Here is a 230,686-nt window from a genome sequence, read left to right on the forward strand (position 1 = left end):
GAGAAAGCTTCTCCGACACGTGGTTTCGGAAATGTTCTGGAACGCCACCCTCGCCGAGGGTTCGTCCCTTGACCACGATTTCCGCCGCCTGGCCGAGCACGGTGGATTGATCGTCGGGGATGAATTCATCATCCAGCAGCACCGAGGTGTCTGCAGACTTCGCTGAAGGTCGTGAAGAAGTCGTCACGCGTACCTCCCGGATCTGGCCGCACAAACCGCTCGTGCGGCGGGATTGAAACGTGTGCCGATCGAAGAGATCGCTCGGCACTGATGTCCGAGGCGCCACCTCCAAACTCTTAGTCCGGGTGTCTGGAAACCGACGCTAATACGCCAGCGACCTGTCCGCCAGTGTTCACGCAAATTTCGAAGAATCAAGCGTGGCACGTAACCAGCGCGGCACGAACCGTCACTCGGGCACCGCGTAGCGCACGCACCGATTCGCACACCGTGGCGCCCGTGGTCAACACGTCGTCGATAAGGACTACCTCGGCATTTGCCGGAAACAGGACGGGTCGGGAGCAGCCCGGACCCACGATGATCCGCCCGCGCAGATTGTGCTGGCGGTCGCTCCTGCCGAGGCCGACCGAATCGCGCACACCAGGGCGCATGGCCAGTAATCGCATCACTCGGCAATCGGGCAGCCAACTCGCCGCGACGTGCGCGGCACGCACCACCGGATCACCGCCGCGACGCCGCGCCGCCACTCTACGGCTGGGTGCGGGAACCAGAATCAGCGGCCGTGTGCCGTCCCGCAAATGATCCAGCCCCCTGGCCAGGGCCACCCCTATCGAGGGCGCCAGGTCGGCGCGTCGCTGTTCCTTGGCGGCCAGCACCGCGCGGCGCGGCGCGCCCCGGTAGGGCGCGAGCGCCCAGCACGGCACCCCGGGATCGGCGCGCGGGCGCAGCCGGATCGGCGGACCGGACAGCGCATCGGCGCAGTCGGCACACCAGCTGGTTCCGCCCACTCCGCACCCGCCGCAGCTGCGCGGCAGGATCAGATCCAGCAGCTCCCCCATCGATCCAGTGTGCGCCTAGCCCGGCAGCACCGGCACCGCATTGCTCCCGAGACCGGGAACTTCGCGCCAGTAGTATTCGCCGCCTTCGGGATTGCGGGTCAGCTCGAGGACCGCGCGGGAGTCGGCGATGTACTCGTGGTCCGGCGAAACGCTGACGACCCGCACCGGCGGAGTGAGGTTCTGCGTGCTCTGCGGCTGGAAGCCGGAGCCGTCCACCAGGACGCCCGCTACGGGGTCCACATTGCCCTCTCGCGTGACGATGACACGCTCATCGCTCTGCCAGTCCACCGACACCGCGGCGGTGCTCAGACCGACAGCCAGGGGCAGTGGCGAGCTCAGCGAGAACTTGCCGCCGCCACCGGCTTGCGGGGCCACGACCACCACGTACACCTTGCCGTTGGCGATCAGCGCCGCCCGCGCACCGGACGGTGAGATACGCAGTTCGGTGATCGGCCCGCGCGGCGGCTGAGCGGAGTTCGAACTCGAATTGGCCGCCGCCGCCTGCAATTCGGAGATGTCCACATCCTGCACCGACACATTGCCGGTGCTGCGGTCGTGCACCGCCCGGATCACCCGGTCCCCGTCGACCACCGCCCAGGCGGAGGTGCCGTCGGCGGGCCAGGACGGGCGGGTGAAGGTGCCGCCGGTGGCGACCGGGAAGCCCTGGCCGTCATAGGTGCCGATGATGAGGGTGCGTTCCGGTTCCGGTGCGGGGCGGCCGGAGTTGGCGACCGCGGCGACCAGTTGCCCGTCCGGCGACAGCGCCACCGATTGCAGGGTGTGGGTGCTGCCGAAGAAGCCGGGGGCCGCGGTGATCCCGCTGTCGGTGACGGCCACCAGTGAGCCGTCGCGCACCGCGTGCAGTCCGGTCCTGTTCTGCGCGATGGCATCCGGGCTCATGGCTTCCACGTCGGACCGGTTCCAGCCGGTGGCGGCGTAGCGGTCGTCGAGCGGTTTGCCGTCGGCCAGCAGCATGTACGGTCCGAGGATCTCAGCGCCGGCGAGGGTCAGCACCACCTGGGTTGCCAAGAGCTCCTTGGCCTTCGGATCCAGTGCGGACGCCCCCGCGAAGTCGATCTGGACGCCGCCCGCGCCGACGCCGACATTGTCGGTCTCGCCATTGGCCTTGGTGATGGGCCCGCGCAGGGTCACCCCGCCGGAGAGCGGATTGCGCACGGCGGAGGCCAGCGCCTGCTGGGTGCCCTCGCCGAGCATGCCCAGTAGTCGTTGCGGCAGTTGGTCCTTGCGCGCGGAGACCCAGCGCAGATCGGGGACCATGGCCATACCCGCCAGATTGGGGAAGAACAGCGAGTACCGCTTGTAGGACTTGGCGAACGCGGTTTGTTCGATGAGGACGCCGGGCGGCAGATCGTCGACGCGCCATTCACCGTCGACCTTCACCATTTCGACCTTGTTCTCCAGGGTGCCGTCGCTGGCGCGGTAGGCGCCGTCGGCGGCGAGCTCGCCGATCTTGCGGGCCCGGATCACATAGGTGGCGGTATCGGGGGTGCGCGATTCCCGCAGCGTGTCCGGGCGGTCGACGATGGTGGTGCCGGCCGCATCGTCCCAGCGCACATTGGCGGCGGGCGACAGGTACTGCCGTGCGGTCTGATGCCGATTGGTCGGATCGGAGGTCGCCTGCAGGAAATCGCGCAGCAGCTGATCCGGCTCACGACCCGAAATGGGCGGTGTAGGACCGGAACTGCTCGGCTGGTGATCCAGGGTGCCCAGTGCCTGCGGCGCTGATGAATCCGGGAGATTCGCACACGCGGTGAGACCCACCAGACAGCCGAGAACCACGATCGCCCGGGCCAGGCGATTTCTGCCCATCCTCATGGCTTTCCGTCCCCGGAGTCGGTACGCGCGGGTTCCTCAGGAGTGTCGTTATCCGGTGAACCGTCACCGTTCGCTGCGGAATCCTTTGCGCCGGGGCCGGGTTCGGCGGACTCCGGCTCGGTGGCCGGGGTATCCACGGCCGCCCGCTTGGATCGGCCGGTGGGGGGATCCGCGACCGCGAGCTCGTACTCCGGCACACCAGCGGGCGGATCCGCCACGGCGAGTTCGTACTCCGTGACTCCGGCGGGCGGGTCCGCGACCGCGAGTTCGTACTCCGTGATGCCCGCGGGCGGGTCCGCGACGGCGAGTTCGTAGTCCGTCACCGCGGCAGGGGGTTCCGCGACGGCGAGTTCGTATTCGGCGGGGAGGGGATCGATTTCGGCCGCGGCGGATTCGACGGTGCCGATATCGAGGGCGAGCTGTTCGGCGGTGACGCCGCCGCGGGTCTTGGGCGGTTCCAGGGGCAGTGGGCTCTGGCCCAGTTTCCGGGTGCGCACCAGCGGAAGGGTCAGCCGGAAGCTGGCGCCGACGCCGATCTCGCCCCAGGCCTCGAGTTTGCCCTCGTGCAGGTTCGCGTCCTCGACGCTGATGGACAGGCCCAAACCCGTTCCGCCGCTGCGCCGCATGCGCGAGGGGTCCGAACGCCAGAACCGGTTGAAGACCAGTTTCTCTTCCCCGGGCCGCAGGCCTACACCCTGATCGCGCACGATGATGGCGACGGCATTGGCGTCGGTGTCCCCGCGCATGCGCATGAGGACCGGTTTGCCCTCGCTGTGGTCGATGGCATTGGCGAGCAGATTGCGCAGCACCCGCTCGACCCGGCGCGGATCCACCTCGGCGACAAGGGGTTCCTCGGGCATATCGACGACGAGTTCGACGCCGGACTCCTTGGCCAGGTGCCGCACGGTGGACACGGCCGCCCGCGCGCACATGCGCACATCGAGCGATTCCACCTGCAGCTCGGCCACACCCGCGTCGTGCCGGCTGATCTCGAGCAGATCGTTGAGCAGTCCCTCGAAGCGGTCGAGTTCGTTCACCAGCAGTTCGGCCGAGCGCGCCAGCGCCGGATCCAGGTCGTCGCTGGAGCCGTGGATGAGATCGGCGGCCATGCGGACCGTGGTCAAGGGCGTGCGCAGCTCATGGCTGACGTCGGAGGTGAAGCGGCGCTGCAGATTTCCGAACTCTTCGAGCTGGGTGATCTGGTTGGACAGACTTTCGGCCATCTCATTGAACGACATGGCCAGCCTGGCCATGTCGTCCTCACCGCGCACGAGCATGCGCTCTTTGAGTCGTCCGTCTGCGAAGCGCGAGGCGATGCGCGCCGCGGATCGAATGGGCAGCACCACCTGGCGCGTCACCAGGGCGGTGATGGCGGCGAGCAGCACCAGCAGCACGATGCCGCCGATGAGCATGGTGCCGCGCATAAGACCCAGGGAGCGTTGCTCATTGGTGAGCGGGAAGATCAGATAGATCTCCAGCGTGGGTATGTCGGCGGCGGGGCTGCCGATGATCAGCGCCGAGCCGCGATAGCCGTCCGGATCGGACACCGTCGCGAACTGATAGCTGACCTGGCGCTCCTGCACGAAATGCCGCAGCTCCGGCGGGATTTCCTGGATCGGCCCGGCATTGAGCTCGGATTGACTGTCGCCGACCATGGCCAGCGCGGAGTCGTAACTGCCCGCGGCGCCGCCGGATTGGGAGCCGCCGCCCCCGGCCAGGGCGCGGCGGGCATCCTCCAGTCGAGCCAGCTGGGTGCTGGAATCGTGCACGCCCGTCAAGGTGGCCTGCACCGTATTACGGGCACGGCCCATCTCCTCGACGGCCGCATTGATCTTCGCGTCCAGGAGCCTGTCGGTGATCTGCGATGTGAGCACGACTCCGAGAATCGTGATCACGATCAACGACAGGGTCAGGGTGGACACGACAACGCGCAGTTGCAGAGAACCACGCCAGACGTGGCCCAGTCGCTCACCTACGGAGCGAAACCAGGCCACCATCACTGCCAGCGACCGCTGAAGGCGGTTTCTGGAGCCAGCGATCACGGCGGTCCGGCCTTGTAACCCACCCCGCGCACGGTGAGCACGATCTCCGGGTTCTCGGGATCCTTCTCCACCTTGGCGCGCAACCGCTGTACGTGCACATTGACCAGGCGGGTATCGGCGGCATGCCGGTAGCCCCAGACCTGTTCGAGGAGCACCTCACGGGTGAACACCTGGCGCGGCTTGCGAGCAAGTGCGACCAGCAGATCGAATTCCAAGGGAGTCAGCGAGATCTGCTGACCGCCGCGGGTCACCTTGTGCGCCGGCACGTCGATGACGATGTCCGCGATGGACAGCAATTCCTGTGGCTCTTCCTCGGTGCGGCGCAGGCGGGCCCGCACACGAGCAACGAGTTCTTTCGGCTTGAACGGCTTGACGATGTAATCGTCGGCGCCAGACTCCAACCCCAGGACGACGTCGACCGTATCGGTCTTCGCCGTCAGCATTACGATGGGCACTCCCGAATCGGCTCGCAGCACCCGGCACACGTCGATACCGTTCATGCCGGGCAGCATGAGATCCAGCAACACGAGATCCGGGCGCAGCTCCCGGACCGCGGTCAGCGCCTGCGTGCCGTCACCGACGACGTGAGGGTCGAATCCCTCACCCCGCAAGACGATCGTGAGCATCTCAGCGAGAGCCATATCGTCGTCGACGACCAGAATCTTGGGCTTCATAAGACTATGTTGTCACCTCTCCGGCTCCAATCAGGCCGCCACGCCAACACTCGTGACCTGTCGGCGCACATCCAACCCTATCCAGCAACGAATTCCGCGAGCCGCGCGGCAAGTGTTGCCGGATCGTCATCGCTCCGATGTACCCACCACGGTCCGTGCCAGTTGATTTCGGCAAGCTCACGGTAGACGGTTCCGGTGCGCCGTTGCAGACCGCCGTCTTTTTCGTACGCATCGAGTGCGCGGGACGAATCGGATTCGCCGCGCAGCCGGGCGCGTTCCTCTGCCACAGCAACGGGAACATCCAAGAGAATCTGCACATTTGGGACAGGGAGTTCGAAGCGGGCGAACTCCAATTCGGCTATCCAGGCCACGATTTCGCCGTGCGCATCCTGATGCACCCGGGCCGCGGAGTAGGCGGCATTGGAGGCGACGTAGCGGTCCAATAGCACGATGTCGTTGTCCGCCAGCAATTTCGAGAGTTCATCCCGGGCATCGGCGCGATCGAGCGCGAACAGCAGCGCCATGGCATTCACCGAGGCGGCCACATCGCCGTGCCCGCCGCGCAGCGCCTCGGCGGCCAGATCCGCGTGCACGGAAACGCCGTAGCGCGGGAAGGCCAGGGTGGCGATGCGCAGGCCGCGGGCGCGCAGATCGGCGACGACGGCATCGGTCAGCGTGCGTTTGCCCGCACCGTCGAGCCCTTCCACCGGAATCAGCGCACCCATGATCGCGAGAGTACCGAATGCCCCGGGGTGCGGGCTCGGCCGGTGAGTGCAGCGCCACGCAATTCGCCCAATTCTCATTAACCGAATGATTGCTATGCTCCGCGACATGACCTTCTTCGCATCGAGTTCGAAGCACGTCAGAAGGACTATCGCGGTCGCGGGAGTAGCGATTGCCGCACTCGGAGTGACCGCCTGCGGCAGTAATTCCGACAGCGACAACTCCACCTCGTCCAGTGCCGGTCCGCATGCCGACGCGAAGCGCGCCTTCGATCTGCAGGCGCATCGCGGCGGTCGCGGACTGACCGCCGAGGAATCGCTGCCGGGGTTCGCCAAGTCCATCGAACTGGGCGTTTCGACCCTCGAACTCGATATCGTGCTGACGAAGGATTCGGTGCCGCTCGTCTGGCACGATCCGAAGATCCTGCCGGAGAAGTGCGCCGACACCGCGCCCGCGTTCGCGGACGATCCGCAGTACCCGTATGTCGGCAAGGTGGTGCACGATCTGACCTTCGCGCAGCTGCACACTCTCGACTGCGGTAAGAAGCTGGCGGATTTCCCGGAGGCGCAGGAACTTCCGGGCAACAGGATCGCCGAGCTGCCGGAGGTCTTCGATCTGGTGAAGAGCTATCCCGGCACCTTCGACAAGCTGCGCTACAACATCGAGACCAAGATCGAGGCCGAGCACCCCGAACAGTCCGCCACGCCAGACGAATTCGTCGATGTCATCCTCGGCGCGATCCAGACCGCCGGAGCCACCGGCAAGGTCGAGATCCAGAGCTTCGACTGGCGCAGCCTCCCCCTCGTGAAGGCGAAGAATCCCACCATCCCGACCGTCGCCCTCTACGACGATTCCACCTTCAAGCCGGAGAGCATGTGGCTCAGCCCGATTCGCTATCAGGATCACGCCGACGACCCGCTGTCCGCGATCAAGGCCCTCGGCGCGGACATCTCCTCCCCCAGCTACATCAGCCCGTGGAACAGCGGGGCCAAGGCCGGTGACGCCGGCTTCACCCTGACGAGCACCGAGGCCTACGTGGCCCGCGCGCATGCCCTCGGCATCAAGGTGATCCCGTGGACGGTCAATGACAAGCAGACGATCGCCCTGGTGCTCGATCAGGGCGTGGACGGCATCATCACCGACTATCCGGACCGAGCGCGCGAGGTCATGACGGAGAAGGGCTATCCCCTGCCCGTTTCGTTCCATAAGTGACGAAAACTGAAACGGACATGATTCATCTCTTGTAGGGTCCGACGCACTGTCACCTGCAAGGAGCACACCTGATGAATAACCCCCTCGCCCACGCCATCCCGCGCGCAGCCGTCGGCGCCTTCGCCATCGCCGCCGCGATCGCCGCGGCCGGCACCGCCACTGCCGCCCCCGTCACCGTGGACCCCGCCGCCCCCGTGGCCTCACCCGCCGACTCCGGCTCCGGCGGCTCGGGTTCCAGCAATGTCGGCGGCACCGGATCGAGCGCGAGCGAGCTGATCAACGCCGGCCTGTGCACCCTGCAGGGCGGCAAGTGGATCCCCCTGATCGACATCTGCCTCAAGTAACCCCCTAGCGGTACGCCCCACCGCCGCCCCGGCCGCCGATCGCCCACCGCGCTCGGCGGCCTTTGCGCAATTTGAACAACCGATGCTTCACAAAACTGTACAGTGCGACGCACCACTCCCCCTGCAAGGAGAGCACATGTCGAAAACCACTGTCACACAGTATTTCTCCCGAATAGCCATCGCGGGATTCGCGCTGGCCGCACTGTCCGCCGGAACCGCGCAGGCCGCGCCGATCGCCCTCCAGCCGGCCGAGCCCGCAGCCCCCATCGCGACCACCACCGATCCCGGCACCGGGTCTTCCTCCGGATCGCTCAGCCTCGGCCCGGCCGTACCCGCCCAGGTCGCCGGGCAACTCAGGATGATCACCGTCTGCCCGGGTGTGGCCTTGCCCGCCACGGGCTCCCTCGGTGCGATACCGGGCAGCGCCGGGACCAATCCCTGTCCCGGACTCCCCCGCCCGTAACAGCCGAGCGGGCACGCAGCGGCTCCAGTCGGGAACTGCGGCAAAAGGATCGGCCGGTCACCCAGTGGGTGACCGGCCGATCTTTATGTCCTACAGGCGGATCCGCTCAGTAGCGGTAGTGCTCGGGCTTGTACGGGCCCTCGACATCCACGCCGAGGTACTCGGCCTGGTCCTTGGTGAGCTTGGTGAGGGTGCCGCCCAGGGCCTCGACGTGGATCTTGGCGACCTTCTCGTCCAGGTGCTTGGGGAGGCGGTAGACCTCGTTGTCGTACTCCTGCGGCTTGGTCCACAGCTCGAGCTGCGCGATGACCTGGTTGGAGAAGGAGTTGGACATGACGAACGAGGGGTGGCCGGTGGCATTGCCCAGGTTCAGCAGGCGGCCCTCGGACAGCACGATGATGCTGCGACCGGAGTCCGGGAACGTCCACAGATCGACCTGCGGCTTGATGTTCAGGCGGTGCGCGCCCGAACGCTCCAGCGCGGCCATATCGATCTCATTGTCGAAGTGGCCGATATTGCCGAGGATGGCCTGACCCTTCATCGCCTTCATATGCTCGAGGGTGATGATGTCCTTGTTGCCCGTGGAGGTGACCACGATGTCGGCATCGCCGATCGCCTGCTCGACAGTCACCACGTCGAAGCCGTCCATGAGCGCCTGCAGCGCGTTGATCGGGTCGATCTCGGTGACCTGCACGCGCGCGCCCTGGCCCTTGAGCGATTCGGCGCAGCCCTTGCCGACGTCGCCGTAGCCGCAGATCAGCACCTTCTTACCGCCGATGAGCACATCGGTGCCACGGTTGATGCCGTCGACGAGGGAGTGCCGGGTGCCGTACTTGTTGTCGAACTTGCTCTTGGTGACCGAGTCGTTGACATTGATGGCCGGGAAGGGCAGCTCACCCGCGGCGGCGAACTGGTACAGCCGCAGCACACCGGTGGTGGTCTCCTCGGTGACGCCCTTGATGCTGTCGGCGACGACGCTCCACTTGGCCTTGTCGGCTTCGAGGCTGGCGCGCAACAGGTTCAGGAACACCTTGTACTCGGCCGAGTGGGTCTCGTCCTCGGGCGGCACGACGCCGGCCTTCTCGAACTGGGCGCCGCGCAGCACCAGCATGGTGGCGTCACCGCCGTCGTCGAGAATCATGTTCGCGGGCTCGCCGGGCCAGGTGAGCATCTGCTCGGCGGCCCACCAGTACTCCTCGAGGGTCTCGCCCTTCCACGCGAACACCGGGATGCCCTTGGGCTCGTCCTCGGTGCCGTTCGGGCCCACGACGATGGCCGCGGCGGCGTGATCCTGGGTGGAGAAGATATTGCAGGAGGCCCAGCGGACCTCCGCGCCGAGAGACACGAGGGTCTCGATCAGCACGGCGGTCTGCACGGTCATGTGCAGCGAGCCGGAGATGCGCGCACCGCGCAGCGGCTGCACATCGTCGTACTCGCGACGCAGTGCCATCAGGCCCGGCATCTCGTGCTCGGCGAGCCGAATCTCCTTGCGGCCGAACTCGGCCAGCGAGAGGTCCGCCACCTTGTAATCGATCCCGTTGCGGACGTCGGGGGTCATCATGCTGGTCACTGCGGTCGTCATCTGCCTCTCGTGCCTCTCCTGGTCGGCCTGTCTTCCGCAAGCAAGGCTAGTCGGTGCCGCGCGACGGCGACACCGCGACGGCAGCCTCGCACCCCCTCGACGCGAGAACCGGGCGGTTGCCACTCAGGCGGCGGCCGCCATCCCGTCGCCGTGCTGGGCCAGGATCCGGTCGCGTTTGCGCGGCTGGATATTGGCGCGGCTGATATCGCCGCTGTAGTGCGCCAGCAGCCGCTGATCCATGACGTAGCGCCAGAGCGGCGGGAACAACGCCAGCAGAATCATGGTGGCGTAACCGGCTGGGAGCTGCGGTGATTCCTGGGTGGAGCGGAGAGTCTGGTACCGGCGTCCAGGATTTGCGTGGTGGTCGCTGTGCCGCTGCAGATGGAACAGGAAAATATTGGTGACCAGGCGGTCGCTGTTCCAGCTGTCACTCGGCGAGCATCGCGCCCATTTGCCGTTGGGCCGGCGGCGCCGCAGCAATCCGTAGTGCTCCACATAGTTGACCGTCTCGAGCAGCGCGGCGCCGATCACGGCCTGCAGCAGCAGATACGGCAGAATGCGCCAGCCGAACCCGCCGACCAGCGCGCCGAAGAGCACCACCGTCATGACCCAGGCCTGCAGCACATGATTGTGGATACTCCACCAGCCCTGCCCTTTCCGGCCCAGCCGGTCGCGCTCGAGCCCGATAGCCGAACGGAAGCCACCGATCACACTGCGCGGCAGGAATTCCCACAGTGTTTCGCCCATCCGGGCACTGGCGGGATCCTCCGGGGTGGCGACACGGACGTGATGGCCGCGATTGTGCTCCACGAAGAAATGGCCGTACGCCGACTGCGCGAGAGCCACTTTCGACAGCCACCGCTCCATATGTTCCACCCGGTGCCCGAGTTCGTGCGCGGCATTGATACCGATTCCGCTGACAAACCCGAGAGTTGCCGCGAGCCCCAGCTTGTCGATGACCGACAGGTCGGTACCGGCCCACATGACAGCCGCGATGTACAGGCCGATCAGCTGAACCGGAAGGAACAGATAGGTGCACCACCGGTAGTACCGGTCGTTGGAGAGTAGTTCGTAATCCTCATCCTTCGGATTGGTGCCGTCTTCCCCGACGACCCAGTCCAGGACGGGTATGACAATGAGAACAATGATCGGTCCGATCCACCAGAACACCTCGAAGCGGGTCCAGTAGACCAGCTGCGACGGCAACAATGCACTCATCGGGGCGATGAGCCCCAACACCCACAGGTGACGTTTGGGATCCGGCGAACCCGACCGTTTGCCGACCAATTGCAAGTTTGCCCCGCTAATTAGATACCTCAGAACTTCGCAGGTAGATATGTACAGACTCTATCCCCGTTACAACAGCGGTTCGTCACCAAAGGTGGCAACTGTTACACCATGGGCGGGTGCCGATCAGGCATCCTGCCCTGTGATGACGGTCACCGCACATCTCGGGCAAACCGGTGGTGAATCGGAACTCAGTGCAACCACAGATAACGCACCTGCGGTCGTCCGGTGCGACCGTAGTCCGTTCGCCGCTGCACCACGCCGTCTTCGGCGAGACGCTCCAGGTATCGCCACGCGGTAACCCGCGAAACGCCGACGACGCGCCCAGCCTCCCCCGCGGATACCCCCTCCGGCGCCGCGCGCACCGCGCGCGACACCTCCTCCATCGTCTGTGGCGCAATACCTTTCGGCGAGGTCGCCCGTTGATCCGGGGTGCGGAGCATGCCGAAGGCGCGGTCGATCTCCTGCTGCGAGATCGCCGCCTCACCCGCCGGCAGCGCCGCCCGATATTCGAGATAGCGCTCGAGCTTCTCGCGGAATGCCGAGAAGGTGAACGGCTTCAGCAGATACAGCACCACGCCGTGCGCGACGGCCGCGCGCACCATGGCGAGATCGCGCGCGGAGGTGACGGCAATGACATCGGGGCGCGGGCGCAGTCCCGCTAAAGCGGCTGCGACCGCAAGACCGCTCATATCCGGTAAACCGATATCCATCAGAACCAGATCGATGGACTCGTTATCACGCTGTGACGTTCCGGCGGCGGCGAGCGCGTCCCGCCCGGTGTGCGCGACGCCCGCCACCTCGAAACCGGGCAGTCGGTCCACGTAGGAGCGGTGCGCCTCGGCGATTGCCGGATCATCCTCCACGATCAGGACTCTGATCACCGGTGCCTACCCATCGCCCGAACCCGCATCCGCTCTCTCGTCCGGCCGCGCCGAGACCGGACACGGAAAGCGCACGATAACAGCCGCTTCGGGCTCCCGGCTCGCCCGCAGCTCCCCGCCGTACCGGGCCACCAGCCGCCGCACCAGCGCCAAACCCAGACCGTGATGGTCGGTCTTGGTGGAATAGCCACGCTCGGTCGCCCGGCTGAACAGCTCCTCGGACATGCCCGGACCACTGTCGGCCACCCGGACATACAGCTCGGCATCGTCGCGGCGGACGGTGACCTCCACCCACGCGTCCTCGTCCCGGCCGACCGCATCGAGCGCATTGTCGACGAGATTGCCGAGCAGGGTGACCATTTCGTGCGCGGTGAGCGGATCGGTGGAGTCGAGCAGGGTGTCACCGGTGACCGTGAGCTCCACGCCGTATTCGGCCGCATGCTCCACCTTGCCCAGCAGCAGCGCGACCACGGCCGGTTCGGCGACCGCACCGGTCAGCCGGTCGATGAGCGCCTGCGACAGTTCCAGCTCCGCGGTGGCGAAGGCGACCGCCTCCCGGGACCGGCCCAGCTCCACCATGGTGATCACGGCGTGCAGGCGATTGGCGGCCTCGTGCGCCTGAGCGCGCAGTGCGTCGGCGAAACCGCGCACCGAGTTCAATTCGCCCAGTACATCCCGTAATTCGGTGTGGTCGCGGAGAGTGAGCACGGTGCCCATCCGGCGACCGCCGTGTTCGACCAGATCCTGATTGACCACCAGCACCCGCTCCGGCGTCACATGCATCTCATCGCGCACCACCTCCGGCCCGAGCCGTTGCAATGAGATGGGCAGATCGGCCCGCAGCACCGGGCCGTCCGGCAGCCGCAGCAGCCGCCGCGCCTCGTCATTGACCACGTCGGCGCGCTCGCCCGATTTATCGAAGACCAGCAGGCCCTCGTGCACGGAGTGCAGCACGGCATCGTGATGCTCGTACAGCGTGCGCATTTCGGCGGGAGCCAGACCGAGGGTCTGCCGCAACAGCCTGCGGCGCAACAGCAGTGCGCCCAGCAGCGCCAGCACCAGTCCGGCGGCGGCCACCATCAGGATGGCCGGTAGCTGCGCGCGCACCTGAGCGCCGATGTGCACGCGGGTGATGCCCGCCGAGACCAGCGCGACAATGCGGCCGTCGCCGTCCCGGACCGGGGTCACCGAGCGAATGGACGGACCCAGTGTTCCGGCGAAGGTCTCGGTGAAGGTCTCCCCCGCCAGCGCGCGATCGATGGTGCCGCTGAACGGTTTTCCGATGCGGTCCGGATCGGTATGCGTATAGCGGGTGCGGTCGGGAGCCATGACGACGATGAAATCGACGCCGGTGCTCTGCCGAATGCTCTCGGTCACCGGTTGCAGCAGCGCCGTCGGATCGGGACTGCGCACCGCGGTCAAGGTCGCGGGCGACCGGGCGACCGCCACCGCGATATCGATGACCTGCGCCCGGGTGGCGTCGTCCTGGGCATGCCGGGTCTGCAGCACCACCAGCGCGGTGCCGACCCCGATGACCACCGCCAGCACCGCCAATTGCACGGCGAACACCTGCCCGGCGACCGAGCGCCCGCGCCGGATCCGCGCCCCGCGCTCCGTTCTCCGACCGATCACTGCGCCTCCGTGCCGTGAACAAAACTTACGCAACAGTGACCGGCGTCACTGCCTCGGTCAATCATTCTTCACACACCGGTGTGAGGGGGCGCACACCAGCCGACCGTCATTCAGCGGAGATGCGGCGGCAGCGAAGACGAGGGACACGACAGCCATGAGCACTGCACTATCACCGGGCCATCCGGCCCCACCGAGCGATACACCGGCGGCCTCCCGCCGCGACCGCACCCACTGGTTGTATCTGGCCGTCATCCTGGCGGTGCTGGCCGGCATTCTGGTCGGCTGGCTCGCACCGGGTTTCGGCAAATCGGTGGGCGAGCTCGGCACCCTGTTCGTGAATCTGATCAAGATGATGATCTCGCCGGTCATCTTCTGCACCATCGTGCTCGGCATCGGATCGGTGCGGGCGGCGGCGCGGGTCGGCAAGATCGGCGGCATGGCCATCGGGTACTTCCTGATCATGTCGACGGTGGCCCTGGCCATCGGCCTGGTGGTCGGCAATCTGCTGCATCCGGGCAGCGGGCTCGATATCGCCGCGCACGCCAAGGAGTCCGTCCAGTACGCGAAGGATGCGCAAAGTGCCGGTGGCACCTGGACTTTCGTCAAGGACATCGTCCCGACCACGCTGGTCTCCTCGCTCACGGGCGGCAAGGTGCTGCAGACGCTGTTCGTGGCACTGCTGGTCGGCTTCGGCATCCAGGCCATGGGCAGCACCGGTGAACCCCTGCTGCGCGGTGTGGCACTGCTGCAGAAGCTGGTGTTCCGCATCCTGACCATGATCCTGTGGCTGGCGCCGGTCGGCGCGTTCGGCGCCATCGCGAATGTGGTGGCGCGCACCGGACTCGACGCGGTGAAGCAGCTGGCACTGCTCATGGTGGCGTTCTATCTCACCTGCGCGGTCTTCGTCTTCGGCATCCTCGGCGTGCTGCTGCGCACGGTCGCCGGAGTGTCCATCTTCAAGCTGGTGCGCTATCTGGCCCGCGAATACCTGTTGATCGTGGCCACCTCGTCGTCGGAATCCGCACTGCCGCGGCTCATCGCCAAGATGGAGCATCTGGGCGTGGAGCGCACCACGGTGGGAGTTGTTGTGCCGACCGGATATTCGTTCAATCTGGACGGCACCGCCATCTACCTGACCATGGCCACCCTGTTCGTCGCGGACGCCATGCACAAACCGCTGTCCTGGACCGAACAGCTGGGTCTGCTGGTCTTCATGATCGTGGCGTCCAAGGGTGCGGCCGGTGTCACCGGTGCGGGCCTGGCCACGCTCGCCGGCGGGCTGCAGAGCCATCGCCCCGAACTGCTCGACGGCGTCGGCCTGATCGTCGGCATCGACCGCTTCATGTCGGAAGCCCGTGCGGTGACCAACTTCTCGGGCAATGCGGTGGCCACGGTGCTCATCGGGACGTGGACGAAAACCATCGAACCGGACCGGATGCGCGCCGTGCTGGACCGGCAGCTGCCGTTCGACGAAACCGCCATGGTGGAGGACCATCCGGCGGGAACCGAAGACGCCGCACCCGCCGCGAACCCGGCCGCCACACCGGCCGAGAACCCCGCCGTACCGGTCGAGAAAACCCCTATTCCGGTCTGAGCCAACCGAATCCGGACCCGCTGCCGCGTAATGCCCTTGCGCCGCAGCGGGTCCGCTGCTGTCGGCGCGGTACCGCGCCGATGCCGGTCAGCGCAGTACCGCGCCGATGCTCAGCGTGGCGGCAATGGCATTGGCCAGCTCCGCGCCCTTCACCTCGAAGTGACGGGAGTAGTAGGTCAGATGCTCGGCGTGCTCGTGGAAGTGGTGCGGGGTGAGCACCGCGGAGAACACCGGCACATCGGTGTCGAGCTGCACCCGCATGAGCGCGTCCACCACCGTCGAGGCCACGAAGTCGTGGCGGTAGATGCCGCCGTCGACCACCAGCGCGCAGGCGGCGATCGCGGCGTACTCGCCGCCGGCCGCCAAACGCTTGGCCTGCAAGGGGATTTCGAAGGCGCCGGGCACTTCGATCACATCGACATCCGGGTAGCCGTGCTCGGCGAGACCGGCGCGGCAGGCCTGCACCGACTTGTTCACGATCTCCGCGTGCCAGCGCGCGGCGACCACGGCGATCCGGCCCGCCGCCGAATTCTGAATGGGTGACATGACTATCTCCTGTTCGCGTTGTCACCCAGGGCATGACGACGCGAACGCGCCGACCCGCGAGAGCGGAGCGGCGGAACCGTCGCGTTCTCTTTCATCCGGACTGTGACCGTCGGCTCCGGATTCACACCGGATCTGCTGACCCGAGCGGTTGTGAACCGCTCGGCGCTCGCGGGCTCGTGCGTACCGGATAGGCCGGACGCCATGACCGCCGGTGGGGATTTCCACCCCGCCCTGAGAACGTCTTACGAATCGGACTCTAGGCGCTCGGCGGGGTGGAAATCAATGTGAGCCTGCCCCGATATCCGGTGACCGGTCACCGCCGTCAGCGCAGCAGGACGTCCGCGTCGGCGGGCAATCCGTCCACCGGCCACCAGCGCAGATCGGTGGATTCCGAACTACGCACGGGCACCGCGTCTTTCGGCGCAGTGATCTTGAACAGCAGATCCAGGTGCCGGGTCGGGACGCCGAGCGAACAGGTGATCGGATGCGCCTGCGCGCCGTACAGCCCGGGCTCGAGGGTCAGGTCCGCGATCCCGGATTCCTCGGTGGCCTCCCGGAATGCCGCCGCCGCCACCGACTCGTCGGACTCCTCGCAGTGCCCGCCCAGCTGAATCCAGCGCCCCACCCGCGGATGCAGCGTCAGCAGCACCTCGGACCCGTCGTGTGAGAGCACCACGGCCGAGGCGGTGATATGCCCCGGCGCGTGCTCACGCAGGCACCCGCGCGGCGCGGACCCCAGGAACGCGAGCATGGCCTCCCGCAGCGACTGATCCGGACCCGCTGCCGGAGACCAGGTTTCGAGCAACTCGAGTGCCGACGCGTGCAATGACTCCGCGCTCACCAGCACCCTCCCGCTGCCGTACACCCGGCCACCGCACCCCGCGCAGCGGTTGTTCTGTGTGCAGCCGTGGCATTTCGGCCTGCCGCGGTGCCGCAAGCGGGCCGGCCGACGAGGCCGCGGGACATCACAGGGTTCACAGCTCCACCAGCCCGACTCCCGGCTCGCGGGGTTCGCGGGGCGCGAGCGGCTCCAGCGGGTGGCCGATCGCTATGGCTCCCAAGGGATTCCAGTCCTGCGGCAGGCCGAGCACCTCGCGGGTGATCTCGGGGGCGAAGATGGTGGAGCCGATCCAGCAGCTGCCCACGCCCTTGGTGGCGAGCGAGACCAGCAGGCCCTGCACGGCCGCACCCACCGCGACATTGAACATGGTGGATTCATTGGCGCGGCGGCGCGCGTCCGGATAGTCGTGTGCGCCGTCGGGCACGCAGAACGGGATGATCACCTCGGGTGCGTCGAACAGGATGCGGCCGCGGCCGACCCGCTTGTCCGCACGCTCCTGCGACAGACCGTCGGCGGACAGATCCGCATGCCACTTCTCGGCCATGGCCTCGAGCAGCTGATCCCGCAGGCCGCGCTTGCGCAACCAGACGAACCGGACCGGACGGGTGTGATGCGGGGCCGGCGCGGTCAGCGCCTCGCCCACGGCGGCCCGGATGAGGTCGGGATCGACCGGGGTTTCCGCGAATTGGCGCACCGAGCGGCGCATCAGCAGCGCCTGACCGCGGCCGAGTTCGATGGCCTCCTCGGTGCCCAGCCAGAACAGATCGTCGACCCCGCGGCGCGGCAGATCCGCCGCGGAGGACCCGTCGTCGGCGTAGTCGAGCCCGCGCACCACCGCGACCGGCACCGCACCGAGCTTGCCCTTCACCAGATCCGCGGCGGCCGCCAGTTCATCGGCGATCGCCACGAGGGTGACGTGCAGTTCATTGCCCTGCCGGTCGATCGCGCCGTCGTAATCGTGCAGCACCCGCAGCCCGGAAGCGCCGATGGCCGCATCGATCTGGCCATTGCGCCAGGCGCGCCCCATGGTGTCGGTGATGACCACGGCCACCCGCACGCCCAGGCGTTCGGCCAGGGCGGCGCGCAGGGCCTTCGCACTGGCATCGGGATCGACCGGCAGCAGCACCAATTCGCCCTGCTCGACATTCGACCCGTCCACCCCGGAGGCGGCCTGCACGATGCCCAGCCGGCTCTCGGTGATGAGGGTGCGGTTCTTGCGCGCCAGCACCCGCACGGCCTCCTGCAGCACCAGCTCGCGCCGGGCCGCGTCCCGCGCGTCGGGATCGGCCGGGGCCGCGACGATGCGCCCCTCCACCTTGGACACGATCTTGCTGGTCACCACCAGCACATCACCGTCCTGCAGCCAGGGGGCCTGTGCCGCAATATGTTCGGCGATATCGTCGCCGGGCCGGAATTCCGGCAGACCGAGGATCGGCCGAATGCTCAGCTCGCCGCCCGAGGCGTGATCGGGCCGCACTACCTGATCAGGCAGCGCTACCTCAGGCCGCGCTACCTCGGGCAGTGCTACCTCGGGCAGCGAGGCGTTCGGTTCGGTACTCACGAATTCACTCCCAGCACTCAAGGTTTCACGCCGGCGATGTCCAGGGCCTCCCGCACCATTTCGGCGGTGGCGGCGGGATCGGACATGAGCAGCGGCACACTGCGGACCTCGACGCCGGGGACGTCGGCGGTATCGGTGCTGTGCACCAGCCACCCGTCCAGAATGCCGGTGGCACTGCGCGCGCCGTAGTAGTTGCCGACCGCTTCGGCGGTGGTCTCCACGCCGATGACGGAGAGGCATTCATCGGCCATGCCGCGCAACGGCTTTCCACCGACCACCGGGGACAGGCCGATCACCCTGGCATCGGTGGTGCGCAGCGCACTGCGAATTCCGGGCACCGCGAGGATGGAACCGACGCTCACAACGGGGTTCGAAGGAGCCAGCAGAACGGCGTCCGCGGCCGCTATGATTTCGGTCACACCGGGGGCGGGTTTTGCTTGGTCTGCCCCAATAGTCACGAATCCATGGGTCTCAACGTTCGCCCGGTAGCGCACCCACCACTCTTGGAAATGGATCGCGCGACGTTCGCCAGGGTTCTCCGGGTCCGCGATAACGACGTGTGTTTCAGACCTGTCGTCGGTGGCGGGCAGCAGCTTCACACCCGGCTGCCACCGGTTGCAGAGGGCCTCGGTCACCGCCGAAAGGGGGTAACCCTGACGCAACATTTCGGTGCGAATGAGGTGGGTGGCGATATCGCGATCACCCAGGCCGAACCAATCGGGCTGAGCGTTGTATTTCGCCAGCTCCTCCTTGGCGTTCCAGGTCTCGTTCGCATGGCCCCAGCCGCGTTCAGTATCGATGCCGCCACCCAGCGTGTACATGCAGGTGTCCAAATCCGGGCAGATCCGTAGGCCGTGCATCCAGACGTCGTCGCCGACGTTCACAATCGCCGTTACTTCGGCGCCGGGGACCAGTTCTCGCACGCCCTGCAGGAACCGCGCGCCGCCCACTCCGCCGACCAATACCGCGATCCGCAGACCGGTGCCGGGGGCGGTGTCCGCTTGTTCTCGAGTCACATCCGCACAGCCTATGCGTTTCGGGTGCGAATTTGCCTCACTAGATATTTGCTGTGAATTTGCTGTTTGATCTGCGGATACCTTGCCGAAGCGGGTCGCAGATGGTAACGGAATAGCTTCGGCAGCTTGACCACCACCGCGCCCGGCGTGTCTAATCACAGGCATGTCATTCCGGGTCCGCGCGAGAGCTCAAGGCGCGGACGGCTTTTCGAACATGCGTTCGTATCATCGGAGTGGCGAACAGCTCGGGGATGGCCGCGGGACTACGTCGCGGTGTTGGGCCGTCGGTGGGATCGGTTCCGACGGATTAATCATTCTGCGCTAACACACAGTGAGGAGGCGGAGCGATGGCCGATGAGCTGGCCCCGTCGAATTTTCCAGGCGGTGTATCGCAAACCGATTCCACAGCTGGCGCAGCTCCTGATTTCTGCGCCGACACATGGAACGGACTCGAGGGGGGTGAACCGATGACGATACGGCCGGGGGGCGGTCAGTGGGCGCGGGCGCAATATCAGCCCGAACCACCACGCCTGAGCCTGATCGTCACGGGCACTGATGAAGCGTTCGACAGTTTTTCACGCGGCGGTCGCGCGATGACCGAAGCCGAGCAGTGGCAAGAACGGGCGCTCTGCGCTCAGACCGATCCGGAGGCGTTCTTCCCCGAGAAGGGCGGCTCCACCCGTGAGGCCAAGCGCATCTGCATGGGCTGTGAAGTCCGCGACGAATGCCTCGACTACGCCCTCGCCAACGATGAGCGCTTCGGCATCTGGGGCGGCCTCAGCGAACGTGAGCGCCGTCGCCTGAAGCGCGGCATAATTTAATGCTTCTCCGCGACAACTGATTTCGCGAGGTCCGGGTAACTCATCGGGGACGTCCAGAACCGAGGGGGCTCCGAACCGGCGGCACGCGAATGGGACTGTCGTAGCTCCTCAGCCCGGCGCTGGAGTCGCGGAGAGGCGGGGGAGCTTCACTCCTCGGGCTCGGGGTCGATCACATCCGGGTCGACTCCGAGGTAGGTGGCGATCTGCTGAACGAGAACTTCGCGCAGCAGGTCCACCAAATCATCCGGATCACCCGCGCGCAGTTCCAGCGGTTTGCGGAACAGCACCACGCGGGCCCGGGTCGCCTGGCCGTAACGGTCCACCCCTGCCGGGATGAGGCGGGACAGGGGCACCGGGCCGTCGGCGACGACCTCGTCCGGCCAGGTCACCGAATCCGGGTGCAGCGGACGAATTTTCGGCACATCATCCACCGCGATATCCAGCTTGGTGAGCTGATCGTGCCAGCGACTCTCCAGGGGCGCGAAGGCCTCCAGCACCAACCGGTCGAACTGCTGGCCGCGGGTGCGGCGGGCAGGCACCGTCGGCGGCAGCATCGGCCCGCGCACACCCCGCCCGCGACGGATGACCGACCGCGCGGTGGGCGGTCGCCTCTTACGTGAACGGGTCATGACACGAATCTAGCTCCAATCGATCGCCCGGCCTGCGTCGGCGCGTGTCGTGCGGGGAGCGTGGCCCGGTCGCAAGTGGATGGTTACCGATTCAGATCCGGGTGAGGACCGCCACGTTGAGCGTGTCTATCCCCGTCGGAGCCCCCGGAGGGTTACCCTGCATGGCGTGATTCCCATGCGTCGTTGCTGCCGTCCAGGTTGCAAGAATCCGGCTGTTGCGACGCTCACCTATGTGTACTCGGACTCGATGGCGGTGGTCGGTCCGCTCGTCACGGTCGCCGAACCGCACTCCTGGGATCTGTGCGAAACGCACGCCTCCCGGATCACCGCGCCGAAGGGGTGGGAACTCGTCAAGCACGAGGGCGGGTTTTCCAGCAGCACCCCCGACGACGACGATCTGACCGCACTGGCCGAGGCCGTCCGCGAAGCCGGATTACGCCGCCGCACACCGGAACCCGATCCGCGCAGCTACTCCGACTACCCGCCCTCCCAGCAGCGCCCCAATCGCACCGGCAGACGCGGTCACCTACGTGTCCTACCCGATCCGCCCAACTAGAGCGCAAAGCTCCGGACATGCGCGGCAACACCGAATTCACCTTGCAGGACACAGCTACTAGTGTGTTCGGCATGACAGAGCCACGCTCCGCCGAGTCCGTAAATGCAGTCATCAAGGCATATGACGTCCGCGGGGTGGTCGGCGAACAAATCGACGCGGCATTCGTCGCGGATGTGGCCTCCGCCTTCGCCCGGCTGATGCGCGCCGAGGGTGCGAAGCAGGTCGTGATCGGCCACGATATGCGCGACTCCTCCCCCGAACTGGCCGCCGCCTTCGCCGAGGGCGTGCTCGCACAGGGCCTGGATGTGGTCCAGATCGGCCTCGCGTCCACCGACGGGCTGTACTTCGCCTCCGGCCATCTCGAATGCCCCGGCGCCATGTTCACCGCCTCGCACAATCCCGCGAAGTACAACGGCATCAAGATGTGCCGGGCCAAGGCGCTGCCGGTCGGCCAGGACACCGGGCTGCGCACCATCGCCGACGAGGTCATCGCCGGCGTCCCGGCCTACGACGGCCCGCGCGGCACCGCCACCGAACAGGATCTGCTCGCCGCCTACGCGGCCTATCTGCACAAGCTCGTCGATCTGAGCGACTCGCGCCCGCTGCGCATCGCCGTGGACGCCGGCAACGGCATGGGCGGCTTCACGGTGCCCGCCGTGCTGGGCACGCTGCCGCAGTACATCATCGAGCCGCTCTACTTCGAGCTCGACGGCAATTTCCCCAATCACGAAGCCAATCCCCTGGATCCGAAGAATCTGGTGGATCTGCAGGACTACGTCCGCAAGACCGGCGCCGATATCGGCCTGGCCTTCGACGGCGATGCCGACCGCTGCTTCGTGGTGGACGAGAAGGGCGACCCGGTATCGCCGTCGGCCATCACCGGCCTGGTGGCCGAGCGCGAACTGGCCAAGGAGCCGGGCGCGACCATCATCCACAATCTGATCACCTCGCACGCCGTGCCGGAGCTGGTCGCCGAACTCGGCGGCAATGCGGTGCGCACCCGGGTGGGCCACTCGTTCATCAAGCAGCAGATGGCCTCCACCGGTGCGATCTTCGGCGGCGAGCATTCCGCGCACTACTACTTCCGGGACTTCTGGGGCGCCGATTCCGGCATGCTGGCCGCCCTGCACGTGCTGGCCGTCCTCGGTGCGAAGGACCGGCCGATGTCCGAACTCGCGTCCGCGTATGCAACGTATGCGGCCTCCGGAGAGATCAACTCCACAGTGGCTGATGCGAAGGAGCGGACCATGGCGGTTCTCGAAGCGTTCGGCACGCGGGCCCAGTCGGTGGACCGGCTGGACGGCGTGACCGTGCAACTGCCCGACGGTGCCTGGTTCAATCTGCGTGCCTCGAATACCGAACCGCTGCTGCGGCTCAACGTCGAAGCACGATCGCAGGACGAAGTAGACCAACTCGTCACCGAGATCCTGAGCATCGTCCGCGCCTGACTGGAATAGTGGAATCACAGAGCTTGGATTCACCAGCGTCTGGTGACCCGATGAGGGGAGGTGGCAACGCCCGATGATCGCTGGGACACCTGTACTCGACCTCGATGACGTCGCCTCGCTGGAAGCGGCCGACGCCGGAGGGACCTTGCGCAGCGCCGCATCCGGCGGCGCGCTGGTACGCGCGACCGCCGCGGCCTTGGCCGAAAACGCGCTGACCCGGCTGACGGATCTAAGACCGCGCAGCCTGGTCATGCTCTCCGGCAGCGGGCGCGCCGCCCGTGCCGCCGCACTGCTGGTGGCCGCCCTCGGGGACCGGACGAGTATGCCGCTGGTGGCGGTCACCTCGATTCCGCCGTGGGTCGGGCCCCTGGATGTGGTGCTGGTGGCGGGCGATGACGCCGGCGATCCGCGCCTGGCCGAGGCCATCGATTTCGCGGTGCGCCGCGGTGCGGAGGTCGTGGTCGCCGCACCCGACGAGGGACCGCTGCGCGCCGCCGCCGCCGGCCGCGCGACCATGCTGCCGCCGCGGGTCCGGGTCCTCGATCACAATCGGCTGCTGCGCTATCTGGCCGTCGGCATCGCGGTGGTGGCCGCGATCGACCCCAATCGCACCGGGCCGCTGCTACCGGAATTGGACGCGCTCGCCGATCTGCTCGATGCCGAGGCACTGCGGGACGGTCCGCAGCACGAGGCGTTCCACAATCCGGCCAAGACCCTCGCCACCCGTATGCAGCAGCGCAAGCGCATGGTGCTGTCGGGCGATTCGCCCGCCGCCGCGATTCTCGCCGAACACGGCTCCGAAGTGCTGCTGGCCGCCGCCGGGCAGATCACCGCCGCTGCCAACCTTGCGGAAACCGTTGCGGCGCATGGTCGACTGGTGGAAGCTGCAGGCGTGTCCGTACCCGGTTTCGATCCGCTCTTCCATGACGAGCAATTGGACGGCCCGGCCCCGGTGGAGCAGGTGCGGATCTTCGTACTGAGCGCCGACCAGGACCAGGTGGCCGCGCGGCGACGCCTCGCGGTCTTCGGTTCCGACGCCGGTCTGGTCGATGTCGACCTGGTGAACGTCGATGCGGAAGCCGCCGCCGTGCATGCGCTCGAAGCCGGTCAGCCGGTGCCGCCCGCGCGCGGCGGTGAGCTGGAACAGCTTGCGGTGCTGTCGCTTCGGCTGGAGATGTCGGCCGCGTATCTGCGACTACTCTCGCGTCCGGCCTCCGCCCAGGGACGCTATGACGGGGGACGTTACTAGTGCACGAACTCGTTGGTGCGCTGCGTTCCTACGCCTGGGGCTCGCGCACCGCGCTAGCTCAGCTGTGCGGACGACCGGTTCCTTCCGCGCATCCGGAGGCCGAACTCTGGTTCGGCGCGCACCCCGCCGATCCCGCACAGGTGCGGATCAACGGGCACAGCCAATCGCTGCTGGAGGTGGTCAGCGCCGACCCGCAGCGCGAACTCGGTTCGGTCGCGGGCGAATTCGACGGCCGGCTGCCGTTCCTGCTGAAGATCCTCGCCGCCGAGGAACCGCTGTCGCTACAGGCGCATCCCAGTCTCGAACAGGCGCGCAACGGTTTTCAGCGGGAGAACCACGCCGGCATCTCCCTCGACTCCCCCATGCGCAATTACCGCGACGAGAACCACAAACCGGAACTCGTGGTGGCACTGGACCGGTTCGAGGCGCTCGCGGGCTTCCGCGATCCGATGCGCACCGTGCGACTGCTGCGGGCGCTCGAGGTGCCGGAGCTGGAGCCGTATGCGGGACTGCTGGCCGCACAACCGGATTCGGCCGGGCTGCGCACCCTGTTCACCACCTGGATCGCACTGCCGCAGGCGAGCCTGAGCATGCTGCTGCCCAAGGTGCTGGACGGCTGCGTGCACTATCTGTCCGAACGCGATGCCGGAGCCAATGGTTCGCGCCGGGAATTCACCGCCGAGGTGCGGACCCTGCTGGAACTGGCGGAGGCCTATCCCGGTGATGCCGGGACGCTCGCCGCGCTGCTGCTGAACCGGATCACCCTCGAACCCGGTGAGGGCCTGTTCCTGGCCGCCGGGAATCTGCACGCGTACCTGCGCGGCGTCGGCGTGGAGATCATGGCCAATTCCGACAATGTGCTGCGCGGCGGGCTCACGCCCAAGCACGTGGATGTGCCGGAACTGCTGCGGGTGCTGGATTTCGAACCCCTGGATCTGCCGATCATCGAGCCGGAGGTGCTGGGTGCGGGCGTGTTCCAGTACCACACGCCCGCACCCGAATTCGCGCTCAGCCGCTATGAGCTGACCCCCGGATCGGAGCCGATTGCGGTGCCGCGCTCCGGGCCCGGCATCGTGCTGTGCACCCACGGCACGGTCCGGCTGTTCCTCGGCGGGCAGGTGCTGCGGGTCGAATGCGGCCATGCCGCCTGGATCTCCGCGGCCGACGGCGATATTCGCGCGCAGGCCATCGGGGATGCGGCGCAACTGTTCTGCGCGACGGTCGACGAGGACTGAGCCCGGCCTGGGTAGGCTGTCTCCCCAAGCACGTTTTACGACAAAACGGACAACGGTTCGGAGGGACGGCACATTGTCAGCGGGTGGCGGTAAGAAGGCGATCCTGGCGGCGCTCAGCGCCAATGCCGGTATCGCGGTGGCGAAGTTCATCGGCGCGGCCATTACCGGATCGGCGTCCATGCTGGCCGAGGCCGTGCACTCGGTGGCGGACACCTCCAATCAGGGTCTGCTTCTCCTGGGTCAGCGCCGCGCCGCACAGCAGGCCGACCAATTGCACCCGTTCGGCTACGGCCGCAATCGCTACTTCTACTCGTTCGTGGTCGCGCTGGTGATCTTCGCGCTCGGCTCGGTGTACGCGATCTACGAGGGCATCCACAAGATCGAGCATCCGGAGAAGCTGACCAACCCGTGGGTGGCGGTCGGCATTCTCGGTGTCGCCATCCTTCTGGAGGGCTACAGCTTCACCACCGCCATGCGAGAGTCCAAGCCGCTCAAGGGCGATGCGAGCTGGTGGCGGTTCATCCGCAACTCCCGCAATCCGGAGCTGCCGGTGGTGCTGCTGGAGGACTCCGGCGCACTCATCGGCCTGATCTTCGCCTTCGTGGCCATCAGCCTGACCGAGCTCACCGGCGAACCGGTGTGGGACGGCATCGGCACCCTGGCCATCGGCATCCTGCTCGGCGTCATCGCCGTCATCCTGATCATCGAAATGCAGAGCCTGCTCATCGGTGAGGGCGCCACCCCGGAAGAGGATCGCGCCATTCGCGCGCAGCTCGTCGACGATGAGCGCATCGACAGTCTCATCCATCTGCGCACCCAGTACCTCGGCCCCGAGGAGATGCTGGTGGCCGCCAAGATCGCCATCGTCCCCGGGCTCGAGATCGCCGATATCGCGGCCGCCATCGACGATGCGGAAGCCCGTGTCCGCGCGGCGGTTCCGGCCGCCCGCGTCATCTACCTGGAGCCGGACCTCTACCGCACCCAGCCCGCACAGACCTAGCGGTCGGCCAGCCGCACCACGAACCGCAGTCCGGACCAGGTGGCATCGATCGCCGCCACCTTGTTGTCGACCAGACCCTGCGCGAGCCCGTACTCCCGCACCACAGTGTCATCGAGGTCGGTGCTCATCCCACCGGACTTCTTCGGCCACGCGATCCACAACCCGCCATCGATCGCGAGCCGCGCCCGCCACCCCGCGAACTTGCCGATCAGCGTGGCCTGATCGGGGCAGAACCCGAGGATCACGTCATACGGCCCGGCCCCCGCGCGCCGGGTTTGTGTGGCGCCTCCAGGCAGTTCGTCGAGCTCGAATCCCGCAGGCGCACCGGACAACAGCACCCGGCTCCCCTCCTTGATCCCGAGCTTGCGAGCCAGCGGCGTACCCGAATATCCGGCCATTTCCGCAGCGTAACGGTTTCAGGGCGTCGTGGCGGCGAGCAATTCCAGCGGGTCGGTGTGGACGCCGAATTCGCGGCGCAGGGCGTGGCGGGCGGCGTAGTAGCCGTTCATGCCATGCACGCCGGGGCCGGGCGGGGTGGCGGAGGAGCAGAGGTAGACGCCGGGGAGCGGGGTGCGGTACGGGTTCCAGCGCGGGGCGGGGCGGAAGACGGTCTGGCGCAGGGTCATTGCGCCGGCGGAGATATCGCCGCCGATGTAGTTGGCATTGTGCGCGGGCATCCTGGCGGCGGTCTGCACGCGGGTGGCGAGGACAAGATCGCGGAAGCCGGGGGCGAAACGCTCCACCTGCGCGGTGATCGCCTCGGTCATATCCCGGGTGGAACCGTTCGGCACATGGGCATAGGTGTAGAAGGTGTGCTGCCCGGCGGGCGCCCGGGTGGGGTCGACCACGCCGGGTTGAATGGCGAGCACGTACGGACGGTCCGCGTGTTGTCCTGCGGCCACGGCCTTTTCGGCGGCGACCGCCTCGGCGCGGGCGCCGACCAGATGCAGGGTCCCCGCCCGCTCACAACCACGCGCCTGCCACGGCACCGGCCCGGAGAGCGCGAAATCGACCTTGCAGGCCGCACCGCCGTAGCGGAAGTTCCCCAGCGCCCGGGAGTACCGGCCCGGCAGGCGGTCGGCGGCGATGCGCTGCAGTTCGGCGGGGGCGAGATCGAGCAGAACGGCTCGCACATCACCGAATTCGTCGATCGAGTCGATCCGATGCCCGGTGCTGATGCGTCCGCCGTGCCTGCGCAGATCGGCGGCGAGCGCATCGCTGATGGCCTGACTGCCGCCCTTCGGAACGGGCCAGCCGCGCACATGCGCGAGCGTGCCGAGCAGCAGGGCGACCCCGGCGCCCGGAATGCCCTGCGGCGGCCGAATGGCATGTGCGGCAATGCCGGTCAGCAGCGCCGGTGCGAGCTCCTCGCGAAAACGCAGATTCCACAGGGGCGTCGACTGTTCGATGAGGCGGCGGGCGAAGCGCACACCCACCACCGGATCCAGCGGCGGATGCCGCAGATCCGACATCCCCAGCGCGACCAGACCCTCCCAGTCCCGCACCAGCGGCCCGAAGAGCCGCCGCCAGGAACCGCCGTCGCGGCCCAGCCCGTCCACGGTCTGTTCGAGATCACGCCATGCCAGCCCGGCATGCCCGCCGTCGAGCGGATGCGCGTAGGAGACCTGCGGAGCAAGCAGTTCCACCCCGTGCGCGGCCAGATCGAAGGCGCGGAAGAACGGTGACGCCACCGCCATGGGATGCGCGCCCGCGCACAGATCGTGCCGGAACCCCGGCAGCGTGACCTCCCCGGTCCGGCAGCCGCCGCCGATCGCGTCCGAGGCCTCGTAGACCTGCACCTCGAGCCCCGCCCGGGCCAGAATCACCGCCGCCGCAAGCCCATTGGGCCCCGATCCGACCACCACCGCGTCAGCCATGATCACAGCCTAGGCGCGGCCGCCGGGCGACGGCCCGATCGTGACGAAGCCCGCGGCCCGCTCAGTCGGCCAGGCGCTCAGTGCGCCCACTGGTCGATGAGAATGTCCAGTCGCTGACTACGAAAGTCGGGCCGCAGGCGGCCGCCTCGATCCAGGGTGGCCAGACCGTGCAGGGCACTCCAGGCGACCTCGGTGAAGGTCTCGACATCGTGCGGCGGGGCGAAGGGGGCGAAGGTGAGGGCCAGTTCCTTGAAGGCGTCCTTGAGCGGCTGCCCGGCCTCGTCACCGAATTTCAGATTGGTGCGCAGCAGGAACATGGCGTCGTAGAGCGCGGCATTGTCGCGGGCGAAGGCGAGATAGCCCTCCGCGACCGCGGTGAGGGCGGCCAGCGGGGTGTCGGCGGCCTCCCGGACCGCCCTGGTGATCACGGCGAATTCACCGATGCCCTGTTCGGCGACCGCGGTCACGATGGCGTCCCGGCCGGAGAAGTGGCCGTAGAGCACGGGCTGGCTGTATTCGATGGCATCGGCCAGGCGGCGAATGGTCACCGCCTCCCAGCCCTCGGTTTCGGCCAGTTCGCGGGCGGCATCGATGATGCGCTGATGGCGGTCGGCGCGTTCGCGTTCCTTACGGGTCTGTATGGCGCTCATGAACAAATACTAGCATCGCTAGACAAACTACCCATGCATGTTCTAGCGTTGTCCACATCAGTTAGCAGCGCTAGATTATGGAGCACAGATCATGACTCGGAACCGCATCGCCACCGCCCTGTCCCTCATCGGCGCGGCCTTCATCCTCTACATCGGCATCAGCTACCTCCTCACGCCGCAGACCATCGCCACCGGCTTCGGCCTCCCGGAATGGCCGCACGGCGATGCCGCGGCGTTCATGAATCTCAAGGGCATTCGCGATACCGTCTCCGGCATTCTCATCCTCGCCCTGCTGGCCGCCCGCCAGCGCTTCGCCCTGGGCATCACCATGCTGGTCGTCGCCCTCACCCCGATCGGCGACATGATCACCGTGCTGAGCTACCACGGTTCCACCGCAACCGCTTTCGGCGTGCACGGCCTCACCGCCGCGCTGGTACTGCTCACCGGAGTCCTGCTGCTCCGCGAGCGTCGCACCGCTCCCCTCACGGCGGCGAGTGTGAGCCCCGTCACGGTGGGATGAATTCGGCGAACCGCGATCGTCTACTTCGATAACACCGCACACGAAGGAGCGACACCATGGCGACCACGCCCCACGGCCCGGCCTCGTACTTCCCCTCCATCGAAGCGAAGTACGGCCGCCCCGTCGAAGAATGGTTCGCCCTGCTCCGCGCGACCGGAAGCGCCTCCAACAAAGACCTGGTGAATCTGCTGAAGACCGAGCACAACATGGGTCACGGCCACGCCAACGCCCTGGTTCAGTACCACCTGAACCCGGAGAAGTGGGCCGTCTGAACGATCAGTCCAGCAGGGTCGCGAGGAACCCGATCCGAACCGCCAGCGCCCGCCGGGCCGCTGGCGTTTTCGCGCCCACCGCGTCGTAGTTGTGCGGCAGCCCCGGCCAAAGATGCGCTTCCACATGGGTTCCCGCCGTCACCAACCGCCGCGCATAGTCGAGGGCTTCGTCGCGGAAGATATCGAGGTCCCCGACCTCGATGAAAGCTCTTGGTAACTCGGCCAATTCGGCCGCGCGCGCCGGAGCCGCGTAGGCGGGCACCGCATCGGTGCCCGCCAGATCACCGAGCCGGGCGCGCCACGCGGTGCGATTGAATTCGTAGGTCCAGGTGCTGAAGGGCGCAATCGCCGGATCGGACACGGTATTCCGATCGTCCAGCATCGGGCAGACCAGCATTTGCAGGGCCAGCGCCGGCCCGCTCCGATCCCGCGCCAGCAGCGCGACACCCGCGGCGATACCGCCACCGGCACAGTCGCCCCCGATCCCGATCTGCTCGGGATCGATCCCCCATTCGCCCGCGTGCTCGGCCAGCCAGCCCAGCACGGCGTAGGTGTCCGACACCCCGGCCGGATGCGGATGCTCGGGCGCGAGCCGATAGTCCACGGCCACGATCTGAATCCCCGCCTCGGCCGCGTAGTACCGGCACAGCCGGTCGTACCCGTCGAGCGTCCCGGAAATCCCGCCGCCCCCATGCACATACAGCAGCGCCCCGGTGGACACCTCGCCCATACCGCGGTACAGCCGCACCGCAATCTCGTAGCCATCCTCGGCCGCCACCGTGCGCTCCAGCACGGTGACCTCCGCCCCGGCCGGGGTCACCACCCCGTGCGTCAACCCGTTGATCATGGCCCGTATCTGCAGATATTCCCCCGCATCCACGGCCGGCGACCTGGTCGCCCATCCCTTGACCGCCGCTGCGACTTCCGGATCAGGCCACAATGTCATGACCCCAGTGTTATCACCGCAACACTCCAGACAACATCTGCCCCACCCTTTACGGCGCGCCGCCCTCCGGACGGAGGTGGCTCGCCATACGTGAATCGGCCGCCCTCTGTTGAGAGCGGCCGATTCACGGTGTGCTGCTTTATACGTCGGTGGAGAAGCGGATGCCGCCGTCGGGGATGTCCACGCCGGGCCAGACCCGGGCCCCGCGCAGCAGCTCGCAGCGCGCGCCGATGCTGGCGCCGTCGCCGATCACGCCGTCACGCACGAGGGCGCGCGGACCGATGCGGGCGCCGAAGCCGACGATCGAACGTTCCACGGTGGCACCGGCTTCCACGCGGGCGCCGTCGAAAAGGATGGCGCCGTCGAGGCGTGCGCCCGCCCCGACCTCGGCGCCCCGGCCGACGACCGTGCCGCCGATGAGCAGGGCGCCGGGAGCCACACCCGCGCTGGGGTGCACGAGGGATTCGCCGCGCTGACCGGACAGTGCGGGCGAGGGGGCGATGCCGCGCACGAGATCGGCGGAGCCGCGGACGAAGTCCTCGGGGGTGCCCATATCGCGCCAGTACGCGGTATCCACATGACCCTGGATGTGCGCGCCCTCGGTGAGCAGCGCCGGGAAGACCTCGCGTTCCACCGAGACCGGGCGGCCCGCGGGGATCTTCTCGATGTATTCGCGGCGGAAGACGTAGCACCCGGCATTGATCTGATCGGTCGGCGGATCCTGGGTCTTCTCCAGGAATGCGGTCACCCGCCCGGTCTCGTCGGTGGGCACGCAGCCGAAGGCCCGCGGATCGCCGACCCGCACCAGGTGCAGGGTGACATCGGCATTGCTGGCGTGATGGGTTTCCAGCACGCCGTTGAGATCGGTGCCGCCGAGCACATCGCCGTTGAACACCATGACGGTGTCGGCCCGCAGTTTCGGCAGCACATTGCGAATACCGCCGCCGGTGCCCAGCGCCTCGGTCTCGGTCACGTACTCGAGTTCCAGCCCGAGCTCGGAACCGTCGCCGAAGTGATCCTCGAACACCTCCGCCTTGTAGGAGGTGCCGAGGACGACGTGCGTGATGCCGGCCGCGGCGATGCGGGCCAGCAGATGCTGCAGGAACGGCAGACCGGCCGTCGGCAACATCGGTTTGGGAGCGGACAGGGTCAGTGGCCGCAGGCGGGTGCCCTGGCCTCCGACCAGGATTACCGCATCCGTCGACCCGGCAGTACTGCCGCTGTTCGCCATTCTCTCCCCTGTTGTCGGGTGGTCAGTTGGTCGCGCCCTCGGCGTGCAGAGCATCGCGTTCGCGCAGTGCGGATCGAACCGCAAGCCTGCAGCGGATCGCAAGTCCGGCCTTCAGTGCGACGCGCAGCGGAGCCTGCCACCAGTGTGGATGCCGATCTGCCTGGAAACGGTAAGCGCTGGCGTGGTGGGCCGGCAGCATGGTCTCCGGATGGCGTCCGGCGGCATGTCCCTTGGCGTGCGTGACCTCCGCGGACGGCACGAAAACATTGTGCCAGCCCGCCTTGCCCATGCGATCACCGAAGTCCACATCCTCCATGTACATGAAGTACCGGGAGTCGAATCCGTCGATGGCGTCGAAGGCGGCGCGGCGCACCAGCAGGCAGGAACCCGAGAGCCAGCCGACGGTGCGCTCGGAGATCTGCTCGTTCTCCTGCCGGTATCGCCGGGTCCAGGGGTTGCCGGGCCACACCGTGCCGAGGATGGCGTGCCCGGCGCCGTCGGCCAGGCCGGGCACCGAACGCGCGGACGGGTAGAGGCTGCCGTCCGGTTCCAGCACCTTGGGGCCCAGGGCGCCGGCGCGGGGCCAGCGGCGGGCGGCGGCCAGGAGTTCATCGATCGAATCGGTACCCCAGCGGATATCGGGATTGACGATGATGATGAATTCGATGTCCGGGTCGATTTCGGTGACAGCGCGATTGATGGCGCCGCCGTACCCGATATTGCCGCCGGTGCGCAGCAGCCGGACATGGGCATTGGCTTCGGCGACCAACTCCGGCACGCCGTCCACCGAGCCGTTGTCGGCGAGGATGACCTGCGGCTTCTCGCCGGTCGCGGTGGCTAGCGTGCTGATGAAGTGTTCGAGGTGCTCACCGGGCGAGTAGGTCACCGTGACGACGGCCAGTGACGGTCGTCCGACAGAATCCGAGGGGCTCACGGGCGCTCAGCCTAGTCGGAGATGGAAGTGAGTGCGTCGTCCAGCGCCCGCTCCCATTCCCGCAGGGGGCTGAGCCCGGCCGATACCCACGTTTTGCCCGAAAGGACCGAATATGCCGGGCGCGGAGCGGGTCTCGGGAAATCCGCGGTGCTACAGGGCAGTACACGCTCCGGATCGGCGCCGATTCCGGCGAATACGGCACGCGCCAGTTCGAACCAACTGGCTTGTCCGGCATTGGTGGCGTGCAGAATTCGCGGAATCGGGCGTCGCCCTGGCGCCTCCGAGGAGTCGAATCGCGTCGAATCCGGCAGCCGCCCAGCCAGCTCCACGAGCCCCGCGGCCAGATCCGGTGCGTACGTGGGCGATCCGATCTGGTCCGCGACAACGGTGACGGTGTCCCGTTCGCGCTCGAGCCTGCGCATGGTCGCGACGAAGTCGGAGCCCGCGCCGGTATAGACCCAGGCGGTGCGGACGATCCGGGAATCCGGGGCGAGATCGAGGACGGCCTGCTCACCAGCTAATTTGGAGCGACCGTAAACGGTGGTGGGACCGGCGAGATCGTTCGGCTCGTACGGACGGTCCGCACTACCGGGAAAAATGTAATCGGTGGAGACGTGCACGAGGTCGGCGCCGATCGCGGCGCAGACCGCGGCGAGCACGGCCGGACCGCTCGCATTCACCGCGAATGCCGCGTCGACGTCGGTCTCGGCCTGATCCACCGCGGTGTAGGCCGCGCAGTTGAGCACCACATCACCCGGATTCAGCACGGCGCGAACCGCTTCCAGATCGGTGATGTCGAGTTCATCGCGGCCGTAACCACGGGCATCGGGCGCCAGGCGCAGCAGCGCCCGGCCCAACTGTCCCCGCGCACCCGTCACCACGAGCCGTTCGGAGCCGGGATCCAGGGAGGCAGAAGTCACGGCGGTCAGTGTGGCATGCCGGACACCGCTCCCGCACCTTCGCCTCCACCTGCGGTAATGCCCTGCGCACCGGCAATGCGGCACGACTCACTGAGCGTCGGCTACACGGACATGTCCGGCCGCGCGTCTAGCCTGCCTATGGGGGTATTCCAACGACGCCGCCCCGATTGCGGGGTGTGGTCGGCCGAACACTGGAGAGGAAGCAGGGGTTGCCGGACACCACGAGAGCATCCGCACCGCTACCTTCGCGTCGCCCGGCGCGGGGGTCGTGGGCGGCGCGGCATCGCGCGAATCCGCTGCGCGCGTTCGCGGTCGCGGCGGCGGCGCTGGTGCTGGTGGTGACCGGAATGGGCTGGCACAGCGTGGATCAGCTGGTGTCGAGCATCGAGCGGATCAGCGATCTGGGCCTGGGTGGGGGCTCGGACGGCGCGGTGGACATTCTCATGGTCGGCATCGACGCCCGCACCGACGCACACGGCAATCCGCTCTCCGAGGATGAGCGAGCCATGCTGCACGCCGGTGATGAGGTGGGCCTCAATACCGACACCATCGTTTTGATTCGGGTGCCCAATAACGGTCAATCGGCAACGGCCATCTCGATTCCCCGCGATTCCTATGTGGACATTCCCGGCCTGGGCATGGGCAAGATCAATTCCGCCTTCGGCGTCACGAAATTCACCGAGCAGCAGAAGCTCGTCGACAAGGGCGTCGATCCGGCCGAGGCGGAGACCCGCTCGACCCTCGCCGGGCGGCAGGCGCTGATCAAGGCGGTCGCCAATCTGACCGGTATCACCGTCGACCATTACGCCGAGGTCGGCCTGCTCGGTTTCGTCCTGCTCACCGATGCCGTCGGCGGAGTCGATGTCTGCCTGAACAATCCGGTGTACGAGCCGATGTCCGGTGCGGACTTCCCGGCCGGACCGCAGAAACTCAATGGCCCGGAGGCCCTGAGCTTCGTGCGCCAGCGGCACGAACTGCCGCGCGGCGATCTCGACCGCATCGTGCGCCAGCAGGTGTACATGGCGCAGCTGGTGCATCAGGTGCTCAGCGCCAAGGTGCTCACCAATCCCGGCCGGCTGAAGGATCTCAGTGATGCGGTGGGCCGCACCATCGTGCTCGACGACGGCTGGGATGTGCTGTCGTTCATGCACGAGCTGCAGGACCTGTCCGCGGGGCAGGTGAAGTTCGAGACCATTCCGGTCAAGGATCTGAACGGCTGGACCGAGAACGGTGAATCGGTGGTGCGCGTCGATCCGGTCGCGGTGCAGAAGTACGTCGCCAAGACCATCGACGGCAGTCCGCCGGAGACGACGGGCGGTGTCGATCCGTCGACCGTCACCGTGGATCTCTACAACGCCAGCGGTACCGGCGGCCTGGCCGGACAGGTGGGGCAGGCGCTGGCGGGCAAGGGTTTCCGCACCGGCACGGTGGACAATTGGATCGGCGGGCCGATTCAGAGCAGCCGGGTGCTGGCGGGCAGCAGCAGTGATGCGAACGCGCGCGCGGTGGCCGGGGTGCTGGGCGGACTGCCGGTCATCAAACAGGACGGCATGGCGGAGGGGGCGGTCCGCGTGGTGCTGGCCGGTGACTACGCTGGTCCCGGTTCGGCGACCGGTAACCAGCTGGATTTCACGAGCTCCTCGACCACCATGACGCCGGTCCCGCCAGCTCCACCCATCGATGCCGGTAAGAACGGACCGAAATGCGTGAACTGACCGAGACCCTCACCGAAGCGGTACTCGACCCCATCCTCGCCCGCGATCCCGCGGGCCCGCGCATCACCTATTACGACGACGCCACCGGCGCCCGGATCGAACTCTCGGCGCTGACGCTGGCCAATTGGGCGGCCAAGACCGCCAATATGATTCGCGACGAATTCGGCCTCTCCCGCGGTTCGCGGGTGGCGGTGCTGCTACCCGCGCACTGGCAGACCGCGGCGGTCCTGCTCGGCTGCTGGTGGGCCGGTGTCGAGGTGGTGCTGCACGCGGACCCGGATGCCGAGCTGGCGCTGGTGACCGCCGATCGCATCGACGAGGCGGGCGATATTCCGGAGGTGGCCGCGCTGTCCCTGGATCCGATGGGCCTGCCGGTGCGCGAGTTGCCGATCGGCGTCACCGACTACGCGACCGCGGTGCGGGTGCACGGCGACCAGTTCCGCCCGAGCGGCATCGGCTGCGCACTGGACGGAATGTCGGTGTCGGAGGTGTTCGAACAGGCGCGGAAGTCGGCCTCCCGCCAGGGTTTCACCGCCGAGGACCGGGTGCTGTCGAGCACGTCGTGGGAAACCCCGGCCGAATTGATCGACGGCCTCGTGGCCGTATTGGCCTCGGGCGCTTCCCTGGTGCAGGTAGCCCACCCCGATCCGGCCACCCGCGAGCGCCGCATCGCCTCGGAAAAGGTGACCGCCCAGCGTTCCTGACTCCTGCCACGGTAGGAGTCCCGGCTCCCCCTTCGGGACCTTTTTCACCCCAGCGGATTTCCGTACGGTGGAGCTACCCGACAACAAGGGAGTCAGCGATGATGAGCCCGCGGTACTGGTTTCGATGGATTGTGGAGCAGGGCACGCCGCGGTACGTGATACGCGTGCAGGCCCGGCGCGGTGATCCGTTCGCGCGACTGGTCGGCAGCGCCGACGGACTACGCGATCCGTACCCGTACCTCGAGGAGCTGCGCGGGCGCGGGCGACTGGTGCGCAGTCCGATCGCCTGGGCGACCGCGGACTACGAGCTGAGCCGGGCCATTCTGCGCGACAACCGTTTCGGCATCTTCGGCGCGCAGGGCTTCGAGATGCCGTCGGCGGCGCGGCGGCGAATCGACGCGGCGCCGCTGCCGGCGAATCCGGTGCAGCCGCCGTCCATGCTGGTGCTCGATCCGCCGGAGCACACCCGCATGCGCAAATCGGTCTCCGCCGCGTTCACCCCGCGGGCGATCGGCCGGTTGCGCGATCGGGTGGAATCGGTGACCGCCGAACTGCTCGAGGCGCTGCCCGCCGACGGTTCCGCCGATCTGATCGAGAATTACGCCGCGCAGGTGCCGATCGCCATCATCGCCGAAATGCTGGGCTTCCCACGCGAATCCAGCGCGCAGTTCCTGAGCTGGGGTGATGCGGCGAGCCCGCTGCTGGACTTCGGCATCTCCTGGCGCACCTGGCGGCACGCGGCGACGGCCATGTTCGATATGGACGACTATCTGGATCGGCACCTCGCCCAGCTGCGCCGGGAGCCCGGCGACGACATCCTGAGCAGTCTGGTCACCGCGGGCGATCTCGACGACGAGGAGCTCAAGGCCACCGCGAGCCTGCTCATGGGCGCGGGCTTCGAGACCACCGTCAACCTCATCGGCAATGGCGTGGTGCAGCTGCTGGCGCATCCGGAACAACTGGCGCGGCTGCGCGCGGAACCGGAGCTGTGGCCGCAGGCGGTGGAGGAGGTGCTGCGGTTCGACGCACCGGTGCAGATCACCGCGCGCACCGCGCTGTGCGATATCGAGATCGCCGGTGTCACGCTGCGCAAGGGCAGCGTGATCGTCACCTCGCTGGCCGGCGCCAATCGTGATCCCCAGGTGTTCGAGGAGCCCGATCGCTTCGATATCACGCGCCCGAATGCCAAGGACCACTTGAGTTTCTCCAGCGGCATCCACACCTGCCTGGGCGCGAGCCTGGCCCGCATGGAAGCCACCTACGCGCTGCGCGCCCTCTTCGACCGCTTCCCGGAGATGTCCCTGGCGGGCGCGCCGGAGCGGCGGCCGCTGTTCACGTTGCACGGATACTCGCGCATGCCCGCGAATCTCGGGAAGCGGGCGACCGCAGCGGTCTGAGCCGCAGTGCTGTTCACCCGAATCCACTGCACTGCAGCGGGATTCACGCCCGTAGGTGGGATCCACTGCGGCGGTGCGGGATCCACCGCGTCAGTGGATCCCGTACCGCTCTCAGTAGAAGCCGACGACCTGGTCGCCCCAGACCGAATTGCGGTCACGGTCCGGATCGTCGACGATGCGGTCGGCATTGTCGATGACCAGCGTGTTGCGCGCGGCCGCCGTATAGGGCGGCCAGTGCTTGGACCCGTCCAGCGCCGCGGGCACCCCGTGCGCGCCGAATGCCGTCCAGCGCCGGATCATTCGGCCCGACACCTCCTGGGCGACCTTGCGCCCGCCGAGCCAGAAGGTCGGATCGTGTTCGAAGGAACCGAAATTGCCGAAGACATAGGGCAGTTCGGTGGCGTGACCGGCGCCCACCCGCGCCGCCTTCAACATCGGGGTGGCGTGGTCGAAGCGGTACACCCAGGTCGGCGAATGCGCGGAGTGCGCCTCGGCCACCCAGCGCGCGGGCATGCGGAAGGCGGCATCGGTCGACATGGTCAGCGCGCCGCGCGGGGTGCTGACGGTATAGGCGGAGGCGATCTCGGCGATCCGCTCCGGCGACAGTCCGGGATGCTCGGCGGCCACCCCGAACAGCATCGCGTTCACCGCCTCGGGCGTGACCGGCATGATCGGCGAGCGGAACAGCCGGAACATGGACGCCTCGTCCTTATTGGTACCGATGATCAACGGCACCCGGTGTGAGCGGCCCTGCTGGAAACGTTCGGACGGATAGCCGGGCAGCACATCGCCGTCCACCACCGGCACCGCGGCCAGGCGGCCCGGTTCCCTGGAGGGCACCTCGTCGAAGAGAATGCCCGCCGCGGTGACGATCTGCTCGACGGGCAGGTGCAGCAGTTCGGCCGCCCGCTCCGGCGGCAGTTCCAGCAGTTCGAGGTAGCGCCGGGCCACACCCGCCGCCCGTTCCGGACCGAAAACCGTAGTGGCGGGCGGTGATTGGGCAATGGCCCGATGGAACAGCCCGGCCGAGAGCGGTGAGGTGAGCAGCGCGGTCACGCAGCCCGCACCGGAGGATTCGCCGAAGAGGGTCACACTGCCCGGATCGCCGCCGAAGGCCGCGATATTGTCGCGCACCCACTCCAGGGCGAGGATCTGATCGCGCAGGCCCAGATTGGTGGTGAACTCCGAGCCCAGCGCGGACAGATCCAGGAAGCCGAGCGCGCCCAGCCGGTAGTTCACGCTGACCACGATCAGATCGCCGACCTCGGCCAGCCGCCGCCCGTCGTAGATGGCCTGCGCCGCGGTGCCCAGGCAGAACGCGCCGCCGTGCAGCCACACCATGACCGGGCGGGGTTCCTCGCTGGGGGTGGCCGGCGCCCACACATTGAGCCAGAGACAGTCCTCGCCCATATGCAGTCCGGAATCCACCGGTACGAAGCCCGCGCTCTGCGGCGCGATATCGCCGAATTCGAGGCAATCGCGCACCCCGTCCCAGCGTTCCGCGGGCTGCGGGGGCCGGAACCGGTTCGGACCGGCCGTGCTCGCGGCGTACGGAACACCGCGCCAGACGTCGATCGAGCCCTGCCGGCGACCACGAACGTCGCCGTATTCGGTGCGTGCGATCGGTTGGGTGCCCTCGTCCGGCAATGTGTCGAATACCTGAGTGCTCACAGGCCCACCTCCTCGTACTCCGTAAATCGAGGGTACTGGGTGCGGCGATACAGGCGGCGGTACCCGTGATCGTGCGCGGCGTCGCAGGGCCGCGCGCGACGTCGCAGGTCCGGGCCGGGTGGTCTACCCTGGGCCGGTGCCGAGCTATGCGTACCGTTGCCGCAGTTGCGGCGATACCTTCGAGATGTCGCGCCCGATGGCGCAGGCGTCGGATCCGGCCGACTGCCCGCAGGGGCATGCGGACACCGTCAAATTGCTGACCACGTTCGGAACGGTGGGCCGCGGCGGGAGTGCGCCGAGCGCGCCGGTCATGCCGTCGGGTGGCGGCGGCTGCTGTGGCGGCGGGGGCTGCTGCTGATTCGCGCCGACTCCGGCCGACTGGACTAGTCGGTCGATTCGGGCTGCGGCTTCGCCTGCTCCGCATTCTTGTCCGAGTGACCGAGCGAGCGGTCGGGGGCGACCCGGTCCCGCACGCGCTGCTTGAGCACGGGGATTTCGGGAAAACCGCCGTCCGCCTTACGATCCCAGATCTGTTCGCCGTCCACGGTGATGCGGAAGACGCCGCCCTCGCCGGGGATGAGCGCCACCTCGGAGAGGTCGGTCGCGAAGGTGGTCAGCAACTCCTGAGCCATCCAGCTCGCGCGCAGCAGCCAGCGACACTGGGTGCAGTATTCGATCGCCACACGGGACATACCCGGCACCCTACCGTGGGTCGTGCGCAGGCATCGGCGGGCGGCCATTCACCCGGGCCGAATGCAGTTTCCACACAGCGAATTCCACAGTGCTGCCGGGTTTTTCGCATTTCGCAACAGTCACGTCCCGGCAAATCACTTCCTCTCGTACTTGTCGGTGCCCTGCGATAGAAATAGGGGGAACGAACGAAGGGGGCATTGATGACCACCGCCTGGACCGCCGAGCAGATCGCGGCGCTGGCTCCGGATGCCGCATCGCTGACCGCCGCGCGCAAGCTGCGCGGCAAGTGGAGCGGTGGCGGGCAGCACGACACCGCACTGTGGGGACTGTGTCAGGGCAGCGGCAGCCGCCCGTATCAAACCGTCATCGACACCTCGGGTCCCGCATACAAATGCTCGTGCCCGAGTCGCAAATTTCCGTGCAAACACGCATTGTCGCTATTGCTTTCCTGGTCTGCTGGCGAAATCGCCGCTACCGACACCATTGCCGATTTCGCGGGCGAATGGCTGGCGGGGCGTGCCGCGCGCGAAGCGAAAAAGTCCGTACCCGAATCGAATACGCCGCGCTCCGGTACATCCGCCACGGCCGATCAGCGCCGGGCCCGCGTCACCGCCGGCCTCGCCGATCTCGATATCTGGCTGACCGATCAGGTCCGCACCGGCCTGGCCCAGGCCGATCGCTCGCTGACCGCCTTCGAAACCGTGGCGGCCCGCATGGTCGACGCCCAGGCGCCCGGCGTGGCCGCCACACTGCGCCGACTGCCCCGCGCGGCGGCCCGCTCCGAATGGCCCCAGCTGCTGCTGCGGGAATACGCCCGCCTGCACCTGCTCGCCACCGCGCACCGCCGCCTCGAAACCCTCTCCCCCGCACTGCAGGCCAGCGTCCGCACCCACATCGGCTACCCCACCCCGGTGGACGCGGTGCGCGCCGAACCGCCCGTGCGCGACCACTGGATGGTCGTAGGCCACCGCACCACCACCGAGGACGGCCTCTACACCCGCCGAGTCTGGTTGCGCGGCCGCACCTCCGCCCGCTGGGCCGTGCTCGTAGACCACCACTACGGCAGCCCCAGCTTCCCCCAGGACACTCCGCTCCCCGGCTACCAAGTCGACGCCGACCTGCACTACTACCCCGCCTCCACCCCCCTCCGCGCCCTCTGGGGCGCCCGCCACACCCACCCCGAACCCTTCACCACCATCCCGCAATCGTGCGATATCGCGGGAGCGCTGGAGGAGCAGGCGCGGGCGGTGGGGGCGGATCCGTTTGCGCGGGCGTGGCCGGTGGTGTTGGCGGAGGTGGTGCCGGTGCGGGACGAAAGTGGGTGGTATCTGGCGGAATCGGATTCGACGGCGGTGCCGATCGCAGTTGCGGACGGGGAGCCGTGGCGGCTGCTGGGATTGTCGGGTGGGCATGCGCTGACCGTGGTCGGGGAGTGGACGGCGGACGGGCTGGTGCCGGTTGCGGCGCTGCAGGACGGGGATGTGGTGGACATCGGTGTGGCGGAGGGGACCACATACGGTGTGCCGGGCGGGTCGGCGCGGTCCGATGCGGGGAGTACGGGACTGGTATCGGCCGCGCTGGTCGGGACGGCGCGGCGGGGGGTGGACCGGGCCGGGCTGGCCGGACCGGTGGCAGCGGCGGCCGCGCGGCTGACGGGTGATCCGGCGGCCGATCTACTCGAAACCGTTGCGCTGCACGACTGTTTCGCACGGGGCGGGATCAGCACCGGCTCGGTGGAATTGCCCACGGTCGCGGAGGACGATGAGCGCGCTCGATTGCCGGTGGCGGCCGGGGCGCGGCTGGCGGAACTGCTCGCCGATAATTCGCCGTTCCTGGACGAGTGGCTCGCGGTGGCCGGGGAACGGGACCTCCGGGCTCCGGACGCGCTGGCCGGCGTACTGCTCGAGCGCGCGAAAGCGCTTGCGGCCCATCGAGAACCGCTGCTGCAGCTGGCCGGTGCGCGGGGGCGCTGGCTCGCCGCGCAGCATCCGGGCTGGCGCACGCTGGTGCGCGCCGCGGTGGAGGACGAGTCGGTGTGGTCGCACGGCCGCGCCGCCGAACGGCGAATGTGGCTGGTGCAGTTGCGCCGTCGTGATCCGGCGGCCGCGCTGGCGGCGCTCACCGGTTCGTGGGGCACCGAATCCGGGCCCGGCAAATCGGAGCTGCTGGCGGTGCTCGCCGACGGACTCTCGCTCGCGGATGAGGCATTGCTCGAATCCGCGCTGGACGATCGCCGGGCCGAGGTGCGCCGCACGGCGGCGGATCTGCTGGGCCGCCTGCCCGATTCGGCCTTCGCGCAGCGCATGACCGAGCGCGCCGGCGCCTGGCTGACCTTCGGACGGCGGCTGCGGCGGCCGGAGCTCACCACTACCGGTCCGGGTGTGCTCGACGATGCCGCCCGCCGCGACGGCATCGGAGATTCCTTCGGCTACACCGCCTATTCGGCCACCGCCTATCGCGCCGACGGCGCACCCGATCTGGCCGCCGAATGGCTGCACCGGGTGGTGGCCGCCACCCCGCTGCGGCACTGGGAGCGGGTTCTCGGCCCGCCCGAACAGGCGGTGCGCACGGCCATGACCGAAACCATGCGCGGCGCCATGTTCGCGGGATGGTCCGATGCCGCACTGGCACAGCGGGATTCGTCCTGGGCGCAGGCGCTGTTCGCGGCCTTCGCCGCCCAGGAGGCGGGCGAGTCCGACAGTGAGAAACTGCGCGAACTCTTCGCCCTGCAACCGCTCGATGATCAGATCCGGCATCTGCGCCGGCTGGACAGCAGCTGGCTCGCCGAAATCGAATCCCTGCTGCGCGCCATGCCGGCGCCCTGGCCCGGCCCGCTGGCCGAACACGTGCTGCGCCTGCTGCTGGACCGCGCGCAGCTCTGCGCCGACCGCCCGGGCGCGCCCAGTCTGGTCCCGGGTTCCTATCGCACCCTGTTCCGCGCCGCCTCCTCCCACTTCCCGGTGACCGCCGCCGACATGGTGACCGGTATCGCCCGCAAATGCGGAGATCCCTACTGGGAGCAGGCCTTCGACCAACTCGCCCACGACCTCATTCACCGTAAGACAATGCTCGAGGAGCTGATGTGAGCACCATTCAGGAGCAGGACGCCCTGCTGCGCCCGCACGCCGAACAGGCCTTCGCCGACGAACTGGCCGCACTGGCCAAAACCGATGATCGCCCGCGCCCGCCCTCCTGGCAGCTCTCCCCCTGGGCCGTGGTCACCTATCTGCTGGGCGGAACCCTGTCCGACGGCACCGTGATCAGCCCCAAATACGTGGGCTCGCGCCGCCTCATGGAGGTCGCGGTCGCCACCCTCGCCACCGATCGGGCGCTGCTGCTGCTCGGGGTGCCCGGCACCGCGAAAACCTGGGTGTCCGAACACCTTGCGGCCGCCGTCTCCGGAAGGTCCACACTGCTGGTGCAGGGCACCTCCGGCACCGCGGAGGAGGCCATTCGCTACGGCTGGAACTACGCGCGCCTGCTGGCGGAGGGTCCGAGCGAGGCCGCCCTGGTGCCCTCGCCGATCATGACCGCCATGCGCGCCGGTTCCATCGCCCGGCTGGAGGAGCTCACCCGCATTCCCTCGGATGTGCAGGACGCGCTCATCACCGTGCTCTCGGAGAAGACGCTGCCGGTGCCGGAGCTGGGCACGGAAGTGCAGGCGGCCAAGGGTTTCAATGTCATCGCCACCGCCAATGACCGCGATCGCGGCGTCAACGAGCTGTCCTCCGCGCTGCGGCGGCGCTTCAATACCGTGATCCTGCCACTGCCGGCCGGGGAGGACGAGGAGGTCTCCATCGTCACCCGCCGGGTCGAACAGCTCGGTGTCGCACTGGAATTGCCCGCCGTGCCCGCCGCCGCCGAAGAGGTGCGACGCGTGGTCCGGGTCTTCCGCGAGCTGCGCTCGGGGATGACCGCCGACGGCCGCACCAAACTGAAGTCGCCGTCCGGCACGCTCTCCACGGCCGAGGCGATCTCGGTGATCACCAATGGTCTGGCCCTGGCCGCGCACTTCGGTGACGGTGTGCTGCGGCCCTCGGATATCGCGGGTGCGGTGCTGGGCGCGATCATCAAGGATCCGGTCGCCGATGCCGTGGTGTGGACCGAATACCTGGAAGCCGTGGTGCGCCAGCGTCCCGACTGGGCCGACTTCTACCGGGCCTGCCGCGAGGTGAGCTGATGACCACCGTGTCCACCACCGTGACGGCGGAGACCCGGATCTTCGGTATTCGCCACCACGGCCCCGGTTCGGCGCGCTCTCTGCGCCTGGCCCTCGAAAAGTTCTCTCCCGACGCCATTCTCATCGAAGGACCGGCGGATGCCGATCCGCTGCTCGGCTATATCGCCGCCGAGGGCATGGAACCGCCGGTGGCCCTGCTGGGCTACCAGCCGGATCAACCCGCCAAGGCCGCGCTGTGGCCCTTCGCGGTGTTCTCCCCGGAGTGGCAGGCCATGCGGTACGGCGCCGAAAACGACGTGTCCGTAGGCTTTTTCGATCTGCCCGCCGCGATGACGCTGGCCCTCGACGACGAGCCCGGTGATCGCAGCGATCCCCTGGCGGAACTCGCCGAGGCGGGCGGCTACGACGATGCCGAGCGCTGGTGGGACGCGATTGTCGAATCCTCCTCGGACGCCGATATTTTCGATGCGGTGAACGAGGGCATGACGGCCCTGCGCGAAACCGCCGCGATCGACGAGCACACGCTGCGCCGGGAGGCGCATATGCGGCAGGTCATGCGAAAGGTGCTGAAGGACGGCGCGCAGCGACTCGCCATCGTCTGCGGCGCGTGGCACGGCCCGGCCCTGTCCGGCAAGCTCGGCCCGGCCGTCGCGGATGCGCGGATCCTGAAGGGTCTGCCCAAGGGCAAGGCGACGCTGACCTGGGTGCCGTGGACGCATTCGCGCCTGTCGACGGCCTCCGGATACGGCGCGGGCATTACCTCGCCCGGCTGGTACCACCACCTGTTCACCCAGACCGAGCAGCCGATCGCGCGCTGGCTCACCAAGGTGGCGGGCATGCTGCGCCGGCACGATCTGCCGGTGTCGAGTGCGCACATCATCGAATCCGTCCGGCTGGCAGAGGCTCTCGCGACCCTGCGCGGGCGGCCCCTCGCGGGCCTGTCCGAGGTGACCGAGGCGACGCGGGCGGTGCTGTGCGATGGTGACGAGACCCTGCTGCGGCTGGTCAGCACCGAAATGGTGGTCGGCGAGGCGTTGGGCGCGGTGCCGGACGGTACGCCGACGGTACCGCTGGAGGCCGATCTGCGCGCCCAGGCGAAGACCCTGCGCCTGAAGCAGCAGGCCCTGGAGCGCACGGTGGACCTGGACCTGCGCACCGAGAACGGGATGGCGAAATCCCGGCTGCTGCACCGGCTCCGGCTGCTCGGCATCGATTGGGGCCGGCTCACCGACAGCGAGGTGCGCAATACCGGCACCTTCCGCGAGACCTGGACCCTGCGATGGCGGCCGGAGCTGGCCATCGCGGTGGTGGAGGCGGCGCGCTGGGGCACCACCCTGCGCATTGCCGCCGAGGCCAAGATCCTCGATGCGGTCGCCGCACCGGATGCCACCGTGGGCACGGTCTCAGCGGCGCTGGAATCGGCGCTGCTGGCCGACCTCGGCGGGGCCACCGAGGGCCTGATCACCCGCCTGGAATCGGTTGCGGCACTGGACCACGACGCCACCCATCTGCTGGCCGCGCTACCGGGCCTGCTGCGCACCCTGCGCTACGGCGATGTGCGCGGCACCGATACCGACGCCCTCACCCGGGTGGCCGACGGCCTGCTGGTGCGCGTCTGCGCCGGTCTGCCCGGCGCCGTCACCGGGCTGGACGGTGATGCCGCCGCCGAACTGCGCGCCCTCATCGATGCGGTGCACCTGGCGCTCTCCGCGCGGGAGAGCGAATGGGCCACCAGCACGTGGCTTTCCGCCCTGCGCGCCCTCGCCGATCGCGACGATGTCAACGGCGCCCTGGTGGGCCGCGCGGTCCGGCTGCTCTGCGACGCCGAACTCATCGACGCCGACGAATCGGCCCGCCGACTCTCGGCCGCACTCTCGGTGGGCCACAGCGCAATCGACAAGGCGTCCTGGATCGACGGCTTCCTGGGCGGCCGCGGCCTCCTGCTCGTCCACGACCGAAATATGCTGAGCCTCATCGACACCTGGCTCTGCGAACTCGACGAAGACCAGTTCGTCGCCACCCTCCCCCTCCTCCGCCGCACCTTCGGCGCCTTCGACACCGGCGAACGCCAAGCCATCGGCCAGGCCGTCCGCCACGGCGCCCCCACCACCTCGAGCACCACCAGCACCGAATACAACACCGCCCGCGGCGAACTTGCACTTCGCGCCGCCGCCGAAATCCTCGGAGTAGCAGGATGACCGAACCCGTGCGACTCGACACCGAACCGATGACCGATGAAATGCAGTCGCGGCGTTGGCGATTGGTGCTGGGCGGTGCTGCCGAGGCCGGGTTGGGCGGGCTCGGGGGCGCCGAGGATGTGGCCATGGATCGGGCGCTGGGGGCGCTCTATGACGCTGATGCCCGGGGTGGGGCGAGCGGGCGGCGCAGTGGCGGGCTCGGCGGGTCCGCGCCGCAGGTGGCGCGGTGGCTGGGTGATATTCGGCGGTATTTCCCCTCGACCGTGGTGGAGGTGATGCAGCGGGATGCGGTGGATCGGCTGAATCTGACCGAATTGCTGTTGGAGCCCGAGCTTTTGGAGGCGGTGGAGCCGGATGTGCATCTGGTGGGCACGCTGCTGAGCCTGAATCGGGTGATGCCCGAGACCACCAAGGCCACCGCGCGCATGGTGGTGGGGAAGGTGGTGCGCGAGATCGAGCGGCGGCTGGCGGCACAGACCATCGCGGCGGTCGGCGGCGCGCTGAATCGGGCGGCCCGGGTATCGCGGCCCAAACTGCGGGATATCGACTGGGACCGCACCATTCGCAAGAATCTGGCCAACTATCTGCCCGAACACCGCACGGTGGTCCCGGAACGCCTGGTCGGCTACGGCCGCAAGGCGCAGGCGGTGCGCCGCGATGTGGTGCTGGCCATCGACCAATCCGGATCCATGGCCTCGAGCGTGGTGTACGCCTCGGTCTTCGGCGCGGTGCTGGCCTCCATGCGCTCGCTGAAGACCTCGCTGGTGGTGTTCGACACCGCTGTCGTGGATCTCACCGACAAGCTGGCCGATCCGGTGGACGTCCTGTTCGGCACCCAGCTCGGCGGCGGCACCGATATCAATCGCGCCATCGCCTACTCGCAATCGCTCATCACCCGCCCCGAGGCCAGCCTCTTCGTCCTGATCTCCGACCTCTACGAGGGCGGCGTCCGCGCCGAAATGCTCCGCCGCATCCGCAGCATGAAGGAGTCCGGCGTCCAGGTCGTAGTCCTACTGGCCCTCTCCGACGAGGGCGCCCCCGCCTACGACCACGACAACGCCGCCGCCCTCACCGCCCTCGGCGTCCCCGCCTTCGCCTGCACCCCCGACCGCTTCCCCGACCTACTGGCCGTAGCCCTCGACCGCGGCGACGTCCAAGCCTGGGCCAACCTCAATGCGGGCAAGCCATAGACCCGAAGACCGAAATCCCCAAAGTTCGCGACCTGCCAGTTCTGGACTGCGGCTCACCAGCCGCACAAACCGGTTGGCGGCTCCCGAGGCGTGAATCGAAATGGCTAGCGCGACAACTGTTTCCCACGAAACTACCGGTCACTCCTTGGCGAGACGTTCGACCAGCTTGTCCAAGGAGGTTATATAAGTCCAGTTGTCGTCTGTACGTTCGTCGGAACCAAGTTCTACGACGACATCAGTGGAACGGAATTCGATTCACTCCGATTCAGCTGAAGGGTCTGGCTGTCTAAACCCGGACACCCACCCGTTGGCTCAGTTCACGTACGCCGGTGCGCATGCCGGTCGGTTGCTTTTTCAACAAGCCCCGGAGCATGTCGCGGGCGAATCCGTTGTATCGGATCGTCTCGGGCGCAGTCTGTTCGGACTTCACGAGCATGGTGCGTGCGGCGGTGTTTTCGTCGCGCTGGGTGTGGGCGCGGGCAACTTCGATGAGGTGACGGCTGCGGCGTGGCACGGACACGATGTGGTCGGCGTCGATGGAGCGGACCGCGCGCAACGCCTCACCGGGCTGGCGCAGTTCCACTCCGAGAGTCGTTGCGTGTGCGGCCATTACCGGTTGAGAGAAGCTGGTGTGCACGTGCCGATACGTCGGGCCGGCGAGGGTACGGCGCGCGGAGCGGCGGTCTTCGGCAATGCGGGCCGCGATCTGAGCGTCGCGGATCAGGCCGGGCAGCAACGCGCCCAGTTGCGATCGATGGTCGGGGCTGGAGTGGCGGATACGTCCCTGACGGACCAGCATACGAACCGGGCGGACCGGTGGACGAGCAGGATATTACGATCCGCGGTGGGCTGCGGATTGCATTTCGTGTCGACGATGCCAATGCACTTTACAGATTAGGTCCGAAATGGGACATTATCTGTCATGACCGAAAGTGACTTCGTAGGCCTCGAAGTAGCGGCGGCACTGCTAGGTATTTCAATTCGGCATGTCCGTCGCCTCGTGAATTCTGGAAGCCTGACCCAAGTCGCCCGCGGAGTGCTCGAGCGAGACTCGGTGGATCGCTACCTGAGTTCGCAGCGCCAAGGTCGAACTCGCTCGTGGGCGGAGCATACGGCATGGGGGGCGATCGCAGTCCTCTCCGGCGAAGAGGCTGACTGGCTCGGCCCTACCCAGACCTCGCGTATCCGACGTACGCTCCGGGAACTAGCAGACCCGGGTGAGCTGGTTTCGCGGGTCCGCGACCGTGCGCACGTGCAAACATTCGCGGCTCACCGTGCCGCGTTGCCCCGGCTTCGTGCAATCATCCTGCGCCCCAATATGAATGCCCTCGGCGTCGTCGACAGCGCAGAAAACCAAATCGACGGCTACATCGCCGCATCAGATCTCGACAACGCGGTTCGGACTCTCGGTCTCCGCACCACGTCCTCCGGTGACATCACCCTGCGTGTTACCGGCTTCGACTTCGACCAAGTCCGCAAGATCGTTTCCACGAGCGCCGTCGTCGCGGCGCTCGACGCCGCGACCGTAATCGATCCCCGCATTCGGGGGGTTGGACAGCGTGCTCTCGCTGAGATGCTGGCGGCATACCGATGAGCGATCAACCACAGCGACCGACGATCAACATCGTTTCCTTACCCGGCGGCTGGCCAACACCGTGGCCCAATGTTGCTGAACTGGCCACCGCACTACCGCGTGACAACTGGACTCTGGTCGGCGGGCTCATGACCCAGCTGCACACAATCCACTACGGAATCGGCGTCGTTCGCCCGACTAACGACGTGGATATCGTGCTGCACATCGAGATCCAGCGTGGAATTCCAGCCGCCGCGGCGACCGCCCTCGAAAGCCTCGGGTATCGACTACAGCCGTCTATCGACCCACGCAACAACACAGCGCACCGTTTCGTTCGCGGAACGACAAAGGTCGACCTCGTCGCTGGCGTCCCGACCGAGGATCACGTCGATGTCTTGATCTCCGATCATCCGGCACCCAGGGTTGTCGAACGACTCCGCGGCCGCGAAATGGTCCGCATCGAAGGTGGCACCCAAGCGCTACGCCGAACCATCAACGCACGCATCGAGATAGAAGCGGGGGTAGTCGCAGAGATCTCCGTGCCGCGCCCATTCGGTGCCGTGATTCTCAAGACAGCGGCTTACACGACGGATTCCCGAGATCGGGACCGGCACCTTTACGACGCCGCCGCACTGCTGGCGTGCATCGAGGATCCGTTCGCGGAACGCGCAGACTTCACGGGCTCCGACCGGCGTCGAATCTCCATGCTGGCCACCCAACTCGTACCCGAACATTCCGCGTGGCGCGCGCTGTCGCGCCAACACCGGACTCAGGGTGAGACCGCCTTGGAGATCTTGGCCCACGCGGACCAGACACCGGGGCCTTGATCGAATCCGGACACCCACATCGGGCGATCCAGTGGCCCGGCCGAGCACCATGCCATCCGCAGACCGCATCCCGAACGACAAGGGCCTCACCCGTTTGTCTGTGGAGCGGAAGACGGAAGAACCGGGTAACAGGGCCGCGAACCCGCCGGAGCGAAGCGGAGGCCAAATAAACAGAGCTAAGCTACCTGCGGATCTGACTCGTGGAACGGGGGCCGTACTTTGCGCACCGGTGATGTATTCGCGGGGTTCGTCGTCGAACGCGAGCTCGGCCGCGGCGGTATGGGGTCGGTGTATCTGGCCCGGCATCCCCGCCTGCCGCGCAAGACCGCGCTGAAGCTGCTGAATCAGGAGATGTTCAGCGATACCGAGATCCGCGCCCGGTTCATCCGGGAGGCGGATCTGGTGGCGCAGCTCGATCATCCGAATATTGTCACGGTCTACGACCGCGGCACCGAGGACGAGCAGCTGTGGATCTCCATGCAGTACGTGGACGGTGTGAACGCCTCCACCGTCAAGGCGGGCACGCTGCCACCGCTGCGCGCCGCGCAGATCATCTCCGAAACCGCTAAGGCCCTGGACTACGCGCACGGTCGCGGCGTCCTGCACCGGGATGTGAAACCGGCGAATATCCTGCTGGCCCGGTCCTCGAGCAAGGCCGGGGGCGGCGAGCGGGTCTATCTCACCGATTTCGGCATTGCCCGGCTGCGGGACGACACCGGCCATCTGACCCAGACCGGCACGGTGACCGCCACCCTGGCCTACGCCTCCCCCGAGCAGCTGACCGGCTCGGTCATCGACGGCCGCTCCGATCAGTACGCGCTGGCCTGCACGCTGTTCCAATTGCTCACCGGCGTGGTCCCTTTCGAGGGCGCCAGCCCCGCCGCGGTGATTCGCGGCCACCTGCAGCTGCCGCCGCCGCCGGCGACCCCACTGCGCACGGAGCTCCCCCGGACCATCGACCCGGTGCTCGCGCGGGCGCTGGCCAAGCGCCCGCAGGACCGGTACCGCTCCTGCGCCGAATTCGCCGCCGCCGTCGAGCAGGCCCTGCGACCGGCCGTGCCGCCGCGCCCGCCGACCCCGGCGCATCCGCAGCCGATTGTCGTCGCGCCCAGACAGCCCACCCCGGCCCGCCCGCAGCCGGTGATTCCGACTCCGGCCACCCCGCGCCCGCAGGTCGGGCCGGTCTCCGGAGCGGCCTACCAGAACCCGCTCTCGGGTCCTGCGTACCAGAATCCGGTGCAGAACTCCGGACCGGCGTATCAGAATCAGGCGCCCGCCTATCAGAATCCGGCCCCGGTCTACCAGAATCCGTCCAGCGGCCCGGCCTATGCCAATCAGTCGACGGGTTATTCGTCCGGCCCCGCCCAGCAGCCGACATACTCTGCGCCCGAGAGCAGTTCGTTCCCGGTCGGCTGGATGATCGCGGGCGTCACCGCGATTCTGCTCATCGTCATCGTCGTGGTCGTCACGATCCTGTACTACCGCTGACCTTCCCCGACAACAGGATTCGGCCGGTCACCTCGAGGTGACCGGCCGAATCCTGTGCTACCCAGTGGCTTCCGCCTACATATCGGCGATGGCCGCCAGCGGTGGCGTCCGTGCCGCACGAATGGCGGGCCACAGCGCCGCGAGCACGCCGACCACGGCCGAGCTGACCATCATGATCACGATCTGCCCCCACGGCACCGCGATCTGCTGCAGGCCGAGATCCCTTAGCGTGCGCAGGAATCCGGCGCCGAGCCCCAGCCCGAGCACCACGCCGATCACCGCACCGAAGATCGCGATCAGCATCGACTCCAGATAGATGGTGCGCCGCACCTGTGGTCGCTGCATGCCGACGGCACGCAGCATGCCGATCTCCCGGCGGCGTTCCACCACCGACAGCGCCAGCGTATTGACGATGCCGAGAATCGCGATCACCACCGCCAGCGCCAGCAGCCCGTACAGGATGGCCAGCATGGTGTTGATCTGCTTGCCCTGCGCACCCTTGAAATCATTGCGGTCCTGCACCTGAACCACGGCCCACTGATCGACGGCCTTCTCCAGGTTGGTGCGCATGACCGACAGGTCCGCCCCCGGCTGCGCGGTGATCAGCACAATGAAGTTGGTGCGGAAGCTGACCGGCATGACCTGGTCGTACAGCGCCATCGGCGCCACCATCGTGCCGAGCAGCTGGGTGTCCTTGTAGATGCCCTCGACGACAACCTGGTACTTCTTATTGTCGAGACTGGTCACATCGACGGTCTGGCCGGCATGCCAATTATGGTCGCCCGCTTCGGTTTCCGACACCATGATGCCGTTGTCGCCCAGCTGGTCGGTGCCCTGCTTCAGGTCGTAGCCGAGCACCTTGTTCAGGGGCCCCTCGGGCACGGTGCCGAGCAGCTGATCACTGCCGACCTTGAGCGCCACACCGTGGAACTGCACCACATCCTGCACGCCCGGAATGGCTTGCACCGCTGGCCCGGCCGCCAGCGGAACGCCGACCAGACTGTTGGCCGGTCCCTGCAGAATGAAGTCGGCCTTGACGCCCTTGTCCACCAGATCACTGATGCTGGCCTTGGACGAGGAGCCGAGCATGCCGATGGCGGTCACCAGCATGAGCCCCAGGGTGAGCGCGAAGGCGGTGGCCGCGGTGCGGCGCGGATTGCGCAGCGCATTGTTGCGCGCCATCACACCGACCGGACCGAAGGGCCGCACCAGCACCGCGAGCACCCGCACCACCGGCTGCGAGAGCGCCGGGGAGGCCAGCAGCACCGCGAAAATCAGTGCCAGCGCGCCGATTCCGACGGTGAGGGCGGCATTGCCACCGGCATTGCGCGATCCGAGATAGACCAGGATCGCACCGGCCACGCCCAGCACCGCACCGCTGATGGCGCGCACCCGGCTGGACTCGGTTCCCGAACCGAGTTCGGCGCGCATGGCCTCGACCGGCGGAATGGTCGCCGCGCGGCGGGCGGGCGCGTAGGCGCTGAACACGGTCACCAGCGTGCCGACGCCGAGCGCCACCAGGACGGTGCGCGGCTGCAGTGACATCGTTCCGGTCGGCAGGCCCAGGTTGAAGGCATTGAGCAGCGCCGAGAGCCCGAGGGCCAGCCCGACTCCGGCCGCGAGTCCCAGTGCGCTGCCGAGCAATCCGATGATGAGCGCCTCACCGACCACGGAGCGGCCCACCTGCTGCCGGCTCGCACCGATCGCCCGCAGCAGCGCCAGTTCCCGCAGGCGCTGCGCGACGAGCATGGAGAAGGTGTTGTAGATGATGAAGGTGCCGACGATCAGCGCGATGGCGCCGAAGGCGAGCAGGAAGTAATTGATGAACTTGAGCGCATCGCCGATCTGCTTCTTCATATCGGCGCGGACCTGATCGCCGTCCTGCACCTTGTAATCGGGGAAGACCTTGGCGATCTGATCGCGCAGCGCATCCGGCTGCACACCGGGTTTGGCGGCGATATCGACGAAGGCGACATGCTCACCGTCGGTGAACAATTGCTTGGCCTGCGCATCGTCGAAATACAGATTGATGAATCCGCCGGTATTGCCCGGCAGGTCGTAGATGCCCGACACCGTGACGTCGATATTGCCCTTGGACGGGACCAGCACCTTGGTCTGATCACCCACGTGCAGCCCCGCGAGATCGGCGCCGCCCCGGTTGATGGAGATCTCGCCGTCCTTGGTGGGCGGTCCACCGGCGCTGTACTTATCGGGCGCGGCGACGGACTTGTCCGGCGGCAGGTACGAGGTGCCGGAAGTCGGTGCGCCGCCGGTCTGTACGGCCTTACCGTCCTTGAGCAGCACCACCGGCCCGTTCACGCCGGGAGCGACCGCGCGCACATCGTTCATGCCCGCGATCTTGTCGACCGTCTCGTTCGGAATGCCCAGGGACTGCCGCTCTTTCGGGCTTACCCGGACATCGACGCCCTTGGCCTGATTGGCGAAGATATCGTCGAAGGTGTGCTGCAGGCTGTCGGTGAAGACGAAAGACCCTGCGATGAAGGCAGTTCCGAGCACCACCGACAGCAGGGTGAGCATCAGCCGCACCTTGTGCGCGGCGAGGTTGCGCAAGGCAACCTTGCGCATGGGACTTCCGGCCATCAGTTGGTCTCCAGCGACTTCATCTTGTCGAGCACGGAATCGGCGGTGGGCGAACGCAATTCGTCGACCAGGCGACCGTCGGCCAGGAAGACCACGCGATCGGCATAGGACGCGGCGCGCGGATCGTGCGTCACGATCACCACGGTCTGCCCGAATTCGTCGACGGCCGCACGCAGAATCGACAGCACCTCACCGGAAGATCTGGAGTCCAGGTTGCCGGTCGGCTCGTCACCGAAGATGATGTCCGGCTTGCCCGCCAGCGCCCGCGCGCACGCGACGCGCTGCTGCTGGCCGCCGGAGAGCTCACTGGGCCGGTGCGTGAGGCGATCGTTGAGGCCGAGCCGCTTGAGCACGGTCGAGAGCCACTCCTCATCGGCCTTGCGGCCCGCGATATCGAGCGGCAGCGTGATGTTCTCCAGCGCCGTGAGCGTCGGCACGAGATTGAAGGCCTGGAAGACGAATCCGATCCGGTCGCGGCGCAGCTGGGTCATGCCCTTGTCGGACAGCTCGGTGAGATTGGTATCGCCGATGTGCACCGCGCCCGCGGTGGCCTCGTCCAAACCGGCGAGGCAGTGCATGAGGGTGGACTTGCCGGAGCCCGACGGCCCCATGATGGCGGTGAACTCCCCCCGCGCAAACTCGGCCGTCACCCCGTCTAGAGCTCGGACCTGGGTGTCGCCCGAGCCGTAGATCTTCACCAGATCGGTCGCGCGGGCGGCGACCGTGTCAGCGCCCGCGTCGAGGCCGACGGTATCGGAGACATTCGAAGTCATGACGTCCAGTGTGTCGAGGTTCCTCGCCGGACGCCATCCGGGATCGCCCGGAGAGCCGCACCCTCATGGATTCCTTAGATCATCCTGAGGGCTGATGATCACCGCATAGGGGCGACCTCACCGGTGGGCACCGGTGCGGAAGTGGTCGGATCCTCCGTCGGGTCATAGGTCTGCTCATCGGTCACGCCGGGCGAGGGCAGGTGGGTGGTGATCACCGCGGGCGGCGCCGAGGGCATCTGCCGATTGGCGTAGGCGATGCAGCCGGCGACCGCGACCACCGGGACCACCACGAGCAAGACCAGACCCAGCAAGCAGCCGCGAAGCTTCGACCTGCGCTTACGCGGTTTGGCCGGCGGCTTACCGCTGAACACCGTGCGCGCTCCCGGCGGCTTCCCGCCGCGCACCGGCCCACCCGGCGCGGTCAGCCCCCGGGTGGGCGTCACCGACGCACCGCTCGGAAGCTGCCTGGCCGCAGGCTGACCCGTGAACGGCGCGGACATGGCCGCCGTCCGAGGCGGCGTCATCCCTCCGGCGTACGGGATCTGCCCGCCCACCGCCGGACCGTAGTGGAGCGCGGGGTTCACCGTGTGTGAGCCCGATCCGTGCCGAGGCGCGAATTGCCTTGCCGGCGAGCCGGGTACCTCCCCGGCCTGGGGCGCTCCCGACCAGCCCTGACCAGCCGGTGACTGGGTCGCGAATTGGCCGCGGCCCGATCCGTTTCCGGCGGGAGTTGCATTCGGCGGGAGTTGACGGGTCGGCGCGTAACCGGCCGGAGTGGTGAGCGCCTGCTGCGCCGCGACCGCGAAGGCGGTGCACGAAGGGAAGCGATCCGCGGGTTCCTTGGCCATGGCGCGGGCCATGACCGCGTCCAGGGCCTGGGGCAGCCCCGGGCGCAGCACGCTGACCAGGGGCGGCGGCTGGTTGAGGTGACCCTGCATGATCGCGACCGGATGTTCTGCGGCGAACGGAATATCACCCGTGAGCAGGCGAAACAGGGTGCAGGCCAGGGAGTACTGGTCGCAGCGGTGATCGAGCGGTTTGCCGATCAGCTGTTCCGGGGCTGCATAGGCGAGCGTGGCCGTGAAGGAACCGGTCTGGGTGAGCCTGGTGGAATCCTCGCGCAGGCGGGCAATGCCGAAGTCCGCCAGGAAGACCCGCTCCTCGCCCTCATCGCGTTCGAGCAGGATATTGGCGGGCTTCACATCCCGGTGCAGCACACCCTTGCGATGCGCGAAATCCAGCGCCTTGGCGGTATCGGCGATGATCCGGATCGCCTGCCGCGGCGGCAATTCCGCCGAATTCAGGGTGGAGGCGTCCACACCGTCGATATAGCGCATGGAGATCCACAGCCGGTCGCCCTCGACGCCGCGATCGTAGATCGGCACGATGTGCGGATGCTCGAGCCGCGTGATCAGATCGGCCTCCCGCTCGAAGCGGGCCCGAATCTCATTGTCGCCGAACAGTTCCCGATTGAGCAGCTTGAGTGCGGTCCGCCGCGGCAGCCGCGGATGCTGGGCCAGGTACACCGACCCCATCCCGCCACGACCGAGCTCACGTTCGATCAGGTAACCCGCGAACGTCTCTCCGCTGCGCAGCACCGAGTCCCTTTCCGCCGATTACCCGGACCGGACCCTAACGCGCGCGCGGCGGACCCGACAAGCCCGTCAGTTCAAAGGTGCGGAGCGCCACCAGGTCAGTAGGGCGTCCATGCTGCCCGCGACGCCGTCGGTGTACATGAGGTACTGGGTGCGGTTGTTGTCGCCGGTGAAGACGGTGACCATGCGCGGCCGGGAACCGGTGAACTCGTAGTTGGTGTAGGTCTTGCCGCCGCTGGCATCGCTGGACGTCTTGTCCGGCTTCAGGCCGCTGACCACCGATTTCACCTTGTCCGCCGACGAGTAGGCGTAGATCCGATAGAACGGATCGTCATTGTTGCCGCCGCCGAAGCAACGCCACTGCGCCGCCCAATCACCGAAATCGGGTTCGCCGTCGGACTTGTCCGGCGGACTCTTCGGATCGGCCACCCAACAGCTCGCGCCGTTGTAGCCGGTATCACCGGTGGCGGTGGCCGGGACCAGATGCGAGAACTGGGCGCTGATCCCGGCCACATCGGCCGGTGTACCGGACGAGCTCCCGGAGGAGGCGGGGGCGGCGGAGGTGGACGCGTGGGCCGGGGTGGACGCGTACGCGGAAGTTGTCGGCGCCTTCGCGGTGGTGGTCGTGCCACCGGCCTTATTGCTGCCGCCGCTGAGCGCGACCAGCACCACGACGGCCGCGATGGCGAGCACTACAACGCCGATGATCGCGCCGATGATCAGTCCGGTATTGGACTTCTTCGGCGGCTGCGCGTGGGGCGGGCCCATCGGAGGGCGCATATTCGGCGGCGGCCCCGCCGGATTGGCATGGTTGCCGGACTGATTCGCGTAGTTACCGGACTGATTCGCGTAATTGCCCGACTGATTCGTGTAGTTGTACGTCGGCGGGCCGGTGTACTGATTCGTCGGCCGGGCGCCGGAGTTATACAGCTGCTGCGGCGGCGGTGTGGCCGTATTCACCTGTGCCGAATACTGATTCGGCGTCACCGTCGGCGCCGAACCCGAGATGTTCGGCCGCGGCCCGCCCGTCTGCATCGACCCGCCTGCGGGCTGCATATGCCCGCCGGAGGTCTGCGTCGGCGCGCCGTTCATGAACCCACCGGCCGGCTGCGCGATCGTCGGGCTCGCACCCATGACCGGCTGCGGCGGCGCGGTACGCGGATTCACCAGCGGCATGGCCGGAGCGCTGGGCGCGGTCAGCGCGCGCCGGGCGGCGGCGGCGAAATCGGCGCAGCTGGGGAAGCGGTCCTCCGGGCGCTTGGCCATGGCCTTGGCCATCACCAGATCCAGCGAATGCGGCAGACCGGGCCGCAGCCCGCTCAGCGGCGGCGGCGGTTGCTGCAAATGCCCCTGGATGACGGCGGCCGGATTGGTCGCCGAGAACGGACCGGACCCGGTCAGCAGCCAGAACAGGGTGCAGGCTAGCGAATACTGGTCGGAGCTGCCGTCCAGCGGGGAACCGGTGAGCTGTTCCGGGGAGGCGTAGGCCAGGGTCGCGGTGAAGGTGCCGGTCTGGGTGAGGTTCTGGCCGTGGTCGTCGCGCAGGCGCGCGATGCCGAAGTCGGTGAGATAGACCCGCTCGCCCTTGCCGCCGGTGGATCGCGCCAGCAGAATGTTCGCCGGCTTCACATCGCGGTGCAGCACCTCGTTGCGGTGCGCGTAGTCCAGCGCGTCCCCGGTCTCGGCGACGATCTGCACGGCCCGCTCCGGCGGCAGCGTCTGCGGAGTCACCCCGGAGGCGTCCACGCCGTCGACGTACTGCATGGAGATCCACAGCTGACCGTCTTCGAGCCCGCGGTCGTAGACGGTGACGATATTGTGGTGATCGAGCTGGGCGACCAGATCGGCCTCGCGCTCGAAACGCGCGCGAACCTCCTTGTCGAACACCATCTCCCGGTTCAGCAGCTTGAGCGCCGTCAGCCGGGGCAGGCGGGGATGCTTGGCCAGATATACCGAGCCCATTCCCCCGCGGCCCAGTTGCCGCTCGATAATGTAGCCCGCGAAGACATCCCCGTTGGACAGCATGATCCGCTCCCACTTCCTACCTCGCGCGCCGGGACCCACCAGCGCGTGACGTACCGCAATCGATCGGCGTGATCGTGCTCGGGCCGATCCGGAAATCACCGAAACCATAGCGCAATCGAGTTCTACAGAACTATCTCCGCGGCGCGCGGAAGCGCAACAGAGGTGAGCACAATCTCTTGTCGGGGGGCGGCGATACGCTGGCTGCCATGCGCATAGGAGCACACGTCCGGCTCGACAGCGATCCCATCGGTTTCGCGGAGAAGCTGGGCGCCGACGTCATCCAGATGTTCGTGGTCGATCCGCAGAGTTGGGACAAACCCCAGCCGCATCCCCGGGCCGAGGAGATCAAGGCCAGCCCCATCGATCTGGTGGTGCACTCCTCGTACCAGATCAATGTGGCCAGCCTGAACAACCGGCTGCGCATGCCCTCGCGCACTGCGGTGGCACAGCAGGCGAAGGCCGCGGCCGAGCTGGGCGCGTTCGGGCTGGTGGTGCACGGCGGGCATGTCCGCTCCGATGCGGAGACCATCGACGGAATCCTCAACTGGCGCAAGCTCTTCGAGCGCCAGCAGGACAAGGGCGGCTTCGCGGTGCCGATTCTGATCGAGAACACCGCGGGCGGAAACCACGCCATGGCACGGCATTTCGACGATATCGGGCGGCTGTGGGAGGCCGTCGGCGATTTCGGGGCCGGTTTCTGCCTGGACACCTGCCACGCCTGGGCGGGCGGTGAGGAACTGCTCGGCATTGTCGATCGCATCAAGGCCATTACCGGGCGCATCGATCTGGTGCATCTGAACTCCTCCCGCGACACCTTCGATTCGGGCGCGGACCGGCATGCGAATCTGGCCGACGGCACCATCGATCCGCAATTGCTGGTCGAGGTGTGCAAGGCGGTGGATGCGCCGATCATTCTGGAGACCCCCGCCGACGGGGTGGCCGAAGACCTGGCGTACCTGCGCGAGCAGGTCGGTTAGCCGAGCGCGGCGGCCGGATCCGGCATACCGCTGCGGTTAGGCGGGGTAACGGCTTTCGATCCGGCTGCGCGTAAACCTGTTTCGGCGACGGGGCCGGTGGTGTGCTCGAACGAAGCAATCGTTCGAGCGAAAGGCCCAGTATGTCCGTCGATTACGCCACCACCGCCACCGTGGTGAAGCTCGGCAGCAAGATCGGTGCGCGCATCGACGGCGTCCGTCTCGGAGGCGAGCTGGATTCCGAGACCGTGCAGGTCATTCAGAACGCGCTGCACGAGCACAAGGTCATCTTCTTCCGCGGCCAGGAGCATCTGACCGAGGACGGCCAGCACGAGTTCGCGCAGCTGCTGGGCGCGCCCACCACCCCGCACCCGACCGTCACCTCGAAGGGCGTCAAGTCGCTGCCCATCGATTCCGAGTACGGCCGCGCCAATAGCTGGCACACCGACGTCACCTTCGTGGACCGCATTCCGAAGGCGTCCATCCTGCGCGCGGTGCACCTGCCCGCCTACGGCGGCTCCACCACCTGGGCCTCCACCGTCGCCGCCTACGAATCGCTGCCCGCGCCGCTCAAGGCGCTGGTCGAGAACCTGCGCGCCCGGCACACCAATGCCTACGACTACGCCGCCGACCGCAGCGATTCGCACGCACCCAATGATCAGGGCAAGGCCTACCGCGCCGAATTCGAGTCCACCTACTACGAGACCGAACACCCGGTCGTGCGCGTACACCCCGTCACCGGTGAGCGCGCCCTCCTGCTCGGCCACTTCGTCAAGAACTTCGTCGGCCTCACCGCCGCCGAATCCCAGGCCCTCTTCCAGCTCCTGCAGGCCCGAGTGACCAAGCTGGAGAACACCACCCGCTGGAACTGGCAGCTCGGCGACGTAGCCATCTGGGACAACCGCGCCACCCAGCACTACGCCATCGACGACTACGACAGCCAGCCCCGCCGCCTCACCCGCATCACCCTGGCCGGCGATATCCCCGTCGACATCCACGGCAATCCGAGCACCATCATCACCGGCAACGCCGAGCACTACTCCATCGTCGAAAAGGTCGCCCCCCGCGCCGCCTGACAAAACCCCTTTCGGGTGCGGTGCACATGCGCACACCGCACCCGGAAAGCCCGGCCGGTGCGACAGACACCCTCAACATCTCGACTGTCGCACCGGCCTTTTCGTGCAAATCAGACCTCGACCTCCCACCCGCTGCATAGGTAATCCGGCTACAGCTCCCGACGTGCCCGGGGCTGCGCGCTTTCCTTCGGTCACCGCACACCCCTTGTCGCTGCGCCACACCCTCTGTACGGGCTGTGCCGCCTATAAACGGGCTGTGCGATCGATGCGTACAACCGTGTTGGACTACAACACACGGTGAACGAGCGCATCACTGGTCCGCTTTGACCGATTCCGTCAGCGCCCAGTCCGGTCGATAGGCAACGGCGCGCGTGGCTTCACGTGCCGCACACGGAATCTCATGCCGCTTCGTGCGCGCCGGGCCAGTTCGTGCGCGGCGGTGGGGTGCGCGGGCGGGGAGCGGGGTCCGTGGTGGGGCAGAATTGCGGGTATGGAGATTCGGCCGCTCGATGGGGTGCGGGTTCTGGAGTTGGGGAATTATGTTGCCGCGCCTACGGCGGGGCGGATTCTCGGGGACTTCGGGGCGGAGGTTATCAAGGTCGAGCGGCCCAAAACTGGGGATGAGCTGCGGAATTGGCGGCTGTACGGCGGGGATACGTCCATGCTGTATCGGACGGTGAATCGGAACAAGAAGTCGATCGTGCTGGATCTGCGGACCGAGGCGGGGCGCGCGATTGTGCTGGATCTCGTGAAGCAGTGTGATGTGCTGCTGGAGAACTTCCGGCCGGGGATGCTGGAGAAGTGGGGGCTCGGGCCCGAGGCGCTGAACGCGGCCAATCCGGATCTGGTCATCACGCGCATTTCCGCGTACGGGCAGACCGGTCCGCTGTCGCAGCGGCCGGGATTCGCGGCGGTGGCCGAGGCGGTCGGCGGGCTGCGCGAACTCGTGGGTGATCCGGATCGGCCGCCGGTGCGGGTGGGCGTCTCCATCGGGGATTCCATCGCGGGCATCTACGCGGCCTTCGGAACGGTCATGGCGCTGTTCCAGCGCGAGCGCGTCACCGATCGAGTTCCCTTGGACCAGCGCATTATCGATGTGGCGCTGAACGAGTCGATCCTGTCCGTCATGGAATCGCTGGTCCCGGACTATCTCGCCTACGGCATCAATCGCGAGCGGGTCGGCGGGCGCATGGAGGGCATCGCCCCCAGCAACGCGTACCCGTGCGGTGATGGCAACAGCATCATTATCGGCGGCAATGGCGACGCCATCTTCCAGCGCTATATGCAGGTGATCGAACGGCCCGATCTGGCGGCCGACCCCGAGCTGCAGGACAATGCGGGCCGCTGGCGCAATCGCGATCGACTGGACGCCGATATCGCCGACTGGACGCGACTGCGCACCCGGGACGAGGCGCTGCGGCTACTGGAGGCCGCCGCCATCCCGTGCGGGCCCATCTACACCGCCGCCGATATCGTGACCGACGAGCAGTACCTGGCGCGCAATATGATTCAGCACTTCCCGGTCGACGTGGGTGAACCCGAGCCCAAACAGGTCGGCTTCACCGGCATCGTCCCGGTGATCGGCGGCCGGTCGCTCCCCATCCGCAATGTCGGCCCCGACCTGGGCGAGCACACCCACGAGGTGCTCTCCGGCCTACTCGGCATGTCCGGCAGTGACATCGACGCACTGGAGGGCCGGTGACCGCCGCGATCACAACCGAAGCTCGCTCCCGGATCGTCACCGGAACTCACGCTCACGCAGAGACAAGAGCCGGTGGCTGGGCCCGCACCGGAGCGCGCTCCCGGTGTGGCTTCGGAGACGCCTGCACGCTGACTGATCGGAAGGGCCTGTGATGGCGGCGATTCTGCGAGACGTGACCCTGCGCGACGGGTTGCAGCTCACCGGGAAGATGCTGCCGGTCGAGCGCAAGGTCGAGATTGTGCGGGAGCTGCTGGCGCTGGGTGTGCCGGAGCTGGAGATCGGGTCCATGGCGCGGCCGGATCTGGTGCCGCCCATGGCCAATACGCTCGAGCTGGTGGCCGCGCTGACTCCCGAGGAGCTGCGGCGCTGCTGGGTGTGGGTGGCCACCCCGCGTCATGTGGAGAAGGCCGCGGCGGCGGGTGTGCGGAATTTCCAGTACTGCTTCTCGGTGTCGGATGCGCACAACAAGGCCAATATCGGCCGCACCACCGAGGACAGCCTGGCCGCCATGCCCGCGGCCATCGAGTTCGCGCAGGCGGCGGGCGGGCGCATTCAGCTGTGCCTGGCAACAACTTTCACCTGCCCGTTCGAGGGGCCGATCGATCCGCAGCGGGTCCTGGCCATCGCCCGGGATCCGCGCACCGAGGGCGCGGCCGATATCGTGCTGGCCGATACCCTCGGCCAGGCGCATCCGGGCCAGGTATCAGCGCTGGTGACAGCCGTTGTGGCCGAGGGGCGCTGGGGCACCGCGGAGCACCGGATCGTCTTCCACGGTCACGACACCTGGGGCATGGGCGTGGCGAATTCCCTGGCCGCGCTGACCGCCGGCGCGAATGTGGTCGACGGATCGCTCGGCGGACTGGGCGGTTGTCCGTTCGCCCCCGGCGCGTCCGGAAATACCTCCAGTGAGGATCTGCTTTTCGCCACTCGCCCGGAATGGTTCACACCGGATTCACTGGCCGCGCTGGTGCCGATTTCCGAACGCCTGCTTGCCGAACTCGGGGAACCGAATCGGTCGCGCACAATCGAGGGCAGCCGCTCCGAAGCAGCCGCTTTCGAATGGGTTATTCGCCGCCGGCCCTGAGGCTCAGCGATTGTCGCGGGGCCTCAGCGATTGTCGCGGGACATACCGTCCGCGCGCAGCTTGAGCAGAATCAGCCCCGCAGTGCAGGCGAGAATCAAACCGGCGACCGCGATTTCGACACGTAGACCGGCGATCCCGAGGACGGCACCGGTGACTCCGCCCAGGAAGATCAACCAGGCGACAGTGCGGGCCAGAATTGCCGACGATCGCAGCGACTGTGTCGCCGGCTCCCCGGACTGCGCGACGGCGCGCAGTGGGGATGTCGAGAATGCACCCATCATCCACTCCTCGATGACGCCCACCGAGTTCGGCGAACAACAGCGCGTCTCTCGGCAAATTTCGGGCGTCTCACGTGTAACTTTGGACACACATTACGGCTCGGCAACAAAATGTCCACGCGACACGTGCGCGCAACACGCGCACTTTACTGATTCGATATCTGAATTACTGCTGTTTGAGATGTAGTTGTGCCTTGCGGAATCGGCTGTGACGCTCCAGATCCAACCGGCCGCCCGCCTGGCCCCGCGTCCCCTCCTCCGTTAGGGTGAGCCCACTCGAGACGAAACAGGAGTGCCCTTAATGGACGGCAGCAACGCCGGCGCGGATAAGCGCGGCGACACTCCGCGGCGGCGGATACCCGCCCCCGTGGCCGGTGCCGCAGCCGCCGTCGGTGCGGTGTCGCTCGGCCTGGTACTGATCGGCGCGTGCGGCCTGGGCAACCAGGACGTGTACGTCGCGCCCCCCGCGTTGAACGCGGATCTGCAAGCCGCACCGGAGACTTCGCAATCCGGCACCACCACTCCCGTCGTGATCATCCCGCCCTCCCCCACCTGGCGGGTGGCCACCGAACAGTCCCCCCGGCACTCCGCCCCGCCGTCCGTGACCACCGACCCGGACGACCCGGGCGCCGACCCCTCGGCCCCCAGTACCTCGCGCACGACCACCACCCGGTCCACGACCACCACCACGCGCCGGTCCACGACCACCACCGAACCCGCCGCTCCCACAACGGAACCCACGCGAGGCACCACCGAACCCGCCATCGCGGCCGTGCCCACCACCGACCGCCCCGACGACCAGGCCTCCGGCGGCCAGTAGCGGAATCACCCCGTCACCCCGGCGCGGTCACCCCCTCACCCGTCACCCCGGCACGGTCACCCCGTCATCCCGGCGCGCTTCTGACCGGGATCCACCAGACCTGTTGGCACGCTTCCGGTGTGGATCCCGGCCATAAACATGCCGGGATGACGGGGGCCGCCTCACACATACGCTCCGGAAATGGCTCGCGCCCCATCCCAGAGCTGGGACGGGGCGCGAAACTTGTTGGTACGGGTCAGAACTCGACGAGGGTGTAGTCGGCTACGCGGGCGGTGAGCACGCGCAGGTGTTCCAGATCGCCGCCCAGGGTGCGGGCGATGGCGGTGAGGCGGGCCACGTAGTGGCTCACCGGATATTCGGTGGTGATACCGATACCGCCGTGCATCTGGATCGCCTCCTGGCCGATATGGCGGGCCGACCGGCCGACCTGCAGGCGGGCGCGCGCGGCGACCACCGGATCGGTGACATCGTCCACCAGTGCGGCGCTGGCGTACAGGCTCATACTGCGCGCCAGTTCCAGGGAGACATACATATTCGCCGCACGCTGGCTGAGGGTCTGGAACTTCGACAGCGTGACGCCGAACTGCTTGCGGGTCTTGAGATATTCGGTGGTGAGGCGCAGCGCCTCCTCCATCGCGCCGAGTGATTCGGCACAGAGCGCGGCCTGCGCCTGCGCGGTCACCACGGCTACAGCGGCCGCGGCATCGGCATTCTCGCCGAGCAGTTCCGCGGCGGCGGAGGTCAATTCGACCTGCGCGCCGCGACGCCCGTCGAAGGTGCGGAACGGCTTGCGCACCACGCCTTCCGCATCGGCCGCGACCAGGAAGAGCCCGAGTCCGCCGCCGGGCAACTGCGCGCTGACCACGAACTCGTCGGCGCAATCACCGTGCGGGACCGGATTCTTCACGCCGGTGAGCGCGTATCCGCCGCCCTGCGGAACCGCCGTGGTGGCGAGTTCCGCTGCGGGCCAGCGGGTTCCGGGCTCCTCGTTCGCGAAGGCCAGCAGCCTGGTACCGGCCACCAGCTCGGGCAGCACCCGCTGCTTCTGCGCGGCGGTGCCAGCGGCCACGATCAGCCCGCCCGGCACCAGTACGGCATCCAGAATCGGTTCGGGCGCCAGGCGGCGGCCGACCTCCTCCAGCACGACCATGACCTCCACGGGCCCCGCCCCGACGCCGCCGTCCTCCTCGCTGAAGGCCAGTCCCAGCACGCCGAGTTCGGCGAGCTGATTCCAGACATCGCGATTCCAGCCGAGTTCGGTATCGGTGACCTTCAGCCGGGTCTCCGGGTCGTAGGCACGGCCGAGCAGATCGCGGACCGTGTCCCGCAGCATGACCTGTTCATCGGTGAGTTCGAAATCCATGGCGGCAGCTCACAATCCGAGGATGGTGGAGGCGATGATGGTGCGCTGCACCTCGCTCGAGCCTCCGTAAATGGTGGTCTTGCGGTAGTTCAGATAGGCGGGGCCACTGCGCTGCGCCCAATCGGGCGAGGCGATGTCGTCGGCCTGCACCGGCAGTGCGTCCGGACCGGCGATATCCAGCAGCAGTTCGGTGGCGGCCTGCTGCAGTTCCGAACCCTTCAGCTTCAGCACCGAGGAGGCCGGATTCGGCTTACCGTCGCTCGGCTGCGACACCACCCGCGCGAGCGTGAGCTCCAGTGCCAGCAGCTCGTTCTCCAGCTCCGCGATGCGCGCCGCGAACACCGGATCCTCCAGCAGCGTGCCCGCGCCCGACCTGGTCTGCGCCGCATACTCTTTCGCCACACCGAGCTTGACCTTGGTGCGACCGACACCGGTGATCCCGGTGCGCTCGTTGCCGAGCAGGAACTTGGCGTAGGTCCAGCCCATGTTCTCCTCGCCGACCAGCTGATCGGCGGGCACCCGGACATTCTCGAAGAAGACCTCGTTGACCTCGTGATGCCCGTCGATGAGCTTGATCGGGCGCACGGTCACACCGGGCGACTTCACATCGAAGAGCAGCATCGAGATGCCGGCCTGCTTCTTGACGGTCGGATCGGTGCGCACCAGGCAGAAGATCCAGTCGGCGTACTGCGCCAGCGTGGTCCAGATCTTCTGGCCGTTGACGATGTAGGAATCGCCGTCGCGGACCGCGGTGGTGCGCAGCGAGGCCAGGTCCGAGCCCGCGTCCGGCTCGGAAAAGCCCTGGCACCACCAGATGTCGAGATTCGCGGTCGGCGGCAGGAAGCGCGCCTTGAGCTCCTCGGAGCCGAACTGCGCGATCACGGGGCCGATCATCTGGGCATTGAAGGTGAGCGGCTCCACCACGGACGCCAGCTGCATCTCGTCTTCCCAGATGTGCAGCTGCATGGGTGTCCAGTCGCGGCCACCCCACTGGGCCGGCCACTTGGGCGTGGCATAGCCGTGCGCGTTGAGGATCTGGTGCGTGGTGACGATGTCCTCGCGGGAGAGTTCGCGGCCGTACTTCACGCGGTCGCGGATCTCCGCCGGGATCTCGGTCCGGTAGAACTCGCGCAGTTCGTCCCGGAATTTCACCTCGTCAGGTGACAGGGCAAGTTTCATCGCATCTCCCAGCGTCGCTGTCTTATCGACTCCAAACCTACCCCCCGGTAATACGAGACCTGTCGGCTGGATCACAGTGACGCGCCGCCTCGCCCGACGGCTCACAGCGAGAGCTGGTACGTTGCCGAGAAGATCCGGCGTGCTCGTGCCGCATTTCACGGCGAAAGCAGCGGCCGGACATCGATTCCGGTATCCGAGAGAGTTCGCAGGAGCAGCACGAGTGAACGGCAGGACCCTTTCCCGGCGGGCCGCATCGGCCGCGGCCATCGCCGCCACGGCAGTTCTCGGCGCGACCAGCACGGCCGGCGCCGAGCCCGCCGCATCGCCGATCGATACCGCGATCACGCATCTCACCGATGCGGCCGGTCCGGATCAGAGCGCCCTGGCCGCGGTGAACACCACCGCCAAGGCCGCGGAACTGATCTCCGCCGCCAAACTGAGCAATATCGCCTTCGCACCCTTCGGCTATCAGGCGCCCACCCTGGGCTGCGGCTTCAATATGCCCTTCACCATGACGGTCGCCTCGGCCGAATCCGGTGAGTCCGGTCCCGACCGCGGCGTCGCCGGGCCGCCCGGAACACTGCGCTTCCAGGCCACCCCCGGCACCGTCGGCATGCCGCTGGCCTCCGGGCTCAGTGTCGCCTGGCTGAATGTGGCCAATGGCCGCAGCGGCATCAACGCGCTCGACGATCAGACCGATTACAACCTGCCGGCGCTGTCCAAGACCGTCGACTCCGGTCCGGGTACCGTCGTCGCCTCGCTGTGGGGCACCATCGACTACCCGGGCTCGCGCTGCGTGGTGCTGCCCACCGTGGGTCTGTTCACCGTCGCCGACCTGCCCAAGGATCCGCCCGCCGCGAGCGTGCCGACCACGCAGCCGAATGCCGCGCCGCAAACCGATGGGGCAGCTCCCCAGCCCGGGACCGGCCAGCCCGCGACCACCGCGCCGAGCGCTCCGGCCGCCCAGCCGAATGTCACCACCGCGCCCGACGCCCCCGCCGGTGTTCCGGCCACACAGCCGAATCCCCCGGCCACACAACCCAACTCCCCGGCCGTGGTCGGATCCAGCAGCGATACCAACTGATCCGAAAAACAGACTCGCGCCCAGGCTCGGAAGCCTGGGCGCGAGTGTTCAGCCCGGATCACGCGGTGGGCGCGGCCGGAATACGTTCACGCCCTGACCTTCTCGCCCGCACCGGCGCACGAGGAGCGGGTGCGGTGGAAACGGCAGGGCGCGAAGCGATTACGAGCGGGGCTTGCGGCGGGTGGCGTCCGGGCGCTTGAACTCACGGTCCACCGGGCGGCGCGGCGCGCGGCTCATGGCACGCGGTCCGGGCGCACCCGAATCCAGCTGGAGCTGAATGAGCTGGCCGCTGATTCTCGTGCGGCTCAAGGCATTCAGGGTCTCCTGCGAGAGATCGGCAGGCAGCTCGACCAGGCTGTGGTCGGGGCGAATGCTGATATGACCGAAGTCGCTGCGGCGCAGGCCGCCCTCATTGGCGATGGCGCCCACGATCGCGCCGGGAGCCACCTTGTGGCGCTTACCGACCTCGATGCGATAGGTGACCAGCTCCGCGCCGGTATTGCGGTGCAGGCTGGGCCCACCCTCGCGGGGACGGCGCTCACGGGGCTCGCGATCGTTGAACGAACGCTCACCGCGCTCGGCCCGCTCGCGGCGCGGGGCCGGCTCCGGATCGGGCTCCATGAAGAAGTTATTGCCGTCGTACGAGCCGATCGCCAGCGCGGCCGCGATATCCACCAGCGGGATATTGTGCTCGCGCTCGTAATCCTCGATGAGCTTGCGGAACAGCGGCAGGTTCGACGAGGCGAGATTCTCGGTGATGGTGTCACCGAACTTCGCGACACGCTGCGCGTTCACGTCGTCCACACTCGGCAGCTGCATCTCGGTGATGGGCTGGCGGGTGGCGCGCTCGATCGCGTCCAGTAAACGCCGCTCGCGCGGGGCGACGAACAGCAGCGCCTCACCGGAGCGGCCCGCGCGGCCGGTGCGGCCGATGCGGTGCACGTACGACTCGGTGTCGTGCGGAATGTCGTAGTTGACGACATGCGAAATGCGGTCCACGTCCAGGCCGCGCGCGGCGACATCGGTGGCGACCAGGATGTCGATCTGGCCGTTCTTGAGCTGGCCGATAGTGCGCTCACGCTGGGTCTGCGCGATATCGCCATTGATGGCGGCGGCGGAATACCCACGGGCGCGCAGCTTTTCGGCCAATTCCTCGGTCGCCTGCTTGGTGCGCACGAAGATGATGATGGCCTCGAAGGCCTCGACCTCGAGGATGCGGGTCAGCGCGTCCAGCTTGCGCTGGTACGACACCGAGACATACCGCTGACTGATGGTGGGGCTGGTCGAGGTCTTCGTCTTGACCGTGATCTCGACCGGATCGTGCAGGTACTGCTTGGAGATCTTGCGGATCACCGGCGGCATGGTCGCCGAGAACAGCGCGACCTGCTTCGTGTCGGGCGTGTCGCGCAGGATGCGCTCCACGTCCTCCTGGAAGCCCATCTTCAGCATCTCGTCGGCCTCGTCGAGGACCAGGTACTGCAGCTCCGTCAGATCGAGGGTGCCGCGCTCCAGGTGGTCGATGACACGACCCGGCGTGCCGACCACGACGTGCGCGCCCCGGCGCAGTCCGGACAGCTGCACGGCGTAGTTCTGGCCGCCGTAGATGGGCAGCACGTTCAGACCCGGAATGTGGGTGGCGTACCGGCCGAAGGCCTCCGCGACCTGTATGGCCAATTCGCGCGTCGGGGCCAGCACCAGGGCCTTGGGCGCCTTACCGACCATATTCAGACCCATCAGGATCGGGATGGCGAAGGCGGCGGTCTTACCGGTGCCGGTCTGCGCGAGACCCACCACGTCCTTGCCGGCCAGCAGCGGCGGAATCGTCGCAGCCTGAATAGGCGACGGCGATTCGTAGCCGACATCGGCGATGGCCCGCAATACGCGGTCATCGATACCGAGATCAGCGAAGGACGGGCCGTTCGCGTCCCTCTCGTCGTCAGTGGGAACGCTGTCGGCCGGTGAGGTACTCATTGACCAGGAGTTTACTGCCTTGCCCTGGTCGGTCCGACCATCGGGTGAATAGGCTGGAACTCGTGCAACCGGACAACCCGCCCTCGGCCGTCGCCGCGACCCCTGTTCTTCCGGCATCCGGACTCGGCCGGGCCGAACCCGTCCCGGTCCGCAATTACGTAACCGGCACGGCCGCAACGACAGAACCAGGCAGTTCGGGGGCAACGACGATCACCGTTCACGAACCTGCCGCCGAACCGGAACTCGCCGTCGGCGTGGCGGACGGCGGGGTTGTCGACATCGCCGTCGTGCAGTTCGCACCCGGCACGGACACCGTGGCCAATCTCACGACACTGCGCGAAGAAGTACGGGCCGCCGCGGCGCTCGGAGCCCAGGTGGTGATCGCCCCCGAATACTCCATGTTCTCGGTGCTGCACCTGGACGAACGCGCCATCCCCGCCGCCGAACCCCTCACCGGGCCGTTCGTCAGCGGATTGCGCGGAATCGCAGCCGAATTCGGGGTGCACCTGGTGGCCGGGGTCATCGAAACGCCCGGTGGCGACCGGCCCGCCGACCGCGTCTACAACACCCTGGTCGCGGCCTCCCCCGATGCCGAATTCGCGGCGGTCTATCGCAAAGTTCACCTCTACGACGCCTTCGCCTCCCGCGAATCCGATGTGGTGCTGTCCGGACCGCTCGACCAGTCCCCGACCTTCACGGTCAACGGGGTCGTCTTCGGTATGCAGACCTGCTTCGACCTGCGCTTCCCCGAGGGCATTCGGCGCATTGCGGCCGCCGGAGCGCACGTCCTGCTGCTGCCCGCCCAGTGGATTCCGGGCCCCGGCAAGGTCGATCAGTGGACTACCCTGCTGCGCGCCCGCGCCATCGAGAACACCATCTACGTCGCCGCCGCCGACCAGGCCGCGCCGCGCGGCTCCGGCGCCTCCATGGTCATCGCCCCCACCGGCGCCATCCTCGGCGAACTCGGCGACCAGCCCGGCATAGCCACCGCCCGCATCGACCTCGAGCACCTCCACCAGGTTCGCACCACCAACCCCAGCCTCGCCCTGCGCCGCTTCACCATTCGCAGCGAATAGCGCACTCACCCCATCGACCAGGAACTGAGGGCGGCGGCCACTCGCACAATGCCGCCACCATTTCCTGATGATCTCGAACCTCTGGCTCGCGCTCGCGGCACGCGGATCAGGGCCGGCTACGGCGGGCGTTGCCCGGCTCACGATCGCGGGTCACGAACCAGCGCGACCCGCTATTGAGGTGGCATTTGTCCTGTTCGGCGAGGCGGTGCCGGGGCGCGAACTAGACTGGGCAGCAATGATCTATCCCGATCGGGAGGCTGCAGGGCGGGCGCTGGGTGGGGTGCTCGGGTATCTGCGCGGGGCGGATCCGCTGGTATTGGGGTTGCCCCGGGGCGGGGTGCCGGTGGCGGTGGCGATTCGAGAGGTGACCGGCGGGGATCTCGATGTGCTGCTGGTGCGCAAGCTCGGGGTGCCGTGGCAGCCGGAACTGGCCATGGGAGCCATCGGCGAGGACGGGGTGCGGGTGCTCAATGTCGACGTGGTGCAGCACACCGGCGTCACGCCGGAGCAGTTCGCCGATGTCGAAGACCTGGAGCGGATCGAACTCGAGCGGCGGCGCCGAGTGCTGCGCGCCGACCCCCCGATTCCGCTGAAGGACCGCACCGTGGTGATCGCCGATGACGGCATGGCCACCGGCGCGACCGTCGCCGTCGCCTGCGAAGTCGCCCGCATACACGAACCCCGCCGCCTCCTGGTCGCGGTCCCCGTCTCCTCCGCCGAAGCGCTGCACCGCATTCGAGCGCTCGCCGACGACGTCCTCTGTCCCCTCGTCCCCCGCTCCCTCGGCGGCGTAGGCGCCGTCTACCGCGACTTCCACCAACTCACCGACAAAGAAGTAGTCCACCTCCTACACCCCGCCACCCCACACGACTGACCGATCATCGAGAGGGCTCTCACGGTGGCGACACGCCGCGCAATGCCACCGTGAGAGCCCTCTCGGTGAAAAGGCTTGGTGTTACTTGATTTCGGTGATGCCTCGGCGGTGTCGCTGGGCCAGTTCGGCGTAGTACGAGGGGTTGATTTTCACCCACATTTCGGCGGGGGTGCCCTCGATGGGGCGTTTGACCTGGGCGGGGGATCCGGCGGCCAGGACGCCATCGGGGATGTGCGCGCCGGGCGGGACCAGCGAGTGGGCGGCGATCATGGTGCCACTGCCGATCTTCGCCATGTCCAGGACCGTACTGCCGTTGCCCACAATGGATTCCGCGCCGAGCGTCGCGCCGTGGAAGACCACCGCATGCGCGATGGTCGAGCCCGGGCCGATCTCCACCGGAACGTCCTCCGGTACGTGGATCACCGCATTGTCCTGCACATTCGCGCGCTCGCGAATAATGATCGGGGCCAGATCCGCACGCAGCACCGCGCCGTACCAGATCGACGCTCCCGCCTCGACCCGCACATCCCCGATGAGCGTCGCGGTGGGCGCGATGAACGCCGTCGGATCGACCGTGGGCCGCTTGCCTTCGAATTCGTAGAGTGGCACGCCTGACACCGTAAACGCCCCTCGCCCCGGCGGTTCGAGATCACCGGCCAACACCTGACGCTCGCTGTCAGGAACTCCCCGCCACCGAGCCAACCCAGGCGGCGATATCCGCGGTGACCTCCGCGTGCACCGGCTCGTGCAGCAGATCGTGCCCAGCGTCCTCGTACTCCCGGAACTCGGCGGCCACCCGCCCCGCCCACTCCCGCACCGGCCCCACCGGAGTCCGCCGATCATCCACCCCGTGCACACACAACACCGGAATCCCCTCCGGCAGCACCGGTTCGCGCCCACCCTCGATACCGCGGCCCGGCGCAGTCGAAACACTTTTGCCGCGTGCGGGATTCGACGCGTCCCCGAGAGCGGTCGATGGCTGCGGGTGCGTACCTCCCACGCTGCCACCGGATCGCGCGGCGGCACCGACACTGCGGGGCTCGGTGGCGGCGGCGCCGCGCGCCGACTTCGGGGGTTGGCCTGCGAGAACAGCTTTGGGAGTGCCGCAGAGGATCAGGCCCGCGCACGGCGGGGTGGAGTCGGCGGTGATTGCCGCCAAGGCGGTGGCTGCGCCCAGGGAGTGGCCCATGAGGAAGAGCGGGGGCGGAGAGGGGACGAGAGCGAGGAAGGTCAGTGCGTCAGCCGCCAGTTCGGGGAGGCTGCCGGGGCGCTCGGGATCGCCTTCGCTGAGGCCGTGGCCGGACGTGTCGAGGGTCCAAAGTTCGATCCCGGCGGGAGCGAGGGCTCGGGCGAACCGGTGATAGTGGCCGCTGTGCTGGCCGGTCCCGGGCAGCAGCACGAGGGTCGCCGCCGGGCGATCGAGCGACCAGCGGCGGTAGTGCAGCCGCCCGCGGGCGCCCTCGAAATACGGCATCCGGCGATTATCGCAAGCCCTGGAAGACCACGGATCGGCGGAGCGCAACACAGTTCAGCAACACGGCACGAACGCCAGCGGCGGAACGGAGCCAGCTCAGCGCCATCGCACGAGCGGCGGAGCGCAACGCAGTTCAGCAACACGGCACGAACGCCGGCGGCGGACGGAGCCAGTTCAGCGCCATCGCACGAACGGCGGAGCGCAACACAGTTCAGCGACACGGCACGACGCCGGCGGCGGAACGGAGCCGGTTCAGCGCTATCGCACGAACGGCGGAGCGCGACGTAGTTCGGTGGCGTCACACGAACGCCGGGGGTGGTATCTCGAATGTGGTGAATACGCGCACTGCGATCGGGCGAATCGTCGCGGTGTGCGGCGCGGGTCGAGATTCGGCGGGTGTGTCGACACGCCGGTTCGGGGGTAGGGGGGTTCCGGGCTCCGAGCGGGGCGCGCGGGGCCGGGGCGGGCGAGTCGTGTTGTGTCCCAACATCGCCCGCAGAGCTGGGGTGACGTGCGGGTGGGGTGGGATATGCGGGGGCGGCGCGCGGAGGTGACCTGGCAACACACCCGCGTACAGCGAGTCACTACGCTGTTGCGCGACTCGGCACGCAATGGCGCGCGTCCGAGTCGCGGGTGTCGGCGGAGAGACACAGGAGGGCCGCGATTGATTCTGTTCGGTGATCGTGTCGTGTGCAGCACCGGTGACCTGGTGTCGGCGGCGCGTTGTGAGTTCGCGCTACTGCGCGCGCTCGACGCCGAACTGGGGCTGGTGACGTCGATCGAATACCCGGCGCCCGGTGTACTGGCGCATGCCTGTGATCCGGCGGTGGAGTATCGGCTCGCGGACCTGCGCGATCGGTTCGGTACGGGCGTGGTGCGCGTGCGCGTGCGGGACCGGGCCGATCCGGCGGCGACCACCGCGGCGCTGCACGCCGCGCACGAGCAGACCTTCGCCGCCCTGCGCGCGAATGCCGACGCGGTCGCGGGAGCCGTCGCCTTCGACGGCGTCTTCGCCACCCGCTGCGATTTCCTGGTGCGCGACAACGCCCCCGAAACCCACGACTACCTGCCCGCCGCCGTCGCCACCCGGCATACCCGCCTGCCCGCGCTGCTCACCCTGGCCGCCATCGCGGATGCGCTGCGCGACAATGGCTTCCGGCCCGCCACCCACGCCAGGCTATGGCTGGACGGTATCGCGACCACACATTCGCTCGCCGATATCGCCGTCGTGCACCGCGCCCGCCGCGACCGCCTGAACCACATTCTGGAAGCCAAACTCGGTGAGCTGCTGCCCGTGCAGTGGGGTGACCGCCGCTTCCTCGCCTGCGGCCACTGCCGAGCCTGCACCGCCGAACTGGAATCGCGCCGCGATCTGCTGCTGGTCGCCGGTATGCGCGCCACCACCCGGGCCCAGCTCCGGGACGCCGGCATCACCACCGTGGACCGCCTGGCCGCCGCCGACGCCACCGTATCCGGTGTTCCCACACCGGCTTTCACCGCTCTGCGCCGGCAGGCCGAACTCCAGCTGGAGCGCGAGCACACCGGCCATCCCGCGCACACCCTCATCGATGCCGGCGCCCTGGCCGCGCTGCCCCAGCCCAGCCGGGGCGATCTGTTCGTCAGCGTCAGCGCGCCCGATCGGATCGAGGTGTGGTCCAACTGGTCCGCAGATGGCGTGCACGCCTTCACCATTCGCGGTGAGTGTACGAGCGCCGCCGGCGATGCCGCTGCGGCACAGGATGTCCCGGTCTGGGACGACGATGCCGACGCCCTGCTGGACTTCCTCACCGAACGCCAGTGGGAACATCCCGATCTGCGCATCCACCACTATCGCGGCGAACTGCGCCCCCTGCTCAGTGCGCTCGGCGAGCGTTACCCCGACGGCGAAGACGTAGTGGCCGAACTACTTCCGGCCCTCGTCGACCTCTACCCCATCGTGCGCGCCGCCATGATCGTCGGCGAACGCTCCTACGATGTGCGCCAGCTCCCCCCGAACCGCGCCGCGGGTATGGACACCGCCACCACCGGCGATCCGAATACGCCGTACGCGAGCTACCTCGAAGGCCCGGCGCAGACCCCTGCGGACCGCACCTTATCCGGACCGGCCGATGCGGATACCGGTCCGGGAGCTGTTCTGCGACTGCGAAATTGGCTGACGGAATTGGCGCAGGAGCACGGCGTGCAGCCCGCTCGGCGCATGTCGTACGACTACTGGGAGACCGGGCCCGACGAGGTGGAGGCGGCGCTGCGGGAATTCGCCGACACCGGCTATCGCGATGGGCGGGAACGCACTTCGGCGCAGGTGACGGCGGCGTTCACCGCGGCCGCGCTGGGTTATCACCGCAGGGAGCGGCAACCGCTGCGGTGGGCGCACGATGATCGGCTCGATCATCCGGTCGAGGAGTGGGCCGATGCCCCGGGCGTTCTGGTCGCCGACTGGGGCACGGTGGATACCGACTGGCACAGCACCGGTCAGCGCCCCATGCGCCGATACCTCACGCTCACCGGCAGACTCGGCACCGGCAATGCGCCGCCGCCGGGCACCCGGGTGCTCACGCTGTACGACCGTCCCGTCCCCGGTATGACCGCCATGCCGGGTCGTCGCGCCGCCGCGCACGCCACCGTGCTCGGCTGCTCCCTGGACGCCAATTTCGAGGATGTGGTCCGGGTGGTGGAGCTGCTGCCCGAGACCTGTGAACCCTACGACCAGCTGCCCACCGCCATCGTGCCGTGTCCGCCCGGCCGTAACGAGCATCTGGAGGAGAACCTCGAGGACATTGCGCACCAGCTGCTGGTGACGCTGCCCGAGGTGCCCGAGACCGCGGTCTTCGACCTGCTCGGCGGCCGCCCGCCCCGACTGCGCGAGGGCAAGGCGCTGCCGGAGGTGTTCGGCGACCATGCCGCCGCGGTCACGGCCGCCATACTCGAATTGGCGAATTCGTATGTGGCGGTGCAGGGTCCGCCGGGCACCGGCAAGACCGATACCACCGCCCGCGTGGTGGAAAGACTGGTGACGCGGTACCGGTGGCGGGTCGGCGTGGTCGCGCGCTCGCACCGCGCGGTCGAACATGTGCTGGACGCGGTGGTGCAGGTCGGCGTGCTTCCGGAGCTTGTCGCCAAGGCCGATACCCAATCGGTGGCGCCGGAGTGGCTGCCCATCGACGCGTCGAAGTACGGGCGCTTCCTCGACAATGCCGTCAATGGTGGTGTGGTGGGCGGACTTCCGAGCGATTTCGCCGATCCGGAACGGATTTCCCGAGACAGCCTGGACCTGCTGGTGATCGCCGACGCCGGGAAATTCCCGCTGGCCGATGCCGTCGCGGTCGCCGTCTGCGCCCGGAACCTGCTGCTGATAGGCGATCCCGCACCCGGCGCCGGGCAGGGCATGCATCCGGCGCCGGTCGACGATTCGGCGCTGGGCAGGCTGGTCGGCGCGCACCGGACCCTGCCCGCAGTCTTCGGCTACTTCCTGGACCGCACCTGGCGCATGCATCCGCGCATGTGCGGCCCGGTCTCGCGGCTGCGCTACGACAATCGCCTGCGCTCCAATGAAACCGTCACGCTGGCAAGGGATCTCGAAGGCATCGCCCCCGGTGTGCGCACCGTGACCGTCGAACATCACGGCAACAGCACCGAATCCGCCGAAGAGGCCCGCGAAATCGTCCGCCAGGTCCGCAATCTGCTCGGTCTGCCGTGGCAGACCGGCGCGGTCACCCGCCCCCTGCATCCGCACGACATTCTGGTCGTCGCCCCGTATCACGCCCAGGTCGCGCGCATCCGAACGCTGCTGTCCCGCGCCAGGATCGAAGACGTCCTGGTCGGCACCGCCGATCACTTCCAGGGTCGCGAAGCCGCCGTAGTCCTGGTCTCGATGACCACCTCGGCCCCCAAGGACGCCCCGCACGGCATCGGCACGCTGCTCTCGCGGCACTGGCTGACCAGCGCCATCTCCCGCGCCATGTGGTCGGCCGTCATCGTCCGCTCACCGCTGCTCACCGAATACCTGCCGACGACCACAGCAGAACTCTCCGACCTGGCGGCAGTGCTCCAACTCGACCGCGTCTGACCTCGGACACGCGCCCCGTCATCCCGGCATGCTTTTGGCCGGGATCTCCTCCAGCACAGTGGATTCCGGCCAAGAACGCGCCGGAATGACGTGGAGGCTTCGCGCCAGGCGATCAGCCGAAATTCTGGCCTTCGCCGCGGTAGGTCGGCACTTCGATGCGGGTGCCGTCGGCGTCGACCAGGTTCACCTGATTGAACCGCTCGCAGAGCTCCCCCGCCTTGGCGTGCCGGAACCACACGCGGTCGCCGATGGCGAGACCCTCGGCGCCGGTGAGCGGGGTCTGCACCTCCCCCGCACCCTCGGTGCCGATCAGGCTCAATCCCTTGGGCCACACCGGCTTCGGCACCCGGGAGGCGCCGGTGGGACCGGAGGCGATATAGCCGCCGGAGAAGACGGTGGCAATGCCCGGGGCGGGGTGCCGCAGCACCGGCATGGCGAAATACATTGCCGGGCGCGGAGCCAGATTGCGATAACCGTCGAAGAGGGTGGGCAGATAGAGCCCGGACCCGGCGGTCACCTCGGTGACATTCGCATCGGAAATGCTGACCTCGATGGAGCCGGTGCCGCCGCTATTGACGATCTCCAGCTCACCGACCTCGGTGCGCACCGCGTCCAGCACCTGCCGGCGGCGCCGCCCGATCTCGAAGGCGGACGCCTTCTTCACCAGTCGCACAGCGGGATTCGTATCCGGCAGCCCGGCGATCTGCGCCTCGTAGGTCATAACGCCGACCACGCGGAAACCGCGGCGGCGGGCGGTACCGGCCAGTCGCCCGGCCTGTTCGGGCGTGCGAATGGGCGAGCGGCGCACACCCAGGTGCAGCGGCCCGATGCGCAGCGAGGCGTCGACATCGATACACACACGGGAAGAAGCCTTTTCGCCGACGGCGGCGCGAATCAGGTCGAGCTGATCGACATCGTCGATCATGAGGGTGATGGAGTCCAGCAGCACCGGATCGGCGGCCAGCTTGGCCAGCGATCCGCGATCGGTGGTCGGATAACCCAGCAGAATGTCGCGGGCCCCGAGCCCGGCCAGCCAGAGGGCCTCCGCGAGCGAATAGCCCATGATGCCGGCGAAGCCGCCGGACCTGGTCAGGTCGCTGCCGAGCACCTCCTGGAGGACGGCGCGGCAGCGTACGGATTTACTGGCCACCCGCACGGGGACCCCGCGCGCACGGCGAACCAGGTCGACCGCATTGGCGCGCAGTGCGGCCAGGTCGAGGGCAGCCAGCGGCGGATCCAGTTCGGCGGTGGCCGCGTGCAGGCCGGAAATCGGCGACGTTTCGGTCACCAGTTCATTCGATCACGAAACTGGTCATGCGTCCAGCAATTGGGTGAACGCACAGGAACTTCGAATCGGGCCCGTCAGAGGTCGACGGCCTTGGTGGACACGTAGGACACCAGATCATCCAGCACGACCAGCGATATCTCGTCGTCGCAGTCGGCCAGCCAGCGCAACACCATCCCCTGGATGACGGCCACCAGATAGGCGGCAATCGCATCCACCGGCTCCAGCCACTGCGTGCCCGAACGCTTGGAACACATCTCGAGGAACTCGGTGACATCCGCATCGAGCCCGCGGAACATGGCCGAGGCCTGCAGATCGGGCACACAGACGCCCCCGCCGCCTTCCCAGCGGCGGCGCAGAATCACCAGCGTGGACTCGTAGGCACGAATCTGCCGCTCGGGTGAGGATTTCAGCATCGGCCACAGCGCGCTCACGCCCGCATGCAGCAGCACTCGTAACGCGCGACTACCGGTGATATCGAGCGATGCCGCCGCCTTCTCGATGGCCTCTGCCATGGCCGGACGCAATCCGACCTGGACGATTTCTCCACTAGCGCTCAACTACAACTCCCTATAGCGAAAGAACTCACACAACTAGGTTGCGGAGCTCGCTCAACGGGTTTGCAGATCAGCACTGACCCCCGAGCATGACCCGGCGTACCCGTTCAACAGGTATCAACGATACGTCGTTTTCTGGGTGCATGACCAGCTTTGATAGCCGATTTCGTACCGGAAGAATGTTTCGTTACCTAATCGGAACTCGCTCGCGATCGAATAGGAATCGCTGAATTCCCGAATCGCCCGGTGAATCGGACATTAGAACCGATCGGTATTTTACGGACTTCGGTTCGCTCAAAGATACCGACTGTGCCCGAGCCCACAGGGCCGAACCGCACGGCGTATGCGCAACGCGCCGCTCACGACACGGAATTCACGTCCGGTGAGCGGCCAGGACACCTCCCGTTCGGGCGCCCACCGATAGCCTGTCGGGGTGACTTCAGCGCGGCACGATCCGTTCCTGCTCACCGGCACCTTCAACTTCCGCGATGTGGGCGGGGCCCGCACCACGGCCGGCAACCACATCCGCAGTGGAGTACTGCTGCGCTCGGCCCAGCTCAGCAGGCTCGACGCGGAAGGGCATGCCCGCATGCTCGAACTCGGCATCACCGATGTGCACGATCTGCGCGGGCACGCCGAAATCGACTACATCGGCCACGACGTGCTCCCGGAGCAGGTCCGGCTGCATGTGACGCCGTTCGACTCGCACATCGGCGAGACCCCGCCGAACGAAGCCCGCAATCCGGCCACCGCCGGCCTGCACATGGTGGAGGTCTACCGGCTCTTCCCCGCCATGCCCGAGGCGCACACCGCCATCAAGGCCCTGGCCGACTCCGTGCTCACCGGCACCGCGCTCGTGCACTGCGCCGCGGGCAAGGACCGCACCGGCTGGTCCGTCGCCACCCTGCTGCGCGCCGTCGACGTCCTCGAGGAGGACGTTTACGCGGACTACCTGCTCAGCAATGACGCCGTCCCCACCCTGCGCGCCTTCATGGCCATGGAATCGGACGAAGAAATCTCCGACGACCTGCTCGGCGTCCGCGCCGACTACCTCGACACCGCCACCAGCGCCATGAACGACATGTACGGCGACCTGGACGGCTATCTGTCCCGCATCGGCATCACCGCCGATCAGCGCGCGGCCCTCCGCGCCCGCTTCGTCGAATGAGCGCCCGCTTCGTCGAATGAGCGCCCGCTTCGTCGAATGAGCCACTGAACCAAGATATTTCGGCACTATCGCGTCATCCCGGCATGCGTTCGGCCGGATCCACACACACGGTGCATGCACGGCCGGTATGGATCCCGGCCGAAGCGCGCCGGGACGACGAAAGCCTGCCGCTAGTCGGCGGGGGCGCGGCGGACGAGGCCGTCCGGATCGATGCTGACGTGGTTGCCGGTGTGGAACCACGGGCCGGTGAAGCGGGATCGGGTGGTTTGCGGATCGTTCCAGTAGCGGGGCGCGACATTCGGCCCGCGGCAGAGCAATTCGCCGCGGCCGGCGTCGGCGCGAGGGCCCCAGAGGGCGAGTTCGGTTCCGCCGAAGGCGAATCCGAGCACATCGCGGGCGGCGGCGCCGTCATCGCGGGCCAGGCCGATGCCACTGGTCTCGGTGGCGCCCCAGACCGACCACTGGCGGGCCTCGGGGAAGATTTCGCGGAGGGTGGCGGCGACCGAATCCGAGGCGGCGGGATCGGCGGCGGCGAGTTCGGCGCGATGGCCGGCACTGCACACCTGGCGGACGTGATCCAGGCGCAGACCCGCAAGTTCCGGCAGCAGGCCCGCAAAGATTCTGGGGGTGGCAGAAACCATGTCTATTCGTTCCGCGACAAGGGTTTCCGCGACGGCCGCCCGGTCCGGGACCAGGACCACCGTGCCGCCCACCGCGAAGGTCGGCAGCAGCTGGTCCACCACACCGCTGGCATGCGCCAGCGGCAGCAGCACCAGATTGCGCAGGCCCTCGGTCGGCAGGTCCAGCGCGCCGACCACGGATCGGATTGCGGAGAGCAGATTTTCGTTGGTCAGCTCCACCCCGCGCGGGCCGGTCTCGGCGCCCGGACTGGTGTAGCAGAGCAGGGCCAGCTCACCCAGGGACGCACCGTCGTCGATGAACGCGGCGCCATCGGGCAGCGCCTCCAGATAACCGGCCGCGCTACCGCCGCCGTCCAGGATGTAATCGGCGGCGGCATCGCGAATCACACGCTCCGCCACCGCATCCGGAAGTCCGTCGTGCACCAGCACCGGCACCGCGCCGGACAGCAGCGCACCCAGGAAGGCCTGCACCCAGCGCACCCCGACCGGCATTCGCACTGCGACCCGGTCCCCGTAACCGATTCCGTGCTCCTGCAATCCTCCTGCTATCCGGGAGGCGGAGTACCAGAGTTCGCGATAGGTGAGGCGGGGGCCGCCGATCTCGACCACCGCCTCCCGGGCGGCGAAGGTGTGCACCTGGATATCCAGCAGCTCCGTGAGCGCCGGGGTCAGGTTCCCGTACCGCAGCACGCCATCGGCGCCGCGCGCAAGAGGGTTGGCGCACCAGGCATTTCGCGAGTGCGGGTATTCGACCAGTAACTGCGACATCCGTCCCTCCGAGCGCCTCGAGCCTGCAGGCACCAGTGACTATATGATGCACATCACATGTTTGGGCGGATTGTCGGCAAACGTAGTCGAGCCGTCACGGCGCGGAAACGAATCCGGCGCTCTGGAACGCGGTTCAGCGACCGGTGTAGGTGGCCTTTCCCGGGCCGGCCTCGAGGAAGCTCCGCACCGCGTTCTGCAGGTCCTCGGTGGCGAAGAGCTGGCCCGATACCTGCGGCGTCACCGAATCCGCATGCGCCACACCACCGGAACGCCAGGCGCCGATGATCTCCTTGGTCGCGGCGTGCGCCCGGGTCGGTCCCTCGGCGAGTCGCGCCAGCAGTGCGCGCGCGGCCGTGTCGACGTCCTCGTGCACGGCATTGACCACACCCCAGTCGGCCATGGTCGCCGCGTCGTACAGATCACCGGTCATAACGAATTCGCGGGCGCGACCGGATCCGGCGCGCTCGGCCAGCCGCTGCGGGCCGCCCATGGACGGGGTCAGGCCGACCACCGTCTCCACCAGGCCGAACTTCGCGCGAGGCGCGGCCAGGATGATGTCGCACGCCAGCGCGATCTCGAAGGCCGCGGTCAGGGTCAGACCGTGCGCGGCGAACACGACCGGGCAGGGCAGCGACTCCAGCGGATGGATGATGCGCGCGAACAGCGTCTGCCACAGGTGCGCGCCCTCCGCCATCGACAGTCCGTCGAAGACGTGCACATCGACGCCACCGGACACCAGTTTGCCCTCGGCGCGCAGCAGCACCGCGCGCGGCGGCTCGGCGGCCAGCTCCTCGATATCGGCGGCGATCGCCTCGAACAGCGCCTTGTCGAAGAGGTTCAGCGGCGGGTGGGCGATGGTGAGAATCGCGGCCTGCGCGCCCCCCTCGGTGACGATGCGTTCCAGGCGGGTGGGCTTCGTGTCGGTCATCAACTGAATGTATGCGCAGTCACTTCCCTGGAACAGAGCGGGCTCGCCGCCGACGCGCACCGCCGGCCACCGTCGCGACGGCATCCGATCTGCGAGACTGGGCGGGTGACCACGTCGAAATCGGAGCCAGGCAGCTACGTCGAACCCGGCGAGTTCAAGCGCGATACGAACTACATCACCACGCGCATCACCGCCGACGGGCGTGACGGATATCCGGTCGAATCCGGCCGCTATCGGCTGATCGCGGCGCGCGCGTGCCCCTGGGCCAATCGCACCATCATCGTGCGCCGGCTACTGGGCCTGGAATCGGCGCTGTCCCTGGGGCTGTGCGGGCCCACGCACGATAAGCGCAGCTGGACCTTCGATCTGGATCCCGGCGAGGTGGATCCGGTGCTAGGCATCCATTTCCTGCGTGATGCCTACCTGGCGCGGTATCCCGACTATCCGCGCGGCATCACGGTGCCCGCCGTCGTGGATGTGTCGACCGGGCAGGTCGCCACCAACGACTACGCGCAGATGACCCTCGACTTCTCCACCGAGTGGACCGAATACCACCGGCCCGGCGCACCCCGGCTGTATCCCGAGGATCTGCGCGAAGAGATCGACGTGGTCAACAAGCGCGTCTACACCGAGGTCAACAATGGCGTCTACCGCTGCGGATTCGCCGGTGACCAGGCCGCCTACGACGCCGCCTACGACCGGCTCTTCACCGCGCTGGACTGGCTCACCGAACGACTCTCGACACAGCGATACCTGGTGGGCGACACCATTACCGAGGCGGATGTGCGGCTGTTCACCACGCTGGTCCGCTTCGATCCGGTCTACCACGGCCATTTCAAATGCAATCGGGACAAGCTCACCGAGCTCCCGGTGCTGTGGTCCTACGCCCGCGACCTCTACCAGACACCGGGCTTCGGCGACACGGTCGACTTCACGCAGATCAAGCAGCACTACTACATCGTCCACACGGACATAAACCCCACGCAGATCGTCCCCAAGGGGCCCGATCTGGCCAACTGGCTGACCCCGCACGGCCGGGAAGCCCTGGGCGGCAAGCCCTTCGGTGACGGCACCCCGCCCCCGCCGCCGCTTCTGACCGAACGAGTCCCCTCCGCGCACACCCCGGGCTGACCCGGGCGCAGCACACCCCTCGTCCCGACACGCTTTCGGCCGGGATCCATATCCGCTGCGCCCCAACAGCTTCCGGTGCGAGAGGGTTCAGTGCGACTGTGCGCCCCGGTAGGTGCCGAAGCTCCAGTAGACGCCCTCGGGGTCGCGGCAGGTGAAACCACGGGATTCGTAATCGGTTTCGTCGGTGAGTTCCTTGGTGATCTCGGCGCCTGCCGCCTTGGCGCGGGCGTAGACCGTGTCCGGATCATCGAGGGCGATGTAGACCGAGCCCGCGCCCGGAGGCTGGCAGGCCAGCGCCATGTTCTCGCGGACGGAGCCGAGCATGACGGCGCCGCCGCCGGGCCAGGCCAGCTCGGCGTGATCGACGACGTCGCCCTCGCCGTAGCTGGCGGTGGTCTCGAAGCCGAAAGCCTGCTCCAGGAAGGTGATCGCGGCGCGGGCGTCGCGGTAGACCAGGGTGGGCCACACGACGGTCGCGGTCTTTACTGAGGATGTCGTATCTGTCATGGGATCAGCCTCCTACCTGGGAGGGCAGTTGGTCTTGGACGAATGGGAACTCCTCCCGCTCCCGCCACACCGACGGCGGGAGACCGGCCAGTTCCCGCCATTCGCGGGCCATATGCGCCTGGTCGTAGTAGCCGCAGAGCGCCGCGGTCTCGGCCAGCGACGGGGGTTCGGGGCGGCGCAGCATGGCATGGGAACGTTCGAAACGGGCGATGCGCGCGACATCCTTCGGGCTCACCCCCAGTTCGGCGGTGAAACGATTGACGAGATGCCTTCGACTCCAGCCGATTTCGTCGGCGACCGCGGCTACCCGGACCGCGGTTTCGGGACCGGAGAGCAGATCCCAGGCGTGTGTGAGCTCCGGATCCCACGCCACCGGCAGCAACTGCCGCAGCAGAATTTCATCCAGCACGGTGAAACGCTCAGGCCAGCTAGGAGCCGATCCGAGCCGCTCGCGCAACTCCCCGGCCCGCGGACCCAGTACATCCGCCAGATCGACGATCCAGGAACCCAGCGCCGCCGCCGGAGCCCCGAACAACGCCCGACAACCCTGCGGCGTCAAGGCCAGCTGCACGCCGTACTGATAACCGTTGTGCGCGATCACGCACGGGCGAGTCGTCAGCCCGCTCGCCAACATCTCCCATGCCCCACCCGCCTGCTCCGGATGACAGGACACCTCCACCTCGATCGGCTCATCGATGGTGATGATCACCGTCAGCACCGAACCAGGCATACCCACATGCGTTCCCGGCGCAAAGCCGCGCAGCAAATAGCCCTCGTAACCGAGGACATACGGGCGCAACCGCGGATCGGGCATCCCGCTCGCGCCTTCCGACACACCGACCACACCTCCACCGTAAGCTCCCCCGCCTCTCCGCGCCTTTTGCCGGCCGTTGGGAGCCCAGCAGTCTCGCACCGGACCGGCGGCGGGGTGCCGAGCAGTTCTGGGCGTTCCCCAGGAGTTACCCCGACACTCACCACATCAGTTGTCACGCTGGGAGCTCACACCGCACGCGGGCCGGGTGCGATGTGGAACCGGCATGTCTCGCGGATCGTTGAAGCGGTGCAATAGAGTTTGCAGCGGAGGACCGCGAAGTAAGGGGTGTGTCGATGTTCAAGGCCGGGTTCGAGAAGGCGGTCGTCTCGCTCCTCGACAATGGGGCGCAGGTGCAGGGGCCCGCTGTCACGAAGTATGTGCAGCGGCTGCGGGACACCCATCCCGGTGAATCCCCCGCCCAGATCGTGACGCGCATCGAGAAGCTCTATCTGAACACCGTGACCAGCAGCGGTACCGCGGTCGGCGCGACCGCCGCGATTCCGGGGGTCGGCACCGCCGCCTCGCTCGCTGCCATGAGCGCCGAGACCGCGTTCTTCCTGGAGGCGTCGGCGGTGTACACGCTCGCCGTCGCGGCCGTGCACGGCGTCGCCCCCGAGGATCGGGAACGCCGCCGCGCCCTGGTGCTGGCGGTGGTACTGGGCGAGACCGGTATGGAGATCGTGCAGAAGAGTGTCGCCGGCTCCGCCAAGAACTGGGGCGGACTGCTGGCCACCGGCAAGATCCCCGGCATCGGCGCACTGAACGACACGCTGCTCAAGCGATTCCTGACCCGCTTCCTGGCCAAGCGCAGCGCGCTCATGGTCGGCAAGATCATTCCGGCCGGTATCGGCGCGGCCATCGGCGGATTCGGCAATCGGGCGCTGGGCCACCGCCTGGTCGACAACGCCCGCAAGGCATTCGGCGCACCGCCGGCGACCTGGCCGCAGCCGCTGGTGATCGATGCCGACCCGCTGCCCGCCGTGGAAGCCGCACCCCGGATTCCGAAGCAGTGACCCAGGCCCGACCGCTCGCCTTCGCCGCCGCCGGGCTGAGCAAGACCTTCGGCACCTTCACCGCGGTCGACGACGTGAGCTTCGTCGTGCCCGCCGGCAAGGTGGCCGCACTGGTCGGCCCGCCCGGCGCGGGCAAGACCACGGTGCTGCTCATGCTGCTGGGCCAGCTGACGCCCACTTCCGGCACCGCGCGCGTCGGCGGACCGGGATCCGGCGCCGGACGCGGACGGCAGTCGGTGGGCGCGGTGCTGTCGCCGCGCGGCCTGCACCCGGCGCGCACCGTGCGCGGACAGCTGCGGGTATTCGCCGCTGCCGCAGGCGCTTCCGCGTCCCGCGTGGCCGAATTGCTCGCACTGACCCGGCTCGATGCGGTGGCGGACGAGCGCATCGGAAGCCTGCCGCTCGGTGCGCAGACCCGTGCCGCGCTGGCCATCGCTCTGCTCGGCAACCCGCCACTGCTGGTTCTCGACGACCCCGCCGACGGCCTCGATCCGGGCGAAAGCGCCTGGCTCACCGAATATCTGAACGCCCACACCCGCCGCGGCGGCACCGTCCTGCTGACCTCCCGCACGCTGAGCGCGGCCCTGCCCATTGCGGACGAGCTGATCGTCCTCGATGCCGGCAAGGTCACCTACCAGGGCAGCCCCGCCCGGCTGCGCCGCAGCCACCCGGATCGCCTGCTGGTCAAGGCCTCCAGCCCGATCGCCCTGGCCACCACCCTGGCCGCCCAGGGCTTCACCGATGCCGTCATGCGCCCTGACGGCCGTCTCGCCGTCGCCGAAGCCTCACTGGCACAACTCGAATCGGCCGCGGCCACCGCCCGCGTCCAACTCACCGAAATCACCCCCGAACACATCCACCCCGACCAGGTCCTGGCCGCCCTCACCCGCCCGACCACCACCCCCTACCCCGCGCCGGCCATATACGGAATGCCGCGTTGAACGCACTCCGGCGCACTCCCGAGCCGCGCAGCGGTGCAACAGCTGCCGCTTCGGCCGGGTCGGCGCCGCATGCCCCTGGTCAACGGAATGCAGTGCGACACTCCCGGACCCGCGAAGCACTGCCGCTCCGGGCTTCCGCCAGGCTGCGGATCGTGCCGGCCGATCGGCGTCCGGCCGCGACCAGTGGCGGGCGGCCGAGTCCGGCTGTTGCGGGTCGAATCTCATACGCCACTCCGATCGCGGTTGCTGCCAACTGCGGCACAATTCCCGCGGCGGCTGATGGTTTGCGACGAAAGGACCTTCGATGATTCTGACCGCTGTGCCGGATTCCGTGCTGCGGGCGGCGAATTCGGAGGTGCGCAAGGTGACCTCGCTGCGGTCGAACCGGATACCGGCCGCGGTGCTGGTCGGGGTCGGAGTGGTGGCGTTCGCGGTGCTGGGAATGGTGTTCCAGGAGGCCGATTCCAGTCATAAGCACACATTCCTCGGAGCGGTCGGGCCGGCGGCGGTCGTGGCCGCCGGGGTTCTGCTGCTGGCGGTCGTCCTGTCGGCGATATTCGGAGCGCTGTCGTCGGGGTCGGAATATCGGTACGGGACATTGGCGGTGAACGCGCAGTTCACGCCGGACCGGAATCTGCTGCTCGGCTCGAAACTTGCCGTGACAGCCGGGTTTTCGCTGGCGATCGTGCTGGTGCTCGAGGTACTCGGCGGAGCCGCGCTGGCAGTGTTCGGGCGCGATCGAGTGCACCTCGGCGGTGCGCTGTTCGCCGTTCTGGGCGGAGCGGCACTGGCCGCGGTGTGCTGGTCCGTGATCGGCGCGGCGCTCGGATTCGTCTTCCGTTCGCCGACCCAGGCGATGGCGGCGATGCTCGCGACGGCCGTGCTCGAACCGCTGGTATGGCTGACCGCCCGGGCCGTGGGCTTCGCGGGCTTCGCGACGCTGCTGCCCATTTCGGCCACCGTGGGCACCATGACCGACGGCAGCTACGCCAAGAGCGACTTCATCGCCCCGACCCCGGCCGCCATTGCGGTACTGATCCTGTGGACGGCGGGCGCGGTCGCGGCCGCGTGGTGGATACTCACCACCCGCGACCTCTGACCCGCCCGGCTCACTCAGCCGGCTCCGCGTAACTCAGTCAGCGGAGCGGTCCGCGAAGAGCCGGCGCCAGATCTCGTGATCGGTACGCGGCCCGCCGGGGGTGTCCGCGCCGTACTTCGCGATCAGGCCGGGTAGGTCCAGCGGGGTGGTGGGCGCGGCCATATTCGTCAGCTCCTCCTCCACGGCCGCATCCGGCACCAGCCAGCAGACCTCGAATTCGATGCCGTCCGGATCGGCGGCGTAGAGCGCCTTGGTGGAACCGTGATCGGAGGCCCCGCGCAGCACGCCCGCCCTGGTCAGCGCCTCACGCATGCGCTGCAATTCGGCGAGCGTATTGACCTCCCAGGCCAGGTGGTACAGCCCGATACGCCCGGTGCGGTGCTCGACCGACGGGTCCGGGGACTGGAACAGGCCCAGGTCGTGATCATTGGCCGACCCCTCCGCCTGCAGGAACACCGCGCCCGGGAAACCGCCGGGCAGCCGGCGGAAACCCAGTACCTCGCCGTAGAAGGCCGCCGAGCGCTCCACATCGGAGACGAACAGAACAGCATGGTTGAGACGCTGGATCGGCATGGGTGCGGCTCCAATTCGAGTTGTCGTGGTGCCCTCCAGCGGACCATGCGCGCACCACCGGGCACAAGCCGACATCACACTTCGCACCCCGACGCGCGAGGTATGTCGGTGGTCGGGAACAAACTGGGGGGAGGGTCGTCGTTACGGCTCTAGGTGAGCGCGATGAAGGTGGATGAGGCCGGGGTGCGGAAACCAGGGGTGGAACAGGCGAGATCGGCAGAGTCGGAGGCAGGCGCCCCCGGCTGGCTGCGACGGCTCTGGGAGCGATGTCGCACGCACCCGTGGTTGCTCACCGGAATCGGTGCGGCGGTGCTCGTGGGCGCCACCGTGGAGGTCACCGGGCCGCTGCTGGCCAAGCGCGCACTCGACGGGGCGACGGCCGGCAACAGCGGAATCATCACCGCCATGGCCGGATTGCTGGGCATGCTGGCCGTGGGCAGGTTCCTCGCCTCCTACGGACGGCGGATGTCGGCCGGGCGGCTCGCCCTCGATGTGCAGCACGAGCTGCGCGTGGATCTGCTTGCGGCACTGCAGCGCTTGGACGGCCGGGGGCAGGACGCGCTGCGCACCGGCCAGGTCGTCTCCCGATCGATCAGTGATCTCACCCTTGTGCAGGGCCTGATCGCCATGGGTCCGTGGTCCGCGGTGGCGGCCCTGCAATTCGTGCTCGCCGCGGGAATCATGCTGTGGCTCTCCCCGCTGCTGGCCCTGACCGCACTGCTCGTGGTTCCGGCGCTGGCGGTGGTCGTCTACCGGGTCCGCCCGCGGCTGTACGCGGCCACCTGGTCGGCGCAGCAGCGGGCCGCCGATGTGGCCCAGCATGTGGAGGAGACCGTCACCGGCGTGCGCGTGGTGAAGGGCTTCGGGCAGGAAGCCCGCATGGTGGATCTGCTCGAGCGGCAGGGCGCACGGCTCTATGCCGAGCGCATGCGCGCCGCCCGCATCGACGCCCGATTCGGGCCGACCCTCTCGGCCATTCCGCAGGCCGGATTGGTGGCGGTCATCGCCGCGGGCGGCGTGCTGGCCCTGCACGGCGCCATCGGGCTCGGCACCTTCCTGGCCTTCACCGCCTATGTCTCGACCATGACCAATGCCACCCGCACCGTCTCCATGGTGGTGGTGATGGCACAGCTGACCCGCGCCGCGGCCGAACGTGTGCACCAGGTGATCGACAGCGCGCCCGAACAGACCGATCCCGCGCATCCGGTGGCGCTGCCGGACGGGCCGCTCGGCATCGAAATCTCCGATCTGACCTTCGGATTCGACCCGGACCGCCCCATTCTGGACGATTTCGATCTGACGGTGGCGCCCGGTGAGACGGTCGCCATCATCGGCCCCGCGGGCTCCGGCAAATCCACGCTCTCACTGCTGCTCCCCCGGTTCTACACCCCGGACTCGGGCCGAATCACCCTGTACGGCAATGACTCCCGGGCCGATATCGCCGATCTGCGCGCCACCGATCTGCGGTCGGCCGTGGGCGTGGTCTTCGACGAAGCCTTCCTGCTCTCGGACACCATCGCCGCCAATATCGGCCTCGGCAATCCCGATGCCACCGATGCCGAAATCCGCACGGCCGCAACCCGGGCCGCCGCCGAGGAATTCATCGAGGCGCTCCCCCACGGCTACGACACCGTGGTCGGCGAACGCGGCCTCACCCTCTCCGGCGGCCAGCGCCAGCGCATCGCCCTGGCCCGCGCCCTGCTCGCGAATCCCCGCATCCTCATCCTGGACGATGCGACCTCGGCCGTGGACGCGCTCACCGAAGCCGCCATCTTCGCGGCCCTCCCCACCGACGAATCCCGCACCACCCTCATCCTGGCCCACCGCGAATCCACCCTCACCCACGCCGACCGCATAATCCGCCTCCCCGGACCCGTAGCGCACGCGAATCCGGCCCAGGATTCACCCGCAGACGACAGGTCCGGAACAGTCTCCGGCGCCACACGATTCACCACCGAGGAGAGGTCACCTGCCGGATCGGGGGAAGGCCCGGCAGCAGCCGATGACGAACCAGCCGAAGCGTTTTCCCGCCGCAGGACCGCAGCGGGCTCGGACGCAACACCCTTCGCGACTCGATCACCGAACGGCCATGCCGTGCAGGGTGAACGGGCCAGGCCCGCAGACGGGCAGGCCGCGGCGGCGCGACAGGACGGGCCGGACGCACCGGACGGGGGCGGCTCCATCGCGGAGCTGGATCCGGATACGCCGGCGGAGGTTCGGCGGGTGCTCGCGAAGTTGCACGCGGCGACGGAGCGGCCGGGGCTGGACGGGCGGGAGTTGCGGGAGGCCGATCCGCAATTCCGGCTGGGGAAGGCCATGCGGGCGGTGCGGTGGCTCGTGGTGTCGGCGGTGACGCTGCTGGCGGTGGATGCCATTGTGGGCGTGGCATTTCCGTCGATTGTGCGGTACGCGATCGACGGCGGTGTGACCAGGCACGATGGCGGTGCGCTGGTGCGCGCGGCGGTGATCGGGGCGGTGCTGGCCGGGGTGGGCTGGCTGGCCGCCTCGACGGCGCTGGTGTGGGGTTCACGGGCCGGTGAGCGGATTCTGTTCGGGTTGCGCGTGCGCAGTTACGCACATCTGCAGCGGCTCGGGCTGGACTACTACGAGCGCGAACTCTCCGGGCGAATCCTGACCCGTATGACCACCGATATCGACGCCCTCTCCACCTTCCTGCAGACCGGCGTGCCGGATGCGCTGGTGAGCCTGCTCATGCTGGTGGGCATCGCGGTGGCGCTGCTGGTCATCGATGCGCAGCTGGCACTGGTGGTGTTCCTGTCGCTGCCGCCACTGCTGTTGGCCACCTGGTGGTTCCGGCGCGCCTCCGATGCCGCATACACCGAATCGCGCGAGCACGCGGCCACCGTCAACGCGGACTTCGCCGAGAATGTGGCGGGATTGCGTGTGGTGCAGGCCAATCGGCACGAGCGGTTCTCCTCCGAGCGTTTCGCGCAGTACTCGGACCGCTACCGGATCAGCCGGATGCGCGCGCAGCGGGCGATCTCGGTGTTCTTCGCCTTCGTCGGCTCCTGGGCCGATCTGGCGCTGGCGATCGTGGTGTTCACCGGCGCGCACGCGGTCGCGAACGGCGCCACCACCCCGGGCACCCTGGTGGCCTTCGTGCTGTACCTGGAGTTGCTGTTCGGCCCGATCAGCCAGCTGTCCCAGCTCTTCGACGGGTATCAGCAGGCCCGAGTCGGGTTGCGGCGCATCGGGGAATTGCTCGCGACGCCGTCCTCGATCGCCGCCGACGCCCCCAATGCGGTCACCATCGAGGACCGGCTGCACGGCGAGGTGGTCTTCGACCAGGTGCGTTTCAGCTATCCGGGCACCGATACCCGGGCCCTGGACGGGGTCAGCCTGAGCATTCCGCCGGGCACCAGTCTGGCGCTGGTCGGCGCTACGGGCGCGGGCAAATCGACCATCGTGAAACTCCTGGCCAGGCTCTACGACATGCCCTATGACGGAAATCACGATCATGAGCGCCCCGTCGGACACATCGCAATAGCCGATTCGTATGACACGCACCGCAGCGGCGGCGAACACGGTGAAATCCGGGTGGACGGCGTCGATATCCGCGACTACCGGCTCACCGACTACCGATCACGGTTGGGTGTCGTCCCTCAGGAAGCTCACTTATTCACAGGCGACATCGCCAGCAACATTGCATTCGGCAAACCTTCTGCGAAGTCGGCGGAGATCGAGGCCGCGGCCGCGGCCGTCGGCGCGCTGGCGACCATCAACGCTTTACCACTGGGAATGCGGCAACCGGTGGGTGAACGCGGTCGCGGGCTTTCCGCCGGGCAGCGACAGCTGATCGCGCTGGCCCGCGCGGAACTGGTGCATCCCGATCTGCTGCTGCTCGATGAGGCCACCGCGGTGCTGGATCCGGCCGCCGAGGCATCGGTGCTGGTAGCGAGCGAATCGGTAACGCGCGGGCGGACCGCGATCATTGTCGCGCATCGCCTCGCGACCGCCGCGCAGGCCGATCTGATCGCCGTTGTCGAACACGGCCGGATCGCCGAAATCGGCACTCATGAAGAACTGCTATCAACACGCGGCGGCTACTCCCGCCTGTGGGCTGCGGTGCAGGCTACGGAAGGAATATTCTCAGTCGAGGACGAGTCGTCACAAGGGAGCGTGTCCGCTCGGTGGTAGTCCATGCCCATGGGCTAACCGGGGTGGGCATATCCTCAGTGGGGGCGCATCGGCGCGCATCGAGCCGATTACCCGTGCCGGGCACGTCACAAACGTCGCAGCGCGAAGAACGAAATGAGGCGAACACCTGCTGTGAGCAGCTCAACAGACCAGTTCGGACAGAACCAGTGGCTTGTCGACGAGATGTATCAGAAGTACAAGCAAGACCCGTCGTCGGTCGATGAGAGCTGGCACGAGTTCCTCGCCGATTACACGCCGGAGAAGAGCGGTGACGCCGGCAACGGCCAGTCGGCCGCCCCTGCCCCGGCTGCCGTAGCAACAGCGAATACGAGCGGCACCGCCGCTGCGGCCCCCGCCGCCGCCCCGAAGCCCGCGCCCGTCGCCGCCGCGCCCGCCCCGGCGCCGGCCCCCGCTCCGGCTCCGGCGCCCGCGCAGGTGCGTGCCCCGCAGACCACTCCGGCTCCGGCCTCCAACGCCGCCCCCACGTCGGGCGCGCCGAAGGCCGCTGTCACGGACGAGACCAAGATCCTGCGCGGACCTGCCGCCGCGGTCGTCAAGAACATGTCGGCGTCGCTGTCCATCCCGACGGCGACCAGCGTGCGGGCCATCCCCGCCAAGCTGATGATCGACAACCGGCTCGTCATCAACAATCACCTCGCGCGTACCCGCGGTGGCAAGATCTCCTTCACCCACCTGCTGGGCTACGCCATCGTGCAGGGCGTCAAGGCCTTCCCGAACATGAACCGGCACTTCGCCGAAATCGACGGTAAGCCGAATTCGGTCACCCCGGCGCATACCAATCTGGGTCTGGCCATCGACCTGCCCGGCAAGGACGGCAACCGCACGCTGGTTGTCGCGGCCATCAAGAACACCGAGGACATGACCTTCGCGCAGTTCCACACTGCGTACGAGGACATCGTCCGGCGCGCGCGCGTCGGCAAGCTGACCGCTGATGACTTCAGCGGTGTCACCATCTCGCTGACCAACCCGGGCACCATCGGCACGAATCACTCTGTGCCACGGCTGATGCCGGCTCAGGGCGCGATCGTCGGCGCGGGCGCCATGGAGTACCCGGCCGAGTTCCAGGGCATGGCCGATGAGCAGCTGGCCGATATCGGCATCGGCAAGCTCATGACGCTGACCTCCACCTACGACCACCGCATCATTCAGGGCGCGGAGTCCGGTGACTTCCTGCGGACCGTGCACAACCTGCTGATCTCGGACGAGTTCTACGACGAGATCTTCCACGGCATGGGTGTCCCCTACGAGCCGGTGCGCTGGCGCAAGGACATCAAGGAACGCGGTATCGACAAGTCGACCCGCGTCCAGGAGATGATCACCGCGTACCGCAACCGCGGTCACCTCATGGCGGACACCGATCCACTGCGGTTGGTGCACGACAAGTTCCGCTCGCATCCGGACCTGGATGTCACCCAGCACGGCCTGACCCTGTGGGATCTGGATCGCGAATTCAATGTCGCGGGCTTCCACGGCCAGGAGCGCATGAAGCTGCGCGATGTGCTGTCCATCCTGCGTGATGCGTACTGCCGCCACGTGGGTGTCGAGTACACCCACATCCTGGATCCCGAACAGCTGCACTGGATTCAGGAGCGCGTCGAGCAGAAGCATGAGAAGCCTTCTGTCGCGGAGCAGAAGTACATCATGTCCCGGCTCAATGCGGCCGAGGCGTTCGAAACCTTCCTGGCCACCAAATACGTTGGGCAGAAGCGCTTCTCGCTCGAAGGCGCCGAGTCCGTCATTCCGATGATGGACGGTGTCATCGACCAGTGCGCCGAGTACGCGCTCGACGAGGTCGTCATCGGTATGCCGCACCGCGGTCGCCTGAACGTGCTGGCCAATATCGTCGGCAAGCCCTACTCGAAGATCTTCACCGAGTTCGAGGGCAATATGAACCCGGCCGCCACCCATGGCTCGGGCGATGTGAAGTACCACCTGGGCGCGCGCGGCACCTACATCCAGATGTTCGGCGACAACGACATCGAGGTGTCGCTGACCGCCAACCCGTCGCATCTGGAAGCCGTCGATCCGGTGCTCGAGGGTCTGGTGCGCGCCAAGCAGGATCTGCTCACCAAGGAAGATCTGGTCACCAAGGGCGAAGAGGCGCGCAGCTTCTCCGTCGTGCCGCTCATGCTGCACGGTGACGCGGCCTTCGCCGGTCAGGGTGTTGTCGCCGAGACGCTGAACCTGTCGGGTCTGCGCGGCTACCGCACCGGTGGCACCGTGCACATCGTGGTGAACAACCAGATCGGCTTCACCACCGCGCCCGAGTACTCGCGCTCCACCGAATACTCCACGGATATCGCGAAGTTCATCGGCGCGCCGGTGTTCCACGTGAACGGCGACGATCCCGAAGCCTGTGTGTGGGTGGCGAAGCTGGCCGTCGATTACCGCGAGCGGTTCCACCGCGATGTGGTCATCGATATGATCTGCTACCGCCGTCGCGGCCACAACGAGGGCGACGACCCGTCGATGACGCAGCCGGAGATGTACGACGCCATCGACACCAAGCGCTCGGTCCGCAAGGCGTACACCGAAAGCCTCATCGGCCGTGGGGATATCTCCATGAAAGAGGCCGAGGACGCGCTGCGCGATTACCAGGGCCAGTTGGAGCGCATCTTCAACGAGGTGCGCGAGCTGGAGAAGTACGTTCCGGAGCCGTCCGAATCGGTCGAGGACGAGCAGCAGATGCCGACCACCCTGGTCACCGCGGTCGACAAGACCGTGCTGCAGCGCATCGGCGATTCGTTCGTGAACGTGCCCGAGGGCTTCAATGTGCACCAGCGCGTCAAGCCGGTCATGGAGAAGCGCCGGGAGATGGCGTACGAGGGCAAGATCGATTGGGCCATGGCCGAATTGCTCGCCTTCGGTTCGCTGGTCGACGAGGGTAAGGCGGTGCGCCTGACCGGTCAGGATTCGCGTCGCGGCACCTTCTCACAGCGGCATTCGGTGATCATCGACCGCAAGACCGGTGGCGAGTACACCCCGCTGCACAACATCGGTTCGAAGAATCCGGGCTGGTTCGCGGTGCACGATTCGGCGCTGTCCGAATATGCCGCTGTCGGTTTCGAATACGGCTACTCGCTCGGCAATACCGATGCACTGGTGTTGTGGGAGGCGCAGTTCGGTGACTTCGTCAACGGCGCGCAGACCATCATCGACGAGTTCATCTCCTCCGGTGAGGCCAAGTGGGGCCAGCTCTCCGAGGTCGTGCTGCTGCTGCCGCACGGTCACGAGGGCCAGGGTCCGGACCACACCTCCGGTCGTATCGAGCGCTTCCTGCAGCTGTGCGCCGAGGGTTCGATGACGGTGGCGGTTCCCTCCACCCCGTCGAACTACTTCCACCTGCTGCGCCGGCACGCGCTGGACGGCATCCGCCGCCCGATGGTGGTCTTCACCCCGAAGTCCATGCTGCGCAACAAGGCTGTGGTCTCCGAGGTCGAGGACTTCACCGACAACAAGTTCCGCAGTGTGCTCGAGGAGCCCACCTACGAGACCGGTGACGGCGACCGTTCGAAGGTCAAGCGCATCCTGCTGACCTCCGGCAAGATCTACTACGAGCTGGTCGCGGAGAAGAACAAGAACAAGCGCGACGATGTCGCGATCATCCGCACCGAGCAGCTCTACCCGATCCCGAAGTTCCGTCTCAACGAGGCGCTCGAGGGTTATGCCAACGCCACCGATCTGGCGTGGGTCCAGGAGGAGCCCGCCAACCAGGGCGCCTGGCCGTTCTTCGGCCTGAACCTCCCGGAGATCCTCCCGGCCCGCTTCGCCAAACTCCGCCGCATCTCCCGCCGCGCCATGTCGGCCCCGTCCTCGGGTTCGTCCAAGGTGCACGCGGTGGAACAGGCCGAGATCATCGGCGAGGCGTTCGCACCGACCGCATAATCGCCTGATTCACCCGCTGGGCCGGATCTCTCCCGAGAGATCCGGCCCAGCGGCGTTTCGCTGCAAGTCTGTAACCAGCAATATTACGAATCATGCGTATTATTGATATCGGTAATTCATAATATGGAGGTGTTCATGGCTACGACAGTCGAGATTCCCGACGAAGTGCTGGCCGAAGCAATGCGCCTCACCGGCCTCACCACGAAGAAGGCGGTCATCAACCTCGCCATGGCGGAGCTCGTTCAGGGCTACCGGCAGCGCGAAGCCTTGACCCGGCTGAAGCGCATGGACCACAACCCGTTCCTAACCGAGGAAGAACTCGCTGAGGTGGCCAGCTCGGACGAGCCGTGACCGCCGGTAGCGATCGGCCTCACTTCCTGCTCGACCAATCGGTCATGTCCCACTATTGGACACAGCCGTCGGTACGGCATCGAGTGGACGAGCTGGCCGTTTTCGGCGTGCTGTGCTCCTCCATGGTCACGATGGACGAAGCCCGCTTCAGCGCCCGCAACAAACGCGATCTCGGGTTCATCACCGAGCTCTACGGCTCGGTATTCCGCTGGCTCCCAACCGATACCGAAGTCGAGAGGCAAGCAGGCCGGATCCGGTCCGCGCTGTGGAAAATCGGTGCCGGTCGCGGCACGCAGACCACGGACATCCAGATTGCCGCGATTGCCTTGCGCCACAACGCAACTGTTGTACACAACGACACGGACTTCGTCACCATCGAGCGCGCAGTTCCCGAACTTCAGCAGCTGCGAATATCACCGGCTTGAGGCGGGGCGGAAAACGCAGTGGTGCAGGCTATTTCGAGGTTTCGGTTTCGCACAGGGCGGTGGCGAGGGCGGTGCGGATGTCGGTGTCCTGGGGTGGGGTTTCGCCGGGGTAGAGGTTGACCATCATGGTTGCGGTGCGGCCGTCGGTCGTGGTTGCGCCGAGGGTTTGGAAGCCCATGATGCCGCCGTCGTGGCCCCAGTACAGGCCGCCGCAGGGCAGGGGGGTGCTTTGCAGGCCCAGGCCGTAGGCGTCGTCGGAGGAATCGCCGGTGGGGCGGGTTGTCATCATCGCCTGGAGTTCGGGTGGGGGTAGGAGGTGGCCGGTCATGAGGGCGGTGAGGAAGTGGTTCAGGTCGGTGGCGCTGGAGATCATCGAACCGGCGGAACCTGCGATGGACGGATTGAACTCGGTCAGGTCGAGGGGGTCGGCGTTTCCCTGTTTCGCGTAACCCTGGGGATGATCGCCCGGGATGGTCGGTGCGTCGCCGGGAACGGAGGTGTCGTGCAGGCCGAGCGGCGTGATGATGCGCCGTTCCACCGCTTCCCCGTACGGCCGGCCGGTGACCTTCTCGATGAGCATTCCGGCCAGCAGGTAGTTCGTATTGGAGTACGACCAGCCGGTTCCCGGCGGGAACAGCGGCGGGTGGGTGAGTGCCAGCTGCACCAGTTCCAGTGGATCATGGTGTCCGAGTGAATCTTTCAGGATCTGCTCGGGGGTCAGCGAGTCCAGGTAGTCGGGCAGTCCGCTGGTGTGCTGGAGCAGCTGCCGCACCGTGATGCCATGCCCGTCATTGCCGTTGCCCCGAATCGTTCCGGGCAGGTACTGCTCGACCGGCGCGTCGAGTGCCACCCGCTGCTCACCCACGAGTTGCAGCACCACGGTGGATACGAACATCTTGGTCATGCTGCCGATGCGGAACCGGCTGCCGCCGGCCATCGGCGCAGATGTCCCGATGTTCGCAACACCGCTCGTCAGCACGGTCCGGCCGTGCGTATCGCTCACTTCGAGCAGCGCACCCGGTGCGCCGTCCGTGGTGGTCAACCGCTGCAACACATTTCGTACGTCGGCATAGCCGGGCGGGGCCGCGGTATCCGCATGCTCCCCGGTCCCGCACGCACACAGCGCCAGGGCGGCGGTGGCGCACAGCGCGCCGAAAATATAGATGTACCTGCGCATTTCGTCCTCCCGAGGAGTAGCGGGACTGAGCCTAGGAAGCTCCGGCCGGATATACCTCACCCCCGGGAGCCAGATTGGTACGCCACCTGCGGTACCCCGGTACCAGAGCGACCCACCCGGAGGTGGCGCGTACTGCGCTGCGCTGATGACTTGCGCTGGGATTGTTCCGGGCCGTATATTCCATGCGGAATATTTGGTGCGGAGGATGTCGGTGGCGGGCGGTAGCGTCGGGTGCCGGCGGAGATCAGGGAGGTCGTATGGCCGGCAAGCAGGCGGGTGTAGCGCTGACGCCGTTGGCGATCGCGGTGCTCGCGCTGCTGGAGGAAAAGCCGATGCATCCGTACGAGATGTACCAACTACTCATGGCCCGGCATGAGGACGAGCTGGTGAAGATCAAACCCGGCTCGCTTTATCACACTGTGGCGCGCCTGGCCGAGCAGGAACTGGTGGTCGCGGAGGGGACGGATCGGGCCGGTAACCGGCCGGAACGGACCACTTACCGCATCAATCCTGAGGGGCGCGACACCCTGCGCACCCGGATCGCGGAAATCCTCCGGCGACCCGCCAAGGAGTACCCGATCTTTCCGGTCGGTATGGCCGAGGCGCACAATTTGCCAGTGCACGAAGTGATCGCACTACTGCGCGAGCGCGTCACCTGGATCGACGGCCAGACCGCCGAGTACGAGGCGCTGCAGGACTGGGTCGTCGCCCGCAAGGTGCCGCGGCGTTTCTGGATGGTGATCGAGTACGTGCACGTCATGAACATCACCGAGGGTGAATGGTTGCGCCGCATCCTCACCGAGCTGGAGAGCGGCGAACTGCCGTGGGACAGCTTCGACGAGGAGACCGGCGAGCGCAACAGCGACTGTGCAGCGCAACTGGGCGCCGGTTGGGGCGCAGGCCTCAGCGATTCGGACTTCGCCGCCGTTCGCAAGGGAATAGTCCCGTGACGCGGAATCCGCATCCGACACACACTTCCACCCGGTTGCCGTCGACGACGCCGGCCGCTGACCTGAGATAGGAACCAATCCCATGTCCACTCAACGCAATCCGTGGTTGGCGCTATACGCGCTGGTTGTCGGGTTCTTCATGATCCTGCTGGACATGACCATCGTCGCGGTGGCCAATCCGGCGATCAAGGAGGCCTTCGACGCCGACTACAACAAGGTCATCTGGGTCACCAGCGCCTACCTGCTCGCCTATGCGGTACCGCTGCTGGTGGCGGGGCGTCTCGGGGATCGCTTCGGCCCCAAGAACATCTACCTCATCGGCCTGGTCGTCTTCACCGCCGCCTCGCTGTGGTGTGCCGAATCGGGCAGCATCGAGATGCTCATCGCGGCCCGTGCCGTGCAGGGCCTGGGCGCGGCGCTCATGACGCCGCAGACCATGGCCGTCATCACCCGCACCTTCCCGCCGGACAAGCGCGGCGCGGCCATGGGCCTGTGGGGCGGCGTCGCCGGTCTGGCCACGCTCGTGGGCCCCATCCTGGGCGGCGTGCTGGTCGACTGGAAGGGCTGGCAGTGGATCTTCTACGTGAACGTGCCGATCGGCGTCGTGGCGTTCGCGCTGGTGGTCTGGCTGGTGCCCGCACTGGAAACCCATGAGCACAAGTTCGACTTCGTCGGTGTGGCGCTCTCGGGCATCGGCATGTTCCTGCTGGTGTTCGGCATCCAGGAGGGCGGCACCCGCGACTGGGACGCCATCACCTGGCTGATGATCGGCGGCGGCCTGGTCGTGCTCGCGCTGTTCGTGGTCAATCAGGCGCGCAACAGCGATGAGCCGCTGGTGCCGATGAGCCTGTTCAAGGACCGCAACTTCTCGCTGTCGAGCCTGGCCATCGCCTCCATGGGTGCGGCCATCACCGCCACCTTCGTGCCGTTCTACTTCTTCCTGCAGCAGGTGCACGGCATGTCGCCGACCAGGTCCGCCCTGGTGCTGGCGCCGATGGCGATTCTGACCGGCGTGTTCGCGCCGATCATCGGCAAGATCTCGGACCGGATGCCGCCGCGCGTGCTGCCGACCATCGGCTTCGCGGTCTTCGCGGCCAGCATCTTCGGTTTCGCCCTGCTGATGAAGCCGGACACCTCGATCCCGCTGTTCCTGATCATCGGCGGCGTCGCCGGTATCGCGAATGCCTGCATCTGGGCGCCGCTGGCCACCACCGCCACCCACAACCTGCCGATTCAGCAGGCCGGTGCGGGTGCGGGCGTGTACAACACCACCCGTCAGGTGGGTTCGGTGCTCGGCTCCGCGGCCATCGCGGCCCTGATGTCGTCGCGTCTGGCGGCGCAGCATCTGGGCGGCGGGCCCGTCATGGAGGGCGGCGGCGGTTCGGCCAAGCTCCCGCCGGCGATCGCGGACAAGATCAGCACCGCGCTGAGCCAGTCCATGTACCTGCCTGCCTGCATCCTGCTGATCGGTGTGGCGGCGTCCGCGCTGTTCATCGGCCACGGCAAGGCTCCCGGCAAGCCGGCCGCCGCACCCGTCAAGGCGGATGTGGCGGGCTGAATCAGCCTGCGGCACAACGGAGGCCCTCTTCGCAGCAGCGGAGGGGGCCTCTGACGTCCGCGGCCGTCAGTACAGCAGGCCGTAGAGCCGCGTCCAGTCGATGCGGATCTCGATCGGCATGTCCACCAAGGATTCTCCGCCGAGCGGATGCAGCCGGCGATGCGGGCGATAGCGGTCGAGCACCAGCACATGGGTCTGAATGGCGGTCACATGATCGCGATCCAGATAGACGAGCCAGTACCAGGGAATGCCCGCCTGCGCGTATTCGGCCTGCTTGTCGGTGGTGTCGACGCGTTCGGTCACCGGCGACACCACTTCGACCGCGATCTTGACCCGGGCGGCGGGCAGTGGTCCGGAACCCGTTGGCGCGCCGGAGAACATGGCGATATCCGGCCGCCGCAGCGTGACCCGCGGCGATTCCCACAGCAGCACATCCTGATCGGTGCCGACGTAGAGCGGGCCGTCGTTGTAGCGGCTCATATGCGCTTCGGCGCCGGCCTCCATCATGACGCCGAGGCGCCGGGCCGCATTCTCGTGCCGGTGCGCCGGCGGCTCGGCCCGCACCACATCACCATTCACCACTTCGACGAGCCGGCGGAAATCCCGGGGTAGCTGGTTCCAGACATCGAGGGTGATCGGTTCGGGCTGCAGGTTTTCCGCCCGCGCCCATTCGAGTACTCCGGTCATGCGCGCTCCCTTGGATGGGCGTCGACGGCCGGGCCGATCGTAAACCGCGCGCGCTGTCAAAAAGGGCGTTCGGCATTTTCGCTGCCCCAAACACCCAGGCAATTGCGATAATTCAGCCTATTCGGACAGAAATCGAGGGGTAACCGGTCGCACCGTCGGGCACCGGGTAGGCCTCATCGGAGGTCTGGACCGCACCGCCGCCGTCGGTGGCGCGCGCCCACACGGTGTGCAGACCGGAGGTCGCCTGCCAATCGAAAGCCCATTGCCGCCAGGTGTCAATGGAGGGTTCGGCGGCCAGCCGCGCGGGCTGCCACGCACCATTGTCGATCCGCACCTCGACCGCATCGATCCCCCGGTGCTGCGCCCACGCCACCCCGGCGACGGTGACCTTGCCCGCCGCGAGCGAACTCGCCGTCGGGGTGTCGATGCGGGTGCCGGTCTTGATCGGGCCGTTCTGCGACCAGCCCCGTTTGGTCCAATAGGCTTCCGCGCGATCGAATCTCGTGATCTCGATATCGGTCACCCACTTGGTCGCCGACACATAGCCGTACAGGCCCGGCACCACCAGTCGCACCGGATATCCGTGCGCGGTGGGCAGCGGTTCACCGTTCATGCCCACGGCCAGCAGGGCGTCACGACCGTCCATGAGCGCCGCCAGCGGGCTGCCCGCGGTGAATCCGTCGACGCTGGTGGAGAGCACCATATCCGCATCCGGATGCGGACCCGCCTCGGTGAGCAGCTCGTCCAGCCGATAGCCCAGCCAGCTGGCATTGCCGATGAGGTCCCCGCCGACCGGATTGGAGACGCAGGTCAGCGTCACCAGTTTCTCGACGGCCTGCCGGGCGGCGAGATCGGCGTAGGTGAGCCGGATTTCGCGATCCACCATGCCGTGAATGCGCAGTGACCAACTGTCCTTGCTCACCTGCGGGACGGTCAGCGCGGTATCGATCCGATAGAAGTCGGCATTCGAGGTGAGATACGGACTCAGACCGGGGATTTTGAGATCCGCCGCCGGATCGATCACGGGCACCGGGCCGGATGGGGAGGGCAACTGCACCTCGGCGCGCTCACTCGACACATTGTGCGAGCGCAGTCCCAGCACGCGACCCACCACACCGGCGCCGATACCGGCCGCCGCGGCAATCACTATGCCCCGCATCACCTGTCGCCGCTGCAGCGCCAATTCGAACCGGGAATCGTCGGTGGTCGAACGGCCGGCACCCGCCGCAGTGGATTCGCCCTCGGCAAGACCGGTCTCGAGCCCTCCCCGTCCCGGTCCGCTCGGCACCGGCTCATCCAGCACCCCGGCTGAACCGCCAGCTGCCGCGACCGCCGTAAGCGCTTCCGCCGCAGCCTCTTTCGAAGCCAACTCCGACGACGCCGCGGCAAACTCCTCGATGCGCCGAATCAGATTGCGCAGCACCGCGATTCCGGCCCAGGCGCCCAGCAGGGAGGGCAGCGCCCACGTCCAACCGGCGGCCGGGCGACCTACGGCCGCGAGCAACGACAGCAGCCCGAAGATGCCGAAGGCGATCGACCCCACCGGCCGCCGCACCCGTTCGGCGAACCCGGCGAGCCCGGCCACCAGCACCGTCACAATGCCCATCGAAATGAACAGCAGCAGTTTGTCATCCGTGCCGACGGTCTCGATCACCCTCTCGCGCACGGTATCCGGCGTATGGTCGATCACCCACGCCCCGACCGCCTGCAACGGCGTGCTGTCGGTGCTGATCAGCACCGCCACCAGCTCGGCGACGCCCAGGGTCACCCCGGCCGCTGCCACTCCACTAGCTACCCGCAGTCCACGCTCGGCCACAAATCCGACCCTACTGCGCGATCAGGCCGCGGAACCCCCGTGGAAAATGACATTCCGGTGACGGCGCGCGCTGTGGCCACTGGCGAATGCCTCGGCCGCGCTCTCCACATCGAGGCACATCGCGAACGCCGGGCCGGCGGTGTTCACCTGCTGCCCCGGCGGGCGGCGGACGCCCTCAACAGGGTGTCGCCGAGCGGCAGGTCGATGTGCCGAGGCTGTTCTTCGGCAAGCATGACAAAGGGCGCTGCCTGCGGAATTATTCTCTGGCAGCGCCCTTTTCTATGGCTCAGGAGTAGATGGCCGCCACGTCGGCCGCGTACTGCTTCATGACCACATTGCGCTTGAGGGAGAGCTTCGGGGTGAGCTCGCCGCCCTCCTGGGTCCAGTCGACCGGCAGGATGCGGATCTTCTTGATCGCCTCGGCGTGCGAGACCAGTTTGTTGGTGGCCGCGACGGCCTCGTTGATCTCCCCGACCAGCGCCGGATTCTCGATCAGGTGCTCGATCGAGGTGCTCGCCGGAATGCCGTTGCGTTCCTTCCAGCCCGGCAGCGCTTCGGGATCGAGGGTGATGAGCGCGCCGATGAACGGCTCGCCGTCGCCGACCACCATGACCTGGCTGATCAGCGGGTTCTGCCGCAGCGAATCCTCGAGCATGGTCGGCGAGACGTTCTTGCCGCCGGCGGTGACGAGGATTTCCTTCTTACGGCCGGTGATGGAGATGAAGCCGTTCTCGTCGATCGCGCCCAGATCGCCGGTCTTGAACCAGCCGTCCTCGGCGAAGGCGTCGGCGCTGGCCTCGGGGTTCTTCCAGTAGCCGGAGAAGACGACCGGTCCGCGGATGAACAGTTCACCGTCCTCGGCGACCTTGGCGCCGTGGCCGGGCAGCGGGCGGCCGACCGAGCCGACCTTGATGTGCTTGGGGGTGTTCACGCTGACGGCGGCGGTGGACTCGGTCAGACCGTAGCCCTCGTAGATGGTGACGCCGGCGCCGCGGAAGTAGTGGCCCAGGCGCGCACCCAGCGGTCCGCCGCCGGAGACCGCGGAAGAGCACTGCCCGCCCATGGCTTCGCGCAGCTTGCTGAAGACCAGCTTGTCGAGCACGGTGTGCTTGAGCTTGAGGACCAGGCCCGGCCCGCCGTTCTGCAGCGATTCGCTGTAGGCGACAGCCACATCGGTGGCGTAGTCGAAGATCTTGCCCTTACCGCCGTCGTGCGCCTTCTGCTTGGCGCCGTTGAAGACCTTCTCGAATACGCGCGGGACCGAGAGGATGAAGTTCGGCTTGTACTGCCCGAACTGCTCGACCAGCGTGGACCAGTCCGAGGAGTGCGCGACGGTGACGCCGGCATCGAAGGCGGCCAGCGCGACAGCGCGCGCGAAGACGTGCGCCAGCGGCAGGAACAGCAGCGACTTCTGACCGGGCCGCAGGAATTCGCTCATGGCCGAGCGGTCGGCGGCCGATTCGGCGTACAGGTTGGCATGCGAGAGCATGACGCCCTTGGGCCGGCCGGTGGTGCCGGAGGTGTAGATGAGGGTGGCGGGCGATTCGGCCTTCACCAGCGCGCGGCGCTCGTGGATCACCGAATCATCAAGGCCCGCACCGCGAGTGGTGAGCTCACCGATGGCGTCCGTATCGACCTGCAGCACCTCCTGCAGATCTCCGAGTCCGCCTTCGATTTCCGCGATGGTGGCGCGGTGCTTGGCGTTCTCGACCACGATCAGCTTGGTGGCGGAGTCGGAGAGGATCCAGCGCACCTGCTCGGCCGAGGAGCTGTCGAAGATGGCGACGGTGCACCCGCCGGCGGCCCAGATGGCGAAGTCCAGCACGACCCACTCGTACGAGGTGGCGGCCATGATGGCGACGCGGTCCCCGAGTTCGATGCCGGAGGCGACCAGTCCCTTGGCAACGCCGGTGACGGCCTTCGCGAATTCCGTCGCCGTGACGTCGCTCCAGCCGCCCTTACCGTCCGGAACATTGAAGACGACCAGGTCAGGGGTCTTCTCAGCATGCCGGAACGCACCGTCCGACATATTGGCGTTTTCCGGAATGGTGTAGGTAGCCGGGACTTCGAACTCTCGCATCGTTGCCCTTCCACAGTGAGTTATACCGGCGGGTAATTTACGCCACGCTTACATGTCACACCCGGCAGCCCGCCCGAACAGGTTCTCATTTGCTGTTCGAACGGGCGCCGCGATCGGTACCGCCTCTATCCTATGGATCGAGTTTGCGCAGGTCGAAGCGCCTGCCGCAAGAACTCGCCGAGTTCGCGGGTAATCGCCGCGGCCGGGGCGACCAGGGATGCCTGCAACTGCGACACGTGCCAGAGCCCATCGGTCTCGGTGAACCGGGTGTCGACACCCGCCGCACGCAACTTCGCGACCAGCCGCGTGCACTGATCGTGCAGCAGTTCGGACCTGTCGGCCTGCACATACGTCGGCGGCAGCCCGTGCAGATCGCCGAGCATCGGCGCATAGCCGGTGTCGGAGCCGTCGCCATTGCCGAGGTAGGCGGCGGCACAGGCCCGCGACCACGGCTTGTTGATGACCAGATCGCGGGTGCGGGTCGGAACCTCATTGGGATCACCCCACGGCGCGATGAGTCCCAGCGCCGCGGGAGTCATACCGTGCTTGTCCCGCAGGCGCAGCGCCAGGGCCAGCGAGAGCCCGCCGCCGGCCGAATCACCGGCCACCGCAATACGTTCCGGCTCGTAGCCGAAGGCGACCAGCTCCAGAAACGCCGCCTCGGCATCGTCGAGTGCGGCCGGGAACGGATGCTCGGGCGCCAGCCGGTAGTCCAATACCTGTATCGGACAACCGGTTTCGCGTGCCAGATACCCCGCTAGCGGCCGGTGCGTGGCGGGCGAGCCGACCGTATAACCGCCGCCGTGCAGGTAGAGCACGGTGGCGGTATCGGTGGCCGGGCCGAGCGTGACCCGCTCGGCGGACCGCCCGCCCAGCCGGACCCGCTCCGCATGGGTGCCACGCGGCGCACCCTGGGCGGGTGCGCTCAGATTCATCAGCGCCCGCTGCGCCGCGAACGGCAACCGCTTGTTCAAGATCACCCGGAACATCGGGTGCAGGACCGCGCGGGCCACGGGCAGGGGCAGTTTCACATCGGGCATATCGAATTCCTAAGGCAGGAAGCGCTTCTGAACCACGGCGGAAATACGCTGATAGTAGGAACCGGTGCTGCGCACGAACAGGTCGAGAAGCTTTGCCTCCCAGCCGATCAGCACGCGACCGTGGCCGCGGGCCACACCCTCGGTAATGGTCTGCGCGGCCATCTCCGGGGTGTGCAGGGCGAGCTGCTTGTCGAACAGGGCGGCCAGGTTCTTCTGGTCCAGGCCCTCGGCGACGGTGGAATTGCGGGCCACGGCGGTCTTGATGCCGCCGGGGTGCACACAGGTCACCTTGACCGGATCGCCGCTGATCAGCATTTCCTGGCGCAGCGCCTCGGTGAAGCCGCGCACCGCGAATTTGGCGGCGTTGTAAGCACTCTGGCCGGGCACCGCGATCAGGCCGAACAGGCTGGAGATGTTCACCACGTGGCCGGAGCCGGATTCGATGAGATACGGCAGGAATGCCTTGGTGCCGTTCACGACTCCGTAGAAATCGACATCCATAATGCGGTCGATGTCTTTGAAGTCCGTCTTGATCACATCACCGTGGTGCGCGATTCCGGCATTGTTGTAGATCTGGTTGACCTTGCCGAAGTGCTGCTTCACCGCATCGGCGTAGAGCAGGACGGCCTCGCGCTCGGCGACGTTCAGGCGATCGGATTTGATCTCGACACCGAACTTCTCGCACCGCTTGACGGTCTCGGCGAGACCCTCGGTATCGATGTCCGACAGCGCGAGCTTGGCCCCGCGACGGCCCAGGTTCTCCGCGAGGGCACGGCCGATACCGGATCCGGCGCCGGTGATCACGCAGACCTTGTCCTTGAAGTAAGCATCGTTGCTCACGGGTTTACCACTTTCGATTGTCTAGGTCCCGCTCCGAATGACGTGGCGGGTGAGTCGGAGGTTTAAGCGACAGGTACTGCGGCCGTGGAAGTCTCGTACGCGTCCACATCGAACTTCTCGAGCAGACCACGGAAGCGGAAGGTGAAATCCGGCCACAGTGTGGTGTTGTTGCCGTGCTTGTCGAGGTACCAGGAGGCGCAACCGCCGGTGTTCCACACCGCGCCGGTGAGCTTCTTCTGCAGATCGACGTTGTATTCGTCCTGCACATCCTTGCGGACCTCGACAGTACGCAGGCCCAGCTTGTCGATGGTAGCCACGGCGTCGGCAATGTAATTGATCTGCGATTCGATCATGTACACCATCGAGGTGTGGCCCAGGCCGACGTTCGGGCCCAGCATGAAGAACATGTTCGGGTAGTTGTTGATGGCCGAACCCTTGTAGCCCTGCTGGCCGATGGCGTCGAAAACCTCCGAGAGCGTGCGGCCGTCGCGGCCGGCAATGGTCTCGTAGGCGGGCGAATCGGTGACATGGAAACCGGTGGCCACGATGATCGCGTCCACCTCGCGCTCGACGCCGTCCTTGGTGACGACGGAATTGCCGCGAATCTCCTGGATGCCGTCGGTGACCACATCGACATTGTCGCGGCCCAGCGCCGGGTAGTACTCGTTCGAGATGAGCATGCGCTTGCAGCCGATGCGGAAGTTCGGCGTGACCTTCTTGCGCAGCACCGGATCCTTGACCTCGATGCGCAGCTTGGCGCGCGCGACGGTCTCCAGGATCTTCATGGCGGGCGGGAACTTGGCCAGGCCGACGACCTGGGTCTCGCGCGCGGCGTAGATGGCGGCGCGCGAGAGCGCCTGCACACCCGGAATGTATTTGAAGGCAAGCTTTTCCGGCGCGAGATAGGGCCGGTCGGCGCGCGGCAGCAGCCACGGGGCGGTGCGCTGGTAGAGGTCCAGGTGCGCGACCTGCTTGGCGATGCTCGGCACGATCTGGATCGCGGAGGCGCCGGTGCCGATGACGGCGACGCGCTTACCGGTCAGGTCGGCGCTGTGGTCCCAGCGGGCGGAGTGGAAGATCTCGCCCTGGAAGTCGTTGAGGCCCTTGATATCCGGCAGGTTCGGCTCACAGAGCGCGCCGACGGCGGAGATGAGGATCTCGGCGGTGAACTCGCCCTGGCTGGTCTGGATCTCCCAGCGGGCGGCGTCGCTGTTCCACTGCGCGCCGGTCATATCGCAATCGAAGATGTGCTTATCGCGCACGTTGTACTTGGCGGCGACGGTCTGGATGTACTTCTGGATCTCCGGCTGCTTGGAGAACGAGCGCGACCAGTCCGGATTGAGCGCGAAGGAGTACGAGTACAGCTGCGACGGCACATCGCAGGCCGCGCCCGGGTAGGTGTTGTCCCGCCAGGTGCCGCCGACATCGTTCCCGCGCTCGAGCACGAGGTAGTCGTTGCGACCCTGCTGGCTCAGCCGGATTGCCATGCCCAGGCCCGAGAACCCGCTGCCGACGATGATGATGCGGGAGTGCCGTACGGGACGGTTGCCGACAGCCTTGTCTGTAACCTTGCGACTCATATATCCGAGCGTAGGGTCTTATTGAGTTGGAGTCAACAGTATTGACTCGCGTTCAGTAAGATTGGACCCATGACCAAGGAGCACAGCGTGAGCAAACCGGATTCCGGGGCCAAACGCACACGCCTGAGCCCCGACGAACGTCGCCAGCAGTTGATCACACTGGGCGCCCGCATGCTGCGCGAACGCGCCCTGGAAGACGTCTCCATCAGCGAGATCGCCGAACAGGCCGGCATCTCCCGCGGCCTGCTGTTCCACTACTTCCCCACCAAACAGGACTTCCACCTCGCGATCGTCGCGCACGCCAATGCGCAGCTGCTGGAACGCACCACGCCGGATCCGAATCTCGACCCCTTCGACATGCTGCGCGACTCCCTCGAGCGCTATGTCGACTACGTCAGCGAGAACCGCACCTCCTACCTGGCGCTACTGCGCGGACCCGCCAGCGCCAGCCCCGAACTGGTCGCCATGGTCGACGCCCACCGCCAAGCCCAGGTCGACCGCATCCTCTCCGAAGCCCCCCGCCTCGTAGAGAACGCCGACGGCCCACTCCTGGGCCTGGCGGTCCGAGGCTGGATCGCCTTCGTCGAGGAAACCACCCTCACCTGGCTCCGCGAAGCCCCCGTCACCCGCGACGCCCTGGTGGACATGCTCGTCATCTCCCTCCCCGCCCTGGCCCTGAGCCAAGACCCTTCCGCCGCCGTACATCTCTGACCGGCGCATGCGGATTCACCTGCCGCGCAGCTGAATCAGAGGGCGTGGGCGTCGAGCCAGTCGCGGGCGAGACTGGCGGGGATGGCGCGGTTGTCGCGGATTTGGCGGATCATATCGGCGAGGTCGGTGGTGGTGAGTTCGCCTGCCACGTAGTTGAGTTTGCGGAGTTGGGGGTCGGTGAGGGCGCCCTTGCGGATGATCGGGAGGGCGCTGGCGGCGCGGAAGGCGTAGGCGGGATCCGCGAGGGGGGTGAGGTCGGCGCCGCCGTCGGGGAGGTAGGACGGGGGGCCGGACAGGACCGCCAGTTGGATTTCTCCGGCGGACAGGGCTTTTCGGAGGTCCTCGGTGGTGGGGAAGGTGACGGGGTGCGCGACGGCGCAGCCGTAGGCGGCCTGCAGCGGGGCGACCACATCGCGCTGCGGGTCGAGGGGTGCGCGCATGGGGTCGAGCGGGGGCCCGGTGGCTATGCCGATGGTGAGGTCGGCGCAGCGCGGTGCGAGATCCTGCAATGAGGACGGGTACTCGTCGACGCGCGTGGTGAGAGCCACCACCGCCGGGCGCAGATCGGTGCCGTCGGCCACATCGCCGACGATCAAGCCTTCGGGCAGCGCGCTGTTCAGAGCCTTGTTGACGTCATCGGGAAGTCGTGCGGCGGAGGAGGAGTCGAGGGCCATGAGCAGATCACCGCTGATGTCTCCGGCCACCGCGGCGGTATCGGCGTCCAGGGCCGCCAGGTAACCGGGCCGCTGACCTAGCCCGCCCTTGACCGCGGTGCGGGCGCCGGTGCGGGCCAGCGCACCGGCATAGATTTCGGCGAGCATGCCGGATTGCGCGGAGTCACCGGCGCCGACGGTCAGCACGGGCTGGTTGTCGCTGGACCCGCAGGCGGCGGCCAGCGCCGCCATCATCACGGCCAGCGCGGAGCGCAGCAGAACCGCGCGGGAACGCCGGAGGCCGCGAATCAGCGCGCGGGAGTCTGTGCTGCCCAACATGCGCAACAGTCTGCCGCGCCGGAGGACTCGACGCGGGATCGGGTCGGCTCCAGCGTGTCTCACCGGCGCAGAGCGAGTGCCGGCAGACGGCGCATAAAGAAACCAACCCTGGGTAGGCAACGTTCGGAGAACAAAACGGGCAGTATGGACAACCAGGTTGGTTCTCCCGATGCGACCTTGTGCCGGAGAACCCCGCATGCCCCCGCTCGGAAGGACAACAGTGCATCCGCTCATCACCACGCGCGCTGACGGCAAGCGCACCGCCCGCACCGTACTACGCATTCTCGCCGCCGCTGTGGCATTGGCCGCGGCCATGGCCGCCTCCGCCTGTGGCGGCAATTCCGACAATCCACTCAGCGGCAAGAGCGACTGCGGAGGCGGCACCGATAAGCTCACCGTTGGTTCCGCCAACTTCCCGGAATCGGAAACCGTGGCCGATGTCTATGCGGAAGCACTGCGCGCCAATGGCTTCCAGATCGACACCAAACTCAATATCGGCAGCCGCGAAGCCTATGTGCCGGCGCTGCGCCAGTGCGCCATCGACCTGATCCCGGACTACACCGGCAACCTGCTGCAGTACCTAGACAAGACCGCGACCGCCACCTCCCCCACCGATGTGAACGCCGCGCTCACCAAGGCGCTCGGCGATCAGCTCGGGGTCGGCGCCCCCGCGCCCGGCGAGGACTCCGACGCCGTGGTGGTCACCAGCGGCACCGCCCAGCGCTGGAATCTCAAGACCATCGCCGATCTGGCCCCGCACTCTGCCGAGGTCAAATACGCCGCGCAGGCCGAATTCGCCGAGCGCCCAGGCGGTCTGCCGGGCTTGAAGAAGGTCTACAACCTGGATATCTCACCGGCCAACTTCGTGCCCATCGCCGACGGCGGCGGCCCGGCCACCGTGCGCGCACTCACCGAGGGTCAGGTGACGGCCGCCGATATCTTCACCACCTCCCCCGATATCGCCGCCAATAACCTGGTGGCACTGGCCGATCCGAGCCACAACTTCGCGGCCCAGAACGTGGTGCCGCTGTTCAATTCCGCCAAGAAGAGCGACAAGCTGCTGGCCGTGCTCAATGCCGTCTCGGCGAAACTCTCGACCGGCGAACTGATCTCGCTCAATACCGCCGTCTCCGGCTCCGCCAAAACCGAACCGGCCGCGGCCGCCAAGGCCTGGGTGGTTGCGCAGGGGCTAGACAAGCCCCTCGGATAGAAGGCGGAAAACGGTGTCCGACATCGAGTTCAGCGGAGTGACCAAGACCTACCCGGGCGGGACCACCGCCGTGCACGACCTCAGCCTGCGCATCGAATCCGGTTCGTTCACCGTATTCGTCGGTCCATCCGGCGGCGGCAAGACCACCGCCATGCGCATGATCAACCGGATGATCGCACCGACGAGCGGCACCATCACCATTGCCGCACAGGATATTTCGACGATCAACCCGGTCAAGCTGCGGCTCGGCATCGGCTATGTGATCCAGAACGGCGGGCTGCTGCCGCACCGCACCGTGCTCGACAATGTGGCCACCGTGCCGGTGCTGCGCGGCGCCTCCCGCCGCGCAGCGCGCAGCGCCGCCCTCGAACTGCTGGATCGGGTCGGCCTCGATCGCGCACTGGCACAGCGGTATCCGGCCCAGCTGTCCGGCGGCCAGCAGCAGCGGGTCGGAGTAGCACGGGCGCTGGCCGCCGATCCGCCCATCCTGCTGATGGACGAACCGTTCAGCGCCGTCGATCCAGTGGTGCGCGCCGAACTCCAGACCGAAATGCAGCGCCTGCAGGCCGAACTGCACAAGACGATCGTCTTCGTGACGCACGATATCGACGAGGCCATCAAACTCGGCGATCGGGTCGCCGTCTTCGGACCCGACGGGCATCTGCAGCAGTATGACGAACCGCAGCGGGTACTCTCCCAGCCCGCAACGGATTTCGTGGCCGGCTTCGTCGGCCGCGATCGCGGCTATCGGGAGCTGTCCTTCCGCAGCGCGTCCGCGGTGCCGCTGCACGAGCTCGCCGTCATCACGCCGGAACAGGTCGCCGGACTGCGACTGGACAAGGGCGAGTGGCGACTGGTCGTCGATCCCGATCGGCGCCCGCTGGGCTGGATCGACACCACCGGACTGGAGGGAGTGCGCGCCGGCCGCGCCCTCGCGGACAGTATGGCCGCGGGCGGATCGCTCTACCCGCCGGACGGCGACCTGCGCCAGGCCCTCGACGCCGCCATCTCCTCCCCCGCCGAAATCGGTGTGGCCGTGGAACATTCCGGTGCCGTGCGCGGCGGCATCCTCGCCACCGACGTGCTCGAACAGCTGACCCGGCAGCGCGCCGCCGAGGACGCCGAACGCAATCGCGCCTTCTTCGAGGAGGAGGCGGCCAAGTGAAGTATCTCCTCGACAATTTCGCGGAGATCGCCGGATACGCGCGCACCCATCTGTACCTGGCTCTGCTACCGCTGCTCATCGGCCTGGTCATCGCCATTCCCGCCGGGGCTCTGGCGCACCGGCTGCGCTGGCTGCGCCGCATCACCACCACCGCCGCGAGCATCGCCTTCACGATTCCCTCGCTGGCACTGTTCGTGATCATTCCACCGCTGGTCGGCATTGCCGTCATCGATCCGCTGAATGTGGTTATCGCACTGACCATCTACTCGGTGGCGCTGCTGGTGACGGCAGTGCCCGCCGCCCTGGATTCGGTGCCCGCCGCGGTGCTCGATGCCGCCGACGCCATCGGCTATACGCCGCTGCGCCGCGTGCTCACCGTCGACTTCCCGCTCGCCCTACCGGTTTTCGTCGCCAATCTGCGCGTGGTGGCGGTCACCAATATCTCCATGGTGACCGTCGGCGCGCTCATCGGCGTGGGCGGACTCGGCAAGCTCTTCACCCAGGGCTATCAGCGCGACTATCCGGACGAGATCGTGGCGGGCATCATCGTGGTGCTGGCGCTGGCGCTGATCATGGACCGGCTGCTGTATCTGCTCGGACGGCTGGCCACCCCGTGGCTGCGCGCCGGCGCGATACCCGGCCGCCGGGCGAAAGGCGCTGCGGCATGAACCTTTTCCTCGACGCCTGGCACTTTCTCACCGACGGCGCGAACTGGTCCGGGCCCACCGGCATCGAAACCCGTATCGCGCAGCACCTTTGGTACAGCGTGCTCGCCGTGGGGCTCTCGGCGCTGATCGCGCTGCCGATCGGGCTGGTGGTGGGCCACACCCACCGCGGATCCGCGTTCATCGTCGGTTTCGCCAACGCCATGCGCGCCCTGCCCACCCTGGGCCTGCTCACCTTCGTGGTGCTGCTGCTCGGGCTGGGGCTGTTCCCGCCGATCCTCGCGCTCCTCACCGTCGGCATTCCGCCACTGCTGGCGGGCGCGTACGCCGGTATCGCCAATGTCGATCCGGCGGTGGTGGACGCCTCGCGCGCCATGGGGATGACCGAACGCCAGGTGCTCTTCCGGGTCGAACTGCCCAATGCCCTGCCCGTCCTGCTCACCGGCCTGCGCGCGGCCACCCTCCAGGTGGTCGCGACCGCCACCATTGCCGCCTACGTCAATCTGGGTGGACTGGGCCGCTACATCTTCGACGGCATCGGGCTCTACCGGTACGACCGCGTGCTGGTCGGAGCCATCCTGGTAGCGGCCCTGGCACTGGCGCTGGACGGCGTGCTCGCCTTCGTCGTATGGCTGTCGGCCCCGGGCACCGGGCGACTGCGCCGGCGACACACGCATTGACCTCAGCTGTGATCCGAGTAACGATGTGACGTGGCCAATGCACCATCCGCATCAATGAGGAGGTCTGCGTGAAAGCCATGAAAGCCCGCGACATCATGCATCGCACGGTGGAAACCATCCCGGCCGACGAAACCCTGGACCGAGCCGCGCAAATGATGCGTAATTCGGATGTCGGAGCCCTGCCGATCTCCAATAACGACCGCATGATCGGCATGCTCACCGATCGCGACATCGTGGTGCGGTGCATTGCCGAAGGCCACGACCCCAGCCGCGTGCGCGCCGGCGACCTCGCCCAGGGGACGCCGCACTGGGTCGACGCCGATACCGATGTCACCGAGATCCTCGGCATCATGGAGCAGAACCAGATCAAGCGGCTCCCGGTCATCGACGTCAAAGACGGCAAACGCCTGATCGGCATGATCTGCGAATCCGATCTGGCCCGCAATGTCAGCGATAAGCAGCTCGCCGAATTCGTCGCCGCGGTCTCCATTCCACACTGACCGCGCGCCCGAGCGGGGTCTGCCCACACCAGGGGCAGGCCCCGCGTCCATGTCCGGGGTGGCCCGCGGTCCATGTCCGGGATAGCCCGCGGGGCCGGATGCCAGCCGATTCACAGCAGGTGGAAGCACAATGTCCGGGTGCAACCGGGACGAATTCTTGTAGTCGAGGACGCCGAAGCCATCCGCACCGCCGTCGCGGCGGGGCTGACGGCGGCGGGTCACGAGGTGCTCGGGCGTCCGGACGGGGCGCGGCTGGAACAGGATCTGGCGCAATTCCGGCCGGATGTGGTGGTGCTCGACATCATGCTGCCTGGACGGGACGGCTTCGCACTGCTGGACACCGTGCGGGCGCGGTCGGCCTCCGGGGTGCTCATGCTGACCGCCCGCGACGGCGTCGAGGACCGGGTGCGCGGACTGCGCGCGGGCTCGGACGACTATGTGGTCAAACCCTTCGATCTGAACGAACTGGTGGCGCGGGTCGACGCGCTGCTGCGCCGCATGGGTCGCGCGCAGAACCGCATTACCGTCGGTGACCTCGAAGTCGACGTCGAATCCGGGACCGTACGACGCGGCGAGACGACCGTGCCGCTCACCGCCACCGAATTCAAACTGCTGTCCTATCTGGCGACCAATCGCGATCGCGTGGTCACCAAAACCCAAATACTCACCGCCGTATGGGGATACGAGAGTTACGACCCCAATCTCGTGGAAGTGAATGTGAGTGCGCTGCGGCGCAAACTCGAGGAGCACGGAGAACGGTTGCTGCACACCGTGCGCGGGCTCGGCTACACGCTGCGGATCGGCGACCGATGAAGACCGTATCCCTGCGCCGCCGCGTAACGCTGACCACCGCAATCGTTTCCGGCCTGGTGCTGGTACTGGTCGCGATCAGTGTGCACACCCTGTTCGGACTGGTGGTGACGCGCAGTGAGAACACCCTGCTCACCGACCGCGTCCAGCTCGCGAAACAGCTGTCACAGGACGGGATCTCACCCACCGAACTGGTGGCGCGGGTGGATAACCGCTCGGCGCGGGCCCGGCTGGTCCTCGCCGACGGACAGAGCTTCGGCAGCCTCTCCCGGCTGCACGCCGAGGACGGCGTGGGCAAGACCCGCAGCCTGAAACTGACCGGCCCCGGCGAGATCGACAATGCCAGGCTCACCCTCGAGATCGACACGCCACTGCTGTCCCGGGTGCAGAAGCGGCTGGGCTTCCTGCTGATCATGGCCACCGCCAGCGCCATCGCGGTGATCGCCGCCGGACTCTGGTTCGGCGTCCCGCGCACGCTCGCACCGCTCGACGATATGACCAGGCTCGCCCGCGAAATCACCCGGGGCCGACTCGGCCGCCGCCTGAACCCCTCCAGCACCGACACCGAACTCGGCCGCACCGCAGCCGCTTTCGACGAAATGCTGGACGCGCTGGAGGGCGCGCTGCGAGACACCACCGCCGCCGAGGCCCGGGCCCGCGCCTCCGAAGCGCGCATCCGCACCTTCGTCGGTGATGCCGCCCATGAACTGCGCACACCCATCGCGGGCATTCGCGCGCTCGCCGAGGCCGTGGTCCAGCAACCCGCCGACGCCGATCCGGAGGACCGCCAGCGCATGCACCTGCTGCTGGTGCGCGAGGCCCATCGCGCAGGACGGCTCGTCGACGATCTGCTCGATCTGGCGCGCATCGACGCCGGTCTGGAACTGCGGCGGCGGCCCGTCGATCTGAACGATCTCGCCGCCACCCAACTCGCCCGCATGCGAATGCTGCACCCCGGCATAGATTTCCGCCTCGACGGCACGCCGGTGATCGCCGAGGCCGATCCCGAGCGCATCACCCAGATCCTCGCCAATCTGCTCACCAATGCTTGCCAGGCGGTGCACACCGATCCGTCCACCGGGGTGGCGCACGCCGATCCGGGCGAAAACCTGGGCCCCGCAACGGAACTCCGTCCGGCAGTCGTCGCCGTGCATATCCGCACCACCGCCGACAACGCCGAGATCGCCGTCACCGATACCGGCCCCGGCGTCCCCGCCGACGACCGCGAACGCATCTTCGATCGCCTGGTCCGCCTGGACACCTCCCGCGATCACCGCACCGACGGCTCCGGCCTCGGCCTCCCCATCGCCCGCGGCCTCGCCCGCGCCCACGGTGGCGACCTGACCTGCACCGACCCGATCGACGCCACCGGCGCACGCTTCGTCCTGCGCCTGCCGCTGATCATCGACCCCGTGGAGTGACACACCGCCACAACCAAGTACACCGAGGACGATGTCTTCCACGATCCTGTGCATCTACGCCTGGCAACCCGGCCGAGCGCACTCAGGGCCGGTTGCTGCACGTCCGAGGACACCTGGACGGCGGGTCGCAGCACGACCGAGCACACCGGAGGGCGGGTCGCAGCACGACCGATTGGCATCGAAGGTATCGGTCGGGCCGCGGCCGCGGCGGGCGGGTTAGCTGAAGGTCCGCTGAAGATGGTGGGGCGATTCAGGGGTTCTTCAGGAACCGGGGGCAGATTCGGTGGAGACAAGTCCCCATCCCACAGGAGTGAGTATGAAGCGCACGATCGCCGCAGCATTGGCCGGAGTCGCCGGATTCGCCACCATCGCCCTGGCGGTGCCCGGCGTAGCGTCCGCCGACGCACCCGACTGCAGCCAGGCCGCGCTGACCGCGGCGCGGGCCGACGCCAAGACCAAGGTGCAGGCCTACCTGTCCACCCACCCGGACGCGCAGGCCGAATTCGCGAAGATCAAGGCCCTCCCCAAGGATCAGCGCAAGGCCGAAATCCACGCCTACAAGCAGTCGCACCCCCAGGACGCCCAGGCCCTGCGCGACGCCCGCCAGTCGGTCCGCGACTTCCGCGCCGCCTGCCCGAAGTAATCCGGCACCGTCATCCCGGTCGGCCGAACACCCTCGCAAGCCCGGTCGGCCGAACACCCCACCACCCCGGTCAGCCGAACACCCCCCACGGGCCCGGTCAGCCGAACACCCCCATGGGCCCGGTCAGCCGAACGCCCTCGTGAGCTCTGTCGGCCGAACACCTGTCATCTCGGCATGCTTTTGGCCGGGATCCACCGCAGCGGTGCAGCATCACCAGTGTGGATCCCGGCCAAAAGCTCGCCGGGATGACGGTATTCGTGCGCCACGACCGCGTTTCGCACGCCTCGCTGCCATGGTTCGGCGGCCTGCGACGATGGGGCGATCACAGACCGGGTCGGTCATTCCGGCGGGCGGGCCGCACAGACCAATCCATGTCGGTAGGCGTAGACCACCGCGTGAATGCGGTCGCGGACACCGAGTTTGGCCAGGACGCGGGAGACGTGGGTTTTCACCGTCTCCTCGCCGACCCCGAGTTCGGCGGCGATCTCGCCATTGCTGCGGGCATCGGCGACCAGGAGCAGGACCTCGCGCTCGCGGGCGGTGAGCTGGGTGAATTCCGGGGGCTCGACGGGCGGGGCGAGACCTTCGGCGAAACGTGCTGCGAGCCTTCGGGTCATGGACGGGTCGATGACGGCGTCACCGCGCACCGCCACCCGGATGGCGGCCACCAAATCCTCCGGGGGCAGGCTCTTCAACAGGAAGCCGCTCGCGCCGGCGGACAGTGCGCGGGACAGGTTTCCGTCGCTGTCGTAGGTGGTCAGCACCAGGACGCGGGTACCGCCCGCGGCGACAATGGCTTCGGTGGCGGCCAGCCCGTCCAGCTTCGGCATGCGCACATCGAGAATCGCCACGTCCGGATGCAGGCGGGCGGCCGCCTCGATGGCCGCGCGCCCGTCACCCACCTCCGCCACACATTCCAGATCCGGTTGGGCGTCCACCACGGCCCGCAGCCCCGACCGGAACATGGTGTGGTCATCGGCGATCAGAATGCGCACGGGGCGTGGCGAATTCGGCCGAGTCACCGCAGAGGTCTCGTCGTTCATGCCGCTCCGATCGGTACGGATACCACGATATCCCAGCGCTCCCCGGTCCGGTCCGGGCCGAATTGCGCAGTGCCACCGAACAATTCAGCCCGCTGCCGGATACCGTCCAACCCGCGGTGCACACCCTCCGATGCGCGCGCGGCGGCCGCGATGGGATTGGCGCCGCGGACCTCCACCCGCGTCGGGCGATAGCCGATCTCCAATCGCGCCGGTTCGCGCCCGTGCCGCAGGGCATTGGTCAGAATCTCCTGCACCACGCGGTAGAGCATGACGTCGAGCGATTCCGGCAGCACCGGCGGCTCACCCGAAATCTCCACCAGCACAGCAAGACCCGCCGCGCGCACCCGCTCCACCAGACCGTCGATATCGGCCAGCCCGGGCTGCCGCTGCCCGTCGTCCTCACGACCGTGCAGCAGATCCAGCTGCCGCCGCAGATCCACCATGGCGGCCCGGCTGCTGGTCTCCACCGCCGTCAGCGACCGCGCCGCCGCCTCGGCATCGGTGCGGGACAGCGTCGAATCGGCCTTGATCACAGCGGAATCTTCCTCGGGCACAGTGTGATCGGCGCGCGACAGCGCCATACGCGCGACCCCCGCATGAATTCCGATGGCGCTCACATGATGGGAGATCACATCGTGCAGATCCCGCGCGATCGCCGCCCGCTCATCGGCGAGGGCGCGATCCAGCGCGGCCCGCTGTTCCTGCTGCCGCAGGCGTTCCCGCTGCTCCAACTCGGCGATGTACGCACCGCGCGCCGCGGTGTACCGGCCGACCAGCCACGGCACCACCCCGGCGGCCACAGCCAGCAGCACCCACCGCCAGTCCCGCGAAACCGGGCCGCCGACAAGCACATTCGAGACGGCAGCACCGACGGCGAGCATGGCGACCGTCACGAGGGACGTGGCGCCGCCCAACCACGCGCCCGCCCGGTAGCCCGCCACGAGGAACCCCACATCGGGCATGCGCGCCGGCAGTCCGTAATGGTTCACGAATCCGGCGATACCGACCTTCACCGCCACCTGCCCGACCGCCGCGAGCGCGGCCGTCGCGGGCGGCGCGGCGAGCGCGAGATCGGCGGCCACCACCGCCGCGAACAGGATCGACGCCAGCACAGGCGCGGCACCGAACGCGCCGCACATCACCAGTTGCATGCTGTCGACCAGCGCTGCCACCACCGCGACCACCAGCGACAGGCGGAACAGTGACCTGGTCACATCCATCACGGCACCACCTTCGTCGACTCGTCCGATCGCGTGCCGCCCGGCGGGCACATCGAGCGCGACGCTACCCGCGCACCCGCCCATCCCCCGTGTGGGGGACACGAAATCCCCCCGCCGAGCGACACTCCGCCACACCCGGCTCAGCAGCGTCGTCGCACAACATCCGCGCAGGTGATCTAGGTGTTCGGTCCAGCCAGGCTGGACCGAACATCGGCCGGTCAGCCCGAACCTCCGCACAATGCAGCGCGCATGCCCGCCTGCACGCCGACCGCGGCCCGAAAACCGCAGCACGGCAGGACCGGAAACCCGGCAGCACCGGGCGGACTGGGCACAGCGGAACAACACCGGATGCCTGGGCACAGCAAAAGGGGCGTCTCGTCAATGACGAGACGCCCCTTTTGTTGACGACTACGTGATTACGCGACACCCTCGGCGCGAGCGGCAGCGCCCACGGCCTCGGCGACGGCCGGAGCCACGCGGGGATCGAGCGGGCTCGGGATGATCTTGTCCACGGCCAGCTCGTCCGCCACCACCGCGAAAATGGCATCGGCCGCAGCGACCTTCATGCCCTCGGTAATGCGACGCGCGCCCACATCCAGCGCGCCCTTGAAGACGCCCGGGAACGCGAGCACATTGTTGATCTGGTTCGGGAAGTCCGAGCGGCCGGTCGCCACGATGGCGGCGTACTTGGCGGCCACCTCGGGGTGGATCTCCGGATCCGGGTTCGACATGGCGAACACGATGGACTCGGGCGCCATCGAGGCGATGAGCTCCTCGGCGATGGTGCCCGCCGACAGACCCAGGAACACATCGGACCCGGCGAGCGCCTCGGCCGGACCGCCGGTGATCTTGCGCGGATTGCTGCGCTGCGCCAGTTCGGCCTTCACATGGTTCAGGTCGCCGCGGTCGCTGCTGATAATGCCCTTGGAGTCCAGCACGACGATGTCGGAGACACCGGCGGCCAGCAGGATGTTCGTGCACGCCACACCGGCGGCGCCCGCACCCGACACCACGACCTTCAGATCCGCGATCGGACGGCCCTGCACCGCGGCCGCGCCCTTGAGCGCGGCCAGCACCACGATGGCGGTGCCGTGCTGGTCGTCGTGCATGACCGGGCAGTCGAGGGCCTCGATGAGCCGCTGCTCGATCTCGAAGCAGCGCGGCGCGGAGATGTCCTCCAGGTTGACCGCGCCGAAGCTCGGGCGCAGGCGGATCACGGTCTCGACGATCTCGTCGACATCCTTGGTGTCGAGCACGATCGGAATGGAATCCAGGCCGGCGAACTTCTTGAACAGCGCCGCCTTACCCTCCATCACCGGCAGCGAGGCGCGCGGGCCGATATCGCCCAGGCCCAGCACGGCGGTGCCGTCGGAGACGACCACGACCAGGCGCTCGGCCCAGGTGTAGGTCTTGGCGAGCGACTCGTCCTTGTGGATACCGCGGCAGACCTGCGCCACACCGGGGGTGTAGGCGATCGACAGGTCGCGCTGGGTGTCCAGCGGCGCGGTAAGTGCGACCGAGAGCTTGCCGCCCAGGTGGCCCGCGAAAATTTCTTCCGAGGTGATGTCGGAAAGGTTCGCAGCATTGGACTCGGGGCTTGCCTTGGTGGCATTCACTGCTTCAGTCACGGGTGACACGATTTCACTCCATCTCGGTGCGGACTCAACCGTTTGACGGTTACCGTTCGGTAATAGGTAAATGGGATTCTTGCTCTATATCGGGCGCGCCGGCCACTGCGTTCCCGGCACTGCATGAACCCTCGCCACGGTCATCGGGGCGGGCGCCACAAAGTATTACGGTTCGCGGGCAGCGTGTCTGGACAACACAGCGCGGCAGAGATCGTCGAGCGGAACCGGACGGGTGTGTCCGGGCGATGTCGCCGGGGTGATCCAGGGGTAACCCGCGCGTCGCGGATCGTGATCACCGAGTCTCCTGAGCCGGGCGGTCAGCGACGGCGGGAGATCGCAACATTCTGCCACCGGCAGCGACAACGCGCCAAATCGCCCCCGGCCCGTCGCGCTCGTTCACCATCCACGCAGCCTAGGCGCGCCGAATCACCCTCAGGTAAAGGGAAACTCGCACGTCGGGCCGTCACAGCGGTGAACAGTCACAACAGGGCCCCACATACGACGGTGAGCTGTCGCGCCTGGTTGGCAGCACCGCGGTGAGGTCCGGGCGAGCCCGCGAATCCGATCGCCGCAGCAGCACCCGAGACGCGTCGCCGCGCGATTCAGGACGCCTCAGCGGTGCGATTCAGGAAGCTTCAGCGGTGCGATTCAGGACGCCTCAGCGCTGCGATTCAGGACGCTTCGGGCGCGGCGGATTCGACGGGCCCGCGCATGGTCCGCGGCACGGCCGTGCGCTCCGGCCGCACCCACACACTGTCCAGACCGCCCGAGATCAACCGCACGCGCCAATCGCTGCCCGCGCCGGGGTGATCGGTGCGCCGATGCATTCCGCGCGTCTCCGTGCGCGCCAGAGCGCTGTACTTGGTCCAGCGCGCCACGGCCAGCAGCGCCGCCGCCTGCCGCGCGCGCAGCCGTTCCGCGCCCGCGCCGCCGAGATCGAATTCCGCGCCCGGCCACATGCCGTCCAGTTCACCGATGCTGTCGCGCAGGCTGCCGTCGCTGCGCCAGTAGCTGCGCCGCAGCGGCAGCGTGTGCTCCTGCACCAGGCCGACCACCGCGCGCGGATCGATGCGCGCGCGATCGCCCAGCCCCGCGCCGGGCACCGGCCGGGTCCGGCCGACCCGTTTGCGGCCGCCCGCGAACCGGGCCGCCGCCTGGCCCGCCCATGCTCCCGAGGACACCGCCCAGGCCCCGTTCTGCCCGCCGACTCCGGAAACAGCGCCGGTCAACGGCTCGCGGGTGGTCACATCGCCCGCGCCGTAGAGGCCGGGAACCGCAGTGGCGCAATCGGGTCCGGCCAGCCAGAGCCCGCCGGTGCCGCGCACCGTGCCCTCGAGCACCGCGCGCACCGGCACCCGGCCGGCCGAATCCTGGTGCCGCAGCAGCTCTTCACGCAGTGATTCCACCTGGTCGCCGTCGCGCAGCAGATCCTCGGGACCGCCGGTGCGCGTCAGCCCGTCGCGCGCGGCATCGGAGAGCTCGTCGAGACCGGCGTAGACACGGCGGCCGCCGGCGATCGCCGTGAAGGCCTGGACCCGCGATCCGCCGCCGTGCTCGTAGAGCACCGACCGCGATTCGTCGTACAGCGTGGCGAAGTGCATGACCTGCTCGGCCGAGAACACCGTGGTTCCGGCCGGGCGCTGGCCACTCATCGACGCGGGACCCGAATTGCCGATGGGCACCAGCGAATACGCGTTGGAGAACTCCATCCCGGAGAGTTCGGCCCCGGCCTCCGCACCCATGAGCAGTCCGTCGCCGGTGTCGACATCGGTGCCCGCGCCGCCGGAGAGGAAGGCGCAGCCGCCGGTGGCCAGCACCACGGCCCGGGCCCGCGCGGTCCAGCTGTGCGCCTCGCCGCCCAGTGCCACGCCCGCCGCGCCGGAGACGATGCCGTCACTGTCGGTGAGCAGCTGCAATGCCGGGTGGTAGTCGAGAATCCGGACCCCGGCGATCACCATGCTGCGGCGCAGGCGGCCGAGATATTTCGGGCCGTCCAGCCGAATCCGGGTCGGCTGTTCGGCGGCCACCATTCCGCGCCCGACGCGCTCGCCCGGCGCGCGCAGACTGCCGTGCACCAGCTGTCCGATCCGCCGGTGGGTTTCATCGAGCACCCGGTACATCCATTCCGGATCACCGAGTCCGCCGCCGTGCGCGAAGTTCTGCGCTACCGCCTCGTCACGCGCCCGGCCGGCCGGGATGTCCCAGAGGGTGGCCCCGCCCCGCGCGGTGGGCCCGCTCGTTCCGCAGCGGGCCTTGTCGACCAGCAGAACCCGAGCACCGGCAGCGGCGGCGGCGAGTGCGGCCCAAGCCCCTGCCGGACCGCCTCCCAGCACAAGCACATCGGTGTCGAATTCGGTCATAACGACAAATGTTCGCGGACCGTTCAACTACTCGCAACCGTTACGCGTATATCAATTCCACCACTGCGCCCACAGCAGCGATCCGGCAACAATAAAAACGACCAAAACCCCGAAAAGGGCGGTAATTCCCTGACGTCTATCAGCAAATATCTGCGCGGCCACAACCAGTAATCCCGCGCACACATGCCAGGCCAGATCTGCGGTGCCCGGACCGGGAAAACCACGCTGGGCGCCGATGATCGACGCACCGACAACCGTCGCCGCCAGCACCACCGTGCCACCGGCAACGATCCCGCTCAGACCCCGCAGCACCTTCACGCTGTCCCCGTTCGGCGTGAGCGGGGGGCGTGCGTGGTGACGCAGGCTTCCGCCTCCGGCCCCGGACCGCTCACGCCGTGATCACCGGCACACCACTGGATTTGCCCACGAGAATCTCGAATTGCGCTGGGTCGGTGGTGAATTCACCGAGTCGGATGGTCTTGTTGCTGCCGTGGTAGTCGGACGAGCCGGTCGTCAGCAATCCCAGTTCGTCGGCGAGCGCTGCCAAGACCGCGCGATCGGCCGCACTGTGATCGGGATGATCGAGTTCGAGCCCGCCGAGTCCGAGCGTCGCCAGCTCCCGAATGTGATCCAGGGACAACAGGCGGCCGCGCTTACGGGCCCGCGCGTGCGCCACCACGCTCACGCCGCCGGCCGCCGCGACCATCTCCACCGCGCGCTGCAGCGGCGTGTCGGCCTTCTCGACGTAGTACTTGCCGTTCGGGGCGAGCAGATCCTTGAAGGCCGCGTCCACCGAGGGCACCACGCCGGCTTCGACGAGGGCCCGCGCCAGGTGCGGGCGGCCCGCCGACGGCCCGGCCGATGCCATCACCGCGTCCGGATCCACCGGCAGCCCGTCGGCGGCCATATTCTCGGCGATCGCGCGCAACCGCACGGTGCGTTCCCCGCGCAACCGCTCCCGCTCCTGCGCGAAGGCCTCGTTCGCCGGGTCGAACAGGTAGGCCAGCAGATGGACCGGCACCGGCCAGCCGTCATCACCGTCGCCGACACACGACATCTCCATGCCGCGCACCAGCGTGAGACCCGGGGGCAACGCCTCGACCGCCTCCGCCCAGCCCGCAGTGGTGTCGTGATCGGTCAGGGCGACCACGTCCAGGCCCGCGGCCGCGGCATGACGAATGAGCTCGGCCGGAGCGTCGGTGCCGTCGGAGGCATTGGAATGAGTGTGGAGATCGATGCGCACGGGGTCCATCTTGCCCGCGCGGGCGCGCCCGCCCCGGGCGCCCGGCGGTTACCGGCACGGCAACCTAGACTTCGGCCCGTGTCCTCACTGCCCCCGCTCCCCGCATTCCACTGGCCCGGCCGGGCCACTGACCGGCCGAAACCGGCCGAGCATCGCCCCGGCGCGAACGTGGTCGTCGACTGCGCGGTCTACATCGACGGGCACCGGCTGCTGGAGCACTGCAGCTATGCGGAGGCCCTCGGCGAAGTGCGCAAGCACGGCAAGGGATTCGTCTGGCTCGGCTTGCTCGAACCCAGCATCAGCCTGATGACCGATGTGGCGAGCACCTTCGGATTGCACTCGCTCGCCGTCGAAGACGCGGTGCAGGCCCATCAGCGTCCCAAACTCGAACGCTACGACGACATTCTGTTCCTGGTGCTGCGCACCGTGCAGTACCACACGCACGAGCTCAATACGGTCAGCGAGATCGTCGACACCGGCGAGATCATGATCTTCCTCGGCCCGGATTTCGCGATCACCGTGCGGCACGGCGATCACAGCGGATTGGCCGGTGTCCGTACCGATCTGGAGTCGCAGCCCGAGCAGCTGGCGCTCGGGCCCGGTGCGGTGCTGCATGCGGTGGCCGACCGCTGCGTGGACTCGTACGTGGAGGTCACCGCGGCCATCGAAGAGGATGTGGACGCCATGGAGGAGGCGGTGTTCACGCCCTCCAGCAAGATTATTATCGAGGCGATCTACCAGCTCAAGCGGGAGGTGGTGGAACTGCGGCGGGCCGTGAAACCCCTCGCGCTGCCGCTGCAGCTGCTCTCACACGACCCCAAACTGCCACTGCCCGTGGAGATTCGGCGATATCTGCGCGATGTCGCCGACCACCACACCGCGGTGACCGAGCAGATCATGGACTTCAACGAATCGCTCAGCGCGCTGATCAATGCCGCGCTCGCGAAGGTGAGCGTGCAGCAGAACACCGATATGCGAAAGATTTCCGCCTATGCGGCCATGGCGGCGGTACCGACCATGATCGCCGGTGTCTACGGCATGAACTTCATCCACATGCCGGAATTGAACTGGACCTTCGGCTACCCGGCCGCCATCGCCCTGATGGTGGGGCTGTGCGGCCTGCTCTACGCCAACTTCCACCGCAACGATTGGCTGTGATCAGAGCGACGCCGCTGCGCGATCCGCGTCGCGCACATCGATTTTCGCCTCGGTCCAGGCTTCGCGCAGGGCCTCGGCGCCGCGAATGCGCACCCAGGCCGCCTCGGTCGCGGTGATCGGCGTCGCGGTCAGGAAGTGCACGGGCTCAGCGGGTTCCGGCAATTCCACCGCGGGTATCTCGCTCACGCCGAGCAGTACGGCGGTGAAGGGCGCGTTGAGCCACAGCGCTTCTCCCAGATCCAGCAGCGCATCGGCTTGCAGCACAATGCCTTCCACCGAGGGAGAGGCCGCCAGCATGCCGAGCGCCCGGGTCAGCCCCGCGCCCGCGCCGACGCCGCCGCGCAGCGTGAGCAGCAGTTCCGCACGCGGTCCGCGCAGCGGATCGGCCAGCGCCGCAGTCGGATCCGTCATCGGATGCCGGGAACCACCCAGCGTCACGTAGTGCACCAGGTCGCCGTCCGGAATGCGCAGGATATCGATGGGTTCCAACCCGAGGAACGTCACCGAGGCCGCATCCGCGGACTCCACACCGAAATGTCCGAGCACCCCGGCCCGGACCGTATTGATCACATCCACGACTAGATTGCCAGCCTCGCCAGCATGTCCCGGGCCTGCTCGGCGGCCTTGGGATCGCACAGCACGTCGTAGCGACCGGCCACCAACTGCATGGTGGAGGCGAAATCGCGCTGCCCGCGGGTGGCGGCGTACGGGATGGACGTGGACAGCAGGCCGAAGATGATGCCGCCGACCAGGCCGACGATGATCGCGCCGCCGCCGGAGAACATGCTCAGCAGCAGGCCGATGAACAGGCCCAGCCACGCGCCCGAAACCACGCCCCCGCCAAGGACTTTGCCCCATGTCAGCCGGTACAGCACGCGTTCGACCTGCATGAGATCGACACCGACGATGGTCACGTTCTCCACCGGGAACTGGTTGTCGGCCAGATAGTCGACGGCCCGCTGCGCCTCGGCATAGGTCGGATAGGACCCGACGGGCCAGCCCGACGGAGGCGTCGGCAGGCCCGAACGGTTCCGGTTCGAGTTCCCCAAGGGATTCGTCATATCTCCATCATGCTATTTCGGTGTGTCGGACGGGGGTTCGCAGCGCCGCATTTAACGTGCGGTTCGCTTCATTTTCGCGGCTCGGCCCTTATCCGCGATGACCTGCGCCATCTTCGCGCTGGCCTCGTCGATCATCTCGTCGCCGAGCATGACCGCGCCACGAGCGCCGCCTTCGGCCGAGGTGTGGAAGGCGTACGCGTCCAATATCTCCTCGGCGCGGTCGTAGTCGGCCTGACGTGGGCTGAAGATCTCATTGCCCGCCGCGATCTGGTCCGGATGCAGCACCCATTTGCCGTCGAAGCCGAGGGCGGCGGTGCGGGCGGCATTGCGGCGGAAGCCCTCGATATCGCGCACCGCGAGATAGGGGCCGTCGATGGCCTGCAGCCCGTGAGCCCGCGCTGTGAGCAAGATCGTCATATAGATGTGGTGATACGCATCACCCGGTTCGTAGCCTTCGGGCTGCTCCCCCACCACGAGGGTGCGCATATTGATCGACGCCATGAAGTCGGCCGGCCCGAAAACCAGGGTCTGCACCCGCGGGCTGGCGGTGGCGATCTCGTCGATATTGCGGAGCCCGAGCGCGTTCTCGATCTGGGGCTCGATGCCGATCCGACCGACCGGCAGGCCGTTGGCCTTCTCCAGCTGGGTGAGCAGCAGATCCAGCGCCCGCACCTGGCCGGCGTCGGTGACCTTGGGCAGCAGCAGGGCGTCGACCTGCGTGCCCGCACCCTCGATCACGGTAATGACATCGGCGTAGGTGTGCTCGGTGGTCCAATCGTTGACCCGCACAACACGAATCTGATCGCCCCAGCCGCCGGAGTTGAGGGCCGCCACGATATTCGCCCGGGCCGCCGCCTTGGCCGCCGGTGCGACCGCATCCTCGAGGTCCAGGAAGACCTCGTCGGCGGCGAGTCCCTTGGCTTTCTCGATCATGCGCGGGTTGCTGCCGGGTACGGCCAGCACGGTGCGGCGGGATGTCACGGGTCACTCCTTCATACGTCCGCGCTCGTGGCGCGACATTTCGGGCTATCTGGACCCACTAGCCTTGTCACCTATGGCAGCGACGAGAGTTTTCGCCGCCCGGCTCGCGGGCTTGGTGGCATTGGGACCGGACGGGGAGTCTATCGGCCGCGTCCGCGACCTGGTGATCTCCATCCGCTATGACCGGCAACGACCGCGCATTCTCGGCATCCTCGTCGAACTGCCCACGCGGAAGCGGATTTTCGTGCCGATGCTGCGGGTGCAGACCGTGGACCCGGGTGCGGTGACACTGACCACCGGCACCATCAGCGTGCGGCGCTTCGAACTGCGGCCCGGCGAGATGCTCGCCGTCGCACAGCTGCTCGACTCCACCGTGCGGGTCGACGATCCGGAACTGCCGCAGCTGGCCACGACCGATGTGGTGGTGGTCGATCTGGGCATCGAGCAGACCCGCACCCGCGACTGGGTGGTCACCCGGGTCGCGGTGCGCGAGCGCCGTCGCCTCGGTGTCGGATTCGGGCGGCGCGGCGCGGTGCACGTGGTGGATTGGGCGCAGGTGCGCGGTCTCACCCAGACCGAACTCAATCTGCCCGGCCAGGACGTCACCCAGCTGCTGGCGCAATTCGAGGGCATGCGGCCCGCGGATGTCGCGCATCTGCTGCGCGAACTGCCGAGCAAACGCCGCATCGAGGTGGCGGCCGCCTTCGACGACGAGCGCCTGGCGGACGTGGTCCAGGAGCTGCCGGAGGCCGATCAGGTGGAGCTGCTCGAACAGCTCGGCGTGGAACGCGCCGCCGATCTGCTCGAGGCCATGGACCCCGACGACGCGGCCGACCTGCTCGGCGAGCTCCCCGAGGGCGAAGCGGAATCACTGCTGGCGCTGATGGATCCGGAGGATTCCGAGCCGGTGCGCCGCCTGCTCGAGCACGCCCCCTACACCGCCGGTGGTCTGATGACCTCCAAACCGGTGGTGCTCACCCCGGCCACCACGGTCGCGGAGGCGCTGGCCCGCATTCGCGATCCCGAGCTGACACCGGCGCTGGCCACCATGGCCTTCGTGGTGCGCCCGCCGACGGCGACACCGACCGGCCGCTATCTGGGCTGCGTGCATTTCCAGCAACTCTTACGCGAACCGCCCGCGAATATGGTGGGCGGCATCGTGGACGACGATCTGGTGCTGCTGCGCCCCGACGCGCCGCTCACCGCGGTGACCCGCTATTTCGCCACCTACAACCTGGTGTGCGGGCCGGTGGTGGACGCCGAGAATCATCTGCTGGGCGCGGTCACGGTCGACGATGTGCTCGACCATCTGCTGCCCGAGGATTGGCGTGAGCAGGACGACCACATTCATGATCTGAACGGCATTCCGCTGATCGACGGCACCGGAGGCAGGGCGTGACCGACCGCATCGACAAGCCCAACGCCCGGCAGCGCCTGGAGACGCCGGTCGAGAGCCGCTTCCGCGGATTCGATTGGGACGCAGAGGCTCTCGCGCGCAGCAGTGAGAAGCTCGCACGATTCCTGGGCACCGGACGCTATCTGGTCATCCAGACCGTCTTCGTCATCGTCTGGATCATGCTGAACGTCTTCGCGATTCGGCTGCAGTGGGATCCGTACCCCTTCATCCTGCTGAATCTGGCGTTCTCCACCCAGGCCGCGTACGCCGCGCCCCTTATCCTGCTGGCGCAGAACCGGCAGGACAACCGCGACCGGGTGGCGCTCGACGAGGATCGGACGCGAGCAGCCCAGACGAAAGCTGATACCGAATTCCTGGCGCGCGAACTCGCCGCGCTGCGACTCGCCGTCGGTGAGGTCGCGACACGTGACTATGTCCGCCGCGAGCTGGACGATGTCAAGGACGCGCTGCTCAGGCTGGAGAAACTCGCCACGGACGGCGAGGTCGTCGGCGAGAAGAAAGCAAAGAAGAGTACCGATCGAAAGAGGTCTGGAGTCCCGATTTCGGCACAGAAAGATGGCGAGTAACCGCACAAGTTGTACCGAACAAGCTGACTGATGGGTAACCTGGATCACGTTGTTCCGAGCGACCGACCCAGACACTCCGCTTTTGAGGCTGTCATCACGGGAGATCGGCCGCACGACTGAGGGGATTGTGTGGTGGCGAAGAGAATATCTGCACCCGTGACAGCGTCGGCTCTGCTGATCGCAGGCCTGGTCACCGCCGGTTCGGCCACCAATACGACAGTGCACACGGTGGCGCCGCAGGCCGCACCCGAGGCACTGCTGGCCGCATCGGCATCCAGCACCGGAGACGCCGCCGCGGCGGCATCCGATCAGACCGTCGGACTGGTCCCGGCCGCGCCCGACGCTCCCCGCAAACTCAGCGCAATGACCCCGCCCGCCGACGGTGCACTCGGCGCACTCCCGCTGCAGAACATTGCGCTGCCCGGCGGCACCGGCGTCCTGGGCATCCCCGAACTGGTGCTCGCCGCCTATCGCAATGCCGAACTGGCGCTGCAGTCCTCACAGCCCGGCTGTGGTCTGCCCTGGAATCTGCTGGCCGGTATCGGCCACATCGAGTCCAATCACGCCAGCGGCGGCAATACCGATGCCGCGGGCACCACCATCTCGCCCATCTTCGGCCCGTCACTGGACGGGACCCTGCCCGGCAACGAGGTCATCAAGGCCGCCAGCGGCGGCTTCGTGCGCGCGGTCGGTCCCATGCAGTTCCTGCCCAGCACCTGGGCCAGATACGCCTCCGACGGCAATGGCGACGGCATCGCCGATCCCAACAATGTCTTCGACGCCGCACTGGCGGCGGGCAAATACCTGTGCGACGGCGGACTCGATCTGCGCGATCCGGCGCAGCAGCTGCGCGCGGTGCTGCGCTACAACAATTCGATGACCTACGCGTCCAACGTGCTGAGCTGGTCGAACGCGTACAAGACCGGTGGCACGCCCGCCGCGGTGAGCATCTCCGCGGATATGATTCCGCCCGGCTCGTACCCGGTGAACGGCCCGGATATGTCGCTGGCCTCCACCACGATTCCGGCCACCACGACCACCACCGACGCCGCGCCCGTACCGGCCACCCAGGCCCAGCAGACCCAGGTGATGATCACCATTCCGGGTCTGCCGCCCATCCCCTGCGGCATCTTCTGCCCGGCGCCCGCACCCGTGAATCCCTGTGTGGAGGCCTCGGTTCCGGCCCCGAAGCCGGATCCGGCGAATCCGGTCGACGCCAAGCCGGAGGACGGCTCGCAGCCCGGCCAGGCGGACAAGGTCGATCAGAAGACCGATCCGAAGGCCGATCTGCAGTACGGCCCCGACGGCAAGCCGGTCCAGCAGCCCGCGGCCTGCACCCAGCCGGACCCGGCCGCACAGCAGCAGCCGCAGGCTCCCGCCCAGGCTCCGCAGCCGCAGGGCCAGCAGCCGCAGAACGAGCAGAACAGCCAGCCGGTCGTCACCACCGATCCGGCGCCCGCGGAGCAGGCTCCGGAGTCCGCGCAGCCGACCACGCCGGCGCCCGCCATCACTCTCCCGTTCGGCATCACCATCCCGCTGCCGGTTCCGGCGGCGCCGTAATCCGCCGCGCGGCGCCGAATTTCGACGCCGCGATCGAGGCCCCGTTCGCCTGCGCCCCCACCTTCCGGGGTCGCAGGCGAACCTGTTCGGGCGTGTCGTTTTACCCCGCCCGGGGCTCGGAGTCAGTCTTTCCGAATCACTCAAACCTGCTCTACCTGCACCGTTTCCATTCCAGCAATGCCGCGGCAAGCCATCGGATCTCCGGGCCGTAATCGAAACGTCAAACATGGTCACGAAGCAGTAACGGAAAGATCTCGAATGCGGTAGCCTGGCCGTCACTACATCACCTGGTTGTTACGACCGACGGCAATGGAGGGTCACCGCACAGTGGGACGTCACCGCAAACCCCCGGTCCCGACAATGCGTCGCGGATCGGTTATCGCACTCACCGGTCTCGTACCCGCCGGACTCGCCACCGTCACCGGTGCCGCCGACGGCAGCCTCATCGGCAAGGTCACTTCGACTGTCCAGCACGAGTTTTCGCCCGACGCCAAGGAAACGGCGCTATCCAGACCTGAGGCGGCCCTCCCGGCCGCCGCCCCGGAAGCTCTGCTGCACGAGGCGAAACAGGTTGTCCCCGTTGGCCCGCCGGTCGTCAAGACCGTCGCGAACCCCGGTAGCCGGGTCCCCGCCGCACTGCCGGCCGGCCCGCTCGGCATCCCCGGCATCGCCACCAATGCCTATCAGAACGCGGAACGCATTCTGGCCGTGGAGAATCCGGCCTGCGCCATGCCGTGGTCCCTGCTCGCCGGCATCGGCCGGGTGGAATCCACCCACGCCTTCGGCGGCAAAGCCGATGTGAACGGCGATCCGCTCGCCCCGATCTACGGCCCGGTGCTCGACGGCAGTCTCGCCGGCAACAATGTCGTCCGCGACGCCGATGCCGAGCTGAGCGGCCTGTCCTCCGGCTACACCCGCGCGGTCGGCCCCATGCAGTTCCTGCCCGAGACCTGGCGCAAATACGCCGCCGACGGCAATGGCGACGGCGTCGCCGATCCGCAGAACCTCTTCGACGCCACCCTCACCGCGGGCAAGTACCTGTGCTCCGGCGGCCTCGATATGCGCGATCCGGCCCAGCAGACCCGCGCCATCCTGCGCTACAACAACTCCATGGCCTACGTCGCCAATGTGATGGCATGGGAGGCGGCGTACTCCTCCGGAGTCACCCCCGCCGCCGCCCAATTGCCGCGCATCTGAGGTCCCAGCCGGTCCCCCGTCGCGGCGGACCGGTCCGGCACTCCTATTCTTTGCGTATGCCAGTGGTAACGGAATCGGATGTGCGGGGCGCGCTCGCGAAGGTGAACGACCCGGAGATCAGGAAACCGATCACCGAATTGGGCATGGTGAAAAGCGTTGTGGTCGGCGCCGACAGCAGTGTCCAGGTCGAGATCTACCTGACGACGTCGGCCTGTCCGATGAAGGGCGCGATCACCGAGCGCGTCAGCAATGCCATCAACGATGTGCCCGGCGTCGGCAAGATCGACGTGACCCTCGACGTGATGAACGACGAGCAGCGCACCGAGCTCCGCAAGAAATTGCGCGGCGACAATGCCGAACCGGTCATCCCGTTCGCCCAGCCCGGCTCGCTGACCCGCGTGTACGCGGTCGCCTCCGGTAAGGGCGGCGTCGGAAAGTCCAGTGTCACCGTGAATCTCGCGGCCGCCATGGCCGCCAAGGGCCTGTCGGTGGGTGTGCTGGACGCCGATATCTACGGCCATTCGGTGCCGCGCATGCTCGGCACCGACGCGCGCCCCACCCAGGTGGAGCGGATGATCATGCCGCCGCAGGCGCACGATGTGAAGCTCATCTCGATCTCCATGTTCACCCAGGGCAATACGCCCGTGGTGTGGCGCGGCCCGATGCTGCACCGCGCGCTGCAGCAGTTCCTGGCCGATGTGTTCTGGGGCGATCTGGATGTGCTGCTGCTGGACCTGCCGCCGGGCACCGGCGATGTGGCCATCTCGCTCGCACAGCTGATTCCGAACGCCGAGATCCTGGTCGTCACCACCCCGCAGCTGGCCGCCGCCGAGGTGGCCGAGCGCGCGGGCTCCATTGCCCTGCAGACGCGTCAGCGCATCGTCGGCGTGGTCGAGAACATGTCCTGGCTGGATCTGCCCGACGGTTCGCGTATGGAGCTCTACGGCTCCGGCGGCGGACAGACCGTGGCGGACAATCTGACTCGCGCGGTCGGCGCCAATGTGCCGCTGTTGGGCCAGATCCCGATCGAGCAGCAGATGCGCGAGGCGAGCGACGACGGCACCCCGATCGTGCTCAGCGCCCCCGACAGCGCCTCCGGCAAGGCCCTGCTCGCGATTGCCGACAAGCTGGCGGTCCGCCGCCGCGGTTTGGCAGGCATGTCCCTCAATATCGACACCACCCGCCACCTGTAATCGCCCCACCCCTGATCACAAGGCCCGTGCCCGTTGCCCTCGCAACGGGCACGGGCTTTTCCACGGACCGGGAACGATGAGAGGTGCTCGGCGACCGGCCAATTCGACGGCCGAATTCCGCCGGGGTGCGGGCGCTGCCGTGCGCACACTCCCCCTAAGCTCGGAGGCATGCTCACGCTGCTTCTCTATGTGCTGATCGTCGGTTTGGTGGCCGCGCTGCTCTTCCTCGTCGCCAGCGCGCTGTTCGGGCGGTCGGAAGAGCTCGGCCCGCTGCCCGAGGGCACCACGGTCACCGTGCTCCCCGCCGAGGCGATCAGCGGCAGCGATGTCCGCGCCCTGCGGTTCCAGCAGGTGGTGCGCGGCTACAAGGCGGGCGAGGTGGACTGGGCGCTGACCCGGCTCGCCGGTCGCATCGACGAACTCGAACGGCAGCTGGCCTACGCGCGCGCCGGCCACCCGGCCGAGGGGTCCGGAACCACACTCGCGCAGGGCGTACCGCTTGCGTACAGCATCGGCACCTATGCCGCCGGGCAGGAGGCGCCTGCGGTACTCGGCGATCCACTGACACCCTTCAGTGGCACGCCGATCGGGTCCGAGGCTGTGCCGGTCGCCCCTCAGTTGCCCGAGGTGCTGCCGAGCCGGGCGCCGCAGACCGCTCCCGATGCCGAGCCCGCCGTGACCGCAGCATCGGATACGGACCCCGCGACGGCGGCGCCCGATACGGCCGCGGGCACGCCGGAGGCGGCGACACCGCCCGGCACGGGCGACACGCCGGACACGGGCACCGATACGAAGCAGCAGGCGGCCTCCGGCTGGGTGGCCGGTCCCGGCGGCCAGAGTTCCGGTCCAGGTGCGCGGTGACGGCGGTCGCCGTACCGGGTGACGGCCGGGTGCGCTGCGGTTGGTCGGAGGCCTCGCAGCTGTACCGGGACTATCACGATCAGGAGTGGGGCCGGGCGCTGCACGGCGACGACGCCCTGTTCGAACGGGTATGCCTCGAGGCCTTCCAGTCGGGCCTGGCGTGGATCACGATCCTGCGCAAGCGCCCGGCGTTCCGCGCGGCCTTCGAGGGGTTCGTGATCGAGCGGGTCGCGGGCTTCGGCGAGCCGGACGTGGCACGGCTCATGGCTGATCCCGGCATAGTTCGCAATAGCGCCAAAATTCACGCGAGCATCCACAATGCCCGGATCGCCCTGAACCTCCCGAAGAGCCTGGACGAGCTGCTCTGGTCCTTCGCACCGGCCACCGGAAAGCGGCCACGCACCCTCGCGGATGTGCCCGCCGTCACTGCCGAATCCACCGCTCTCGCAAAAGAACTGAAGCGGCTCGGATTCAAGTTCGTCGGACCCACTACGGCGTACGCACTCATGCAGGCGACCGGGATGGTAGACGATCACATTGCCGATTGCTGGGTGAATGTCGGGACTCCCTGAACGGCACAACGGTCGGTTTTTGGAACTCAGGTACCCGCCCCGATCCGCGATAGGGAAGAATGGGCGTGGTGCAGCCCGCCACATGCCGGCGGGCTGCCTGGTTGGTGACAACTGGAGTTCCATGAAAGTGCGCAGAAATTCGCGCAGATCTGGAGGGAGCAGAGGATGGCGGCCATGAAGCCCCGCACCGGGGACGGTCCCCTCGAGGCAACCAAGGAAGGGCGTGGAATCGTCATGCGGGTTCCACTCGAGGGTGGCGGGCGTTTGGTCGTCGAGCTCACGCCGGAGGAAGCTGCGGCACTGGGTGACGAACTCAAGAGTGTCACGAGCTAGTAGCCATACTTGCCCGTGCCGGTGAGCCGCACCGAACCGGTGGTTGACCCCGCTCTCGAGCCGCTCACCGGCGCCCCGGTGCATTCCACGCACCCCCTCGGCGCAGCCGATCCCCTGATCGACTGCGCCGGGCTACTGTCCTGTCCGGAATGCGGGCAGGACCTCACGCCTCGCGACCACACCCTGCGGTGTCCGCGCGGCCACAGTTTCGATATCGCCAGGCAGGGCTACGTCAGCCTGCTGACGGGCGCGTCCACCAAGATGACCGGTGATACCCCGGCCATGCTCGACGCCCGGGCGGCCTTCCAGTACGCAGGTCATTTCACTCCCATTGCCGCTGCCCTCGCGGCCGCGGTAGCCGCCACCTCCCCCGCCGCCGTGGATTCGCTGGCTCACGCTCAGCAGCGAATCGCAGCGTCGCGACACGCCGACAGGATTACTCGCCCGGGCTCGGCCGTGACGGCGGCTTCCGCCGCCCGGCTCGCCTCGACGCTCCTGCCCGCCGCACGCGCCGGATTCGATATCCCGGCGCGCGCGGCGGGTGCGGCCGTGCTGGAAGTCGGCGCGGGAACCGGTTACTACCTGAGCGCGGTGCTGGACGCGGTGCCCGGCGCCCGTGGTATCGCACTGGACGTGTCCAAACCGGCGGTGCGCCGCAGTGCCCGGGCGCACGAGCGGGCCGGTGCGGTACTCGCCGACGCGTGGCGCGGACTGCCGGTGCGCGACGGAGTTCTGACCGCGGTGCTGTCGGTTTTCGCACCGCGAAATGCCGATGAGGTAGCGCGAGTGCTGGCGCCGGAGGGACGTTTTCTGGTTGTCACTCCCACCCCCCGGCATTTGGCCGAACTCATCGAGCCTTTGGACATGGTGAGTGTCGATGCCGCGAAGCAGGATCGGCTCGCCGAATCTCTGGGCGCCCGTTTCGAATTATCGGAGCGCAATTCGGTCGAGTATCGAATGTCGCTCACACACACCGATATCGCGAATGTGTCCGCCATGGGCCCCTCCGCCTTCCACGCGGCGGCACAACGCGCGGACCGCATTGCGGCGCTGCCGGATCCGATGCCGGTGACCGCCTCGGTCACCGTCTCGGTTTATCGCCGCCGCGAGCCGTAATTCAGCGCTGCGGGTGATTCGGCAGCAATGCCAGCAGATTGCGGACGAGCGGCCGGGTGTCGTCCGCCCGGTGCGCGGTGTAGATCGTGGTGGTGGCATCGGTGCCGGCCAGCGGGATGATGCGCACCGAGGCCGGCGCCGTGAAGGTGGCGCTGCGCGGTGCGACGGTCACGCCGAGTCCGGCGGCCACGAGATACAGCAGGATGGTCCAGTTGGTGGCCTCCTGCACGATGCGGGGCCGGCGGCCGGAGGACAGCAGCGGGGACAGATTCTTGTCGTAAGCGAGTGCGCCTGCGGCACTGGGAAAGAAGACCAGCGGATGGTCGGCGAGTTCGGCGCCGGTAATGGTGTCACGGCCCGCGTCCGGGTGGTCGGCGGGCAGCACCGCCACGAAGGGTTCGGTCATGAGCGGCACGGTCACGGTGCCGGGCTGCTCGTCCGGATCGCGCACGATCGCCATATCCAGGCTGCCGGCGGCCAGCTTCGCCATCAGGTGACTGGTGAATCCCTCCACGAGTTCGACCTGCACCAGCGGGAAGCGGTCGCGGAATTCCCGTACCCCGCGCAGCGGCTCGAGCGGTAGCACCGAGGGCACGAAGCCGAGATGCAGTGTGCCCTGGCTCCCCTGCCCGATGCGGGTGATCTCCGCCAGGTCGCGCGCCGCGTGCCCGAGCAGGGCGGTGGCCCGCTCACGCAGTGCCGCACCGGCCGCGGTGAGCGCGACGGTCCGGGAGGTGCGGTCGAAAAGCCTGGTGCCGAGCAGTGTTTCGAGGCGCTGGATCTGCTGGGTCAGCGCGGGCTGGGCAATGTGCAGCCGGGCGGCGGCGCGGCCGAAGTGCAGTTCCTCGGCGACGGCGAGGAAGTAGCGGAGATGCCTGAGCTCAACACCGTCAACCATAAGTTGATGATATTGATCCGAGCTATCAAGTATTGGACGTTATGGGTCGCGGCACGACATTCTGGCCTGGTGACGCAGACCGATTCCCTCGCCCCCGCAACCGGTTCCCTCGTGGTCGCGCCGATGTCCACAGCCGCCGACGCCCGCGCCTTCAAAGACCTCAATCTGGAGTGGATCACCGCGTTCTTCACTCTCGAACCCGCCGACAGCGTCACCCTCGACAATCCGCGGCACATTGTCGAGGAGGGCGGGCAGGTGCTCATCGCCCGGGACGGTACGGAACCGGTCGGCTGCGTCGCCCTGGTCGCCGAAGGTCCCGGCGTTTTCGAACTCTCGAAAATGGCTGTGTCACCGCGGTTCCAGGGCTGTGGCATCGGCCGCATCCTGCTGCGTGCGGCCCTCGACCACGCCCGCGAACAACGCGCCACTTCGGTATTCCTCGCCAGCAACGCGACCCTCGCCAGTGCCGTGCACCTGTACGAGTCCCTCGGTTTCGTCCATGTCCCGGCGGCAGAGTTGCGGCCGATCCCCTACGACCGCGCCGACGTATTCATGCGCTACGACCTGACCGACCCCGCGAGCTAACTCTTGCGGACCAGGTCGTAGATGCGGGCGGTGCGGGACGCCATCTGATTCCAGTCGAATTCGGCGACGGCCCGGGCCCGCCCGGCCGCGCCCATGGCCGCCGCGCCGACCTGATCGGCGGCGATCTTGTTGATGGCCCGGGCCAGACCGTGTTCGAAGGCATCCGGCCGGGTCGCGTCGTAGTGCACGAGGCGTCCGGTCGACCCCTCCGCGACCACCTCCGGAATCCCGCCGACATCGGAGGCCACCACGGCGGTCCCGCAGGCCATGGCCTCGAGATTCACAATGCCCAGCGGCTCGTAGACCGACGGGCAGATGAATACCGTTGCGGCGGCGAGCACCTGGCGCACCAGTTCGGTGGGCAGCATCTCGCGGACCCAGTGCACACCGTCGCGGGTCTTGCCGAGTTCCCTTACGGCCGTGGCCACTTCGGCATCCATGGCGGGCGTGTCCGCGGCGCCCGCGAGCAGCACCAGTTGAATGTCGGGGTCGAGGTGCCGGGCGGCGGCGAGCAGATGCGAGACGCCCTTCTGCCGGGTGATGCGGCCGACGAAGGCCGCCACCGGCCGGTCCATCCGCACACCGAGTTCGCCGAGAATGTCGCGGGTGTCGAGTGCGGGCCCGCCCGGATGCCAGACCTCGGCGTCGATTCCGTTGTGCACCACATGCACTTTCGCGGGATCGATATCCGGATACGCGTCCAGCACATCGGTGCGCATGCCCGCGCTCACCGCGATCACGGCATCGGCGTAGGTCACGGCATTGTGCTCGGACCAGGAGGAGAGCCGGTAGCCGCCGCCGAGCTGTTCGGCCTTCCAGGGCCGCCGCGGTTCCAGCGAATGCGCGGTGAGCACATGCGGTATCCCGTAGAGCTCGGCGGCCAGATGTCCGGCCAGCCCGGTGTACCAGGTATGCGAGTGCACCACATCGGAACCGCCGGCGGCATCGGCCATGCGCAATTGCGCGGACATCATCTGCAGCGCCGAATTGGCGGCGTAGAGCATCGAATCCGCCTGGTGCACCACCGCATCGGTGCGCGGCACGCCCATACAGTGCACGGTCACATCGCACAGTTGCCGCAGTCGCGGGACCAGCTCGGTGACATGCACGCCCGCCCCGCCGTACACCTCGGGCGGGTATTCGCGGGTCATCATGGCAACGCGAAGTCCGCGGCCGCCATCCGCGCCGTAACTCACCGACTCAACCTAGACGCTCCACTGTGACGCCACCAACCGGCGACGCGATCAACATGGAACCCTGCGGACATTCTGTGTTCCCTCCCAACCGGTAGTTTGGCTGGTGTGAGGAGCCAGCCGCACGTACTCGGGATCGTGCTCGCCGGTGGCGAGGGCAAGCGCCTGTTTCCACTCACGAAGGATCGCGCCAAGCCGGCGGTCCCGTTCGGGGGTGCGTACCGCCTCATCGACTTCGTCCTCTCGAACCTCGTGAATGCCGGCTACCTGCGGATCTGCGTTCTCACCCAGTACAAATCGCATTCACTGGACCGGCATATCTCGCAGACCTGGCGGCTGTCGGGTTTCGGCGGCGAGTACATCACGCCGGTGCCGGCGCAGCAGCGGCTGGGCCCGCGCTGGTACACCGGCAGCGCGGACGCGATCATGCAGTCGCTGAATCTGATCTACGACGAGGATCCGGAGTACATCGTGGTCTTCGGCGCCGACCACGTGTACCGCATGGATCCCGAGCAGATGGTGCAGGCGCATATCGCCTCCGGTGCGGGTGTCACCGTGGCCGGAATTCGGGTGCCGCGCAGTACGGCCAGCGCGTTCGGCTGCATCGATACCGACGAATCCGGCCGTATCACCGGCTTTCTGGAGAAACCGGCGCATCCGCCCGGCACGCCCGACGATCCGAATGTCACCTTCGCCTCGATGGGCAATTATGTCTTCACCACCAAGGTGCTGGTGGACGCCATCCGCGCCGATGCCGAGGACAACGACTCCGATCACGATATGGGCGGCGACATCATTCCCGGCCTGGTGCGGTCCGGGGCCGCCGCCGTGTACGACTTCTGCAGCAACGAGGTGCCCGGCACCACCGACCGCAGCCGCGGCTACTGGCGTGATGTCGGCACCATCGACGCCTTCTACGAGGCGCATATGGATCTGGTGTCGGTGGATCCGGTCTTCGATCTCTACAACCGGCACTGGCCGATTCGCGGCGCCGCGGAGAATCTGCCGCCGGCCAAATTCGGCCGCGGCGGGCTGGCACAGGAATCGATCGTCGGCGCGGGCAGCATTCTGTCGGCGGCGACGGTGCGCAATTCGGTGCTCTTCTCGAATGTGATGGTGGAGGACGGCGCGACCGTGGAGGGCAGTGTGCTCATGCCCGGTGTGCGGATCGGCCGGGGCGCGGTGGTGCGGCACGCCATTCTGGACAAGAACGTCATGGTGACCGAGGGCGAGATCATCGGCGTGGATCTGGACCGGGACCGGGACCGGTTCGCGATCAGCAATGGCGGCGTGGTGACCGTCGGCAAGGGCATCTGGGTGTGAGAATCGCCGCCGACCGGCGGACGCGCGGATAACGGGAGCCCGCCGGTGACGGATAACGGTGGACAGCCGGAGTTCCGGGTCCGAAAATCGGTGGGTGGAGCGCCGTCCGCTGGGCGGTGCGGGAGGGATGATCATGAGCCGCGCTACGAGGGTTCTCACCGCTGTCGCCTGTCTGGCCCTGACGGCCACGCTGGCGGGCTGCGCCAACAAAGGCACCGCGGTCCCGGGTGAAATGGACGTTCGCACGCTGGATACCGGCACCTACCCGGTGAATCGGTTCACCTACGACCGCAATTCGAACGGGCACGGCCCGACGCTCGAGGGTATGCACATGGCCGATGCCGTGGTCCCGACGGTGAAGGTGGATCCGAGTCTGAAGGTCGGCCGCGGCGGCATCGTGCTGACCTCGGTCAAGGATGTGGTGAGCGTCAGCCACCTGTCCTCGTCCGCGACGCCGGTGCTGCAGAATCGCGGATTCATCGCCGGTTTCGCGCTGAGCGGTTCGGATCTGCCCGATCCGCCGGGCTCGGACAATCCGGACCCGGCCAGCACCACGGTGACCATCCGGGTGCTGCGCTTCCCCTCGAGTGACAATGCCAAGCTGGCGGCCAAGGAGCTCGAGGACGCCGATTTCAATGTGGCACTGGACCAGAACAAGAAGCTGACGCTGCCGGACTATCCGGACGCCTTCTCGCACTGGCGGCCGACCTCGCCCACCATCGGGGTGACCATGCCGCGCAAGGAGTACGTGATCTCGGTCTTCGCCTCGCGTCCCCGGATCGATCAGGCCGATCTGCTGTCGTGGGCGAAGAAGGCCCTCGATGCCGAGGTCCCGGTGGTGGACGCCTTCCAGGGCACGCCGGCCGGCCAGATCGATCAGCTACCCGTCGACCCGGATCGGCTGCTGGCCCGAATCCTGGTGTCCGACCGCGACAATCACACACCCGATCCCGATAATTTCGCGGTGTACGGCCCCAATCAGCTGATCAGTCCCGCCGGTGATCAGGCGCTGCGCCAGCGGCTGGTCGACGACACCGGTATGGATGCCATGGCGCTGACCGAGGACGGTTACCTGTTCCGCACCCGGGACGCCAAGGGCGGCGCGGATCTGGTGAGCGGGCTGATCAGCAGTCTGGGCGAGACCAGCATCAGCCCGTCGGCGCCGGATCGGGTGCCGGACACCAAGTGTGTGCAGCACACGTCCAACACCAGCACCTCCTACCGCTGCTATGTGGTCTACAAGCGGTATGTGGGCGTCGTCAGCTCCGACAATCAGACGGACGTGCTGAAGAAGGGCACCGCACAGTACGTGCTGCTGGTCAACAGCCTCTAGCCCGTGGAACGGACGGCGCCCGTATCGAACGCCTGCCAGGCGGCGGGGTGGTGGGCGCCGCGCCAGGTCCGGCCGTGCCCGTTGCGGGGCAGGCCGTGCGCACCGGTGCGGCTGTTGTCCCGGAAGCGGTAGTCGCGAAATCCGAATGGCTGCAACAGGGCTCGCAGGAAGGCGGGGCCGTCGTCCGGCAGCACCGTGCGCTCCTCGCCGAGAATGTCCACGCCCTGGTGGTACCAGACCCGCGCGACCAGCCCTTCGACCGGATCGACCGCCCGGAAGCTGGCGTGACCGTCTGCGGTGAGCCGGAATTCGGCAATGCGGCGCCACTGCCGCGACTCACGCAGGTACAAACCCACCACGGCCGGAGGTCGCTGACCCATGGAAAACCTCACTCGTCGAACTTTTCCCTGGAGTATCCGCAACCGGCCCGCCGTAACCCTCTACGAGGGCGCCGGAGCCGTGGTGACGCAGGAAAAGGGTGCGCACGAAACCGGCGTCGACGGCACCACATTCGGGTGATCATCGAACCGCGCACCGCCGACCAGCAGCAACACCAGCAGTGCCGCGAAGACCACCAGCCCGAAGAAGATCATTGCGGGCCATAGCCATCCAGCCGGCAGATGCGTACCGAGTACCAGTGAATCGAACATCCCCCACCTCCTCTAAATCGGTCCCCCTATTCGTCTACCACCGGCGCCGCGACCGAATCCACCCCCAAGCCCTGCCCCAGCACTGCCCTCGGCGGGGCGGGACATCACGGCGGGCGATACCCGCACCCCGACGGATACCACGGAATCTATTGCAGCACAGTATGATCCGATGCGCGAATCGTGAGGCGACAACTGATTTCGCAACGTCGGGGTAACTCACCGGGTACCGGCTAATCGAGCCACGCTGTGACCGCCACTCCGCGACGCTACTTGCCGAGCACCCAGATGCTCGGCAAAAGGTCCGGGGAGGCGGGTTAGCGCAGGTCGCGGCGGCGGAATCCGATCAGGCCGACGGTGATCAGTGCGGCGGCGACGAGCAGCAGGATGATGAGCGGGGTGGCGGAGAACTCACCGCCGGGCACCTTCGGCGCGTGCTCGAACGGGTCGATATCCCGGAACCATTGCGGCGCACCGGAGATCGAACCGAGCAGGAACACCGCGATGGCAGCCGACAGCACACCCCAGGCAACGGGGGTCCAGCGCGGCAGCAGGCCGAACAGCGCGACGGTCACCCCGGTGAAAACCCAGACCGCGGGCAGCTGCACCGCCGCGGCCGCCATGACATCACCGAGCTTGCCGCTGATATCCCCGGCCGCGCGCCCGTACATCAGTCCGGCGAGCACACCGGCGAACAGCAGCGCCGCCGCCGGACCGACCAGTGCGAACACCAGATGCGAGGCAGCCCAGCGGATTCGCGATACCGAACCGGTGAGCACGGTCTCCGCCCGATCGGCCGACTCCTCACTGCTCAATCGCAGCGCGGCCGAAATCGAATAGGCGGCCGCGATCACCGCGAGCATGGTGAAGGCATAGGTGATGAGCGAATTCTCCAGTGACGCAGAGCCGCCCATGCGAGTGATCATGTCGCGGATCGACTGACTCGAACCGAGTTCGTCACCGATGCCGTGCACCACACTGCCGATCAGCAATCCGTACAGCCCGAGCCCGGCCGTCCAGGCGATGAGCGTGCCGCGCTGCAGCCGCCACGCCAGTCCGAACGGACCGCTCAGTCCCGGCCCGGCGACCGCCGCGCCCGGACGTTCGGCAATGAGCCCGGCGCCGATATCGCGATTGCGCAGCAGGGTGAACGCGATCGCGGTCAGCACCAGCACCGCGGCCACATGAATCAGCAGCACCCCGAAGTGATTGCCCGCGTACGGCCGCACCTGCAGCGACCACCCCATCGGCGACAGCCAGCTCAGCGGACTGGTGGGCCCGTCCCCGGAGCGCACATCCCCCACCGCGCGCAGGGTGTAGGTGACACCCAGCACCGCGAAGGCGATACCGCGCGCCAATCGCGCACTGCTGCTCAATTGCGCGGTCACCGCGGCCACGGAGGCGAACACCGCACCGGACCCGGCCAGCGCCAGCGCGAAGGCCAGTGACCCCGCATGCGGCACCGGCTCGCTGTAGAGACTCAGGAACGCCAGCAGCCCCACCGCCAGCGAGGCGCCGTAGGCGAGCAGCAGCGCCGCCGTCAGCTCCGCGAACCGTCCCATTCGGGTGGCGGCCACCAGTTCGCCGCGCCCGGTCTCCTCCTCGGCCCTGGTGTGCCGGATGACGGTGAGGATGGTGGCGATGGCGATGATCGTGTAGAACATCCCCGCCTTCCAGATCCCCGCCGCGCCGAGGCTGCTGTTGTACACCGGCCCGTACATGGCCAGCTGGGCCGGGCTCGCGAGGATGGAGGCCGTGAACGAGGCCAGATCGGCCGGGGTCTTGTAGACCTTGTCGATGCTGCCGATGTACACGCTGCCGACCGGCAGGCCCAGCAGCACCACCCACAGCGGCAGCACCACGCGATCGCGGCGCAGGAACAGCCGCAGCAGCTGCCCGGTACCGGTGAAATCCGCTGCACGTACCGGTGATTCGAAGACCCGGGGGGCGGCGATGGCGGTCATTTCGCGACCTTCTCCGACTCGCGCGCGTTCCGCCCCGACTCGCGTGCGGCGTCCGCCGACTCCGCGGCGGCCTCACCGTCGAGCGAATAGTGACGCAGGAAAAGCTCTTCCAGCGTCGGCGGCTGACTGACCAGGCTGCGCACGCCGATATCGCCGAGCACCTTGATGAGGTCACCGAGGTGCGCGCTGTCCACCTGACAGTGCAGCGTGTGATCCTCGATGCTGATATCGCTGACACCCGGAATCCGACTGAGATCGCCTGGATCCCCGATCATTTCGGCGCTGATGGAGGTCCGGCTCAGATGCCGCATCTCGGCCAGCGTCCCGGTCTCGACCGTCTTCCCGGCCCGGATGATGGTGACGCGCTGACACAGCTTCTCCACCTCCGAGAGAATGTGACTCGACAGCAGCACCGTGGCGCCGCGCGCCGAGGCCTCGGTAATGCATTCGCCGAAAGCCTGCTCCATCAGCGGATCCAGGCCGGAGGTCGGCTCGTCGAGCAGCAGCAGCCGCGCCTTGGACGAGAACGCCGAGACCAGTGCGACCTTCTGCCGATTGCCCTTGGAGTAGGTGCGGGCCTTCTTGCGCGGGTCGAGTTCGAAGCGCTCGATCAGCTCCGCGCGCCGCGCCTGGTCGATACCGCCGCGCATGCGCGCCAGCATATCGATGGTCTCACCGCCCGACAGCGACGGCCACAGCGTGACATCGCCTGGGACATAAGCGATATCGCTGTGCAGGGCGACAGCGTCACGCCATGGATCGCGCCCGAGCACCACGGCCTCGCCGGAGGTGCGCGAGAGAATGCCGAGCAGAATGCGGATGGTGGTGGACTTGCCCGCGCCATTGGGCCCCAGGAAGCCGTGCACCTCGCCTTCGGCGACCTCGAGATCGAGGCCGTCGAGCGCGTGCACCTGCCCGAAGTGCTTGTGCAGGCCTCGGACCGAAATGGCCGAGCTGGCCGGAACGTTCATCGAATCTCCTCTACTGCTGAGTCATGGCATCGAAGATCGCCGAGTCGGCGAGCAGCCCGTGCGTATAGAGCTCGACCGCGGGCAGCGTCATGACATCGGCGTACTCGCGCAAGGCTTTCCGAAAGTCCATCGGACCCTCGTTCCGTGCGTCGTACAGCTGCAGGAACATCATCATTCCGCCGCTGTTGGTGGTGGCGATATATCTGGAGGTAGCCTTCAAATCCCTTGGGGTCTTGAGGGTTCCGGCAGCGACACCGGCGGCGAGGTACTGCTCGACATCGCCGACCATCTGCTCGAAGAAGGTCAGCATGAGACTGCCGCCGGCCTGGAAGCTGCGCAGTACGTAGGCCATGTACGGCGCGAAGCTCTCCACCTCCGCGAGCGCCTGTATCCAGCTGTTCGGCGACGGATGCTCCATCGATTCCAGCTTGGCGGTCCGTACCACCTCCCGCACGTGCTCGTCGCAGGCTTCGCGGAGCCCCTCCTTGGAACCGAAGTGATGGTTCACGAGCCCGGGTGACACCCCCGCCGCCGCGGCGATGGCCCGCACTCCCACCCCGAATCCCTGCTCCCCGAACACGATGATCGCGGCATCGCGAATTCGTGCCCGAGTGGTCAGATCCTCCTTGGCTGAACGCATGTTCAATACATTAAACACTCGTTCAATCACTTGGCAAGACCCCGCGCAGCACTGAATCCGTAAAGAATGCGGAGATCCCCTGCCGCTACAGATTCACCTGGTCAGCAGGGCTTTCCGGCAGTCCCGGCAGGGACTTTCCGCACGCGGAAAGTGCGGCTGCGCCGTAATATTGCGCTGCGGACAATCGCCGCCGCAACTACCCGCGCGAGGCGCTGTGTCTACCCGCGAGCTACCCGCGCGAAGCGCAGAGCAGCCCGTCACCCACCGGAATCAGCACACTGGTGAGCAGCGGATTCTCCGCGATCGCCCGGGTCGCCGCCCGCACCGCCTGCGTCTGCGGATCGCGCTGCGCCGGATCCGGCACCCGCCCGCCGAGCAGCGCGTTGTGCAGCAGAATCGCCCCGCCCTCGCGCAGCAGGCGCACGGCCTGATCCACATATTGCGGATGCTCGAGCGGTGCGGCATCGATGAACACCAGGTCGTAGGCCCCATCCGCCAAGCGCGGCAACACATCCAGGGCCCGGCCGTTGATGAGGCGGGTCCGCGCGGGCGTGATCTCGGCGGAGCGGAAGGCCTCCCGCGCCGCGCGCTGATGCTCGGGTTCGGAGTCGATGGTGGTCAGGGTGCCGTCCTCACGCATACCGTCCAACAGCCACAGTCCGCTCACGCCGGCCCCGGTGCCGACCTCCACCACCGCCCGCGCACCCAGGAGCTGGGAGTACATGCTCAGCAGTGCGCCGACCGAGGGCGGCACGGGCGCAGCGCCGAGTTCGAGGGCGCGTTCGCGCGCGGCGACGAGGATCTCGTCCTCGGCGACGGATTCCTCCACGTAGGCGAGGTTGCGCTGCAGGTTCGGAGTCAGGCTCACGGATATGAGGCTAACGGCGCGGAGCCGCTATCGCGTGGCGGTGATCGACCGGTGTGGCGATTTTTCTCAGGTGTCCCTCAGCGTCCACATACGGCGAGCACATCAGGACCGGCGAGAGTATGGGCTACGTCAGGCCAGCGACCGTCGGCTCGGCGACCGGGAACACACGACCCACCAGGTCGGTTGTACCCGGCAGTCGGAACCGATGGTCCCGAGTAGGAGGTAACCCCATCCACATGGTCGACATGGCGCGTGAACCCGTCATCCTGCCCGCGCAGGACCTGCTGCTGACCGGCGATACCTCGCCCGAAGGCGATCTCAACGCGGAAGCCCTGTCCGGAACCGCCGTCTTCGATGCCACCGGTGACCGCACCATGATGCCGACCTGGGACGAGTTGGTCCGGGAGCACGCCGACCGCGTGTACCGCCTGGCCTACCGCCTCTCCGGTGATCAGCAGGACGCCGAGGATCTGACCCAGGAAACCTTCATCCGGGTGTTCCGCTCGCTGCAGAACTATCAGCCGGGCACCTTCGAGGGCTGGCTGCACCGCATCACCACGAACCTGTTCCTGGATATGGTGCGCCGTCGCAATCGCATTCGCATGGAGGCGCTGCCCGAGGACTACGACCGGGTGCCGTCCGAGGGCCCGGGTCCCGAGCAGCTCTATCACGACGCGAATCTGGACCCGGAGCTGCAGGCCGCACTGGATTCGCTGGCGCCGGAGTTCCGCGCCGCGGTCGTGCTCTGTGACATCGAGGGTCTGTCGTACGAGGAGATCGGCGCCACGCTCGGGGTCAAACTGGGCACCGTGCGCAGCCGCATCCACCGAGGACGTCAGGCACTCAAAGAGCACCTTGCGCATAATGGAGTGGAGCGGCGTTTCGCCGCCACCGAGAACGTCGGCTGAAGGTGCGGGCTCAGCGCCCGCTCACCGACATTCCCGATGTAGCCGAGGTGGTCCGGAAGGGTGTGCAGCTTATGAGTGGCGAGGACAGAACGCCGCGTCGACCACCTCGTTTCGCCGCTACCGAGCATCTGGCCAGTGAGGCCATCGCCGCGTATGTGGACGGTGAATTGCGGATGAACGCGTATCTGCGTGCCGCTCACCATCTTTCCGTCTGCCGTGAATGCGCGGCGGAAGTAGACGCACAGCAGCAGGCGCGCATTGCGCTGCGGCAGTCGTCGGATCAGATTTCCGCGCCTATGCGCCTGCACGATTCCCTGAGTCGTATCCCGCTGTCGGAACTGCCCACTGCGGAAAACACGCTGAATGCCGATCGCAGCACGTTCGCCCGCGGCGCGAACTTCGTCGGACTGCGCGAAGATTCGTTCGACAGCAAACGGTGGACTTCTTGGTGGCGCAAGTAGAGTTCATCGCGTGACCACCGAATCGAAGAACACGGGCCCGATTCCGGGTGAGGGGCCCGCGGCGAACAACCTGCCGCAGTCTGCGCAGGCTTCGGATTCGGCGGCTGATCGGGGGAACCTGAGGCCGTCGGACGCACCGGTCCTGGGGCCGCGACCGGTGTATCGGCCGCATGTGGACAAACACACCGCGCGTGCCTTCCGCCGCCCGGACGGGCAGCGCAGTTCTTTCGCCCCGCGCACCGCCGCAGCCGCCGCTACCGCCGCCTCCTCGGACGGCCCGCAGGTACAGAACCGGCCGCCGGACGCCGTGCTGGCCGAGGCGTTCGGACGCCCCGCAGGTTCCGATGAACTGCTGCAGCGTGATCCGGAGGCGAAGGCCGAGAGCGCGCCCGCCGCCGGTCCCGTCGATCCGTGGCGTGATCCCGAGTCTCCGGCCCGCCTGGGTGCGCCCGCCGTGGCCACCGCGCAGCCGGCCGCACTCACCCCCGGCGCGCAGCTGACCGCCCGCGAGGTGCTCTTCGGTGGCCGGGTGGCCCCGAAGGCGCTCATTATTCTTTCCGCCGTCGCGCTGGTGATCGGGCTGGCGGGTGGCCTGGTGGGGCGGCTCACCGCCGAATCCACCTCATCGCTGACCTCCCGCAAGGTGGCGCTGCAGTCCGCCGATTCCACCAATCTGCCGCACGGGCAGATCGCGAAGGTGGTCGATGCCGTCATGCCCGCGGTGGTGACCGTGCGCGCCTGGGTCGGCGATACCGGATCCACGGGTTCGGGTGTGGTCATCGACGGCGCGGGTTACATCGTCACCAATAATCACGTGGTCTCGCTGGCCGCCACCGACAAGACCGGCAAAGCCCAACTGCAGGTGGTCTTCTCGGACGGCACCCGGGTGCCGACCTCGATCGTCGGCCGCGATATCAAGTCCGATCTGGCGGTGCTGAAGGTCGATGTGAAGAACCTGGCGGTGCTGCAGCTCGGCAATTCGAATGACGTGAAGGTCGGCGACGACGTCATTGCCATCGGTTCGCCACTGGGCCTGGAGAAGACCGTCACCTCCGGTATCGTCTCCGCGCTGCACCGGCCGGTGAAGGTCGGCGGCGAGGGCACCGATACCGATGCCACGCTCGATGCCGTGCAGACCGATGCCGCCATCAACCACGGCAACTCCGGTGGCGCGCTGGTGGATATGCAGGGCAAGCTGATCGGCATCAACTCGGCCATCAAATCCGAGAGCGGCGGATCGGTCGGCCTGGGCTTCGCGATTCCGGTGGATCAGGTGAAGCGGATTTCGCAGGCGCTGATCCGGGACGGCTCGGTGCATCATCCGCGCCTCGGGGTGAGCGCCAAGACCAAGATCGTCGCCAATGATGTGATGAGCGGCGCGGCGGTGGCCGATGTGCAGGCCGGTAGCCCGGCGGCCAAGGCGGGCATCGTGGAGGGCGATGTCATCGTCAAGGTCGGCGACCGCGATGTGTCCGGTCCCGACGAGCTGACGGTTGCCGTGCAGTCCAACCAGATCGGGCAGACGGTGACGGTTCGCCTGATCCGCGACGGCCGCGAGGTCGACGTCCCGGTCACCCTGGAATCGGACTAGGTAGTCTGAGGTCGTGTTCAGCAGTTTTGGCTTTGGCGAGTTGCTGATTCTGCTCGTCGCCGCACTCGTGATCCTCGGTCCGGAGCGCCTGCCCGGCGCTTTGCGCTGGGCGATGAACGCGCTCAAACAGGCGCGCGATTACGCGACCGGCGCGACGCAGCAACTCAAGGATGAGCTGGGTCCGGAATTCGAGGAGATTCGCAAACCGCTGGAGCAGTTGAACGAACTGCGCAGTATGAATCCGCGCTCGATGGTCACCAAACATCTTCTCAATGGCGATGATTCACTGCTGAACGATCTCACCGACCTGACGAAGGGCAATTTCGACAAGCCCGTCACGCCTGCGAGCAGCAGTTTCGAGAACTACTCCATGCCGAAACCGCAGAAGCCGCTGGAGCGCAACGAACGTCCGCCGGTCGATCCCGACGCCACGTGATCTTCGGTCCGTCAAGCGGTCTAGACACCTGCGGCTGTTCAGGTATCTAGACTGCGCTCATGTCGGCCGACGAGGTGGCACGGGTGTTCGCGATCGAAGATAAGGTCGAGCGCCTAAAAGCCGCCACCGAAGGCGTGGCGGCGGCGCAGCAGGCCATCAATGAGCTGACTCGCATCCGCCGCGCTGTGATTCGTGAACTTCATGCCGAAGGCTGGACGTTCGCCAGAATCGGTGCGGCGGCCGGACTTTCCCGGGCGCGCATCCATCAGGTCAGTACGCAGGGACCGGTGCCGGAGGGATTGTTCTTCGGGCACGGGCCGCTCACCATTCTCACGCCGGATGTGCGCAGCACCACCCGCACGCTGGCGCTGGTGGGCGCTCCCGATGCCGCGGCGCCGCACCGCCTGGTGGAACTGCTGCGCGAGCTCGGCTTCACCGCGAATGTGCAGCGCTTCCTGCCGGGCCGCCCGCTCGATCTGGACCGGGACGGGCTGATCGTGCTCGGCGGGCCCGAATTGTCGCCCAGCCTGCGCTATCTCGTGGCCGCCGATCCGCGGCTGCGCCGCACGGTGGCGCGCGCGGGCCGGGTCCGGCGCGGTATCGAGGATCGGGCCGCGCGGCGCGTCTACCGTCCCGGCGGCACCGAGCCCTACGACATCGCCTATCTGGCCAGACTTCCGCGCCCGGACGGCAAGGGCACGGTGCTGGTCATCGACGGCCTGCATCCGCCGGCGTCACTGGGCGCAATCCGTTTGCTGGCAACACGTTTGGCCACCCTGCACGAGCGCGCGGCCACCCACCCCTTCTCGGCGGTGGTGGGTGTCCGCTACGACCGCAATACCGGCGAACCGATCGAAGCGGATCTGCTCACCCCGATCTACCGCCACGACCGGTAGAAGTTCAGGCCGCGGCCCATTCGGGTCGCAGCGTATTCATCGGCGGCCGATCTGCCAAGGAAACTTCCGTCGACTGCGCGGTGAATTCGCCTCCGACGAGTGGGAACTGGGTCAGCGCCGCACCGGAGTCGGCGACGCCGGCCCGGCCCAGCACGGTGCCGAGGATCTGGCGGCTCATGACGCCGAGTTCCGACAGCGGCCGGTTGCGGTGCTGGCGCACACCGAGATTCACCTGGCCGATGGCGGACAGTCCCAGCATGTCGTGGGTGTCCAGCAGCAGCCCGATCTCCACGCCGTAACCGGGCGCGAAGGGTACGGCGGTAAGCAGTTCGCGCGTGCCCGCGTATTCGCCGCCCAAGGGCTGCAGCACATTCGACAGCTGCGGGCGCAGTGCGGCCAGCAGCGGGCGGGCCACCAGTTCGGTGACGCGGCCGCCGCCGTTGTCGTCGATGGTGGCGCCCTGCCGCAGCGGACGGCGGTAGTACGCCTTCACCAGGTGCATACCGTCCACGGTGAGCAGCGGGCCGAGCAGATTCGGCACGAACATCGGATCCGGGTCGATCAGATCCGAGTCGACGAAGGCCACCAGATCACCGGTGGTGACGGCCAGTGAGCGCCAGAGCACCTCACCCTTGCCGGGCACCGGTTCGAGTTCGGGCACGGCCTGCTCCCGGGTGACCACCGTCGCACCCGCGGCCTGTGCGCGTTCGGCGGTGGCATCGGTGGACCCGGAGTCCAGGACGACGAGTTCGTCCACGAGCGTGCCGAGCAGGGGCCGAATACTGGCCACCACGGCGGCGACGGTGGCCTCCTCGTTGAGGGCGGGCAGCACCACGGAGACGGTGCGGTCGCCCTTGGCGGCCACGAGTTCCTCGACCGTCCACTGCGGACGGTCCCAGCTGTTGGTTTTCACCCAGTTCTTGTTCATGCCAAACCTCGCAACGTGCGGGCGGGTGGGCGCAGGCCCTGAATCGCGGCGATCATGTCCACCACGCGTCGGGTGGCCGCTACTTCGTGTACCCGGAAAACTCGAGCACCCGCGGCGGCCGACCATGCAGTCGCTGCCAATGTGCCCTCCAATCGCTCGGATAGCTCGACACCAAGAGTCTCTCCGATGAAATCCTTATTACTCAGCGCCATCAAGACAGGCCATCCGGTATTCACAAGAACGTCCACAGACCGCAACAATTCAAGCCCGTGATACGTGTTTTTGCCGAAATCATGCGTGGGATCTATAAGTATCGAATCTTTTGCCACTCCGGCCGCCGCCGCACTCTCGGCCGCCGCGACCACGGTTTCGGTGACTTCCGCCACCACATCCGCGTAACGCACGCGATGCGGGCGGGTTCGCGGTATCGCGCCGCCGGTGTGACTGCACACAATTCCCGCGTGCAGTTCCGCCGCCACCGCGACCAGTTCGGGGTCGGCCCCGGCCCAGGTGTCGTTGATCAGATCCGCGCCCGCGCGCACGGCGGCCCGCGCGACCTCGGCGCGCCAGGTGTCCACACTGATCAACAGGTCCGGGAACCGCGCCCGGATGGCGGCGACGAAGGGCACCACGCGGCGGGCTTCCTCGGCGGCATCCACATCGCTACCGGGTCCGGCCTTGACGCCGCCGATATCGACAAGATCAGCGCCCTCGGCCACGGCCCGCGCCACGGCCGCCATGGCGGCCTCGTCACTGAAGGTCGCGCCCTTGTCATAGAACGAGTCCGGCGTCCGGTTCACGATCGCCATCACCAGCGCCCGATCCGTCGCCACCGGCTTCCCGCACAATGTCGGCAACGGCGCACACATGCGCTCCAATGTACCGACCCCTGTCCCGCCCCTGCTGGGCAGCCGACCGGAACCAGCCGCTGAACGGGGCGATCGCCCCGGTGGGTCGAGTCAGGCGCGCGGCGCCTTGGCCGCGGCTACGTCGGCGGGGTATTCGGGGTAGAAGGGGACGTAACCGTCGGTTCGCCCGGCGAGGGCGTAGAGGGTGCTGCTGTCATCGGTGGTGAAGCCCTGATTGCGGAGTTCCACCTTCCGGCTCTTGTAGGTCGAGGTCTGCTCGAGTGCGGCGACCACCCGAATGAAAAGGGGGACAGCGTAAGTGGGCAGCCGGTCGTAGAGCACCTTGGCGGCGGCCTTGCCGTCGAACTCGGCGCCGTCGGCGAGGGTCACGGCGGCTATGCCCGCCTTCCCGTCGGTGCCGGGGATCTCGACGCCGTAGACGACCGCCTCGTCGATGGCGTCCACACCGCCGAACGCCCCCTCCACCTCGGTGGTCGCCACGTTCTCGCCCTTCCAGCGGAAGGTGTCGCCGAGGCGGTCGACGAAGGCGATATGACCCCAGCGCTGATCGCGGACCAGATCACCGGTGTCGAACCAGCAGTCACCGGAGGTGAATCCGTCCCGGACCAGCTTGGATTCGGTTGCGGCACTGTCGGTATAGCCGTCGAAGGGGGAACTGCTGGTGACCTTGGCGAGCAGCAGGCCGACGCCGCCCGGCCGGACGCGGCGGAGTTTGCCGTCCGATCCGCGCCTGGCCTTACCGGTGCCGTCGTCGTACTCGACGATGGCGAACGGCAGCGGGGTGAATCCGGCGGTCTTGTCGAGGCTGAACGCATTGATGAAGGCGATGTTTCCTTCACTCGCGCCGTAGAACTCGACAATGCGCTTGATGCCGAAGCGATTACGGAATTCGTCCCAGAGTTCGGGGCGCAGGCCGTTGCCGACGGCCAGGCGCACCTGGTGCATGCGGTCGGTGCGCTTGGGCGGCTGATTGATCAGATAGCGGCAGAGTTCGCCGATGTAGATGAAGGCGGTGGCCTGGGTGGCGATGGCCTCCTCCCAGAAGCGGGAGGCCGAGAACTTGCGCCCCAGTGCGAGTGTCGCGCCGCCGGCGATGACCGAGGACAGCGCGACCGTGAGCGCATTGTTGTGATAGAGCGGCAGGCAGCAGTAGAGGGTGTCGCCGCCGCCGAGCCGGACGCCGAGCCCGCCGATGCCCGCCATGCTCTTGGTCCAGCGCAGATGCGTCATGACGCTGGCCTTGGGCAGGCCGGTGGTGCCGGAGGTGAAGATCAGATAGGCGCGTTCCTTCGCCGTGATCTGTTCGCACACAGGCGGATTCGTGGCGTCCGCGGTGCGGGCGGCGGCTTCCAGATCCTTCGACCACAGCAGGCTCGGGCGCAGTTCGGTGAGCGTGTCGAGGGCTTCGGCGCACTCCTCCCCCACCACGTCGAGCACCGAGTTCAGCAGTCCGAAACTGTGCTGCAGCACGGAATCTCGCTGATTGTGGTTCAGCAGTCCGGCGGTCGCACCGAGTTTCACGACGGCCAGCACCGTGAACAGCGCCTCGGGCCGGTTGGCCAGCAGGATGCCGACCACATCGCCGCGCTTCACCCCGCGTTCGGCCAGCACGTGCGCGTACCGGTTCACCTCGGAATTGGCTTCGCCCCAGCGGTATTCGCGGCCCTCGAAGCGCAGGAAGGGCCGGTCCGGATGTTTGGCGGCCGCGCGCTGGAAGAACAGTCCGATCGACGCCTTCGAATCGGATTTCACCAGCATGTGCACGGCATTGCGCAGCATCCCGGGACCCTGCAGTGCCATACCGGGCAGGCTGCGGACCAAATCCATCAGGCCGACCGTCGATTGGGCGTCGGTATTCACTTCGCTGGGCTCCTCACCGGGTTGTGCTGCTGACCACACCCTTACGGAAGTACCCCGGGTTGTCGAGCGAAACCCACCGGACCAGTCGGTTCTGCGGGTCAGTCCTCCGGGCCGAGCGCCGCGAACGCCTCGGCGAAATCGCCGGTCACGATCACGCGGTCGAGGGCGGTCCGCCCGGCGAATCCGCGCTCGGCCACCTCCTCCAGCCAGGCGAACAACCCGCGGTAGTGGCCGTCGGGATCGAGGACCACCACCGGTTTGTCGTGCATGCCCAGATAGGCCCCGGTCCAGGTCTCGAAGAGCTCCTCGAGCGTGCCGAGCCCGCCGGGCAGCGTGAGGAAGGCGTCGGCGCGCTCGTCCATGATCTGTTTCCGCTCGCGCATGGAGTCGGTGACGATCAGCTCGTCGGAGTCCACATCCGCCATTTCGCGGTGCACCAGCTTCTTCGGGATGACGCCGACGGTTGTCGCGCCCGCCTCGCGCGCCGCCGTCGCGACCGCGCCCATCATGGAGACGTGTCCGCCGCCCGAGACCAATTGCCAACCGCGGCGGCCGATTTCGGCGCCCACGCGGCGCGCCAATTCCAGCGCGGCCGGATCGTCGACACTGGCCGAGCAGTACACGCACACCGAATACGGCTGACTCACCACTGATCTCCCGTCCCGGCGGCGGCGTCCATCTGGGCGCGGGTGTCGGCGGCCTGCTGCACCAGGGCAATGACCTCGTCCACGCTGTCTGTGACGTGGATCAGGTTCATATCACCGGGCGCGATCTTGGCGGAGCCGAGCAGTGAGTCGCGCAGCCAATCCACCAGTCCCGCCCAGTATTTGGTACCGAACAGGATGATCGGGAACTGGTTGATCTTATGCGTCTGCACCAGGGTGAGCGCCTCGAACAGCTCGTCCAGGGTGCCGAAACCGCCCGGCAGGCAGACGAAGGCCTGCGCGTACTTCACGAACATGGTCTTGCGCGCGAAGAAGTACCGGAAGTTGATGCCGAGATCGACCCATTCGTTGAGGTGCTGCTCGAACGGCAGCTCGATGCCGAGCCCGATCGAGTACCCGCCCGCCTCGGAGGCGCCGCGATTGGCGGCCTCCATGGCGCCCGGGCCGCCGCCGGTGATGACCGCGAACCCGGCGCGCGCGAGCGCACCGCCGATGGCCATGCCCGCCTGGTACTCCGGTGATTCCGGCGCCGTGCGCGCCGACCCGAAGACCGCGACCGCGCGCGGCACCTCTGCCAAAGCCCCGAAGCCCTCGACGAATTCGGCCTGGATGCGCAGCACCCGCCACGGATCGGTATGCACCCAATCCGCCGGTCCCCGCTCATCGAGCAGATGCTGATCGGTGGTCCCGATCCCGACCTTCCGGTCCCGCCGCAGCATTATCGGACCGCGATACTGCGGCGTCCTGGCACTCGGCAGCTCACCCTCAGCAGACATGCAGCCACTTTAGCTGTGTTTGATTTGCCCTCCGCTTCGCTCCGGGCGGGTCGTGGCCCTGTTACCCGGTTCTTCCCTCCCTGCGCTCGCCGCTGCGCGGCATTGCTCCGCTCAGTCCAGAACCGGGCGGGCCACGACCTTTGGGGCGGATGTCCCTGGGGGCGACCGTTTCTCGGGCGGGATCACCTCAGGCCTTGTCGCCTCGGAGGTAGCTGCGGAGCATGGAGGTGACCTGGGTGATCTGGGCTACGGGGAGGTGTTCGTCGCGTTTGTGGGCGAGGTTGGGGTCGCCGGGGCCGAAGTTGACGGCGGGGATGCCGCGGGCGGCGAAGCGGGAGACGTCGGTCCAGCCGTATTTGGCGCGGACGCCGCCGCTGCCGTGGGCGTGCACGATTTCGATGAGGTCCTTGGCGGCCGGGTTGGACAGGCCGGGCAGGGCGCCGGGGGCGCCGTCGGTGCGTTCGAAGCCCAGGTCCAGGCCCGAGAAGACCTCGCGCACATGCTCGGTGGCCTCGTCGAGGGTGCGATCGGGCGCGAAGCGGAAGTTCACATCGACCTCGGCCACATCGGGCACCACATTGCCCGCGACGCCACCGGAGACGCGGACGGCGGACAGGCCCTCGCGGTACACGCAGCCGTCGATCTCCACCTCCCGCGCCTGGTATCCGGCGAGGCGTTCCAGCACGGGCGCGAGGCGGTGAATGGCGTTGTCGCCCAACCAGGCTCGGGCGGTGTGCGCACGCACGCCGGAGGTGGTGAGCCGAATCCGCAGGGTGCCCTGGCAACCGGCTTCGATCCAGCCGCCGGAGGGCTCACCGAGAATGGCGAGATCGCCGGCCAGCCATTCGGGCAGTTCGCGTTCGATGCGCCCGAGTCCGTTGAACTCGGCGGCGATCTCTTCGCAGTCGTAGAAGATGAGCGTCAGATCGTGCACCGGATCGGCGACGGTGGCGGCCAGGTGCAGGAACACCGCATCGCCGGATTTCATATCGACACTGCCGCAGCCCCACAGCTGCTGCTCGCCCTCGGCCCCGACTTCGAACCGGCTGGGCACATTGTCGGCAATCGGCACGGTGTCGAGGTGCCCGGCGAGAATGACGCGCGTGGCCAGTCCGCGATTGGTGCGGGCCAGCACGGTATTGCCGTGCCGCAGAATTTCGAACCCGGTGGTTTGCTCGCGTACGGCCCGCTCGACGATATCGGCGATCACCGTCTCGTCCTTGGACACACTGGGAATATCCACCAGAGCAGCAGCGAGGTTTATGGGATCGGCGCTCAGATCGATGGTCACTGTATCTATTTTGCCTCCGCTACGCTCCGGCGGGTTCGCGGCCCCCTTTGTCTCGTTCTTCCCTCCCTCCGCTCCTCCGCTTCGCTCCCCCGCTCCACTCAGTCCAGAGCCGAGACGGGCCGCGAACTTGGGAGGTTTGGTGTGGTCGGTAATCTTTACTTCCGTGAGCACTCAGGGAGCAGTAGCAGTCGGCCTTGCCACGATCACCGCCAATGGAACGGTCCTGGACACCTGGTACCCGTACCCCGAGCTGAGTGATGTGACCGATACCGGGTCCAAGCGCCTGGACGCCTCCGATATCGAGTACGCCAAGTTCGCCGAGGTGGCCGGGGTCGACGAGGCCCGCCGGGTCGAGGTTGTCGTGGTGCGCACCAGCATTGCCGACCTGTCCGCGCCGCCGATCGACACCCATGACGTCTACCTGCGGCTGCACCTGCTCTCACATCGCCTGGTCCGCCCGCACGGCTTGAACCTGGACGGCCAGTTCGGTCTGCTCGCCAATGTGGCGTGGACCAACCACGGCCCGTGCTCGCTCGAGGAGCTGGAGCTGACCCGCCTGAAGCTGCGCGCCCGCGGCCCGGTCACCGTGTACAGCGTGGACAAGTTCCCGCGCCTGGTGGACTACGTGGTCCCGTCGGGTGTGCGCATTGCCGATGCCGACCGGGTGCGCCTGGGCGCGCATCTGGCCTCGGGCACCACGGTCATGCACGAGGGCTTCGTGAACTTCAATGCCGGCACGCTCGGCAATTCCATGGTGGAGGGCCGTATTTCGGCCGGTGTCGTGGTCGGCGACGGCTCCGATGTCGGCGGCGGCGCATCCATCATGGGCACCCTGTCCGGTGGCGGCAAGCAGGTCATCTCGCTCGGCGAGCGCTGCCTGCTCGGCGCGAACTCGGGCCTGGGCATCTCCCTCGGCGACGACTGCGTCATCGAGGCCGGCCTCTACGTCACCGCCGGCACCAAGGTCACCCTGCCCGACGGCGCGGTCATCAAGGCCGCCGAACTCAGCGGCAAAGACAACCTGCTCTTCCGCCGCAACTCCGTCACCGGCGCCGTAGAAGTGGTGCCGCGCAAGGGCACCGGCATCGAACTCAACGCCGCCCTGCACGCCAACGACTAGGTTTCTCCGAGAACGCCGCGGATGAGTGCGGCGATATCGCCGAGCCAGGCTGCCGCCGCGGCATCGGAGGTGTCGTCGTCGAGCACCCAGTTGCCGTCGGCAGCCACCATCCACGACAGCGTGCCGGGTGCTTGGGGCGTGTCCAGCACCGCGTCGATGGCTGCCAGCTCGCGCCGGATACCCCGCTGATTGCGCTGCGCGATCCGAAGCAGATGATCGCGCACCTCGTCCAGACTCTCGCAGTCGGCGACGAAGGCGCGCAGGAAATCCCGAACCTGATCGAGCGCGGGCGGCAGGGGCCGATTCGCGTGTGCGCGCAGCTTTTCGGGAAGCTCCATATCGCTCAGCGTAGTAGGCCGGCCGGGTACCCGGAGACGACCAGGAACGACGGCGGGCGGCCCGGAATCAGGTTCAGGACCACAGTGGCGAAGCTGGTTCGGCCGGCGCGCGCCGACTTCGGCCCGAGTCCGTTCATGCCCTCGTTGTAGAACCCTTCTCCGGTCAGGTGCCCGGTGTCGAAGGTGGCTTTGTGAAATTCGTCGAGGGCGAGGTCGCTGCGAACTGTCTCCCAGTTCGCCCGGAGATAGTCGTTGATCGTCCGGCTCATCGTCGAGGCATCCGACCAGCGGTACGACCAGTTCTGCGCGTGGGACCACGGTGGATCACCGTAGATCCGGCCCTCGATGGTCCGGTCCCCCGGCGGGGCATCGTCTCGGTTCAGCGGCACATCCGGTCCGTGCCGCTCGACGGTGTGCGCACCGTCGGCCGCATGGGCGAGGTCGTTCTCGCCGATGTTCACCCGAGGCGGTTCGTCGCCCAGCGCATGGTAGATCTCGGTGGCCTTGCGCACCTCTGGATCGAGTGACGCGCCCCCATCCTCTGTGCTGTGAGGTGTGCCGTCCAGGCGGCCGAGCACGTTCGAATGATCCACCCCGACATACGTATCCGTGACGCTACGCAGCCCTGCGGCTCCGGACCGACAGGGTTCGGCAACCGCAACCGTCTCCCCCTCCGTGCCCAGCAGATCGATCAGCCGCCGGCCGACTCCGCTCATGGCTTCGCTCGGGTTCATCGACCCGAGCAGATATCCACCGCCGCGATCACGCCGGGTGGCGGGCGCCGAAATCCGCAGGCGGGGACCACCGTCACCTCCGTTGCGCTGCGCGACCCTCTGACCCGGCGCCTGGGCGGCTGGACGGGCGCCACGAGTCCAGCCGGACCAGTCTGCCGGAGAACGGATCTCGGCACGGTCGAGTCATCCCAGCAGTGGGAACACCCGTGTCGGCGCAGCGATGCGGAGGCGGGCGCTCAGTCGATGCCGAAGGCGATGACGCGTTCGGGGGTGATGCGGATCAGTTCCGGGGAGCCGCCGGGGATGTAGGTTTCGACGTCGCGCAATGCCTGTGCGGTGCCGCGGATTTCGAGGCAGCGGACGGTCCAGGGGTTCACCGAGGGTACGTCGTCGACGACGAAGGCGACGCGCTCCTCCTTGGTGAGGTTGCGGAACTTCTGGGAGGCGCCCATATTGTGGCCGGCGATATCGATGGTGCCGAGCGCCTCGTTGTAGCGGAAGCCCACCGGGTTGTTCTGCGGTGAGCCGTCCGGGCGAATGGTGGCGAGGCGGCCGAGCCGCTGACCGGCGAGGTATTCGAGCTGCGCGGGCGACAGTGTTGCGATCATGTAGGCGACGTTAGGACCTCGAGTGCGGTTCAGGTCAAGCGCAACGCCCGCTGTTCACTCAGAGCAGCAGCTTCTTCTGCACCTTGCCCATGGCATTGCGGGGCAGTGACGGCACCACCCGCACCTCGCGGGGCCGCTTGTGCGCCGAGAGTTCCGCTCCCACATGATCGATCAGCTGCTGGGCCACGGAATCGCCTGCACCGTCCCGCAATACGACATAGGCGACGATGCGCTGCCCGAGATCGTCGTCGGGCAGTCCGACGACCGCCGTCTCCGCCACGGCCGGATGGCCCAGCAGGGACGTCTCGATCTCCCCGGCGCCGATGCGATATCCGCCGGATTTGATGAGATCCACCGACTCCCGCCCGACAATGCGGTGGAAACCCCCGGCGTCGATGACCGCGACATCACCGGTCTTGAACCAGCCGTCCCCGGTCCAGTTCTCGGCCGTGACCTCCGGCTTGTTCAGGTATCCGTCGAACAGCATGGGCCCGCGCACCTGCAGCCCGCCGACGCTCTCACCGTCGTGCGGAACCGGGTCACCGGCCTCGTCGACCAGTCGCGTCTCGACTCCGGCGACGGTCGTGCCCACCCAGCCGGGCCGGCGTTCACCGTCGGGCCGGGTGGAGAGCGTGATCATGGTTTCGCTCATGCCGTAGCGCTCGAGCGGGTCATGTCCGGTGAGGGCACGCAGCCGCTCGAAGACCGGGACCGGCAGCGGCGCGCTTCCGGAGATCAGAATGCGGGCATTCGCCAATTGCTTTGCCGCATCCGGATCTTCGGCAATGCGGGACCACACGGTGGGCACACCGAAGTACATGGTGCCGGGCGCGGCGGCATACGCCTCGGGGGTGGGCTTACCGGTGTGGATCAGCGGGCTGCCGACCCGCAGCGGCCCCAGCACGCCGAGGATGAGCCCGTGCACATGGAACAGCGGAAGTCCGTGCACCAGTACATCGTTCGCCGTCCAGCCCCAGGCCTCGGCGAGAGCGTCGAGTCCGGCGGCGATGGCGCGCCTGCTGAGCATCACACCCTTGGGCGCACCGGTGGTCCCGGAGGTGTAGAGAATGAAAGCCGTTGCCTCGGGCGGCGGTTCGGCATAGGTGTGCCAGGACCGCGCATGCGTGCGCACCGGCACCACGGGCAGGTCGCTGCCCGCCGGGGCCTCGCCCAGCCAGGCCTGCGCACCCGAATCCCGCAGGATGTGCGCGAGTTCCGCACTGCCCGCATCCGGCGGCACCGGCACCACGGTGACGCCCGCGATCAGGCAGCCCACCACCGCGAGCACCGTGCTCACGGTCGGCCGGGCCAGCACCGCCACCCGATCGGCCCGGGCGACCCGCTCGGCGACCGAGGTGGCCCCGCCCAGCAGATCGCTGCGCGACAGCGTCACGCCGTCGATGGTGACGGCGTCCGGAATATCGGCTCCGGCGGCCACGGCGGCCGGATTCAACGAGCTCAGCAAAAGCGGCGACCTGTACGACACGGTGCTCACGCTACCGAATTGCTGGCCGGACACCGATTTCCGCTCCGGGTGCGGCGATCGAATCATCCAGATCGCAAATCTTCCCCCGGGTATTCGGGCACCGCACAATCAAGATCACACGTTAGTCGAGGTGTTGGTAACTGCCCGTTTGCGTCCCGTTCATTCGAGGGACGCTGCCAGCAAATCTCGTGTGATAGACAACCAGTCGACGTCATAAAACGTGGCGATCAAAGCTTTTACGGAAGAAGAGCATCAATGAGCAAGCTTCGTGCATTCGGTGTGGCCGTCGCGGCCGCCGGTATCGTTTTCGCCGGTGCGGGTTCGGCCCTCGCCGACACCGTCGCCGTGACCCCCGCGAGTGACGTCGCCGCCGACAACACCGGATCCGCCACCGGTTCCTCGAACTTCAGCACCCTGCTCACCAAGCTGCTGTCCTCCGGTTCGGGCCAGCCGGGCAAGCTCCCGGGCGCCGTCGCCGCCGACAACTCGGGTTCGGCCGCCGGTTCCTCGAACTTCGGCAGCCTGCTCACCACCCTCCTGAACTCGGGCTCGGGCCAGCCGAAGGCTCTCCCCACCGCCGACGAGGCCCCCATCGCCGCCGACAACTCCGGTTCGGCCAACGGCGGCGCCAACTTCTCCACCCTGCTGGCGAAGCTGCTGTCGAGCGGCTCCGGCCAGCCGGGCAAGCTCCCGGGCGCGTAACCCCCAGACCGGTGTCGCCCCTCTCGGATACGGACCGGGGCGACATCCGAAACACGAAGCGGCCCGGAACTCTCTCCGGGCCGCTTCGCTGTTCTCCGGGGGATGGCGGTTCCGGCAATGGCCGCGACCGGGACACGAATAGGGTGCGAACCCGCCAAGTCGGTTGACAGGTAAGCCGAGTGGGTAAGAAAGTTTGTGCATAACCTTCTCACCCGAGGATGTGGTCAACGATGACCAGGCCGCTCAGCGCTCTGCCGCATACGCCCCCGACCGCCGAACCACCCATCGATATCCGGCAGTTCCTCGACGGCGCCGTCGGCCTGCTCGGCGGGGCGGCGAATGTGATCATGCAGCTCTCCCTCCGGCCCGTCGGCTACGGCGTGGTCGAGAGCCCGGTGGAGAGCGGGAATGTCATGATCCACCCGATCAAACGCCTGCGCACCACCGTCACCTATCTGGCCGTGGCGCTGCTCGGCACCGATTCCGATCGCGAGGCCTACCGCGCGGCGGTCGACACCTCGCACCGGCAGGTGCGGTCCCGCCCCGGAAATCCGGTGAAGTACAACGCTTTCGATCCCCGGCTGCAGCTCTGGGTCGCGGCCTGCCTCTACTGGGGCGCCAGGGATCTCTACGAGCGCATGCACGGCGAGATGAATCCGGCCGACGCCGATGCCTTCTATCAGTACTCCGCCCGCCTGGGCACCACACTGCAGATGCGCCCGGAGATGTGGCCCGCCGATCGTCCCGCGTTCGACCGCTACTGGACCGAGAATCTGGCCGTCACGGTCATCGATCCGAAGATTCGCGCCTATTTCGAGGACCTCATCGATCTGAAGATGATGCCCGCGCCGGTGCAGCTGGCCTTCGGCGGCATCCACCGCTTCTTCGTCACCGGCCTACTGCCGCAACATCTCCGGGACGAAATGGGGATGACCTGGTCACCGCGTCAGGATTGGCTGCTGGCCCGCACGCTGCGCGCCCTCGGCGCGGCCGAGGCGGTGGTGCCGACCCCGGTTCGCAGCTTCCCGCTCAATGTCTATCTGCTGGATATGCGCCTGCGCCGGCGACTGGGCCGCCCCCTGGTATGACCCGCCGTTCATCTGAAGGCGTTGCGCGTCAGTAGATCCGGAATCCCGGAACCACATGGTCGATGGCGAATCGGCGCAATGCCGCTTCGTCATCGAGCGGAATGACCGTCTGCGGCGTCAGTGCCAGCGAGAGAGCGCTGCGCGCAATCATTTCCGCAAGCGGCAGTGGATCATATTCGGGGAGTTTGCCTTCCGATTGCAGGCGCGTAATGAATTCGGCGACATAATCGCGGCCGAGTTCGATGACGGCCGCACCCTGCACGGTGAGATAGGGCAGCACCATCTCCGGCTCGGTCTTGAGCAGGCGCTCCAGCAGGACATTGCCGCGCAGTCCCTCGATGCAGGCGATGAACAGGGCGACGATCTGCTCCTGGGCGCTGGCGTCCCGCACGATCTGCGTATGCACCGCGGCGTCCACATCGGCGATGAACTGCCGGGCCTGCCGCAGCCCGACGGCCTGGATCAGATCGGATTTGCCGGCGAATCGCCGATAGAGTGTGGCGAGAGACAGGCCGCCGCGGCGGGCGACCTCGACCATGCTGGTGCGTTTGATTCCGAAGTCCAGGAAGGCCACCAATGCGGCATCGAGCACCTTGGCCTGATTGCGGTCCTCCGGACCGGATCCGCGCACGAGCGGCAGGAGTTTGGCCAGCTTGGCCATGGTCCGGCCCCTTTCGAGTCGCGAAGATACGATGAGGCACCAATCATCGCACATTGACAGTACGGCACCCCGATGAGAAGGTGAGGGAAAGAGTTTCTCACACTCTCCTCTTTGGTGAGGAATGACGACGAGGATCGAGTCAACGATGACCGCCCCCCTGCGCAAGTCTTTCGATGATGCCTCCGGCCTGCCGGAACCACTCACTCCGGAAACCGTCCGCGAACATATCGACGGTGTCGCCGCCTTCCTCGGCGGCGCGGCCAATGTCATCATGCAGCTGTCCCTGAAGCCCGTCGGCTACGGCGTCATGGAGAGCGATGTCCGCAGCGGCAGCGTCATGGTGCGCCCGATCAAACGGCTGCGCACCACCCTCACCTACATCGCGGTCGCCATGATCGGCAATGACGAGGATCGCGCCGCCTATCGCGAGGCCGTCAATACCTCGCACCGCACCGTGCACACCAAGCCCACCAGCCCGGTGAAGTACAACGCCTTCGATCCGAAGCTGCAGCTGTGGGTGGCGGCCTGCCTGTACTGGGGCATCGACGATCTCTACCACCGCATGCGCGGTCCGATGGAACCCGAAGTGGCAGAAGCCTTCTACCGGTACGGCGCGCGCCTGGGCACCACCTTGCAGATGCGCGAGGAGATGTGGCCGCCCACCCGCGACGCGTTCTACGCGTACTGGGAGGAAACCCTCGCCACCCGTCATATCGACGAGCCGACCCGGGCGTACTTCAATGCCCTCACGGATCTGAAGATGCTGGCGTATCCGCTGCAGTTCCTGTTCGGCGGACTGCACCGCTTCATCGTGACCGCCCTACTCCCCCAGCACCTCCGGGAGGAGATGGGGATGACCTGGTCGGCGCGTGACGAACGCTTCTTCGCGGGCCTGCTGCGGCTGATCTCCGCGGTCTGGACCCGTATGCCGCGCGTGATCCGGATCTTCCCGTACAACTTCTATCTCGCGGATATGCGCCTGCGCCGCCGCTTCGGACGGCCGCTGGTCTAGGACGTCAGCTCGCCAGGCCGGGCAGCGCGACCAGCGGCGTCGATCCCCAGGGCTCCGGTACCGTTCCGGCGTCGGCGATGACGGCCCGCAGGTCCGGCAGCGCACCGGGATCCAGCTCGGCGAGCCGTGCGGATTCGGCCAGCAGATGCGTGACCCACTCCTCGGCCAGTGCGACCTCGAGGCCGATATCGTTGCCGGGCAACACTATCGACGCTCCGGCCATACCGGCGGCCACCAGTTCGAGCACCGCGAGCGGGCCGTCGGTGCGGCCCAGGTGGTAGGTGCGGGATTCGAAGGTCAGCTCGGCTTCCGACCGCACTCGATCGGCCATGGCGGCCAACTCGTCATAGGTCACCGCGCGGGCGCCCGCGGTGGCGAATGCCGTATCGCCGCCGCGCAGTACCGCTTTTCGATGCGCATAGGTCACCGGGCGAGCGGACTGGGCCGAGACCTCGGCGACGATCGCCGCATCGTCCAGGCACAGCCAGTCGACGCCCGGCGCCGAGACCACTGCGCCGAGGGTGAGGCCGACCTTCACCTCCAGTCCGGCCGGCGGCAGCGAGTCGACGGACCGCAGCGGGACCAGCACCGCACCGGTCTTGAGCACGGCCCAGGAGGCCACGGCCAGCTCGACTCCCCGGTCGAGGCGCACCGCGACGCCGGACCCGGGGCCGCTGCCGCGCTCGATCAGCGCCCGCGCCAATCGCGAAGAGCGCGAGTCGAGTTCGGCATAGGACAGCGCACCCGCCGCCCAGACGACGGCCGGGTCGTCCGGATCGTCCTCGACCACGGCCAGGAGGGATTGCGGCAGTTCGGCGCCCCGCGCACCCGCCCGGAGCAGCAGGACCTCCGTATTCGTCTGGGCGCGTGGGTATTCGGTCGGCTCCGGGAGGCCGATATCGCCCACCGGCAGATGCGGGCCGGAGGCGACGGCGGTGAGTATGCGGTTCAGGCGATCACCCAGCGCGACAATGGTGTCCCGATCGAAAAGATCTGTGGCATAGGAGAACACCACGGACAGCTCGCCCGGGGTCCCGTCCGCCGTGCGCAGCGGTTCGACCCCGATCTGCAGATCGAACTTCGCCGCCGCCAGCTCCGTATCCCAGGCCGCGACGGTCAGGCCCGGCAGTTCCAAGACGGCGGTTTCGGTGTTCTGCAGAGCCAGCACGACCTGCAGTAGCGGATTCGCCGCGGTGCGTCCGGCGAGATCGGCGACCACTTCGAACGGCACATCGGCATGCGCGAAGGCGGAAAGGTCGGTATTGCGGGCAGATTCGATCAGATCGTCGAAGGAGGCCGAGTCGTCCACGGTGGTGCGCAGAATCAGCGTATTGACGAACATGCCGACCAGATCGTCGAGCGCCCGCTCCCCCCGACCGGCGATCGGCGTGCCGATCACCACGTCGGACCCGCCCGAGGTACGAGCCAGCAGCACCGCGACCGCGGCATGCACCACCATGAACAGTGACGCACTGTGCCGGCGCGCAATGCGGTTCAGTGCGGCATGGATGTCCGCGCCGACCGTGAAATCGACCAGCGCACCCGCCATGGACGCCACCGCCGGGCGAGGGCGATCGAGCGGCAGCAGCACTGTTTCGGGCAGCTCGGCAAGCTGTCCGCGCCAGTACGCCAGCTGTTGCGCGGCAAGGGAATCCGGATCGGTGACCGAGCCCAGAACGCCGCGCTGCCAGATCGCGAAGTCGGCGTACTGCACCGGCAGCGGCGTCCAGCCCGGTGTTTCTCCGCCCGAACGCGCCAGATAGGCAGTCATCAGGTCGCGGGCGAGCGGGGCCATGGAGGTGCCGTCCGCCGCGATGTGATGCGCCACCACGACGAGTAGGTGGTCACCGGGGGTGTCACCGGTCAGGAGTCCGAGCCGCACGGGACTCGCCGCGGCGACATCGAATCCACCTTCGACCAGCTGGGCGATACGAGCACGCATCGCATCCGGCGGCGCTCCGGGTGAGAGCGGTTCCACCTGCGCGCCCGGCGATGTCGCTGCGGCCGTCGGCACCTTGATCGCGCCGACGCGTTCCACCCGCAGACCGCCGGGGAGTACCGCTGCCACCGGCAGGACCTCTTGGAAAGGCGTGCCGCCGGGTCCGGATTCGGGATAGCGGGTGCGCAGCACCTCGTGCCGGGCCAGCAGGTCCTCGGCGGCGCGGCTCAGCGCGCCGGTATCCAGCTCGCCGGTGAGCCGGATGATCATGGGGATGTTGTACGCCGGTGAGTCGGTGTCGAATTGGTTGAGAATCCACATGCGCTGCTGGGCCAGTGACAGTGGCGGCCGGTCGGCGACCGCACCCGTCCGTGGGTACGGGAGCAGAGCCGGTCGCGCAACCGCCCGCCCGGCGGTGCCCGTGCCGGGCAAGATACGGGCCGCCAGTTCGGAAACCCGTGCGGTATCGAATAATTCGCGCAGAGTGAGAGCGCCGTCGAGGGCCTCGTTGATCCGGGACACCGCGCGAGTGGCGATCAGCGAATTGCCGCCGAGAGCGAAGAAGTCGTCGTCCGCGCCGATGCTGTCGACGCCGAGCAGGTCTGCGAAGACTCCGGCCACGATCTCCTCGATAGGCGTCGAGGGTGCGCGGAAATGCGCGACTTCGTATACCGGCGCCGGCAGGGCCTGACGATCGAGCTTGCCGGAGGCGTTGAGCGGGAACGCATCCAGCTCCACCACGGAGGACGGGACCATATAGTTGGGCAGCACGTGCGACAACGCTGCCTTCAGATCATTGACTATCACCTCGGCGCCGGACTCGCGCACGACATAGCCGACGAGTTGATCGCCGATATGAATGTCCTTGCGCACCACGGCCACCGACTGAGCCACGCACGACTGGGCGAGCAGTGCGGCCTCGACCTCACCGAGCTCGATGCGCAGGCCGCGCAGCTTCACCTGGAAATCGTTGCGCCCCAGGTACTCCAGCTCACCGGCCACTGTCCACCTGACCAGATCACCCGTGCGATACATGCGTTCGCCGGGCGCCCCTCGGTCCCCGAATGGATCGGCCACGAACCGATCCGAGGTCAGATCCGGCCTGCCCAGATACGCGGTCGCCAGCTGCGCCCCCGCCAGGTACAGTTCTCCGGCGACTCCGGGCGCCACCGGATGCAGACGCGAATCCAGTACGTAGACCCGGGTATTCCACACCGGCCGCCCGATCGGCACCGACTGCACGTCCGCATCGGTCACCTCGTGATAGGTGACATCCACCGCCGCCTCGGTCGGCCCGTACAGGTTGTGCACAGCCGCCCCGGTCAACTCCCGCACCTTCTGCGCGGTCCCGCCGGGCAATGCCTCCCCCGAGGCGAACACCCGCCGCAGCGCCATCCCCCCACCGCCCCTGCGTGGCAGCATCCCCTCGTCATCCCCGCACGGCACAACCGCTTGGTCATCCCCGCCCAGCAGTGCGCCCCGGTCATCCCGGCGTGCTTGTGGCCGGGATCCGCCGCCTTCGAGCTCGGCGACAAACGCCGCCAGCATCGACGGCACGAAATGTGCTGTGGTGATCCCCTTCTCGGCGATCAAGCGCGCGAGATACGCCGGGTCCCGGTGACCACCGGGTGTGGCGACAACCAGGCACGCGCCGATCTGCAGCGGCCAGAAGAACTCCCATACGGACACATCGAAGGTGACCGGAGTCTTCTGCAGCACCACATCATTCGTGGTGAGCCGGTATTCGGCCTGCATCCAGAGCAGGCGATTGACGATGGCCGCATGGGAAACCGCTACGCCTTTGGGGCGGCCGGTGGAGCCGGAGGTGAAGATGAGGTACGCGGTATTCCCGGCCCGCAGCGGTTGCGTCCGTTCATGATCCGCGATGGGCGCGCCACTGAGGTGGGCCGTCTCCTCGGGCTCGTCGACGCGGAGCACCGGAATCTCACCGCCGCCCGCGGTGAACCCGTCCGCCGCGGTTGTCAGAACCAGACGCGGCCGGGCGATATCCAGAATGTACTCGTTACGATCGAGCGGCTGATCCGGGTCCAGCGGCACGTACGCCGCACCGGCCTGGAGCGCGGCGTAGATCGCCACGACCAGATCGGCCGAGCGCCGGATACCCAGCGCGACAGTCGATTCCGGACCCACTCCCGCCGCGATCAACCGGCGCGCCAGGCGATTGGCCCGCTCCGACAACTCACGGTAGGTGAGCCGCTGCCGCTCGAAGATCAGCGCGGTCGCCTCGGGGGTGGCGGCCACCTGCGCTTCGAACAGCGAGACCAGGGTCGCGGCGGTACCGTTCGGCAGATTCGCCACGCCCCGCAGGTCGACGCCGGTGGCATTCCAGTCGCCGAGCACCCGCTGCCGGTCACCGCCGGTGAGCATATCGATATCGCCGACCGCGAGCCCCGGATCGGCGGTCACCGCCGCCAGTATCAGCTGGAACCGCTGCGCGAATGCCGCGATGGTCGGCTCGTCGAAAAGATCCAGGGCATAGGAGAATTCGGCCGCCAGCCCGGTGGCGTCCCCGCGCTCATCATGGGTTTCCTGCATGGTCAACTGCAGATCGAACTTGGCGAACGGAATCTGCAGATCCGCACCCGCCACGCTCAGCCCCGGCAGTTCCAGCCGGGTGGGCGCCATGTTCTGGAAGGCCAGCATGACCTGGAACAGCGGATTGCGCGCCTGCGAACGCACCGGGTCGAGCAGATCGACCAGGCGCTCGAACGGCACCTCCGTCTGCCCGAAGGCACGGGCGTCGCCCGCGCGCACCTGCCGCAGCAGCTCCTCGAAACCCAGACCCGGGTCGATATCGCTGCGCAGCACCAGCGTATTGACGAACATGCCGATCAGATCGTCGAGTTCGGCGTCGCCGCGCCCCGCGACCGGCGTGCCGATGGCGATATCGCGGGTACCGGACAGCCGCGCGAGCAGCACGGCCAGCGCACAGTGCACGACCATGAACAGCGTCATAGTGCGGGATTCGGCGAACGCCGTTGTCGCCGCGTAGATTTCGCCGTCGATGCGGAACCCGAAGGTACCGCCCCGGTAGGACGCGACGGGCGGCCGTGGCCGATCGAAGGGCAGCACCAGCTCAGCGGGCAGATCCGCCAGATTCTCCCGCCAGAAGGCGATCTGCTGCGCCAGCGGCGATTCCGGATCGTCCTCGCTCCCCAGGGTCTCCCGCTGCCACACCGTGTAGTCCGCGTACTGCACCGCCAGCGGCTCCCAAGCCGGTTCGCCACCCCGGGCCCGCTGGGCGTAGGCGGTGACCAGGTCGCGGGTGAGCGGCCCCATCGACACCCCGTCACCGGCAATGTGATGGATGACGGCGACCAGCACATGGTCGTCGGCCCCGATCCGCAGCAGCCGCAATCGAATCGGCGGTGTGGCGGTGATATCGAATCCGGCTCCGGCCACCTCGCCGACACGCGCCGCAATGGCGGCGGGGTCCACCTCCTCGAGCGAAAGGTGCGGTACGGCACGGGGATCGCCGAGCGGCAGGACGAGCTGATAGCCCTCGCCGTCGACCTCCGGATAGATGGTGCGCAGCACCTCGTGCCGCGCCACCAGATCCCGGGCCGCCGCACGCAATGCCTCGACATCGAGGGCGCCGCTCAACCGCACCGCCAGCGGCACATTGTCCACCGCGCTGCCGGGATCGAACCGATTCAGGAACCACATGCGCTGCTGCGCGAAGGACAGCGGAATCCGTTCCGGCCGTGGCAGCGAACCCAGCGCCGGACCGGCGGCCGGTGCCGCATCCCTCGAAAGTTCCTGTGCGAGTGCGGCCACCGAGGACACCTCGAACAGCAGATGCACCGGCACCCGCAGACCCAGCTCATTGCCGATGCGCGCCGCGGCCTGCGCCGCGAGCAGCGAATTACCGCCGAGTTCGAAGAAATCGTCCTCCGCGCCGACCCGCTGATCGGGTCTGTTCCGCAGCAGCAGGATCTCGAAGACCTTCGCGATCACCACCTCCCCACGCGTGGACGGCGCGCGAAACTCCCGGGCCGCGAAGACCGGTTCCGGCAGGGCATCTCGATCCAGCTTGCCGACCGGTGTCAGCGGAATCTCCTCCAGCACCACAATGGCCGCGGGCACCATGTAGTCGGGCAGCGACGCTCCGGCGAAGGCCGCCAATTCCGCTGTGTCGACGGTAGTTCCGGCGCGCGGCAGCACATAGGAGACCAGCCCGGTCACCCCCGACGGCAGCGTTCTCCCCAGTGTCGCCGCGTAATCCACGTCCGGATGCGCCGTCAGCGCGCTGTCGATCTCACCGAGTTCGATCCGCAGTCCGCGAATCTTCACCTGGTGATCGGCGCGGCCCAGATACTCGAGGGTCCCGGAATCGGTGCGCCGCACCAGATCCCCGGTGCGATACAACCGCTGTCCGGCCGCGCCGTCGGCGAACGGGCTGGCGACGAATCGTTCCGCCGTCAGATCCGGCCGCCGGTGGTACCCCTGCGCCAGCGCCGGACCCGACAGATACAACTCGCCGATCACGCCGTCCGGCACCAGCCGCAGCCGCGGGTCCAGGATGAACGCCCCGACCCCGGGAACGGCGGAACCGATGACGATCGGCTCTCCGGGGACCAGTGCCGCGGTGCTGGTGACGAGAATCGTTGCCTCGGTGGGCCCGTAGGCGTTGTGGATCGAGCGCTGCGGGGCGGTCCAGCGCTGCAGGAGTTCCGGCGGGAAAGCCTCGCCGCCGACGATCACGGTGGTCACCGTATCCAGTCCCGCCGGATCCACCGATTCCAGCGCGCCCGGGGTGATCGGCACATGGGTGACGGCCTCCCGGCGCAGCAGTTCGGCCAGGTCCGCGCCGCCGAACACCGCGGTGGGCGCGATCACCAGCGTCGCCCCGGCGGAAAAGGTCAGCAGGGTGATGAGCACCGAGAAATCGAAGCTGGGCGAACTGGCGTACAGCACCCGGGAGGCGGCGTCGATGCCGTAGTGCTTGCGTTCGGCGGTGATCAATCCGGCCAGACCGGTGTGGGTGACCACCACGCCCTTGGGTGTTCCGGTCGAGCCGGAGGTGTAGATGACATAGGCCGGATGCTGCTCGGTGAGCGTGCGCACCCGGTCGGCATAGGAGACCGGATGTGCGGGATGCCCGGTGATCCGCGCCGCCACCGGCGGATCATCCAGTTCGATCCAGGAGGTGGCGGCTCCGAGCGCGGTCCGGAATTCGGCGAGGGTGAGGCCGAGTACCGCGCCGGAGTCGGTGAGCAGATAGTCGATCCGCTCGGGCGGATAGCCCGGATCGACGGGCACGTAGGCCGCGCCCGTCTTCACCACCGCCCACACCGCGAGCACCGATTCGATGGATCGCGGGATGCCGATCGCGACGATATCGCCGGGACCCACCCCGCGGCCGATCAGTTCCCGTGCGAGCTGCGAGGATCGGGCATCCAGAGCGCCGTAGGTTATTTCGCGCTCATCCTCGGGCTCCCCGGTCGGATTGCACCGGATGGCAATGGCCTCGGCCGCGGATTCGACCGTGGCGGTGAGCAGTTGGCCGTAGAGCGGGCTGCCGGACCGCCGCCGGCGATGACCACGCGCGGTACGCGGAACGCTGTCCATGGCGCTGAAGGTATCCGCGCCGAAAACTGCTCACGAGCCGAAAGATCCGGTGCCAGCGACAATGGGGGCATGTGGCAGGCCCCCATTTCACACCACCTCTTCCTGCGAATTCGCCGATCCTATCCGCGCTCGGTGAGCGCCCGGAGGAAGAATCCGATATTGGCGGGACGCTCCGCCAGCCGCCGCATCAGGTAGCCGTACCACTGGGTGCCGTACGGAATGTAGACGCGCAGCGCATGCCCGTCCTCGACCAGCCGGCGCTGCTCGGCGTCACGAATCCCGTAGAGCATCTGGAATTCGAAATCACCGGGGCTGCGCCGATGTTCGGCCGAGAGCGCGAGCGCGGCCTCGATCATGGCCGGATCGTGCGAGGCGACCATGGGATACCAGCCGCCCCGCATGAGCACGTCCAGGCAGCGCAGATATGACGAATCCACCTCGGCCCGCCGCTGATAAGCGACGGTCTCCGGTTCCTGATAGGCCCCCTTGCACAGCCGAACCCGCGTGCCCGAGGTCGCCGCGTCCCGGCAGTCGTCCTCGGCGGTGCGCAGATAGGTCTGCATTGCCACTGCCAGCCAGGGGAATTCGGCGCGCGCCTGCCGCACCGCCTGCAGGGTGTCGCCGGTGGTGGTGTGATCCTCCGCGTCCACCGTCACCCACACCCGGGATTCGACGGCCTTGGCGCACAGCTTGTGCAGATTCTCCGCGGCGATGGCGGGCCCGTCGACCGCGATCGACTGCCCCAGCGCCGAGAGTTTGACCGATACCTCGACGCGCGGCACCGCATCGTCCGCCCGCGCGGATGATGCCGCCCCGGCCGGATCGGGCGGCGAGGTGGTCGGGCCACCGGCCGTCACCGGTACCGACCGATCCAGTTCGGCCAGCTGATCGATGAGCGAAATATATTCCGCCACAGCGGCATCCGCCATCGACCGCTCGGTGGTGTACTCACCGAGGAAGTCGACGCTGACGGACCGCCCGCTGGCCAGCAGTGCGCGCACCACCGGCCCGAGTTCGGTGCGGGTCTCCCCCGCCACGAACCGCCGCACCACTGCGGCGGTGACCGGGGTCGCGGTCACCGCCCGCTTCATGCGCGGCGAACCCGCCGCGGCGAGAATCAACGGCCGTAACGGGTTCATCGGCACCTCCTGCTCGAAGCGGCCGCCGAATTCACGGCGTATCCATATGCGGGTAGCGGTAATCGGTGGGCGCGACGAACGCTTCCTTCACGGTGCGCGGTGCGACCCAGCGCAGCAGGTTGAGATACGACCCGGCCTTGTCGTCAGTGCCGGAGGAGCGCGCACCGCCGAAGGGCTGCTGCCCGACGACCGCACCGGTGGGCTTGTCATTGACGTAGAAATTGCCCGCCGCGAATCGCAGTGCGGCGGCGGCCTGTTCGACGGCCTGGCGATCGCGGGCGAAGATGGCCCCCGTCAGCGCGTAGGGCGAGGTCGAGTCCACGGCGGCCAGCACATCGGCGTACCCGTCCGGACTGCTGTCGTCGTAGACGTACACCGACAGGATGGGCCCGAAGTACTCGGTGGCGAAGGACTCGTCACCGGGATCATCACTGAACAGCACCGTGGGCCGCACGAAAAAGCCCTCGTTGTCGTCGTACACGCCGCCGGCCGGAATGGCGATGCCCTTGTCCCGGGCCCGCACGATGGCCGCGACATTCTTGTCGTAGGAACGCCGATCGATCACCGCCCCACCGAAATTCGACAGATCCGCCACATCGCCGTAGCTGAGCTCGTCCACCTCGGTCAGGAAGTCGTGCCCCATCTGCTGCCATACGGATTTAGCGATATAGGCGCGCGAGGCCGCCGAGCACTTCTGCCCCTGATACTCGTAGGCGCCGCGAATCATGGCGGTGCGCAGGGCATCCGGATCGGCGGAGGAGTGCGCGACAATGAAATCCTTGCCGCCGGTCTCGCCCACCAGTCGCGGATAACCGTGGTAGCGGCTGATATTCGAGGCCACGCTCTGCCACAGGAACTGGAAGGTCGGGGTCGACCCGGTGAAGTGGATGCCCGCCAGCCGCGGATCCTCCAGCGCCACCTCCGACACCCTCCTGCCGTCACCGGTGACCAGATTGATCACACCCGGCGGCAGGCCCGCGGCCTCCAGCAGCTGCATGGTGTAGTACGCCGAAAGCGTCTGTGTCGGTGAGGGTTTCCAGACGACGGTATTGCCCATGAGCGCGGGCGCGGTGGGCAGGTTACCCGCGATGGCGGTGAAATTGAACGGCGTAATGGCGTAGACGAACCCCTCCAGGGGCCGGTAGTCCATCCGATTCCAGACACCCGCGGACGAGTGCGGCTGCTGCTGCAGAATCTGCCGGGCGAAGGACACATTGAAGCGCCAGAAATCGACCAGCTCGCAGGGTGCGTCGATTTCGGCCTGCTGCACCGATTTCGACTGTCCGAGCATGGTGGCGGCGGCAATGGTCTCGCGCCACGGCCCGGCCAGTAGGTCCGCCGCCCGGAGCAGGACGGCCGCGCGTTCGTCGAACGGCAGCGCCCGCCAGGCCGGGGCGGCGGCGTTCGCGGCTTCGACGGCCGCGCTCGCCTCCTCGTGGGTGGTATCGGTGAGCGTGCCCAGGACATGGCGATGCCGGTGCGGCATGACGATGTCGGACCGTTCACCGGTACCGGGTTGATGTTTGCCGCCGATCACCAGCGGCACGTCGACGGATCCTGCGGAGATTTCGGCGAGCCTGCCCGTCAGCAGTTCACGTTCTCGACTACCCGGTGCATAGGTGTGCACCGGTTCGTTTGCGGGGGCAGGGACAACCGTGACAGCGTCCATATCCCAGGCTATCGCGAACAACACGGCCGCTGGGGTGCAGACGCACCGAAATTTCTGCGGTTACTTCAGATCTGTCGCGATGATTTTCTCGATATTGCGCTCCGCCAGCGCCGTAATGGTGACAAATGGATTCACCGTGGTCATGCCCGGGATGAGCGATCCGTCGATGACGTACAACCCCGGATAGGAGGTGAGCCGCCCGTAGTTGTCGGTGGACTGGTTGATCACGCAGCCGCCGAGCGGGTGGTAGGCGAAGTCGTCACCCCAGGTCTTGTACGTGCCGAACAGGTCGGTGCGGTAGATCGTCCCCTCCTTGCTGTTGATCTTGTCGAAAATGCGTTTGGCCGCATCGATGCCCGGCTGATTCCAGGCCGTCTGCCAGTTCAGGTCCACCCCGCCGCTGCCGGAGTTGTAGCTGAACGTGCCGCGATTCGGATTCTTGGTGATCGCCAGATAGAGGCTGGCGAAGGTCTCGATCCCGGCCGGGAACGGTGACACCTCCGCGAAGGCCGGGCCGCCGGCGTCGGCCCAGTTGTCGATGCCCAGACAGGGAATACAGGACTGCAGCGCACCGGTCGCGTCCCAGGCCTGGTTCTGCCGCGCCACCATGACATTGCCGTTGTTGCCCCAGCCGGTGCCGACCGAATCCGGCAGATTGGGCAGCTTGCCCGTGGCCTTCTGGGTGACCAGCAGCTTGCTGGTGCCGACACTGCCCGCCGCGAAGAAGACCCGCTGCGCCACAATGTTTTTGGTGGCCACGGTATTGCCGCTGGTATCGATCTGCTTCATGGTCACCTGGTAGCCGCCCGTGGTCGGCGCGACCGCGGTGACCATGTGCTGCGGTGTGATGCCGACCTTGCCGGTGGCGACGGCGGCGGCGAGGTAGGTTTTGTCCAGCGACTTCTTGCCGAAGTTATTGCCGTAGATGACCTCGGCATTGAGCGCCGACCGGGTGACGGTGTTCGCCTGCTCCTGCTTCATGTAGTTGAAGTCGTAGACGTTCGGTACGAAGGTGTACGAAAACCCGGACCGCTGAGCCTGTTTGCGGCCCACCCGCGCGAACTGATAGCAGTCCGCGGTCTCGAACCAGCTCTGGTCGATCTGATTGACCCCGAGCGCGGTATTGGCGCGCGGGTAGTAGGTGCCGTACATCTCGCCCGCGTCCACCGACGGCAGAATGCTCGCGAAGTTCTCCTGCTTCGGCGTCACCGCCATGCCGCCGTTGACCAGCGAGCCGCCGCCGACGCCGCGGCCCTGGTAGACCCGAATCCCGCTGAACTGCTCGGAATCCAGCACGCCGGTGTAGCTGCTGATGGACTTGTTGTAGGGCGCGCCCATGAAGTGATTGACCGGCTGATCGGTCTCGGTACGCAGCCAGAACGACCGGCCGTCGGGATTGAGCATGTTGCAGAAGACTTTTCCGTCGGAGCCGGCCTGCGACCACGACATGCCCTTCTCCACAATCGCGACATCGACCCCCGCCTGGGCCAGCCGCAGCGCAGCAACCGCTCCGCCATAGCCCGAACCGATGACCAGCACCGGAACTTTGTCCCCATCGGACAGCTGCTTGGTCGGCAGCGCCTGCGCCGGGGCCTTCGTGGCGAGTACCGCGGCGCCCAAAATGACACCCGTTGCAGCTAGAAAACCCCGACGGCTGACATTACTGCCGAACTGGCTGCTACCAGCGTTTTCATAGACAAATCCGCGCATGGATCGGCTCCTCATCGAGACCTAGGTGGGAACCTGTTATACGAACTGTGAAGTACCTGTGTGTCACTTTTGAGCAAAACTGAACACTTCGATCGGCGAGTCGACAAAGCGTGTCGCGCAACACATCAGCGAACGCAAAACCGGGGTTCTACAAGGCGACAACTGATTTCGCGAGGTCCGGGTAACTCACCGGGTACGTTCACAATGGTTTCGGCTCTCAACCGCAGGCACGCGTGCCCAACGGGAAACGGCTCCAAGGCCGTGCGCAAAAGTTCCGGAGAGGTGGAACAGCTGCGACCCTGACGGGACTCGAACCCGCGACCTCCGCCGTGACAGGGCGGCGCGCTAACCAACTGCGCTACAGGGCCATGCTTGATGTCGAAGCAAAACCACCGGGCCTTGCAACGCGGTAGACGTTAGCACGACCCGGTGGGCAAGAGTAAATCAGCTGGTCAGGCGTTCAACCGCCGCGGCGATGCGTTCGTCGGTGGCGGTCAGCGCAATCCGCACATGCTGTGCGCCACGCGGGCCGTAGAACTCGCCGGGCGCGGCCAGAATGCCGCGTTCGGCCAGCCAGTCCAGCGTGGTGCGGCAGGGCTCGTCACGGGTCGACCAGAGGTACAGTCCGGCCTCCGAGTCATCGATCCGGAACCCGGCCTCCAGCAAGGCCTTTCGCAGCAGCTCGCGGCGGGCACGGTAGCGCTCGCGCTGCTGCGCCTCGTGCGTATCGTCACCGAGCGCCGCGGTCATGGCGGACTGGATCGGGAAGGGCAGCATCATGCCCGAGTGCTTGCGCACCTCGAGCAGTTCCGCGATCAGCGCCGGATCACCGGTGACGAAACCCGCGCGGTAGCTGGCCAGATTGGAGGTCTTGGACAGCGAGTGGATGGCGAGCAGTCCGGTGTGGTCGCCGTCGCACACCTCGGGATCGAGGATCGAGACCGCGCGGCCCTCCCAGGCCAGGCCCAGGTAGCACTCGTCGGAGGCCAGGACGGCGCCCCGCTCGCGCGCGAATTCGACCACCTTGCGCAGATGTTCGACGCCGAGCACCTTGCCGGTCGGATTGGACGGCGAGTTCAGGAAGATCAGCGCCGGCCGCTCCGGACCCACCTGGGTCACGCTGTCCGCGCGCAGAATTCGAGTGCCCGCCAGCAGGCCGCCCACCTCGTAGGTCGGATAGGCCACCTCGGGAATCACGACCAGATCGCCGGAGCCCAGCCCCAGCGTGCGCGGCAGTCCGGCGATCAGCTCCTTGGTGCCGATCACCGGGAGCACCGCCTCCGGCGCCACGCCGGTGATCCCGAACCGCCGCTTCAGTGCTGCGACAACAGCTTCGCGCAGTTCGGGTGTGCCGTGTGTGGTCGGATAGCCGGGCACCCCCGCGACCGCGGCCAGGGCCTGCTGGATCAGCGGGTCCACCGGATCGACCGGTGTGCCCACGGAAAGATCCACCAGGCCGCCCGGATGCGAAGCGGCCTTCGCCTTCACGGAAGTGATGGTGTCCCAAGGGAAATCGGGTAGTAGCGAACTCACCCGGCCACGCGCGACCAAGACCTACTCCGCGGCCATCGGGGGTAGCGCCGCGATGAACGGCACGTCGAAGTCCACCTTGCCGACCTTGGTCGCGCCACCCGGCGAACCCAGATCGTCGAACCACTCGACATTGGCGCTGATGTAACCGCTCCACTGATCCGGAGTGTCGTCCTCGTAGAAGATGGCTTCTACCGGGCACACCGGTTCACATGCACCACAGTCCACGCACTCGTCCGGTTGGATGTAGAGCATGCGCCCGCCCTCGTAGATGCAATCTACGGGGCACTCCTCGATGCACGCCTTATCCTTCACGTCAACGCACGGTTCAGCGATGATGTACGGCACTGCCGTTCTCCTAGTCTGTCCTCACATGCGGGATAGTCCGCCCCGCGAAACAGTATCCCGGCGCGTACAGGTTACTACTGGTCAGCCTGTCCTAACTTCTGGTGACCATTCTGCTGTATCTTCTGCCTCCGCTTCGCTTGTATCTTCTGCCTCCGCTTCGCTGCGGCGGGGTCGTGGCCCTGTTACCCGGTTCTTCCCTCCCTGCGCTCGCCGCTGCGCGGCATTGCTCCGCTCAGTCCAGAACCGGGCGGGCCACGACCTTGGGGTTTATGCCTTTGGAGGTCAGCCGACCGTGAGTGCTACCGGGGGGCGGTGCGGCGGGACACCGTAGGTGGTGGTGCGCTGGCGGGCGGGGCGGCCGATGCCGGTGGCGATCTCGGTGAGTTCCTCGATCGTTTTGGCGGAGCCGTGTTCGGAGCCGGCCATGCGGGAGATGGTCTCCTCCATGAGGGTTCCGCCCAGATCGTTGGCGCCGCCGTTGAGCATGAGCTGGGTTCCCTTGGTGCCGAGCTTGACCCAGCTGGTCTGGATATTGTCGATGCGGCCGTGCAGCATGATGCGCGAGAGCGCGTGCGCGGCCCGGTTGTCGCGCACGGTCGGGCCCGGGCGCGAGGCTCCCGCCAGGTACAGCGGCGCGCTCTGGTGCACGAACGGCAGCAGCACGAATTCGGTGAAACCACCTGTCTCGTCCTGGATTCCGCGCAGCACGCGCAGATGTCCGACCCAGTGCTTGGGATTGTCCACGTGGCCGTACATCATGGTCGAGCTGGAGCGGATGCCCAGTTTGTGCGCGGTGGTGATGACCTCTATCCAGGCCGAGGTGGGCAGCTTGCCCTTGGTGAGCACCCAGCGCACCTCATCGTCCAGAATCTCGGCGGCGGTGCCCGGAATCGTGTCCAGCCCAGCCTCTTTCAGGGCCGCGAGCCAGTCGTGAATGCTCTGCCCGCCGCGTGAAGCCCCATTGACGACCTCCATGGGGCTGAAGGCGTGCACATGCATGCCGGGGACCCGCGCCTTGATCGCGCGCACCAGATCCGCATAACCGGTGACCGGCAGCTCCGGATCGATGCCGCCCTGCATGCAGATCTCGGTCGCACCTTCGACATGCGCCTCCCAGGCGCGGTCGGCGACCTCCGAGGCACTCAGCGTGAAGGCATCCGCATCACCCTTGCGCTGCGCGAACGCGCAGAACCGGCAACCGGTGTAGCAGATATTGGTGAAGTTGATATTCCGGTTCACGATGTAGGTGACATCGTCGCCGACGGTATCGCGGCGCAGCTGATCGGCCAGCGCGGTAATCGCTTCCAGGGCCGGGCCGTCGGCGGTGGCCAGGGCCAGGTACTGATCGTCGGTGAGCCCGGCCGGATCCTTCTCGGCGGCGTGCAACGCGGCCAGCACCTCGGAGTCGAAGCGCTCGGGCGCGGCGACGGCAAGCTCCTTGACCTGCTCGCGAATGGTCTCCCAATCGCCGAAGGCGCCCAGGCCGTCACCGGCGAGCGCGGAATCGCTGCGCGATTCGGTATTGCGGCCCTCGGAATCGATCGCGGTATTGAGATCGACCCGGCCGACCGACTCCCAATCGTGGTCCGGCTCCTGCCAGGGCAGTCCGACCGGATTCACATCACGGGCCAGGCCCGTCGCCGGATCGGCCAGCGCGGCCACATGCCCGGAGACACGCGGATCGATCCACGGGTGGCCCGCCTGCACATATTTCGGGTGCACCGTAAGGCGCTGGGTGAGCACAAAACCCGCATCGGCGGTGACCTGCTCGAGGGTCTCCAGATTCGGCCAGGGCCGTTCCGGATTCACATGATCGGGGGTGAGCGGCGAGACGCCGCCCCAATCGTCGATGCCGGCGTCGATGAGCGCCCGGCACTCGGCGAGCGATACCAGATTGGGCGGGGCCTGAATTCGCATCTTCGGGCCGAGCAGCAACCGGGCCACGGCGATGGTCGCGCAGAACTCCTCGAGACCCGCATCGGGGGTATCGCGCATGGCGGTGTCGCGCTTGGCCAGGAAGTTCTGCACGATCACCTCCTGCACATGCCCGAAAGCCTTGTGCGACTTGCGAATCGCCATAATCGACTCGGCGCGCTCGGTGAGGTTCTCGCCGATGCCCACCAGAATGCCGGTGGTGAACGGCACCGACAGCCGGCCCGCGTCGGTCAGCGTGCGCAACCGCACCGCCGGATCCTTGTCCGGGCTGCCGTAGTGCGCCTGGCCCGGTTCGGTGAACAGGCGGGTGGAGGTGGTCTCCAGCATCATGCCCATGGACGGGGCCACCGGCTTGAGCCGCGACATTTCGGCCCAGCTCATCACGCCCGGATTCAGGTGCGGCAGCAGGCCGGTTTCCTCGAGCACCCGGATGGACATGGCGCGCACATAGTCGAGGGTGGAGTCGTAACCGCGCTCATCGAGCCACTGCCGGGCCTCCGGCCAGCGCTCCTCCGGGCGGTCACCGAGGGTGAAAAGTGCTTCCTTACAACCGAGTTCGGCGCCCTGGCGGGCGATCTCGAGGACCTCGTCGGGCTCCAGGTACATACCCTTGCCCGCGGCGCGCAGCTTGCCGGGCACGGTCACGAAGGTGCAGTAGTGGCACTTGTCGCGGCACAGATGGGTGAGCGGGATGAATACCTTGCGCGAGTAGGTGATCGGCAGCGTCTCACCCGCATAGCCGGTCTCGCGCAGTCCCGCATCGCGCACCCGGGCCGCGGATTTACTCAGATCTTCCAGGTCGGCGCCGCGCGCCTGCAGCAGCACCACCACCTCGTCGAGGTTGAGCGTCGCGCCGTCGCGCGCCCGCCGCAACGCCCGGCGCATCCCCGAGGGGCTGGGCGGAGCCGGTGGGGTACTCGGGTTCGGTAGATCCGTCACGCTCTCGATCATGCGCCATCCATCCGGCTGATCCGACTCGGGTGCCATAAGGGTTGGCAACCCGGCGCTACGGCACCCTATTCCGCCGTCGCCCCTGTCCATCCTCGCGCACCCCGGCGGTGATCGCCGGATGTGACATGGCCGATGGGACAAAACCTTGCGGGGGCCCGGCGGCTCTTCTAAGGTCATCCGCCACGATTACTCGCATCAGCCGATTCGAATATTCGCACTGGAAGATCGAAAGAAAGCGGGAATCCGTGTTCGAGAGACTCAGCCGCGCCACCGTTGTCGCCGCGGCCGGTGCGACGCTCATGCTGACCGTCGCCACGAGTTCGGCCTCGGCCACCTTCGGACCGCTACCTCCCGCCAACCCGTATCTGGGCCCGGTCGGCACCGCGACCATGCACGGTGATGCGGAATCCTCGGATTCGACTCCGCTGCCCGGACCCGGCACCGGCGGTATCAATGCCGACTTCCACGAAGAGGCCGCCGCCTGCCCGACCATTCTGCAGGGCGCGGACGGCTTGCCGCAGGCGCTGTGCACCAAGATCACGGACCGCTCGCCCGAGGTGCTGCTGCTCGATCCGAACAGCGGAAATACGCTCGCCACACTGGATCTCACCAAGGGCAGTCTGCTCGGCGGCGTGTATGCCTACCTGGACGAGCAGAACCGCATGGTCACCGTGGACGGCAGCGGCAATCTGCTGCGCATCGGGCACCAGCGCGGCGGCGACGGATCCTGGACGCTGTCCATCGCGTCGAAAACTCCTGTGTCGCAGGCGGTTACCGCGCACTGCGGCGGCGGAACGTGCGATGAGGTCGCCGCGGTGACACCCGATTACGACGGCCGCGTCTGGTTCGCCACCGATAACGGCGCCGCGGGTTTCGTGGATCCGGCCACCGGCGCGGCCCGCGCCATCGAACTCGCGCCCGGCGAAACGGTGGCCAATTCCATCTCCTCTGCGCCGCAGGGCGTCTCCATCGCCACCGATCATGCGCTCTACCAGCTGAACACCGATTCCTCGGGCAATCCGCAGATCCTGTGGCGGCAGCCCTACGATCGCGGCCCCGCCCGCAAACCCGGCCAGCTGAGCTGGGGCACCGGCGCCACCCCCACCTTCTTCGGACCCGGCAACGGCACCGAATACGTCGCCATTACCGATAACGCGGCGCCCAAGGAGAATCTGCTGGTCTTCGATACCGCCACCGGCCGCAGCGTCTGCTCGGTCCCGGCCATCGACGGCACCGAGAACTCCCCCATCGGCTCGGGCAACAGCCTCTTCGTCGCCAGCACCTACGGCTACCCGTACCCGCAGCTGCCCGCGAACGCCGGACCCAGCCAACCGGCCAGCGCCTCCTTCACCGGCGGTATGACCCGCATCGACGTCACCGGCTCCGGCTGCTCGGTGGTGTGGACCAATACCGTTCCCTCCGCCGCGGTCCCGCGCCTCTCGGTAGCCGACGGCAAGATCTACACGGTCGCCCGCTACGGCGCACTCGGCTCCGGCAGCGCCGGCCTCCTCCCCAGCGGCAGCGCCGGCGGCGTAGCCGACACCTACAAATTCACCGTCATCGACGCCGCCACCGGCACTGTCGACAGCGCACAATCCCTGGGCGCCACCACAGTCCAGGACACCCTGCAAATGGTCGGCACCATCGCCCCCGGCCGCATCCAATACCAAGGCACCCTGAGCGGCCTCTTCCGCATCACCCCCCGCTAGCCCCCGCCACGGGTGTGCGGTGTCGATGGGGGGTGGGTGCGGCAACTGCCGCGCTGGGGGCAGGAATCGTGAAAGCATGGCGGGTATGTCCGATCGTCCCGCCTCAGGCGACACCCGCACCGCCTCCGGCGAGCTTCGCACCGCCCCGGGCGGCATCATGGCGGACCCGGCCTGGCACCCGAGTCCGCGGGCCAAACTGCTGTGGGCGCTCAGTGCCACGCTGTCGTGGATCGTCCCGTTCATCGCGCTGATCATCTGGATGATCGTCGATCCGCAGCGGAGATCGGTGCAGGTGTGGATACTCGGGATCGCCGTGGTGGCAGCGGCATTCAGCATTGTGGCGGTGCCGCTGTGGCGGTATGCCGTGCATCGGTGGGAGATCACCGATGAGGCCGTCTATACGCGCACCGGGTGGTTCACGCAGGAGAGCCGGGTCGCGCCGATCAGTCGCGTACAGACGGTGGACACCTACCGGGGGCCGCTCGAGCGGCTGCTCGGACTGGCCACCGTCACCGTGACCACCGCGTCCTCCGCCGGGGCCGTGCACATCAGCGCCCTGGAAACCGAGGATGCCCGGCGCACGGTCACGCAGCTGACCGAGATCGCGGCGCGGCATCGCGGAGACGCGACATGAGCCATCCGCCCGGCCCCGATCCCGCAGCGTCCTATGCACCGTCTCCCTACGCGCGACCGTCGGATGCGTCCCCGGCACTTCCGGATCCTGTGCCACCGGCACCCGCAGGCCATGGCTCCCCCGCGGTTTCCGACCATGCGACCGGGTCGGGCGCACCGGCCGCCGAGGTATGGCAGCGGCTGGATCGCCGAATGCTGCTGGTGCATCCCATCACCGAGCTCATCCGCTATATCCCGGTGCTGCTGGCGACCTTGATCGCCGGTGCGCGCAGTGACAGTCCGGTGTGGAGCCTCGGGGTGGTCGGGGTGATCATCACCTTCGCGCTCACCCGGTGGTTCACCACCACCTACCGCATCACCCCGGACAATCTGGAACTGCGCACGGGACTGTTTCAGCGCAAACGACTTTCGGTGCCGCGCAATCGGGTGCGTTCGGTCGATGTGGAGGCCGATCTGCTGCACCGGGTGCTGGGATTGGCGGTGCTGTCCATCGGTACCGGCCAGCAGGCCGAGCGCAAGGACCGGTTCCGGCTCGACTCGCTCGACGCCCGGCTGGTGCCCGCACTGCGCACCACACTGCTCGAGCATACCCAGATGGGCTCGGAACCCGCTGCCGCACAACCGGTTCCGCAGTCAGCTGACGACCACAGCGTGGTGCTGGGCAAATCGCCCACCTCGGCCCCCGAAGCCAAGCCGCCGGTGGAAATCGCGCACTGGCAGCCGGACTGGGTGCGGTACGCGCCCCTGTCCCTGACCGGATTCGCGATCATCGCCCCGATCCTCGGCCTGGCGTTCCAGTACGGCTTCGCGAAGGTCATCGTCAATTCCGATGCCGTACAGGGCCTGGAAGACGGTGGCGCACAGGCCATCGCCCTGGCGATCGCCGCACTCCTGGTATTCCTGGTGCTGTTCGTCAGCCTCACCGCCTGCGCTCGCTACCTCGCCACCTACTACGGACTGCGGGTCATCGACGACGGCGCCACCCTGCACATTCGGCACGGCCTGTTCACCACCCGCCAGATCACCCTCGATCTGGCCCGCCTGCGCGGTGTCACCGTCAACGAACCCCTGCTGCTGCGCCTGGCCGGGGCCGCCGAACTCGAAACCATCATGACCGGCACCAAATCTCGTCAGAAGATCCTGCCGCAGGCGCCGCGCACCGCCATCGATCGCACCGTCGCGCACCTGCTCGACTCGAACGCCGATATCGGCGATCCCCGCCCCGCAGCGCCACCGCCGGTCACCGCCGCGCTGCGCCCGCACGGACCGGCCGCACAGCGGCGGCGCTTCACTCGCGCCTTCAGCCCGCTCGCACTGATCGCCCTCGCCCTGATCGCGGCATCCCTTGCGGGCGTGGATATTCCGGCCTGGCCGTGGGTGCTGCTGGCCGTGGCCGCCGTCCTGGCCGCCGCGCTGGCCTGGGATCGCTACCGCGGCCTCGGCCATGCGGTGATTCCCGCCGCGCACGGCAATCCCACCTGGCTCATCACCCGCAGCGGCTCCCTGGATCGCGACCGCGATTGCCTGGAGGGCCCGGGCATCATCGGCTGGACGGTCAAACAATCCTGGTTCCAGCGCCGGGCCGGGCTGGCGACCATCACCGCCGCGACGGCCGCGGGCAAGAAGCGCTATCACGTGATCGACATCCCCTTCGATCAAGCGTGGCCGCTGATCGAGGCCGTCACTCCGGGGCAGCTCGGAACGCGCTGAGCCACAACGCGCAGAACACGAACGAGGCCCGGCATAGGATCGAATGATCCACTGCCGGGCCTTGATTCGCGATAGGGGTGCTTCGGTTCAGCCGTTCACCACTGGCCGGGGACGTAGTCGCCGCCCGCCATCCCCGCGATCACATTGAGACGGTTCCAGGCATTGATCGTCGCGATGAGGGAGATGAGCGCGCCGATCTGGTCGTCGTCGTAGGACTTGCGCACCTGCGCCCAGGTGTCCGCGCTGATGCCGCGGCTGTTGTCGGCCAGCCGGGTGCCCTCCTCGGTCAGCGCGAGGGCGGCGCGCTCGGCCTCGGTGAAGACGTTCGACTCCTGCCAGGCGGCGATCAGGGCCAAGCGCACCGGGGTCTCACCGGCGTGGACGGCGTCCTTGGTGTGCATATCCAGGCACATTCCGCATCCGTTGATCTGGGAGGCGCGAATCTTCACCAGTTCCTGGGTGGCCTTGTCCAGCGGGGATTCGTCGATGACCCGGGCGGCGGTCACCAGGCGCTTGTTGAACTTGGCGGCAATCTCGTTCTCGTACAGGGCGAAGCGGGTCATTGTCTGCTCTTTTCTCGTTCGTCGTTCGGCTACAACAGGTCGACGGCGCAGCCTGCCGAGGTGTGACATCGGCAGTAATGTGGTCGTGGTCACAGCTGCGATCGAGGCGCGGAACCCCTCCATGATGTAACTGCCAATTCACCTGTCATCCAGAGACTTTGACCAGCTGACAGCGCCCAAAAGTAAGCGCACATTCCGGTGCTGTGGTAGAAATCACCGAGAATTACGAAGGGTGGATTCGTCATGGAACCAACAGCCGAACAGCGGGCCGCACTGGGCCTGATCTGCGATACGTTCCTGCCCGGAGACGGGCTGACACTCCCCGCGGCGACGGAACTCGGGGCGGTCGACACCATCTTCCGGATTCTGGGCCGCAATCCGCGCGAGGCGGAGCAGAAGCAGCTCGCCACCCTGCTCGGACTGTGGGACTCACGACTGACGGGACTGCTCACCGGCAATGGTCCGCGGCGCTTCTCGACCCTGACCCAGGAGCAGCGGGAAGCGGCGCTGCTGCGCCTCGGCGACTCCCGGCTGGCACCGGTCCGCGCCATCTTCCAGGCCCTCAAGGGCGCATCACTGCTCGCCTACAACGTCACCCCGGGCCCGACCGGCACCAACCCGCTGTGGAAGGAAATCGGCTACCCGGCCCCGGCCGGTCCGCTGCAGACCGCACCGCAGCCCGCCCTCGCTCCCCTGCGCTTCACCGAAACCACCACGCTCACTTGCGATGTCGTGGTGATCGGTTCCGGCGCGGGCGGCGGCACGGCGGCGGCGGTGCTCGCCGGGGCCGGACTCGACGTGGTGGTGCTGGAGCGCGGAAACTATTACGACGACCGGGATTTCGGCGGCGGTGAGCTCGACGCCCTGACCAGTCTCTACGCACCCGGCCCCGCGGGTTCGGCCGAAGGCCAGATCACCCTGGTCGCGGGCAGCTGCCTGGGCGGCGGCACGGTCGTCAACTGGAGCACCTCGCTGCCCACGCCCGACAGCGTCCGCCAGGAATGGGCCGAGCTGGGCGCCAAGCAGTTCGCCGAGGACGAATTCGGTAGTGCGCTGCAGGTGGTGCAGCAGCGGCTGGGGGTCAATAGGAACCACTCCCCGCTGTCGGCGCGCGATGGCGTGCTGGAGCGCGGCGCACAGGCGCTCGGCTGGGATATCGATACCCTGCCCCGCAATGTCACCGATGCCTGTGATGCCGGAATCGAGTGCGGCCGTTGCGGTTACGGCTGCCGTCTGGGCGCGAAGCAGTCGGTCAACAAGACCTGGCTCGCCGATGCCGCGACCCAGGGCGCACGCCTGGTGATCGATGCCGATGTACGCCGGATCGAGGTGAAAAACGGCCGCGCCGAGACGGTTTCGGCACGCACCGCCGGCGGCGCCGAGATCACCGTGCAGGCCCGCGCGGTGGTGGTGGCCGCCGGGGCCATCCAGACGCCCGCACTGCTGAAGCGTTCCGGATTGCGCAACAAGAACATCGGCCGCCATCTGCGCCTGCATCCGGCCGCGGCGGTCTTCGGCGTCTTCGACGAGGAGATCCGGCCGTGGGAGGGCGGGCTGCAGACCCGCATCAGCCGCCACCACGCCGATCTGGACGGTAAGGGCTACGGCGTCATCTACGAGACCGGGCCGATCCATCCGGGCCTGGGCACCGGTTTCATGAGCTGGCGCGGCGCGGCCGATCATCGCGGCGCCATGCTGGACTTCGCGCGCTCGGATGCCATCGGCATCATTACCCGGGACCGCGATTCGGGCACCGTATCGGTGGACGGCGACGGCGAACCCATCGTGAAATACCGGCTCTCGGACTACGACGCCGCCCACCTGCACACCGGAATCACCGGCGCCGCATCGATTCTCGAAGCCGCGGGCGCACGCCGCATCTTCTCCGGACATCAGGCGGGGGTGTCCTACGAGCCGGGTGTGCGCGGCTCGCACGCCGAATTCGACGCCGCCTGCAAGCGCGCCGGTTACGGTCCCGGGCAGTGCGCGATGGGTGCACTGCACATCATGGGCTCGGCCCGGATGGGCGGCTCCCCGGAACTCTCGGCCACCAACCCCGACGGCGTCACCTGGGATGTCGCGAATATCGTCGTCGCCGACGGCTCCAGCTTCCCGACCGCACCCGGTGTCAATCCGATGGTGTCCATCGAGGCCATCGCCTATATGAACGCCACACGACTGGCGGCACAGCTGATCTAGCGGTCAGAGCGATCTGATGCCCGCCAGCACCGCGTGCAGCAGCCCCATATCGGAGCTGTTGCCCGTGGGCACCGGCGGTGACCGGTACACCAGCCGCCCGTCGTCGATCAGATCTCCGAGCAGCACCTTGGCCATGGTCACCGGCAGCCGCAGATGCGCCGCCACCTCGGCCACCGAAAGCGGTGTGCGGCACAGCCGGACGATGACGGTGTACTCGGGTTCGGTGCGCCGCAAAGCCATTCCCGGATAAGCATCGACCACCAGCGTGGTCAGATCCAGCTCCGGGCGTTCGACCCGGCCGCGGCCGCGGGTCACGGCGTAGAGGCGGACCAGCGGTCCGGCATCCTCCTCGTACCAGTGCTCTCGCGGCTCGTTCATGGCCGTTGCGGACTGCCCGCATGATGACGCGGGTCCACCGACAGGTGCGTGCCGACCCGCTGCACCGTCTGATTCATCCCGTAGGCCACCAGACCCATATCGGCCGTCTCCGCGGCCAGCAGCGCCAGACAGGCATTCTCCCCGGCCGCGGTGATGAACAGCACCGCCTGATCCAGCTCCACCACGGTCTGGCAGACCCCACCGGCCCGGAAGTGCTGACCGGCGCTGCGCGCGAGACTGTGCAGTGCCGAGGCCATGGCGCCGAAACGCTCGGCGTCGGAACGCTCCTGGCCCTTCGAGAAACCGAGCAGCAGTCCGTCGGTGGACAGCAGCACCGCCGCCTGCGCGTCGGGCAGTCCGCTCACCAATTCGTCGAGCAGCCAGCCGAGGTCGATTCGCTGGGAGGTGGTCATTGTGGTCCCTTCTCGGATTCCGGGCGCACCTGGCGGCCCTGCCGGGTGCCCTTCGCAATGGCGCTCATGAGATTGCGCGCTTCGTCGGGAGTGCGCTGGCGCGGCGGCGCGGACACCGGCGGTGCGGCGGACACCGGCGGCAGCGCCTCCTCCGCCGGGCCGCCCGGACGGTTCCGGCGCGGCAGATGCGGCCGGTCGCCCAGCTGCTGCGGGAGCAGCGGCGCCGGCGGCAGCGCGACCGGGGCGGGAATCCCCACCAGTGTGGACGTCGCCGTCGGGCTCGGTTCCGTGATCGGGCCGTTGGGCAGCGGCGCCCGCAGCGCCGGGAAGTGGTCGGAGCGCACGGCATTCGACCACGCGGGCGCCACCTCCAGCGCGCCCGGACCACCGCCGGGCGTCTCGGCGCGCGGACCGGCGACCTCCATGAGCGCGGACGGAATCAGCACCACGGCCCGCACGCCGCTGTAGACGGACTCGGCCAGACGCACCGTAATACTGTGCCGCCCAGCCAGTTTCGCGACCACGAACAGTCCCAGCCGGGTATTGCCGGACAGCGTCGCCACACTGAAGTCCGGCGGATTCGCCAGCACCGCATTGCGTTCGGTGTATTCGGCCTCCGACATGCCCAGACCCTGATCGATGACCTCGACGGCCAGACCCCGGCCGACCACCACCGCCGACACCGTGACATGCGATTCCGGCGGGGAGCAGGCCGTCGCATTGTCCATGAGCTCGGCGAGCAGGTGAATCACATCGGCGACGGCATGGCTGGCAATGCGCACCTCGGGCAGCCGCCCGGTCTGAATCCTGGTGTAGTCCAGGCTTTCCGCCACCGCACCCCGGACCAGATCGAGCAGCAGCACCGGATTACGCCAGCGGCGGCCGGGCTGCTCACCACCGAGAATGATCAGATTCTCGGCATTGCGGCGGGCTCGGGTCGCGAGATGATCCAGCTGGAACAGCAATTCGAGCTGATCGGCGTTCTTCTCCTCGCGCTCGGCCCGGTCCAGCAGCGTGAGCTGCCGATGCACCACGACCTGGCTGCGATGGGCGATATCGAGGAAGACCGCATTGATACCGGCACGGGTCTTCGCCTCGGCGACCGCCGCCGACACCGCCGCGATATGGGCGCGGTTGAAGGCATTCGCGACATGGCCGAGCTCATCGGTGCCGAAGTCCAGTCGCGACACCTCGGCATTGATATCGACGTCCTCGCCCTCGCCCAGTTTGCGAATCAGCTCGGGCATGCGCTCATCGGCCAATTGCAGGGTGTCCCGGCGCAATCGGCGCATCCGGCCGATGAAGCGGTTGGCCAGCAGCAGCGCCGCCACGAAAGCGATCGTCGCGATGAGCAATACGGCCGCGCCGCCGAGCAGCGAATTGCGAGTGGCGTCGTCGCCCTGCTTGCGGGCGATGACGTGGGCGTCGCGGCTCTGGTCCTCCCACAGCTTCTGCAGTGCCGCATTGACCTGTCCGGACGCCGTCTGCCACGCGGCCACACCGAGCGGCAGCGGCGTCGCGGCCTTCGGCGTCGTCCGGTCGTGGGGCTTCGCCGAAGTGTCGGCCGTGCTGTCGGCATCGGCATCGGTCACCGGGCCACGCAGGATCAGGGCATCCTGCATGGAGGTGACCTGCTGCCACGCCGGATCACCGGTGATGGCGCTCAGCTGCGCGAGCCGCCTGCCCTTGAGCACGGAGGCGGAATAGGCCACCTCACTGCGGAATTCGCCGACCCGATTGCTGAATTCGAGCAGCTGGGCCGCGGGCATCTCACCCGTCGTCAGCGCCACCGCGCCGATGGTGTCGGCCTGCGAGAGCGCCTCCGCCGCGCGCAATTGCTCGACGGCGTAGCCCAGTTCGATGCCGATCTTGGCGTCCGGCGCCACCCGGGCCGCCACCATGGAGGCGGAGATAATGGTGCCGATCACCTGTGTGAAGAATCCGAATGCCTGATCCGCCGGCATCTGCCGCGAATCGACGCCGTTGCGCAGGATCGGCACCATATCGAAAAGCTTCTGGAAGCCCGCGATTTCGGTGGCGGCGCCATCGGGATTGAGTCCGCGGGCCGCATCGCCCTTGGCGACCATCGCCGCCAGCGCCTCATCGGAGTGTTTACGCGCGCCGACGAGTGCCTGCACGGCGTCATCGTCACCGGCCAGCAGCAGCGCGGACAACCGCCGCTCCTCCTCCAGCGCCGACACCATGAGAATCGCCGGAGCGGTGGTGCTGCTGGCCAATTCGGCCCACTGCTTCGATTCCCGGGCGGATTTCACCAGATAGACGGCCGCGCCGCCGCCGATGGCCAGCAGCGTGACACTGGAGATGAGCACGATCCCCATCAGCCGGACCCGGACGCTCACCCAGCCGCGAACACCGCGCCCGCCCGAATCAGATGTCCTGCCCAGGGAATTGCGCAGGTTCCGCCAGCTGCCCACAGTGATACTTCCCGCTCCCGAACGCCGTGGCGCCCCACTTCATGCCACACCGCCGGAAATGAGCGATACGTCACGCTTCCTCGTCGAGAGAGTAACGGAAACATCCCGAATCGACTACAGGTTCACATCATCCCGACAAACTGTTGACTTCATACGCCAAAGTTCGCGCGAATCACCGTGTGCGGGTCGCGGTCTCGCTTGATCGCCCGCAGCCGATCGGCGGTGACCGCATCGAATGCCGAGGTAGCGGACTCCCCCGGGGCGAGGAATGTATACGGCTTCGCGCCACTCACGTGCGCGCCGAGCGCTGCGACCACCGCATCCTGCTTGGCGGACACCGCATCTCGCAACTGCGGAATGCCCAGGCCCAGCAGGTACAGCAGATACGGTTCGGCAACCGGCCCGCGCGCACCCGAACCCGGCCGGGCCAGCGCGCCGCCCAGATGCCGCACCTGAATATTGAGCAGCGGCGCAACCGGTTCGGCCAGAATCACTTTGAGCGTCGCATCGTCCAGATCCGTGAGCAGCGCGGCGCGGGAGACAGCCGGACTGGGCGTGGTCGGCTCGGCGCAGATATCACCGAGATTTCCCGTGGACATGGCGGCGCGGGTATCGGAACCGGCTCCGCCCAGCCGATCGATGACGGCCACCAGCTCGCGGCCCTGCTCGGTGGCGCCCAGGTAGGCGATATCGAGCGCCACCATCTCCGGGGCATTCGGGAACTGGAAGCGGTGGAACCACACCGTCAGTTCATCGGGAGCCCGAGAGGTCAACTCGCGGAACGCGTCCCAGACCTCCGGCAGGCGCTCGCCCGGCCACACCACGCGACCGCCGTACAGCTGCGGCGCGGGGAACAGTTCGAATTCGAGTGCGGTCACCACCGCGACGTCACCGCCGCCGCCGCACAGCGCCCAGAACAGTTCCGGATCGCTGCTCAGCGTGACCCGCGCCGGCTCGCCCTGCGCGTCCACGATCTCGAAGGCGCGCACCGCATCCGAGGCCCAGCCGTAGCTGCGGCCGAACCAGCCCAGACCGCCGCCGAGCGTGTAACCCGTCACGCCCACCACCGGATTGCTGCCCGCCAGACCGGTCAGGCCGTGCTCCGCGGCCGCCGCCTGCACCTGTCCCCAGTTCGCGCCCGCGCCCACCCGGGCGAGCCGCCGCTCCGCATCGATGTGCACGGAATCGAGCCGCCCGGTGCGCAGCAGGATCGCGGTATCGATATCGCCGGTCGCGCCGTGCCCGGTCGGCTGGGTCGCGACGGCCAGTCCCGATGCCCGAGCGAACCGCACCACCGCGGCCACATCCTCGGCATCGGCGGCCTCGACCACCACGGCCGCCCGCTGCGAGATCGCGGTATTCCACGGCGTGACCGCCTGCTCGAAATCCGCGTCGCCGGGCGCCAGCACCCGGCCTCGGACCGCACTGCGCAATTGTTCGAAAGCCATGATCATTCCTCGTCCCTGGTCGGCATGCCGTCTGCGAGCGCTGCGGCGCACGGCCGGTTCAGCGCGATTCGACAGGCTGACGACGCAGGCCCGAAAAGTGTGACACCGCCCTACGACAGGAAACGGCGACCGCTAGCGGGCAGCCGCGATCTCGTGCGCATAGCGCGAGGTGGCGCGCCAGTACAGGTACAACCCGGCCGGCAGCAGCCCGCAGATGAGCAGCATCATGGTCGGCCAGTCGCTCATGAGCATGATGTCGCCGCCCGGACCGGAACTGGCGCACACCAGGAAGCCGAGGGTCCACACCGTCAGCGGCATGATCATGACGGCGGTGCGCGTACTCACCACGGACATGCCCGCCACCAGCAGGACATTCACCACCGCGGCCACCAGAGCCGTGAGAGGCAGGGCAATGGCCCCCGCGGTCGTACTGGTCGAAGCCAGCGGCGCGGCGGCGGCCAGCAGGGGCGCACTCTCGTGCACGGTCGCGTGACCCGCGTAGAGGGGCAGATAGAGCACCTCGAGCACCAGCGTGATCAAGGCGTCGACGGTCAGGAACAGCGCGATGGCCGCGCCCACCCACCGATCGCTCGCGCGCACTCCGGCGCTCGGGGCATCGCCGGTACGAGCGCTGACGGCGGCCGTCACGACACCGGCGGGAAGCCGAGCAGGGTCAGCAACTGGCTCTGCATATCGACGAAGCCGTACAGCACCGTCAGATACAGATCGTGCTGTGCCTGGAAATTGGGGCGCTGGCTCTCGACGAACGCCGCGATCGCATTCTGCAGATCCCAGTTGTACATGGGGGTCAGTGTCTCATCCCGGCCGACTGGGAAACATACGTGTCGGTCAATCCGGCGAACAGGTCGTGCTCCCGGCCGTCCGCGCCGGCCTGGCCGCGCTGCCCGCGGACCAGGATGTAGTGCTCCTCCGGCAACACCGGCTGGGCGATATCGTTCGACAGGGCGAACTCGCGACCGGACGGCGCCACCGTCACCTGGGTGGCGTGTGCGCGCAGGGCGGCGCGCTTGGCCGCCAGGGAATCCGCGATATCCACCGTGGTGGTGACGGATTCGTGTGGCACACAAGCCAATTCGCCATCGTGCGGCAGTCGCCAGCCGCGCGGCAGCGCACCGGGCAACTGATCCACGGTGCGGCGCTTCAGGGCTTCGGTGTGCATGGCGAGGCTGGCGCTGTCGGTGACGGTCCAGTAGACCTTCGGCACCTCCCACCCCAGCTCCACCGCCGAATCGACTGCGGCCATGGTGATTTCGTGCGCGCGAATATGGTCCGGGTGTCCGTAACCGCCGTGCGGGTCGTACCCGACCACCACGCTCGGGCGCAGCTGGAGAATGACCCGCACCAGCTCCTGCACCGCCGCATCGCCGGAGTTCACGAAGGCCCGCGGGTTCCGGGCCGACGGCGTCCCGGCCATACCGGAGTCCCGCCAGCGGCCCGCGCCGCCCAGCAGTCGCGGCGGCGCCGCATCCAATGCGGCCAGGGCCCTGGTCAATTCGAGAATGCGATAGCCGCCGAGCTGATCGGCCTGATCGGCGACCAGCTGCGCCCACTGCTCCCCGATGACCTCACCCTCCTCGCCGAGGGTGCAGGTCACCACGGTGACCGGCACACCGCGCCGCCGATAGTGCGCGATGGTGCCGCCGGTGGTGATGGATTCGTCATCGGGATGGGCGTGCACCAGCAGCAGCCCACCGGTTTCGGGGGCGGTCACGGCAGCCGATGCCAGTTCGCGGCGTCAGCGAAGATGCCGATCTGGATGGCGCCGCTGAGCGAGGCCCCGTCCACGCGCGGTCCGGCCGCCGCCACCTGGGTGTCCTGCACAATGGGCAGCACGGTCGCCAGATCCCACAGCTTCGGCTCCGAATCCCCGATCACCTTGCCGACATCGATACCGCGCAGGGCGGCGTCGATACCGGGTTGCAGCGTGGGATCGCAGACACCGGACAGATTCGACGGCGACTTCTTCGCCGCGTCCGCGACGGCGGTATCACTGCCGGGGGCATCGGGCGCCACCACCGGCGGGCAGCCGTAGCGCGAGGCCAGCACGGTCGCCGGATCGGCGCCCGCCCGCTCCCAGCCCACAATGGCGTCGACACCGGGGTCGGTATCGTCCTTGCCGTACAACTGCGCGGCCGCGATGCTGCGCACATTGACATCGATTCCGGCACTGCGCAATTGGTCGGCGGCGGTATTGGCGACCGCGAGCGTGGAATCGTCGCCCTCCACCGCGCCGATCCGAATCGTCAGCGTCTTACCGTTCTTGGCGATCGGACGCGGTTGCGGCGCAGGCGAAGTCGGCGACTGGGTGGCGGGAGTCTCGGGCGCGCGGCCATATCCGGCCTCGTTCAGCAGCCCGAACACCTCGTCGGTATTGAGCCGCGGCGGCGAGGTCGGCACATAACCGGGATCCGACGGCGCCAGCACCTGCGCGCGCACCGGCTCCACCCAGCTGCCGGTCTGCGCGCCGACGGTGGCCAGCAGCACCGGATCCAGCAGGCCGAGCACGGCCCGCCGCACCCGGATATCGGCCAGATCCCCGACGCGGCCGTTGAGCACCAGCTGCATTTCCCGGGACTGCGCCATTACGGCCGTCCGCACCGACGGTATGGCCGCCAGCTGCGATTGCAGCGCGACCCCGCCGTGCACGAGCGCCATCTGCGCATCCCCGACCCGCAGTGATTCGGCCACCTGCGCGGGAGTTCCACCGCGCCGCAACAGAATCTGATCCGGCACCGCGGGCTTGCCCCAGTACCGGTCATTGCGTTCGAGCAGAATCTCCTCGCGACCACGATCGGCCTGCTTGATGCGGAACTGCGCGCCGGACACCCGGATGGTGTCCATCAGGCCCTGCTCGAACCCGGAATCCTTGACCAGATGCTGCGGCAGCAGATCCGCGAACAGCTGCCGCCAGGCCGGGTACTCCTCACGCATGGTGACGGTGACGGTCTTACCGCCCGCCGAGGAGCTGATATCCGAAATGAGCCGGTAGCCAGCGGGATCCACCACACCGGGCTGCGTGATCATCTGCTGCCAGAGGTATTTGAAGTCCTCCGCCGCGATGGGGGCGCCGTCGGACCAGGACGCCTCGTTCTTGATCTGATAGGTGATGGTGAACGGTTCCTGCGAGGTGACGTCCGCGGACACCATGAGCGCCGGATCCAGCACCCAGTCGGTACCGCCCGGCACCGCCGGGGTGGGCGCCGGCCGGAAGGGACTCGGCAGCACCATCGACGACACCGCGGCCGCCGCCGGCGACTGCTGCGAGCGCAGATGCGGATTGAACCCGATGCCGATGTCATCCACCGCCACCACCACGGAATTGCTCCCCGGCTTGGCAGGCTGCGTCTTCGGACTGTCGGTGCTCTCGATGGGCGGAGGCGGATTCGCGGTGCATCCGGTCGCGACCGCCAGCAGCGTCGCAACCATCACCAACACCGCCCGCAACGATGCGCGCACCCGGGGCCCCGTCTTCACGTTCGGCACTCTACTGGACCCACTACTCCCCACCTGTCCACCGACCCCACCAGAGATCTGGCCCTCCCCCGAACGCCCAAAATCCCCCCGCCCCAAGTTCGCGGCCCGCCCCGTTCTGGACTGAGCGGAGCGATGCCGCGAAGCGGCGGGCGGAGGGAGGGAAGAACGGGGTAACAGGGCCGCGAACCCGCCGGAGCGAAGCGGAGGCAGATATTACTGCGCGCCGCGGTCGCGGGCCTTCTTGCGAGACAGCTCGCGGCCACGCTCGGTGGCGCCGAGGACGACCTTGCGGACTCGGACGACCTCCGGGGTCACCTCGACGCACTCGTCGTCGGTGCAGAACTCCATGGCCGCTTCCAGATCCAGGTGCAGCGGCTTGGCCAGGGTCTCGAACACATCAGCCGTGGCGGACCGCATATTGGTCAGCTTCTTCTCACGGGTGACATTGATGTCGAGGTCCTCGGCGCGCGGGTTGATGCCCACGACCATGCCCTCGTAGGTGTCGGCGCCCGGCTCCACGAAGAACTGGCCGCGGTCGGACAGCTGGATCATGGCGAACGGGGTGACCGAACCGGCGCGGTCGGACACCAGCGAACCGGTGTGGCGGGCGCGGATCTCGCCGGCCCACGGCGCGTAACCGTCGAACACGGCATTGGCGATACCGGTGCCGCGGGTGTCGGTCAGGAAGTCGGTGCGGAAACCGATCAGGCCGCGCGACGGGACGATGAACTCCATCCGCACCCAACCGGCGGAGTGGTTGCTCATCTGGACCATCTTGCCCTTGCGGGCGGCCAGCAGCTGCGTGACGGCGCCCAGGTACTCGTCCGGGCAGTCCACGGTCAGCTCTTCGAAGGGCTCGTGCACCTTGCCGTCGACGGTCTTGGTGACCACCTGCGGCTTGCCGACGGTCAGCTCGAAGCCTTCGCGGCGCATCTGCTCGACCAGGATGGCCAGCGCGAGCTCACCACGACCCTGCACCTCCCAGGCGTCCGGGCGGCCGATGTCGAGCACGCGCAGCGAGACATTGCCGACCAGTTCCTGGTCCAGGCGCGCCTTCACCTGACGGGCGGTGAGCTTGTGGCCCGACACTCTGCCGACCAGCGGCGAGGTGTTCGTGCCGATGGTCACCGAGATGGCCGGCTCGTCAACGGTGATGCGCGGCAACGCAACCGGGTTGTCCACATCGGCGAGGGTGTCGCCGATCATGATGTCCGGGATGCCCGCGATGGCGACGATATCGCCCGCGATGGCCTCCTCGCCGGGCTTGCGCTCGACGCCGATGGTCTGCAGCAGCTCGGTGATCTTGACGGTCTTGGTGCCCTCGGGGGTCATCCACGCCACGTTCGCACCCTTGCGCAGGGTGCCGCTGTAGATGCGGACCAGGCCGATACGGCCGAGGAACGGGGAGGCGTCGAGGTTGGTCACGTGCGCCTGCAGCGCCGCGTCCTTATCGCCCTTGGGGGCCGGGACGTGCTTCATGAGCACGTCGAACAGCTCGTCGAGGTTGTCCACGCCGGGGGCCTGGCCGTTCTCGGGGCGGGTGGTGGAGGCCTTGCCCTCACGGCCGGAGGCGTAGACGACCGGCAGGTCCAGCGCCAGCTCGGCGGCCTCGGAGGCCTCGTCGTCCAGATCGGAGGCCAGGTCCAGCAGCAGGTCGTGGCTCTCCTCGACGACCTCTTCGATACGGGCGTCGGGGCGGTCGGTCTTGTTGACCACCAGGATCACCGGCAGCGAGGCGGCGAGCGCCTTGCGCAGGACGAAGCGGGTCTGCGGCAGCGGGCCCTCGGACGCGTCCACCAGCAGCACAACACCGTCGACCATGGACAGACCGCGCTCGACCTCGCCACCGAAGTCGGCGTGGCCGGGGGTGTCGATCACATTGATGACAGTGAGCGAACCATCGGCGTTATGCCTGTGCACCGCGGTGTTCTTGGCGAGAATGGTGATGCCCTTCTCGCGCTCCAGATCACCGGAGTCCATCACCCGGTCGACCAGCTCGGCGCGTTCGGCAAACACGCCGGACTGACGCAGCATGGCGTCGACCAGTGTTGTCTTGCCGTGGTCGACGTGCGCCACAATGGCGACGTTACGGAACTCGACAGACGACACGTTAGATTCCTCCTGGTGCAAAGGGTTGGCCCGACCCGGCGGGTCATGCATGGGGAAACTCGAGATTCCACCGGGCATGCGGCGAGCTATACATTACCGTTCGCCGAAGTCACACGTTTAACCCGCCCGACTTAGGTTAAGCTAACCAACATGGGCAAGGTGAAGGCGAAGGACGTTTCACGTCTGAAGCCGAAGAAGAAATGCTGCCGCAAGAAGACGCGGTGTGTGAAATGCCCTGTCGTCATCATGCGCATGAAGAAGCTCGAGGCCGCGGGATGCTGCGGCAAGGAGCTCAAGAAGGGTCTCAAAGCCGCCCGCGCGGCCTGAAACCCGAGCGCGGCAGCGCAACCGGGAGTACACCGGAATCATGACCCCCGCGCCGCTGTCCGAAGAAGAGATCACCAAAGCCCTCACCGATCTGCCCGGCTGGACCCGCACCGGGGACGCCATCGCCCGCACGGTCGAGGCCGCCTCGTTCCTCGCCGGTATCGAACTGGTGCGCCGCGTGGCCGTCGCCGCCGAAGCCGCGAACCATCACCCGGATATCGATATCCGTTGGCGGCGAGTCACTTTCACGCTCTCCACCCATGACGCGAATGGCCTCACCGCGCTGGATGTGGCTCTTGCGCACGAGATCGATCGACTGCATCTGCAGGGCTGATCCGGCCGACCCGAATCACCCAGAGGTAGAACACCAGCACACCGGCCGTGTACACCGTGCCGAGCCAGGACAGGATGCCCGGCCGGGAGATGGTCCAGATGGTGGGCTGGAAGAACATGAGCACCCAGGGCACCCCGATCAGCGTGACCACCAACCAGTATCCGGCCAGGATGCGCGCGCCGGCCGCCGCGCGCAGCGGGCCGTAGCAGAGCCACAGCACGGCCGGAATCAACCAGATCCAATGGTGTGACCAGGAAATCGGCGAGGCCAGCAGGCCGAAGAACTGCACGATGATGAGCGTGCCCAGGCGGTCGCCGGAGCCCAGCGCCCGCCAGGCCAGCACCGCGAGCACAGCGGTCACCAGGACGGCCGCGATCCACAGCGGCCCGGTCTGCACATCGTGACCGAGGATGCGGCTGAGCGATCCGCGCAGTGATTGGTTCGACGCCGTGGCGACCGGGCCGATCCGGGTGGCGTCGCCGAGCAGTTCACCGAAGTACTTCCGGGTCTCGCCGGGCGAGATCGCGAAGGTCAGGGCGACGGTCCCGGCGAAAACGATCGCCGACCACACCGCCGTGAGCCAGCGCCGCTGCGTCACGAAGTACAGCCCGGTGACAGCGGGCGTCAGTTTCACCCCGGCCGCGACGCCGATCAGCGTTCCCGAGACCCACCAGCGGGTACTGCGGACCGCGAGCATGGCGAGCAGTACCAGGAACACATTGACCTGGCCGTAGTCGAGCGTGGTCCGCACCGGTTCCAGCCACAGGCCGACCGCGGTCCACGCGACCGCCGCGGTGCGCCAATGCTGTTCGCGCAGCGCCTCTTTCCCGAGGATCAATTCCAGCGCGATCCACACCACGCCGTACAGCGCCACCATGGTCAGCAGCAGCCACGCCAGGGCCACCAGCGTGAACGGCAGGAAGTGCAGCGGATAGAACACCAGCGCGGCGAACGGCGGATAGGTGAAGGGCAGCGGGAAGTCCGGGGTTTTGCTGGCGTCGGTGTAGTCGTACAGATTGCCGCTGCCGAGGCCGGCCGACCCGTCCATGTAGACATGCAGGTCGACGAAATTCATCCCGTTCGGGAGCAGCAGCACCCAGGCCAGACGGGCCAGCACCGAAAGCACCAGTGCCGCAACGGCCAGGCGGAAGTGTCGATTCACGGCACAGACTTTCAGCTCGGGCGGCAGGATTTCCGGTCGGGCTTCACCGGTGGGCGTGCGGGCGACGACAAGAGTAGTCCCAGAAGAAAATGTGCCGGGAAACGCACACCCTCTGCTGTAACATTCGCATCACTGACCCCACCAGTAACACAAATACTGGTCGGACGTTCGATAGCGTTGCCGGATAGCGGACAGCAAGATCACACCGTGGCTGTACAACCGGGCAGCACGGTCCCTAGAGTGGCGCGGAGCGATGTCTCCATCGCCGCTAGATGTACCCGAAGGTAAGGACGGCTACACCAGTGCTTCGCACCCGAGGATCGCGATTCGCAATGTCAGCGCTGGCCCTGGCGGCCTGCGCCACTGTTGCCGTGCCGAACACCGCGTTCGCCAAACCCGCACCGGCCCCGCAGCAGACCACCGCGACGATTCCGATGGTCCCGGAAGGGGTTTCGGTCGACGCACTGGCCTCGCTGATCCCGGCCATCATCGGAGCGGCCACCGGTCCGGCCGATATCGCGGCGCCCGGTCCGCAGACCGCGATCCTCGATCAGGCCAAGCAGATTCTGGCCGGTCTGAACCTGCCGCCGCAGATCAAGACCACGCTGAACTCGATCATCACCTTCCTCGACGGCAGTGGCGGTGGCGGCCCCGACCTGCCGAAGGACGGTCCGGTCATCGCCCAGTTCCTGTGGCCGACAATCGGTAAGGGCTGCATCGGCTCCGGCGCCGACTCGGTGGGCACCGCGCTCGCCGTGCCCGGCCCGGCCACGCTGCCCCCGCCCGGACCCGCCGCCGGTCAGGCCGGATTCGTCTTCACCGCGCTGGGTACCAAGAGCCCCAGCGAGATTCAGAATCCGCCGATGACCGTGCAGTGGCTGAATCTGGACACCCGTCAGAGCGGCGTGCAGAACCTGACCGACGAGGCCAAGATCAATCCGGGTGGACCGGCCACGCTGTCGGCCATCGTCAATACCGGCGCCGGTCGTGTTGTCGCCGTGGTCTCCGGTTCGCTGACCACCCAGGCCGATCCGGAAACCCAGCCGATCAGCTGCTCGTTCCTGCCGACGGTCGGATTCTTCACCGTCTGACAACCGAGAATTCCGCCCCTGTTCCATTCCGCTATCAGCGGTCCGGAACAGGGGCGAAATCATTTCCGAGGACCGGTCGGTGTGGTAGACCGCTAGATATGGCCGCTGTGAACGCTCCCATGGGGAGTCTGAAATCGCGCCGATCGATCCTGTCGATTCGTTCGGAAGGATCGATCCTGTCCATTGGATCGGCGTATTCGATCCTGTCCATCGGCAGTGTGGGATCGGTGCTGTCGATCGGATCGGCGGGATCGTTCGGATCCCTGATCTCGTCCGCATCCTTCGGAAGTATCGGCTCGGCATTCTCCGGACTGTCGCGCTGGTCGCTGTTCTCCTGGCAGGGCGACCGCCAGGCCTTCTCCCAGGGCGACGACGACGAGATCCGGGACCGGCACCTCACGCTGCGCGTGGTACCGGACGAGCCGGACCTGCGCGACGATCCCACCTGCCACTGCCAGACCTAGCCGGGAACTACCACCACTGCCCGTACTGCGGCGCGAGCACCGCGTTCACGTCCACCCCGATGCCGCTCACCGAGCGCTTGTCGATCTCGAACTGGTGCAGGTGTGCGTCAGGGTGCACGTACCCCTTCGGCGAGCCCCAATTGTGCTGCCAGAAGTAGGAACCCAGGCCCGCGCCGCGGATGGAGTCGATGGTCGGCGAGTTCGCGTACACACCGGTCCGCTCGTGCCCGAGGACGGTTTCCCAGCCGCGCAGGTACGGCTCGATGAGATTGTCGAAATCCTCATCGCTGGGGTTATCGTCGATGGAGGCGTAGATCGGGGCGGTATCGGGACCACCCGCCGCCTTGTGCAGCACCAGCCCGCGGGTGGCGTGCTGGATTCCGGCCGCCAGGCCGCCGCGCCAATCGGCGGTGGGCCCCTTGCCGAACTGGTAGCAGGACACGACCGAGAGTCCGGCCGCGGACAGCGCGTCGACTTCGCGCGCCAGCAAAGGCTTTCCGGCCATCCACTCCGCGCCGGGCCGGCGATCGGAGACGTACCGGATCACACCGATATGCCCGTCGGCACTGATGGCGCCGGCATCGGGCACTCCGCCCGCATAGTCGAGCAGGGTGCCGATTTGTTGCCGGGCAGCGGCATTGGGGGCGGGCAGTGTCAATCCGGCGGAAATACCGGTGGCGATAACCGCACCCCCGAGTAGGAAAGCCCGGCGGTTGACATGGATAGAACGCATCGCGGAACTCCTTCGCACACTCGCTGATCGAACATGCCGATCACGGTGCAAAACCGAAAAATTGCCCGTGACCGGTAGAACTATTGCGGCGTGCCCGGCGCACCTTCCCCGATGGTCCGAAGATCATCTGCGCGCCGGGAGCCCTGAACGCGCCCTCATTCCACCATATTCACAGGGGAATCTCCAGGCTCACAGGGCCCATAAGCACCACTAATCCCACAAGTCCTAAAACGGACGAACAGGATTTTCATCAATAGCGCCCCGGATCGATCGACCCGGGATCGATCAGACGCGAGTGCCGTCGAGACGCGCCGTCACATCGATGGTGCGGCGGGAAACATCCGCCACCTCGGCGCGCACCACGGAGGCCACCTGGATGGCGACCTGTTTGCGAATACCTGCGAGCTTGCCGAGCGCGGCGGCCCGCAGGCCCTTCGCCTTGAACTCGAGTTCGATGTCCTCGGCGGCGGGCGGCGCGGCGTCGATAATGATCAGCAGCGGATCGGCGGCACGAGCGGTGAGGGCCACGGGCACCTGCACCTCGGCGCGATAGCGATTGGCCTGCAGCACATCCACGGTGATGTCGAGGCTCACCGGGATCATCAGATCGAAGGTCACCAGATCCTTGGTGTCGGCGCCGACCGGCTCCGGCTCCGAAAGCTCTGCGAGACTGGGCAATTCGGCGATGACGGGCTCGGGTTTCGGGGCCGCGGCGAGATGCGTCGACGCCACGACCCTGGGTAGTCGCACCGTGCCGTGCACGGTCACCTGCGCCTTGTTGCCCGGCCCGGTGCGCAGCGGGCCGACCTCGATGGGTTTGCCCGCCAGCGATTCGACCACCTCCCGCACCCGGTCGACGGTCACGATGCGCTCGAAGAAACGATGCCCGAATTCGTCGTAGCCGATCCATTCGTGGGTCGGCCGGCCGCGATACGGCGATCTACTGCTGTTGAGGATGGCTTCCACATCGAAGGTGCGGCCGCGCTGCGCATCCGGATCGTCGAGAATGCCGTTGATCCGATTGGCGACCTCACGCTGCACCAGCTTGGCAATGGGGTCCAGCAGCAGTTCCCAGGCCGCGCCGATGGCCTGCGCACGCATGACGAAACTGACATCGCGGCTGGTGACCGGCGGAATATCGATGACGATGAGCAGTGGATCCGCGGTGCGGGCGTGCAGCTTCAGATCGATGTCGACCACCGCCTCCAGGCGCAGCCGCTGGCCGCCGAGGGTGACGTCCACCCGGAGTTTCACCGGCAGCGCCACATCGAAGTGCACGTGCGGGCCGCGGCGAATGACGGTGGGTTTCCCGACGCTGCCCTTGGCTACGAAGCGCGCCAGACCGGCGGGCCCGATGGAGAACGGGCCGATGGTGATACCGCGACCGGCGATACCGGAAACCGCCGCTTCGATCCGGGATTCCGTTACCGCCGCCGCTACGAAACGTTCGCCGAATTCGGCGTAATCGATCCACATCGGTTCGTCGGACGGCGTCATCCAGCTACTTTCGTCGGGCGGGGATCCCTGCCCTGCCGATGAGGGGGCAGCAGGGCAGGGATCAATCGGCGACGCTGCCGGGCGCCACCGAGAACCATGGTAGGCGGAAGTACCAGCAAGTCCCACCCTCCCGCGCCAGCTTTTCAATAATGTGGAACTGCTATGTTCCCAATATGCCGTACCCGACCACGCCGGGTACGTCGGCCGGGCGGAATCGATGAATGCTGATTCGGCCGAATTCATTGCCTCCCACCGTGGTCAGCGTGCCTGCCACAGCGGCGATCACAATATTCGTGTGCTGGCCGAACACACTTCCGGGCGCGTACATCACCACATCACCCGGATGTGGCTGATATCCCGGCTCCTGGAAACGGTGCTGTTCGCGGTAGAACTGCTCCAGGGTGGCGACGCCCGGAATTCGCCAGGACCCGGAATTCGGATTCTCCAGCGGCTGCCCGGCGTCCCGCATCACCCAGCTCACGAAGTCCGCGCACCACGCCTCCCTGATGCCTTCGGAGTAAGTCGTGCCATCGTGCTGCTGCCCGTATTCGCGCTTCGCCACATCCAGGACACGCAGCTGGAAGTCGTCGAGACCGGTGCGGTCGATCGCCGGGAATTCCTGTAGCCGCTGTCCCGCCAGCGCGCGGTCGTTCGAATGTGCTTGCCACCAGCGGACTCCCACCACACCGCCGGTCGCCAGCACCGCGAGCACCACGACCAGAACCAGCCACCGCACCCTCCCCCGGCCGCTGCGACCCTCTCGTCCGCCCTGCTCCTCGCGTCCGCCCTGCCGCTCGCGTCCGCCCTGCCCCTCGTCTTCCTCGTGCAGCGCTTCTTCGCCGTGCAACGTCATACGGATCCTCCCCAGCATCCCGGCCGGTATTCGGCCACTACGTATTCGACGTCCCGCGATGATCACCGGTTCCCATCTCCACAGGATCTCCACGAAATCCGCACGCCGCCCCCGTCCGCGCGCCGCAGGCGCCGACCGCGGGTGGTGCCGCAATGAGCGCGGGTCGGCAACCCACCGAGCCGGGCCGCACGGCAATCAGCGGGAGCCACCCGACTGCGGCACCGATAACCGTCCGGTTCGCCGATGCCACAGGGTTCCGAGATGGTGACGCCCAAGGCGTTTCAGCTGCGGGTCATTCGGAGGGGCCGGGGACGCGGCAGGACTGGCTCAGCGAGACCTCGCGGACCTGGTGGGTGCGCACCGGAGCCCGGGTGGGGGCATCACGTTCGTCGAGCAGGGCGAGGTCCAGGGCGATGCGCTCGCGGAGCCGGGCCGCGGCCGTGCGGTGTGCGGCAGCACGTTCCGGGTCGCCGAGGAATTCGGCCAGTGCGGCCAGGGTGAGATCCATCGGTCCCAGCACGGTGGCGCCGCTCTCCAGGCCGGCGATCGTGCCCGCGTACGGCAGCAACTGGTCGTACAGCTCGTGCGCCCAGTCCCGGTCCGCGAGGCCGACGGCCAGGCGGGCCCGCACCGAGGTGAAGGTGGTCCAGAACTGCGGGGCCAGCGGCGGAGATTCGCGGAGCACGCTCCGGGCCTCCTCCTCCCGGCCGGAGTGCAGCAGGGCGAGCGCGTAACCGTAGACGAACAGCTCGGGTTTGATCGCCGCCCGCTCACGTAGCTCGTCGACGAACTCGGACATGTCGTCGCGCGCCCACGCCAGTGAGATGGCAATGCCGATGTGCAGGGCATTGGGCTCACGGGACGGTTCGGCCGCACCCTCGGCCGAATGCGCCACGATCTCGTCGGCGGCCGCCGGTTCGACGGCGAGCATGAGCGCCACGCCTTCGGTATTGCCGCGCAAGAGTTCCAGCACCATATCGAAGGGTGCGAGGGCGTCGAGCAGATGCCGGAGCTGGCCGTCGGTGGCGTATTCGCCCGCACTGCGGGCATGTTCGGCGGCGGCGACCAGGTCGGCATCGGCGAGGGTGGCGCGGAAGAGCAGATAGTGCGCGAGCGCGCGGAACTCGGTGAGCTCGGCATCGGTCGCGATGCGCAGCATGCGGGTCGCATGGCGTTTGAGATCGTCGGCGCGCAGAAATCCCTTGCGCGCGAAGGCCGCGAACGCCTGCGCGTTCAGCACCGTGCAGAGCAGTTCCGGATCGGCGCTGGGCGCGGCCAGCGCACTGGCCGCCGCGGCGGCGGCACCGGTGGCCGCCAGATCGTCGAGCGCCCGGTCGAAAACCGTATTGACCTGGACGCGAATGCGTGTGGACACCGGCAGGTGCGGATCCGCCAGCGCACTGCGCAGCGGTTCCCGGATCCGGGGATCCGGCGTATGCCAATCGTGCACCGACCAGATCAGCGGTGTCGGCCAGCACGTCGCGGCACGGGCCAGAAACTCTGTGCCACCGAGTGATTCGGCAAGATCCAGTGCCTGCTCCCGGGCAGCGCGAGCGGCGATGTGCTGCCCGTCGTAGGCGAGCGCCGTCACCAGCTCACAGCGCGCCTCCAGCAGCGCCACCCGATCGCCCCGAGCGGCCGTGTCCGCGCCATGGCCCGCCATATCGTGCAGCGCCAGCACCGAACGCCACCGCCGCACCGCATCGGCCCGCATCCGCCGCTCAACACATCGCCGCGCCGCCGCCCGCACGAATACCAGTGCACGCGCGGCAGTTTCGGCATTCGCCCCGAGCGAGGCATGGTGGGCGAGCGCGTCGATATCCGCCACCGGCGACGCCTGCGCGGCCGCGGGCGACGCATGAACGAGCGCATCGATCGCCGTACGAGCGGCCGCCGGTCGCGAACTACCGGCCGCACCGGCATAAATAGCATTGCCGGACAGCGCTATTCGCGCAGCATCGCCCTCCCCCGGTGTCTCCAGCGCGGCATTCAGCGCCTCGATGACGTTGCTGGACAACGACTCCGAGGGAGCCGACCCCTCAGCCGATTCGCCCACCACACCCGCGAACGCCTCGACCACATCCCCGGGCGAGAACCCACGCCCGCCCGATATTCCCACGACATCGGCAAGCGCCTCGATCACATCCCCCGACACCGACCCGCGATCACCCGATTCGCCCGGCGAACCGGCAAAAGCATTGCCGGAGACGGACGCCGCGATCGTCGCCGAATCCGCGCGGCCATCGATCGACGGCCCTCGCCTGCCGGGCACCGCCCCGGAATCGGCCCGCGGATCATCCCCGTCACCGGAAGGCACAGCGATGACCTTCGGCACCGCCGCCGAGCGGGCACGACCGTCGATCGGCAGGCCTCCCCTACCAGGCGCTACTCCGGAAACCGCCTGCGGATCATCCCCATCGACCGAAGGTGCCGCGATTGCTTTCGACACGGCCGCCGAGTGAGCGAGGGCGTCTATGGCGGTGACGGCGGGTGGGGTGGGGGTGTGCGAACAGAGGAGTTCGAAGGCGGCCCAGTGCATTCGGGCGCGGCGCAGGACCGGGATGTCGTAGTAGACGGTTTCGCGGACCAGGGCGTGGTCGAAGGCGATGCGGCCGCTGCGTTCGGTGCGCAGCAGGCGGGCCGATTCGGCGCCGGCGATCAGGTCGATGACGGTGTCGGGAGTGTGACCGGCGGAGGCGGCGAGGGTATTGACGTCGCTGTGCTCGCCCCAGACCGACATGTGCCGGAGCAGTTCGGTCACCTCGTCCGGCAGTTGCGCGATGCGACGGCCGAGCAGATCGCGCACGCTGTCCGGCAGGCCGTCGGTGCTGCCCTGTCCGGCAACAAGTTTCGCGAGCTCGCGGACGAACAGCGGATTGCCGCCGGTGCGGCGGCGCAGCAGTTCCACGGTGCGGTCGTCCAGGGTGGTGAGCCCCGCGGCGACCGCGGCCCGCCGCGTCCCGGCCAGATCGAGGCCGTCGAGTTCGATGCGATCGGCGGTGAACAGCGCCAGCGCCGCGGCGGTATCCCGCACTCCCGGACCGGCTTCGGTGCCGCGCAGGGTGGCCACGATGAGAATGGGCCGGTCCCGCAGCCAGTTCACCACCTGCCGCAGCACCTGCAGGGTCGCGGTATCCGCGCCGTGCACATCCTCGAGCACAATGGCGACGGGTCCGGTGGCCGCGCGTTCCCGGCAGGACCGCACCACCCGCCGCGCCAGCGTGAAAGCATCGGCGGCGGTATAGCTTTCGGGATCGGCGGCATCGAGCCCGGTGAGCACCTCGGACCAGGCCCAGGCGGGCGGTGCGCCCTCCACCTCGGGACAGCGCCCGAAGACGGTGGTCCAGGATTGCCCGGCCAGCTGCGTGACAATGGTGGCGGCGAGGGTGGTCTTGCCCGCTCCGGCCTCACCGGAGAGCCAGACCAGCCGCACCTGTCCGGCGGCGGCCGATTCGGCGGCGGCCAGCAGTCCGGCCCGCTGCTGGGCATATCCGCTGTCCCGCATCGGATCCTGCGGCAGCCTTGCATCCGGTTCGGTCGCCCGCACCGTGATCGGGGGCGCCGGCGCATCGGTTTCCACCGAGTGCGTGAGGATGGCGGTCTCCAGATCACGCAGTCCCGGACCGGGATCCACGCCGAACTCCAGGGTGAGGAATTCGCGACTGTGCCGCACCGTGGCCAGCGCGTCCAGCGATTGCCCGAGCCGGTACTGCGCGAGCGCCAGTAGTCGCGCGCATTCTTCGCGCCCCGGAAACTCCTCGAAGATGGGCCGCAGCGCCAGCACCACCTCGGCGGGCCGGTTCATTTCCAGCGCGGCCTGCGCCCGCAGTTCGGCGGCGGTCAGCCGCAGCGCGGCGAGGCGGGCGGTTTCCTGTGCGGCCCAGGTCATTCCCGCGAAGGATTCGAAGGCTCCGCCGTGCCAGCAGCCCAGCGCCGCGTCCAGAACGCGGACCTGCTCGCGCGGATCCGGCCGTCCGGCCGGATCGCGCATGGCCGATTCATGTCCGTGCAGCAGCTGTTCGAAGTGCCACGAATCCACCTGCTCCGGTTCCAGATTCAGTGCGTAGCCGTGGGATTCGGAGACGATGATGCGCGACTGCCCGCGCCGCGGCCGGTCGGGTTCGAAGACCCGGCGCAGATTGTGGATATAGACCTGCAGGGCGGCAACGGCTTTGGTGGGCGGATCGCCGCTCCAGAGATCGTCGATGAGCCGGTCGGTGGGCACCACCCGGCCACCCGCCGCGACCAGCCTGCCCAGCACCGCGCACTGCATGGGCGCCCCTGGCGGCACCCGCTGGTCGTCGATGCTGATGTGCAATGGACCCAGCACACCGATTCGCGTGACCGCCATCGAGCCGAGCCACCCCCAATACCCACTACGAAATAAAACAAACCGAGTGTCCAATATGGCAGAAATTCTGCGGTAACACCCAGTCTTGTGATCCGGCTTAACTCGATACGAAGTGGATCCGAAGAGTTGTACCGCACACTGCCTAGGGTGTCCGACCCCTCCCGGCTTCCGCCCGCCGATCTCGCGGTGCTGCACAGCCTCCCGTATCCGGCGTGCCTGCATGACGGCGCCTATGACGTGGTGGCCGCGAACAGCGCCTTCGATCAGATCTTCCCGGGCACCGGACCCGGCGCGAACCTGCTGACCGCCATCATGCTCGAACCCATGTCCCGCTACCGGCTCGGCGACTGGGAGGCGGAGGCGCAGATCATGGTCTCCACCTTCCGGACCATGGCGCCGGACCTGATCAGCCCGGAGCGGCGTGAGGAGATTCTCAATCTGTGCCGGCGCGCACCGGAATGGGATCGGCTGTGGCAGAACGAGGCCGCCCCGGACGAGCAGCGCGAGCGGACGCTGCTCATGCACGAGCCGGAGACGCGGGCCGAGATCCGGCTGCATGTGCAGACCTTCCACTTCCAGGCTCCGCGCCGGCCCTGGTCACTGCTGACCGTGGTGCCGTTCCACTGAGCCGGGCTCAGGCCTGCGCGGCCGGCTCTTCGAACCAGCCGTCCTCGGGTTCGGCGAATCCGTGATAGACGAGCGGAATGCGCCGATCCACCCCGAAATGCCGGTAGACGGCGAGCATGGCGGTGCGCACGGCCCGATCGTGGAAGTCATCGATGCGCCGCACCCCGAGATCGTGTTCGGGTAGCAGCGCCAGCCGCAGCATTTCCGCGGGATCGTCGATATCCAGGCCCATCGGGGCGGGATCGGCGATGAAGTGATCGTGCAGTACCGCGCGCGCCCGGCCCGGATCGTGCACACCGGGCCCGAAGGCCCGGAATCGGGTGCGGACGGCGGGCGAGCAATGCACCTGCAGCCAGTCCACGAGGACGGCATTGCGGCGGGGAATGCGGCCGGTGAGCGGCGTCTGCTCGAGCAGATGCAGCATGCTGCCGCCGTGGACGCGCGGATCGGGAACGAGGAACAGGGTGAGCGCGGGAGAACCGGACAGCCTGTCCGAGAGATAGACCTTGGTGGTCATGGGGTCGGGCATGCGTTTCTCCTTCGAGAAAGAGGGACCGCAACGCCGAGAAGTATAGTCGCCCAGAGTTAACCGGACTGGTCGGTTTCCGACCGGTCCGGTACTTTTCCGGCGGCGCCGACACCCGTCGGCGCCGCCGGAAACGATCGATCAGGCGTCGATGAGCCGATTGCGCACCGGAAGCGCGCTGAACTGCCCCTCGATGGTGGCCCGGACAGTCGGCCACTCGTCCTCCAGGATCGAGTAGAAGGCCGTACTGCGGACCTCACCGTCCAGACCGCGCGAATGCGCCCGTCTGACCCCGTCGCTGGTGGCGCCGAGTCTCTCGATTGCCAAGCGCGAGCGGTGATTTCGCACATCCGCCCGGAAGGTGATGCGCCGCACCCGCCAGGTCTCGAAGGCATGCTGCAGCAGCAGCATCTTGGACTCCAGATTGATGCCGGTGCCACGCGCCTCCGGCGACAACCAGGTATTGCCTATCTCGGCCGCGTCCGGCACTGCCATCAGGGCATCCCCCGGCGGCGATCCGTGCACCAGCGGCCACACCATCGGCCCCTGCCAGTAGTCGAATCGGGTGAACCGGGTCGAACCCAGTATCCGGCCACTGGCGACGGCGATGATGGCGAAGGCGAGCGAGGTTCCGGCGGCATGCCCGGATAGCGCTTGCGCCACATAGTCCAGCGCCTCGTCCACACCGTGTGGGACAGGCGTGAACGCGAAATCGTCCCGATTGCCCGCTGCTGCTTCCGATATACCCGAAGCATGGTGCGGTGCAAGGGGTTCCAGCCGTACCAGACGGCCGTTCAGAGAAAGGGGTACAGGCACGTTCCCTCGATCTTTCGGATACGGTCGGGGGCTCGCTCAGACAGTGCCGCACCGGCCGTGTGCTCCGGAAACGACGAATCAGCCTAGGCGCGCCAGTAGCAGCATCGAACAGTGCGATGAACGATAGCGGAACACGGGCGCACAACAAGGCAGGCGGCGCGCAAATTTACTTCGCCGCCACGCGTGTCGCGCCTACGGGATGTCGTGCCGCGTAGGCGGGTTCGTCAGATCAGGTAACGATCTAGACGTTGAATCGGAACTCGACCACGTCGCCATCGGCCATGACGTAGTCCTTGCCCTCCATCCGGACCTTGCCGGCGGATTTGGCGGCGGCCATGGAGCCGGCCGCGACGAGGTCGTCGAAGGCGACGATTTCGGCCTTGATGAAGCCGCGCTCGAAGTCGGTGTGGATGACGCCGGCCGCCTTGGGGGCGGTATCGCCCTGGTGGATGGTCCAGGCGCGCGACTCTTTCGGGCCGGCGGTGAGGTAGGTCTGCAGGCCGAGGGTGTGGAAACCGGCGCGGGCCAGCGAATGCAGGCCCGGCTCGGTCTGGCCGATGGATTCCAGCAGCTCGACGGCGGATTCCTCGTCGAGCTCGATGAGCTCGGATTCGACCTTGGCGTCCAGGAAGACGGCGTCGGCGGGGGCGACGGCGGCCGCGAGCTCGGCCTTCTTGGCCTCGTCGGTGAGGATCGCCTCATCGGCATTGAAAACGTAGAGGAAGGGCTTGATGGTGAGCAGCGAAAGTTCCTTCAGCAGCTCGACATCGAGTTCCTTGCGCGCCGCGAACAGGGTGCGGCCCGCATTGAGGATCTCCTGCGCCTGCTTGGCGGCGTCGGCGACCGGCTTGCGGTCCTTCTTGACGCGCGCTTCCTTGTCGAGGCGGACGACCGCCTTCTCCAGGGTCTGCATATCGGCGAGGATCAACTCGGTCTCGATGACCTCGATATCGGCGAGCGGATCGACCTTGCCGTCGACGTGGATCACATCGTCGTCGGCGAAGACGCGCACCACCTGACAGATGGCGTCGGCCTCACGAATATTGGCGAGGAACTTATTGCCCAGGCCCGCACCCTCGGAGGCGCCCTTCACAATGCCGGCGATGTCGACGAAGGACACAACGGCGGGGAGCTGGCGCTCGGAGTGGAAGATCTCGGCGAGCTTGGCCAGCCGCGGATCGGGCAGCGAAACGACGCCGGTGTTCGGCTCGATGGTGGCGAAGGGGTAGTTCGCCGCCAGCACGTCGTTGCGGGTCAACGCATTGAACAGCGTCGATTTTCCGACGTTGGGCAGGCCGACGATTCCGAGGGTGAGACTCACGAGAACAAGACTCTACCTGCGCACTTCCGACGGAACGGACTCGGGCCGGACAGTTCGGGCCGTTCGCGCCCGCGCGGGTCAGTCGAGCACCGCGGCGACGGCCGCCGCCAGGGCCACATATCCGGCATCTCGCAGGTGCAGATGGTCGCCGCTGTCGAAGGCGGGGGCGAGCCGCTCGGGATCGGCCGGATCGGCGAGCACGGCAGCCGAATCCACCACGGCGTCGTATTCGCCCGAGGTGCGAATCCAGTCGTTCACGGCCTTGCGGACGCCCTCGCGGTCGTCGTAGCGGACCCGATCACCGTCTCCGAAGGTGGAACCCGCGGCGGGCGGAATGGTCGCGCCGATGACCCGAATGCCCGCCGCGCGGGCAAGCGCGATCAGGGACCTATAGCCCGCGATCAATTGCTCGGCGGAGACACCGGGGCCCGGACCTCCGGTCGCCAGATTCCCGCCGCCGAGCCAGATGTCGTTGATGCCCTCCAGCACCACCACCGCGCCGACGCCCGGCTGGTCGAGGACGTCGCGGCGGAAGCGGGATATCGCGCTCTCCCCCATCCACTGCGAATCGGCGGTCACACAGTTGCCGCCGATGCCGAGATTGAGTATCGGACGCGGTTTTCCCTGTGCGACAAGACTTTCGGCGAGCACCTCCGGGTAGGTGTGGTGCGCGTCCATGGTGGAGCCGACACCTTCGGTCAGGGAGTCGCCCAGCAGGGCCACCCCCGAGGGGCGCGGCCGCAGCTGCTGGGTCTCCACCGCCGCCAGGTAGTAGTAGGACGAGGAGGTCACGGTGAATGCCGTTGGGGCGGTGTCGGATCGATGGTCGCCCCAGGCGAGGTACGAGGTGCCCAGCACCTGTGCGTGATACGTCCCGGGACCGGTCGGATCGGCGAAGAAGAGCGTCACCGTGAGCAACTCCAGCGGATCGACCGGCATGGTGATCGGATCGGTGACCGCCGTGGTCCCCGGCGGGATCCGGAACGCCGCCTCGGAACCGATCAGCAACTGCCGCAGGCTGTCCGGATGCACCGCGGCCCCGCCCGCACTGCGCGCGACGGTCGCCCCGGTCACCTGCAGGGGTTTCGTGCCGAACTGGTTCGACAGTCGCAGGCGGAGCTGGGTTCCCCCGTCGCTGACCCGAATCACCTGGCGCACCGATTGATTCCCGAATCCGGCCATCGACCAGTTGGGCACGAAGCTGTTGTCGCCCGGCCGCTGCGTTCCGGTCGCCCACACCGCCTGCCACCCCGGTGCGGAGACCGGGGCGGCGGCGGTGGCCGCGGCGAGAACGACCAGCAGCGCGAAGAGTGCGGCGACAATCCGCACGACAGGGATCGCCTTCATCAGCCCCCTGCCGACCGGGCCGCACCCGCAAGACCGAGTTCATGCACGCACCCAGCTTGGCACCGAGTGGCCGATTTATCGCGGCGGTTCAGGCGCGCGGGTCGCGGCCCAGGTAACCGAGCAGCTCATCGGCCACGGGAGTGGCGCTCGCGGAATCGGATTCGACGACCGCCGCGTAGGCGCCCCACTGGCGCAGCGGTTCCACCAGACCCGTTGCGGCGGTGAGCAGATGACCGGCCAGCTCCTCGGTCAGCGGGGACGGCTGCCCGGTCGCGATGGCGATATCCCAGGCGTGCACCGCCGCGTCGAGGGCGCACATGACGGCGGCGACCGGGGTCGGCAGCGCGCCGTGCGGCAGCGGGGTGGGGACGGTGTCGGCCGCGTCGGTGACGGTGGACCAGGCGGCGGCGGTCTCTTCGACTGCGGCGGCGACCAATTCGGCCGGAGCGCCGTCGACGGTGCCGGAGGGCGAGAACGGGTCGTAGGCCGGGCCCGCGCCGATGCCGAGGGACAGGGCGTAGGCCAGCTGGTCGGCGGCGGCGTGCTGCACGACCTGGGTGACGGTCCACTCCGAGCACGGGGTGATCAGCTGCCACTGGTCGGCGCCGACACCGGCGACCGCGGTGGTGAGCGCGCCGTAGGAGGCGGCGAGCACATCCCGCCAGACGGGCGCGAGGGCGGCGGCGGGGGTGGTGGCGGTCTGCGAGTTGGTGCTCATTGTTCTTGCCTCTCAGGTTGTTTCGATCCGTTGAGATAAAGATATGCGTCGATTAGGCTTGTTCTCTTCCTAATTAATCGGCCGAACGAAAGGGCACTGTGTGACCTCGACCACAACCCGGCTGCTCCGCCTGCTCTCACTGCTCCAGGACCACACCTACACCGGGCGTGACCTAGCCGAACGTCTGTCCGTCACCGATCGCACGCTGCGCCAGGACATTGCCCGCCTGCGTGAACTCGGCTATCCGGTGCATGCCGAACGCGGCCCGATCGGCGGATACCGCCTTGGGCAGGGCGCGAATATGCCGCCACTGCTGCTCGACGACGACGAGGCGGTCGCCGTGGCCGTCGCGGTGGGCCTGGCCGAGGACGGCGCCACCGGCATCGCCGATATCGGTGAGAGCATGACGCGGGCCTGGGCCAAGCTGGAGCGCATTATGCCGAAACGCCTGCAGCGCAAGGTGACCGCGCTGCGCGGGGCCACCGATATCGGCCAGGCCGTCACCGGTTCCATCGAACCCGACGCGCCGGTCCCCGCCGCCACGCTGTCCACCCTCGCCGCCGCCATTCGCGCCGCCACCACGCTGCACCTCGACGAGATCGAGGTCGAGCCCTACCGCCTGATCAGCTGGCAGCGCCGCTGGTACCTGGTCGCCTACAGCCTGGACACCCACACCTGGCAGGCCCTGCCCGTCTCGCGCATCGACCGGCTCGCCGCGGCCACCCGCCATTTCGCTCCCCGCCCGCTCCCCGCAGACGACCTGGCCGCCTTCGTCCTGCGCGAAATCGCCTTCACCGGCTGGGAAGTCCACGCCCGAGTCACCGTCCTCGAGCCCGCCGCCACCGTCATCGCGCGCATCAACCCCACCGTCGGCGTGGTAGAGCCGATCGACGCCCACACCTGCCAATTGCTCACCGGCGCAGACAGATTGGAGACCATTGCCATCTACCTGAGCATGCTCATGATGGATTTCCGGGTGGACAGCCCACCCGAGCTGGTCGACCACATTCGCACGCTGGCCCGCCGCTACACAGCCGCCACCCCGCCGTTCCCGGCGAACGGCGAATGATCAGCGGCCGCCGAGGCCGGACATGGCTATGCCCTTGACGAACGAGCGCTGGGCCAGGGCATAGAGCAGCAGCAGGGGCAGGAGCAGCAGAATGGCCGCGGACATGAGCAGCGGCCAATTGGTGGAGTACTGGCCCTGCAGGCGGATCAGGCCGAGCGTCGCGGTGGCGTATTCGTTGCGCTGGATCATGATCAGGGGCCAGAGGAAGTCGTTCCAGACGGTGATCCAGGTGAGGACGGCCAGGACCATGACGGCGGGGCGGGCGTGCGGGAGCAGGACGCGCCAGTAGATCTGCCAGGGGGTGCAGCCGTCGAGGGTGGCCGCCTCTTCCAGTTCGGTGGGCAGGGTCTGGAAGAACTGGCGCATGAGGTAGGTGCCGAAGGCGCTGCCGAACAGGCCGGGAACGATCATGGACCAGGGGGTGTCCATCCAGCCGAGGGCCCGCATGAGCAGGAATTGCGGAATGACGGTGACGGTCAGCGGCACCATGAGGGTGGCCAGATAGGCGAGGAAGAGCGCCTCGCGACCCGGAAAACGCAGGCGGGCGAAGGCATATCCGGCCAGTGAGCAGAAGAAGACCTGGCCTGCCGTCACGCAGCCGGCGTAGATGACGGTGTTGAGCAGCATGCGGCCCAGCGGAATGGCATCGAAAACATCGGCGTAGTTGGACCATTGGGGATGCGCGGGCAGCGGGGTCGCATCGAGCAGTTCGCCTTCGGACTTCAGTGATGCTGAGACCGCCCAGAGGATCGGCAGCAGTGCGCACCAGGCCACCGCGATCACGGCCAGGTAGATCAGCGCGCCGTTCAGTACGCGACGGCCGGGAGTTCGCCTCACAGATCCGCCTCCGCACGCCGCGAGAGCCGCAGCTGAATCAGTGTGAGCACCAGCAGAATTGCGAATATCACCCAGGCCAGGGCCGAGGCGTAGCCGACCTCGTAGAAACGGAAGGCGTTCTGGAACAGCATGATTCCCAGCACATAGGTGCCCGTCTCCGGCCCGCCATTGCTGCCCGTCAATGCGTACGCCTGATCGAACGCCTGCACCGAATTGATGATCGTGATGACAAAAACGAAGGACAGCGCACCGCGAATCAGCGGCACGGTAATCGACCGGAAGCGCCGGAACGCACCGGCACCGTCGATTTGCGCTGCCTCATAGAGGTTTTCGGGCACACCCTGCATGGCGGCCAGCAGAATGACCGTCGCGAAGGGCACGCTTTTCCACACGGTGACCAGGCTGAGCGATACCAGCGCCCAATCCGGATCGGTCAGCCACGGCACGGGTCCGAGGCCGATCCAGCCCAGCATGCGATTGAGCAGCCCGTCATCGCTGGCGAAGATGAAGCGAAAGACCACCGCCATCGCCACCGTGGAGGCCACCAGCGGCAGGAAGGCGATCGTCCGGAACACCGCGATACCGGCCAGTTTCCGGTTCAGCAGGGCGGCGATAGCGAGGCTGATCACCACGGTCGGCACCAGCGTCAGCACGGTGAACACCGCCGTATTGCGCAGCGCGATATAGAACAGCGGGTCGGCGGTGAACAGCCGCCGATAGTTGTCCATACCCACAAACCGCGGTGCGCTGAACAAATCCCACGAATGGAAGCTCAGATAGAGCGAGAAGCCCAGCGGGAACAGCAGAAACACGGCTACGGCAGCCAGATTCGGCGCAATGAACAATGCTCCGGCCCGCGCCCGCCGCCTGGCCAGCGCCGTAGCGCCCGCCCGGCCACGACCCCGCTCGGCAGCGGGCGGCCGCGCCTCGGCTCCGGCGGCAGACTCCCCGCTCAGTAGGCCCGTCGCGCCCCGCTCCGGGCCGCTCATGTCGCCGCCCGCAGTACGGCGTCGATATCGGTGGCGGTCCGGCCGCCGAGCGAATCCGCGGTCGCCGCACCGCGCAGCACCCGATTGCAGCCGCGTTCGAGCAGCGCCTCCACCTTTCCCCACTGGGGTGTGACGGCCATTTGACGCGAGTTCGCGGGCCCCTCGGTGAACACCTCCAGATTCCGAATGCCGCGATGGGCATCGGCGAAACCCGTGGTGTGCATGGCGGATTTGAGCACCGGCACGAACAACCCGGATGCGGCGATCAGGGCCTGACCTTCCGGCCCGGTCGCGAATTTCACGAATTCCCAGGCTTGTTCGCGGCGCGGGCTGGCGGCCGCGATGGCGAGTCCGGTGCTGCCGACGTCGGTCATGGCCCCCGGTCCCCCGTGCGGTCCGACCGGAAGCACGGTGACATCGAAGTCGAGCCCGTCGTGCCCGGTGAATTCCGAATACAGCCAGTGCCCGCCCATGAGCATCGCGGCCTTACCACTGCGGAACAGGTCCTGTGCCGAAACCGATTGCCGGTCACCGACACTCGGCGCCACCCCGTGCCGCACCGCGAGGTCGGCATAGAACTGCAGCCCTTCGGCGAAACGCGGATCGCCGATATTGGTGCGCACCGGCTGCACGGGCGGACTGAACCATTCGGCCCCATTGTTCATTCCGAAGCAGGCGGCCGAGAAGTACGGCACCCAGGCATCCACAAAACCCCACTGCTGCGTGCGGCCACCGGAATCGCGGCGGGTGAGTGCGGTGGCCGCCGCCAGGAATTCGGCGTAGCCCCAGGCCTCCGACCACCGTACCGGTGGCTGAATTCCGGCCTCCGCGAACAGTTTTCGGTTGTAGTAGAGGAATACCCCCGACCATTGCTCCGGCAGGGCGTACTGCCCGCCCCGCCACAGGAAGGTGTCCCGCAGCGGCGCGTACCCGTCCGCGTGCAGTTCGGCCGCATACCGCGGATCGCGGTCGAGCAATCCCTGCAGATCCACCAGTACGCCGCGTTCGGCGAGCCCGGCATAGAGCAGCTCCCACGACATCAGCACATCCGGGCACTTGCCACCCGCGCAGTAGGTGAGCATCTGCTGCAGCGGATCGGGCCCGGACATGATCGTGCGGATCGTGATATCCGGTCGCCGCCTGCGGAATTCGTCGATGATCTTCAACCGCGATCGCGCCTCCTCCGGGCGCGCCTGGAAGAAGAAGGTCACCGCATCGTCGTCACCACCGCCGCAGCCGCTCATGGCCGCCGCCAACGCCGCCGTTGCCCCCGAACGGAGCAGGGTGCGGCGAGTGATGTTGCCGTTCACGGTGTGTCGAGCATGCGTAGCTCGGCGCCGACGAGAGTCATCGCAGTCTCCTCTGTCGTGGAAACACGGATCCGGGGCCACGTGACGCAGGTCTCGAGCCAGCATGGCAGCATACGGAGAGCAACCTGCGACACGCGGAGAACACGCGGACTCGCGGGACCCCACGCCGGATCTCGTCACCCGCGTTCCCCGGCGCACACGTCCGCCGGGCCACCCATACCTGTCGGTACGACACTTGGTGAACGGCTGGAGAAAGCCCGGCCCAGGTGAGCCGAGTCGGCTACGTTTGTCCCATTTCGCGTAGACCCACAGCACGTAGATCCACAGCACGTAGATCCACAGCACGTAGATCCACAGCACGTAGATCCACAGCATTCAGATCCGCAGTACTCAGATACGCCGCACGGGAGGGTTGTCGCATGGCGACCATCGAATACCTCCGGACAGACCCCGACCTCCCCCCGGTCGGCGTCGTAGACCGGACGCCCATGACCCCCGCGAAGAAGGGCATCTTCTTCGCCGTCGCCGTTCTCGGCGCCATCGCCTGGACGGTCCTCGCGATCGCGCGCGGCGAGGACGTCAATGCGGTGTGGATCGTGGTGGCCGCCCTCTGTACGTATGTGCTGGCGTACCAGTTCTACTCGCGGCTGATCGAATGGAAGATCACCAAACCCCGCGATGACGTCGCCACTCCGGCCGAAGAGCTGGAGAACGGCCGCGACTACATGCCGATGGACCGGCGCGTGCTCTTCGGGCACCACTTCGCCGCCATCGCCGGCGCGGGACCGCTGGTCGGACCGGTGCTTGCCGCGCAGATGGGCTATCTGCCCGGCACCATCTGGATCATTGTCGGCGTCGTATTCGCCGGTGCGGTGCAGGACTACCTGGTGCTCTGGGCCTCGGTGAAACGCCGCGGCCGCAGCCTCGGGCAGATGGCCCGCGATGAGCTCGGCGTGGTCGGCGGCGTCGCCGCCATCGTGGCGGTACTGGTCATCATGATGATCCTGCTCGCGGTGCTCGGCATCGTGGTGGTCAATGCGCTCGCCGCCACCCCGAACGCGAAAACCGGTGTGCTGGAGGGCGGTAGCCCGTGGGGCGTGTTCTCCATTGCCATGACGATTCCGATCGCCCTGTTCATGGGCGTGTACCTGCGCTTCGTGCGACCGGGCAAGGTCGGCGAGATCTCCCTCGTCGGCTTCGCACTGCTGCTGCTGGCCATCATCTCCGGCAACTGGGTGGCCGGATCCGCGTGGGGCCGTGACTGGTTCACCATGTCCGGCACCAGCATCGCCTGGATGCTGATCATCTACGGCTTCATCGCCTCGGTGCTGCCGGTGTGGCTGCTGCTCGCCCCGCGCGACTACCTGTCCACCTTCATGAAGATCGGCACCATCACCCTGCTGGCCGTGGGCGTGCTGGTCACGATGCCGGTGCTGAAGGCCCCCGCCATCTCCCAGTTCGCGGGCAACAGCAATGGTCCGTCGTTCGCGGGCAATCTGTTCCCGTTCCTGTTCATCACCATTGCCTGTGGCGCGCTGTCGGGATTTCACGCGCTGGTGTCCTCGGGCACCACGCCGAAACTGCTGGAGAAGCAGTCGCAGGCGCGCATGATCGGCTACGGCGGCATGCTCATGGAGTCGTTCGTGGCGGTCATGGCGATCATCACCGCCAGCATCATCGACCAGCACCTGTACTTCGCCATCAATGCCAGCCCGGCCCTCACCGGCAATAGCGCCGACAAGGCCGCCACCTACGTGAACGGCCTGGGGCTGAGCGGGGATCCGATCACGGCGGCGGATCTGAATTCGGCCGCGGCCGGGGTCGACGAGGCCAATATCGTCTCCCGCACCGGTGGCGCGCCGACGCTGGCCATCGGCATGTCGGAGGTGCTGCACAAGCTCATCGGCGGCTCGGGTCTGAAGGCGTTCTGGTACCACTTCGCGATCATGTTCGAGGCGCTGTTCATCCTCACCACCATCGATGCCGGCACCCGCGTGGCGCGCTTCATGCTGTCGGATTCGCTGGGCAATCTGCCCGGGGCCAAGCGCTTCAAGGATCCGTCGTGGCTGCCCGGCGCCTGGATCTGCTCGGCCATCGTGGTCGCGGCCTGGGGTTCGGTGCTGCTCATGGGCGTCACCGATCCGCTCGGCGGCATCAATACGCTCTATCCGCTGTTCGGCATCTCCAACCAGCTGCTGGCGGCCGTGGCGCTGACCGTGGTGCTGGCCATCGTGGTGAAGAAGGGCCTGGTGAAATGGGCCTGGATTCCGGCGGTGCCGCTGGTGTGGGATCTGATCGTCACCATGACGGCGTCGTTCCAGAAGATCTTCTCGGGTGATCCGAAGATCGGGTACTGGACGCTGCACAACAACACCGTGCGCACCCACGACGCGTACGTCGCCGCGCGCGACTCCGGCCAGCTGCCCAAGGGCGTGGCGAATATCGCCGCGCTGAATACGCAGATCTCCAACCTGGACAAGACGATTCGCAATACGTTCATCCAGGGCACGCTGTCGATCGTCTTCGCGGTGCTGGTGCTGATCGTGGCGCTGATCGGGCTGTGGGTGTGCATTCGCGCGCTGCGCAAGGGCGGCAGCGAAACCACCGAATCGCCGGAGCAGCCGTCCAAGATCTTCGGGCCGAGCTCCTTCCTGGCCACCAAGGCCGAGCAGGAAGTCCAGAAGGAATGGGACGACCTCGTCGCACAGGGCAAGGTGCGTGCGAGCGGGGCCGCGGCGCACGCACACTGATGTGGTGACCCCCGCTATGACCGAACCGGCCGCCCCGTCCTCCGCAGGCTTCCTGCGGACGGCGGGGCGCGTCGCGCTCCGGGCCGCACGCGCGCTGATCTGGTGGTTCAACTCGATCCTGGGCGGCAACGACTACCGGCGCTATGTCCAGCACCTACAGCTGCAACACCCGGACGCCCCGATCCCCAGCGAACGCGACTACTGGCGCGACCGCCACGCCGCCGCCGCCCGCAACCCGGCCAATCGCTGCTGCTGAGGACCCGCATCCGCGGTCTCACTCCAGGCGTGTCCTATTTCCGCTGATAGTGGTGTCCTATTTCCGCTAGCGCGTTTCGGCTCATCCTGCGATCGTGGTTCTTGTGAGTGCGAACGAGCTGGACTTCGAGCGGTGCTACCGCGCCGTGACAACCAAGGATGCCCGCTTCGACGGGCAATTCGTCACCGCGGTGCGCACCACCGGAATCTATTGCCGCCCTTCATGTCCCGCTATAACCCCGAAACCCGCCAACGTCACCTTCCTCCGCACGGCCGCCGCGGCCCAGCAGTCCGGATTCCGGGCCTGCCGCCGCTGTCTGCCGGACGCGGCCCCCGGCTCCCCGCTGTGGAATACCCGCGCCGACCTGGCCGCCCGCGCCATGCGCCTGATCGCCGACGGCGTGATCGAACGCGGCGGCGTGCCCGCCCTGGCCGATACCCTCGGCTATTCGCAACGCCAGCTCACCCGGGTTCTCACCAGCGAACTCGGCGCCGGACCCCTGGCGCTGGCCCGGGCGCACCGGGCGCACACCGCCCGGCTGCTCATCCAGACCACCCCGCTGTCCATGTCGGATATCGCGTTCGCCGCCGGCTTCGCGAGCATCCGGCAGTTCAACGACACCGTGCGGGAGGTCTTCGCGGTCAGCCCGACCACGCTGCGCGATGAGTCCCGCCGCCGCAACGGCGATACGCTGCCGGCCACCAATGGCCTGCTGACGCTGCGGCTTCCGTACCGGGAGCCGCTCGACAAGCCCTGGCTGGAATGGTTCCTGTCCTCGCACGCCGTGCCCGGACTGGAGCTGTGGGAGGACGGGGTCTACACCCGTGGTCTGCGAACTCCGCACGGCCACACCACCGTTCGCATGTCCGTACAACCCGGGCACGTCCGCGCCTCGCTGGCGCTGCACGATATGCGCGACCTCGCGCCGACCGTCGCCCGACTACGCCACTTCCTCGACCTCGACGCCGATCCGGTCGGCATCGACGAGGCCTTGGCGGCGGGCATGGCCGGAAACAGCGCGGGTGTGGTGCTCTCCCACGGCATCCGCGTACCCGGCTGCCTCGATGGTCCGGAACTGCTGCTGCGCACCATGATCGGACAGCAGATCTCGGTCGCGGCGGCCAATACCCACAGCGCCCGGCTGGTGCAGAATCTGGGCGAATCCATTCCCGGACCGGTCCCGCACCTGTTCCCCACCGCCGCGGCCATTGCCGACCACGGCGCCGAGGTGCTGACCGGCCCGTCCAAGCGCATCGAAGCCATCGTGGCCGCCGCCCGCGCCCTCGCCGACGGCGATCTGATCCTGCACGCCGGGCGCACCGCCACCGAACTGCGGCGCGATCTGCTGGCCCTCGACGGCGTGGGCCCATGGACCGCCGATTACGTCACCATGCGGCTGCTGGCCGATCCCGACGTACTGCTGCACACCGATCTGATCGTCCGCCGCGGCGCGGGCCTGCTCGGCATCGATCTGACCGATACCGCCCGCTGGGCGCCCTGGCGCTCCTATCTGACCATGCATCTGTGGAAGCACGCCCTGGCCACGCCCGCCACCGTCCCCGACGGCGCCCTCGGCGCCCGGAAAGCGAGAACAGTACCGTGACCCGATCCACCTCTGCTGCCGCCGATTTCGCCACCGTGACCACCCCGGCGGGCCCCTTCACCGCCCTCGTCGACCCCGACGGCGCGGTGCTGGCCGCCGGCTGGACCGCCGATGCGGAGAACCTCCGCCAGCTCATCCACACCACCCTGCGACCGGCCGACATCCGCGAACGCGATTCGCTCGGCGCGGTCACCAAGGCCGTCGTGGACTACCACGCGGGCGATATCACGGCCATCGACGCCATTACCGTCCGCCAGCTCTCCGGCCCGTTCCTGGTGCACGCCTGGGAGGTACTGCGCAAAGTGCCCGGCGGAGAACCGATCACGTACACCGATTTCGCCGCCGCCTCCGGCCGCCCCGCCGCCACCCGGGCCGCCGCCAATGCCTGTGCGCGCAATGCGGCGGCCCTGTTCGTCCCCTGCCACCGCATCATTCGCACCGACGGCACCCTCGGCGGCTTCCGCTGGGGTCTGCCGGTCAAGCGCTGGCTGCTCGACCACGAAGCGCACTGACCTCGGCTACCGCCGCCAGAACAGGTGGTGCACAACCCCGCTCGGGCTCGGAATCTGCTCCAGATGGAAGCGGTCGGTGAGTTCGCCGGGGTTCGTCCACAACCGTTCGCCGCCACCGAGTTCGACCGGCGATACGGCACAGTGCATCTGATCGATCAGATCGGCCTCGAGAAAGGCCCGGACCGTGGCCACGCCGCCGCCGATGCGCACATCCTTGCCGTCGGCGGCGTCGAATGCCTGCGCCAGCGCCTCCTTCGGGGACGCGTCCAGAAAGTGAAAGATGGTCTCCCCGCGCGTGATCGAGGGCCGGACATGGTGGGTCAGGACGAAAACCGGTGTGTGGAACGGCGGTTCGTCTCCCCACCAGCCCTCCCACTCGTAGTTCTCCCAGGGCCCGCGCTGCGGGCCGAACTTATTGCGCCCCATGATCTCCGCGCCGATATTGTTCGCGAAATCGCGAGTCAGATAGTCATCGAGACCGTAGCTCCCACCCGGGTCGGTCCGGTTGACCCAGTGCGCGGTGGCGCCCGCCCAGGCGAAGAGCGCACTCGGATCCGCATGGCCGAACGGGCGATCGAGACTCTGCCCCACTCCGGCTCCATAGCCGTCGCTGGACAGATTGAAGTTCTGAACGCGGACCAACTGTGGCATCACGAACCTCCTTACTGGTGGAAACTGATTGTGCGGCGGTCAGCCGAGGGCGGTTTCGAGGCGGGAGCCGGTGCGGCCGCGGATGACGTGCAGGCGGCTGGGGATGCGCTGGCGCATTTCATCCACATGGCTCACCACTCCGACTACGCGGCCGCCGGAGCGGAGTTCGTCGAGGACGCCCATGACCGCGTCCAGGGTGTCGGCGTCGAGGCTGCCGAAACCCTCGTCGATGAAGAGGGTGTCCAGGACGAGGCCGCCGGATTCGGCGGCGACCACATCCGCCAGGCCGAGGGCGAGAGAGAGTGAGGCCATGAAGGTTTCGCCGCCGGAGAGGGTTTTGGCGGGGCGGATCGCGCCGGTGTAGTCGTCGCGAATGTCCAGGCCGAGGCCGCCGCGACGGCCGCGCGGGCCGGCGGCGTCGGTGTGGACGAATTCGTAACGGCCGCCGGACATTCGGCGGAGGCGGACCGAGCCGGAGACGGCCACCTCTTCCAGGCGGGCGGCGAGTACGTAGGAGCGCAGGGACATTCGGCGGTTGTTCTCACCGCGTCCGGCCACCACATCGGCCAGGCGGGCGAGTTCGTCGTGCGCCTGCTGGATGGGTGCGATTCTGTCCACAGCCGCCCACAGCTGTGTGCACAGTTCTTCGAGTTGCTCGACCCGCCGGGCGGCCACGGTGTGTGCGGCGACGGCGAGTTCGAGAGCCGTTTGCGCCTGTGTCACAGCGGATTCCAGCCCGGCGAGGTCGCCGAGTGCGATTCCGGCGGCGGCCTGGATCTCCGGTTCGGCGAGCACGGTTTCCGCGTGCGAGCGGGCACGGTCGGCAGCGACCAGCTCGGCGTCGATATCGGCCTGCCGCTGTGCCGTGCGCGAGGCGGCATCCACGGCCCGGGCGTATTCGGCGAGGACGCCGTAGTCCGGGCCGGTCTCGCCCATGACGGGCGGGGCGGTGTCGACCAGACCCGCATCGTAGGAAAGCTTCTCGACCCGGACAGCCAGGGCCGCAACCTGTTCGCGAGCCAGTACGGACTCCGTGCGCGCCTCACGCAGTGCCGTGGCGTCCGTGACCAGCGCATCGAGGCGGGCGCGGCGGCGATCCACGGTGCCGTCCGCACCCGCGGCGGTGGTCAGCCGCTCGGTGAGTTCGGCCAGCCTGCGGTCGGTGGCCACCATGCGTTCCATCGTTGCGCTGCTGCGGCTCTCGCCGTCCCGCAGCTCGTCCTGCAGCCGGGTCTCCTCGGCGCGCAGCCGATCCAGCTCCGCGGCCAGACCGTCCGCCAGCTTCGCCCGATCCCGCGCCTCGGCCCAGCGGGTCTCGACGGCCGCGAGACCGCTCGCCAATTCCGCCTTATCGGCATCCCCGCCGCGTTCGACGAGCACCTCGATGGCGCGTTCCAGCTCCGCGACCAGCTGCCCGGCCTGCTCGCGCGCGGTCTCGGCGGCCCGTTCCGCCGCCACGGCAGCGTCTTCCGCCTCCTTGGACACCACCAGCTCGCCCGCTCGCGCGGGCGCGGGGTGCTCGGCCGACCCGCACACCGCGCACGGCTCCCCCGCCACAAGCGCCCCGGCCAGTTCGGCGGCCATCCCCGCCAGCCGCTGCTCCCGCAGTGCGAGCGTGCGTTCCCGCGCATCCAGATGCGCCGTCCGCTTCGCCTCGAAGTTCGCCCTGCCCCGCGTCAGCTCCCCCTGCCGCCGCTCCAATTCGAGCGCAGCCGTGGCAGCCGCCCGCAATCGCTCCCGCTCCGCCTCCAGCACCGGCAGTCCCGCGGCGGCATCAGTAGCCGCCCGCAGTCGAACCTCCACCCCCGCAATAACTTCCGGCACCTTGGCGCGCCGCTCGGTCACCTTCCGCACCGTCTCGACCAGCCCCCGCTGCTCCTCCCGCAGTCGCGCCAAGTCCCCCGTCAGCCTTGTCGCCGACTCCGCATCCGCCCGCACCTCGTCCAAGGCCCCCATCTGCGCGCTCCACCGCTGCACAGCCGCCTCGAGCCCCCGCCGCAGAGAGTCCGACTCCGGCGCTGCGGCAGGGTGATCGATGCTCTCCAATTCGAGGGAGAGGTCACCGCCTGCCAGTTCGGCCGTGGCGAGATCGGCTGCGGCCCAGGCGGTTCCGTCGAGTTCGGCGCTGGCGGGTTCGAGGAGGCGGTCGGCGAGTTGTTCGGCGGTGCGGGTGGCGTCGTCTTCGCGGCGGCGCAGGGCCACCGCGGCGGAGCGGGCCTCGGCGAGGGCGGTGGCTACCGGCTCGGCGCGGCGGGCGCGGTCGAGTTCGGTGTGCAGGGTGTCGCGGTGTGCCGCGCCGGAGGCATAGGCGTCGAGCTGTGCGCGGGCCTCGGTGAGGCGGCGGTGGCGGTCGTGGAGACGCCGCTGTTCCTCCGCCGCGGCATGGGCGCGGGTGGAATTCGCCTGGTGCTGTTCGAGTTCCGCCGCCGTGCCGGTGAGCGCGTCGCGGGCGGTGACCAGTAGCCGCTGTGACCAGTCGACGGATTCGAGCGGACCGGCGGTTTCGGTCGCGGCCAGACCCGCTGCCGTGCCGACCCGGGCGATGAGGCGGTCGATGCCCTGTTTGCGGGTGTCGAGATCGGCGGTACCGGCGCGGCGCTTATCGATCAGCCACTGTTCGGCGGTGCCGAATCGTTCGGTGTCGAAAAGCTTTTCGAGAAGCTTTTCCCGATCCTCGTTGTCGGCGCGCAGGAATCGCGCGAAATCCCCCTGGGGCAGCAGCACCACCTGGAAGAACTGGTCGGCGCTCATCCCGAGCAGGCGCAGCACCTCATCGCCGATATCGGGAATTCGGGACAGGTGCTGGCCGCGACCGTCCAGCCATTCCAGCGTCGCGGAGGCATTCTCTTTGACCCAGCCGCTTTTCGCACGCGTGCTCGGCCGCTGAAATTCGGGCGAACGTGTCAATCGCAGACGCCTGCCGCCCAGCGTCGCCTCCAACTGCACCCGCGGCGGCGTCTGCTCATCGGCGTGATCGGAGTGCAGCCGCTTCTCCCCGCGCGCCCCGGGCACACTGCCGTACAGCGCGAAGGCGACCGCATCCAGCACCGTGGTCTTACCCGCGCCGGTCTGCCCGTGCAGCAGGAACAATCCGTCGGCCCCGAGCTCGTCGAAATCCACCACGGCCGTTTCGGCGAACGGGCCGAAGGCGTTCAGTTCCAGTCGATGCAGCCGCACGCGCCGTCCCCTTCGATCTCCGCCCATCCAACAACCCCGTACGGGCGAGTGCCCGCAGGACACGCCGCCGCGTCGCGACAAATGCGACTCATGCAGTCAACTCGCCTGCGCCACCATCGGATTCGGGCGGCACCAGACCGAAGAGCTCAGGATCCCCTTCCAGCTCGTCGGCACCGGATAGCCGCTTGCTCCCGTCATCGGCGACCGGTTGCGAATCATCGACAACCCGCTGCGCCGAACCGGTTCGGACGGCATGCCCACCCTCTGCACCCTCACCGGCGGCACGCCCACCCGCCGCAGCAGTACCGGAGACGCGCACCCTACCGTCCCCGCTTACATCGGCGTCGCGCACAAGACCGCCCGTCCCCCGTTCTCCGGCAGTGCCGCCGAACCGACCACCCGCTTGATCACCATGGGTGCGCGTCGGGCCTTCCTTCTCCCGCACCGCGGCGGCCAGTGCCCGCTCGAGCCACGTCATCTCACCCGCGGTGGGCACACCGCGCACATCGGTGAGGAAGCTCTGCGCGATCTCGGTGTCACGGCGGCCGTGCACGCGCTCCCGATAGTGCAGTTCCGGATTGCCTTCGGGCCGAACCCATTCCACGTGCACGGCGTGCGGGAAGCGCTCACGCAGCCGCCGCAGCGCATCGACCGGGCGCGCATGGTCGGTCAGCGTCGCCGAGACGTAATCCTGTTCGGCCCCGGCATGCTCGGGCGCGTCCAGCAGCTCCTCCAGCGTTCCGCTGAGCTGGCTGAGCCCGCGCACCACCGGCAGTTCGCGCCGCGACACCGCCGACAATCCACTGGCGTCCAAGTCCACAATCCACACCGCTTTGCGCTGCGACCGCTCGCCGAACGAATACGGCAGCGGCGAGCCGCAGTACCGCACCGACTTCGACAGCGTCTGCGGCGAATGCAAATGTCCCAGCGCCACATAGTCGATGCCGTCGAAGGCGCCCAGCGGCACCGTCTCCACCCCGCCGACCGAGATGGACCGCTCGGATCCGGTGGCCTCACCGCCCACCACGAAGGCGTGTGCCAGCACCACCGACCGCACCCCGGCACGGCCGGCCAGATCGTCCCGGATCAATCGCATGGCCGCATCCAGGATCTCGGC

Annotated in this window: 197 protein-coding genes, 1 tRNA gene, 2 pseudogenes and 1 riboswitch (2 of these 201 cut by a window edge); of the genes and pseudogenes, 88 read left to right on the forward strand and 112 right to left on the reverse strand. The window is 67.7% G+C overall.

What is annotated here, in order from left to right; translation table 11 throughout:
- The 6 genes from hpf to OG326_RS37430 all read right to left on the reverse strand — a co-directional run.
- Positions 1–139, reverse strand: the start of a protein-coding gene (gene hpf, locus OG326_RS37405; RefSeq protein ID WP_442791085.1) for a ribosome hibernation-promoting factor, HPF/YfiA family. Its footprint begins 542 nt before the window's first position; only the first 139 of its 681 coding nucleotides appear in the window; the start codon lies at positions 137–139; the stop codon falls past the left edge of the window.
- A 232-nt stretch (positions 140–371) separates the two neighbouring features.
- Positions 372–1,016, reverse strand: coding sequence for a ComF family protein (locus tag OG326_RS37410; RefSeq protein WP_327141830.1), 645 nt, complete (start codon positions 1,014–1,016; stop codon positions 372–374).
- Between the two features lie 15 nt (positions 1,017–1,031).
- The gene (lpqB, locus tag OG326_RS37415; protein ID WP_327141831.1) at positions 1,032–2,846 is read right to left on the reverse strand and encodes an MtrAB system accessory lipoprotein LpqB; all 1,815 of its coding nucleotides are present in this window, start codon (positions 2,844–2,846) and stop codon (positions 1,032–1,034) included.
- 2 nt (positions 2,847–2,848) lie between these two features.
- Positions 2,849–4,849, reverse strand: a complete 2,001-nt coding sequence (gene mtrB, locus OG326_RS37420; protein WP_327141832.1) for an MtrAB system histidine kinase MtrB — start codon at positions 4,847–4,849, stop codon at positions 2,849–2,851.
- Positions 4,850–4,890: 41 nt separating this feature from the next.
- Positions 4,891–5,568 (reverse strand): MtrAB system response regulator MtrA, encoded by a 678-nt coding sequence (gene mtrA, locus OG326_RS37425; RefSeq protein WP_029931579.1) that lies wholly within the window; start codon positions 5,566–5,568, stop codon positions 4,891–4,893.
- A gap of 77 nt (positions 5,569–5,645) precedes the next feature.
- Positions 5,646–6,293: a dTMP kinase gene (locus OG326_RS37430; RefSeq protein ID WP_327141833.1), complete on the reverse strand. Its 648-nt coding sequence runs from the start codon at positions 6,291–6,293 to the stop codon at positions 5,646–5,648.
- A 106-nt stretch (positions 6,294–6,399) separates the two neighbouring features.
- On the opposite strand from OG326_RS37430, the gene OG326_RS37435 reads away from it, so the two are divergent.
- From OG326_RS37435 to OG326_RS37445, 3 genes are all read left to right on the forward strand, one after another.
- A complete protein-coding gene (locus OG326_RS37435; RefSeq protein WP_327141834.1) occupies positions 6,400–7,503 on the forward strand; it encodes a glycerophosphodiester phosphodiesterase in 1,104 nt (367 codons plus the stop codon).
- 71 nt (positions 7,504–7,574) lie between these two features.
- A complete protein-coding gene (locus OG326_RS37440) occupies positions 7,575–7,847 on the forward strand; it encodes a hypothetical protein (protein ID WP_327141835.1) in 273 nt (90 codons plus the stop codon).
- A gap of 136 nt (positions 7,848–7,983) precedes the next feature.
- Complete coding sequence (locus OG326_RS37445; RefSeq protein WP_327141836.1) at positions 7,984–8,310, forward strand: hypothetical protein; 327 nt, start codon at positions 7,984–7,986, stop codon at positions 8,308–8,310.
- A gap of 106 nt (positions 8,311–8,416) precedes the next feature.
- Here the strand turns inward: OG326_RS37445 and ahcY are convergent, their stop codons facing one another.
- The 4 genes from ahcY to OG326_RS37465 all read right to left on the reverse strand — a co-directional run bounded on the left by ahcY (position 8,417) and on the right by OG326_RS37465 (position 13,695).
- Complete coding sequence (gene ahcY / locus OG326_RS37450) at positions 8,417–9,892, reverse strand: adenosylhomocysteinase (RefSeq protein WP_327141837.1); 1,476 nt, start codon at positions 9,890–9,892, stop codon at positions 8,417–8,419.
- A 123-nt stretch (positions 9,893–10,015) separates the two neighbouring features.
- Positions 10,016–11,110, reverse strand: a complete 1,095-nt coding sequence (locus OG326_RS37455; RefSeq protein ID WP_327141838.1) for an alkane 1-monooxygenase — start codon at positions 11,108–11,110, stop codon at positions 10,016–10,018.
- 260 nt (positions 11,111–11,370) lie between these two features.
- Entirely contained in the window at positions 11,371–12,063 is a 693-nt protein-coding gene (locus OG326_RS37460; protein ID WP_327141839.1) for a response regulator, read from the reverse strand.
- A gap of 6 nt (positions 12,064–12,069) precedes the next feature.
- Positions 12,070–13,695, reverse strand: a complete 1,626-nt coding sequence (locus OG326_RS37465) for a sensor histidine kinase (protein WP_327141840.1) — start codon at positions 13,693–13,695, stop codon at positions 12,070–12,072.
- A gap of 154 nt (positions 13,696–13,849) precedes the next feature.
- Here OG326_RS37465 and OG326_RS37470 point away from each other — a divergent pair, with 154 nt between their 5' ends.
- Positions 13,850–15,289: a cation:dicarboxylate symporter family transporter gene (locus OG326_RS37470; RefSeq protein ID WP_327141841.1), complete on the forward strand. Its 1,440-nt coding sequence runs from the start codon at positions 13,850–13,852 to the stop codon at positions 15,287–15,289.
- Positions 15,290–15,376: 87 nt separating this feature from the next.
- On the opposite strand, the gene OG326_RS37475 is transcribed toward OG326_RS37470, so the two are convergent.
- The 4 genes from OG326_RS37475 to cofD all read right to left on the reverse strand — a co-directional run bounded on the left by OG326_RS37475 (position 15,377) and on the right by cofD (position 19,214).
- Positions 15,377–15,835, reverse strand: a complete 459-nt coding sequence (locus OG326_RS37475; RefSeq protein ID WP_327141842.1) for a 6,7-dimethyl-8-ribityllumazine synthase — start codon at positions 15,833–15,835, stop codon at positions 15,377–15,379.
- Positions 15,836–15,914: 79 nt separating this feature from the next.
- Positions 15,915–16,078: riboswitch (FMN riboswitch) on the reverse strand.
- 79 nt (positions 16,079–16,157) lie between these two features.
- Positions 16,158–16,676, reverse strand: coding sequence for an NUDIX hydrolase (locus OG326_RS37480; protein ID WP_327141843.1), 519 nt, complete (start codon positions 16,674–16,676; stop codon positions 16,158–16,160).
- A gap of 133 nt (positions 16,677–16,809) precedes the next feature.
- Positions 16,810–18,168 carry a coenzyme F420-0:L-glutamate ligase gene (locus tag OG326_RS37485; protein ID WP_327146703.1) on the reverse strand — a complete coding sequence of 453 codons (1,359 nt, stop codon included), beginning with the start codon at positions 18,166–18,168 and terminating at the stop codon, positions 16,810–16,812.
- Positions 18,169–18,254: 86 nt separating this feature from the next.
- Positions 18,255–19,214 (reverse strand): 2-phospho-L-lactate transferase, encoded by a 960-nt coding sequence (cofD, locus tag OG326_RS37490; protein WP_327146704.1) that lies wholly within the window; start codon positions 19,212–19,214, stop codon positions 18,255–18,257.
- Between the two features lie 632 nt (positions 19,215–19,846).
- On the opposite strand from cofD, the gene OG326_RS37495 reads away from it, so the two are divergent.
- Positions 19,847–20,074: a WhiB family transcriptional regulator gene (locus OG326_RS37495; protein WP_297616836.1), complete on the forward strand. Its 228-nt coding sequence runs from the start codon at positions 19,847–19,849 to the stop codon at positions 20,072–20,074.
- 146 nt (positions 20,075–20,220) lie between these two features.
- Here the strand turns inward: OG326_RS37495 and OG326_RS37500 are convergent, their stop codons facing one another.
- Positions 20,221–20,703, reverse strand: coding sequence for a metallopeptidase family protein (locus OG326_RS37500; RefSeq protein ID WP_297616778.1), 483 nt, complete (start codon positions 20,701–20,703; stop codon positions 20,221–20,223).
- A gap of 175 nt (positions 20,704–20,878) precedes the next feature.
- Between OG326_RS37500 and OG326_RS37505 the strand changes: the two genes are divergently transcribed.
- The 5 genes from OG326_RS37505 to OG326_RS37525 all read left to right on the forward strand — a co-directional run bounded on the left by OG326_RS37505 (position 20,879) and on the right by OG326_RS37525 (position 26,191).
- Positions 20,879–21,259: a DUF3499 domain-containing protein gene (locus OG326_RS37505; protein ID WP_442791086.1), complete on the forward strand. Its 381-nt coding sequence runs from the start codon at positions 20,879–20,881 to the stop codon at positions 21,257–21,259.
- A 71-nt stretch (positions 21,260–21,330) separates the two neighbouring features.
- Positions 21,331–22,707 (forward strand): phosphomannomutase/phosphoglucomutase, encoded by a 1,377-nt coding sequence (locus tag OG326_RS37510; protein WP_327141845.1) that lies wholly within the window; start codon positions 21,331–21,333, stop codon positions 22,705–22,707.
- Positions 22,708–22,780: 73 nt separating this feature from the next.
- Positions 22,781–23,956: a tobH protein gene (locus OG326_RS37515; protein WP_327141846.1), complete on the forward strand. Its 1,176-nt coding sequence runs from the start codon at positions 22,781–22,783 to the stop codon at positions 23,954–23,956.
- Positions 23,956–25,191: a mannose-6-phosphate isomerase, class I gene (gene manA / locus OG326_RS37520; RefSeq protein WP_327141847.1), complete on the forward strand. Its 1,236-nt coding sequence runs from the start codon at positions 23,956–23,958 to the stop codon at positions 25,189–25,191. The genes OG326_RS37515 and manA overlap by 1 nt, the downstream gene beginning before the upstream one ends.
- 73 nt (positions 25,192–25,264) lie before the next feature.
- Complete coding sequence (locus OG326_RS37525; protein ID WP_327141848.1) at positions 25,265–26,191, forward strand: cation diffusion facilitator family transporter; 927 nt, start codon at positions 25,265–25,267, stop codon at positions 26,189–26,191.
- Here the strand turns inward: OG326_RS37525 and OG326_RS37530 are convergent.
- From OG326_RS37530 to OG326_RS37540, 3 genes are all read right to left on the reverse strand, one after another.
- Positions 26,188–26,589 carry a DUF3052 domain-containing protein gene (locus OG326_RS37530; RefSeq protein WP_327141849.1) on the reverse strand — a complete coding sequence of 134 codons (402 nt, stop codon included), beginning with the start codon at positions 26,587–26,589 and terminating at the stop codon, positions 26,188–26,190. The two genes, OG326_RS37525 and OG326_RS37530, sit on opposite strands and share 4 nt — an antisense overlap.
- 18 nt (positions 26,590–26,607) lie before the next feature.
- Positions 26,608–28,068 (reverse strand): phytoene desaturase family protein, encoded by a 1,461-nt coding sequence (locus tag OG326_RS37535; RefSeq protein WP_327141850.1) that lies wholly within the window; start codon positions 28,066–28,068, stop codon positions 26,608–26,610.
- 77 nt (positions 28,069–28,145) lie between these two features.
- On the reverse strand, positions 28,146–28,718 hold the full coding sequence (locus tag OG326_RS37540; protein ID WP_327141851.1) for a TetR/AcrR family transcriptional regulator: 573 nt from the start codon (positions 28,716–28,718) through the stop codon (positions 28,146–28,148).
- 91 nt (positions 28,719–28,809) lie between these two features.
- On the opposite strand from OG326_RS37540, the gene OG326_RS37545 reads away from it, so the two are divergent.
- Together OG326_RS37545 and OG326_RS37550 are read left to right on the forward strand one after the other, a co-directional pair.
- Positions 28,810–29,238, forward strand: coding sequence for a DUF4267 domain-containing protein (locus OG326_RS37545; RefSeq protein WP_327141852.1), 429 nt, complete (start codon positions 28,810–28,812; stop codon positions 29,236–29,238).
- A 56-nt stretch (positions 29,239–29,294) separates the two neighbouring features.
- Entirely contained in the window at positions 29,295–29,510 is a 216-nt protein-coding gene (locus OG326_RS37550; protein WP_327141853.1) for a DUF4287 domain-containing protein, read from the forward strand.
- A gap of 4 nt (positions 29,511–29,514) precedes the next feature.
- Here the strand turns inward: OG326_RS37550 and OG326_RS37555 are convergent, their stop codons facing one another.
- The 4 genes from OG326_RS37555 to rfbD form a co-directional block, all read right to left on the reverse strand.
- Positions 29,515–30,456 (reverse strand): alpha/beta hydrolase, encoded by a 942-nt coding sequence (locus OG326_RS37555; RefSeq protein ID WP_327141854.1) that lies wholly within the window; start codon positions 30,454–30,456, stop codon positions 29,515–29,517.
- Between the two features lie 139 nt (positions 30,457–30,595).
- Entirely contained in the window at positions 30,596–31,687 is a 1,092-nt protein-coding gene (locus OG326_RS37560) for an NDP-sugar synthase (protein WP_327141855.1), read from the reverse strand.
- A gap of 22 nt (positions 31,688–31,709) precedes the next feature.
- Positions 31,710–32,621, reverse strand: a complete 912-nt coding sequence (locus OG326_RS37565) for a glycosyltransferase family 2 protein (protein WP_327141856.1) — start codon at positions 32,619–32,621, stop codon at positions 31,710–31,712.
- 11 nt (positions 32,622–32,632) lie between these two features.
- A complete protein-coding gene (rfbD, locus tag OG326_RS37570; protein ID WP_327141857.1) occupies positions 32,633–33,541 on the reverse strand; it encodes a dTDP-4-dehydrorhamnose reductase in 909 nt (302 codons plus the stop codon).
- 347 nt (positions 33,542–33,888) lie between these two features.
- Here rfbD and OG326_RS37575 point away from each other — a divergent pair, with 347 nt between their 5' ends.
- The 3 genes from OG326_RS37575 to OG326_RS37585 all read left to right on the forward strand — a co-directional run bounded on the left by OG326_RS37575 (position 33,889) and on the right by OG326_RS37585 (position 37,357).
- Entirely contained in the window at positions 33,889–35,256 is a 1,368-nt protein-coding gene (locus tag OG326_RS37575; RefSeq protein WP_327146705.1) for an LCP family protein, read from the forward strand.
- Positions 35,244–35,960, forward strand: a complete 717-nt coding sequence (locus OG326_RS37580) for a TIGR03089 family protein (RefSeq protein ID WP_327141858.1) — start codon at positions 35,244–35,246, stop codon at positions 35,958–35,960. Before OG326_RS37575 ends, OG326_RS37580 begins: the two co-directional genes overlap by 13 nt.
- Positions 35,961–36,061: 101 nt before the next feature.
- Positions 36,062–37,357: a cytochrome P450 gene (locus OG326_RS37585; RefSeq protein ID WP_442791087.1), complete on the forward strand. Its 1,296-nt coding sequence runs from the start codon at positions 36,062–36,064 to the stop codon at positions 37,355–37,357.
- Positions 37,358–37,468: 111 nt separating this feature from the next.
- Here OG326_RS37585 and OG326_RS37590 read toward each other — a convergent pair whose 3' ends face one another.
- Positions 37,469–39,028, reverse strand: coding sequence for a carboxylesterase/lipase family protein (locus OG326_RS37590; protein ID WP_442790873.1), 1,560 nt, complete (start codon positions 39,026–39,028; stop codon positions 37,469–37,471).
- Between the two features lie 136 nt (positions 39,029–39,164).
- On the opposite strand from OG326_RS37590, the gene OG326_RS37595 reads away from it, so the two are divergent.
- Positions 39,165–39,386, forward strand: a complete 222-nt coding sequence (locus OG326_RS37595; protein ID WP_327141860.1) for an FmdB family zinc ribbon protein — start codon at positions 39,165–39,167, stop codon at positions 39,384–39,386.
- 25 nt (positions 39,387–39,411) lie between these two features.
- On the opposite strand, the gene OG326_RS37600 is transcribed toward OG326_RS37595, so the two are convergent.
- Positions 39,412–39,720, reverse strand: a complete 309-nt coding sequence (locus OG326_RS37600; RefSeq protein ID WP_327141861.1) for a SelT/SelW/SelH family protein — start codon at positions 39,718–39,720, stop codon at positions 39,412–39,414.
- 201 nt (positions 39,721–39,921) lie between these two features.
- On the opposite strand from OG326_RS37600, the gene OG326_RS37605 reads away from it, so the two are divergent.
- Genes OG326_RS37605 through OG326_RS37620 form a run of 4 tightly spaced genes read left to right on the forward strand, consistent with a single transcriptional unit; the run spans position 39,922 to position 47,289 of the window.
- Positions 39,922–42,807, forward strand: coding sequence for an SWIM zinc finger family protein (locus OG326_RS37605; RefSeq protein ID WP_327141862.1), 2,886 nt, complete (start codon positions 39,922–39,924; stop codon positions 42,805–42,807).
- A complete protein-coding gene (locus OG326_RS37610; RefSeq protein ID WP_327141863.1) occupies positions 42,804–43,901 on the forward strand; it encodes an ATP-binding protein in 1,098 nt (365 codons plus the stop codon). The genes OG326_RS37605 and OG326_RS37610 overlap by 4 nt, the downstream gene beginning before the upstream one ends.
- The gene (locus OG326_RS37615; RefSeq protein ID WP_327141864.1) at positions 43,901–46,099 is read left to right on the forward strand and encodes a DUF5682 family protein; all 2,199 of its coding nucleotides are present in this window, start codon (positions 43,901–43,903) and stop codon (positions 46,097–46,099) included. Before OG326_RS37610 ends, OG326_RS37615 begins: the two co-directional genes overlap by 1 nt.
- On the forward strand, positions 46,096–47,289 hold the full coding sequence (locus OG326_RS37620) for a VWA domain-containing protein (RefSeq protein WP_442790874.1): 1,194 nt from the start codon (positions 46,096–46,098) through the stop codon (positions 47,287–47,289). The genes OG326_RS37615 and OG326_RS37620 overlap by 4 nt, the downstream gene beginning before the upstream one ends.
- Before the next feature lie 286 nt (positions 47,290–47,575).
- On the opposite strand, the gene OG326_RS37625 is transcribed toward OG326_RS37620, so the two are convergent.
- Entirely contained in the window at positions 47,576–48,088 is a 513-nt protein-coding gene (locus OG326_RS37625) for a hypothetical protein (protein WP_327141865.1), read from the reverse strand.
- A gap of 123 nt (positions 48,089–48,211) precedes the next feature.
- On the opposite strand from OG326_RS37625, the gene OG326_RS37630 reads away from it, so the two are divergent.
- From OG326_RS37630 to OG326_RS37640, 3 genes are all read left to right on the forward strand, one after another.
- Positions 48,212–48,883, forward strand: a complete 672-nt coding sequence (locus OG326_RS37630) for a helix-turn-helix domain-containing protein (protein WP_327141866.1) — start codon at positions 48,212–48,214, stop codon at positions 48,881–48,883.
- Entirely contained in the window at positions 48,880–49,689 is an 810-nt protein-coding gene (locus OG326_RS37635) for a hypothetical protein (protein WP_327141867.1), read from the forward strand. The genes OG326_RS37630 and OG326_RS37635 overlap by 4 nt, the downstream gene beginning before the upstream one ends.
- Positions 49,690–49,908: 219 nt before the next feature.
- Positions 49,909–51,177, forward strand: a complete 1,269-nt coding sequence (locus OG326_RS37640) for a serine/threonine-protein kinase (RefSeq protein ID WP_327141868.1) — start codon at positions 49,909–49,911, stop codon at positions 51,175–51,177.
- A gap of 75 nt (positions 51,178–51,252) precedes the next feature.
- Here the strand turns inward: OG326_RS37640 and OG326_RS37645 are convergent, their stop codons facing one another.
- From OG326_RS37645 to OG326_RS37660, 4 genes are all read right to left on the reverse strand, one after another.
- The gene (locus OG326_RS37645; RefSeq protein WP_327141869.1) at positions 51,253–53,778 is read right to left on the reverse strand and encodes an ABC transporter permease; all 2,526 of its coding nucleotides are present in this window, start codon (positions 53,776–53,778) and stop codon (positions 51,253–51,255) included.
- Positions 53,778–54,551 (reverse strand): ABC transporter ATP-binding protein, encoded by a 774-nt coding sequence (locus tag OG326_RS37650; protein WP_327141870.1) that lies wholly within the window; start codon positions 54,549–54,551, stop codon positions 53,778–53,780. Before OG326_RS37650 ends, OG326_RS37645 begins: the two co-directional genes overlap by 1 nt.
- A gap of 98 nt (positions 54,552–54,649) precedes the next feature.
- Entirely contained in the window at positions 54,650–56,149 is a 1,500-nt protein-coding gene (locus OG326_RS37655) for a serine/threonine-protein kinase (RefSeq protein ID WP_327141871.1), read from the reverse strand.
- A 66-nt stretch (positions 56,150–56,215) separates the two neighbouring features.
- Positions 56,216–58,171: a protein kinase domain-containing protein gene (locus OG326_RS37660; protein WP_327141872.1), complete on the reverse strand. Its 1,956-nt coding sequence runs from the start codon at positions 58,169–58,171 to the stop codon at positions 56,216–56,218.
- A gap of 206 nt (positions 58,172–58,377) precedes the next feature.
- Between OG326_RS37660 and OG326_RS37665 the strand changes: the two genes are divergently transcribed.
- The 4 genes from OG326_RS37665 to OG326_RS37680 all read left to right on the forward strand — a co-directional run bounded on the left by OG326_RS37665 (position 58,378) and on the right by OG326_RS37680 (position 63,007).
- Complete coding sequence (locus tag OG326_RS37665) at positions 58,378–59,148, forward strand: deoxyribonuclease IV (protein WP_327141873.1); 771 nt, start codon at positions 58,378–58,380, stop codon at positions 59,146–59,148.
- 140 nt (positions 59,149–59,288) lie between these two features.
- Positions 59,289–60,221, forward strand: a complete 933-nt coding sequence (locus tag OG326_RS37670) for a TauD/TfdA dioxygenase family protein (protein ID WP_327141874.1) — start codon at positions 59,289–59,291, stop codon at positions 60,219–60,221.
- A gap of 490 nt (positions 60,222–60,711) precedes the next feature.
- The gene (locus OG326_RS37675; protein WP_327141875.1) at positions 60,712–61,923 is read left to right on the forward strand and encodes a CaiB/BaiF CoA transferase family protein; all 1,212 of its coding nucleotides are present in this window, start codon (positions 60,712–60,714) and stop codon (positions 61,921–61,923) included.
- A gap of 151 nt (positions 61,924–62,074) precedes the next feature.
- Positions 62,075–63,007, forward strand: coding sequence for a hydroxymethylglutaryl-CoA lyase (locus OG326_RS37680; protein ID WP_327141876.1), 933 nt, complete (start codon positions 62,075–62,077; stop codon positions 63,005–63,007).
- A 23-nt stretch (positions 63,008–63,030) separates the two neighbouring features.
- Here OG326_RS37680 and OG326_RS37685 read toward each other — a convergent pair whose 3' ends face one another.
- The gene (locus tag OG326_RS37685; RefSeq protein WP_327141877.1) at positions 63,031–63,285 is read right to left on the reverse strand and encodes a hypothetical protein; all 255 of its coding nucleotides are present in this window, start codon (positions 63,283–63,285) and stop codon (positions 63,031–63,033) included.
- A gap of 301 nt (positions 63,286–63,586) precedes the next feature.
- Between OG326_RS37685 and OG326_RS37690 the strand changes: the two genes are divergently transcribed.
- Entirely contained in the window at positions 63,587–64,105 is a 519-nt protein-coding gene (locus OG326_RS37690; protein WP_327141878.1) for a hypothetical protein, read from the forward strand.
- A 235-nt stretch (positions 64,106–64,340) separates the two neighbouring features.
- On the opposite strand, the gene OG326_RS37695 is transcribed toward OG326_RS37690, so the two are convergent.
- Complete coding sequence (locus OG326_RS37695) at positions 64,341–65,468, reverse strand: acyl-CoA dehydrogenase family protein (RefSeq protein ID WP_327141879.1); 1,128 nt, start codon at positions 65,466–65,468, stop codon at positions 64,341–64,343.
- Between the two features lie 9 nt (positions 65,469–65,477).
- A complete protein-coding gene (locus tag OG326_RS37700) occupies positions 65,478–66,647 on the reverse strand; it encodes an acyl-CoA dehydrogenase family protein (protein WP_327141880.1) in 1,170 nt (389 codons plus the stop codon).
- Positions 66,648–66,867: 220 nt separating this feature from the next.
- Here OG326_RS37700 and OG326_RS37705 point away from each other — a divergent pair, with 220 nt between their 5' ends.
- Complete coding sequence (locus tag OG326_RS37705; RefSeq protein ID WP_327141881.1) at positions 66,868–67,731, forward strand: hypothetical protein; 864 nt, start codon at positions 66,868–66,870, stop codon at positions 67,729–67,731.
- 159 nt (positions 67,732–67,890) lie between these two features.
- Here OG326_RS37705 and OG326_RS37710 read toward each other — a convergent pair whose 3' ends face one another.
- Positions 67,891–69,702 carry a DEAD/DEAH box helicase gene (locus OG326_RS37710; RefSeq protein ID WP_327141882.1) on the reverse strand — a complete coding sequence of 604 codons (1,812 nt, stop codon included), beginning with the start codon at positions 69,700–69,702 and terminating at the stop codon, positions 67,891–67,893.
- Between the two features lie 254 nt (positions 69,703–69,956).
- On the opposite strand from OG326_RS37710, the gene OG326_RS37715 reads away from it, so the two are divergent.
- Positions 69,957–70,778, forward strand: coding sequence for a carbon-nitrogen hydrolase family protein (locus OG326_RS37715; protein WP_327146708.1), 822 nt, complete (start codon positions 69,957–69,959; stop codon positions 70,776–70,778).
- Between the two features lie 235 nt (positions 70,779–71,013).
- Positions 71,014–71,652: a phosphoribosyltransferase gene (locus OG326_RS37720; protein ID WP_327141883.1), complete on the forward strand. Its 639-nt coding sequence runs from the start codon at positions 71,014–71,016 to the stop codon at positions 71,650–71,652.
- Positions 71,653–71,733: 81 nt separating this feature from the next.
- On the opposite strand, the gene OG326_RS37725 is transcribed toward OG326_RS37720, so the two are convergent.
- Together OG326_RS37725 and OG326_RS37730 are read right to left on the reverse strand one after the other, a co-directional pair.
- Positions 71,734–72,261, reverse strand: a complete 528-nt coding sequence (locus OG326_RS37725; protein ID WP_327141884.1) for a gamma carbonic anhydrase family protein — start codon at positions 72,259–72,261, stop codon at positions 71,734–71,736.
- Between the two features lie 67 nt (positions 72,262–72,328).
- Positions 72,329–73,126: an alpha/beta hydrolase gene (locus tag OG326_RS37730; RefSeq protein WP_327141885.1), complete on the reverse strand. Its 798-nt coding sequence runs from the start codon at positions 73,124–73,126 to the stop codon at positions 72,329–72,331.
- A gap of 664 nt (positions 73,127–73,790) precedes the next feature.
- Here OG326_RS37730 and OG326_RS37735 point away from each other — a divergent pair.
- Positions 73,791–77,192 carry an AAA domain-containing protein gene (locus tag OG326_RS37735; RefSeq protein WP_327141886.1) on the forward strand — a complete coding sequence of 1,134 codons (3,402 nt, stop codon included), beginning with the start codon at positions 73,791–73,793 and terminating at the stop codon, positions 77,190–77,192.
- Positions 77,193–77,304: 112 nt separating this feature from the next.
- Here the strand turns inward: OG326_RS37735 and OG326_RS37740 are convergent, their stop codons facing one another.
- Positions 77,305–78,480, reverse strand: coding sequence for an alanine racemase (locus OG326_RS37740; protein WP_327141887.1), 1,176 nt, complete (start codon positions 78,478–78,480; stop codon positions 77,305–77,307).
- Positions 78,481–78,554: 74 nt separating this feature from the next.
- Positions 78,555–79,037 (reverse strand): TetR family transcriptional regulator, encoded by a 483-nt coding sequence (locus OG326_RS37745; RefSeq protein WP_327141888.1) that lies wholly within the window; start codon positions 79,035–79,037, stop codon positions 78,555–78,557.
- Between the two features lie 430 nt (positions 79,038–79,467).
- Between OG326_RS37745 and OG326_RS37750 the strand changes: the two genes are divergently transcribed.
- Positions 79,468–80,202 carry a tyrosine-protein phosphatase gene (locus tag OG326_RS37750; protein WP_327141889.1) on the forward strand — a complete coding sequence of 245 codons (735 nt, stop codon included), beginning with the start codon at positions 79,468–79,470 and terminating at the stop codon, positions 80,200–80,202.
- Positions 80,203–80,372: 170 nt separating this feature from the next.
- Here OG326_RS37750 and OG326_RS37755 read toward each other — a convergent pair whose 3' ends face one another.
- Positions 80,373–81,611: a class I adenylate-forming enzyme family protein gene (locus OG326_RS37755; RefSeq protein WP_327141890.1), complete on the reverse strand. Its 1,239-nt coding sequence runs from the start codon at positions 81,609–81,611 to the stop codon at positions 80,373–80,375.
- A gap of 133 nt (positions 81,612–81,744) precedes the next feature.
- A complete protein-coding gene (locus OG326_RS37760; protein ID WP_327141891.1) occupies positions 81,745–82,539 on the reverse strand; it encodes an enoyl-CoA hydratase/isomerase family protein in 795 nt (264 codons plus the stop codon).
- Between the two features lie 105 nt (positions 82,540–82,644).
- On the opposite strand from OG326_RS37760, the gene OG326_RS37765 reads away from it, so the two are divergent.
- Positions 82,645–83,670, forward strand: coding sequence for a glutathione S-transferase family protein (locus OG326_RS37765; RefSeq protein ID WP_327141892.1), 1,026 nt, complete (start codon positions 82,645–82,647; stop codon positions 83,668–83,670).
- 87 nt (positions 83,671–83,757) lie between these two features.
- On the opposite strand, the gene OG326_RS37770 is transcribed toward OG326_RS37765, so the two are convergent.
- Together OG326_RS37770 and OG326_RS37775 are read right to left on the reverse strand one after the other, a co-directional pair.
- Positions 83,758–84,177 (reverse strand): VOC family protein, encoded by a 420-nt coding sequence (locus tag OG326_RS37770; protein ID WP_327141893.1) that lies wholly within the window; start codon positions 84,175–84,177, stop codon positions 83,758–83,760.
- Between the two features lie 4 nt (positions 84,178–84,181).
- Entirely contained in the window at positions 84,182–85,021 is an 840-nt protein-coding gene (locus tag OG326_RS37775) for a helix-turn-helix domain-containing protein (protein ID WP_327141894.1), read from the reverse strand.
- Between the two features lie 263 nt (positions 85,022–85,284).
- Here OG326_RS37775 and OG326_RS37780 point away from each other — a divergent pair, with 263 nt between their 5' ends.
- The 3 genes from OG326_RS37780 to OG326_RS37790 all read left to right on the forward strand — a co-directional run bounded on the left by OG326_RS37780 (position 85,285) and on the right by OG326_RS37790 (position 88,044).
- On the forward strand, positions 85,285–86,004 hold the full coding sequence (locus OG326_RS37780; RefSeq protein ID WP_327141895.1) for a hypothetical protein: 720 nt from the start codon (positions 85,285–85,287) through the stop codon (positions 86,002–86,004).
- On the forward strand, positions 86,001–86,945 hold the full coding sequence (locus OG326_RS37785; protein WP_327141896.1) for an ABC transporter ATP-binding protein: 945 nt from the start codon (positions 86,001–86,003) through the stop codon (positions 86,943–86,945). Before OG326_RS37780 ends, OG326_RS37785 begins: the two co-directional genes overlap by 4 nt.
- 304 nt (positions 86,946–87,249) lie before the next feature.
- Positions 87,250–88,044, forward strand: a complete 795-nt coding sequence (locus tag OG326_RS37790) for an ABC transporter permease (protein ID WP_327141897.1) — start codon at positions 87,250–87,252, stop codon at positions 88,042–88,044.
- 33 nt (positions 88,045–88,077) lie between these two features.
- On the opposite strand, the gene OG326_RS37795 is transcribed toward OG326_RS37790, so the two are convergent.
- Positions 88,078–88,617, reverse strand: a complete 540-nt coding sequence (locus tag OG326_RS37795) for a VOC family protein (RefSeq protein WP_327141898.1) — start codon at positions 88,615–88,617, stop codon at positions 88,078–88,080.
- Positions 88,618–88,779: 162 nt separating this feature from the next.
- Here OG326_RS37795 and OG326_RS37800 point away from each other — a divergent pair, with 162 nt between their 5' ends.
- The 4 genes from OG326_RS37800 to OG326_RS37815 all read left to right on the forward strand — a co-directional run bounded on the left by OG326_RS37800 (position 88,780) and on the right by OG326_RS37815 (position 97,457).
- On the forward strand, positions 88,780–92,775 hold the full coding sequence (locus OG326_RS37800; RefSeq protein ID WP_327141899.1) for an ABC transporter ATP-binding protein: 3,996 nt from the start codon (positions 88,780–88,782) through the stop codon (positions 92,773–92,775).
- Positions 92,776–92,889: 114 nt separating this feature from the next.
- Positions 92,890–96,681 (forward strand): multifunctional oxoglutarate decarboxylase/oxoglutarate dehydrogenase thiamine pyrophosphate-binding subunit/dihydrolipoyllysine-residue succinyltransferase subunit, encoded by a 3,792-nt coding sequence (locus OG326_RS37805; protein WP_327141900.1) that lies wholly within the window; start codon positions 92,890–92,892, stop codon positions 96,679–96,681.
- Between the two features lie 135 nt (positions 96,682–96,816).
- The gene (locus OG326_RS37810) at positions 96,817–97,032 is read left to right on the forward strand and encodes a type II toxin-antitoxin system VapB family antitoxin (RefSeq protein WP_327141901.1); all 216 of its coding nucleotides are present in this window, start codon (positions 96,817–96,819) and stop codon (positions 97,030–97,032) included.
- Positions 97,029–97,457: a type II toxin-antitoxin system VapC family toxin gene (locus OG326_RS37815; RefSeq protein ID WP_327141902.1), complete on the forward strand. Its 429-nt coding sequence runs from the start codon at positions 97,029–97,031 to the stop codon at positions 97,455–97,457. The genes OG326_RS37810 and OG326_RS37815 overlap by 4 nt, the downstream gene beginning before the upstream one ends.
- A 28-nt stretch (positions 97,458–97,485) precedes the next feature.
- Here OG326_RS37815 and OG326_RS37820 read toward each other — a convergent pair whose 3' ends face one another.
- Positions 97,486–98,634 (reverse strand): serine hydrolase domain-containing protein, encoded by a 1,149-nt coding sequence (locus tag OG326_RS37820; protein WP_327141903.1) that lies wholly within the window; start codon positions 98,632–98,634, stop codon positions 97,486–97,488.
- 257 nt (positions 98,635–98,891) lie between these two features.
- Here OG326_RS37820 and OG326_RS37825 point away from each other — a divergent pair, with 257 nt between their 5' ends.
- Positions 98,892–99,584 (forward strand): PadR family transcriptional regulator, encoded by a 693-nt coding sequence (locus OG326_RS37825; RefSeq protein WP_327141904.1) that lies wholly within the window; start codon positions 98,892–98,894, stop codon positions 99,582–99,584.
- An 82-nt stretch (positions 99,585–99,666) separates the two neighbouring features.
- Positions 99,667–101,142, forward strand: coding sequence for a DHA2 family efflux MFS transporter permease subunit (locus OG326_RS37830; RefSeq protein ID WP_327141905.1), 1,476 nt, complete (start codon positions 99,667–99,669; stop codon positions 101,140–101,142).
- Positions 101,143–101,208: 66 nt separating this feature from the next.
- On the opposite strand, the gene OG326_RS37835 is transcribed toward OG326_RS37830, so the two are convergent.
- From OG326_RS37835 to OG326_RS37860, 6 genes are all read right to left on the reverse strand, one after another.
- The gene (locus OG326_RS37835; RefSeq protein ID WP_327141906.1) at positions 101,209–101,829 is read right to left on the reverse strand and encodes a Uma2 family endonuclease; all 621 of its coding nucleotides are present in this window, start codon (positions 101,827–101,829) and stop codon (positions 101,209–101,211) included.
- 112 nt (positions 101,830–101,941) lie between these two features.
- A complete protein-coding gene (locus OG326_RS37840; protein ID WP_327141907.1) occupies positions 101,942–103,645 on the reverse strand; it encodes a molybdopterin-dependent oxidoreductase in 1,704 nt (567 codons plus the stop codon).
- 286 nt (positions 103,646–103,931) lie between these two features.
- Positions 103,932–105,725 (reverse strand): AMP-dependent synthetase/ligase, encoded by a 1,794-nt coding sequence (locus OG326_RS37845; protein ID WP_327141908.1) that lies wholly within the window; start codon positions 105,723–105,725, stop codon positions 103,932–103,934.
- 125 nt (positions 105,726–105,850) lie between these two features.
- Complete coding sequence (locus OG326_RS37850) at positions 105,851–106,765, reverse strand: alpha/beta hydrolase (protein ID WP_327141909.1); 915 nt, start codon at positions 106,763–106,765, stop codon at positions 105,851–105,853.
- A 9-nt stretch (positions 106,766–106,774) separates the two neighbouring features.
- Positions 106,775–107,605: an SDR family NAD(P)-dependent oxidoreductase gene (locus OG326_RS37855; protein ID WP_327141910.1), complete on the reverse strand. Its 831-nt coding sequence runs from the start codon at positions 107,603–107,605 to the stop codon at positions 106,775–106,777.
- 62 nt (positions 107,606–107,667) lie between these two features.
- Entirely contained in the window at positions 107,668–109,185 is a 1,518-nt protein-coding gene (locus OG326_RS37860) for a flavin-containing monooxygenase (protein ID WP_327141911.1), read from the reverse strand.
- Between the two features lie 69 nt (positions 109,186–109,254).
- On the opposite strand from OG326_RS37860, the gene OG326_RS37865 reads away from it, so the two are divergent.
- A complete protein-coding gene (locus OG326_RS37865; RefSeq protein WP_327141912.1) occupies positions 109,255–109,896 on the forward strand; it encodes a TetR/AcrR family transcriptional regulator in 642 nt (213 codons plus the stop codon).
- 35 nt (positions 109,897–109,931) lie between these two features.
- Here the strand turns inward: OG326_RS37865 and OG326_RS37870 are convergent, their stop codons facing one another.
- Positions 109,932–110,888, reverse strand: a complete 957-nt coding sequence (locus tag OG326_RS37870) for a glycine betaine ABC transporter substrate-binding protein (protein WP_327141913.1) — start codon at positions 110,886–110,888, stop codon at positions 109,932–109,934.
- Between the two features lie 313 nt (positions 110,889–111,201).
- On the opposite strand from OG326_RS37870, the gene OG326_RS37875 reads away from it, so the two are divergent.
- From OG326_RS37875 to OG326_RS37910, 8 genes are all read left to right on the forward strand, one after another.
- On the forward strand, positions 111,202–112,098 hold the full coding sequence (locus OG326_RS37875) for an ABC transporter substrate-binding protein (RefSeq protein ID WP_327146709.1): 897 nt from the start codon (positions 111,202–111,204) through the stop codon (positions 112,096–112,098).
- 13 nt (positions 112,099–112,111) lie between these two features.
- Complete coding sequence (locus OG326_RS37880; protein ID WP_327141914.1) at positions 112,112–113,263, forward strand: ABC transporter ATP-binding protein; 1,152 nt, start codon at positions 112,112–112,114, stop codon at positions 113,261–113,263.
- On the forward strand, positions 113,260–113,931 hold the full coding sequence (locus OG326_RS37885) for an ABC transporter permease (protein WP_327141915.1): 672 nt from the start codon (positions 113,260–113,262) through the stop codon (positions 113,929–113,931). The genes OG326_RS37880 and OG326_RS37885 overlap by 4 nt, the downstream gene beginning before the upstream one ends.
- A complete protein-coding gene (locus OG326_RS37890; protein ID WP_327141916.1) occupies positions 113,928–114,608 on the forward strand; it encodes an ABC transporter permease in 681 nt (226 codons plus the stop codon). The genes OG326_RS37885 and OG326_RS37890 overlap by 4 nt, the downstream gene beginning before the upstream one ends.
- A 77-nt stretch (positions 114,609–114,685) precedes the next feature.
- The gene (locus OG326_RS37895) at positions 114,686–115,108 is read left to right on the forward strand and encodes a CBS domain-containing protein (protein WP_327146710.1); all 423 of its coding nucleotides are present in this window, start codon (positions 114,686–114,688) and stop codon (positions 115,106–115,108) included.
- A 138-nt stretch (positions 115,109–115,246) separates the two neighbouring features.
- The gene (locus tag OG326_RS37900) at positions 115,247–115,921 is read left to right on the forward strand and encodes a response regulator transcription factor (protein WP_327141917.1); all 675 of its coding nucleotides are present in this window, start codon (positions 115,247–115,249) and stop codon (positions 115,919–115,921) included.
- A complete protein-coding gene (locus OG326_RS37905; RefSeq protein WP_327141918.1) occupies positions 115,918–117,339 on the forward strand; it encodes a sensor histidine kinase in 1,422 nt (473 codons plus the stop codon). The genes OG326_RS37900 and OG326_RS37905 overlap by 4 nt, the downstream gene beginning before the upstream one ends.
- 316 nt (positions 117,340–117,655) lie before the next feature.
- Complete coding sequence (locus OG326_RS37910) at positions 117,656–117,982, forward strand: hemophore-related protein (protein WP_327141919.1); 327 nt, start codon at positions 117,656–117,658, stop codon at positions 117,980–117,982.
- Between the two features lie 338 nt (positions 117,983–118,320).
- On the opposite strand, the gene OG326_RS37915 is transcribed toward OG326_RS37910, so the two are convergent.
- From OG326_RS37915 to OG326_RS37940, 6 genes are all read right to left on the reverse strand, one after another.
- Positions 118,321–119,025 carry a response regulator transcription factor gene (locus tag OG326_RS37915; RefSeq protein ID WP_327141920.1) on the reverse strand — a complete coding sequence of 235 codons (705 nt, stop codon included), beginning with the start codon at positions 119,023–119,025 and terminating at the stop codon, positions 118,321–118,323.
- Positions 119,022–120,245 (reverse strand): sensor histidine kinase, encoded by a 1,224-nt coding sequence (locus tag OG326_RS37920; protein ID WP_327141921.1) that lies wholly within the window; start codon positions 120,243–120,245, stop codon positions 119,022–119,024. Before OG326_RS37920 ends, OG326_RS37915 begins: the two co-directional genes overlap by 4 nt.
- A 416-nt stretch (positions 120,246–120,661) precedes the next feature.
- Positions 120,662–121,882 (reverse strand): NAD(P)-dependent malic enzyme, encoded by a 1,221-nt coding sequence (locus tag OG326_RS37925; protein WP_442790875.1) that lies wholly within the window; start codon positions 121,880–121,882, stop codon positions 120,662–120,664.
- A gap of 662 nt (positions 121,883–122,544) precedes the next feature.
- The gene (locus tag OG326_RS37930; protein WP_327141923.1) at positions 122,545–124,233 is read right to left on the reverse strand and encodes an FAD-binding protein; all 1,689 of its coding nucleotides are present in this window, start codon (positions 124,231–124,233) and stop codon (positions 122,545–122,547) included.
- A gap of 51 nt (positions 124,234–124,284) precedes the next feature.
- Positions 124,285–124,551 carry a hypothetical protein gene (locus OG326_RS37935; protein ID WP_327141924.1) on the reverse strand — a complete coding sequence of 89 codons (267 nt, stop codon included), beginning with the start codon at positions 124,549–124,551 and terminating at the stop codon, positions 124,285–124,287.
- Between the two features lie 70 nt (positions 124,552–124,621).
- Positions 124,622–125,476 carry a PHP domain-containing protein gene (locus OG326_RS37940; protein ID WP_327141925.1) on the reverse strand — a complete coding sequence of 285 codons (855 nt, stop codon included), beginning with the start codon at positions 125,474–125,476 and terminating at the stop codon, positions 124,622–124,624.
- An 87-nt stretch (positions 125,477–125,563) separates the two neighbouring features.
- Here OG326_RS37940 and OG326_RS37945 point away from each other — a divergent pair, with 87 nt between their 5' ends.
- Positions 125,564–126,634, forward strand: coding sequence for a magnesium and cobalt transport protein CorA (locus tag OG326_RS37945; RefSeq protein ID WP_327146711.1), 1,071 nt, complete (start codon positions 125,564–125,566; stop codon positions 126,632–126,634).
- Here OG326_RS37945 and OG326_RS37950 read toward each other — a convergent pair whose 3' ends face one another.
- Genes OG326_RS37950 through OG326_RS37960 form a run of 3 tightly spaced genes read right to left on the reverse strand, consistent with a single transcriptional unit; the run spans position 126,635 to position 128,676 of the window.
- Positions 126,635–127,210, reverse strand: a complete 576-nt coding sequence (locus OG326_RS37950; RefSeq protein ID WP_442790876.1) for a suppressor of fused domain protein — start codon at positions 127,208–127,210, stop codon at positions 126,635–126,637.
- Between the two features lie 2 nt (positions 127,211–127,212).
- Complete coding sequence (locus OG326_RS37955) at positions 127,213–127,695, reverse strand: general stress protein (protein WP_297616525.1); 483 nt, start codon at positions 127,693–127,695, stop codon at positions 127,213–127,215.
- A gap of 51 nt (positions 127,696–127,746) precedes the next feature.
- Positions 127,747–128,676, reverse strand: a complete 930-nt coding sequence (locus OG326_RS37960; protein ID WP_327141926.1) for an HpcH/HpaI aldolase/citrate lyase family protein — start codon at positions 128,674–128,676, stop codon at positions 127,747–127,749.
- Between the two features lie 73 nt (positions 128,677–128,749).
- Here OG326_RS37960 and OG326_RS37965 point away from each other — a divergent pair, with 73 nt between their 5' ends.
- From OG326_RS37965 to OG326_RS38005, 9 genes and pseudogenes are all read left to right on the forward strand, one after another.
- Complete coding sequence (locus OG326_RS37965) at positions 128,750–130,075, forward strand: magnesium transporter MgtE N-terminal domain-containing protein (RefSeq protein ID WP_327141927.1); 1,326 nt, start codon at positions 128,750–128,752, stop codon at positions 130,073–130,075.
- The gene (locus OG326_RS37970) at positions 130,072–130,659 is read left to right on the forward strand and encodes a DUF1003 domain-containing protein (protein WP_327141928.1); all 588 of its coding nucleotides are present in this window, start codon (positions 130,072–130,074) and stop codon (positions 130,657–130,659) included. Before OG326_RS37965 ends, OG326_RS37970 begins: the two co-directional genes overlap by 4 nt.
- A gap of 156 nt (positions 130,660–130,815) precedes the next feature.
- Positions 130,816–132,219 (forward strand): lytic transglycosylase domain-containing protein, encoded by a 1,404-nt coding sequence (locus tag OG326_RS37975; protein WP_327141929.1) that lies wholly within the window; start codon positions 130,816–130,818, stop codon positions 132,217–132,219.
- Positions 132,220–132,546: 327 nt separating this feature from the next.
- The gene (locus OG326_RS37980) at positions 132,547–133,416 is read left to right on the forward strand and encodes a lytic transglycosylase domain-containing protein (protein ID WP_442790877.1); all 870 of its coding nucleotides are present in this window, start codon (positions 132,547–132,549) and stop codon (positions 133,414–133,416) included.
- Positions 133,417–133,472: 56 nt separating this feature from the next.
- The gene (locus OG326_RS37985) at positions 133,473–134,609 is read left to right on the forward strand and encodes an Mrp/NBP35 family ATP-binding protein (RefSeq protein ID WP_327141931.1); all 1,137 of its coding nucleotides are present in this window, start codon (positions 133,473–133,475) and stop codon (positions 134,607–134,609) included.
- A gap of 168 nt (positions 134,610–134,777) precedes the next feature.
- Positions 134,778–135,059, forward strand: a pseudogene (locus OG326_RS37990) (DivIVA domain-containing protein); the annotation flags it as partial.
- A 407-nt stretch (positions 135,060–135,466) separates the two neighbouring features.
- The gene (locus OG326_RS37995; RefSeq protein WP_327141932.1) at positions 135,467–136,042 is read left to right on the forward strand and encodes a DNA-3-methyladenine glycosylase I; all 576 of its coding nucleotides are present in this window, start codon (positions 135,467–135,469) and stop codon (positions 136,040–136,042) included.
- Between the two features lie 165 nt (positions 136,043–136,207).
- Positions 136,208–136,375, forward strand: a complete 168-nt coding sequence (locus OG326_RS38000) for a DUF3117 domain-containing protein (protein WP_006554284.1) — start codon at positions 136,208–136,210, stop codon at positions 136,373–136,375.
- Positions 136,376–136,510: 135 nt separating this feature from the next.
- Complete coding sequence (locus tag OG326_RS38005; protein WP_442791088.1) at positions 136,511–137,491, forward strand: putative RNA methyltransferase; 981 nt, start codon at positions 136,511–136,513, stop codon at positions 137,489–137,491.
- A 1-nt stretch (position 137,492) separates the two neighbouring features.
- Here the strand turns inward: OG326_RS38005 and OG326_RS38010 are convergent, their stop codons facing one another.
- Complete coding sequence (locus tag OG326_RS38010; RefSeq protein ID WP_327141934.1) at positions 137,493–138,389, reverse strand: LysR family transcriptional regulator; 897 nt, start codon at positions 138,387–138,389, stop codon at positions 137,493–137,495.
- A gap of 69 nt (positions 138,390–138,458) precedes the next feature.
- Between OG326_RS38010 and OG326_RS38015 the strand changes: the two genes are divergently transcribed.
- Entirely contained in the window at positions 138,459–138,974 is a 516-nt protein-coding gene (locus tag OG326_RS38015; protein WP_327141935.1) for a GNAT family N-acetyltransferase, read from the forward strand.
- Here the strand turns inward: OG326_RS38015 and glgA are convergent.
- Positions 138,971–140,128: a glycogen synthase gene (gene glgA / locus OG326_RS38020; RefSeq protein ID WP_327146713.1), complete on the reverse strand. Its 1,158-nt coding sequence runs from the start codon at positions 140,126–140,128 to the stop codon at positions 138,971–138,973. The two genes, OG326_RS38015 and glgA, sit on opposite strands and share 4 nt — an antisense overlap.
- Before the next feature lie 147 nt (positions 140,129–140,275).
- Between glgA and glgC the strand changes: the two genes are divergently transcribed.
- Complete coding sequence (gene glgC / locus OG326_RS38025; protein WP_327141936.1) at positions 140,276–141,490, forward strand: glucose-1-phosphate adenylyltransferase; 1,215 nt, start codon at positions 140,276–140,278, stop codon at positions 141,488–141,490.
- A gap of 133 nt (positions 141,491–141,623) precedes the next feature.
- Positions 141,624–142,823, forward strand: a complete 1,200-nt coding sequence (locus OG326_RS38030) for a DUF7373 family lipoprotein (protein WP_327141937.1) — start codon at positions 141,624–141,626, stop codon at positions 142,821–142,823.
- Here the strand turns inward: OG326_RS38030 and OG326_RS38035 are convergent.
- The 6 genes from OG326_RS38035 to OG326_RS38060 all read right to left on the reverse strand — a co-directional run bounded on the left by OG326_RS38035 (position 142,820) and on the right by OG326_RS38060 (position 147,907).
- The gene (locus tag OG326_RS38035) at positions 142,820–143,203 is read right to left on the reverse strand and encodes a hypothetical protein (RefSeq protein WP_327141938.1); all 384 of its coding nucleotides are present in this window, start codon (positions 143,201–143,203) and stop codon (positions 142,820–142,822) included. The two genes, OG326_RS38030 and OG326_RS38035, sit on opposite strands and share 4 nt — an antisense overlap.
- A gap of 60 nt (positions 143,204–143,263) precedes the next feature.
- Positions 143,264–143,473 carry a hypothetical protein gene (locus OG326_RS38040; protein WP_327141939.1) on the reverse strand — a complete coding sequence of 70 codons (210 nt, stop codon included), beginning with the start codon at positions 143,471–143,473 and terminating at the stop codon, positions 143,264–143,266.
- Between the two features lie 314 nt (positions 143,474–143,787).
- Entirely contained in the window at positions 143,788–145,434 is a 1,647-nt protein-coding gene (locus OG326_RS38045; protein WP_327141940.1) for an ABC transporter permease, read from the reverse strand.
- Positions 145,431–146,405, reverse strand: a complete 975-nt coding sequence (locus OG326_RS38050; RefSeq protein ID WP_327141941.1) for an ABC transporter ATP-binding protein — start codon at positions 146,403–146,405, stop codon at positions 145,431–145,433. Before OG326_RS38050 ends, OG326_RS38045 begins: the two co-directional genes overlap by 4 nt.
- Before the next feature lie 10 nt (positions 146,406–146,415).
- Complete coding sequence (locus OG326_RS38055; RefSeq protein ID WP_327141942.1) at positions 146,416–147,045, reverse strand: TetR/AcrR family transcriptional regulator; 630 nt, start codon at positions 147,043–147,045, stop codon at positions 146,416–146,418.
- A gap of 229 nt (positions 147,046–147,274) precedes the next feature.
- Complete coding sequence (locus OG326_RS38060) at positions 147,275–147,907, reverse strand: O-methyltransferase (protein WP_442791089.1); 633 nt, start codon at positions 147,905–147,907, stop codon at positions 147,275–147,277.
- Positions 147,908–148,158: 251 nt separating this feature from the next.
- Between OG326_RS38060 and sigE the strand changes: the two genes are divergently transcribed.
- From sigE to OG326_RS38085, 5 genes are all read left to right on the forward strand, one after another.
- Positions 148,159–148,821 (forward strand): RNA polymerase sigma factor SigE, encoded by a 663-nt coding sequence (gene sigE, locus OG326_RS38065; protein ID WP_327146714.1) that lies wholly within the window; start codon positions 148,159–148,161, stop codon positions 148,819–148,821.
- Between the two features lie 71 nt (positions 148,822–148,892).
- The gene (locus tag OG326_RS38070; protein ID WP_327141944.1) at positions 148,893–149,282 is read left to right on the forward strand and encodes a hypothetical protein; all 390 of its coding nucleotides are present in this window, start codon (positions 148,893–148,895) and stop codon (positions 149,280–149,282) included.
- Between the two features lie 10 nt (positions 149,283–149,292).
- Positions 149,293–150,873 (forward strand): trypsin-like peptidase domain-containing protein, encoded by a 1,581-nt coding sequence (locus OG326_RS38075; RefSeq protein WP_442790878.1) that lies wholly within the window; start codon positions 149,293–149,295, stop codon positions 150,871–150,873.
- A 13-nt stretch (positions 150,874–150,886) separates the two neighbouring features.
- The gene (gene tatB, locus OG326_RS38080; RefSeq protein WP_327141945.1) at positions 150,887–151,309 is read left to right on the forward strand and encodes a Sec-independent protein translocase protein TatB; all 423 of its coding nucleotides are present in this window, start codon (positions 150,887–150,889) and stop codon (positions 151,307–151,309) included.
- Between the two features lie 59 nt (positions 151,310–151,368).
- Positions 151,369–152,205: a hypothetical protein gene (locus OG326_RS38085; protein ID WP_327141946.1), complete on the forward strand. Its 837-nt coding sequence runs from the start codon at positions 151,369–151,371 to the stop codon at positions 152,203–152,205.
- Between the two features lie 4 nt (positions 152,206–152,209).
- On the opposite strand, the gene OG326_RS38090 is transcribed toward OG326_RS38085, so the two are convergent.
- The 6 genes from OG326_RS38090 to dapE all read right to left on the reverse strand — a co-directional run bounded on the left by OG326_RS38090 (position 152,210) and on the right by dapE (position 158,594).
- On the reverse strand, positions 152,210–153,133 hold the full coding sequence (locus OG326_RS38090) for a glucosyl-3-phosphoglycerate synthase (RefSeq protein ID WP_327141947.1): 924 nt from the start codon (positions 153,131–153,133) through the stop codon (positions 152,210–152,212).
- Positions 153,130–154,002 (reverse strand): dihydropteroate synthase, encoded by an 873-nt coding sequence (gene folP / locus OG326_RS38095; RefSeq protein WP_327141948.1) that lies wholly within the window; start codon positions 154,000–154,002, stop codon positions 153,130–153,132. The genes OG326_RS38090 and folP overlap by 4 nt, the downstream gene beginning before the upstream one ends.
- Before the next feature lie 90 nt (positions 154,003–154,092).
- Entirely contained in the window at positions 154,093–155,862 is a 1,770-nt protein-coding gene (locus tag OG326_RS38100) for a long-chain-acyl-CoA synthetase (protein ID WP_327141949.1), read from the reverse strand.
- A 98-nt stretch (positions 155,863–155,960) separates the two neighbouring features.
- Positions 155,961–156,512: a TIGR00730 family Rossman fold protein gene (locus OG326_RS38105; protein WP_327141950.1), complete on the reverse strand. Its 552-nt coding sequence runs from the start codon at positions 156,510–156,512 to the stop codon at positions 155,961–155,963.
- A complete protein-coding gene (locus OG326_RS38110; protein WP_327141951.1) occupies positions 156,506–157,303 on the reverse strand; it encodes a TIGR00730 family Rossman fold protein in 798 nt (265 codons plus the stop codon). The genes OG326_RS38105 and OG326_RS38110 overlap by 7 nt, the downstream gene beginning before the upstream one ends.
- Positions 157,304–157,490: 187 nt before the next feature.
- Positions 157,491–158,594: a succinyl-diaminopimelate desuccinylase gene (gene dapE / locus OG326_RS38115; RefSeq protein ID WP_327141952.1), complete on the reverse strand. Its 1,104-nt coding sequence runs from the start codon at positions 158,592–158,594 to the stop codon at positions 157,491–157,493.
- Between the two features lie 163 nt (positions 158,595–158,757).
- Between dapE and dapD the strand changes: the two genes are divergently transcribed.
- Positions 158,758–159,714, forward strand: coding sequence for a 2,3,4,5-tetrahydropyridine-2,6-dicarboxylate N-succinyltransferase (gene dapD / locus OG326_RS38120; RefSeq protein WP_327141953.1), 957 nt, complete (start codon positions 158,758–158,760; stop codon positions 159,712–159,714).
- Here the strand turns inward: dapD and OG326_RS38125 are convergent.
- The 4 genes from OG326_RS38125 to OG326_RS38140 form a co-directional block, all read right to left on the reverse strand.
- Positions 159,711–160,052 (reverse strand): hypothetical protein, encoded by a 342-nt coding sequence (locus tag OG326_RS38125; RefSeq protein WP_327141954.1) that lies wholly within the window; start codon positions 160,050–160,052, stop codon positions 159,711–159,713. The two genes, dapD and OG326_RS38125, sit on opposite strands and share 4 nt — an antisense overlap.
- A 5-nt stretch (positions 160,053–160,057) precedes the next feature.
- Complete coding sequence (locus tag OG326_RS38130; protein ID WP_327141955.1) at positions 160,058–160,786, reverse strand: hypothetical protein; 729 nt, start codon at positions 160,784–160,786, stop codon at positions 160,058–160,060.
- Positions 160,787–161,022: 236 nt separating this feature from the next.
- A complete protein-coding gene (locus OG326_RS38135) occupies positions 161,023–161,394 on the reverse strand; it encodes a PPOX class F420-dependent oxidoreductase (RefSeq protein WP_327141956.1) in 372 nt (123 codons plus the stop codon).
- Positions 161,395–161,452: 58 nt separating this feature from the next.
- On the reverse strand, positions 161,453–162,880 hold the full coding sequence (locus OG326_RS38140) for an acyl-CoA synthetase (RefSeq protein WP_327141957.1): 1,428 nt from the start codon (positions 162,878–162,880) through the stop codon (positions 161,453–161,455).
- A gap of 255 nt (positions 162,881–163,135) precedes the next feature.
- On the opposite strand from OG326_RS38140, the gene OG326_RS38145 reads away from it, so the two are divergent.
- Both OG326_RS38145 and OG326_RS38150 read left to right on the forward strand, forming a co-directional pair.
- Positions 163,136–163,582 carry a hypothetical protein gene (locus OG326_RS38145; RefSeq protein WP_327141958.1) on the forward strand — a complete coding sequence of 149 codons (447 nt, stop codon included), beginning with the start codon at positions 163,136–163,138 and terminating at the stop codon, positions 163,580–163,582.
- A 230-nt stretch (positions 163,583–163,812) separates the two neighbouring features.
- Positions 163,813–164,670 (forward strand): oxygenase MpaB family protein, encoded by an 858-nt coding sequence (locus OG326_RS38150; RefSeq protein WP_327141959.1) that lies wholly within the window; start codon positions 163,813–163,815, stop codon positions 164,668–164,670.
- Positions 164,671–164,698: 28 nt separating this feature from the next.
- Here the strand turns inward: OG326_RS38150 and OG326_RS38155 are convergent, their stop codons facing one another.
- Entirely contained in the window at positions 164,699–165,331 is a 633-nt protein-coding gene (locus OG326_RS38155) for a TetR/AcrR family transcriptional regulator (protein ID WP_327141960.1), read from the reverse strand.
- Between the two features lie 145 nt (positions 165,332–165,476).
- Between OG326_RS38155 and OG326_RS38160 the strand changes: the two genes are divergently transcribed.
- Positions 165,477–166,343 (forward strand): oxygenase MpaB family protein, encoded by an 867-nt coding sequence (locus tag OG326_RS38160; RefSeq protein ID WP_327141961.1) that lies wholly within the window; start codon positions 165,477–165,479, stop codon positions 166,341–166,343.
- 4 nt (positions 166,344–166,347) lie between these two features.
- Here OG326_RS38160 and OG326_RS38165 read toward each other — a convergent pair whose 3' ends face one another.
- The 8 genes from OG326_RS38165 to OG326_RS38200 all read right to left on the reverse strand — a co-directional run bounded on the left by OG326_RS38165 (position 166,348) and on the right by OG326_RS38200 (position 183,156).
- The gene (locus OG326_RS38165; protein WP_327141962.1) at positions 166,348–173,874 is read right to left on the reverse strand and encodes a non-ribosomal peptide synthetase; all 7,527 of its coding nucleotides are present in this window, start codon (positions 173,872–173,874) and stop codon (positions 166,348–166,350) included.
- A 119-nt stretch (positions 173,875–173,993) separates the two neighbouring features.
- Positions 173,994–175,013, reverse strand: a complete 1,020-nt coding sequence (locus OG326_RS38170; protein ID WP_327141963.1) for a proline dehydrogenase family protein — start codon at positions 175,011–175,013, stop codon at positions 173,994–173,996.
- Positions 175,014–175,044: 31 nt separating this feature from the next.
- Positions 175,045–176,682: an L-glutamate gamma-semialdehyde dehydrogenase gene (pruA, locus tag OG326_RS38175; RefSeq protein WP_327141964.1), complete on the reverse strand. Its 1,638-nt coding sequence runs from the start codon at positions 176,680–176,682 to the stop codon at positions 175,045–175,047.
- 60 nt (positions 176,683–176,742) lie between these two features.
- Positions 176,743–178,392, reverse strand: a complete 1,650-nt coding sequence (locus OG326_RS38180) for a GMC oxidoreductase (RefSeq protein WP_327141965.1) — start codon at positions 178,390–178,392, stop codon at positions 176,743–176,745.
- A gap of 294 nt (positions 178,393–178,686) precedes the next feature.
- Positions 178,687–178,760 (reverse strand) — tRNA-Asp (locus tag OG326_RS38185).
- 76 nt (positions 178,761–178,836) lie between these two features.
- On the reverse strand, positions 178,837–179,925 hold the full coding sequence (gene dapC, locus OG326_RS38190) for a succinyldiaminopimelate transaminase (RefSeq protein ID WP_442791090.1): 1,089 nt from the start codon (positions 179,923–179,925) through the stop codon (positions 178,837–178,839).
- 21 nt (positions 179,926–179,946) lie between these two features.
- Positions 179,947–180,270, reverse strand: coding sequence for a ferredoxin (gene fdxA / locus OG326_RS38195; protein ID WP_327141967.1), 324 nt, complete (start codon positions 180,268–180,270; stop codon positions 179,947–179,949).
- Between the two features lie 282 nt (positions 180,271–180,552).
- Complete coding sequence (locus OG326_RS38200) at positions 180,553–183,156, reverse strand: bifunctional FO biosynthesis protein CofGH (RefSeq protein ID WP_327141968.1); 2,604 nt, start codon at positions 183,154–183,156, stop codon at positions 180,553–180,555.
- A gap of 245 nt (positions 183,157–183,401) precedes the next feature.
- On the opposite strand from OG326_RS38200, the gene OG326_RS38205 reads away from it, so the two are divergent.
- The 3 genes from OG326_RS38205 (at position 183,402) to OG326_RS38215 (ending at position 187,208) form a co-directional block, all read left to right on the forward strand.
- Positions 183,402–184,865 carry a hypothetical protein gene (locus OG326_RS38205; RefSeq protein ID WP_327141969.1) on the forward strand — a complete coding sequence of 488 codons (1,464 nt, stop codon included), beginning with the start codon at positions 183,402–183,404 and terminating at the stop codon, positions 184,863–184,865.
- Between the two features lie 85 nt (positions 184,866–184,950).
- On the forward strand, positions 184,951–185,499 hold the full coding sequence (locus tag OG326_RS38210) for a PH domain-containing protein (protein ID WP_442790879.1): 549 nt from the start codon (positions 184,951–184,953) through the stop codon (positions 185,497–185,499).
- A complete protein-coding gene (locus tag OG326_RS38215; protein WP_327141970.1) occupies positions 185,496–187,208 on the forward strand; it encodes a PH domain-containing protein in 1,713 nt (570 codons plus the stop codon). The genes OG326_RS38210 and OG326_RS38215 overlap by 4 nt, the downstream gene beginning before the upstream one ends.
- Positions 187,209–187,303: 95 nt before the next feature.
- On the opposite strand, the gene OG326_RS38220 is transcribed toward OG326_RS38215, so the two are convergent.
- Positions 187,304–187,771, reverse strand: a complete 468-nt coding sequence (locus OG326_RS38220; RefSeq protein ID WP_327141971.1) for a carboxymuconolactone decarboxylase family protein — start codon at positions 187,769–187,771, stop codon at positions 187,304–187,306.
- Between the two features lie 243 nt (positions 187,772–188,014).
- Here OG326_RS38220 and OG326_RS38225 point away from each other — a divergent pair, with 243 nt between their 5' ends.
- Positions 188,015–189,970 carry a GMC family oxidoreductase gene (locus tag OG326_RS38225; protein WP_327141972.1) on the forward strand — a complete coding sequence of 652 codons (1,956 nt, stop codon included), beginning with the start codon at positions 188,015–188,017 and terminating at the stop codon, positions 189,968–189,970.
- A gap of 3 nt (positions 189,971–189,973) precedes the next feature.
- On the opposite strand, the gene OG326_RS38230 is transcribed toward OG326_RS38225, so the two are convergent.
- The 9 genes from OG326_RS38230 to typA form a co-directional block, all read right to left on the reverse strand.
- Positions 189,974–190,348: a DUF742 domain-containing protein gene (locus OG326_RS38230; protein ID WP_327141973.1), complete on the reverse strand. Its 375-nt coding sequence runs from the start codon at positions 190,346–190,348 to the stop codon at positions 189,974–189,976.
- Positions 190,345–190,761 carry a roadblock/LC7 domain-containing protein gene (locus OG326_RS38235; RefSeq protein ID WP_327141974.1) on the reverse strand — a complete coding sequence of 139 codons (417 nt, stop codon included), beginning with the start codon at positions 190,759–190,761 and terminating at the stop codon, positions 190,345–190,347. The genes OG326_RS38230 and OG326_RS38235 overlap by 4 nt, the downstream gene beginning before the upstream one ends.
- Positions 190,758–193,196, reverse strand: coding sequence for a sensor histidine kinase (locus OG326_RS38240; protein WP_327141975.1), 2,439 nt, complete (start codon positions 193,194–193,196; stop codon positions 190,758–190,760). Before OG326_RS38240 ends, OG326_RS38235 begins: the two co-directional genes overlap by 4 nt.
- A 149-nt stretch (positions 193,197–193,345) precedes the next feature.
- The gene (locus tag OG326_RS38245) at positions 193,346–194,644 is read right to left on the reverse strand and encodes an FAD-binding oxidoreductase (protein ID WP_327141976.1); all 1,299 of its coding nucleotides are present in this window, start codon (positions 194,642–194,644) and stop codon (positions 193,346–193,348) included.
- 132 nt (positions 194,645–194,776) lie between these two features.
- Entirely contained in the window at positions 194,777–195,292 is a 516-nt protein-coding gene (locus OG326_RS38250) for a hypothetical protein (protein ID WP_327141977.1), read from the reverse strand.
- Positions 195,289–195,447, reverse strand: a complete 159-nt coding sequence (locus OG326_RS38255) for a hypothetical protein (RefSeq protein ID WP_327141978.1) — start codon at positions 195,445–195,447, stop codon at positions 195,289–195,291. The genes OG326_RS38250 and OG326_RS38255 overlap by 4 nt, the downstream gene beginning before the upstream one ends.
- A gap of 5 nt (positions 195,448–195,452) precedes the next feature.
- A complete protein-coding gene (gene mshB, locus OG326_RS38260; protein WP_327141979.1) occupies positions 195,453–196,376 on the reverse strand; it encodes an N-acetyl-1-D-myo-inositol-2-amino-2-deoxy-alpha-D-glucopyranoside deacetylase in 924 nt (307 codons plus the stop codon).
- Positions 196,373–198,091: an ABC transporter family substrate-binding protein gene (locus tag OG326_RS38265; RefSeq protein WP_327146717.1), complete on the reverse strand. Its 1,719-nt coding sequence runs from the start codon at positions 198,089–198,091 to the stop codon at positions 196,373–196,375. The genes mshB and OG326_RS38265 overlap by 4 nt, the downstream gene beginning before the upstream one ends.
- Before the next feature lie 261 nt (positions 198,092–198,352).
- Complete coding sequence (gene typA, locus OG326_RS38270; protein WP_327141980.1) at positions 198,353–200,248, reverse strand: translational GTPase TypA; 1,896 nt, start codon at positions 200,246–200,248, stop codon at positions 198,353–198,355.
- Between the two features lie 150 nt (positions 200,249–200,398).
- On the opposite strand from typA, the gene OG326_RS38275 reads away from it, so the two are divergent.
- The gene (locus tag OG326_RS38275) at positions 200,399–200,575 is read left to right on the forward strand and encodes a hypothetical protein (protein WP_327141981.1); all 177 of its coding nucleotides are present in this window, start codon (positions 200,399–200,401) and stop codon (positions 200,573–200,575) included.
- Positions 200,576–200,615: 40 nt separating this feature from the next.
- Entirely contained in the window at positions 200,616–200,909 is a 294-nt protein-coding gene (locus tag OG326_RS38280; RefSeq protein ID WP_327141982.1) for a 4a-hydroxytetrahydrobiopterin dehydratase, read from the forward strand.
- Here the strand turns inward: OG326_RS38280 and OG326_RS38285 are convergent.
- Positions 200,851–202,098, reverse strand: coding sequence for a mannosyltransferase (locus OG326_RS38285; RefSeq protein WP_442791091.1), 1,248 nt, complete (start codon positions 202,096–202,098; stop codon positions 200,851–200,853). The genes OG326_RS38280 and OG326_RS38285 overlap by 59 nt on opposite strands.
- A 305-nt stretch (positions 202,099–202,403) precedes the next feature.
- Here OG326_RS38285 and OG326_RS38290 point away from each other — a divergent pair, with 305 nt between their 5' ends.
- Both OG326_RS38290 and OG326_RS38295 read left to right on the forward strand, forming a co-directional pair.
- Entirely contained in the window at positions 202,404–203,162 is a 759-nt protein-coding gene (locus OG326_RS38290) for an Rv1157c family protein (protein ID WP_327141984.1), read from the forward strand.
- A gap of 98 nt (positions 203,163–203,260) precedes the next feature.
- On the forward strand, positions 203,261–203,626 hold the full coding sequence (locus OG326_RS38295) for a hypothetical protein (protein WP_327141985.1): 366 nt from the start codon (positions 203,261–203,263) through the stop codon (positions 203,624–203,626).
- A gap of 7 nt (positions 203,627–203,633) precedes the next feature.
- On the opposite strand, the gene OG326_RS38300 is transcribed toward OG326_RS38295, so the two are convergent.
- The 4 genes from OG326_RS38300 to OG326_RS38315 all read right to left on the reverse strand — a co-directional run bounded on the left by OG326_RS38300 (position 203,634) and on the right by OG326_RS38315 (position 211,060).
- Positions 203,634–204,359: a DUF1906 domain-containing protein gene (locus tag OG326_RS38300; protein ID WP_327141986.1), complete on the reverse strand. Its 726-nt coding sequence runs from the start codon at positions 204,357–204,359 to the stop codon at positions 203,634–203,636.
- A gap of 285 nt (positions 204,360–204,644) precedes the next feature.
- Complete coding sequence (locus OG326_RS38305; protein WP_327141987.1) at positions 204,645–205,856, reverse strand: hypothetical protein; 1,212 nt, start codon at positions 205,854–205,856, stop codon at positions 204,645–204,647.
- 160 nt (positions 205,857–206,016) lie between these two features.
- Positions 206,017–206,709 carry a CHAP domain-containing protein gene (locus tag OG326_RS38310; RefSeq protein ID WP_327141988.1) on the reverse strand — a complete coding sequence of 231 codons (693 nt, stop codon included), beginning with the start codon at positions 206,707–206,709 and terminating at the stop codon, positions 206,017–206,019.
- 292 nt (positions 206,710–207,001) lie between these two features.
- Entirely contained in the window at positions 207,002–211,060 is a 4,059-nt protein-coding gene (locus OG326_RS38315) for a BTAD domain-containing putative transcriptional regulator (RefSeq protein ID WP_327141989.1), read from the reverse strand.
- Between the two features lie 147 nt (positions 211,061–211,207).
- Here OG326_RS38315 and OG326_RS38320 point away from each other — a divergent pair, with 147 nt between their 5' ends.
- Complete coding sequence (locus OG326_RS38320; protein ID WP_327141990.1) at positions 211,208–211,687, forward strand: MmyB family transcriptional regulator; 480 nt, start codon at positions 211,208–211,210, stop codon at positions 211,685–211,687.
- Between the two features lie 7 nt (positions 211,688–211,694).
- Here the strand turns inward: OG326_RS38320 and OG326_RS38325 are convergent, their stop codons facing one another.
- The 5 genes from OG326_RS38325 to OG326_RS38345 all read right to left on the reverse strand — a co-directional run bounded on the left by OG326_RS38325 (position 211,695) and on the right by OG326_RS38345 (position 216,415).
- Positions 211,695–212,216 carry a hypothetical protein gene (locus tag OG326_RS38325; RefSeq protein WP_327141991.1) on the reverse strand — a complete coding sequence of 174 codons (522 nt, stop codon included), beginning with the start codon at positions 212,214–212,216 and terminating at the stop codon, positions 211,695–211,697.
- 138 nt (positions 212,217–212,354) lie between these two features.
- Complete coding sequence (locus tag OG326_RS38330; protein ID WP_327141992.1) at positions 212,355–213,029, reverse strand: GNAT family N-acetyltransferase; 675 nt, start codon at positions 213,027–213,029, stop codon at positions 212,355–212,357.
- Positions 213,030–213,270: 241 nt separating this feature from the next.
- Positions 213,271–214,350, reverse strand: coding sequence for a redox-regulated ATPase YchF (gene ychF / locus OG326_RS38335; protein WP_327141993.1), 1,080 nt, complete (start codon positions 214,348–214,350; stop codon positions 213,271–213,273).
- 78 nt (positions 214,351–214,428) lie between these two features.
- Positions 214,429–215,697, reverse strand: a complete 1,269-nt coding sequence (locus tag OG326_RS38340; RefSeq protein ID WP_327141994.1) for an SGNH/GDSL hydrolase family protein — start codon at positions 215,695–215,697, stop codon at positions 214,429–214,431.
- Between the two features lie 88 nt (positions 215,698–215,785).
- Positions 215,786–216,415, reverse strand: a complete 630-nt coding sequence (locus tag OG326_RS38345) for a TIGR03086 family metal-binding protein (protein WP_327141995.1) — start codon at positions 216,413–216,415, stop codon at positions 215,786–215,788.
- Positions 216,416–216,515: 100 nt separating this feature from the next.
- On the opposite strand from OG326_RS38345, the gene OG326_RS38350 reads away from it, so the two are divergent.
- Positions 216,516–217,484 (forward strand): helix-turn-helix transcriptional regulator, encoded by a 969-nt coding sequence (locus OG326_RS38350; protein WP_327141996.1) that lies wholly within the window; start codon positions 216,516–216,518, stop codon positions 217,482–217,484.
- Here the strand turns inward: OG326_RS38350 and OG326_RS38355 are convergent, their stop codons facing one another.
- Genes OG326_RS38355 through OG326_RS38365 form a run of 3 tightly spaced genes read right to left on the reverse strand, consistent with a single transcriptional unit; the run spans position 217,485 to position 220,554 of the window.
- Entirely contained in the window at positions 217,485–218,321 is an 837-nt protein-coding gene (locus OG326_RS38355; protein ID WP_327141997.1) for a carbohydrate ABC transporter permease, read from the reverse strand. It abuts the gene before it with no gap.
- Positions 218,318–219,310, reverse strand: a complete 993-nt coding sequence (locus tag OG326_RS38360) for a carbohydrate ABC transporter permease (protein ID WP_327141998.1) — start codon at positions 219,308–219,310, stop codon at positions 218,318–218,320. Before OG326_RS38360 ends, OG326_RS38355 begins: the two co-directional genes overlap by 4 nt.
- Positions 219,307–220,554, reverse strand: coding sequence for an ABC transporter substrate-binding protein (locus tag OG326_RS38365; protein WP_327146718.1), 1,248 nt, complete (start codon positions 220,552–220,554; stop codon positions 219,307–219,309). Before OG326_RS38365 ends, OG326_RS38360 begins: the two co-directional genes overlap by 4 nt.
- 485 nt (positions 220,555–221,039) lie before the next feature.
- Between OG326_RS38365 and OG326_RS38370 the strand changes: the two genes are divergently transcribed.
- The 4 genes from OG326_RS38370 (at position 221,040) to OG326_RS38385 (ending at position 225,741) form a co-directional block, all read left to right on the forward strand.
- Positions 221,040–223,370 carry a carbon starvation CstA family protein gene (locus OG326_RS38370; RefSeq protein WP_327141999.1) on the forward strand — a complete coding sequence of 777 codons (2,331 nt, stop codon included), beginning with the start codon at positions 221,040–221,042 and terminating at the stop codon, positions 223,368–223,370.
- A gap of 4 nt (positions 223,371–223,374) precedes the next feature.
- Positions 223,375–223,626, forward strand: coding sequence for a YbdD/YjiX family protein (locus OG326_RS38375; protein WP_327142000.1), 252 nt, complete (start codon positions 223,375–223,377; stop codon positions 223,624–223,626).
- Positions 223,627–223,729: 103 nt separating this feature from the next.
- On the forward strand, positions 223,730–225,229 hold the full coding sequence (locus tag OG326_RS38380) for an AlkA N-terminal domain-containing protein (protein WP_327142001.1): 1,500 nt from the start codon (positions 223,730–223,732) through the stop codon (positions 225,227–225,229).
- On the forward strand, positions 225,226–225,741 hold the full coding sequence (locus OG326_RS38385; RefSeq protein WP_327142002.1) for a methylated-DNA--[protein]-cysteine S-methyltransferase: 516 nt from the start codon (positions 225,226–225,228) through the stop codon (positions 225,739–225,741). The genes OG326_RS38380 and OG326_RS38385 overlap by 4 nt, the downstream gene beginning before the upstream one ends.
- Before the next feature lie 6 nt (positions 225,742–225,747).
- Here the strand turns inward: OG326_RS38385 and OG326_RS38390 are convergent, their stop codons facing one another.
- From OG326_RS38390 to OG326_RS38400, 3 genes and pseudogenes are all read right to left on the reverse strand, one after another.
- Entirely contained in the window at positions 225,748–226,392 is a 645-nt protein-coding gene (locus tag OG326_RS38390; protein ID WP_327142003.1) for a dihydrofolate reductase family protein, read from the reverse strand.
- 39 nt (positions 226,393–226,431) lie between these two features.
- Positions 226,432–229,569 carry an SMC family ATPase gene (locus OG326_RS38395; RefSeq protein ID WP_327142004.1) on the reverse strand — a complete coding sequence of 1,046 codons (3,138 nt, stop codon included), beginning with the start codon at positions 229,567–229,569 and terminating at the stop codon, positions 226,432–226,434.
- A gap of 409 nt (positions 229,570–229,978) precedes the next feature.
- A pseudogene (locus tag OG326_RS38400) lies at positions 229,979–230,686 on the reverse strand (exonuclease SbcCD subunit D); its annotated part runs 447 nt beyond the window's last position; the annotation flags it as partial.

It is taken from the genome of Nocardia sp. NBC_01327, assembly GCF_035958815.1.
Lineage (GTDB): Bacteria > Actinomycetota > Actinomycetes > Mycobacteriales > Mycobacteriaceae > Nocardia.

Excerpts from the sequence above, each read along its gene's own strand:
- OG326_RS37955 (WP_297616525.1), bottom strand. The coding sequence starts at position 127,695 with ATGACGAATCCCTTGGGGAACTCGAACCGGAACCGTTCGGGCCTGCCG.
- OG326_RS37870 (WP_327141913.1), bottom strand. The coding sequence starts at position 110,888 with ATGTTGGGCAGCACAGACTCCCGCGCGCTGATTCGCGGCCTCCGGCGT.
- OG326_RS37635 (WP_327141867.1), top strand. The coding sequence starts at position 48,880 with ATGAGCGATCAACCACAGCGACCGACGATCAACATCGTTTCCTTACCC.
- OG326_RS37920 (WP_327141921.1), bottom strand. The coding sequence starts at position 120,245 with ATGGATGTGACCAGGTCACTGTTCCGCCTGTCGCTGGTGGTCGCGGTG.
- OG326_RS37770 (WP_327141893.1), bottom strand. The coding sequence starts at position 84,177 with ATGACAGATACGACATCCTCAGTAAAGACCGCGACCGTCGTGTGGCCC.
- OG326_RS37795 (WP_327141898.1), bottom strand. The coding sequence starts at position 88,617 with ATGCCGATCCAGCGTCTCAACCATGCTGTTCTGTTCGTCTCCGATGTG.
- OG326_RS37790 (WP_327141897.1), top strand. The coding sequence starts at position 87,250 with ATGATTCTGACCGCTGTGCCGGATTCCGTGCTGCGGGCGGCGAATTCG.
- OG326_RS38315 (WP_327141989.1), bottom strand. The coding sequence starts at position 211,060 with ATGGCGGTCACGCGAATCGGTGTGCTGGGTCCATTGCACATCAGCATC.
- OG326_RS38245 (WP_327141976.1), bottom strand. The coding sequence starts at position 194,644 with ATGGCTTTCGAACAATTGCGCAGTGCGGTCCGAGGCCGGGTGCTGGCG.
- OG326_RS37455 (WP_327141838.1), bottom strand. The coding sequence starts at position 11,110 with ATGAGTGCATTGTTGCCGTCGCAGCTGGTCTACTGGACCCGCTTCGAG.
- OG326_RS37800 (WP_327141899.1), top strand. The coding sequence starts at position 88,780 with ATGAAGGTGGATGAGGCCGGGGTGCGGAAACCAGGGGTGGAACAGGCG.
- OG326_RS37470 (WP_327141841.1), top strand. The coding sequence starts at position 13,850 with ATGAGCACTGCACTATCACCGGGCCATCCGGCCCCACCGAGCGATACA.
- OG326_RS37820 (WP_327141903.1), bottom strand. The coding sequence starts at position 98,634 with ATGCGCAGGTACATCTATATTTTCGGCGCGCTGTGCGCCACCGCCGCC.
- OG326_RS38215 (WP_327141970.1), top strand. The coding sequence starts at position 185,496 with ATGAGCCATCCGCCCGGCCCCGATCCCGCAGCGTCCTATGCACCGTCT.
- OG326_RS37860 (WP_327141911.1), bottom strand. The coding sequence starts at position 109,185 with ATGAGTCGCAAGGTTACAGACAAGGCTGTCGGCAACCGTCCCGTACGG.
- OG326_RS38210 (WP_442790879.1), top strand. The coding sequence starts at position 184,951 with ATGTCCGATCGTCCCGCCTCAGGCGACACCCGCACCGCCTCCGGCGAG.
- OG326_RS38170 (WP_327141963.1), bottom strand. The coding sequence starts at position 175,013 with ATGAACCCGTTACGGCCGTTGATTCTCGCCGCGGCGGGTTCGCCGCGC.
- OG326_RS37515 (WP_327141846.1), top strand. The coding sequence starts at position 22,781 with ATGATCGCTGGGACACCTGTACTCGACCTCGATGACGTCGCCTCGCTG.
- OG326_RS38130 (WP_327141955.1), bottom strand. The coding sequence starts at position 160,786 with ATGAACCCGAGCGAAGCCATGAGCGGAGTCGGCCGGCGGCTGATCGAT.
- OG326_RS38200 (WP_327141968.1), bottom strand. The coding sequence starts at position 183,156 with ATGATCGAGAGCGTGACGGATCTACCGAACCCGAGTACCCCACCGGCT.
- OG326_RS37665 (WP_327141873.1), top strand. The coding sequence starts at position 58,378 with ATGCGCATAGGAGCACACGTCCGGCTCGACAGCGATCCCATCGGTTTC.
- OG326_RS37810 (WP_327141901.1), top strand. The coding sequence starts at position 96,817 with ATGGCTACGACAGTCGAGATTCCCGACGAAGTGCTGGCCGAAGCAATG.
- OG326_RS37670 (WP_327141874.1), top strand. The coding sequence starts at position 59,289 with ATGTCCGTCGATTACGCCACCACCGCCACCGTGGTGAAGCTCGGCAGC.
- OG326_RS37895 (WP_327146710.1), top strand. The coding sequence starts at position 114,686 with ATGAAAGCCCGCGACATCATGCATCGCACGGTGGAAACCATCCCGGCC.
- OG326_RS37965 (WP_327141927.1), top strand. The coding sequence starts at position 128,750 with ATGGCAGCGACGAGAGTTTTCGCCGCCCGGCTCGCGGGCTTGGTGGCA.
- OG326_RS37700 (WP_327141880.1), bottom strand. The coding sequence starts at position 66,647 with ATGAAACTTGCCCTGTCACCTGACGAGGTGAAATTCCGGGACGAACTG.
- OG326_RS37690 (WP_327141878.1), top strand. The coding sequence starts at position 63,587 with ATGGACGGCAGCAACGCCGGCGCGGATAAGCGCGGCGACACTCCGCGG.
- lpqB (WP_327141831.1), bottom strand. The coding sequence starts at position 2,846 with ATGGGCAGAAATCGCCTGGCCCGGGCGATCGTGGTTCTCGGCTGTCTG.
- OG326_RS37825 (WP_327141904.1), top strand. The coding sequence starts at position 98,892 with ATGGCCGGCAAGCAGGCGGGTGTAGCGCTGACGCCGTTGGCGATCGCG.
- OG326_RS37675 (WP_327141875.1), top strand. The coding sequence starts at position 60,712 with ATGGAGATTCGGCCGCTCGATGGGGTGCGGGTTCTGGAGTTGGGGAAT.
- OG326_RS38145 (WP_327141958.1), top strand. The coding sequence starts at position 163,136 with ATGAGCAAGCTTCGTGCATTCGGTGTGGCCGTCGCGGCCGCCGGTATC.
- OG326_RS38345 (WP_327141995.1), bottom strand. The coding sequence starts at position 216,415 with ATGAGCACCAACTCGCAGACCGCCACCACCCCCGCCGCCGCCCTCGCG.
- OG326_RS37555 (WP_327141854.1), bottom strand. The coding sequence starts at position 30,456 with ATGACATTGTGGCCTGATCCGGAAGTCGCAGCGGCGGTCAAGGGATGG.
- OG326_RS37755 (WP_327141890.1), bottom strand. The coding sequence starts at position 81,611 with ATGTCGCAGTTACTGGTCGAATACCCGCACTCGCGAAATGCCTGGTGC.
- OG326_RS37620 (WP_442790874.1), top strand. The coding sequence starts at position 46,096 with ATGACCGAACCCGTGCGACTCGACACCGAACCGATGACCGATGAAATG.
- OG326_RS38070 (WP_327141944.1), top strand. The coding sequence starts at position 148,893 with ATGAGTGGCGAGGACAGAACGCCGCGTCGACCACCTCGTTTCGCCGCT.
- OG326_RS38340 (WP_327141994.1), bottom strand. The coding sequence starts at position 215,697 with ATGAAGGCGATCCCTGTCGTGCGGATTGTCGCCGCACTCTTCGCGCTG.
- OG326_RS37680 (WP_327141876.1), top strand. The coding sequence starts at position 62,075 with ATGGCGGCGATTCTGCGAGACGTGACCCTGCGCGACGGGTTGCAGCTC.
- OG326_RS38295 (WP_327141985.1), top strand. The coding sequence starts at position 203,261 with ATGGCCGCTGTGAACGCTCCCATGGGGAGTCTGAAATCGCGCCGATCG.
- sigE (WP_327146714.1), top strand. The coding sequence starts at position 148,159 with ATGGCGCGTGAACCCGTCATCCTGCCCGCGCAGGACCTGCTGCTGACC.
- OG326_RS37915 (WP_327141920.1), bottom strand. The coding sequence starts at position 119,025 with ATGAACGACGAGACCTCTGCGGTGACTCGGCCGAATTCGCCACGCCCC.
- OG326_RS38370 (WP_327141999.1), top strand. The coding sequence starts at position 221,040 with ATGGCGACCATCGAATACCTCCGGACAGACCCCGACCTCCCCCCGGTC.
- OG326_RS37535 (WP_327141850.1), bottom strand. The coding sequence starts at position 28,068 with ATGGCTGACGCGGTGGTGGTCGGATCGGGGCCCAATGGGCTTGCGGCG.
- OG326_RS37540 (WP_327141851.1), bottom strand. The coding sequence starts at position 28,718 with ATGAGCGCCATACAGACCCGTAAGGAACGCGAACGCGCCGACCGCCAT.
- OG326_RS37585 (WP_442791087.1), top strand. The coding sequence starts at position 36,062 with ATGAGCCCGCGGTACTGGTTTCGATGGATTGTGGAGCAGGGCACGCCG.
- OG326_RS37505 (WP_442791086.1), top strand. The coding sequence starts at position 20,879 with ATGCGTCGTTGCTGCCGTCCAGGTTGCAAGAATCCGGCTGTTGCGACG.
- OG326_RS38050 (WP_327141941.1), bottom strand. The coding sequence starts at position 146,405 with ATGAACGTTCCGGCCAGCTCGGCCATTTCGGTCCGAGGCCTGCACAAG.
- OG326_RS38275 (WP_327141981.1), top strand. The coding sequence starts at position 200,399 with ATGGGCAAGGTGAAGGCGAAGGACGTTTCACGTCTGAAGCCGAAGAAG.
- OG326_RS37575 (WP_327146705.1), top strand. The coding sequence starts at position 33,889 with ATGGGCTGGCACAGCGTGGATCAGCTGGTGTCGAGCATCGAGCGGATC.
- glgA (WP_327146713.1), bottom strand. The coding sequence starts at position 140,128 with ATGATGACCCGCGAATACCCGCCCGAGGTGTACGGCGGGGCGGGCGTG.
- OG326_RS38135 (WP_327141956.1), bottom strand. The coding sequence starts at position 161,394 with ATGATCGCAACACTGTCGCCCGCGCAGCTCGAATACCTCGCCGGTCAG.
- OG326_RS37430 (WP_327141833.1), bottom strand. The coding sequence starts at position 6,293 with ATGGGTGCGCTGATTCCGGTGGAAGGGCTCGACGGTGCGGGCAAACGC.
- OG326_RS38045 (WP_327141940.1), bottom strand. The coding sequence starts at position 145,434 with ATGACCGCCATCGCCGCCCCCCGGGTCTTCGAATCACCGGTACGTGCA.
- OG326_RS38010 (WP_327141934.1), bottom strand. The coding sequence starts at position 138,389 with ATGGTTGACGGTGTTGAGCTCAGGCATCTCCGCTACTTCCTCGCCGTC.
- OG326_RS37835 (WP_327141906.1), bottom strand. The coding sequence starts at position 101,829 with ATGACCGGAGTACTCGAATGGGCGCGGGCGGAAAACCTGCAGCCCGAA.
- OG326_RS38055 (WP_327141942.1), bottom strand. The coding sequence starts at position 147,045 with ATGCGTTCAGCCAAGGAGGATCTGACCACTCGGGCACGAATTCGCGAT.
- OG326_RS38290 (WP_327141984.1), top strand. The coding sequence starts at position 202,404 with ATGTCAGCGCTGGCCCTGGCGGCCTGCGCCACTGTTGCCGTGCCGAAC.
- OG326_RS38035 (WP_327141938.1), bottom strand. The coding sequence starts at position 143,203 with ATGGGTCAGCGACCTCCGGCCGTGGTGGGTTTGTACCTGCGTGAGTCG.
- OG326_RS38150 (WP_327141959.1), top strand. The coding sequence starts at position 163,813 with ATGACCAGGCCGCTCAGCGCTCTGCCGCATACGCCCCCGACCGCCGAA.
- OG326_RS37730 (WP_327141885.1), bottom strand. The coding sequence starts at position 73,126 with ATGCCGTATTTCGAGGGCGCCCGCGGGCGGCTGCACTACCGCCGCTGG.
- OG326_RS38300 (WP_327141986.1), bottom strand. The coding sequence starts at position 204,359 with ATGCGTTCTATCCATGTCAACCGCCGGGCTTTCCTACTCGGGGGTGCG.
- OG326_RS38225 (WP_327141972.1), top strand. The coding sequence starts at position 188,015 with ATGGAACCAACAGCCGAACAGCGGGCCGCACTGGGCCTGATCTGCGAT.
- OG326_RS37865 (WP_327141912.1), top strand. The coding sequence starts at position 109,255 with ATGACCAAGGAGCACAGCGTGAGCAAACCGGATTCCGGGGCCAAACGC.
- OG326_RS38030 (WP_327141937.1), top strand. The coding sequence starts at position 141,624 with ATGAGCCGCGCTACGAGGGTTCTCACCGCTGTCGCCTGTCTGGCCCTG.
- OG326_RS38255 (WP_327141978.1), bottom strand. The coding sequence starts at position 195,447 with ATGTACAACTGGGATCTGCAGAATGCGATCGCGGCGTTCGTCGAGAGC.
- OG326_RS37600 (WP_327141861.1), bottom strand. The coding sequence starts at position 39,720 with ATGTCCCGTGTGGCGATCGAATACTGCACCCAGTGTCGCTGGCTGCTG.
- OG326_RS37760 (WP_327141891.1), bottom strand. The coding sequence starts at position 82,539 with ATGACCGACACGAAGCCCACCCGCCTGGAACGCATCGTCACCGAGGGG.
- OG326_RS37410 (WP_327141830.1), bottom strand. The coding sequence starts at position 1,016 with ATGGGGGAGCTGCTGGATCTGATCCTGCCGCGCAGCTGCGGCGGGTGC.
- OG326_RS37510 (WP_327141845.1), top strand. The coding sequence starts at position 21,331 with ATGACAGAGCCACGCTCCGCCGAGTCCGTAAATGCAGTCATCAAGGCA.
- OG326_RS37720 (WP_327141883.1), top strand. The coding sequence starts at position 71,014 with ATGATCTATCCCGATCGGGAGGCTGCAGGGCGGGCGCTGGGTGGGGTG.
- OG326_RS37845 (WP_327141908.1), bottom strand. The coding sequence starts at position 105,725 with ATGCGAGAGTTCGAAGTCCCGGCTACCTACACCATTCCGGAAAACGCC.
- OG326_RS37625 (WP_327141865.1), bottom strand. The coding sequence starts at position 48,088 with ATGCTGGTCCGTCAGGGACGTATCCGCCACTCCAGCCCCGACCATCGA.
- OG326_RS37660 (WP_327141872.1), bottom strand. The coding sequence starts at position 58,171 with ATGCTGTCCAACGGGGATGTCTTCGCGGGCTACATTATCGAGCGGCAA.
- OG326_RS38155 (WP_327141960.1), bottom strand. The coding sequence starts at position 165,331 with ATGGCCAAGCTGGCCAAACTCCTGCCGCTCGTGCGCGGATCCGGTCCG.
- OG326_RS38365 (WP_327146718.1), bottom strand. The coding sequence starts at position 220,554 with ATGAGCGGCTGCGGCGGTGGTGACGACGATGCGGTGACCTTCTTCTTC.
- OG326_RS37605 (WP_327141862.1), top strand. The coding sequence starts at position 39,922 with ATGACCACCGCCTGGACCGCCGAGCAGATCGCGGCGCTGGCTCCGGAT.
- OG326_RS37500 (WP_297616778.1), bottom strand. The coding sequence starts at position 20,703 with ATGACCCGTTCACGTAAGAGGCGACCGCCCACCGCGCGGTCGGTCATC.
- folP (WP_327141948.1), bottom strand. The coding sequence starts at position 154,002 with ATGTGTGCGCCGTTGCCGACATTGTGCGGGAAGCCGGTGGCGACGGAT.
- OG326_RS37890 (WP_327141916.1), top strand. The coding sequence starts at position 113,928 with ATGAACCTTTTCCTCGACGCCTGGCACTTTCTCACCGACGGCGCGAAC.
- OG326_RS37630 (WP_327141866.1), top strand. The coding sequence starts at position 48,212 with ATGACCGAAAGTGACTTCGTAGGCCTCGAAGTAGCGGCGGCACTGCTA.
- OG326_RS38265 (WP_327146717.1), bottom strand. The coding sequence starts at position 198,091 with ATGGTTGCGACGCTGCTGGCGGTCGCGACCGGATGCACCGCGAATCCG.
- OG326_RS37695 (WP_327141879.1), bottom strand. The coding sequence starts at position 65,468 with ATGGATTTCGAACTCACCGATGAACAGGTCATGCTGCGGGACACGGTC.
- OG326_RS37615 (WP_327141864.1), top strand. The coding sequence starts at position 43,901 with ATGACCACCGTGTCCACCACCGTGACGGCGGAGACCCGGATCTTCGGT.
- OG326_RS38180 (WP_327141965.1), bottom strand. The coding sequence starts at position 178,392 with ATGCGCGGATTTGTCTATGAAAACGCTGGTAGCAGCCAGTTCGGCAGT.
- OG326_RS38280 (WP_327141982.1), top strand. The coding sequence starts at position 200,616 with ATGACCCCCGCGCCGCTGTCCGAAGAAGAGATCACCAAAGCCCTCACC.
- OG326_RS38310 (WP_327141988.1), bottom strand. The coding sequence starts at position 206,709 with ATGACGTTGCACGGCGAAGAAGCGCTGCACGAGGAAGACGAGGGGCAG.
- OG326_RS38160 (WP_327141961.1), top strand. The coding sequence starts at position 165,477 with ATGACCGCCCCCCTGCGCAAGTCTTTCGATGATGCCTCCGGCCTGCCG.
- OG326_RS37580 (WP_327141858.1), top strand. The coding sequence starts at position 35,244 with ATGCGTGAACTGACCGAGACCCTCACCGAAGCGGTACTCGACCCCATC.
- OG326_RS37710 (WP_327141882.1), bottom strand. The coding sequence starts at position 69,702 with ATGAGTACCTCACCGGCCGACAGCGTTCCCACTGACGACGAGAGGGAC.
- OG326_RS38085 (WP_327141946.1), top strand. The coding sequence starts at position 151,369 with ATGTCGGCCGACGAGGTGGCACGGGTGTTCGCGATCGAAGATAAGGTC.
- OG326_RS37650 (WP_327141870.1), bottom strand. The coding sequence starts at position 54,551 with ATGACTTCGAATGTCTCCGATACCGTCGGCCTCGACGCGGGCGCTGAC.
- OG326_RS37435 (WP_327141834.1), top strand. The coding sequence starts at position 6,400 with ATGACCTTCTTCGCATCGAGTTCGAAGCACGTCAGAAGGACTATCGCG.
- OG326_RS37440 (WP_327141835.1), top strand. The coding sequence starts at position 7,575 with ATGAATAACCCCCTCGCCCACGCCATCCCGCGCGCAGCCGTCGGCGCC.
- ahcY (WP_327141837.1), bottom strand. The coding sequence starts at position 9,892 with ATGACGACCGCAGTGACCAGCATGATGACCCCCGACGTCCGCAACGGG.
- OG326_RS38230 (WP_327141973.1), bottom strand. The coding sequence starts at position 190,348 with ATGAACGAGCCGCGAGAGCACTGGTACGAGGAGGATGCCGGACCGCTG.
- OG326_RS38325 (WP_327141991.1), bottom strand. The coding sequence starts at position 212,216 with ATGCCCGACCCCATGACCACCAAGGTCTATCTCTCGGACAGGCTGTCC.
- pruA (WP_327141964.1), bottom strand. The coding sequence starts at position 176,682 with ATGGACGCTGTCACGGTTGTCCCTGCCCCCGCAAACGAACCGGTGCAC.
- OG326_RS37875 (WP_327146709.1), top strand. The coding sequence starts at position 111,202 with ATGGCCGCCTCCGCCTGTGGCGGCAATTCCGACAATCCACTCAGCGGC.
- OG326_RS37685 (WP_327141877.1), bottom strand. The coding sequence starts at position 63,285 with ATGGGTGCATTCTCGACATCCCCACTGCGCGCCGTCGCGCAGTCCGGG.
- OG326_RS37530 (WP_327141849.1), bottom strand. The coding sequence starts at position 26,589 with ATGGCCGGATATTCGGGTACGCCGCTGGCTCGCAAGCTCGGGATCAAG.
- OG326_RS37445 (WP_327141836.1), top strand. The coding sequence starts at position 7,984 with ATGTCGAAAACCACTGTCACACAGTATTTCTCCCGAATAGCCATCGCG.
- mtrB (WP_327141832.1), bottom strand. The coding sequence starts at position 4,849 with ATGGTGGCCTGGTTTCGCTCCGTAGGTGAGCGACTGGGCCACGTCTGG.
- OG326_RS38235 (WP_327141974.1), bottom strand. The coding sequence starts at position 190,761 with ATGACCACCTCCCAGCGAATCGACCTCGGCTGGCTGCTCGACGAATTG.
- OG326_RS38000 (WP_006554284.1), top strand. The coding sequence starts at position 136,208 with ATGGCGGCCATGAAGCCCCGCACCGGGGACGGTCCCCTCGAGGCAACC.
- OG326_RS37910 (WP_327141919.1), top strand. The coding sequence starts at position 117,656 with ATGAAGCGCACGATCGCCGCAGCATTGGCCGGAGTCGCCGGATTCGCC.
- mtrA (WP_029931579.1), bottom strand. The coding sequence starts at position 5,568 with ATGAAGCCCAAGATTCTGGTCGTCGACGACGATATGGCTCTCGCTGAG.
- OG326_RS38040 (WP_327141939.1), bottom strand. The coding sequence starts at position 143,473 with ATGTTCGATTCACTGGTACTCGGTACGCATCTGCCGGCTGGATGGCTA.
- OG326_RS37905 (WP_327141918.1), top strand. The coding sequence starts at position 115,918 with ATGAAGACCGTATCCCTGCGCCGCCGCGTAACGCTGACCACCGCAATC.
- OG326_RS38090 (WP_327141947.1), bottom strand. The coding sequence starts at position 153,133 with ATGAACAAGAACTGGGTGAAAACCAACAGCTGGGACCGTCCGCAGTGG.
- OG326_RS38125 (WP_327141954.1), bottom strand. The coding sequence starts at position 160,052 with ATGGAGCTTCCCGAAAAGCTGCGCGCACACGCGAATCGGCCCCTGCCG.
- OG326_RS38165 (WP_327141962.1), bottom strand. The coding sequence starts at position 173,874 with ATGGACAGCGTTCCGCGTACCGCGCGTGGTCATCGCCGGCGGCGGTCC.
- OG326_RS37805 (WP_327141900.1), top strand. The coding sequence starts at position 92,890 with ATGAGGCGAACACCTGCTGTGAGCAGCTCAACAGACCAGTTCGGACAG.
- OG326_RS37645 (WP_327141869.1), bottom strand. The coding sequence starts at position 53,778 with ATGGCCGGAAGTCCCATGCGCAAGGTTGCCTTGCGCAACCTCGCCGCG.
- OG326_RS38220 (WP_327141971.1), bottom strand. The coding sequence starts at position 187,771 with ATGACCCGCTTCGCCCTGTACGAGAACGAGATTGCCGCCAAGTTCAAC.
- OG326_RS37560 (WP_327141855.1), bottom strand. The coding sequence starts at position 31,687 with ATGGCGAACAGCGGCAGTACTGCCGGGTCGACGGATGCGGTAATCCTG.
- OG326_RS37985 (WP_327141931.1), top strand. The coding sequence starts at position 133,473 with ATGCCAGTGGTAACGGAATCGGATGTGCGGGGCGCGCTCGCGAAGGTG.
- OG326_RS38390 (WP_327142003.1), bottom strand. The coding sequence starts at position 226,392 with ATGCCACAGTTGGTCCGCGTTCAGAACTTCAATCTGTCCAGCGACGGC.
- OG326_RS38305 (WP_327141987.1), bottom strand. The coding sequence starts at position 205,856 with ATGACGCCGTCCGACGAACCGATGTGGATCGATTACGCCGAATTCGGC.
- OG326_RS37475 (WP_327141842.1), bottom strand. The coding sequence starts at position 15,835 with ATGTCACCCATTCAGAATTCGGCGGCGGGCCGGATCGCCGTGGTCGCC.
- OG326_RS37545 (WP_327141852.1), top strand. The coding sequence starts at position 28,810 with ATGACTCGGAACCGCATCGCCACCGCCCTGTCCCTCATCGGCGCGGCC.
- OG326_RS37850 (WP_327141909.1), bottom strand. The coding sequence starts at position 106,765 with ATGCCCGATGTGAAACTGCCCCTGCCCGTGGCCCGCGCGGTCCTGCAC.
- OG326_RS37780 (WP_327141895.1), top strand. The coding sequence starts at position 85,285 with ATGTTCAAGGCCGGGTTCGAGAAGGCGGTCGTCTCGCTCCTCGACAAT.
- OG326_RS37550 (WP_327141853.1), top strand. The coding sequence starts at position 29,295 with ATGGCGACCACGCCCCACGGCCCGGCCTCGTACTTCCCCTCCATCGAA.
- OG326_RS37495 (WP_297616836.1), top strand. The coding sequence starts at position 19,847 with ATGACCGAAGCCGAGCAGTGGCAAGAACGGGCGCTCTGCGCTCAGACC.
- OG326_RS38110 (WP_327141951.1), bottom strand. The coding sequence starts at position 157,303 with ATGTCTGCTGAGGGTGAGCTGCCGAGTGCCAGGACGCCGCAGTATCGC.
- OG326_RS37930 (WP_327141923.1), bottom strand. The coding sequence starts at position 124,233 with ATGACCGAATTCGACACCGATGTGCTTGTGCTGGGAGGCGGTCCGGCA.
- OG326_RS37830 (WP_327141905.1), top strand. The coding sequence starts at position 99,667 with ATGTCCACTCAACGCAATCCGTGGTTGGCGCTATACGCGCTGGTTGTC.
- OG326_RS38360 (WP_327141998.1), bottom strand. The coding sequence starts at position 219,310 with ATGAGCGGCCCGGAGCGGGGCGCGACGGGCCTACTGAGCGGGGAGTCT.